This is a genomic window from Terrabacter sp. 01T434 (genome assembly GCF_056398545.1).
This window is the reverse complement of the sequence record NZ_JBFTPP010000004.1, coordinates 169,993-373,111: the sequence shown is the minus strand read 5'-3', so window position 1 is coordinate 373,111 and position 203,119 is coordinate 169,993. Positions and strand designations below refer to the sequence as shown.

Here is a 203,119-nt window from a genome sequence, read left to right as displayed (position 1 = left end):
TGCGACGCTCCTATGCTTCGTCAAGCGCCTGTCGTGGTGTTTTCGAGTAGGCGATAGAGGTCGCGGGCGACGTAGCGGGCAAGGCAGCGTTTGATTTCTCGGCCGGTCTTGCCTTCGGCAGTGCGGCGAGCGACGTATTCGCGGGTGGCTGGCTGGTACTGGATCCGGCTCTGGACCACGGTGTGCAGTGCGTTGTTGAGCTGGCGGTCGCCGTACCGGTTGAGCCGATAGCGGGTGGTGACTTGGCCACTGTTCGCCGGGATCGGTGCCACGCCGGCGAGCATCGCGAACGCCGCCTCGGAGTGGATACGGYCGGGGTGGGACCAGGCGCACAACACCGTCGCGGCCACGATCGGTCCGACGCCGAACTCCTCGAGCAGGTCAGGACGCCAGCTGCGGATGATGGCCACGATCGCCTTCTGCAGCTCCCGTGCCTCTTTCAGCATCGCGTGCGCGCGTCGAGCCAAGGTCCGCAGCGCCACCACGGTGCTGGTCGTCTCGGTGTCCCAGGAGGCGTGCACTCGCAGGCTCGCGGCGGTGTTGAGCATCGCGGCRAGCTTCTGGCCACGGAACCTGACTCGGATCGGCTCGGGCGCGGCGATGAYCAGGCYGAAGACCTGCAGCTGCGCCTCGGTGGAGGCRTTSAYCGCGGAGCGGCGAGCAGCCAAAAGCACTGACAGTGCTTGACGTTCGCCCCCGGTGCGAGGAGTTCCCAACCGCGGTCGAGCCATCGCTTCACGCGCAGCGCGGATCGCGTCGAGCGGATAGTCTTCGCGCCGTTGCGACGCGCAACCCGCTTCGGCCGATCCAACTCGATGACGAGCTMCGACATCGCCAGCAGGTGACGACTCAGACCGGCGCCATGACCGCCGGTCCCCTCGATCGCCCAGGCCCGCTTCGCCGGACGGGACGTGGTTCCGGTCCGGGACGGAGGCTCGGCAGGACTGTGATGAGACACATCCGGCGCCTCTAACGCCAGATGGTCAAGCTCCTGATCAGGCCAGCTCCTCCAACCGGGCCGGGGCCGGTGACCACGAGCGGACARGTCGCAACAAAGGCACGAAGCCAGTCATTCCGGGGGTCACACTCGCGGTCACCAACCACAGCCCAGCACCATCAGGCTGCCTTGGCGATCCTCACAGTCCTTCCGCCGCAACCGGGCGCGTCGCCACATCCCTCTCTTGCCGCCTATTCGTCGCTGGCGCGAGAACCCATGCTCCGAGCGGCCCACTACCCTCACGGCCTGGGATCCAGCCCAAAGCGGGGCATGCCGGACATCGCGCTAGGGTGCGTGCCGGTCACACTGGCTCAGCGCCGCCGCCTTCACTCGTTCTCGCGCGCATGGCTGGCGAGGCCGGCCCTCGCAGGGTTGGTTGCGAGTGCAGAAGGCGCTCGTTCATCGCGGCTCCCTCGTGGGTACGCAGAGAGTATGAGGTGGGTCAGCGCCACGACCTGGACCGAGACGGCCTTGCTCGGGCTGGCGTTCGTGCTGTCGGCGATCATCGGCCTTGAGCGCCACCGGCGCTTCAAGAGCGCAGGTCTGCGAACGCATACGCTCGTCGGCGTCGGCTCGGCGGTCTTCACGCTGGTGTCCGCCTACGGGTTCGCGGACGTCACAGGCCGGGGCGCAGCAGTCGACCCATCGCGGATCGCGGCGCAGATCGTGTCGGGCATTGGCTTTCTAGGAGCCGGGGTCATCTTCGTGCGCCGAGGAAGCGTGTCCGGGCTGACGACCGCGGCCTCGATATGGTTGACGGCCGCTGTCGGGATGGCCTGTGGCGCAGGCATGCCGGCGCTCGCTGTCATGGCCACCGGCTGCCACCTGCTCACGGTGACCGTCCTGGGGAAGCTGGGGCGACGGATGCAGGCAGACCCGGTGAGCACGACGCTGCTCATGCGGTACACGGCAGGTCAAGGGGCGCTGCCGGTCGCCCTGGGGTTGGCTGCTGAGCACGGCGTTACGGCCACCGTTCTCGACGCGAAGACCTTCCGGCAGGAGGGTGCCGAGACGACGGTGCGCGCGATTGTTCAGCTCGAGGCGACCCCTCAGCTCGTCAGCGACCTCGTCGAGGAGATCACGGACCTGGCGAGCGTGCAGTCCCTGCGCGTTCTGAGCGGCGAAGGACGTCCGGACTAGGTGTAGTTGCTCATGACGTTGGTGACACCGGTCTCGAGGCGTGAGGCGGCAAGCTTCTGGCTGCGGAACCTGACGCGGTTGGGTTCGGGTGCTGCGATGACCAGGTCGAAGACCTGCTGCTGGGCCTCCGTGGAGGCATTAATCGCGGAGCCGCCAGCAGCCAAAAGCACTGACAGTGTTTGGCGTTCGCCCCCGGTGCGAGCAGTTCATGCACCCTCGGCTGCGCTGGACGAAGAAGCACGCCGAGTGCCCCGCGCATGAACTTGGGAGACGGGCCCATGGGGGTTGTAGTGCTGCTGCCTGGTCGGGTCGAGCTGGCGTAGGCCTCGTCTGCTGCGGGTGGGGCGAGCTGCAGGTCAATGGCACTGGCTTCCCGGCAACGGACAAGGCCACGACGAACCCGGACCGGGTAGCGATCATGACCGGAAGATGACAAAACCAGCGACATTCCCACATTCGGCGCCCATGCACCCCTTTCGTCCCTACCGTCGTTTCAGGAAGGCGCGCGGCGGTTCGCGCCTGGCTGCTCGACGGGGAGGACGATCTATGACCGCTCGCACGATGACGGGGTTCGTGGTCGTCCATCTTCGCCGCGGCCGCCTGCTGCCCTTCTGCCAATGATCCGGCGGACGGAGGGCATGTCCCTTGCCACGTGGTTTCCCATCGCTTATGCGAGGGTGTGCGCCGTGGTGCTGGTGACACTGGCGCTGGTGGGTGCGGTCGGCGAGGTCAGCGCTTATGCAGGGCCAGCGATCGCGCCCGCCCACAACAAGAACTCGCTGATCAACGTGGCCGTCGTCCCCGCCCCGGGCGGGGTGAGGGTGCAGGCTGAGGTCCGCTACGACGACGGCGACCCGGTCGTCGACGAAGACGTCCTTGGGCTTGTCAGAGACAGCTCTTCGGGTCAGACGACTCAGCTCAAGTTCGGGGCGAGCGGGGCCCCGGGGCAGTACGTCACAGACATCCCGCTGGACGAGGGACAGTGGGACCTTGAAGTCGACGCCGTGACGTACACGCGCGGGGTGCGCACCGTTCACTTCACTCTCAGCGGCGCGGGCGAGGTGTCGAAGCTGACCGTCGTCGCTGCGCTACCCAACAGCCTCGAGCGTCCCACCACGGCAAGGAGCCACGTCGGGGTCATCCTGATGGGCGCCGTGATCGTGGCCTTCGGTCTACTCATATTCGTCGTCGTGGTCGAGCTACGGCGGCGCTCAAGAACGGTCGATGTCTGAGCTGGTCCGGTGGGAAGGCGCGCCGGTCTGGTTTTCGCTACTTTCACCCGGATTATCCGTCTACCTTCTTGGTGTCGCGCGTCTGCGCGTCCCAACCCATACCTGGAAAGGCGCACGTATGCCGATCAGCCGTCCGTTGAGTGCCTCTTTGGCCTCCATCACGTCCTTGGCCGTCGCCTTCGCGCTCGGCTCCTGCTCCACGGCGTCTCCATCGGCCGGAGCGGCAACATCCGCGCAAGGCTCCACGACCGCTACGAGCTCCGCCCCGGCGGGTGCCACGTCGAGCACGACGGCCTCGGGCCGGACGGTCGAGGTGACCGTCAAGGGCAGCACGATCACGCCGGCGCCGGCGACGATCCCCTTGAAGGTGGGCGAGACGATCAACGTGGTGGTGACCAGCGACCACGACGACGAGGTTCATGCGCACGGGTTCGAAGTCGAGAAGGAGATCAAGGCCGGCGTTCCCGTGACCCTGCAGCTCAAGGGCGACGTTCCTGGCGTCTACGAGGTCGAGATGCACCACCCGGCGCTGACGCTGCTGCAGATCGCGGTCAGCTGACGCCGTGACGAGTCTGGCTCTTTCGTCTCACTCGCTGTTGACGAGCGCACCTGCTTTGATCCCTGCGCATGGGGTGGGCAGCCGGAAGGACCTACCTCTTCCGTTCGGGTACCTGATCGTCGGGGCTGCGGTCGTGCTGGTCCTCTCGTTCGTCGCCCTGGTCGTGTTCTGGCGTGAGCCTCGGGTGCGGGACCACCACGGCGTGCTCCTGCCCCGTTTCGTGGCCGCGTTCCTCGATTCGCGGGTGGTGCGGGCGGTTGCCGCCGCGGTGTCGCTGCTGTTGTTCGCGGTGACGGTCGCCGCGTTGGCCTTCGGCGTGGACGATGCCAACAACCCGGCCCCCTACCTGGTGTTCGTCTGGCTGTGGGTGGGGGTCCTGGCCCTGTCGCTCCTGTTCGGGCCGGTGTGGGTCGTGTTGAACCCGATCCGCTGGATCCATCTGGCCGTATGCCGCATGGCCCGGGTGGACCCGGACGCCGCCATCCTGCGCTACCGGCTGGGCTACTGGCCCGCCGCGCTCGGGCTGTTCGCGTTCACGTGGCTCGAGCTCGTCGCCCCGAACCGCACCTCACAGGCAGTGCTCGGATCGGCCGTGGCGCTCTTCGTCGTCCTGGACCTACTCGGGGCGTTCGTGTTCGGGCGGACCTGGTTCCGGTGGGCCGACCCGTTCGAGGTCCTGTCGCGGCTCTACGGGGCGCTCAGCATGCTCGGACACCGGTCCGAAAGGCGCTGGGTGCTGCGCAGTCCTCTGGCCGGTCTCGAGCAGATCCAGGTCCGAACCGGCCTGCTGGGCACCGTCGCGGTCATGCTCGGCAGCACCGCCTACGACGGGTTCTCGGCCAACCCGGCCTGGTTCACCTTCTCCCAGGCATCGCCGGTTCCGGTGCTCACCCAGACCGCCGGACTGGGCGCCATGACCCTCTTCGTTATCGGCACCGTGTCGCTCGCCGGCTGGGCCGGTGCGGTCCTTTCAGGTACGGACGCCCGAGGCATGGCCACCGTGTTCGCGCCGTCCCTGGTGCCGATTGCCGCCGGCTACGCCGTCGCGCACTACTGGTCCCTCGGCGTCTACGCCGGCCAGCACACGCTCACCCTGCTGTCCGACCCCCTCGGTACCGGCGCGGACTACCTCGGGACCCGGCTCCTCATGCCCAACTCCGACCTCATCGCCCCCACCCTCGTGGCGACGTTGCAGGCGGCCGCGATCGTGCTGGGCCACCTCCTCGGCATCGTCCACGCCCACGAGCGAGCCGTCGCGCGCTTCGACCGGCGCGGCGCGCTGCTCGGGCAGCTACCCATGCTCGCCCTGATGGTCATCTACACGTGCGGTGGGCTGCTGCTGCTCTTCGCCAGTTGAGACTCGACCGGATACTTGCCAGGTCGCACGCAGGCCGCCCCAGGCCGGTGGCACGAACGCGTTTGGGCACGGCAAGTTCGGGCTTCCGCCGCCAACCCCGGCCATCCCGCGGCCGGCCCCGTTTCACATGCCCTTGGTGCCTCGTGCCCTGCGCCGCTGAACCTCCCAGCCCGTCGCGGCGAGGATGGCGAGCACGATGAGCACGACCAGGATGGCCCCGACGGGCAGTCCTGATCCCGACGCTGTCGCGTGCTCAACGACCGGTGTGGTCCCTGTCGTCTCGGGCGCCTTGGGGGCGCTGGCCGCGCGTGAGGTGAAGGAGATCTGACCCGAGACGGGGTGACCGTCGGCCGAGGTCACTCGCCACAGGACCGTGTAGCGCCCCGCCGGGGAGGATCCGGGCAGGTCCTGCACGACGGTGTTGTCCACGAGGCGTGGCTTGGGGATGGCCACCGATCCGGCAGGGCCGGTCACGACCATCTGGGTCCCGATCGACAGCGCCGGGTCGGTGAAGGTGAGCACGATCTTGCTCGGAGTCTGCGCGACCGTGGAGCCGTTCGCTGGTGCGGTGGAGACGAGGACGTCGTGGGCCGCGGCCGGGCCGGCGGCCACCACGAGGGTGACCGCCGAACCGAGGAGGACGAGCAGCGCGGAGGTGAGGGCGGCAACTGGGCGCCAAGTCCCCACATGCCCGGTCGCGCCCGCGAGCCGGACTGTCACGGCCGGGTCCCTGTCACCTGACGCCGACGACCGGCCACCGCGATTCCCGCGGCGCCGAGCGCCAGGACGACGGCGATGCCCCCCAGCGTGCGGGCGAGGGTGTCGCCGCCGGCGCTGTCCTGACCTGTGGCACCCGTCGACGCGGCGGGTGCGGCGCTGTCGTGTCCAGACGCAACCGTCGCAGCCGTCACGGTGAAGGAGGGAGCCGGATGCTCCGGCTCGACGCCGGAGGGCGGCGTCGGCTGGTCCCAGTGCACGACCGACCCGTCCGACATCGTTTGGGTGGCAGGCATCAGGACGAGCCCGGGAGCGGGCAGCGGGCCCACCGAGAGGTCGAACTCCTGGTACTGGTCGGGCCCGATCTGGGTGCCGGGGCGCGCGGTCCAGGTCACGGTGCGCACGGCTTTGGTGACGGTGGTCCCGTCGACCGTCATCGGCTTCGGCAGCGGTGCCTTGGTCAGGGAGACGTCCCAGCCCGGCAGCGGCCTTGCGGAGACCGACAGGAACGGCTTGTCGGTCGGTAGCTCGACCGAGACCTTGACGGTGCTTGCGGTCGCGGACTCGTTGGGGACCCGGAAAGCCAGCTCACTGAAGGACCCGGAGGCGGTGCTGTCCGAATCGACGTGGACGTGGGCTTGGGCGGCCGCTGCGGAGCCGGCGACGAGCGCGGCAGCCAGGCTCAGGGTCGCGACGAGGCGGTGCCCTGAGCGGCGGGTGGAGCGGCGGGCAGGGGTGGGAAGCGCAAAGCGCGCACGGGTGGTCATGGGTTTCCTCGTATTCCGTTGGGAGGGCTCCGCACGGTCGGCGAAGCACCAAGGGTGGGTGCGTCCAGAACCGGACGCCGCACCCGACCCGACGCCACAACGAGGCGACGTGGTCAGGCCAGGCCCGGCACGACGCGCGCCGGCGGCCCGCGCGGCGACGTCCCATCGGCCCACCAGGACAGGACCGGCCCCAGCACCGCAGCGCCCGGCCCAGCGGGGCGAGCTTCGACCGCAACAGGGCGGGCGGACGGCAACGAGCGCGGCACGATCCGGTCGGCCAGCGCCCAGAGGGCAGCCTCGCCCCGGGCAAGCACCGCGGCGGTGAACAAGGTCGCCACGAGGTGAGCCGCCAGCATCGGCCACGAGCCCATCAGGTGGGCCATCGACCCGGGCGGCAACCCCGCTGGGGGCATATGAGCCGCACCCGTCGCGCTGATCGAGCCGCACGTCCCGCCGGTCACGACGATCGCGTGGTGACCCGAAGCCGTGACCACGCTCACACCGCACGTGGACGCACCCGCGGTCACGGAGAGCGCAGCGTGCAGCAGAACCTGCTCGACTCCGAGCGCAGTCAGCACTCGAGGTAGGCGGCACCGCCGGGCGGTGACGAAGAGAACGACCGGGGCGGCCATCAACACGAGGAACGCGAGGACCGGCAGCCCGGGAAGTTGGCCGCCGCCGATCAGGTGCGCGCCAGCGGCGAGCAGAAGCGAAGCAGAGCCGAGGATTCCTGCGCGGACCACCCGCGCAGCCCCTCGGCTCGGTGTCTGCACTGATCAACCGTAGCGACTGCCCGCTCCTCGACCTCACCCGGGTAGCGGCCGACCCGAGCTCGGATGGGTTAGCTCGACAGAGTCGGTCACCGCGGGGTCTTGCTCATGCGCAATGAACATCCGGTAGCGCGCCCACCCAGTAGGCACTCGAACTCGACCCTTGCCGCAAGGGAGGGAACCGGGGCCAGACGTCGACCGGTGAGGAGCTTCGGTTCTGGCTCATCTACAAATGGATGCCGACGCCCGGACTGTCGACGGCCCTCTCCTTGGCGCCCGGGGCCAGAAGCACTTTCGGCGCGGCACCACCCAGCGCCGAGAGCTTCGGTCACCGCGCAAACCCGGTGAGGTGTCTGGGCTGCACCTGCGTGACATCGACCTGTCGGCCCGCCTCATCGATGTGAAGCGCCAGACCTATCCGGGTCGCGGCGGCCCGGTGACGAAGGCAACCAAGGGCGCCCCCGTCGTCGCGTCCCGATCATCGCGCCGGTGAGACACATACTGGCCGCCTCGCCGTGGGACGCGATCCCGAATCGCGACTGGTCACCGGCCCACGCGGAGGCGTCAGACGACAGCCACGCTTCGCGACGCGACCAAGTGGGACCAGGTGGTGACCCAGCTGGCGCTCGTTGAGCTGGTGCGTCGCCGGGCACCAGGACCGGCAGTGACCGGCCGCTACCTACTGCACCCCGACTCAGAGGCGCTGACCCACGCCGGGACAGCCTTCTCGATGTGGTGGGCCCAAACTGGGCCCACGGACGAAACTGCACCAGAGGGATCCGTGAGTCGGAGCCGACATGAGAACGGGGCCTGACCTGCGTGAACAGGTCAGGCCCCAATCGGTCGGGCTGACAGGATTTGAACCTGCGACCCCTTGACCCCCAGTCAAGTGCGCTACCAAGCTGCGCCACAGCCCGAATGCCCCTCGGGGCGAAAGGAACAGTAGCGCACCGGGTGCCGCTGGTCCCAATCGGCCCCCCTGGGCGGCATCGACGACCAGAGGTCAGCGGCGACGCTTCTCGCGGACGCGCACGGAGACCTCGATGGGCGTGCCTTCGAAGCCGAACTGTTCGCGCAGCCGGCGTTCGATGAACCGGCGGTAGCCCGCCTCGATGAAGCCGGACGCGAAGATGACGAAGCGCGGCGGCCGCGTCGATGCCTGGGTCGCGAACAGGATGCGCGGCTGCTTGCCACCGCGCAGGGGGTGCGGGTGGCTAGCCACGATCTCCCCCATGAACGCGTTGAGCCGGCCGGTGGGGACACGGGTGTCCCAGGACTCGAGCGCGGTCTCGATGGCGGGCACGAGGCGGTCCATGTGCCGCCCGGTGCGCGCAGAGATGTTGGCCCGGGGCGCCCACGGCACCTGGACGAGCTCCTTGTCGATCTCGCGCTCGAGGTAGTAGCGGCGCTCCTCGTCGAGGGTGTCCCACTTGTTGTAGGCGATGACAAGGGCGCGGCCCGAGTCGATGACCTGCTGCACGACCCGGATGTCCTGCTCGGCGATGGGCTCCTCGGCGTCGATGAGCACGACGGCCACCTCAGCCTTCTCGAGCGCGGTCTGGGTGCGCAGCGAGGCGTAGAAGTCCGCGCCACGGCTCTGGTGGACCCGGCGGCGGATGCCGGCCGTGTCGACGAAGCGCCACGTCTTGCCGCCGAGCTCGATGAGCTCGTCGACGGGGTCGCGGGTGGTGCCCGCGACGTTGTCGACGACAACGCGCTCCTCGCCCGCGAGGCGGTTGAGCAGGCTCGACTTGCCGACGTTGGGGCGTCCGACGAGCGCGACCCGTCGCGGGCCACCCTGGGCGTACGCGCCGTGGGCCGACACGTCGGGCAGCACGTCGAGGACGGCGTCGAGGGCGTCACCGCTCCCCCGCCCGTGCACGGCGGACACGGGGAAGGGCTGACCCAGCCCCAGGCTCCACAGCATCGCCGCATCGGCCTCGCCGCGCTGGTCGTCGACCTTGTTGGCCACGAGCACGACCGGCTTGCCGGAACGACGCAGGAGCTTGACGACCGCCTCGTCGTCGTCCGTCGCGCCGACGGTGGCGTCGACGACGAACATGACGACGTCGGCGAGGTCGATGGCGATCTCGGCCTGCTCGGCGACACGCAGGTGTATGCCGGTGGCGTCCGCCTCCCAGCCGCCGGTGTCGACGATGGTGAAGCGGCGCCCGCCCCATTCGGCCTCGTAGGACACCCGGTCACGGGTGACGCCGGGCACGTCCTCGACGACGGCCTCACGGCGGCGCAGGATGCGGTTGACCAGACTCGACTTGCCGACGTTGGGGCGCCCGACCACGGCCACGACGGGCAGCGGGCCCTGGGCCGCGCCGTCCTCGGAGAGCGGGCCCTGGGCGTCGAGCAGCGCCTGGTCCTCAGGGCTGAGCTCGAAGTCGTCGAGCCCGGCGCGCAGGGCGCGCTCCACGGCGGCGTCGTCGACCTCGGGGGTCATGACAGGGCCGTCGGTGGAGTCGGGGGTCGAGATCGGAGCGCCCTCGTCGATGGGGCGGGCGGTCTCGTCAGTCACGGTGTCCTCGAATCAGTGAACGTCTTTTGAAGCGCCATTCTCCCACCGCGCGGAGCGTACGTGTGACGCGAGGGCTTCGCGCAGCTGGTCACTGGCCATGCGCAGGCGCTCGCGGCCCGGTATGCCGTCAGGGACGTCGAGCTCGAAGGGCTCGCCGAAGACGACGTCGAGCGTGCTCCAGGGCCGTGGCCACGCGTCGGCCGACCTGCCCGGGACCCGGGTGCCGCGGACGGCGACGGGCACCAGCGTCGCGCCGGTGCGCAGCGCGATCCAGGCGGCGCCCTGGTTGACCTGCTCGACCTCGCCGCCGCCGCGGTTGCCCTCGGGGAAGATCCCGACCGCTCCCCCGCGCTCGAGCACGGCTGTCGCCGTCGTCAGTGCGGCCCGGTCGCCCACGGTGCGGTCGATCGGGATCTGTCCGACGTTGCGGATGAGCCAGCCGAAGAAGCCCTTGAAGGCCTCCTTCTTGACGAGGAAGTTGGCGGGCCGAGGCGAGAGCGAGAAGACGAACGGCCCGTCGAGGAAGGCCGCGTGGTTGGCGACGAGGATGACGGGGCCGGTGAGCGGCACCCGGTCGGCATGCCAGGCCCGACCGCGGTACAGGGTGTGGAAGATGCCGATGCCGATCCAGCGACCGACGACGGCCCGACGAGGGTGCGGCGCGAGCGCGGTGCCCGAGCCGGCTGGTGCGGACTCGGGGCTCATGCTCGGGCCGCCTCGACGACCTGCAGCACCGCCGCGACCGAGCCGTCGAAGTCGAGGTGCGAGGTGTCGATCGTCGTCACGCCGTCGGCCGCCACCGTGAACTCCGACACGGCCGAGTCGGCCCGGTCGCGGTCGACGATCTGGGACCGGGTCGCGGCCACGGCGGCGGCGTCGGCTGCTCCGTGCAGCTCCGTGGAGCGGCGCGCCAGTCGTGCCTCCTCGGACGCGGTCAGCAGGATGCGTACGGGAGCGTCCGGTGCGACCACGGTCGTGATGTCGCGTCCCTCGGCGACCACGCCACCCTGTGTTCGCGCCGCCTCCGAGATGAGTCGGCGCTGCAGGACCCGGAGGATCTCGCGCACGGGGATGACGGCAGCCACGGCCGAGACGTTGGTCGAGATGCGCGTCTCGCGGATCGCAGCAGCGACATCCGTGCCGTCCACCGAGACCGAGGGCGCGTCGGGATCGGTGCCGATGGTCAGCGGAAAGCGTTGTGCCGCATCGGTGACCGCGTCGGCGTCGGTGAGGTCCACGCCCTCGTGGAGGCACCACCACGTCAGGGCGCGGTACATGGCGCCGGTGTCGAGGAAGCCGAAGCCGAGAGACCGCGCGACCTGCTTGCTGACGCTCGACTTGCCGGAGCCGGAGGGCCCGTCCACGGCGACGACGAATCCGGACAGATGCTCCTCGGGGGTCTGCGGCATGCGGACGACGATAGTGCCTCGACCGGCCCCGTCCGGGGTCCGCCCGCGAGCCGGGACTCAGTCGTGGACGCGCCACCCGAGCCGGGCCAGCTCGGCTCGCAGCGGCTCGACGGAGGCGGGGACGACGGAGATCTCGGCGATTCCGACGGCCTGTCCGAGCCCGTGCTCGAGGTGGAGGTCCTCGAGGTTGATGCCGGCTTCCCCGACGTCGGTGAGCAGCCGCGCGAGCGACCCCGGCTCGTCCGGGACCACGACGGAGACGACCTCGTATGCCGCGGGCGCAGCGCCGTGCTTGCCGGGGATCCGCGCGTGGCCCAGGTTGCCGGCCTCGAGGACGTGGCTCAGGGTGCCGAGCGCGCCGTCCCCGTCGGCGTCCACGAGCGAGTCGAGCGCGCCGACGACGTCGTCGACCTGGTCGCGGACGTGACGGAGGACGTCGCGCACCGCCGGCGCGTTGCCGGCCAGGATCTGGGTCCACAGGCGGGGGTCGCTGGCGGCGATCCGGGTCACGTCACGCAGCCCCTGTCCTGCGAGCCCCACGGCGGACTCGGGCAGCTCGCGCAGACACGCGGCCACGATGCTCGAGGCGAGCTGCGGCACGTGCGACACGGCAGCGACGGCCTCGTCGTGCTCGTGCGCCGGCATGACGCGGACGGCTGAGCCCACGGCGAGCGCGAGCTCGCGCACCCGACGAACCGCCGCGTCGGTCGACGCCTCGTGGGGGACGACGACCCAGGCGCGGCCGTCGAAGAGGTCGGCCCTGGCAGCCGCCGCTCCCGAGCGCTCCCGTCCGGCCATCGGGTGGGAGCCGACGTAGCGGCTCGAGTCGGCTCCCGAGTCGAGCACGACGCGCAGCACCGACTCCTTGACGGAGGCGACGTCGGTGACGACCGCATCGGGCCACCGGTCGAGCGCGGAGACGACGACGCGGGCAGCGACGTCGGGCGGTGCGGCGACGACGACGACGTCGGGAGCGTCGGTCTCGTCGTCGGCGACGTCGCCGGCCTGCAGGTCGCGGGCCAGACGGACGGCCGTCGGGGACGGGTCGTCGAGCGACACGCGAAAACCGCTGTGGGAGAGGGCAATCCCCAAGCTGGTCCCGATCAGCCCGGTGCCGACGATGCGGACGTGCGTGGTCACCACGCCAGCGTAGCGACCACGATGTCACCCAGCCGGGACATCCGGATCACAGACCAGCGGCCTTGTAGAGCGCGCCGATCTCTGCCTTGTTGAGCCGACGCGTGCGCCCGGACTTGAGGTCGGCGAGACGGATCGGGCCGACCTCGGTGCGCACCAGCTCGAGGACCGGGTGTCCCACCGCCTCGAGCATCCGTCGCACGACGTGCTTGCGCCCCTCGTGCAGCACCACCTCGACCATGGCCTTGCCGGGCTGGTGGTCGACGATCCGGAACGAGTCGACGCTCACGGGGCCGTCCTCGAGCTCGACGCCCTCCCGCAGCCGCTTGCCGACGTCACGCTGCACCGGCCCACGGATCGTCGCCACGTAGGTCTTGAGGACGCCGTACGCCGGGTGCTGGAGCCGGTGGGCGAGATCCCCGTCGTTCGTGAGCAGCAGCAGGCCCTCGGTGTCGGCGTCGAGGCGGCCGACGTGGAAGAGCCGCTGCTCGCGGTTGCCGACGTAGTCCTCGAGGGAGATGCGGCCGAGCTCGTCGTGCATCGTGGTCACGACGCCCTTGGGCTTGTTGAACGCGAGGTAGACGCGGTCCTCGTCGAGGTTGACGCGCACGCCGTCGACGTGGACGACCTGGGTCTGCGGGTTGATGCGCACGCCCAGCTCGGTGACGACCTGCCCGTCGACCTCCACGCGACCCTGCTCGATGAGGTTCTCACAGACGCGGCGCGAGCCGACGCCTCCGGCCGCCATGAGTTTCTGGAGACGCACGCCCTCGGGATCGTGGACGTCGATCTCGGGAGCGGCCTTGCGGTCGGGCAGCTTGGTGGGCTGGCTCGCCTTGGTCGAGCCGGCGAAGCGCGGGCCGGCGGACTTGCCGCCTCCACCGCTGCGGCCGCCCGCGACCGGTCGACCGGTGCGACCCTTGGTCCCGGAGCCGCCTCGTGCGGCGGCGGGGCGGCCACGCCGCGCGCCCCCGGGGCCGCCGGACGAGCCGGACCCCTTCTTGCGCGGCTGGCGGGGAGACCTGGAGTACTCGCTCATGCGTGTCCTTCCTCGATGAGCTCGTCGATGACGTCGGCGTCCGGTAGGTAGGGCGCGAGCGCCGGGAGGTCGTCGAGTGACGACAGCCCCATGCGTTGGAGGAAGTAGGGCGTCGTGCGATAAAGCATCGCACCGCTCTCCCCGAGGTCCTCGACCTCTTCGATGAGGCCGCGCGACGTCAGCGTGCGCACGACACCGTCGACGTTGACACCGCGGACGGCACTGACCCGGGCCCGGGAGACGGGCTGGCGGTAGGCGATGACGGCGAGCGTCTCGAGGGAGGCCTGGGTCAGCTTGGCCTGCTGGCCGTCGAGGACGAACTTCTCCACGACGGGCGCGAAGTCGGACCGGCTGTAGACGCGCCACCCGCCCCCGACGCTGCGCAGGGTGAACCCGCGCTGCGCGGCGGCATACTCCTCCTCCAGCGCGTGCAGGTGGCCTTGCACGTCCTCGACGGGCAGCTCGAGCGCCGAGGCGAGCGCGACCTCGGTCACGGGTTCGTCGACGACCATGAGCACGGCCTCCAGGGCCGAGCGGGCCCCGCCCGGGAAGTCGTTGATGTCGAAGGCGATCTGCTCGTCGGCACCGCCCAGGTCCTCGCGGTCATCGAGCGCCTCGGGCTCGGCGGGCTCGCCCGTCCCTTGCGCCGACTGGTCACTCATCGTCTGCTCCTGTCCGTGGGGCGGCGGCGCCACCCGGCTCGTCGATCTCCCGCGGGTCGCTGGTCTCGTGCCGGGCGCCGCCATCGCTGTCGTCGCTGACGTCGTCATCGTCCTCGTCGTCGCCGTCGTCGCCGTCGTCCTCGTCGAACTCGTCGTCGATGGCGATGTCGCCCACATCCGTGCCGGTCCAGCGGATGTCGAGCTCCCCGAGCGCCTCGGCCTGCTCGAAGGCGATGGCGGCCTCCTTGAAGAGCTCGAGCAGCGCGAGGAACCGGGCGACGATGACGAGCGTGCTGTCGGCATCGGCGACGAGGCTCCGGAACGAGACCTGGCCGCGGTGGCGCAGCCGGTCGACGATGATCGCGGCCTGCTCCCGGACGCTGACCTGGGGCGTGTGCAGGTGCTCGAGGCCGACGGTGGGCGCGACCTTCGGCGTCATCGCCCGCGCGGCGATCATCGCGAACTGCTCGGGCGTCACGGCGATGACGAGCTCGGGAAGCAGCTTGGCGAACTCGGGCTCGAGGCCGGCCTGGCGCGGCGTGATGCGCCCGGCCGTGGCCATCCGGTCGCGGAAGGTGTTGGCGATCTCCTTGTAGGCGCGGTACTGCAGCAGCCTGGCGAAGAGCAGGTCGCGTGCCTCGATGAGTGCCAGGTCCTCGTCGTCCTGCGGTCCCGCCGACGGCAGCAGGCGTGAGGCCTTGAGGTCGAGCAGGGTGGCGGCGATGAGCAGGAACTCGGAGGCCTGGCCGAGGTCCCAGTCGCTGTCGGTGGCCTGGGCCGCCTTGATGTGGGCGACGAACTCGTCGGTGACCTTGGCCAGGGCGACCTCGGTGATGTCGAGCTTGTGCTTGCTGATGAGGCCGAGCAGCAGGTCGAAGGGCCCCGAGAAGACGTCGAGGTGCACCTCGAACGGCGCCGACGACCGGCGCGTGATGACGCCGCCGGGGGTCAGCTCCTCCGTCGGGGCGGCCGGAGCGGCAGCCCCGACCTCGGCGAGTTCGGCGACCGGAGTGACCTCGGCGAGGGCAGCGTCGTCGGCGTCGACCGCGGGGCGGCCGACGGTGTCCTGCTCGGTCATCGAATCACTACGGATCAGGCCGCGGCACCGCGCGCGACGAGCTCGCGGGCGAGCTGGCGATAGGCGTTGGCACCGGAGTGGTCCGAGGAGTACGACGTGATCGGCTCGGCGGCGAGGGTCGCGTCGGGGAACTTCACGGTGCGGCTGATCACGGTGTGGAAGACCTGCTCGCCGAAGTGGTCGACGACGGAGCGCACGACCTCCCGGCTGTGCAGCGTGCGGCCGTCGTACATCGTGGCGAGGATGCCGTCGACCTGCAGGCGGGGGTTGAGCCGGTCGGTGATCTTGTCGATGGTGTCGATGAGCAGGGCGACACCGCGCATGGCGAAGAACTCGCACTCCAGCGGGATGACGACCCCGTGCGCGGCGGTGAGGGCGTTGACGGTGAGCAGGCCGAGCGACGGCTGGCAGTCGATGAGGACGATGTCGTACTCGTCGATGACGGGGCGCAGCACCCGGGCCAGGATCTGCTCACGGGCCACCTCACCGACGAGCTGGACCTCGGCGGCCGACAGGTCGATGTTGGCCGGCACGAGGTCGAGGTTCGGGGTGCGGGTGTGCTGGATGACGTCGTGGATGTCGTGGCCGCGCTCGATGAGCAGGTTGTAGATCGTCGTGTCGAGCTCCTGGGCGTTGACGCCGAGGCCCACCGAGAGCGCGCCCTGCGGGTCGAAGTCGACGACGAGGACCTTGCGGCCCAGCTCGGCCAGGGCCGCACCGAGGTTGATGGTCGTCGTCGTCTTGCCGACGCCGCCCTTCTGGTTGCACATCGCGATGATGCGCGCGGGTCCGTGGCTCGAGAGCAGCCCGGGCTCCGGGAAGTCGGGGAGCGGGCGGCCGGTCGGGCCCATCGCGCCGGATCCGGCGGACTCGGTGCCCGGCAGCTGCGCGACCCGGGGGGTGGCGCTGACCGGGCCGGGTCGGGGCTGTTCGAGGTCCTCGGACCGCACGGACTGCATGGTGTCGTGTGACTCCTCGTTCACCGGGTGTTCTACTCCGCTCGGCGTTGCCCTGAGATGCTGCGGTCAGCCTCGCGCTGATCACGTGTGACCTTATCAGCGGGCGCGGGGGTGGGCGCCCGCATAGACCTCGCGGAGGCGGTGCACCGAGACCATCGTGTAGATCTGGGTGGTCGTGACCGACGCGTGCCCGAGCAGCTCCTGGACGACGCGCACGTCGGCTCCCCCGTCGAGCAGGTGGGTGGCGAAGGAGTGGCGCAGCGTGTGCGGCGACACGTGCTCGGTGAGGTCGGCCCGCTCGCCGGCGCGCTGGATGACCGCCCACGCCGACTGGCGCGAGAGCCGGGCGCCGCGCTGGTTGAGGAAGAGCGCCGGACCGCCCCGCCCGTGCTGGGCGAGGGCCGGCCGGCCGCGCACGAGGTATGCCGTCACGGCCTCCACGGCGTAGCGCCCCACCGGGACGACGCGCTCCTTGCCGCCCTTGCCGCGCAGCCGCACCGAGGCCCCTCCCCCGCTGGCCGGGCCACCTGCGGGGAGGCCGGGGTCGGCCGTCTCGAGGTCGTCGACGTCGAGGCCGACGGCCTCGCTGATCCGGGCGCCGATGCCGTAGAGCAGCTCGAGCAGCGCCCGGTCCCGGAGCGACTCGGGCGTGTCGCCGACCGACGCCGCCGCGAGCAGGCGTTCCACGGCCTCGAGCGGGATCGCCTTGGGCAGCCGTGCGGGCGGCTTGGGCGGGGCGACGTTGGCCGCCGGGTCCCCGGCCGCCTCGCCCTCGAGAGCCAGGAAGCGGTGGAAGCCGCGGACCGCCACGAGGGTGCGGGCCGCGGAGGATGCGGCCAGACCGCGCTCGCGCAGCGACGCGAGGAAGTCGGTGACATCGGCCTCGGTGACCCGGCCGGCCTCGTCGATCCCCTTCGCGGCGAGGAAGGCGGTGTAGGCGCGCAGGTCCCGGGCGTAGGAGGTGAGCGTGTTGTCGGACGCGCCCTTCTCGACCCGGACGTGGTCGAGCCACCCGCGGACGTCGCGCTCGAGGCGCGAGAGCGGTGCCGCGGGTGGCCCGGTGACGACCTGGTCGGTCAGGACAGCGCCTCGTCGAGGCTGACCGACGCCATGCCGTGGGCCTCGGCCACCCCGGCGTACGTGACGTGGCCGTCGTGCGTGTTGAGGCCGAGCCCGAGCGCGTGGTCGGACCGCAGCGCGTCGCGCCACCCCTGGTTGGCGAGCTTCACGGCATACGGCAGGGTCGAGTTGGTCAGCGCGTAGGTCGAGGTGTTGGGCACCGCACCCGGCATGTTGGCCACGCAGTAGAAGACCGAGTCGTGCACCCGGTACGTCGGGTCGGCGTGCGTCGTCGGGTGGCTGTCCTCGAAGCATCCGCCCTGGTCGATGGCGATGTCGACGAGCACGGAGCCCGGCTTCATCTGCGACACGAGCTGGTTCGAGACGAGCTTGGGGGCTGCGGCCCCGGGGATGAGCACCGCGCCGATGACCATGTCGGCCTCTTGCACCTGCTGCTGGACCGTGAGCCGGTTCGAGGCCAGCCCGTGCACCTGGTTCTCGTAGCGCCAGAACGACATCCGGAGCTTGTCGAGGTCGGTGTCGAGCAGGGTGACGTCGGCCCCCATGCCCAGGGCGATGTTCGCAGCGTTCTGCCCCGAGACGCCGGCGCCGAGGATGACGACCTTCGCGTTGGCCACGCCACCGACGCCGCCCATGAGGACGCCGCGCCCGCCCTGCGCGCGCATCAGCGCGTGCGCACCGACCTGGGGCGCGAGGCAGCCGGCCACCTCGGACATCGGGTAGAGCAGCGGCAGGGCGCCCGAGGGCAGCTGCACCGTCTCGTAGGCGATGCCGGTGACCTTGCGCGCCACGAGCTCCTCGGTGAGCGGCTTGTCGGCCGCGAGGTGCAGGTAGGTGAAGAGGGTCAGGCCCTCGTGCATCCGGTGGTACTCCTCGGCCACGGGCTCCTTGACCTTGAGCACCATGTCGGCCTCGCCCCAGACGTCGTCGGCGGAACCGATGACGCGGGCCCCGGCTGCCACGTAGTCGTCGTCGCTGATCTGGGACCCGACGCCGGCGTCCTTCTCGACGAGGACGTCGTGCCCGTTCTCCACGAGCTCGTGGACGCCTGAGGGGGTGATGGCCACGCGGTACTCGTGGTTCTTGACCTCGCGGGGGATGCCGACCTTCATGCTGCTGCACTTCCTTCCGGACTGACTCGGCCACGGCGCCGTTGCCGCGGTGAGAAGGGGCCCTCAGGGGCCGCGAAGCCACTGTATCCGTGGCCGTCACGGCCCGGTCGGCAGCCGGCGAACTCCCCCGGACTCGCCGCGCGCCTGCCGCCGTGCAGGCAGCCGTCGTCGCGCCCACGTGTGCTTTGGCGCCGTCTTCGCCACCATGGGGCGCGTGAAGCTCTACGCAGACACCCCGGCCCGGCGCACGCGACAGATCCTGTCCGACGTCCTCCTGCTGCTCTGGATCGGGCTCTGGGTGTATGCCGGTCGCCAGGTCCACGACACCGTGGAGCAGCTGCGCGCGCCCGCCGACTCGATCACGTCGGCGGGCCGGTCGGTCAACGGCGCCCTCACCGGCGCGGGCGATCAGGCCGGGCAGATCCCGCTCGTGGGCGACCAGCTGAGGACGTGGCTGACCCAGGCCGCAGGGTCGGGCACGACCCTCCAGTCGGCGGGGACGTCCATGGCGGACACCGTCGACAGGCTCGCCCTGGGGCTCGGCCTCGTGATGGCGCTCGCACCCATCCTGGTCGTCCTCGCCGTGTGGCTCTACGTCCGAGTTCGCTTCGTGCGCAACGCGACCCAGTCGCAGCGCTTCATCGACGCCGGTGAGGACCTCGACCTCTTCGCGCTCCGGGCCATGTCGAACCAGCCGATGCGGGCGCTGGCACGAGTGTCCGAGGACCCGGCAGGTGCCTGGCGGCGACAGGACCGAGACGTCATCCGGCGCCTTGCCCTGCTCGAGCTGCGCGACCAGGGCCTGCGCCCACCGCCCGGCGCCTGACCCCCTCCTCCCGTCGAGTACTCAGTCGACGCGGGTGACCTGCGGGACGAGGTCCTCGGCCGGCGGGGTCCACGACTCGGCGGACGCCGGGACCTGCTCACCCGAGCGGATGTCCTTGACCTCGTCGCCCGATCCGGCCGCGCCGGGGAACCAGACGTACGGGATGCCTCGCCGCTCGGCGTAGCGGATCTGCTTGCCGAAGCGGGCCGCCGAGGGGGCGACCTCGCAGGCGATGCCGCGTCGGCGCAGCGCCGTCGCCACCGCGACCGCGCCCTCGCGCGACTCGTCGTCGGTCAGGGCCACGAGCACGGCGGCGGGTGTCGACCGGGACGCGGTGACGAGCCCGCGACCGATGAGCAGGCCGAGGATGCGGGTCACGCCGATCGAGATGCCCACGCCGGGGTAGGTGTTCCTCCCGTCGCTGGCGAGGGCGTCGTAGCGCCCGCCGGAGCAGAACGAGCCCCACGACTCGTGACCGATGAACTGGGTCTCGTAGACGGTGCCGGTGTAGTAGTCGAGGCCGCGCGCGATGCGCAGGTCAGCGACGAGCTTGCCCGGGGCGTGGGCCATTCCGGTGCGGATGACGTTCGCGAGGGACTCGATCCCCTCGTCGAGCAGCGGGTGCTCCACACCGAGCGCGCGCACCTGCTCGACGAAGCCGAGGTCGGTCGAGCGGACGCCGGCGAGTGCGAGGCACTGGTCGGCCTGCTCGGGCGTCGTACCCGACTCGACGAGCAGCGCCTTGACCTTCTCCGGTCCGAGCTTGTCGAGCTTGTCGACGATCCGCAGGGTCCCGATGACGTCGGTGATCCCGATGCCCTGGTAGAAGCCGTTCGGGATCTTGCGGTCGTTGACCTGGATGACGAACTCGCCGACCGGGAACTTGCTGAACACGTCGGCGATGACGAGCGGCATCTCCGCCTCGAAGTGCGGCGAGAGCTGGCCCACGTCGACGACGTCGATGTCGGCCTGGGTGAACTCGCGGTAGCGGCCCTCCTGGGGCCGCTCGCCGCGCCAGGCCTTCTGGATCTGGTAGCGCCGGAACGGGAAGGCCAGCTTGCCGGCGTTCTCGAGGACGTAGCGGGCGAACGGCACCGTCATGTCGAAGTGCAGGCCCCAGCGGGCGTCGTCGTCGGCGCCACCGGCGAGGCGCGACACGGCGTAGATCTCCTTGTCGGCGTCCTCGCCCTGCGCGCTGAGCCGGTCGATCGGCTCGATGGACCGGGTCTCGACGGAGGAGAACCCGTGCAGCTCGAACGTCTCCCGGATGACGTCGAGGAACCGCTGCTCGACGATGCGCTCGGACGGGAGGTACTCGGGGAAGCCGCTGATCGGGGTGACCTTGGAGCTGGCCTTGGCAGCGGACTTCGAGGCGGGACGCGTGCTCACGCGGGCAAGTCTCTCAGGTAGGGGTTGGTGGTCCGCTCGTGGGCCATCGTCGTGGCCTGGTAGTGCCCGGGCAGCACGAGCGTCGTGTCGGGCAGGGGCAGCACGACGTCCCGCAGGCTGCGCTGCATCGCGGCGGGGTCACCCCCGGGCAGGTCGGTGCGGCCGACGGAACCGGCGAAGAGGACGTCCCCGGTGACCATCGTGCGGTCGACGTCGACCTGATCGCGGATGCCGTCCGGGACGCGGTCGATGCCGAACATGACCGAACCCTCGGTGTGCCCGGGGGCGTGCAGCACGTCGAACTCCATGCCGGCCAGGGTCAGACGGGTCCCGTCGGTGATCTCGACGACGTTCGTCGGCTCGGTCCAGGTCGCAGCCGCCCCGAACTGCTGCTCGAACATCGCGATGAGCCCCGGGTTGCTGCGCCCGAGCAGGTCGTGGAGTCGGTAGCGGTCGTCGGCGTGGATGTAGGCAGCCGTGTCGGACCCGCAGACCGGCGTCACGGAGTAGACGTGGTCGACGTGCCCGTGCGTCAGCAGCACCGCAGCCGGCCGCAACCGGTGCCCTGTCAGGATCTCGCGCAGCGTCTCCTCGACCCCGACCCCCGGGTCGACGATGACGCACTCCTCCCCCGACTGCGGGGCGAGGACGTAGCAGTTGGTGTCGAAGGCCTGGGCGGGGAACGCGATCGTCAGCACGCTGGGAGCCTAGCGAGGATGCGATCCCGGGCATCCGGCATACGTCCTCGGTGGGCGGCGTCGACCGCTGGGGTATGCCGGGTCGACGCCGTTGGGGGCGCGATCGCGCCTCGGAGCCGAGATGTCACGGACTCGTGACCCCTCCCGCTGCGCCGGCCCCATCGTCGTTCCCTAAAATGACCGGACGCCCGGGGACCGCCCATGTGGCCCGTACGAGGAGAGGTTCGTGACCAAAGAGCAGGAACGCGCACGTGCGCGCCGCCGCCACGAGGAACAGCAGAAGAGCGCCCAGCCGCCGGTGGGCGACTCGACGCGCGACAAGCAGGTCTTCGGTGTGATCCTCGCGGTCATCCTCATCGTCGCAGCCGCCATCGTCGTCCCCAAGCTCGTCGGCAGCTCCGACGCGGCGACGCCCGCAGCCGCCTCGACGACGCCCGCCAGCACCGCGACCGGCACGCCGACCGGCGGACTCGCGGCCGGGCAGAAGCTCGCAGCCGGCTGCACGGCGCCCCCGGCGAACCAGACGGCCCCGAAGCAGCAGAAGGAGGTCCCGGCCAAGGCCACGGCTGCCGGCAAGACCTTCGTCGCGACCGTGAAGACGACGTGCGGCGACCTCACCTTCGAGCTCGACGGCACCAAGGCACCGCAGACCGTCGCGTCGTTCATCAACCTCGCCAAGACCGGCTACTGGGCCCCGAGCCCGTGCCACCGCGTCACCACGGAGGGTATCTACGTCCTCCAGTGCGGTGACCCCACCGGCAGCGGCCAGGGCGGCCCCGGCTACACCTTCGGCATCGAGAACGCCCCCAAGGACGGGAAGTACCCCACCGGCGTGCTCGCCATGGCCCGCACGCAGGACCCGAACAGCAACGGCGGCCAGTTCTTCATCACCTACAAGGAAACCCAGTTGCCCACCGACGGTGGTGGCTACACGATCTTCGGAAAGGTGACCAAGGGCCTCGACATCGTTGACAAGATTGCCGCCAACAAGGCCCTGCCACCCAGCCCGACGGACGGAACCCCCGTCTCCCCGATCAGCATCCTCAGCGTCAGCGTGACGGAGAAGAAGGCATGACCGACATCCAGCAGCCCGAGCCCGACGAGACCACCGACGCCGGGACGGATCCCGGCATCCCGGCTGGCACGTCCCCGGAGGCCGAGGCGCCGGCCCCCGCCACCGAGCCGGAGTCCGCCGAGCCGGCCGGCACCGCGCCGGTCGCTGCGGAGGCCGAGGAGTCGCCGGCGGCCGTCGACGAGACCGCGGACGCCCTGGCCTCGGTGAGCAGCACGGAGGCAGCAGACACTGCCGAGGAGACGGCGACCGAGGAGACGACGACCGAGGTGCCGTCGGCTGAGGTCCCCTCTGCGGCTCCCTCGCCGGCGAGCATCCCCAAGCCGTCGTCGATCCCGACGCCGGCGGCGCTCGCCAAGGCCGTGCCGCACCCCACCGTGACGCCCGCGGCGCCGGCGCTGATCACGACCGACCACTCCGCGTCCGCGGCGTTCGGTCGCGTCGACGAGAACGGCACCGTCTTCGTGCGCACCAAGGACGGCGAGGAGCAGGAGGTCGGCTCCTACCCCGGCGCGACCGACGAGCAGGCGCTGACCTACTTCGCCCGCAAGTACGACGAGCTGTTCGCCTCGGCCGTGCTCCTCGAGCAGCGCCTCTCGCAGCCCGAGGTGCCGTCCAAGGACGTCGCCGAGGGACTCAAGACCCTGGCCGCGCAGGTCAAGGACGCGACCGTCGTCGGCGACCTCGACGCCCTGGCCACCAAGCTCGACGAGATCCAGTCCGGCCTGGCCGCCAAGCGCAACGTCGAGCAGCAGCACCGGGCCGAGGCCCGGGTCGCGGCCACGGCCGAGCGCGAGAAGATCGTCGCCGAGGCCGAGGAGATCGCGGGTCAGCCGGAGAACCGCATCCAGTGGAAGACCAGCGGCGCCCGGATGCGCGAGCTGCTCGACGAGTGGAAGGCCCACCAGCGCTCGGCCACGCGCCTCGACCGCGAGACGGAGTCGAACCTGTGGCAGCGGTTCAGCGCCGCCCGCAACGGCTTCGACAAGGCCCGTCGCAGCCACTTCGCCGGGCTCGACGCGCAGCACGCCGACGCGAAGAGCGCCAAGGAGCAGCTCGTCGCGGACGCCGAGAAGCTCGCGACGAGCACCGACTGGGCGGCCACCGCGGGTGCGTTCAAGCGACTCATGGACGAGTGGCGCCGCGCGGGCCGGGCCAGCCGGTCCGACGACGACAAGCTGTGGGCCCGCTTCAAGGCCGCCCAGGACAGCTTCTTCGCGGCCAAGGACGAGGTCGTCGCGGTCGAGGAGGAGCAGTACCGCGGCAACCTCGCCGTCAAGGAGGCCCTGCTCGTCGAGGCCGAGGCGATCCTGCCCGTCACCGATCTCGAGAAGGCCAAGGCCCAGCTGCGCGTCATCCAGGACAAGTGGGACGCCGCCGGCAAGGTCCCGCGGTCCGACATGGAGCGCGTCGAGAAGGCCATGCGGCGCATCGAGCAGACCGTCCGTGACGCCGACGACCGCCGCTGGAAGTCGAGCAACCCCGAGGTCGCGGCCCGCGCCCGGGCCATGGTCGACCAGCTCGAGCGTGCCGTCGCCGACCTGCAGGACGACCTCGCGAAGGCCGAGGCGTCCGGCAGCGCGAGCAAGGTCAAGAAGGCCCGCGAGGCCCTCGAGGCCCGTCAGGTCTGGCTCGACCAGGCCCGCGCCGGCGTCGCCGAGTTCGGCGGCTGACCGAGGCACCACGCGCACGAGAAGGCCCGCCCCGCAAGCGAACTCGCCGGGCGGGCCCTCTCGTGCGCCACGGTCACATCGTCGACTTGCCGCCGTTGACGCGGTAGACGTCGAAGACGCCGTCGATCCGGCGCACCGCCTTGATGACGTGGTCGAGGTGGGCGGGATCGCCCATCTCGAAGGTGAACCGGGAGATGGCGACCCGGTCGCGCGACGTCTGCACCGAGGCCGACAGGATGTTGACGTGCTGGTCCGACAGGACGCGCGTGACGTCGCTGAGCAGGCGGTTGCGGTCGAGCGCCTCGACCTGCAGCTGGACGAGGAAGACGCTCGCCGAGCTGGGGGCCCACTCGACGTCGATGAGCCGCTCGGGGTTGGCCGTCAGCTGGTCGGCGTTGGTGCAGTCGACGCGGTGCACCGAGACACCGTTGCCCCGGGTCACGAACCCGATGATGGGGTCCCCCGGCACCGGGGTGCAGCACTTCGCGAGCTTGACCCACACGTCGGCGGTCCCGACGACGACGACCCCGGGGTCGCCCGGCTTGCGCCGGCTGGCTGCCCGCGTGGGGACGGTGGCCTCCGCAAGGTCCTCGGTGGCGCCCTCGACGCCACCCATCGACGCCACGACCTTGCCGACGACGTGCTGCGCCGACACGTGTCCCTCGCCCACGGCGGCGTACAGCGCCTCGATGTCCTGGTAGCGCAGGTCGGTCGCGACCGCCGTCATCGACTCGTGGCTCATCAGCCGCTGGAGCGGGAGGTTCTGCTTGCGCAGGGCCTTGGCGATCGCGTCCTTGCCGGCGTCGATGGCCTCCTCGCGCCGCTCCTTGGAGAACCACTGCTTGATCTTGTTGCGGGCGCGGGGGCTCTTGACGAACTGGAGCCAGTCGCGCGAGGGCCCGGCACCGTCGGCCTTGCTCGTCAGCACCTCGACGACGTCGCCGTTCTCGAGCGTCGACTCGAGCGGGACGAGGCGGCCGTTGACGCGCGCACCGATGCAGTGGTGCCCGACCTCGGTGTGGACGGCATAGGCGAAGTCGACGGGCGTGCCGCCCACGGGGAGCGCGACGACCGACCCCTTCGGCGTGAAGACGTAGACCTCGCTGCTGCCCATCTCGAAGCGCAGCGAGTCGAGGAACTCCCCCGGGTCCTCGGTCTCGCGCTGCCAGTCGAGCAGCTGGCGCAGCCACGCCATGTCGTTCTGCGGCGTGATCTCGCCGGGACGCGCGGGACCGCCGCCGTTGTTCTGGTCCTTGTACTTCCAGTGCGCCGCGACGCCGTACTCGGCCCGGCGGTGCATCGTGTGCGTGCGGATCTGGATCTCGACCGGCTTGCCCTGCGGGCCGATGACCGTCGTGTGCAGCGACTGGTACATGTTGAACTTCGGCATCGCGATGTAGTCCTTGAACCGGCCCGGGACCGGGTTCCACCGCGAGTGGAGGGCGCCCAGCGCCGCGTAGCAGTCGCGCACCGTGTCGACGAGCACCCGGACGGCGACGAGGTCGTAGATCTCCTCGAAGTCGCGACCCCGCACGATCATCTTCTGGTAGACGGAGTAGTAGTGCTTGGGCCGACCCGTCACGACGGCCTTGATCTTGGCGGCCGTGAGGTCCTCGGTGACCTGGGCTCGCACGCCGGCGAGGTACTCCTCGCGGGCCGGGGCGCGCTCGGCGACGAGGCGCACGATCTCGTCGTACACCTTCGGGTAGAGCGTCGCGAACGAGAGGTCCTCGAGCTCCCACTTGATGGTGTTCATGCCGAGGCGGTGCGCGAGCGGCGCGTAGATCTCGAGCGTCTCGTTGGCCTTGCGCTTGGCCGACTCGGCGCTGACGTAGCGCCACGTGCGGGCGTTGTGCAGCCGGTCGGCGAGCTTGATGACGAGGACCCGGATGTCGCGCGCCATCGCGATGACCATCTTGCGCACGGTCTCGGCCTGCGCGGCCTCGCCGTAGGTGACCTTGTCGAGCTTGGTGACGCCGTCGACGAGCATCGCGATCTCGTCGCCGAAGTCGCGCCGCAGCTCGTCGAGGCTGTATGCCGTGTCCTCGACGGTGTCGTGCAGCAGCGCCGCCGCGAGCGTCGGGGGCGTCATGCCGAGCTCGGCGAGGATCGTCGTCACGGCGAGCGGGTGCGTGATGTACGCGTCGCCGCTCTTGCGCATCTGCCCCTCGTGCGCGTGCTCGGCGACGGCATACGCCCTCTCGATGACCGACAGGTCGGCCTTCGGGTGGTTCTGGCGGACCGCGGTCATGAGGGGCTCGAGGACGGGGTTGCCGGCCGGCCGGGTGGCCCCGAAGCGAGCGAAACGGGCGCGCACCCGCGACGGGGTGGACAGCTCGTTGCGGACGTCCTCGCTCATGAAGTGAGTCTAGGCCGTCCGTCCGGGATCACAGCGTGAGGATCGCGCTGACGGGCCGGTCCGCGAGACGCTTGCGGCCCTCGAGGAAGGCCAGCTCGAGGACGACCTCGATCGCGGCCACCTGTGCGCCTGCGCGCTCGACGAGCAGTGCGGTGGCCTCGGCGGTCCCCCCGGTCGCGAGGACGTCGTCGATGACGAGGACCCGCTGTCCGGGCTCGAAGGCGTCGGTGTGCACCTCGATCTCGGCCGTGCCGTACTCGAGGGCGTAGGACTCCTTGAGGGTCTCCCCCGGGAGCTTGCCCGCCTTGCGGACCGGCACGATGCCCAGACCCAGCTCGTAGGCCACCGCGGCACCGAGGATGAACCCGCGGGCCTCGATGCCGACGACGACGTCGACCTGCCCGGCGTACCGGCCCGCGATGTCGCGCACGAGCTCGCCGAGGGCGTGGCCGTCCGCGATGAGCGGCGTGAAGTCCTTGAAGAGGACCCCGGGCTTCGGGAAGTCCGGGATGTCACGCAGCTTGCTCGCGACGAGGTCACTGATCTGGCTCACGCCATCTCCTGGTGGTGGTTGGAACGAGCGGTCGAGGGCCGACCGCTCCGATGGGACCGCTGCCGCGGGCCCGTCGTCAGCGCCGCGACTTCGGGGCGCGCTTGGGCTGGTTGCGCGGCCCGGCCTGGGCGTACTTGTGCACCGGACGCGGCATCCCCTCGCCCGTGGCCGACGTCGAGTCCGAAGCCGCCTCGGCCGCCCCGGTGGAGTCGGCGCCGACGACCGCCGGTTCGGGGACGCCGTGGGGAGCCGCAGGGCCCTGCTTGGCGCCGTGGCGCGCGACGTACGCGTCGAGCTCGCGGACCGCGGGCTCGTTGCGACGCAGGTCGACGAGCAGCGGCGTGGCGATGAAGATCGACGAGTAGGCGCCGACGGCGATGCCGATGAACAGCGCGAGCGACAGGTCGAGCAGCGTGCCGGGCCCGAGCAGGGTGAAGCCGACGAAGAGCACGGCGGCGATCGGCAGGAGCGCGACGACGGTCGTGTTGATCGAGCGGACCAGGGTCTGGTTGACCGCGAGGTTGGCTGCCGCGGAGTAGGTCATGCGCTTGGTGCGGAAGGCCTCTGCGGTGTTCTCGCGGACCTTGTCGAAGACGACGACGGTGTCGTAGAGCGAGTAGCCGAGGATCGTCAGGAAGCCGATCATCGACGACGGGGTGATCTCGAACCCGAAGAGCGCATAGATACCGACGGTGATGACGAGGTCGTGCAACAGCGCCACGAGGCCCGAGACAGCCATCTTCCACGTCCGGAAGTAGAGCGCCATGACGATCGTCACGAGGACGAGGAAGACGACGAGGCCCCGGATCGCCTGCTGGCTGACCGACTGTCCCCAGCTGGGCCCGATGAGCGAGGCACTGACCGCGTTCTTGTCGACACCGAACTGCTGGGCGAGCGCCGCACTGGCCTCGTCGGTGCGGTCCGACGCCGCCTCGGACTGCACGCGGACGGTGTCCTGGCCGATGATCGTCGAGATGACGTTGCCCGGGATGCCCGCGGTGGAGATCGCGGACTGCGCCTTCTCCTCGTAGCCCTGGCTGTTGGAGACGCCCTGGACGCGGAACTCGGAGCCACCGCTGAACTCGATGCCGAAGTTCAGGCCCTTGACGAAGATGCCGACGAGGGCGAAGGCGATGAGGACGGCCGAGAGGGCGTACCACGTCTTCTGGCGCTTGATGAAGTCGACCGAGCGCTTGCCGGTGTAGAGGTCGTTCCCGACCTGGGAGAAGTTGATCATGCCTGGGCCTTCCCCTCGGCGATGCGGGCCGAGCCCACGGTGGCGGGCGGGCGCTGGGCGCCGGGTGCCCCGAACTGGCCGCGACCGCGGTAGCGGACCGACTCCTTGGCGCCGAGGCGCTGCGGGTCGAGACCCGACCACTTGTGACCGTTGCCGAAGAACTCCGTGCGGGCCAGCAGCTGCACCGTCGGGTGCGTGAAGAGCATGACGACGAGCAGGTCGATGAGGGTGGTCAGGCCGAGGGTGAAGGCGAAGCCGCGGACGTTGCTCGAGGCCAGGAGGTAGAGCACGACGGCCGCGATGAAGTTCACGCCGTCCGCCGCGATGATCGTGCGCCGCGCGCGCTTCCAGCCGGTCTCGACGGCGGCGACAAGCGGGCGACCGTCTCGCACCTCGTCGCGGATGCGTTCGAAGTAGACGATGAAGCTGTCGGCCGTGACGCCGATGGCCACGATGAGGCCGGTGACCCCGGCCATGGTGAGGCGGAAGCCGTGCGTCGTGCCGAGAATCGTGACCGCGAGGTAGGTGATGACCGAGGCGACGACGAGCGAGGCGACGGTGACGAGGCCGAGCGCGCGGTACTGGAACAGCGAGTAGACGACGACGAGCAGCAGGCCGATGAAACCGGCGAGCAGGCCGATGCGGAGCTGCTCCTCACCGAGCTGGGGGGTGATGTTGTCCTGCGTCTGCAGGGCGAAGGAGATCGGCAGGGCACCGAACTTCAGCTGCTCGGCGAGCTGCTTGGCGGAGTCGATGGTGAACGAGCCGGTGATCGAGGCCCGCCCGTCGGTGATGACGGCACGCGCCTGGGGGGCCGTGATGACGGCCTTGTCGAGCACGACCGCGAACTGGTCGAGGGGCGGCTGGGACTGCAGGCCGTAGAGCCGCTTGGTGACGGCGGCGAACTTGGCCTTGCCGGCGTCCTTGAACGACAGGGCGACCTCGACGATGGAGGTCGGCTGGCCGTTGGGGCCGGGCTGGTAGCCGCTCGTCGCGTCGGCGATCTCGCTGCCGTCGATCTCGCTCGGGCCGAGGACGTATTTCGTGGTGCGGTCCTCGCCACACGTGGCGATGGGCTGCGTGGGGTCGTCCTGGACCTTGTCGACCGCTCCGGGGGTGGAGCAGTTGAGCGCGGTGTATGCCTTGGCGACCTTCGCAGCGGCCGCGTCGGCCTTGGCCTTGTCCCAGCCGAGGCCCACGAGCCCCGTGCTGGCCTGCGTCTTGACTGCAGCCTCGGTCTCTGCCGGGGTCGGGGCTGGAGCCGTCTGCGTGGCCGCCGGTGCCGGCGTCGCTGGGGCGGTCGCCGTGGCTGAAGGCGCCGGGGTGGCCGGCGTCGTGGCCGCACGCAGCGCGTCGGGGACGACGCCGTTCTGCGCGGTCGGGGACGCCGAGGGGCTCGAGGGGGTCGCGGTGCCGCTCGCCTTGGGCGTCCCGGTCGCTGCGCCGGTCGCCGTGCCCGACGGGGTGCCGGTGGGCGTCGCCGTGCCGCTCGGCGTGCCGCCCGGCTTGACCTGGGTGGCGTTGCTGTCGAGGGCCTGGACGTAGACGGCCCGGAAGCGCAGCTGCGACGGCTTCTTGAGCGCGTCGAGCTGCTCGGCCGTCGGCTGCCCGGGGATGGAGACGACGATGCTCTTGCCGCCCTGGGTGGTGATCTCGGCCTCGGAGACCCCGTTGGCGTCGATGCGCTGGCGGATGATGTCGACGGCCCGGTTGACCTGGCCCTCGCTGATCGTCTCGGTGCCGGTGAGCTGGGGCTGGAGCACGAGCTCCGTGCCGCCCTCGAGGTCGAGGCCGAGGCGGGGGGTCATGGACCCGCCGCCCCACTTCGTCAGGCCGACTGCGAGGCCGCCGAGGGCGAGGATGACGACGACGAGCGCCAGGAGGCTCCGTCTCGCCGACTTCTTGGTGGAGCTGCGTGCCACGAAAGCCTCACTGACCGTTCTGCTGGGAGCCCGGGGTCGTACCCGGTGCGTCGTCGGCCGGCGTGGCCGGCGGGGCGTTGGTGGCCGATGCCTCCGGAGTGCCGTCGGTGGCCGCCGTGTCGGACTGCTTCATCGCGATGGCGCGCCGGTCCACGCGGATGGTGGTGCCCTCGGCGATCTCGAGCCACGCGGTGCTGTCGTCGAGATGCGTGACGACGCCGTAGATGCCCGAGGAGGTGACGATCCGGTCGCCGAGGTCGAGGGACGAGCTGAAGTTGCGCATCTGCTTCATCCGCTTGTTCTGGGTGAAGAACAACCAGCCCAGCAGCAGCAGGGGCAGGGCGAAAATCAGCAACGAGAAGCTCCCGTTGTTGTTCATGTCAGCTCAGTCCTTCGTGTCATCGTCCGGCGTTGCACGCGCGCGTCACGACCCGTGCGTCGGGTCGGATGTCGCGTCAACGACCGGGGGCACCGGATGGTGCCGCGGCAGCGGCGATGGTGCCCGCAGGAGTCTACGTGCGCCGGTGCAGTTTGTCAGACCGGATCGGGCCGGTGCGGCGACGTCGAGTGTCACGTTTTGGTCGCATTCGGAGGGGTCCCGTCATTGCGCGAGATCAGCCCTCGAAACGCGCGCCTCCGGCCTCGTCGATCGGCAGCGTGGCGGTCCAGAGCGCCTGCGAGTCCCGGGGCGGGGTGAGGCCGAGGTGCTCCCACGCAAGGCTCGACGCGGCTCGTCCGCGGGGGGTCCGCACCATGAAGCCCTCCCGGACCAGGTAGGGCTCGGCGACCGTCTCGACGGTGTCGGGCTCTTCGCCCACGGCGACGGCCAGGGTCGAGAGCCCGACCGGGCCGCCGTTGAAGCGCCGACAGAGGGCCTCGAGGACTGCGCGGTCGAGGCGGTCGAGGCCGCGCTCGTCGACGTCGAACAGCTCCAGCGCCTGGCGCGCCGCCGAATGCGTGACGCGATCCTCGCCGTGCACCTGCGCCCAGTCGCGGACGCGCCGCAGCAGGCGGTTGGCGATGCGTGGCGTGCCACGGGAGCGCAGCGCGATCTCGCGGATGCCGTCCTCGTCCGCGTCGAGCCCGAGCAGACGGGCCGAGCGGTGCAGGATGGTCACGAGGTCGGCGGCGGCGTAGTAGTCCAGGTGCCCGGTGAAGCCGAACCGGTCGCGCAGCGGTGCAGGTAGGAGCCCGGCGCGTGTCGTGGCGCCGACCACGGTGAACGGCGGGAGCTCGAGTGGGATCGCCGTGGCGCCCGGCCCCTTGCCGATGATGACGTCGACACGGAAGTCCTCCATGGCGAGGTAGAGCATCTCCTCTGCCGAGCGCGACATCCGGTGGATCTCGTCGAGGAAGAGGACCTCCCCCTCGGCGAGCGAGGAGAGCACCGACGCGAGGTCGCCCGCGTGCTGGATCGCCGGCCCCGAGGTGATGCGGATGGGCTGTTCGAGCTCGCCTGCGACGATCATCGCGAGGGTGGTCTTGCCGAGCCCGGGTGGCCCGGAGAGCAGGACGTGGTCGGGTGGGGTGCCGCGTCGCTTCGCGGCCTTGAGGACGAGCCCCAGCTGGTCGCGGACCCGAGTCTGCCCGGGGAAGTCGTCGAGGCGCTTGGGGCGCAGCGCCGCCTCGACCTGGCGCTCGTCGGTGTCGCCGACGGCGTCGACGATGCGCGCGGTCGCGTCGAACGACCCGTCGTCCCAGACCCCGGGCTCAGCGCCGGTGTCGAGCTCCCACGTGCCGTCCGAGCGGTCGACGCTCATCGGCCCAGCTCCTGCAGGGCGGCGCGCAGCAGCGCCGAGACGCCGGCACCCTCGGCGGCCAACGGTGCGACCTTGTCGAGGGCGTCGTCGGCCTGCCGCGCGGTCCAGCCGAGACCGACGAGGGCCTCACGGACCTGTTCGCGCCAGGCCTCGCCGCCGTCGAGGTGGACGGGCTCGGACTGGCCGGCCGATCCGGGCAGCGCGCCGAGCTTGTCCTTGAGCTCGAGGACCATCCGCTCCGCGCCTTTCTTGCCGATGCCCGGCACCTTGGTCAGCGCGACGAGGTCACCGGTGCCGAGAGCCACGCGGACGGCATCCGGCGAGTGCACGGCGAGCACGGCCAGGGCGAGACGCGGACCGACGCCAGACACGGTCTGGACCGTCTCGAAGACGTGCTTCTCGTCGTCGGTGGCGAAGCCGTAGAGCGTCAGGGAGTCCTCGCGCACGACGAGGCTCGTGGCGAGCTCGGTGGGCTGACCCAGTCGGACGGACGTGGCGGTCGCAGGCGTCGTGTGCACGAGCATGCCGACGCCGCCGACGCCGACGACGACGGAGTCGAGGCCGACCTTGAGGACGGTGCCGGAGAGCGAGGCGATCATCGGGGCTGGGCTCCAGAGTGCGGTGGTGGGGTGCGGTCGGGCGAGGTGGGCCGGGCGGCCCTGGAGGTCTGGGTCGACGCGGCCCGCAGCCGCTGCACGGGAGGCGCGGCGCCCGGCGGGACCCGGCGGGGGATGCCGCTCCCCCGCTTGCCGGTGCGCGCGAGCACCTCGAGCCGGGCCTCCTCGAGCCGGTTCTGCGTGCCGCCGCGCCACACGTGGCAGATGGCGAGGGCGAGGGCGTCGGCCGCGTCGGCCGGCTTCGGCGGGGTGTCGAGACCGAGGAGGCGGGTCACCATCGTGGTGACCTGCGCCTTGTCCGCCCGGCCGCTGCCGCTGACAGCGGCCTTGACCTCGGTCGGCGTGTGCAGCGTGACCGGAAGGCCGAGTCGCTCGGCGATGATCATGACGATCCCCGTCACCTGGGCGGTGCCCATGACGGTGGAGACATTGGTGTCGGCGAAGACGCGCTCGATGGCCACGGCCTCGGGACGGTGCCGGGCGAACCACTGCCGCATCTCGTCCTCCACCGCGACGAGACGTCGCGGCGTGGGGTCGCCCGACGGGGTGCGGATGACGCCCACGTCGACGAGGGCGAGCTTGCGGCCCGGCACGCCGTCGACGACGCCCACACCGCACCGCGTGAGCCCGGGGTCGACCGCGAGGACGCGCACGGCATACCTCCAGGTCTGTGGGCGGGGCGGATGATCCGAACAGGTGTTCGGGACAACGCTAACCGCCCTCCCCCGAAAGCACGGGAGGCACGCCGGTCCCGGCGTGCCTCCCGTGCTGCGGCTGGCGCCGGCTGATGTGGGCTCAGTCCTCGTCGTCGTCGAGCTGGGCGAGGACGTCGTCGGGGATGTCGCCGTTGGCGAAGACGTTCTGCACGTCGTCGCTGTCCTCGAGGGCCTCGATGACCCGGATCATCTTCTTCGCCCCGTCGAGGTCGAGCGGGACCTGCAGGTTCGGCACGAACGACGCCTCGGCCGACTCGTAGTCGATGCCGGCGTCCTGGATCGCCTTGCGGACCGCGACGAAGTCGGTGGCCTCGGAGATGATCTCCCACGTGTCGCCGTTGTCGTTGACCTCCTCGGCGCCCGCCTCGAGCACGACCTCGAGGATGTCGTCCTCCGAGCCGGCGTCCTTGAGGACGGTCACGACGCCCTTGCGGTTGAAGACGTAGGACACCGAGCCCGGGTCGGCGAGCTGGCCGCCGTTGCGGGTCAGCGCCGTGCGCACCTCGGCGGCGGCGCGGTTGCGGTTGTCGGTGAGGCACTCGATGAGGACGGCGACACCGTTGGGGGCGTAGCCCTCGTACATGATCGTCTGCCAGTCGGCCGCGCCGGCCTCGGCACCCGACGCGCGCTTGACGGCGCGGTCGATGTTGTCGTTGGGCACCGAGGTCTTCTTCGCCTTCTGGATGGCGTCGTAGAGCGTCGGGTTGCCGGCGGGGTCAGCCCCGCCCTGACGGGCCGCGACCTCGATGTTCTTGATGAGCTTGGCGAAGAGCTTGCCGCGCTTGGCGTCCTTGGCCGCCTTCTGGTGCTTCGTGGTGGCCCATTTGGAGTGGCCGCTCATGCAGTGTCCTCGCGTTCCGGTGACTGGCGTGCACCCGACTGCTGGAGTCGGTGCTCTCTGACGATCGAGACGAACTCGGCGTGGATCCGGCGGTCTGCGCCCACCTCCGGGTGGAAGGAGGTGGCCATCAGGTTGCCCTGCCGGACCGCGACGATCTTACCGGCGGCCGCGCCCTCGCTCACGCGGGCGAGCACGTCGACGGCTGGTCCCGCCTCCTCCACCCAGGGGGCGCGGATGAAGACGGCATGGACGGTGCCGGTGTCGGACGGGTCGCTCCAGGCGTAGTCGAGGTCCTGCTCGAACGAGTCGACCTGGCGGCCGAACGCGTTGCGGCGCACGGTGATGTCGAGGCCACCGAGGGTCTGCTGGTCGGGCCGGGCATCGGCGATGCGGTCGGCGAGCATGATCATGCCGGCACACGAGCCGTAGACAGGCATCCCCTCGGCGATCCGGCGCAGCAGGGGCTCCCGCAGGTCGAAGGCCCGGACGAGCTTGTCCATCACGGTCGACTCGCCCCCGGGGATCACGAGACCGTCGATCCCCTCGACCTCGGCCGGACGCCGGACCAGCACGGCCTCGGCGCCGAGCGCGGTGAGTGCCGCCAGGTGCTCGCGGACGTCGCCCTGGACGGCGAGGACGCCGATGCGCGGCGCCGTGGCCGGGCCGGTCGTCGCTCTGGGGGTCGTGCTGGTGATGCTCACCGGGTCAGCGTAGAGCGCGTGTCCCGCCGGCCGTGCCACGGGTCGGCGTGCGGGAATCGTCTCGGATCCGAGACCTGGGCGGGAGCCGCCCTGACATCGGCTCCGCGCCACCGGATACGTTGCGGCCATGACGACGGTGACCGCTCCTGAGGACCTGACCGCCCGTGCGACGACGGCCGACGCGAACTCGCCGCTGCGCGGCACGCGAGACCTCTTCACGCTTCCTGACGACGTGATCTACCTCGACGGCAACTCCCTCGGGGCGCTGCCGAGCGCCGTGCCCGCCGTGGTCGACGACGTCATGCGCCGGCAGTGGGGAGAGCGCCTCATCCGCTCGTGGAACGAGGCCGACTGGTGGGGCGCCCAGACCCGGGTCGGCGACCGCGTCGGTCGTCTGGTCGGAGCGGCGCCGGGTCAGGTCGTCGTGACGGACTCGACCTCGGTCAACCTCTTCAAGGCCGTCATCGGGGCCGGGCGGCTGCGGCCCGGCCGCCGCGTCGTGCTGACCGACCCGGACTCGTTCCCGACCGACCTCTACGTGACCGAGTCGGCCGCCGCGCTGGCCGGCCTCGAGGTGCGGCGCGTGCGCCCTGGCGAGGCGGTGGACGCCATCGCCGAGGTCGGTGACGCCCTCGCGCTCGCCTCCTACTCGAGCGTCGACTACCGGACCGGCGAGCTCTGGGACCTGCGCGCGATCACGGAGGCAGCTCACGCGGTCGGCGCGCTCGCGTGCTGGGACCTCTGCCACTCTGCGGGGGTTCTCGAGGTGGGCCTCGATGCCGGGGGCGCCGACCTCGCCGTCGGCTGCGGCTACAAGTACCTCAACGGCGGTCCGGGCGCGCCCGCCTTCCTCTACGTGGCAGCCCGGCACCAGGACGACTTCGACCAGCCGCTGACCGGCTGGCAGGGACACGCCCACCCGTTCGAGATGCGCCCCGACTACGAGCCGGCCCCCGGCATCACCCGCGCCCGCGTCGGCACCCCACCCCTGCTCTCGGTGCTCGCCCTCGAGGCTGCGCTGACGGCATACGACGGGCTCTCCCCCGCCGACGTCCGGGCCGCCTCGCTCTCGGTGACCGGGACCTTCATCGAGGCGCTCGACGCGCTCGGTGTCGAGCTGCCGCTGGCGACCCCGCGCGAGCCGGAGCGGCGCGGGTCGCAGGTGTCGCTGCGCCACCCGCAGGCGTTCGCAGTCGTCCAGGCGCTCATCGCGCGCGGCGTCATCGGTGACTTCCGCGAGCCCGACATCATCCGGCTCGGCTTCGCCCCGCTCTACGTGACGCACGTGGACGCGGTGCGCGCAGCCGTCCACGTGGCGCAGGTGCTCGAGAGCCGCGAGTTCGAGCGCGCGGAGTTCGCCGAGCGCGGCGCCGTCACCTGACGCGTCGTGCTGCCGATGATGTTGCGTCCGGTGGGGTGATCACCCCACCAGGTGCGGCATCATCGGCCACTCGATCCCGTGGTGGCCGCCGTCGGCCAGGGTGCACGAGCACGTCGACGTTGTCGCTCACCTGCTCCGCGGAGCCGACCCCTCGCGGCAGCGATCGCACGGCCGGGTCGCGGATGCTCTCGGCGACCACGGTGACGGCGGTGTCGCGCACCCCGAGGTAGGGACGGTCCCAGAACCGCTCGACCGGATCGTCGACGGTCGGGAGCCCGGCGTCGGCCTGCAGCCGGCTGAGCGCTCGCAGGGCATCGACCACGCCGGATTCGCGCTCGTGCCAGTGGTTCGCGGCGAGGGCTGCTTCCAGCGGGCCGGCCGCCACCCTCGCGCGTGGGAGTCGCGCAAAGCTCGTGCCGAGCCACTTGGCGTAGGGCGGCCACCGGCGCTCGAGCAGGTGGCCGAGGTGCATGGCGATCCCCGCGAGCCGCGCTGCCAGCACCCGTGAGCCGAGGTCGTCGCCGCGCTCGCCGGTCCGACCGATGAACGGGAGCTCCTGCGCGAGACGCGCCCAGTCCGTCGCGACGACGTGGCGCCAGACGTCGTCGGGGTACCACTCGAGCGTTCGCCGTATGCGGTCCAGCTCCCCCGCGCCGTCGGCGAACACGTCGCCCGCGGTGACCTCGAGGACGGCCTGTCCGGTCAGCGACAGCCAGTCGCCGACGGTGAGGTCGGTCGTGGGGTCCACGCCGAGCCGCGACACGGCGAGCTCGCGGGCCGTCTCCACCTGCACGCGGTGGCGCACGACCGGGTCCCACGTCGTCGCGAACCGGGTCGGGTGACCCTCGAACGACTCGGGGAGGTGCTCGCCGAGGTGCGCGTCGACCGCCGCGACGAGCCCGCCCGGGACGAGGAGGTTGAGGCGCAGGCCCCAGTCGTGGTCGCGCGACATCGCGTCGTCGAGGCCGAGGACGTCGGATCCGCTCCCGAGGCGGGCGGCGGCATACGGAAGCCTCGGCCAGCGCGCTGCGACGGCGGGACGCACGACGTGCTCGAAGTAGGACCTGGAGAGCTCGGATCCGGACGGGGCCACGGCACGATGGTGCCAGTCCCGGCCCGTCGGCCGGGTGAGCACGTATGCCGCCGCGCCCGGTGGGGCACGACGGCATACGTCAGCAGATGGCTGGGTGGCCGGAGGTCACCAACCGCGCTCGGCGAGCCGGTGCGGCTGCGGGATCTCGTCGACGTTGATGCCGACCATGGCCTCGCCGAGGCCGCGCGACACCTTGGCGATGACGTCGGGGTCGTCGTGGAAGGTCGTCGCCTTGACGATGGCCTCGGCGCGCTGGGCCGGGTTGCCGGACTTGAAGATGCCGGACCCGACGAAGACGCCCTCGGCGCCGAGCTGCATCATCATGGCGGCGTCGGCGGGGGTCGCGATGCCGCCGGCGGTGAAGAGCACGACGGGGAGCTTGCCAGCCTCGGCGACCTCCCTGACGAGCTCGTAGGGGGCCTGCAGCTCCTTGGCCGCGACGTAGAGCTCGTCGGGGCTCATCGAGCGGAGGCGGTTGATCTCGGCCCGGAGGGTGCGCATGTGCGTCGTCGCGTTGGAGACGTCACCGGTGCCGGCCTCACCCTTGGAGCGGATCATCGCCGCGCCCTCGGTGATGCGGCGCAGGGCTTCGCCCAGGTTGGTCGCGCCACAGACGAAGGGCACGGTGAACTGCCACTTGTCGATGTGGTTGGCGTAGTCGGCGGGGGTGAGCACCTCGGACTCGTCGATGTAGTCGACGCCGAGGCTCTGGAGCACCTGCGCCTCGACGAAATGGCCGATGCGGGCCTTGGCCATGACGGGGATCGAGACGGCCTCGATGATGCTGTCGATCATGTCGGGGTCGCTCATGCGCGAGACGCCGCCCTGGGCGCGGATGTCGGCCGGGACGCGCTCGAGGGCCATGACGGCGACGGCGCCGGCGTCCTCGGCGATCTTCGCCTGCTCGGCGGTGACGACGTCCATGATGACGCCGCCCTTGAGCATCTCGGCCATGCCGCGCTTGACGCGGGTCGTGCCGGTGGAGCCCGTGGTGTGCTGGTCAGCCGCGGGGGTGCTGCCCGAGGTCGGGGTGGTGCTCACGATGTCCTGCTTTCCCGTGTTCTGGAGTGGGGTTGCACAAAGGGTAGGCCCCCGCGAGGCCGGTGCACGACGCGGTCGGGTCAGACGGGCGTGAGGTGCTCCGGGGCCTCGTCGTTGAACTCGACCGTGTGCGGCATCTGCGTGTAGCCGGCGAGGTGGAAGATGCGGATGGCCCACTTGCGGCGCACCCGGCGCACGTCGGTCACCGCGTCGTTGTGGAAGCGTCTGGCCAGCTGCACGCGGGTGCAGGCCGAGCCGACCCGGGACAGCACGTCCTGGCCGAGCGGGGTCGACCGCAGGTCCGCGACGGCGACCGGGGTCAGCGCGAGGTCGAGGGCCTCCGTGAGGTCGTTCTCGGCGAGCTCCCGCTCCTCCCCGTGCTCGGCGGGCGCCTCGAGGGAGCCGGCCGCGGCGTTGGCGAGGAGGAGGGACGTGGCCCCGTCGAGCAGGCCGCTGTTGGCGAGCTCGACGGCAGCCTCGGCCCTGCGGACGAGGCGCGCGTCGAGGGCCGCGAGCGTGCCGCTGAGCCGGACGTGGAGACGGTCGAGGCGGGCCGCGGTGTAGGAGAGGTACCACCCGGCGAGCACGAGGACGAAGAGGACACCGAAGATCCAGGAGAAGACCTCGCTCATCGGGCACCCCCGCGCAGGAAGCGGTTCCAGCGCCCTTGGGGCTCCAGGTGAGCCGCCGCGCGGCCTTCGATGACCGTCTCGTAGACGGCGAGGATCTCGTCGGCGACGACCGACCAGTCGAACAGCCGCGCGCGGTGCTGACCCGCCGCCGCGAGCTCGGCGCGGCGATCGGGCCGTCGGAGCAGGTCGACGAGGGTGCGGGCGAGGTCCTCCGGATGCTCGTTGGCGAACATCGCACCCGCCGAGCCGCCGTCGAGCACGCGCGAGAACGCCGGCAGGTCGCTGGCCAGCACGCAGGCCCCGGCGCTCATGGCCTCGATGAGGATGATGCCGAAGCTCTCTCCCCCGGTGTTGGGCGCCACGTAGACGTCGACCGACGCGAGCAACGAGGCCTTGTCCTCGTCGGAGACGGAGCCGAGGAAGACGCAGGCCGCGGCGACCTCCTTCGGCCAGCCCTCGGTCACCTCGGTGGGGTCGCCGGGTCCAGCCACGAGGACGCGCAGCCCGGGGATCGCGCGGAGCACGTCAGGCAGCGCGGCCGCGAGGACGGGAAGGCCCTTGCGCGGCTCCCCCATCCGTCCGAGGAAGGCGATCGTGGGCGAGGCCGGGGTGCCGATCCAGGCCGACCGGCGTGGGGCACTCGCGAACCGGTCGACGTAGACGCCGTTCGGGATCACGACCGCGTCGCCCCCGACATGCGTCGTCACGGTGCGGCGGGCGTCCTCGCTCACCGCGATGCGCCCGGCGATCTTCTCCAGGGCCGGCCGGATGATGGGGTATGCCGTCTGCATCGTGCGCGACCGCAGCATGGAGGTGTGGAAGGTGGCGACGATGGGGCCGTCGGCCGCCATCAGCGCGAGCACGCTGATGCTGGGCGTGACGGGCTCGTGCAGGTGCAGCACGTCGAACTGGCCCGCTTCGAGCCACTTGTTCACCTTGGACGCCGTCACGGGGCCGAAGTTCAGCCGCGCGACCGATCCGTTGTAGCGCACGGCCGTGGCGCGACCCGCCGACGTGACGTAGTCGGGGAGCTCGGTCTCGCTGTCGGCCGGTGCGAGGACCGACACGTCGTGACCCTGGCCGATGAGGTGCTCGGCGAGGTCGCGGACGTGGAACTGCACCCCGCCCGGCACGTCGAACGAGTACGGGCAGACGATGCCGATCTTCACGGTCGCGCTCCGGCGGGCGCGCGACCCGGGTCACGGCCCGGGTCGTGGGCCGGGTCGAGGTCGTCGACGAACACCTTCTGCAGCATGTGCCAGCTACTCGTGTGGGTGCGGATCGTCGTGGCCAGGTGGTCGGCGCATTGCTGGATGAGGTCCTGCGCCTTGACGGTGCTCGGGCCCTCGACGCGCGGCCGCAGCTGGTCGCTGAACTCGATGACGGTGCGGTAGCCGCCGAGACCGGTGCCGGCCGGCGCCGGCTCGTAGTGGATCGAGGCGCAGAAGAGGGGCGCGCCCGTCATCAGCGCGAGCACCGCCGGGCCCTTGGCCATCCGTGCCCTGTGGCCGAGCAGGTCGACCTCGATCCCGTTCTGGGTGAGGTCGCGGTCGGCCGCGAGCGCGATGGCGCGCCCGCCCGCCCGCGTCGCTGCGAGAAGTCCCGCGAAGGGGTCGACACCACCGGTCAGCGGGATGATGTCCATGTTGATGCTGTTGCGGAACGCGACGAACTCCTGGAAGACCTCTTCGGGCTCGAGCCGCTCTGCGACGGTCGTGACCGGGGCGAGGTTGGTCGCTGCCCACGCTGCGGCGAGGTCGAAGTTGCCGAGGTGGCCCACGAACACGACGACCGCCTGTCCGGTGTCCGCGACGGCCTTGGGACCCTCGAGCCCCGTCACCCGCACGGCGCCGTCGAGGCGCTCGCGGCCGATCGACGGCAGCCGGAAGGCCTCGCAGTAGTAGCGCATGTAGGACCGCATCCCCTCCCGCACGAGGGCGTCGAGGGCGGCGTCGTCGAGCTCGGGGCGGGCGCGACGGTAGTTCGCGCGCAATCGCTGGATGCCCTTGCCCCGGCGCCGGACCGCGAGGTCGGCGACCATGTTGAAGAGCCGGTATGCCGCAGCCTCGGGCAGCGCGGCGACCGTCGACCACCCGAGCCGGAACCCGAGCACGCTGACGGTGTCGGTCACGCGGCCGACGAGTCCCGTGCGGCTCAACTGGCCACCTCGCCCGACGACAGCGCCTGATGGCGCACGGTGAGCATGCGCTGGAGCACCGTCACGAAGCTCGCCACGGCGAGCAGCCCGAGCACGATGCCCAGCAGCAGCGTGGAGTTGAACAGGTCGGCGAAGAACGCGGCCACGAGCACCGCGACCAGACGGTCGGCGCGCTCGGCGATGCCGACGTCGGCCGTGTAACCGAGCCCCTCTGCCCGTGCCTTGGCGTAGGAGACGACCGATCCGAGGATGAGGCAGGCGAGCGCCAGTCCCGCCATCCACCGGTTGTCACCCGGGCCGGCGTAGAAGAGCACGAGGCCGCCGAAGATGGCGGAGTCGCCCATCCGGTCGAGGGTCGAGTCGAGGTAGGCGCCCCACTTGCTCGAACGACCCGACTCGCGCGCCATGATGCCGTCGACCGTGTCGGAGAAGACGAAGGCGGTGATGACGAGGCACCCGACCCAGAGCTGCCCCCGCGGGAAGAACGCGAGGGCGCCGACGCACACGCCGACGGTGCCGACGACGGTCACGACGTCGGGGCTGATGCCCAACCGGAGGAAGAGATGGGCGACGGGAGCCAGGATCTTGGTCATCGTCGCGCGCAGGAGTCTGTTGAGCATGGTGGGACCAGCGTACTGACCGGGCGGCTGTGCCCGGGTCCACCGCCCCCAACGTGGCGCGTCCGTGACCCGTCGCACCCGGCCGGCGACGCGCTCAGCCCTGCGGCCAGGCCGCGACCAGTCGAGAGCGGGTGTCCTCCAGGAGCACCGGCAGCGCCTTGGTCTGGGCGACGATCGGCAGGAAGTTGGAGTCGCCGCTCCAGCGCGGCACGACGTGCTGGTGCAGGTGGGCCGCGACGCCGGCACCGGCGACAGCCCCCTGGTTCATGCCGAGGTTGAACCCGTGCGGCTCCGACGCCGCCTGCAGCACGCGGACCACCTGCTTCGTCAGAGCGGTGAACTCGGCGGTCTCCTCGTCGGTGAGGTCGATGTAGAGGGAGACGTGCCGGTAGGGGCAGACGAGCACGTGGCCCGGGTTGTACGGGAAGAGGTTCATCACGACGAAGCAGTGCTCACCGCGGTGGACGATGAGCCCCTCCTCGTCGGACCGTGTCGGCGCCGAGCAGAACGGGCAGCCGTGGCCCTCCTCGTCGGTCGGCTTGTCACCGAGGATGTAGGCCATCCGGTGCGGCGTCCACAGTCTCTCGAAGCCGTCCTCGACCTGCGCGAAGTCCGCCGCCGACTCGGTGCCACTGCCCTGCGTCGTCATGGTGACAGATCCTAGGGCGGCCCCGGCGCCACATCGGGCGTGCCCCCTGGGCGCGCCGGCTGTCAGCGTGTCGATTTCACAGGGAGCCCGACGTTGGGTTCAATGGAGGCTGGCCCTGCGGTGTGTGAGACCGCAGGGCCTTTGACGTGTCCCGCTCCGGACAGGGAACGACCCTGCGGGTGTGAGAGCCGCAGGGCCGGTACCGCTCGCCATGGCCGGAGCGGGTCGAGCGGAAGGTGAAGGCCCGGGAAGTATGAGTTCCCGGGCCTTCTCTTTCGTCATCGCCGAAGCGATTCGGAATCCGTTCCGCCGAAGCGGTTCGGTCCCTCAGTTGTATCCCCGCTTGGCCCTGCGCGCAACCACTTTCAGCAAACTGCCGGACCGGCAGACGGAGCCGTCCGGGACGGTTGACGTGGTCGGGTCGACCGCTCAGCCGAGCGACACCGCATACACCTCGAACCGGTCGTCGCCGGGCAGCGTGACCGACTGGAGCTGCTTCGACGGGTCCGCCGCCACGGTCGTGCCGAAGAGCTGGACCGGCGGCCCGTCGACGCCGGCACCACCCCTGATGCGGTGGTCCATGGCGATGGCGACGTGGTTGCCGTTGTGTCCGCTGCCGGCCGCCCAGTCGGTGAGCGAGATCGGCACGGACTGGACGCTGCCGTCCGTGTAGGTCAGGCGCAGCGCCGTCGACACGTCGCCGTTGTGCGTCGATCCGATGACGTGGATGGCGCTTCGGCTGGCGGCGGGCACGAGGATCGTCTGACCGCGCCCCTCGACGAAGTTCGGCGTCGTGCCCGACGTGACCGGCGCGGCATACGTGACGCCGTTCCAGTCCCATGTCCCCGCGGCCGGGAGCAGCGCGGCGTCGTAGCTCCACCCGCTGTTGTCGAAGTTGCCCTCGCTCGGGGCGGCGACCGTCGCCGTCCCGTCGTGGTTGCGGACCGGTGCGAGGTCCACGGCGCAGCCCGTCGCCCCGGCGACGCAGGCCAGGGCCTCCTGGAGCTGCACGGTGACGGTCCTGACCACTGGCTCGACGCCGGGCGCCGAGGCGGTCACCCTTACCTCGTGGGAGCCGGCACCGAGTCCCGCCGGCAGCCTGAGGGTCACCGGCACCGAGGCGCTCGCCGGGATGCCGTCGCTGTGCAGGACCGTCGATCCCTCGCCGCTCGCACCCACCGACGCGGACCAGCCCTGCGGCGTCGTGACGGCGACGGTGACCGGCAGGCTCTTTGGGGCCTGGCCGACGAGGTCGACGGACAGGCGCGCCTCGCGGGCACCGGTCGGCACGACGACAGGGTTGGGGCGCGCCGTCATCGACAGGGACAGCCGTGGGTCGCGGCCCGCCTGGACCGCCGAGGGCGGCACGTCCGCGGGCGTCGTGCCCCACCGGCTCGGTGTCGTGCCGACGGTGTGGGCCACGGTGCCACCGCCCCGCAGCGCGTCCCAGCCGACCCAGCTCTTCGTGGTCTTGCGTCCGTCCACCGTCAACGTCTGCACGTAGCGGCGGTCGTCGGAGACGCCCGGCGCCGTGATCGTCAGGCGACCGCCCTGGCCGGTGCGCACCGACGTCGGTGTTGCCACGTCGATGTCGACGCGCTCGAACTGGGGTGAGCTGACGACGAAGTAGTTCGCCCCGCTCATCGTCGGGTAGAGCCCCCAGGAGGAGAAGACGTACCAGGCGGACATCGTGCCGAGGTCGTCGTTGCCGGTCATGCCGTCGGCGCCGTCGGTGAAGAGAGTGAAGGCGGCGCGGGCCACGGTCGCGATCTTCGCCGGCTGCTGCACCCAGGCGTACACGTAGGGAGCGAGCAGGTCGGGCTCGTTGTTCGGGTTGTAGGTCGGCTTGCTGTAGTAGGCGTACGTCGCTTCGATCCAGTCGGTCCGGGCGGTGCCGGCCGGGTCGGCGAGCAGCTTGTCGTAGGCGAAGAAGTCGTCGAGGCGCTTCTCGGTCGCGGCGCGGCCACCCATCAGCCTGACGAGGCCGGACGGGTCCTGCGGGGCGAGCCACTGGTACTGGTAGGAGCCGCCCTCGTGGAAGGCGTGCGCGGCCTCGACAGGGTCGTACGGGTCGAGCCACGTGCCGTCGCTCATGCGGGGGCGGAAGCTCTGGGTGCCGGCGTCCCAGAGGTTCTTGTACCAGCCGCTGCGCTCGGTGAGCATCGATGCGTCGGCCGTGTGCCCGAGCGCCTTCGCCATGATCGCGAGGGATGCGTCAGCCGCGGCGTACTCCATCGTCGCGGACGCCGGGTGGGCGCAGTCGTTGTCCCCGCCATGGGAGACGCAGTCGGTGCCGACGCGCAGACCGAACGGGATGTAGCCGAGCTTCTCGTAGTAGTGCTGGCCCGAGCGTCCGTTGTACTGGCTGTAGGCCGGGGGCTGCTCGGTCGCATTCTGCTTGAGGAGGGCGTACGCCTCCGTCTCGTGGCCGGCGAGGAAGCCCTTGCTCCAGCCCTCGACGAGGAACGGCGTCACGGGGTCGCCGGTCATGATGTTGGTCTCGCTGTTGACCAGGGCCCAGCGTGGCAGCCAGCCACCCTCGCGGCCGATGGCGAGCACCGAGAGGTAGGAGTCACGGGCCACGTCGGGGGCCAGCACCTCGAGCAGCTGGTTCTGCGGCCGGTAGGTGTCCCACAACGAGAAGTTCTGACGCGGGGTGTAGCCCTCGGCGACGTGGTTCTTCCCGTCCCACCCGTGGTAGCGCCCGTCGACGTCGGAGGCGAGGTTGGGGTGCATGAGCGAGTGGTAGAGCGCGGTGTAGTACGCCGTGCGCCGCTCGTCCGAGCCGCCGGTGATGCGCGCGTGGCCCAGCTGTGTCTCCCAGCGCTGGGTCAGCGCAGCACGTGTGGCGTCGAAGTCGAAGCCGCCGCCGGTCTCCTTGGCGAGGTTGGCGCGGGCGCCGTCGGGGCCGGTGTAGCTGAGGCCGACCTTCATCGTCACGGCGGTCGTGCCGGTCGGGAAGGTCAGGGCCGCACCGTTGCCGCCGTCCTTGGTCGACGCGTCACGTGCGCCGGCGGTCAGGGTGGAGCCGCTCCAGGTGCCGAAAGAGCTGAAGGGGCGGTCGAACTCGGCGCGGAAGTACACCGTGTGCTCGTCCTTGCCGGCACAGAAGTTGCCGTCGTGGATGCGGCCCTCGACGACGCGGTCACCGACGACGTGCACCTCGGAGTCGAAGACGCGCATGTTGGCCTTGCCGGTGTTGAGCAGGACGTTGGCGGCCTTGTCGGCCGGGAAGCTGAACCGCTGCCACCCCGTGCGGTCCGTCGCCGTCAGCTCGGCCTGGACGCCGTAGGTCGGCAGGCCCACGCGGTAGTAGCCGGGGCTCGCCTCCTCGTCGGTGTGCGAGTAGGCGGAGGCGTACCGCGAGGCGTCGACGGTCGTGATCGCCCCGGACGTCGGCATGACGGGAAGCTCGCCGACGACGGGACAGCCGACACCGGACAGGTGGGTCTGGCTGAAGCCGTAGATCGACTTCTGCGAGTAGTCGTAGCCACCCTCTCCCCCGGTGTCCGGGCTGACCTGGACCATCCCGAACGGCGCGCTGGCACCCGGGAACGTGTTCCCGTTGTCCTGCGTGCCGATGAACGGGTTGACGGACCGGGCGAGGGACTCCGCTGCCGCGGCCGTCGGAGGGGCTCCCGGTGGCAGCACCGGGCCCAGAGCGGTGGCGGCGAGGACGACGGTGCCGAGCGAGCGGAGCACGGTGCGCATGTGGCGTTCCTTCAGGGGCGACGACGGTGTCCTGCCCGAGACTCCTGATGTCCGCCACCTTCGGCAACCGGGGGCCGGTGCTTGTCCGATGGACACGCGACATCGGACAAAAAGGACGTATGCCGTAGCCCCTGCCCGCGATCAGGGTGGACTCTGACGCTCTTCGGGGCTGGGGTGCAGGGTGCGTCCAGTCGCCGGTGACACCGTGGACGGTGGCGCTTGCAGGTTCTTCCCATTTCGGCAGGCGCCGTGACCCAGTGACACCCCCCGGCCACTGGAGCTCTTGGCGTGGCCCGCCCACCCCCSGKGGGCGGGCCACGCCGAACCTCCTCGCCGTCACCACGCGGCATACGCCGTCGGTGGTCCTGCGGTCTCAGACCTGGGTGCGGCTCTCGATGGCGGCGCGGATCTCGGCGATCGCGTCGTCGACCGGGACGCCGTTCTTCTGGGAACCGTCGCGGTAGCGGAAGGACACGGCGCCCGCGGCACGGTCGTCCTCCCCGGCGATGAGCGTGAACGGCACCTTCGACTTGCTCGCATTGCGGATCTTCTTGGGGAAGCGGTCGTCGCTGTCGTCGAGCTCGACGCGAACTCCCTTGGCGCGCAAGCGGTTCAGCACGTCATTGAGGTAGTCGGCGTAGTCCTCCGCGACGGGCACACCGAGCACCTGCACCGGGCTGAGCCACACCGGGAACGCACCCGCGTAGTGCTCGGTGAGCACGCCGATGAAGCGCTCGATGGAGCCGAACTTCGCCGAGTGGATCATGACCGGCTGCTCACGCGAGCCGTCGGCGGCCTGGTACTCGAGGCCGAAGCGCTCGGGCTGGTTGAAGTCGTACTGGATCGTCGACATCTGCCAGGTGCGCCCGATGGCGTCGCGGGCCTGGACCGAGATCTTCGGGCCGTAGTAGGCGGCGCCACCCGGGTCGGGCACGAGCTCGAGGCCGGAGGCCGTCGCGACGTCCTCGAGGACCTTCGTCGCGGCCACCCACTGCTCGTCGCTGCCGATGAACTTGTCCTTGGCGTCGTCGCGCGTCGACAGCTCGAGGTAGTAGTCGTCGAGCCCGAAGTCCTTGAGCAGGCCCAGCACGAAGTCGAGCAGGTGCTTGACCTCGCCGGCGGCCTCCTCCTTGGTGACGTAGGAGTGCGAGTCGTCCTGGGTGATCATCCGCACGCGGGTCAGGCCCTGGAGCACGCCCGACTTCTCGTCGCGGTAGACCGTGCCGAACTCGAACAGACGCAGGGGCAGCTCGCGGTAGGAGCGCTGCCGCGACTTGTAGATGAGGTTGTGCATCGGGCAGCTCATCGCCTTGAGGCGGTAGTTCTGGCCGTCGACGTCCATGGGCGGGAACATGCCCTGCGAGTAGTACGGCAGGTGCCCGGAGGTGTAGAAGAGCTCCTCCTTGGAGATGTGCGGGGTGCCGACGTACTGGAAGCCCTCCTCGATGTGCCGGGCGCGCACGTAGTCCTCCATCTCGCGCTTGATCACACCGCCCTTCGGGTGGAAGACGGGCAGGCCCGGACCCAGCTCGGTGGGGAACGAGAAGAGGTCGAGCTCGGCGCCGAGACGACGGTGGTCGCGGCGCTCGGCCTCGGCGAGCCGGTCGAGGTAGGCCTTGAGGTCGTCCTTCGTGGGCCACGCGGTGCCGTAGATGCGCTGGAGCTGCGGGTTCTTCTCCGAGCCGCGCCAGTAGGCGGCGGCCACCCGCATGAGCTTGAAGGCGTTGCCGATGAGCTTGGTGCTCGGGATGTGCGGGCCCCGGCAGAGGTCGCCCCAGGCGCGGGTGCCGTCGCGGCGGACGTTGTCGTAGATCGTCAGCTCGCCGGCGCCGACCTCGACTCCCGCGCCCTCTGCGGCCTCCTCGGCGTTGCCGCCCTTGAGACCGACCAGCTCGCACTTGTACGGCTCGTCCTTGAGCTCCTCGAGGGCGTCGGCGTCGGTGACGACGCGACGAACGAAGGTCTGGCCCTCGTTGATGATCTTCTGCATGGCCTTCTCGAGGGCCTTGAGGTCATCGGGGTGGAAGGGGGTCTCGACGTCGAAGTCGTAGTAGAAGCCGTCGCGGACGGGCGGCCCGATGCCGAGCTTCGCGTCGGCGTGGAGCTGCTGGACGGCCTGCGCGAGCACGTGGGCGGTCGAGTGCCGCAGCACGGCGAGGCCGTCCTCGCTGTCGACGGTCACGGGCTCCACGTCGTCGCCCTCGGCGACGACGTGGAAGAGGTCGCGGAGCTGACCGTTGACGCGCGCGACGACGACGGAGCGGTCACCCTCGAAGAGCTCACCCGCCGTCGTCTGCTCCGAGACCGATCGCTCGCTTCCGGCGACGGTGACGGTGATCTGTGCAGACACGGTTGGTGCTCCTCGCTCGACAGGACCCGCCGGCGGCCGGCAGGTCGGGTGGCGCCGCACGGTGCGGCTCGGCAAGGGTATCGAGACACCGAAGGGCCGGGCGACGCGGTTTGGGATGACCGGCCGCCCGGGGCGCCGCGACCTGTCGCGCCGAACCGGCCCCGCCGAGTCCAGCAGCCCCAAACTCACCGTCGAGAGGCCACGTATGGCCGCTCCAGTGACGTCGAGAGGCCACGAATGGCCGCTCCACTGACGTCGAGTGGCCACGTCCGGCCAACTCCCGGTGGCCACTCGACGGCGTCGAGGCGGCCACACGTGGCCTCTCGACGGTTCCGAGGCGGCCACACGTGGCCTCTCGACGGTTGAGGTGAGGGAGGGGTGGGCCGGGTTGGGGGCTACCAGGTGTTCTCGACGACCGCGTGCTCGATCTCGCCCTTCGCGTTCTCGAGGACCGAGAGCGTGCGCGACGACTCGAAGGCGGTGCGCAGGCGGACGGTCGACGGCAGCCGGACGGGCTTGCGGAACCACACGCGGCTCGTCAGCCCCGACTCAGGAAGTCTCGGACCCAGCGATGCGAGCACCCTTGCGTAGGAGTACATGCCGTGCGCGATGGCGCTCGGGAAGCCGAGCGGTCTCGCCGTGAGGGCGTGCACGTGGATGGGGTTCCAGTCACCCGACACGGCGGCATACGCCCGGCCGGTGCCCTCGCCGAGGCGCCACAGCGGACCCGCTGTCACCGCCGACAGGGCCTCCGTCGACGGCGGGTCAGACGGCTCGGCGTCGACGTGCTCCGTGCCCCGTGAGAGGTAGGTGCTCACCCCACGCCACACCACCTCGGCGCGCACGCTCACCTCGGACACGAGGTCGACCTGCCGCCCGCGGCGGTGCGGCCGCAGGTCCTGCGCCCACACGGACACGTCGAGCGGCTCGCCGACGTCGACGGGGCGGACGACCTCGATCCGGTTCTCGACGTGGACGGCGCCGAGCAGCGGGAGCGGGAAACGGTCGCCGCTCATGACCGCCATCTGGAGCGGGAACGCGACGAGGTGCGGGTAGGTCGGCGGAAGGGTGCCGGCGACGGGGAAGCGGCACACGTGCGAGTAGCCGACGAGGTCGTCGACGGCCACGCGTATGCCGGCCCGCGAGTAGCGCACGTCGGGCAGGGTGCCGCTGGCGTTGCCCCGGCGGAGGGCCGCGGTGGCGTAGATACGACGCAGGTCCGGGGCCCCCACGAGGGTGATCTCCTTGGTCATCGCGACCTCACGCCCCGAGCAGGCTCTGGCCGCAGACACGGACGACCTGGCCCGTGACGGCAGCAGCCCCGGGCTGGGCGAACCAGGCGATGGTCTCGGCGACGTCCTTCGGGTGACCACCCTGCTGCAGCGAGTTCATCCGACGGCCGATCTCCCTCGTGGCGAACGGGATCCGCGCTGTCATCTCGGTCTCGATGAAACCGGGGGCGACGGCGTTGACCGTGATGCCCCGGTCCGCGACCTGGCGCGAGAGCGCCGAGACCAGACCGATGACACCGGCCTTGCTCGCGCCGTAGTTGGTCTGGCCACGGTTCCCGGCGATCCCGGCGATCGACGCGACGCAGACGATGCGGCCACCGTCGGAGAGGCCGCCGTCACCGAGGATCGCCTCGTTCATCCGCAGGATCGAACGGAGGTTGACCTCCATGACGCTGCGCCAGCGGTCGTCGTCCATGTTGACGAAGAGCTTGTCGCGGGTGATGCCGGCGTTGTGCACGACGATGTCGAGGCCGCCGTGACGCGCCGTGGCGTGCTCGACGATCCGCCGACCTGCGTCCTCGGCCGTGACATCGAGCTGGAGGGCAGTGCCCATCACCTCATTGGCCACCGCGGCCAGGGCGTCCCCGGCTGCGGGCACGTCGACGGCGACGACGGTCGCGCCGTCGCGGGACAGCACGCGGGCGATCTCGGCTCCGATCCCGCGGGCGGCACCGGTGACGACGGCCACCTTGCCGGCGAGGGGACGGAGCGCGTCGACGTCACCACTCGTCGACTCGTCGACCCGGACCACCTGACCGTCGACGTAGGCCGACCGGCCGGAGAGGAAGAACTCGACCGCCGAACGGACTCCGTCGTGTGCGTCTCCTTGTGCGAGAACGAGGTTCGCCGTGGCGCCCCCACGCAGCTCCTTGCCGAGGGACCGCACCGCGCCCTCGAGTGCGCGCTGGGTCGTCACCTCGGTGACGCGGGTCAGGGTCGTCGGGTCGGTGCCGATGACGACGACGCGGCCGTTGCGCCTCAGCGCCTTGACGGCCGGCGCACCCAGCAGGCGCAGCTGGTCGAGCTCGGCCGGGTCGACGGCCGAGCTGAGGTCGAGCACGACGGCACCGACCTTGTCCTCGGCGTCGGTCGCGGTCGCGGTCGCCACAGTCGTGACTCCGGCGCCGGCGAGCCAGGACGCGACGCCGTCGGCGAACCGACCACCACCGGCGACGAGGACCGGCCCCTCGCACAGCGGCAGGCCGGGCTCGTAGCGGCGCAGCCGGGTCGGTTGGGGCACCCCCACCCGCTTGGCCACCGGCGAGCCGACGATGGTCGTGAAGAGGTCGCTCATGCTCACGCCTCCAGGATCGCGACGACGCCCTGCCCACCGGCAGCGCAGATGGAGATGAGGCCGCGGCCTCCGCCGGCCTCCTTGAGCTGCTTGGCGAGCGAGGCGACGATGCGCCCGCCCGTTGCCGCGAAGGGGTGGCCGGCGGCGAGCGAGGAGCCGTTGACGTTGAGCTTGGCCCGGTCGATGGAGCCCAGGGGTGCGTCGAGACCGAGGCGAGCCTTGCAGAAGTCGGGGTCCTCCCAGGCCTTGAGGGTCGTGAGCACGGTCGCGGCGAAGGCCTCGTGGATCTCGTAGAAGTCGAAGTCCTGGAGGCTCAAGCCGTTTCGGGCGAGAAGGCGGGGGACGGCATACGCGGGCGCCATGAGCAGACCCTCGTCACCGTGGACGTAGTCGACGGCCGCGGTCTCGGCGTCGACGAACCACGCGAGCGGGGTCAGTCGGTGCTCCGCCGCCCACTCCTCGCTCGCGAGGAGGACGGCCGACGCGCCGTCGGTCAGGGGTGTCGAGTTGCCGGCCGTCATCGTCGCGCCCTCGCCCTTGCCGAAGACCGGCTTGAGGGTCGACAGCTTCTCGACGGTCGAGTCGGCGCGCAGGTTCGTGTCGCGTGAGACGCCGAGGTAGGGCGTGACGAGGTCGTCGAAGAAGCCGCGCTCGTAGGCGGCCGCGAGGTGCTGGTGGCTGGCGGCAGCGAGCTCGTCCTGGTCCGCGCGGGTGATGCCCCACTGGGCCGCGGTGAGGGCCATGTGCTCGCCCATCGAGAGTCCGGTGCGTGGCTCGACGTTCTCCGGGATGGCGGGCAGGAGGTGCCCGGGACGGAGTCCGGCGAGCGCCTTGGCGCGCTCCCCCGCGGAGCGGGCTCGGTTCGCGGCCAGCAGCGTCCGGCGCAGGCCCTCGCTCACGGCGATGGGGGCGTCGCTCGCGCTGTCCACCCCGCCGGCGATGCCGGCGTCGACCTGGCCGAGGGCGATCTTGTTGGCGACGAGGATGGCGGCCTCGAGCCCGGTGCCGCACGCCTGCTGGATGTCGTAGGCCGGGGTCGTCGGGTCGAGCCGCGTGCCGAGCACGGTTTCCCGGGTGAGGTTGAAGTCACGGCTGTGCTTGAGCACCGCACCGGCCACGACCTCCCCGAGGCGCTCCCCCGCGAGTCCGTGGCGCGCCACGAGCCCGTCGACGGTGGCCGTGAGCATGTCCTGGTTGGACGCCTTCGCATAGGGGCCGTTGGACCGGGCGAAGGGGATGCGGTTGCCCCCGAGGACCGCGACTCGGCGAGGTGCGCGCGGGGTGGACTGGGAAGCCATGGGTGTCTCCTGCTGTCGACTGCGGGACCGGTCGTTCTCGTCCAAGATAACCGAAACTGCCAGTAGTCGATACAGCAAGTACCTGTTACTTTCGAGAGATGGACCACGACCCCGAACCGCCGCCGGCACCGTCCGCGGCCCCGCGGGACGGCCGGGACTCGCGCTGGGAGCGCCACCGCGAGGAGCGCCGCGCCGCCCTCGTCGACGCGACGATCCGCGCCATCCGGACGCACGGCGCGGGTGTCGGCATGGACGACATCGCCGCCGAGGCCGGCACGTCCAAGACGGTCATCTACCGTCACTTCGACGACAAGGCCGGCCTCTACCGCGCCGTCGCGGAGCGCATCGACGGCCGCGTCGTCCGCAACGTCGGGGCCGCGCTGTCCCGATCGAGCACCCCGGCGGCCGACACGCGCGAGCTCGTCGCGTCCACCGTCGAGGCCTACCTCGCGCTCGTCGAGTCCGACACCGAGGTCTACCGGTTCGTCGTCAACCGTCCCCTCGTCGACCGGCCGCTGGCGGACGACCCGGTGGGCGGCACCGTCGACCAGGTCACGGACCAGCTCACCGGTCTGCTCCTCGAGGCCCTACGCGCGAGCACGACCGACCCCTCGCGGGCCCGCACCTGGGCCATCGCGCTCGTCGGCTCGGTCCGCGCCGTCGCCGACGACTGGCTCGCCACCCCGGAGGGTGACCGCGCCCCCCGGGCGTCGGTCGTCGACTCCCTGACCGACCTGGCGTGGCACGGGCTCGCCCCCGTCCTCGCGCCCACCACCACCACGACCTCCTGAGGTCCAGACCGGAAGGCACCAGATGTCCACGGCCACCCACTCCTCTGCACAGAGCACCGCAGAGACCCCCACAGAGACTCCCGCAGAGACTCCCGCCAAGACCCCCGACAAGGCTCCTCCGGACGCAGCCCTGGCCTCCGCGCTGCGCGCCCACCTCGACGGCCCCTTCGGCGAGGTGCGCGACCACTGTCGCGCCCTCGACGCCGCGACCTTCGGACCGCCGTCCGTGCCACTTCCGATGGACGAGCACCGATCCCGCGTCACCTCCCAGCTCAGCGCGCTGGCCCAGCAGCCGTATGCCGCGTCCGGCTTCCCTGAGCGCCAGGGCGGGACCGCACGCTACGGCGAGGCGGTGGCCGCGTTCGAGATGCTCGGCCACAGCGACCTGTCGCTCTTCGTCAAGGCGGGCGTCCAGTGGGGGTTGTTCGGCGGCGCGGTGTCGCTGCTCGGCACGAGCCGCCACGACCACCTCGTGCCGCGGCTGGTCTCGGGCGAGCTGCAAGGGTGCTTCGCGATGACGGAGACCGGCCACGGCAGCGACGTCCAGAGCCTGCTGACGACCGCCACCTTCGACCCGGCCACCGACGAGATCGTCGTCCACTCCCCCGTGCCAGCCGCGCGCAAGGACTACATCGGCAACGCGGCGCGCGACGCCAGCCTCGCAGCCGTGTTCGCCCAGCTCGTCGTCGACGGCGAGTCCCACGGTGTGCACTGTGTGCTCGTCCCGATCCGCGACGGCGCCGGCGCTCCCGCGCCCGGGGTCACCATCGAGGACTGCGGTCCCAAGCTCGGCCTCGACGGCGTCGACAACGGGCGCCTCCTCTTCGACCACGTCAGGGTCCCCCGCAGCAACCTCCTCGGCCGCTACGGCGACATCGACGACGAGGGCGCCTACTCGAGTCCCATCGACAACCCCAGCCGCCGCTTCTTCACGATGCTCGGCACGCTCGTCCGTGGTCGCATCTCGGTGGCGGGCGGAGCGGGTGCCGCGGCCCGCTCCGCCCTGGCCGTCACGACGACGTATGCCGTTGGGCGGCGTCAGTTCGCGGCCCCCGGCAGCGACGTGGAGACGACGGTCCTGGACTATCGCACCTACCAACGGCGGCTGCTGCCGAGGATCGCGACGGCATACGCCCTCCAGCTCGCCCAGCACGAGCTGGTCTCGGCGATGGACGACGTGCTCGCCGGGCGCACGACGTCCGAGCAGGACCAGCGGCAGCTCGAGACGCGGGCTGCCGGCATCAAGGTGCTGACGACGCGCCACGCGACCGACACGATCCAGGAGTGCCGCGAGCTCTGCGGCGGCGCGGGCTATCTCTGGTCCAACCGCCTGGCCGCGCTCAAGGCCGACACCGACATCTTCACGACGTTCGAGGGGGACAACACGGTCCTGCTCCAGCTCGTGGCGAAGTCCCTCCTCACGGAGTACCAGGCGACCTTCGGCGACCTCGACACGGCGGGCATCGTGCGCTTCGGCGCGCGTCTGGTGGGCGGCACCGTCATCGAACGGTCATCGGCGCGCGGCATCGTCCAGCGGCTCGTCGACGCGGCCCCCGGGCGGGAGGAAGATGTCACCTTCGGCATCCGCGGCACCCAGCTGCGGCTGCTGCGCGAGCGCGAGGAGCACCTCATCGAGGGCCTGGCCCGACGGCTGCGGCGGGCCACCGCACCCGGCGTCGACGCGTTCGCCGTCTTCAACGCGACGCAGGACCACCTCGTCGATGCCGGCACGGCCCACGTCGAGCGAGTGGTGGCCGAGACGTTCGCCGCATCTGTCGAGTCCTGCGCCGACGAGGACGCACGGGCGGTGCTGAGCAGGGTCTGCGACCTGCATCTGCTCTCGACGATCGAGCGGCACAAGGCGTGGTACCTCGAGCACGACCGGCTGAGCCCTGCCCGCGCCAAGGCGCTGACCGCCCTCGTCAACGAGGTCTGCGCGGAGCTGCGACCGCACGCGCAGACGCTCGTCGACGCCTTCGGCATCCCGGCGGGCCTGCTGACGACGGAGATGTCGGGCACCACCTGACCGCCGGCGCCCGGTGGGCCGGGTGGCCCGTGGGGCGCTGGGTCGTCAGGAGGACGGGCGCTGGTAGCGACCGCGGCGGTGGACGAGGGGCGCCTCGTCCACACCGACCTCGACGTGCTCGACCTCGGCCTCGACGAGCACCGACCAGCCGACGTCGTGACGGCTCCCCGGGTCCAGGCGCACGCCCATCCAGGTCGTGGCCGCTACCGCGCGCGGTCCCCAGGTGGTCTGTACCCACTCAGTGAGCCGGAACGGCCCACCCGGGGCCGGCATGGTGCCGGCGAAGGCGTCCGCGAGCCGCTGGTCACGGGCCCCGAGCAGGGCGATGACCGCCGTCCCGGTCTCCACGAGCTGGTCGAGCAGGTCCGCGTCGGGGTGCACGAGACCCACGACCCGGCCGGGCTCGCCCGGAGCCACGAGGTAGGACGAGACCGTGAGGCCTGCCCGGTCGACCCCCTCCCCCGAGGTCCACAGCGAGACGGTGCCGCCGATGCGACCGCGGAGCCGTCGCACCTGGTCACGGTCGCCTTCGGGCGTGTCGAACGGGTGCTCGGAGTGGATCGTCACGGGAGGCCCCCGCACGACACCGTCGGTGAGGCGAGGACGCTCACTCCGCCTCGGCGACGAGGAGAGCATCGTCGACGGCGATCTCGCCGGGCTCGACCACCCGGGCGTAGACGCCGGCGCACTGTGACGGTGTCTGCGTGATCTCGAGCGTGCACTCGCCGAGGCGCACCACGCGTCCGACGAGCTTGTCGAGGACCGACGGGTCCATGTCGAGGACGATGTTGGCCTTGGGGTGGGTCGCGACGAAGTCGTCCACCGTCACGAGGTGCACGGCGTGCTTCTTCGAACGGTTTCCCTTGGGCCCGGTCTCGGTCACCTCGACGGAGTCCAGCTCCTGTCCCGGCTCGTCGGAGTCGGGGTAGATGTAGAGACTCGACACCGTGGCGATCATGACGCCAACGCTAGTCCGTGACGTGGCGTTCTGGAGCGCGCCACGACGACCGGTCCGGCGGCGGTCATCGGTCCTCGGGCTTCGGTCACCGTCGCCGCGTCGCCGGTTGGTTAGGGTAGCCTACCTTTGCCTGCACACCCTCGACCGGAAGTCGCCATGTCCACCACCAAGATCGCGCTGCTGGGGGCCATTGCCGGGCTGACCATCTTCATCGGGCTGCCGCTCGGGCGCGTGCGTCGCCCCGCGCCACGCCTCAAGGCCGGCCTCAACGGCGTCGCCATCGGCATCCTGCTCTTCCTCCTGTGGGACATCCTGTCCCACGCCTGGGAGCCCACCGACGCCGCGCTCGCCCACCACGAGTGGAGCGTCGCGGTGCGTGGGGGCCTCGTGCTCGCGGTGGGTCTGGCCGTGGGGCTGGCCGGCCTGGTCCACTACGACAAGCTCATCGCTGCGCGGCGCGCGGCCCGGGTCCTGCGCCCGGATCCGGTCGCGGTGCCGGTCGGCGCACCGGCAGGTTCCCTGGGTGCGACGGGCGCCCCGGGTGCCGGGGGCGCCCAGACCGGCGCCATGCCAGCGGCTGGCGTCGTCGACGCGGCCAGCCTGTCGATGATGATCGCGGTGGGGATCGGTCTGCACAACTTCGCCGAAGGCCTGGCCATCGGCAACTCGGCCGCCAGCGGCGAGCTCTCGCTCGCCGTGCTCCTGGTCATCGGCTTCGCGCTGCACAACGCCACCGAGGGCTTCGGCATCGTCGCGCCGCTCGCCGGTGGGCGCGAGCGACCCTCGTGGGGCCGACTCGCCCTGCTGGGGCTCATCGCCGGTGGTCCGACCTTCGTCGGCACCCTGGTCGGACGCAGCGTCGTGAATGACACCGTCGCGATCGCCTTCCTCGGGCTCGCAGCAGGCTCGGTGCTCTACGTCGTCATCGAGCTGCTCGCCGTGGCGCGCCGGGCCGGGCTCAAGGAGCTGACCACGTGGTGCATCCTCGGCGGCCTGCTGCTCGGTTTCATCACCGACGGCGTGCTCGTCGCGGCCGGAGCCTGATCCGGCGACGCCCCCGCCTACGGGGTCGTGCTCGGACTGGACGCCGAGCCTGACTGGGTGCCGTCCGGGCTGGTTGCCGTCGCAGGACTCGTCGGCGACGGAGGCGCCGTCGTCGGCGCCTGCACGGGGGTCGTGGCCGATGACGAGGCACCGGAGTCCGCCGGGGGCGCCGGCTCGGTGCCGACGGGCGTCGCCGTTCCCGTCGCCGTTCCCGTCGCCGTTCCCGTCGCGGTCGCGGTCGCGGCGGGGGTGGCGCTCGTGGTGGAGGCGGTGGTGGGAGTCGCCCCCTGCGCGGGAGTCGTCGCCGGCTGCTCCCCGGTCACCAGCGCCTGGATCTGGCTCTGGTAGCCCAGCAGCCGGGTGCGGATCTCGTCGAGGGGAAGGTCCTGGACGGTGGTGGCAAAGGTGTTGATCTGCTGCCACAGCGTGTCGAGCCGCTGTCGGGTCGTCGGGCTGAGCTCGCCCGGGACGGTGAGGACGAGCTGCTGCGCCAAGGCGTAGGTGATGCACTGGACGCAGGAGTAGTTGACCGCGCCGGAGATGTTCTGGGGTATGGCGACATGCGCGTCACCGGTCATGAGGACGACCTGGAAGGCCACCGCGACGGTCTTGCACTGCTGACAGCTGGCAAAGGCGTAGGCCGAGTTGCTGTTGGTGACACTGGTGCCGTCGGCCCAGACGAGCGCGAAGGCGACGTCGTAGGTCGTCGACCCGTCGGTGGTGTTCACGGCGAGGGCCTGGTTGTCCCCCGCTGCCGGCGCGCCGGGGCGGTTGAACGGGAAGACCCAGGCCGGTGCCGCTCCGTCAGAGCTGGCCGACGAGGTCGATCTCGGGACCAGCACCAGGGCCAGCTGGGGGTGGTCCTTCGTCGGAGGCGCCGTGGTGGACGCCCACACGGAGCGTTGGCCCTCGCGGATCTGGCCGTCCTGGAGGCGGGCGGATCCGCCGACGAAGCTCGCCGGGGACAGCCCCTCGACGATGGTGCCCTTCTCGAAGGACTGAACCGGGCGATAGCGGTTGGCGTCGGGCCACCAGGCCCACGTCAGCGCGGCTGCCACGGCGACGACGAGGAGCGCGGCGAGCGCCCGACGACCGGGGCGCCCGGCGGTCTTCGTCCAGAGCGAGGTCGTCACGGTCTTGACGAGCCGGACGAGCACGAAGAGCGAGCCGAGCACCGGCAGGGACACGGCCACGATCGAGAGCACCCGGATCGCCACGCCGGTGAGGTCACCGCCGGCCCAGTCGAGGGTGAGGGCGTGCTCCTGCTTGAGCACGCTGCTCCAGGCGGTGCCGACCACGCGAGGCAGCGCCACGACCATGAGCACGAGGGTGGCCAGCAGCAGCGGCACGATGACGAGGACCCAGGTGGTCACCACGACCCGGGCCCAACGCTTGAGCTCGGCGGCGCGTGCCTCGGGCTCGCGGCCGGGCACGAGGGAGCGCAGGGTCGGGCCGATGCGGGAGGCGAGATCGGGGACCCCGGTCAGGTCGGCGAGGACGTGGTAACCGTCGAACCGGACCATGGGCGCCAGCTGGCGCACCATCTGGAGCAGCTGAGCGGCCAGGATCAGCAGGAGGGCGTCCCACCCGGTGAGGAGCCACACGACGAACATCGCCACGGTCACGAGGGCGTTGAAGTACAGCCCACCGAGATCGACGCGTAGGCGGCCCGCCCGGCCGAGGCGATAGCTGTCGGTGACGTCGGTGTAGAAGGCGGGCCACACGAGGTAGAGGCCGGTGCCCATGGCGCCCGGCGTCGCCCCGCCGTAGCGACAGGCCGAGGCGTGGCCGAACTCGTGGAAGCCCGCCGAGAAGATGGTGATGGCGAAGACGACGACGAGAAGGATCGGCTGGTCGAAGGCCTGGTGGGTGGCCGAGCCGAGTCCCTTCGTGAAGAGGACCCAACCGGAGATGAGCGCGAAGGCGAGGACCACGACCACGACCACGAGGGGCGTGAAGAGGGCAGCGAAGGGCGCCGTGATCCGTCGGGTCACCTCGGGGTCCGAGACGATCCAACGGAAACGCAGCGCGAGGAGCGGATTGGCCTTCTTGAGCTCGGGCTCCGACCCGTCGGGCCCGCGGACGAGGCCGAGAGGGCGCAGCTGCGCCTCGGTCAGCCTCCGCACGTCATCGGGGGCGATCCGCCGCCCGTATGCCGTGCTCACCGTCTCGGCGACGTCGGCGTAGGTTCGCGCGCCGTCGATCGCCTCGAGGACGAGGTAGAGCAGGGGCGTGAGCTGCACCGTCTGTCCGTCGGGGCGGCGGACGAGCGACGGCGGGTTGCGGTAGCCCGAGCCGGTCAGCGCGCCGAGCAGCTCGATCCCCGTGGTCGGTGCCGGTCGGTGGACTGGGCCGTCGAGGCTCGCGTCGACGGGCGACAGGGCGTGGGGTGTGGACGTGGTGGCCGGCCCCGGAGCCCTGCCGCCCGCTGACGTGAGACTCATGAGGACCCGTTACTGCTGGATCGCGGAGGTCTGGTCGGCAGTGGCCTGGGCGGTGCCGTCCAGGTGCTGGGTGATCGAGCCCTGCTGGTCGGCGATGGACGTCGCCTCCGATCCGACCGAGCCGACGTTGGCCGAGACCGAGGCGTCGATCGGTGCCGCGACGTTGGCGTTCGCGGCGACCGCGCCATCGATGGGGGCGGCGAGCTTGGCGTCCGCTGCGGCGTGGACATTGATGTCGAGCAGGTTGCCGCTCAGGGCGGAGGTCGGCGTCGGGGTCGCACTGGGCGCCGGTGCGGGGGCCGGGTCCGTCGCCGGGGTGGTCGAGCCGGCGGCCGGCGCGGCCTGGTCGATGGAGCTGTGCTGGGGCGCATGGGCGATGGCAGAGCCCGACAGGCCCTGGTCGATGTTCACGCCCTGGTGGGCCACGGCGGCGTCCGCGGAACCGACCGAGAGGATGTTGGCGCCGACCGCTCCGTTGATCGGCGCGGCGACGTTGGCGTTGGCGGCGACGCCCAGGTCGATGGGCGACGCCACGTCGAGGGCGAGGTTGAGGTCGGCGTTGAGGTCGAGAAGCGACATGACCTCCTTGTCGGGCAGCGCCGTCCCGCTCTCCGCGGCGAGCTCGTCGGCGGAAACGGGGGGCAGATCAGCGGCACTCATCGGTCACTCCATCCCGGCACCCGTGGATGCCGATCGACTTAGCTGGCAACCGGGCATACCCACTCATCTCGCCCGCGAAACTGACAGGTGGGGTGAAGTTGTCCCACGTGTCAGTTTCGCGGGCCCGGTTCAGCAGGCTTGCGTGGCCCCGTCGACGTCGGGGGGACCGTCGAGCCAGTCGTGTCGGTCGGCGGGTCGAGCGGCTCCGATCGTGGCCTCCCAGACGAGGACGCCCGCCGTGAACGGGTCTACACCGGACAGGTCGATCACGTCGTTGCGCAGGAGCACGAAGTCCTCCCGGTCACCCGGGACGCCGTGCCCCGACATCTGCATGACCGCGTCCACGAGCGCTCGGGCCTGGGGCGGAGGAGAGCACGCCCGCTGGACGTTGTGGCGGTGCCGCCGCACCTGCTCGCGGTGGGACCAGACCCGCCACACCCCCCACACGAACATCGCCAGGAACACCGCGACGGGCACAATGACGGCTTCGCCCCGAAGGGCAGGCTCGGCGCCCGTCTGCCAGGCCCGCACGATGGGCAGGGTCAGGAGGCCGATGAGCAGGCTGGCACCGAGCGGCACGTATGTCAGTGGCCCTGACGCGGGCACGGCAGCGTGCCGGGCGCGCCAGGCCGCCTTAGCCCACGTCCTCAGCTCGGCCCGTCCGTTGGCGCGCGACCGAGATGGGCCAGCACCGGTGGGGGTGCCCTCGGAACGCGTGTCCGCACCGTCCTGGCCGTCGGTCGGGTCTGGTGGTGGGGCCGGGGCGGCGATGATCGCCGACATGGCCGCAGCGTTCGCGTGGCTCACCCGCCCGGCACGGTCGTAGGTGAACAGGGCCAGGCCGAACCTGTCGGCATACTCCAGCGCCTCCTCCGAGTAGCTGCCGGAGGTGAAGTGGATCAACCCGAGCTCAGGGCTGCGCGCGTCGGCCACGAGGTCCTCCAGCGCCGTGATGTGCGTCACCGGCACCCCGAAGCTCACGTGTGCCGTGGCCGAGGCCGAGGTGATGGCGCCCGCCGTGCGCGGCCCTCCTATCGGACGCGACACGGATGCACCAGCATGACCGAGGGAGACCAGCCACCCGATCGCGGCCGCCTGCACGGCGGCCGCTGTCGTGAGCCAGGTGGAAGGGCCCGCGGGCCGGTCACCGGTGCTGGAGCTCATGGGGCCGCCTCCTTGGTCCACCGGGGCAACGTGGGCTGCTCTCCCCCAGGGGCGGGGTGCCGCTGGAGTGTGCCCACCCCGTCGATTGGTGACTCGTACCCACTACGCGCCCCAGGCGCTCGGCACCCGCCGACACCGCGAGCAGAATGGGGGTGTGCCCGCTGCGACGGTCGCGCTGCCCACCCGGTTGGCCGCATCCGGTGCCCTCCTGCTGGCCACAGCTGCCTGGGGCTCCACCTTCGTCGTCACGAAGTCCTCGCTGGGCGCTCTGGCCCCGGCGTCGTTCCTGTCGTGGCGCTTCGGCATCGCCGCGATCGTCCTTCTGCTCGCGTCCCTCCGCCGGACGCTCGCCCTGGATCCGAGGGAGCTACGGCGAGGAGCGGCGCTGGGTCTCTTCCTCGGGGTCGGGTTTCTCCTCCAGACCACCGGCCTGCAGCACACCTCGGCCGGGCTGTCGGGCTTCCTGACCGGTTCGTCGGTCGTGATGGTGCCGATCGCGGCGTCCGCGGCCTTCGCGAGTCCGGTGACCCGGACCGGCTGGATCGCGGTCGGGCTCAGTGGCGTGGGTCTGGTGCTCCTCACGAGCGGGCCGAGCGCTCCCCTGACTGCCGGTGCGCTGCTGACCCTTGCCGGGGCAGCCGGCTTCGCGGGACACATCGCCGCCCTGAGTGAGTGGGCCACGCCGGTCAACTCCGTCGGCATCACGACCGTGTCGGTGACGGTCGCGGCGGTGGTGTGCACACTGGCGGCCGCCGTCACCGGCGACCTCCCGGCGCCACCGTCGACGCAGGCCTGGACCTCGGTGGTCTACGTGGCCCTGGTCGCAACGTGCCTCGGCCTCGCGATCCAGGCCTGGGCGCAGGCGGCACTGTCCGCCGTGTCGGCGGCGGTGATCATGACGATGGAGCCGGTGTTCGCCGCCCTGCTGGCCGTTGGCCTGGGCGGTGAGTCCTTGGGCCTGACCGCCTGGCTCGGCGGGGTGGTCCTGGTGGTCGCGATGGGCGTGGCTGAGCTCGGACCGCGCGCCTGTTGCGACGCCGCTGCGCCGCGGCTGGAGTGCTGTTGAGGGCTGGAACTTCGTCGCAGCGATGGACGAACATCGCTCGCAACGAGTGGTGCGCGGACGGGCCGGCGGTGCGACCGTCGGCGGGTGCAGGCGACGCGTGCCGGCACGAGGCGTCCGACCTAGGAGTGCATCATGACCGATGAACGACTCACCCCCCGCGACGGCCGCAGCAGGGCTCCGGCCGGCCCGAGGATCAACCGGCTGACCCCGGAAGAGCGGAAGGCCCGGGGCCACGCCGCCCGCAACGAATGCCCTCGCAGTGGGCACGGACACTGGAGTCCGGCGACGAGCCGCCCCGACCCGATCGCGCTGCTCGAGGAGCAGGCGGCGACCCGGGTCCCCGAACTGGTGCCGCTGCGTTACGGGCGGATGCTGGTTTCGCCGTTCACCTTCTACCGCGGGGCCGCCCTGATCATGGCGTCGGACCTCGCGGCCACCGCACGCTCGGGACTCAACGCCCAGCTGTGCGGTGACGCCCACCTGTCCAACTTCGGCGTGTTCGCTTCACCTGAGCGGCAGCTGATGTTCGACATCAACGACTTCGACGAGACGCTCCCGGGCCCCTGGGAGTGGGACGTCAAACGGCTCGCGGCCAGCTTCGAGATCGCCGGTCGCGACCGCGGATTCGCGCCCGAGGACCGGCGGAGCGTCGTCCAGTCCGGTGTCGCCGAGTACCGCACTCGCATGCTCCAGCTCGCCGCCGCCCGCAACCTCGACGTGTGGTACGCGCACATCGAGATCTCGAAGCTCTTCGAGGAGCTCTCGGGCAGCGTCACCAAGAAACAACGGAAGAGGGCCGAGGCCAACGTCGCCAAGGCCCGGACCCGGGACAGCATGCAGGCCTTCAGCAAGCTGACCCACGTGGTCGACGGCCAACGCAGGATCGTGTCCGACCCTCCCCTCGTCGTACCGGTCGAGGATCTCATGACGTCGGAGTCGGACAGCAATGCCCTGAACGAGCAGTTCCATGCCTTGATCCGGACCTACCGCCGCACGTTGGAGACCGACCGGCGCGAGCTGCTGGAGAGCTTCCAGTACGTGCACGCGGCCCGCAAGGTCGTCGGCGTCGGCAGTGTCGGCACTCGCGCCTGGATCCTGCTGCTGCTGGGCCGAGACGGCCAGGACCCGCTGTTCCTGCAGGCCAAGGAGGCACAGGAGTCGGTGCTCGAGCGTTTCGTGGGCAAGAGCAAGTACCGCAACCACGGCCAGCGCGTCGTCGCAGGGCAACGCCTGATGCAGGCGGTGAGCGACATCTTCCTGGGCTGGGAGCACGTGACCGGCTTCGACGGCGAGGAGCGCGACTTCTATGTCCGCCAGCTGCGCGACTGGAAAGGGTCGGCGGACATCGAGGCCATGGTTCCCTCGGGGATGACCGCCTACTCGCGGATGTGCGGGGCGACCCTGGCCCGCGCCCATGCTCGCTCCGGCGACCGGATCGCCATCGCGTCCTACCTCGGCAAGGGTGACAGTTTCGACCGGGCCATCGCCGACTTCGCGGTCAGTTACGCAGACCAGAACGAGCGTGACTACGACGCCGTCGTCCAAGCCGTGAAGTCCGGCCGACTGGAGGCCGAGATGGGGCTGTGACTTCCGGATTCTTCCACCGAGCGGCGACTTCGCCCATGTCGAGCCCACGACCCCTTCAGCTGTGACCAGCTGCGCACGATTCGCGGGCGATGTTCAGGCGACGGCTTCGAGCGCGAAGAAGATGAAGCCGATGAAGCGGGTGGGGTCGAGTTCGCTCGTCGGCAGCAGCTCGGACGGAGTGTCGGGCGCCACTGGGGGCTCGCTGATCGCCGAGATCCTGAAGCCCGCGGCGGTGAACGACTCCGACATCGCGCTCAGGGAGCGGTACCAGATCGTGAGTGTGGCGCAGACTCCGTCGAAGTCGTACTCCTCCGACTTGGGCACGGTCGCGAAGTAGTTCATCTCCGGATACCCCACCGGCGGGATCGTCGGGTGGTTGACCACCACGACCAGCCGACCGCTGGGCTTCAGTACCCGACGCAGCTCCGCCAGTGGCTGCGACCAGTCCTCGAAATAGTGCAACACGAGCACAGCCAACGCGTCGTCGAACGCCTCGGTGTCATATGGAAGCGGCTGGGTCAGGTCCGCCACCCTCAGGTCAGCCTCCTCTCCCAACCGCTCCCGAGCGAGCGCGATCATCGCCTGGCTCCCGTCGAAACCAGCCACGCTTGCGCCTCGCGCGGTCAGGTCGGCCAGGAGCGGCCCGGAACCGCAGCCGGCGTCCAAGATCCGCCTTCCGGCGACGTCGCCAAGCAGGTTCAGCACCGCCGGGCGGGCGTACCACCGGTTGAACAGGCCGTTCTCGTTCGCCCGTGCGTACGCATCAGCGAAGGCGTCGTAGTGGTCTGGTTGCTGCGCAGCGGCCTGCAGTTCGGACGTCATGTCAGGTCAGAGTGCCACGACGGCGGCGGGGTGATCTGGAACCAGGCGACACCCTCGGTGTGGTGGACGTGAAGGGACTCGAACCCCTGACCTCTCGCGTGTGAAGCGAGCGCTCTAACCAACTGAGCTACACGTCCGGGCACCCCAATGCCCACAGGCCGTCGGGGTGACGCACGGAACAATAGCCGGTGCGGGCGCCGGGGCGGTAATCGGCGCCCTCTCCGTGCGATCGGCGCCGGACGAGCGGGTCAGTCGACCCCCGGGACCCGTGTCAGCAGCTGCTCGGCCCACTGGGGCACGAAGTGCGGGATCCCAGCCCAGGCGAGGTATCCCCAGATGACGCCCCACACGATGAGAAGGGTTCCGAGCGCGACGACGCCGCGCACCCAGATCGCCTGTCCCATGATCCAGTCGTTCCACCGGCCCACCTGCCGCTTGGCGACATCGAGCCACTGCTGCGCGAACTCGAACTCGCTGGCCAGGATGAGCAGTCCGAAGAAGACGACCAGCCAGCCCGGACCGGGGGCGGGGACCATGATGAGGCCCGCGATCGTCACGACGCCGCCCACGACTCCGACGACCGTGCGCCAGATGGCGTGAGTGAGGCGGTTGCGGCGCAGTCGGGCTCGCCACGCCCATCGGTCCTCGTCGGCGTCGAGCGTCGCATTGCGGTCCGAGTAGTCCACCGGGTTGGGCGCCCCGTCGGGTCGCGTGTCGCCAGCGCGGTTCGGCTCGGTCACGGGTCGGAGTCCCGCTCGGCGTTGCTCCGGAAGATGCGCTGAAGCTCGGTCGTCATGGGCCGGTCAGCCGGAAGAGTGCGGTCGTCGACGGCGTGGACCGGCAGGACGTCCTTCGTCGAGCTGGTGATGAAGACCTCCTCGGCATTCTCGAGCACGTCGAGCGGGAGGGTGGCCTCACGGATCTCGATGCCGGCGGCCCGTCCCCACTCGATGGTGAGCTCGCGGGTGATGCCGAGGAGCGGGCCCGACTCGGCCGGTGGCGTCAGCACGACGCCGTCGACCACGACGAAGATGTTGCTACCGGTGCACTCGCAGAGCTCGCCCCGCGTGTTGCCGAAGACCGCCTCGATGGCCCCCTGCTCCTTGGCGCGGGCGAGGGCGACGACGTTCTCCGCGTAGGACGTCGTCTTCAGGCCGACGACGGCCGAGCGCTCGTTGCGGGTCCACGGGACGACGGTGAGCTTCCCGCTGACAGGCGGGAGCGCCTGCGGCGCCGCGACCACGATGTAGGTGAGCGAGGCCTCATGCCGGTCGGATCCCAGTGGCCCGATGCCGCCGGTGACGCTGTAGCGCAGCCGGCCGAAGTCGATCGCGGGCCCGTCGAGCACCGCGGCCACGCCCTTGTCGACGATGGCCAAGTCGAGCGGGGGCAGGCCGAGCCCGACCGCGGACCGCTCGAGTCGCCGGTGGTGGCGGGTCAGGGCGAAGGGCTGCCCGTCCGCGATCTTGGCGGTCTCGAAGACACCGTCGCCGACCGTGACCGAGTGGTCGAGGGCGGAGACGGAGGGGCCGGTCGGGTCGACGAGATCGCCGTTGACCCAGACGCGCGTGGTGGTGCTCATGGTCCCTTCCCGGTGGCTCGGCGGCCGCCCGGAAGGCGCCCGACGGGAGCCATCATGGTGTCACAGTGCCCGCCGCCAGCCCGATGAGCCGCGCGGCCTTGAGCTCGGTCTCGGCCCACTCCCCCTCGGCGTCCGACTGCCACGTGATCCCGGCGCCCGTCCCGAACCGCAACCAGCGCCGGCCGGCCTCGTCGCGCTCAGCCCAGAACGTGCGTATGCCGACGGCCAGGTCCGCCTCGCCGGCATCGGCATCGACCCAGCCGACGGCGCCGCAGTAAGGACCGCGGGGCACCGTCTCGAGGTCGTGGATGGCGGTGAGGGCGCTGGACTTCGGGGCCCCGGACACGGAGCCGGGCGGGTACGCGCCCGCGAAGATGTCCGCCCAGCCCACGCCGTCCCGGAGCTGTCCGCTGACCGTGGAGACGAGATGCACGAGACCGGGGTGCGTCTCGAGTGCGCAGAGCTCGTCGACCGAGACGGTGCCGGGCTCGCAGACACCGGAGATGTCGTTACGCATGAGGTCGACGATCATGACGTTCTCGGCGTAGTCCTTGGGCAGCATCTCCTCCGCCGTCGTCGCCGTGCCCTTGATCGGCCTTGTCACGAGGCGGCCGCCGCGACGCGAGAGGAACAGCTCGGGAGACGCGCTGACGACATCGAGGCCAACGGCGTCGCACCGGACACGTGCCGCGTGCGGGGCCGGGTTGCCCTGTCGCAGAAGAGCATCGAGGCCGTCCAGGTCAGCGTCGTCGCGCAGCTGGTGGCTGAGCACCCGGCACACGTTGACCTGGTAGACGGAGCCCGCAGCGATCCGCTCTCGCACCTCCCCCACGGCGCCGACGTATGCCGTCCGGTCGAGTGAGGTGCGCCAGTGGCGGTCGAGCGGTTCCCAGCCCACGGCGGGAGCCGGCGGCCGCGCGAGACCGGGGCCCACGGCATACGACCTCGGGGTGACCTCGGCGAAGCGCACCGCGGTGACTGCGCCCTCGAAGGTGGCCACGACGGCCCAGAAGCCCTCGCGCGTGATCGCGTCCAGGGCTTCGGGGCCGTGGCGGACGTCGAGCACTCCGCGCGCGTCCCGGTCGGCGAAGCGGGCGTGGTCCACCCGCAGATCGTAGGGCCTAGGCCGAGAGGGCCTGCTCGATGTCGCCGGCGAGGTCGGCCGGCTCGGTCGTCGGCGAGTAGCGGCCGAGGACGGTGCCGTCACGCCCGACGAGGAACTTCGTGAAGTTCCACTTGATCTTCTTGCCGAGCAGGCCACCCTTCTCGGACTTCAGCCACGTGTAGAGCGGGTGCTCGTCGGAGCCGTTGACGTCGATCTTGGAGAACATCGGGAAGGTGACGCCGTAGTTCTTCTGGCAGAAGACCCCGATCTCCTCGTCGCTGCCGGGGTCCTGGCCGCCGAACTGGTTGCACGGGAAGCCGAGCACCGTCAGGCCCTGGGCGCGGTAGGTCTCGTAGAGCTGCTCGAGGCCACCGAGCTGGGGGGTGTAGCCGCACGCGCTCGCGGTGTTGACGACGAGGACGACGTCGCCTGCGTACTCATCCAGCGACACCTCCCTGCCGTCGATGGCGGTGGCCTTGAAGTCGTGCAGGGCGGTCACGGTGTCTCCTCTGTGGTCCGGGTCGATGGTTGGTTCGGAGCGGTGCTCGGTCGAGATGGGTCATTCGTCGGGTTCGGGCGGCGTGGCCTTTCCGTCGCGCTCGTCGCGGTCTGCCCACTCGAGGAGCGCGCTGAAGTCGAAGACCGCGTCGTCGATGCCCGCGTGGAGGTCACCGAGGCGGCCGAAGCGCTCGGGCATCGTTTCGATGGTGAAGTCCTGCGGCTCGGCGTCGGCGATCTCGTCCCACGCGAGCGGCGCGGAGACCGTGCCACGCGGGTTGCCCCGCACGCTGTAGGCCGCGGCGATGGTGTGGTCGCGGGCGTTCTGGTTGTAGTCGACGAAGAGGTCCTTCGGCGAGCGGTCCTTGCGCCACCACGTCGTCGTCACGTCGTCGGGCAGTCGCCGCTCGACCTCTCGGGCGAAGGCGAGCGCGCCGCGGCGCACGTCCTTGAAGCCCCAGTCCGGGGCGATCCGGACGTAGACGTGCAGGCCCGAGCCGCCCGACGTCTTGGGCCAGCCGACGGCGCCGAGCTCGTCGAGGATCTCGTGGGTCGTGGCCGCGGCCCGGCGCACCTTCTCGAACCCGCACTCGGGCATCGGGTCGAGGTCGATGCGCCACTCGTCGGGGCTCTCGGTGTCGGCCCGGCGGCTGTTCCACGGGTGGAACTCGACCGTCGACATCTGCACGGCCCAGATGACGTCGGCGAGACGGGTCACGCACAGCTCGTCCGCGTGCAGGCCGTAGCGGGGGAAGTGCAGCCGCACGGTCTCCACCCAGGGCGGAGCCCCGGCGGGGAGGCGCTTCTGGTGCACCTTGGGTCCGTCGACGCCTTTGGGGAACCGGTGCAGCATGCACGGCCGCTCGCGCAGCGCGTTGACGATGCCCGGGCCGACGGAGAGGTAGTAGTCGACGAGGTCGCGCTTGGTCTCGCCGCGCTCGGAGAAGTAGATCCGGTCCGGGCTCGAGAGGCGCACGGTGTGGTCGCCCACCTCGATCTCCACCGCCGGTGCCTTGCTCGCCGCAGCCATGAGCGACAGCCTACGGACACCCGGGACGGCATACGGCCTTCGGCCGACGAGGGGAACGAGCGGAAGGGCCCGCCGACGTGAGTCGACGGGCCCTTCCAGCGGAGCGGACGACCGGGCTCGAACCGGCGACCTCAACCTTGGCAAGGTTGCGCTCTACCAACTGAGCTACGTCCGCCTGCCACCCCGTGGAGCCGGAGCCCCGTGGGTGCGAGGTAGACCATAGCGGACGGTCGGCCGGAGTGTGAAACCCACTCTCCGAGTGGCCGTTCGGCTACTTCTGGACAGCCATCTCGCCGAGCTCGGACCACTGCGTCCCCTCGACCGTCGTGTTGACGATCTTCGGCGTCGCGGACAGGTAGGCGGGCAGTGTCGAGGTGGCCTCGGCGAAGTGCGAGCTCTGCACGTGGGTACCCCCGGCCTCCTCGTCACGGAAGGCCTCCACGAGGACGTACTCGTTCGGGTCGTCGAGGCTGCGCGACCAGTCGAACCACAGGCAGCCCTCCTCGGCGCGGCAGGCCTCGGTGAAGGCCCGGGAGATCTCGGGCCAGTCGTCGGCGTGCTCGGGCTTCACGGGGAACTTCGCGGTGATGAAGATCAAGGGGATCACTCCTGGAGGCTCGAGGATGGTTTCGTCGACAGCCTAGGGTCGTCATCCCGAACGAGTGATGACCTACTCCTCCGGCCGCCGGTTCGATGGGCGTATGTGCCGATGGATGGTGTACTCAGGTGACCCGGTCCTGGCCGAGGACCTCCTCTTCAAGCCCCAGCACTCGCTCATCGAGCAGAGTCTCCACTCGCGCATGGGGGCGACGACGACGAACGGCGACGGCTTCGGGATCGGGTGGTACGGCGAGGGTCCCGTCCCGGCGATCTTCAAGAGCGTGGACCCCGCCTGGAACGACGAGAACCTCCGCGAGCTGACCAAGCAGGTGCGGACCCCCCTCATGTTCGCCCACGTGCGCGCCTCGACCGGAACGCCGGTGCAACGCAGCAACTGTCACCCGTTCCGGCACGGCAACTGGCTGTGGATGCACAACGGGGCGGTCTTCGGCTTCCACCAGCTGAAGCGGGAGCTGATGTTCGCGGTGGACCCGTCGCTCTACCCCGACGTCGAGGGGTCGACCGACTCCGAGACGCTCTTCTTCCTCGCCCTGACCTTCGGCCTGGAGGACGACCCCCTGACGGGCGTGGCCCGGGCCGTCGGTTTCGTCGAGGACCTCGCCGAGCGGCGCGGTGTGGCCAATCCGATACAGGCGACGATGGCGACCAGCAACGGTGAGTCCGTCTGGGCGTTCCGGTACTCCACCCAGCACCAGAGCCGGACGCTGTTCCACTCGACGGACGTGACCCAGCTGCGCGCGTTGCACCCCGAGGTCGAGATGCTGAGGACGTTGAGTCCCGAGGCACGCCTCGTCGTGTCCGAACCACTCCGTGACCTGCCGGGGGCGTGGCGTGAGGTGCCGGAGTCGTCCTGCGGCATCATCCAGCCCGGCGACGACGAGATCCGTGCGTTCTCGCCCATCCCTCCCGTTCACGTCGCCTGAGTTCGTCGCCTGAGTCCGTCGGCTGGGCACCGTCCGCGCGGACGATGCCCAGCCGAAACCAGCCGGCAATCAGCCGGCGAGAATGCGGGCCTTCTGTGTCTGGAACTCCGCGTCCGTCAAGACGCCGGAGTCCCGGAGCTCCCCGAGCTGCTTGAGCTTGTCGAGGTCGACACCAGTGTCCTGAGGTGGCGGTGGCGGGGCGGAGTCCTGCTCCGGCGCCGGCTCATACGCTTCCTCTTGCGGCTGCTGTTCCTTGGCCGCCCAGCGCCCAGCTTGACGGCGCGACACGCGGTTCGACACCGCCGTGGCCGTCCCGGCGACGACGGCAGTCCTGGCCATTCCACCGATGAGTCCCATCGTGTGCTCCTTCGTACGTACGTGATTGACGTTCAGGTCGACGCTCGGATCGGGGTCGGAGCTACTGGGCGGCACCCGCCGACGCCTCGGCCGCCTCCAGCTCCTCGAGGCGGGCGATGACGGTGTCAGCCGGGATGCGGACACTCGCCACGACCTCGGCACCCGCCCGGCGCATGGCCGAGACGAAGGGCCCGGCCCACGTGTTCTCGTAGACCAGGAGGGCCACAGCGTTCCCGGGCTCGACCAGGGAGGCTGCTTCCTTGAGGTCGTCCTCGTCGAGCAGGTCGGACTCGACACCTTCGAAGACGGCCAGGTCGAGGGTGCCGTCACCGTCGAGGTCGGAGATGGCCATGGCGGTGACGGTCCCGTCATCCGCCCGGACGAGAGCCTTCATGTCGAGGACGCGGATGATCCCTCGGTCGACGAGGTCGACGAGGATGGCCAACCCCTCGCCGGTCAGCCTGGCACCGGGGAACTCCAGTGCGAGGTAGTCGATCGGTCCGACATCGACGTTGACGCTCATGTCCTGCCTCCTTGGTGGCTCTCCACTGACACCTCGACCCTCGCCGCCGGCGGGTGGCGGCCGCATCGCTCCTCGAGGATGAGTGAACGCCACGGCGGCGACGCCTAGATCCCGCTGTGCTGGTCAGGGGCGTCGGCGTCGTCCACCTGGTGGACGGCGGTCACGCCGATGCCCAAGGACTCCAGCAGGGAGAGGACGAGCGACAGGGTGTCCTCGGGGCCCATGGGGAAGCGCAGGATCGTCGCTCCGCCGATGTTGCGGCGCTGCAACGGCACCGGCGAGTCGGTCAGATCCGTGGCCAGCTCGCCGTCGAGGATGACCTCGTACTCCCGCATGGCACACCTCACTTTTGTGAACCCTGAGTTTTCGCTGACGCCCCCGACCACCCATGACTAGCCTCGAAGTGTCAGGGGTCAATACGCATCCACCTACGGGGGTGACATGGTCGGCCCGCGTCACGCTCGCATGTCGACTCCCTTGCCGTCGCCGGGTCTCATCGATCGTCCGCACCTGCTGTCCCTGGTCGACCGTCGGCCGGTGGTCGTGCTCGCGGGCATGGCCGGCTACGGCAAGTCGACGCTCCTCGCCGCCGCTGCCCGGCGGCACGCCGCCCGTGGCGCAGCACTGTGGCTGACCGTCGACGAGTCCGACCGCGAGCCCGTGCGTCTCGTCTCGGACCTCCTGACCGCAGCCAGCCTGTCGGGGCTCGACGAGCTCGGCGCAGGTCTCGAGCCATTGCGCGCATCGGCGCTGCGGGCGGAGCCACTGACCCTCGTCGACTCGCTGCTCGAGCTGCTCTACGACACCGCTGTGCCGCTGACGCTGATCCTCGACGACCTCCAGCACCTCGCCGAGTCGAAGGCCTCGGTGCGTGTCATCGACCACGTCCTCCGGTGGGCACCCGCCAACATGCGGATCGCGATCGCGGCACGGGTGGTCCCTCCGCTGCGGGTGCAACGTCTTCGTCTGGAGGACCGACTCGAGTACATCGCGCACGACGAGCTCGCCTTCAGTCGGGAGGAGTCGGCGGAGGCCGTCCGGGCCGCCGGCCTGCGCCTGGACGCCGACACGATCGACACGATCCACCGGGTGACGGACGGTTGGCCGGCGGGCGTCCGCATGGCGATCCTCGCCGCCCGCCAGAGCGGCCGACCCCGTCAGGTCCCGATGCAGCTGCGACGGGACCAGGCGCTGGCCGACTACCTCGCCACGGAGGTTCTCGCTTCCCTCAGTGACGACCTCAGGAGCTTCGTCCTCGACAGCTGCCTCGACGAGCAGGTCTGCTCGTCCCTCGTCGACACCATTCGGGGCACCCACGGCTCGGAGGCCTATCTTGAGCAGTGTCTGGCCGACGGTCTGTTCCTCACCCGCGGAGACGTCTCGTCCCAAGAGGCCTGGTATCACTGGCATCCGCTGTTCGCAGCGCACATCCGTCGACGTCTGGCGACCGATCTGCCGGAGAGAGCCGTGGCCCTGCACGCGGCTGCTGCGGAATGGTGGGCCCCCGTCGACCCGCCGACCGCGATCCGACATGCGATGGCGGCCGGCAACGAGGAGATGGCCTCGAGGATCTTCGCGGAACGCTGGTCCGACCTCTTCCTCGAGGGACGCGTCGATGCGGTGCTCGACGCAGTGGAGCAGCTCCCGCAGGTTGCTGTCTACTCCAGTGAGGCGCACCTCGCGAAGGCCCTGATCCTCGGACAGCGGGGCAGCCATGACGCTTCCCGCTCGGAGCTCGAAGCCGCGCGGGCTGCAGCGGACCTCCTTCCGGAGGCCGCGCGAGCCCGACTCGAGGACCGAATGGCAATCGTGGAGCTGCTGCGCACGGGGTACGACCAGGGGCTTGGCTCCGCGGTCGAGTCCGGCGCAGCTTTGCTGGATCGGCTGGACCGGAGTGAGCGAGCGCCCGATCCTGCCATCCGGGCCGCGGTCCAGGTGTTCGTCGGTATGGGAGAAGCGCGGCTGCAGAGCCATCCCAAGCTGCCCCTGGAGATGCTCCGATCGTCAGCCGCCACGGCACACGAGGCCGGCTTGCTGGCCCTCGAGCTGACAGCCCTCGCCGAGTCGTGCATCCCTGCCATCGGCGAGGGAAACCTGACCGAGGTCCACGACCTCGCCGCCGGTGTGCTCGCGCGGGCCGAAGAACGCGGCTGGGTGGGCCTCGTGACGCTGGCCCCTGCTGTCGCCTATCTCGGCTGGTTCGAGTACTGGCGTGGCAACATGCGCGACGCGCAGGTCCTGCTGCAGCGAAGCCTCTCCTTGGTGCTCCCCTTCGACTGGGAGCTGCGGGGACTCGTCCTGAACTTCCTCACCAAGACCGCCCTGTCGTTGGGCGACCTGCGCACAGCGCGACGCAACGCAGCGGAGATCGCGTCCATGATCGAGGCCGGTCACCTGGCACCGTCGTGGCCCTCCATGCTGGCTGGCCTCGAGGGGCTGATCCTCCTGGCGAAGGGAGACATCAGCGACGCGGTGGCTCTCGCCACCCGGCCCCCCAGCTCCCCGGAGTACCGGTTGGCACCCACCCTCCGGGCCAAGGTGCTCCTGCTTGCCGGCCGCCCCGAGTTGGCACTGGCCGAGCTCGACCGGGTCCCGGCCCCCGACGGCTTCGTGCAGATCGAGTGCCTCTCGCGGTGCATCGGGGCTCAGGCGCATGCAGCCCTGGGGCAGGTGGACGCGGCCCACGTGTCACTCGAGCTCGCCCTCGCGGCAGCCGAGCCGGACCAGCTCTACGGGCCCTTCCTCGGCGCCGGCGATGCCATGACGGATCTGCTCAAGACCCACCTGCGCCACGGCACTGCTCATCCCACAGCAGTGACCCACGTGCTCGGACGCATCGTCGAGGGACAGCACCAGAACATCACCGGCTGGGGCGAGCGGCTGACCGACCGCGAGCGGGTGATCCTCCAGTACCTCGCCACCAACCTCACCAACGCGGAGATCGCCGAGGCCGAGTACATCTCCCTCCACACGGCCAAGACCCACATCGCCCACATCTACCAGAAGCTCGGCGTCAGCAGCCGTCGGGCGGCGATCCGTCGCGCCGCCGAGCTGGAGCTCTACTGAGGTCCGGCCCGACGGCCCGTCTCCCCCCCAAGGAGTGACGCGCTCGCGTCCCCGAGGGCGACATGCTGGACGCGACGTGAACTCCCTACTCACCCGAGGCGGACAGGTATGCGAGCCGTCGTTGTCGTAGCCGGCGAAGTGGACGAACGCGACGTCTGGCCGTATGCCGTGTGGTCCGACAGCAACGGGACGAGCACCACGTTGACGGTCCGGGTGCACGACAGCCAGGAGCTCGTCGGTGTCCTCGCGGCTCTGACCGACCTCGGGCTGGAGGTCACCTCCACGCACCTCGTCGACGAGCCGGGCGCCAAGGGCGGCACCGCATGAGCGGTCCGTCGGCGAATCTCGCTCGCAGAGAGCGATGCCCGGGTGCGGCAGTCGGACGAGTCTAGGCCTCGGCACGAGAGTTGCCACTCCATCGCGACGAGTCGCGACGACGAAAGGAACGGCCCACCATGGACTTCTGGAGCTTCTTCTGGCTTCTCGTCTGGTCCTTCTTGTTCGTGGCCTACCTGATGATGCTCTTCCACATCTTCGGGGACATCTTCCGGGACCGGGAGCTCGGCGGGTTCGCCAAGGTCGTGTGGGTCGTGGCGCTGTTCGTCTTCCCACTGCTGGCCGCGCTCGTCTACATCATCGTCCGCGGCAAGGGCATGGCTGAGCGGCAGATGGAGAGCACCAGCCGGCGGATGGCCGAGCAGGAGGACTACATCCGCAGTGTGACGGCCACATCCGACTCGACGTCCTCGACCGTGGAGCAGCTGTCCCAGGCCAAGGCACTGCTCGACAGCGGTGCGATCACCGAGGATGAGTTCGCCGCGATCAAGGCCAAGGCTCTCGCGTGACGCCGGTCCCCGCCGCCGCCCTGCGACCGAGGGGCGCGGTCGACCGACGAGTGACTCTCGTGCCGTGACGCTTCTCCTGGATCCGGGGAGTACGCCGCGGCCGTGCCCGGCGGAAGGAGTCCGACCATGTCTCGCAGGAGCACACCCACCGGGGCGGAGGGTCCCGTGGTGTGCCTCGAACCCTCAGGTCAAGAGCCATCACGACCGCGCCTTCCCTCGACGACCTCACTCCGCCTGTCACCAGACTGCGGCGGGCGCGGAAAGGGCTATTCCCGGGCGTGTGACGTCACTCGACGACCGCCAGCCCGTGGTCGGTGTTGTTCAGCCGCAGGCCCCCGTCCTGCGTCACCGTGACGATGTCCTCGATGCGCACGCCGAATCGCCCGGCGAGATAGATCCCGGGCTCGACCGAGAAGCACATTCCCGGAACGAGCGGCTGCTCCTCCCCCTCGACCATGTAGGGGGGCTCGTGGGTCGTGACCCCGATCCCGTGGCCGGTCCGGTGGATGAATGCGTCGCCGTAGCCCGCATCGGTGATGACCGCCCGGGCGGCACGGTCGACGTCCTGGCAGGTCGCGCCGGGTCGGACCGCCGCGACACCGGCATCCTGGGCACGCCGCACGATCTCGTGGACGTCGCGGATCTCCTGTGTCGGCTCGCCCACACAGACCGTCCGGGTCGTGTCGGAGCCGTAGCCGAACATCAGGCCCCCGAAGTCGAGCACGACCGCGTCGCCGGGCTGGATCACCCGCTCGCCGGCCTCGTGGTGGGGATTGGCCCCGTTGGGCCCGGACCCGACGACGGTGAAGTCGACCTGCTCGTGCCCGAAGCGATGCAGCAGCCCAGCGAGGTCGGCGGCCACGTCGGCCTCCCGCCGTCCGGCGAAACGGACCTTGACGATCTCGCCGTATGCCGCGTCGGCCGCGGCCCCTGCGGCGGTGAGCCGCGCCAGCTCGTCGGGTCCCTTCACTGCTCTCATCATCGGAAGCCCCACGGTCAGCGACTGGTACGTCGTGCCGGGCAGACCCTTCTGGAGGCCGAGGAGGTGCATGGCCCACGCAGAGTCCGAGATGCCGTAGGTGCCGTCGGGCCGTAGCCACGGGGCGACCGCCAGGTAGGGGTCGGTGCCGTCGGCCCAGTCGAGGACCTTCATGCCGCGCACCCCTACCGCTGCCACGGCATCGGGCCGTTCGAGGGCCGGCACGACCAGCGTCGGCTCCTGGTCGGGCCCGAGCACGAGCATCGTCAGCCGTTCGGTGATCGCGGTGGGCTGGTAGCCGGTGAGCCAGACGAGGTCGGGTCCGGGCGTCACGAGGACGCCCGAGAAGCCACGCTCCGAGGCGGCCTCGACCACCCGGCGCGCCCGCGCGAGGTAGTCGTCCACGGTGAACGGTGGTGGCGCCTGCACCGCTGCAGAGCTCATGGCGGTCTCCCTTCGGTCCCGTTCAGGCTAGGACCGCGGGTGCCAGGTGATGGTCATCCGATGAGGGTGACACCTCGGCGGCGGTGTTGTCCCCGCTCCACCGGGCGCCTGTCACGGGATGTTGAGGGCGGCGATCGCCGTCCTCAACGCGGCAAGGTCAGCCGGCGTGAAGCCGGAGGGGCGCATCACGGCATACCAACCGTCGACGTACTCCGTCGTGTACTTGTGGCCGTGACCGGCCGGGACCCCGGTGGAGAACGGCAGGTCGGCCGTGACCTGCCAGAACGTCACGAACGGCATCCAGAACATGCCCTGCAGCACGTCCTTCCCGGCGGTTTCCCTGATCCAGTCGGGCTCGGTGAACACCAGGTGCGGGGACCACCAGACGATGGGATCGGAGGGATGCATGAGGTAGATGACGCGGGTGCCGTCCCAGGGCTGGCCCTCGGGCGGGATCGAGGCGGCTGCGTCGCTCGCGAACCGTACGGTCCGGCCGTTCTTGTAGACCGGCTGGATCTCGGGGGTGCCGGGATCGCGGTGGTCGCTGAACTCGCGGAACAGCGTGTTGAAGTTGGGCGGCCCCGCAAAGACCGTGCCGGCGGTGCGGTTTCGCAGGTCGTACTCGCCGCTGAAAGCGGTCTCGCCGCCGAACGTGCCCAGGCTCTCGCCCGAGACGTAGAGCTTCGGACGCTGGTCCGGGGGCAGCTTCGACCACCGGTCGTAGACCGCGTCGAAGAGCGCCCGCCCGGCCTCCCGCGCCTTGGACTGGTCGACGAGGAACGAGAGCCACGACGGAAGGTACGAGTACTGGATGGCCACGCTGGCCGCGTCGCCGCCGCTCAGGTACTCGAGGGGGGCGACGAGCGCCGGGTCGACCCAGCCGCTGCCCGTCGTCGTCACGACGAGCAGGTTCGCCCGCTGGAAGCCGCCCGCCCGCTCGAGGTCGTCGACGGCGAGCGCCGCACGCTGCTCCGTGTCGTCCGCCGAGTCGAGACCCGCGTAGGCGCGGATCGGCTCCTTGGCGGGGTGGTGGACGATGACCTCGATGTCGGATGGTGTCGGACCCGTGCCCGTGAAGGTCCGTCCCTCGCGGCCGAGGGAGTCCCAGGCCACCTTCGAGCCGGGGCCGCCCGAGCGGAGGCCGGTCGTGGGCTGGACCACACCCTCCTGCGTGATCGTGTTGTTCACCGAGAAGACCTCGTCCATCGCGCTGACGAGCCCGTCGATGAGCACCCCGCTGACGACGAGGTAGACGGTCGCGGTCACCAGCACCCAGCCGGTCGCCGCGGCTGCGCGCCGGCCGACGTGGCGGGCGAGCAGGTCTGCGACCCAGTGGTAGGCGCGCCGGATGCCCCGGCTGACGGCGAGGAACAGCGCGAAGAAGAACATCGCGACGAAGGGCGACAGGACGACCAGCGCGATGCTGTACTCCGTCACCCCCATCAGCGCCCGGATCTGGTGCTGCCAGTACTGCCCGAGGGCGAAGAAAACAACAAGGAGGACGCCGGCGATGATGCGGAAGGCGCGCCAGGACGACGGTTTCGGGACTCTGGCGTCCCGGTCTGCGTAGGCGCGCCAGAGCCATGCGACGAGGACCCCCAGGCCGTAGCCGATGGCGGCAGTGATCCCGCTGACGAGTCCCTGGATGAAGCCGCCGCGCGGGAGCAGCGACGGCGTCAACGACAGGCAGGCAAACACGACGGCGCCCCAGCACCCCGGAAGGGTGACGTGCAGCAGCCGTCGGAGACGGCCGGGTCGAGTCGTCGCCGGGACCGGCGGCGCCGCTTCGGCCGCGACCTGGCGGTCGCTGGTGAGTGGAGGGTCAGACACCTCTTCAGTCATGCCCGCTCATTCCAGTCGGCGGTGAGTGCTGGGTCACCGGGATCCTCGTCCCTGACCCGTCTCACGGTGCTGCCTGGGGACTGACGCCGCATCGTCCTCAGAGGGCCAGATCAGCAGCTGGCAGCAGCCGTTCTGGCTACTGTGGGTGCGGGCGAAGGATCCTTCCGGAAGGGAGCTGCACATGGCCCGTCCCGACCTGCCACCGCAACCGGACCCGTCGCGGATGACGGACTTCGCCGGGCACCCCCTGGTCGTCGCGGTGTCGCCGGATCCCGAGCCGCTCGTGGTCCTCACCGCCCTGTCCTTGGCCCGGGCCACCAGGGCGCCGGCCCTGTACTTCGCCTTCGCCGACCCCGCCCGGTTCGTCGACGAGGAGCACCCGGACGGAACCGTGCGCCACCACCCCGTCGACCCCGACCTCGGCGATGACGACCTGTGGCCGCAACGCCAGGAGCGCATCCTCGCGTGGCTGGACGAGGAGCTGCGCGGGACCGACGTGCCGTGGCACTTCCGGTACCTGGCCGGACGCGCCGACCGGGCGCTGACGCACCTGGCCCGCGCCGTCGACGCCGCTGCCTTCGTCGTCGGCACGCAGCGGCGTCGTCACCAGCGAATGCACGACTTCGCGGCGCAGTCCCTGTCGATGCAGCTGGCCCACCGCCAGCACCGCCCCGTGATCGTCGTGCCGTTGACCGTCGTCGACTGGCACGCACCCGCGCCGTGGGAGTGACCCCGCGACCGGTGCGAGCCGGCGGATGCCTCAGCCGGCGATCAGCGCGAGGGTGAGCGCCCACGCCCCGGCGCCGGCGAGGAAGCCCGCAGTCAGGCTGACGGTCACGTTGAGCCCCGCCGCCACGGCGGAACCCTCCTGCATCAGGCGGACGGTCTCGAACCCGAACGTCGAGAAGGTCGTCAGCGCGCCGCACAACCCGGTCCCCAACAGCGCGACGAGATCCGGGGACAGGTGCCCGACCGACCCTGCAGCCAGGACCCCTCCGAGGACGGCTGAGCCGACGACGTTGACCGTCAGGGTGCCCCACGGGAAGGCGGTGTCGTGCTTCGACTGCACGAACAGGTCCGTGAGGTAGCGCAGGGGCGCGCCGACCGCGCCGCCGATGATCACGAAGAGCAACGTCACGCCGTCTCCCTGCCACGCGGTCGCGTCAGGAGGCGTCCGAAAGCTGCGCCGAGCCGTACCGCGATCAGGCCGCCGACCAGGGTCACCAGAACGTAGGCGGCGAGGGCTCCCAGCGCGCCGGCCGCGGCGAGGGCGCGGGCGTCGAGCATGTACGTCGAGAAGGTCGTGTACCCGCCGAGGACACCGACGCCCAGCAGCGGGCGCACGTACCGGTTCGTGCGCCAGACCTCGTTGACGAAGACCATCAACACGCCGAGCAGAAAGGCTCCGGTCAGGTTCGCGGTGACGGTCGACCACGGGATGCGGTCCGGCGCATGCGGGAGGAGCAGGGCCACGGCATACCGGGCCGTACTGCCGACCGCGCCTCCGAGCGCGATCACCGCGAGGACGTCTCCGCGTCCCCGGAAGAGACGCGGCTCCCTGGGCCGGTCTGCGGGCATGGTTCTCCTACCTGTCTCAGGTAGGGACTGTTGGCGACGGGATGTCGCGGTTGTCGGCGAGCCCCACCCCCATCGACGGCCACGATACCGACTCGAGAAACGCAGGCGACATCGTGACACGCTCAGCGCCATCGCGTCGGGCCCGGACCGAGCCGTCGAGGCAGCGCACCTGCCGAGCCGGACTGACGCATGTTCCTGGTCAGTGCGCGCCCTCGAAGTCCACGACGACCTTGATGTCATCGGGGTGTCGCTCGAGAGCGGTGGCAATGTTCTGTGGCGGCACCCGACGGGTGATGAGGCGCGCCAACCAGTCGCGATCGGCCGCCGCGAGCGCTTCGGCCGCGCGATAGAAGTGCCGCCGGTTGGCGTTCACCGAACCGAGGATGACGTTGTTCTGGAGGACGATCTCGCGCGCCACGTCTGCCGGGGGCAGGTCCCCCGTCCGTCCGCCGCTGCCCACGCCGGTGAGGCAGACCACGCCTCCTGCCCCGACCTTGCGAATCGCGTCGACGATCACCGGGCCCACACCCGTGCACTCGATGACGACGTCGGGGGCGAAGTCGAGCTCGGCCACCGGCCCCGCGTGGTAGGTCGCGCCGAGGTCTGCGACCAGGTCGGGCTTGGGGCCCTCCGTGACCCGGTCCAGCACGTGGACCTCGAGGCCGTGCTGCACGCCGATGAGCGCTGCGAGTGCGCCGATCGGGCCGGCGCCCGTGACGAGCACCGTCCGCGGCTCCCAGAAGGCCCGAGCCCTCATCGCACCGACCATCTCCCAGGCCTTCGTCACGACCGTCGTCGGTTCGAGCAGGACCCCCAGGATGCCGAGGGACGGGTCGAGCTTGGTGAAGAAGCCGGGCTCGATGCGCCAACGCTCCGACATGAACCCGTCGATCTGCTTGATGCCGTGCTCGGTGTACTGCCCGTTGTGGCACATGTCCCACTCGCCGACCGCGCAGTTGCCGCACGGGACGGGGTCCGGGCGCCGGACGATCCCGACGACGAGGTCGCCGACCTGCAGACCGGTCGCCGGCCCAGGGTCGATGACGCGGCCCAGGGACTCGTGGCCGAGCACGAGACGGTCGCGGCCCGGCGGAGCCCAGCCGTAGGCCCCGGACGCGATCTCGACGTCGGTCCCGCAGATCCCCACGCCCACCGCCTCGACGAGCACCGAGCCGGCACTCTCGTCCGGTTCGGGCACCTCCTCGAACCGGACCGATCCGGCGACCAACGGTTGAACGGTCACTGCCTTCATCGGATGCTCCCCTCGCGGGCGTTCACGGTCGGCGTCAGACGTGTTCGAGAGCGCCCGGGCGCTCGGCGAGCTGGTCCTCGACGTGCGTCACCATCGGCATACCGCCCTGGCCGACGACCAGCGGGGTCCGGTGGTGACCGTGGTAGGTCATCATCCCGCCCGAGAGGAAGGCGGCGTCGTCGAAGCCGTGCTGCCGCAGCACGCAGTAGGCGAGGTAGCTGCGGAAGCCGGACCGGCAGTACGTCCACACCGGCTTGTCCTTGGGCAGCTCGCCCAGGCGCTCCCTCACCTCCGTGTAGGGGATGAGGACCGCGCCGGGGATGTGCCAGGTGTCGTACTCGGCGGCGGTGCGGGTGTCGAGGATCGTGACCCGGTCGGCGCAGGCCGGGAAGTCCTCCGGATACCAGAGGGCGATGTCTCCTCGCAGCAGGTTGGCCCCGAGGAAGCCCACCATGTTGAGGGGGTCCTTTGCCGCGCCGTAGGGCGGGGCGTAGGCGAGCTCGAGGTGCTCGAGGTCGAAGATGGTCAGGTGCGCGCGGACCGCGACGGCGAGCACGTCGATGCGCTTGTCCACCCCGTCCCAGCCGAGGACCTGGCCGCCGAGCAGTCGCCCGTCACCGGGGTCGAAGAGCACCTTGATGAACAAGGGTGCCGTTCCCGGGTAGTAGGCGGCGTGACCGTTCTGGTGGGTGTGCACCTTGCGGTAGTCCATCCCGGCGGCCTGCAACTGGGTCTCCGTCAAACCGGTCCCCCCGGCGGTCATGTCAAACACCTTGACGACCGCCGTTCCCTGCGTGCCGCGGTAGGCGCTCTCGTGGCCGGCGATCGTGTCGGCCGCGATGCGCCCCTGCCGGTTCGCCGGGCCGGCGAGCATCGAGAGCGTCGGTTCGCCCGTCAGGAAGTTGGGCGTCTCGACGGCGTCGCCGGCAGCGAGGATGTCGGGGACAGAGGTGCGCATCCGGGCATCGACGACGATGCCGCCACGGGGGCCGATCTCCAGCCCCGCGGCCCGCGCGAGGTCGACCTGGGGTCGGGCGCCGACGGCCATGACGACGACGTCGCCCTCGACCGAGGTGCCGTCCGACAGGTCGAGCGCGAACCTGGCTCCCTGACCGGGACGAACGGCCGTGGCGGAGGTCGCGAGCCGCAGGTCCACGTCGTGGGTGTCGACGTGGTAGTCGAGGATCCGGGTCATCTCCGGGTCGAGCCAGGGCATGAGCTGTCCGGTGCGCTCGATCACCGTCGTCTTGAGGCCGCGCGAGCGGAAGGCCTCGGTCAGCTCCAGGCCGATGTAGCTGCCACCGACCACGACAGCGCTGGTCGCGCCGCTGTCGAGGCGCGCGATGATCCGATCCATGTCGGCGATGTCGCGCAGGACGTCGACGCCGAGGTCGTCACCGCCGGGGATCGGCGGCCTGACCGGCTCGGCCCCGGTGCACAGCACGAGAGTGTCGAAGGCCTCCCGGTAGGTCCGGTCCTCGTCGAGGTCCCGCACCTCCACCTGCTTGGCGTCACGGTCGATGGCGATGACCTCGTGACCGGTGCGGACGTCAAGGGCCAGGCTCCGCGCCAGGCTCTCAGGGGTCTGGAGCAGCAGGCTCTCGCGCTCGGGGATCTCCCCGCCGATGTGATACGGCAGACCGCAGTTGGCGAAGGAGACGTAGTAGCCCTTCTCGAGGATGACGATCTCCGCGGAGTCGTCGAGACGCCTGAGACGGGCACCTGTCGAGGCACCTGCTGCCACCCCGCCCACGATCACTGTCTTCATCTCGTCCTCCTCGTGCCGCACGTCTTCGATCCCTGGCTCACTCACGAGCCTCGCTCGCCGGACGAGGGCTGGCATCACCCGCGCCGGATGACGCGCCGGGATGCGTGGGTCGATACCAAGGAAGGGAGCGCCTCCGCGCCGGACGGCGCCCATCGGCCCGCTCCGGGCCCGGGCAACGAGAAGGGACGACGCGACATGGACGACTACCCACTCATCGCAGACCATGGGCTGATCGGTGACCTCCAGACCGCAGCACTCGTGACGACGGAGGGGTCGATCGACTGGTTCTGCGCTCCTCGTTTCGACTCGCCGAGCATCTTCGGGGCGCTGCTGGACCACGGACGCGGCGGACACTTCCGGCTGCGGCCCACCGCCGAGGTCTTCACGAGCAAGCAGCTGTACTTCCCCGACACGGCCATCCTCGTGACCCGCTTCCTCACGGAGGCCGGCGTCGGCGAGGTCGTCGACTTCATGCCGACCAGCAACAGCACGATCGCCGCCGACACGCACCGCATCGCACGGATGGTCCGTTGCGTGCGCGGCGAGATGACGTTCGCCCTGCACGTGGCACCACGCTTCGACTACGGGCGCGAGCCGCACGAGACACACCTCTCGGACAGCGGTGCCGTGTTCGCCGGCCCGCGCACCTCGATGACGATCCACCTGGTGCGCGAGCCGGAGGACGAGCGCCTCGCGCACACCCATGTCGACGACCGCGGCGACGTCCGTGCCGAGGTCACCCTGCGGGCCGGCATGATGCGCGGCCTGCTCCTGGAGACCGGGACGGCCGGCCCGGCTCGCGAGATCAGAGTTGCCGAGATCCAGCGGATGTTCGACGACACGGTCGCCTTCTGGAAGGGATGGCTGGCGCAGTCCACCTATACGGGGCGCTGGCGCGAGACCTTGCACCGCTCGGCTATCACGCTCAAGCTCATGACGTATGCGCCGAGTGGGGGTCTCGTGGCCGCACCCACGGCAGCGTTGCCGGAGCAGGTCGGCGGGGAGCGGAACTGGGACTACCGGTACACGTGGGTGCGGGACGCCTCCTTCTCGGTCTACGCCCTGCTCGGAATGGGCTTCCGGGAGGAGGCGGCCGCCTTCTCCGGCTGGCTCGCCGACCGCGTGCGGGAGAGGTCCGGCGCGGGAGGCACGCCGCTCGACATCATGTACCGGGTGGACGGCTCGAGCGACCTCACGGAGGAGGTCCTCGAGCACTGGGAGGGCTACCGCGGCTCGAAACCGGTGCGCATCGGCAACGGCGCGGCCGGCCAGCTGCAGCTCGACATCTACGGCGAGGCGGTCGACAGCCTCTACTTCGGCGACCAGCACGGACTGCCCGGCAGCCACGCCGGATGGCTCAAGCTGTCCGAGATGCTCGACTGGCTCTGCGCCAACTGGGACCAGCCCGAGGAGGGGATCTGGGAGACCCGGGGCGGGAGGCAGGACTTCACGTACGGCCGGCTCATGAGCTGGGTGGCCCTGGACCGCGGGATCCGGCTGGCTGTGAAGCACGGGCGGCCTGCCCCCGTGGACCGGTGGCGCGAGGAGCGCGACGGGATCTACGGCCAGATCATGACCCGGGGCTGGAGCACCGACCGGAAGGCCTTCGTGCAGCACTACCAGACGGACGTCCTCGACTCCTCCCTGCTGCGGATGTCGTCGGTCGGCTTCATCAGCCCGACCGACCCGAGGTGGACCTCGACCCTCGAGGCGATGGACGCCGAGCTCGTGACGGACAGCCTGGTCTACCGCTACGACCCCGCCGCCTCGCCGGACGGGCTCCGCGGCTCGGAGGGCACGTTCTCGCTCTGCACCTTCCTCTACGTCGACTCGCTCGCCCGGGCCGGCGAGCTCGACAAGGCGCGCATCACGTTCGAGAAGATGTTGACGTATGCCAACCACGTCGGCCTCTACTCCGAGGAGATCGCGCTCACCGGTGAGCAGATCGGCAACTTCCCGCAGGCGTTCACGCACCTCGCGCTCATCGACGCGGCCATCACCCTCGACCGGCAGCTCGACGCGGCGCAGGCACCGTCCCGACGCTGAGTGACGCGCCCAGCGGGGTCCGAGCCCGTATGCCGTTCGCTGCCCTCATGCCGCTCCGGCCGGGGGCCGATCGCCGGGCTCAGAGCGCGCCGTGTGCCTCGGCGGTGGGCAGCCCGGCCTGCTTCCACGCGTTCATACCGCCTACGAGGTTGACGACGTCGGTGAATCCGAGGTCCATGAGGGTCGCTGCGGCCAAGGTGGCGCGCGTGCCGCTGTGGCACACCACGATGACCCTCCGGTCCGGCTCGAGGGCCGGGTTGTGGGCCGGGGAGGCCGGGTCGGCCTGGAACCAGAGGATGCCGCGCGGCACCTGCACCGCGCCCTCGATGTGCTCCTCCCACTCGATGGGCTCGCGGACGTCGAGCACGACGGCGTCACCGCTCGTGATCTCTTCCCGAGCGTCCTCCGGGGTGACCGTGGCGACCCGCGCCATGGCACGTCCCACCATCTGTGCTGCTGTTGTCGTGGTCATGTCTTCCTCCTCGTCGGCGTCGGGCTCAGCCGAGCCGGGTGCCCTCGACGTCGAGCCCTCCCCCGGCCGGGAGCTTGCTCCAGCTCCGCCGCTCCCACTCCTCGGCGAGGACCTCTTCGGCCGCCTTCTCGAGGAACTCGGGGCGGGCCCACTCGTCCACGTCGAAGTCGTTGTGGATGTAGCCGTGGCTGACCATGAAGTCCTTGCCGATCCCGACGCACTCCAGGTTCTGAGCGCTGAGGCTCGGCACCAGGTCGACGGACTTGATGCCCTGGTAGGTGTCCTCGGCGTCGCGGTAGAAGGTCTGCCGGTTGAGGATGTGGGCCGCCGCACGCTTGTTGTCGTTGGCCCAGCGGCCGACCTTGACCATCGCCTTCATGTAGGCGATGACGAGCTCGGGGTGCTCGTCAGCCATGACCTCGGTGCACGTGATGACAGCGGGAGTGTTGGCGACCTGGATCGTCCAGTCGGGCTTCGTCGACAGGTCCTCGATCATCTTGATCCGGCCGGTGGCCTCCTGCAGGTGCTGGAAGACCTTGCTCTGGGTGTAGATGGCGTCGACCGTGCCGTTCAGCAGGGCCGTCTCGAGCGGACGGAAGGCCAGGTCGTGCTTGTGGTCGCGGCGCATCCACAGCTCGGACGGGTTGTTCATCGGCGGGACGAGCATCTCGGGCTTGTCGTACCAGTCGTCCGGGTAGGGGAACTCGACCAGTTCGATGTCGTCCATCGTCATGTCGTGCAACCTGAGCATGGTCTCGATGCCCATGTGCTCCTGGATGCGCCACCAGTCGTTCTTGATGGTGTTGAGGCTCTTGCTGATGCCGATCTTCTTGCCCTTGAGATCCTCCATCCGGAAGAGCGGGTCGCGGGCCCGGACGGCCATGCAGCCGCCCTCTGAGACCCATGTCGCACCGAGCAGGACGGTGCGGCGGAGGTCGGCGTGGACGTGGATGGGCGGGTACAGGCCGCCGAACCGGATCAGGTTGTCGAGGTTGTGGATGTAGTGCGGGTACCAGTTGTTCTCGGGTGCGTGGCGGAAGTAGGCGTACTCCACGCCGATCTTCTTGTACTCCTCACGGCACCACCCCAGCTCCTGGTCGATGTTGTTGGCGGAGACCATCGGGCAGTTCGTGAACCAGACCTCCCTCCAGTCGAGGGGGACGGTGGTCGCTCGGCGTTCCGGCGCCGCGGTGCTGGTCATGACACGTTCCTTCCGGGGGCTCGACCCGGCCGGGGTGGTCGGATGGCCCACGACCAGCCTCGCGAGCCCCTGGCGGGCGCGCATCATGCTTCGGGATGACCTCCCGGATGATCCTCGACCTCAGTCAGATCAGCCCGAGCTGGGCCGCGTGACGCACGGCGGCGCGCCGGTTGGCGACGTCCAGCTTGCGGTAGACGTGGGCGAGGTGCGTCTTGACGGTGTTCACCGAGATGAACTCGGCCGTCGCGATCTCGGAGGGCGACATGTCGGTTGCGAGGTAGCGCAGGATGGTCTGCTCGCGCTCGGTGAGGGTGTCGCCCCAGTCGTTGACCGTCGTGGGAGGGGTGCTCGACAGGTGCCCGATGACACGGACGACCAGGTCTTCGTGTCGGGTCCCCGTGCTCTGGTGCTCGGTCAGCAGGGGGGTGAGCGCTGCACCGACCAGGCGGAACGGCTCGAAGAATTCGAATTGCTGCGAGGTGTCGAGTGCGTGCTCCAGCGCCTCGTGGGCGGCCTCCCGGTCGCCCGACTCCGCGAGAGCCTGGGCACGCACAGCCTCGACCACGCCGGTGACGTGCGGGAACATGCGGTCAGCGGGGATCGTGGCGAGCACGTCGAGCGTTTCGTGCGGGCGACCGGTCCTCTGCAGCACGCAGGCTCGGAAGCACGTGGCCAGGTGGAACTCGGGCCCCTCCGCAGGTCGCTGGGCCAACACGCGGGCCTCGTCGATCTGCCCACGTTCGAGAAGCATCATGGCATCGAGCGCCGTGACCAGCGAGGGCCACCAGGGCGGCATCCGATCATGGGCTGCCAGCTCCCGACCCCGCTCGGCCGCACGCTCCGCGCCCACGATGTCGCCTGCGCTCAGGCACGCCTGCGCGTGCACGGTCGTGACGAGGCCGAGCATCGCCCAGTCATGCGGGAGCAACATCGCTTCGCACCGGTCGAGCAGTGCGATCGCGCGGCGGGGCTCACCCTTCCACAGCGCCAGCCACCCCAGGTAGCCCGAGGCCATCGCGATGCCCGGCAGGTCTCCCCAGCCCTTGGCATTGGCCTCTGCCAGCACCTCCTTGGCCAGCGCCTGGGCATCGTCGAGGCGACCGGTCGCGATCGACGGGATGCAGATCTCGGCGTGCGCCATGAGCCCGAGCGCGGTGTACCCCGCCTCTGTCGCGGTGGCATGGGCCTGGTGCAGCAGCCGCACGGCCTCGAGGGGTCGGTCGAGCATACGGGCCTCGCTCATCCCCACGTAGAGCTTGATGAGCGCCATCGTGGCACGGTCCAGAGAGACCGAGGCGGCCTCGGACTCGACGACCAGGCGATGCCCGCGCGCGAGGGACTCCGACAGCGCCGCCCGGTCTCGGACCACGAAGAGCTCGATGACGGTGGCCCTCATCTCGAACTGAACTCGAGCTGACTGGGCCAACCGCTCCGACAGCCCTCGTGCCCGCTCGAGCTCCAACCGCGCCACGTCGATGGCCCCTTCCTCCGCGGCGACGAACGCCTGGGCCAGATGTAGCTCGGCCGCGTCCGTGACGTCGTCGGGAACTGCCGCGGCGAGCCTTCGGGCCGTGTCGCTCTGGCCCGCGAGGACGAGGTCGAGCCACACGGACGCGGCGATCTCGCCGGCCAGCTCGTTGTCGTGCGCCGCCAGCGCGTGGGTCACCGCGACATCGGGGTCGACGGTGCGCCACCACAGGGCTGCCCGCCTCTCGGCTGCCCGGCCTGAGTCGGGGCGAGCCAGCCGGGGGGCTCGTAGGTTCGAGGCGAAGAGTCCGTGCCAGCGGAACCATGGCTCGTCGCCTACGCCGGACTCGCGATTGAGGAACAGCCCGTCCTGGGCACACCGCTCGAGCAGCGCTGCCGAGTCGGTGCTCGAGCGCACCGCATCCAGGAGGGAGGGGCACACCAGCTCGTCGATCGTTGCCGCCAGGACGAACTCGCGGAGGTCAGGGTCGAGGGAGCCGATGACCTCCGTCGTGAGGTACTCGGCGAGCGCATGGTCGCGTCGGACGTCGCGCAGGTCGGTCAGGACACCGGCTCGCATGGCGAGGACCGCCAGGCGGGTCGCCGCCGGCCAACCTTGGGTCAGTGTGTGCAGCTCCGCGACCGAGTCAGGGCCCAGCCCCAGCCGCCAGAGGCCAACCGCCGCGGCGGTCTCCTCGCGAGTGAAGGCGAGGTCGTGGTGCCCGACGAGCTCGAGTCGGCCATCGAGACGCAGCTTCTGCAGCCGCAGTCGCGGCATCGACCGTGACGCCAGCAGGACCCTGGAGGAGGGCGGCGCCCACGTCATGAAGTGGTCGAGCATCTCCAGGGCGCGCCCTGAGCCATCGAGGTGCTGGAGGTCGTCGAGCACGAGGGTCAGCGCGAGCTCCTCGTCCACGAACACCTGGTGGAGGGCGTGGACGAAGGCCAGATGGTCGGCAAAGAGAGGTGGGTCCTCCAGTCGCTCGAGCAAAACCCCGAGGGTCCCAGCGGCGGATCTTCGCAGGGCCGTCAGGAGGTCCGCCGCCAGCCGTCCGGGGTCCCGGTCCGACGGGTCCAAGGTCAGCCAGGCAACCGTTCCCTGCGGTGGGGACTCAGCGAGCCACGACGAGAGGAGCAGGGACTTGCCATATCCCGCCGGTCCCAGAAGGAGCACGGTCGAACGAGCGGCCAGCCGGTCGTACAGCCTGTGTCTGCTGACCACCTGATCCATCAGGGGCGCGCGGGAGAAACGACCGCCACGAGGACCTTGCACGGTGCGCCTCCTGCACAGTCCGGCCCGCCCTGGCGGAAGGGCTCTCCACCATTCGACCAGAGGGACGTCTCAGGGGAGGCGATTTCGGCAACCGTGCGATCGGCCCGACCGCAGCTGTTGCGAGTGCGCGCCGGCCCTTCCCGAGGAGCACCTCCACTGGTCATCCCGCGCGGATGAGGCGCGGCATCCACGGCCTACCTAGCCTGAACGTGACGGGGACGGTCGGAGAAGGGGACTGGGATGAGCCAGACCGGTCAGGGCGACGCTTCGCCGAACTCCATGGGCGAGAGAGTCTTTGTCCCGCCAGCGGCCAAGAGCCGCTGGACGGGCTGGGTGGTGTTCGCCGGCCTGATGATGATCGTGCTCGGAATCTTCCAGGCGATCGAAGGACTGACCGCACTCTTCCGTCACACGTACTACGCAGTCGATTCCAGTGGGCTGCTCGTTGGCGCGAGCTACACGACGTGGGGATGGGCGCATCTGTTGCTCGGGGTCCTAGCCCTCGCGGCCGGGTTCGCTCTGATGGCCGGCTACCTCTGGGGTCGCATTGTCGGCGTCCTGATCGCCGTTGTCAGCGCCACCACCCAGCTCGCCTTCGTCGCGGCCGCCCCCGTGTGGGCCGTGACCGTGATCGTGCTCGATGTCCTCATCATCTACGCCATCTCCGTGCACGGCGGGGAGCTGACGACCTGACGAACGCCAGCCCGCCGCTGGCCGCCGAAGCCAATCGGCCCCCGACCGGTTGAAGAAGACCACATGAGGACGAACAAGGAGCGGACGACCTCGTCGAAACGATTGAGCCCGGCAGCTCGGCGGCCGTGCTCGTCTGGGAGAACCTGTGGGCCGCTCCGTTCGGCGCAGCTGCGCGGCGTGCCGGCGGCCAGCTGGTCGCCAGTGGCCGGACCCCCATCCAGGCCGTCATCGCCGCCATGGAATCCGACGCAGAGAAAGAGTCTGACTTGCCACTCGCAGCCAGACGCAGGAGAAGGACGGTCGCAGCCGTCGGCGGAGCCCCGGTCGTCGCCCAGGGAGTGAACCGACGCCACGACCGCCGCGAAGACCGCAGCGAAGACCGCCGAGATCGCCGCTGATCAGTTCTCACGACTCTGAACCAGGCCGGGGACCGCGCTCCCGGCCGGGCTCGGTCGTGGCTCCGGCTCTTCGACCTCTGGCACTCGGCCGTTGGGCGATCAGGGGCTCTGGGCGCCGTGGCAGTCGGCCCAGGACCGGCCGCCTGCGCAGGTGCACGGGTCGGCTGGATCCCGCTTCGCATCGGCGCGGGCGTACCAGTCGCGCAGCCCGGTGGCGTCACGGCCCTGGCGGAGCAGCCCGGCCATGACCCGCATCGGCGCGTCGACGTGGTGGAAGAAGTCCTGGTAGCCGGCGCAGAGGTAGTTAAGCCCGGGCTCTCCGTCGGGCGTGGTGATGAACCGGTCCTTGGGGCAGCCACCATTGCACGCGAAGCGCACGTCGCACGAGCGGCAGTACGCCGGCAGGGTCTCGAGCTTGGCCTGCCCGAACGACCGCTGCTGCGGCAGGTTCACCAGCTCGAGCATGGTGCGGCCCTCGGCGATGTTGCCCAGCAGATAGCCCGGCTCGACGTAGTGGTCGCACGAGTAGAGGTCGCCGTTGTGCTCGAGGGCCACCGCGTCCCCACAGGTGCGGGCATGCACGCACGACCCGGCCTGGTCCAGGCCCATCCAGTGCGCGAGAGCGGTGTCGAACGTCGACACGAACACGTCGCCGACGTCGTGTCGGGCCCACTCCTCGAAGACGTCGACGAGGAAGCGGCCGTATGCCTTCGCCCCCACCGTGCGGTGCGTGACGAGGTCCCCCTCCTGCCGGTAGAGCGGCCGGTCGCCGGAGCGGGTGCCCCAGCCCGACTCCGCCAGGGGCAGCAGCTCGGCGGTCACGCGCTCGACGATCGGGATGAGCTGCACGAACGTCGCGCCGAGGTCGTCGCGCAGGAACCGGTAGACCTCCAGCCCGTGGCCCGCGTTGGCCGAGTTGACCGTCGTGAGCGCGTTCCACTCGACGCCGTGCCGCTTGAGCGCCCCCAGCCCACGCACCACCCGGCCGAACGTCGGCTTGCCACCCTTGTCGACCCGGTAGGCGTCGTGCATCTCGCGCGGCCCGTCGATCGAGACGCCGACGAGGAAGTCGTTCTCGGCCAGGAACGCGCACCACTCGTCGTCGAGCAGCGTCGCGTTGGTCTGCAGGGTGTTGAGGATGTGTTGGCCGGGCGCCGCGAAGCGCCGCTCGAGCGCGAGGGTCCGCCGGAAGAAGTCGATGCCCATCAGCGTCGGCTCACCGCCCTGGAAGGCGACGACCACCTCCTCGGCGCCGCGCTGGGCGGCGAGCAGCTGGCTGATGTACGCCTCGTGCACGCGAGGCGGCATACGGAACTCACTACCCGGGTAGAGCTCGTCCTTGGACAGGAAGAAGCAGTACTCGCAGTCGAGGTTGCAGACCGCGCCCGTCGGTTTGGACATCACGTGGAAGGACCGGGACGCCGTCATGGGGGGCGCCGCAGCTCTCACCACGTCAGGGCCGGCATCCACGGTCACCCACCGACCAGGTCAGTCGAGCAGGAACCATCCCCGCACCTCCGCCTCATGATCGACGTACCGCTCGCCGGACACGTCGATGACCACCTTGTCGATGCTCCCGCCGGTGAACCGGAATGGCGCGGTGTACGTGGGCGACACCGGTGAGGCGTCGTCGCGGCCCACGCAGAGCCCGTCCCCCACGACGCAGAAGGCTCCCGGCTGGGTGATGATCTGCGAGCCGCCGACCGCGTCGCCGTCGACGTAGAGGGTCAGCGTCCCGCGTGCGCCGGCCATCATGGGGTCCTCGCTGCGGCCCTCGGCGACGAACTCCGCCGACACCACGTGGGCGCCCGGCTCCATCGCCCGGTCCGCGGTGACCGTCTGGAGGTGCGTGCCGACCCAGTTGAAGACGTAGGTCAGCCGCTGGTCCTGCACGAAGAGACTGTGCCCGCCGGCCACGCCGCCGTGGGCGAAGATGACGCCCTGGGCGTCCGCCGAGTCGACCTGCACGCCGGCCGAGATCGTGTACGAACGCCCGCTGATCGCGACCGCCGACTGCTCGGGGACCGACGCGCAGTCCGGGTAGTAGACGTAGCGCTCGCGGGTGGGGGTGCCGCTGGGACGTTCGGCCAGCATCTGCTCGAGCGCGTTGCGGTCGTCGAGCGGGAGCCCGTTGTACTGCTCGGCGAGCTCGAACCAGCGGGCGATCATGGCCTGCACCCGCTCTGGCTCCTGCGCGGCCAGGTTCGTCGCCTGCGACCGGTCGACCTCGATGTGGTAGAGCTCCCACACGTCCTGGTCGAACTTTCCCCAGCTGCTCAGTGGCGGGTGCATGGCCGTGACCAGCCACCCGTCCTCGTAGAGGGCCCGCTGGCCGAGCATCGCGTAGAACTGGGTGCGTTTGCCGGGTGCGTCGGGCTGGGTGAGCGAGGCCGCGAAGCTCTCACCCTCGATCGAGCGCTGCTCGTAGCCGTTGAGGGTGACCGGCGGGGTGATCCCGATGAGGTCGTAGATCGTCGGGACGATGTCGACGGCATGCACGTACTGCGGCCGCGGCGAGCCCTCAGCAGGCACCTTCGCGGGCCAGGAGACGACGCACATGTCAGCGACGCCGCCCTCGTAGCCAGCCCACCGCTTCCAGTAGGGGAACGGGGTGTCCAGCGCCCACGCCCAGCCGGTGTTGTAGTGGTTGTAGGACTTCGGGCCGCCCAGCTCGTCGATGTGCTGCAGGCTCAGCTCGGTGGGGGTCGGGACGTTGTTGAAGAAGCGCCACTCGTTGAACGTGCCGTTCGGTCCCCCTTCACCGCTGGCACCGTTGTCCGAGACCACCACGATGATGGTGTTGTCGAGCTCGCCGGAGGACTCGAGGAAGTCCACCACCCGCCCGACCTGGTCGTCGGTGTACTCCACGTAGCCGGCGAACACCTCGGCCATCCGGACGAAGAGCCGCTTCTCGTCGGCGCTGAGGGACTCCCAGGGCCGCACGGTGTCGAGCATCGGCCAGGGCTGCCCATCCGGGCCGGTCACGGCTGGCTCACCGTGCGGGTTGATGCCGGACAGCTCGGTGTCCTCGGGCAGCAGCCCGAGCTCTTTCTGCCGGGCGAGGATCGTGTCGCGGATCGCCTCGTAGCCGTCGTCGAAGATGCCCTTGTACTTGTCGGCCCACTCCTGGAACACGTGGTGCGGCGCGTGCGCGGCGTCGAGGCTGAAGTAGAGGAAGAACGGCTTCTCCGGCTCCACCACCTTGGCGTCGCGGATGAACTGGATCGCCTTGTCCGAGAGGTCCTTGGCGATGTGATAGCCCTCATCCGGCGTGGCCGGCGGCTCCGTCGGGTGGTTGTCGTGGATGAGGTCGGGATACCACCCGCTCGACTCGCCGCCGAGGAACCCGTAGAACCGCTCGAAGCCGCGGCCCAACGGCCAGCGCTTCTTCCAGGCGGCCATACCCGTCTCCTCACCGGGGGTGAGGTGCCACTTGCCGATGCAGTACGTGTTGTAGCCGTGCTCCAGCAGGACCTCCGAGATGAACCCGTTCTCGAAGGGGATCCGGGTGGAGATGCCGGGGAAGCCGGAGCTGAACTCCGCGATGGTCGCCATGCCGTTGGACGTCGCGTTGCGGCCCGTGAGCAGGGACGCGCGCGTGGGCGAGCACAGGGCCGTGGTGTGGAAGTTGGCGTACCGGACGCCCCTGTCGGCGATGCGGCTCATCGTCGGTGTGTGCACCGGGCCGCCGAAGCAGTCCATGGTCGCGTAGCCCACGTCGTCCCAGACGATGAACACCACGTTGGGCGCGCCGGCAGGCGCTTTCGGCGCGAGGTAGGGCTCCCAGTCCGGCACCGAGTCCCGGATGTCGAGCTCGATCCTGCCTCGGAAGTCCTGTGGCATGGATGCCGCCTCTCCTCATGACCGCGGCCAGACGGTCGTGGTGGCCGTTCCTCGTGACGCGGTGAGTCGTCCGACATCACCGTCGCAGGAGCCGACACCGTGGTCGTCATCCGCGGCGGATGACGTCCCTCGCGTGTGCAGCGGCGGGCGGGTGGGATCGACGGGCCGCAGGAGCCCGGCGCCGGGGCTTCGAGGACATCCGTCACCGACGTCAAAGGTCATCCAGCCGGGGTGATCCACTCGCGCTGGTCGCGGCGTGACGATGGACTCCGGTGCCGAGCGCCGCTTCACGGCGGCCGAGCGACGGCAACAGGTCAACGGGAGAGCCCGACATGGACGGTATTGCCGCAGTCCTGCCCTTCGCCATCGGCGTCGCGATCAGCCCGGTCCCGATCATCGCGGTGATCCTCATGCTGTTCTCGAGCCGCGCCAAGGTCAACGGTCCCATGTTCGTCTTCGGCTGGGCCGTGGCCCTTGCTGTGGTCAGCGGGATCGTCCTCGTGGCGGGCGACGCGGCATCGGACAGCGCCACCACGGCCGGGGTCTCGTGGTCCCAGGTGCTCGTCGGCGCCGTCTTCCTGGTCCTGGCGGCGCGCACGTGGAAGAAGCGCCCGGCGCTCGGGGAGCAGCGCGAGCCGCCGAAGTGGATGGCCGGCATCGACTCGTTCTCATCTGGCAAGGCCCTCACGCTCGGGCTGCTGCTGGCGGGAGTCAACCCGAAGAACCTCCTTCTCGCGGTCGGCGCTGGTGCGGCCGTTGCCGGTCTGGCGCTGCCGACGACGAACGCCGTCCTCGCCCTGTTGGTCTTCGTCGTCGTCGCGAGCCTGACGATCGCCGGCCCGGTGACCTACTACCTGGTCGGTGGTGAGTCCGCCCACACCACCCTCGACGCGACCAAGGAATGGCTCGCGCTTCACAACGACGCCGTCATGACGGTGCTCTTCCTCGTGCTGGGCGTGAACCTCGTCTCGAAGGGCATCCCGCCCCTCACGTGATGTATCGACTCCCGCAGAAGGAACGGCCATGCACGTCAGCGCGATTGCCTTCATCGCGGCAACCCTGTTCGCCTGGGGCCTCGTCTCCAAGCGGCTGGCGCGCGCCGACCTGACGGCGCCGATCGTCTTCGTCGTCGTCGGCGCCGCGCTCGCGTGGGCAGGGCTGGTCGACGGGCCCGAGGAGTCGGCGACGCTCACCCCGCTCGTCGAGGTCACCCTGGTCTGGGTGCTCTTCTCGGATGCTGCCCACCTGCCGATGCGCGAGCTGCGCCGCGACGTGTGGCGCTACCTGCGTCTGCTCGCCGTCGGACTGCCCCTGACGGTCCTGCTCGGATGGGCTCTGGCCGCGTGGCTCTGGCCCGGGCTGGGGCTGTGGTTGGCACTCTTCGTGGGCGCCGCCCTTGCGCCGACCGACGCCGCGCTCGGGATCCCGGTGGTCACCAATCCCGTCGTCCCGTCCCGCATCCGTCAGCTGATCACGGTCGAGAGCGGGTTGAACGACGGGATCGCCACCCCGATCGTCACGGTCGCCATCGCCGGCGCGGCGGCCGCAGCCGGCCTCGAGGGTCACGAGGGTGCGGGCCACGCCGTCGTGCAGCTGGGCCTGGGGGTCGTGGTCGGATCTGCAGTCGGCGCCGCGGGTGGCTGGCTCCTGCGACTGGCCCGACGGCGCGACCTGGCCGCCGAGGACTTCACGGGCATTGCAGTCCTTGCGCTGGGGCTGCTTGCCTACTCCGCCGCGCTCGTCCTGGGCGGCAACGGGTTCGTCGCCGCGTTCTGCGGTGGTCTGGCCTTCGGCGCCTGCGCCGGCCGCCGGGGGCCGGAGGAGCTCGTCTACCTCGAACAGACGGGTGAACTCGTCTCGGCACTGGTGTGGCTGGCCTTCGGAGCCATCGCCATCCCGATCATGCTCGACCGTGTCGACGCACTCATGCTGCTGTATGCCGCCATCAGCCTCACCCTGGTGCGGATGCTGCCAGTGGCCCTGTCTTTGGTCGGCAGCGGTCTCGACCGCCGGACGGTGCTGTTCGTGGGGTGGTTCGGTCCGAGGGGGCTGGCGTCGCTCGTCTTCGCGTTGCTCGCCTTGGAGGCTCTCGGGCCGGTCGCCGACGAGGCGGTCGCCGTCGTCGCAACAACAGTCCTGCTCAGTGTGCTGGCCCACGGCGTCAGTGCGGCCCCCTTGGCCGCGCGATACGGAAGGACTGCAGCCGCCGCGGGTCCGGAGCCCGGCGGCCCGGTCGATGTCATAGAGCTACGCCCGGGGGCCGCTGCTCGCAGCCGGGTGAGAGGACGAGTCGACGACACCACCCCCGCGGGCCCCGCGGGCCACGACTGACGAGGCTTCGACCGTGTTCACTCGGAAGGCGGAGACGGCCCGCTGGGTCAGCTGGTCGTAGATCGGCGTGGACCTGAAGGCGTTGGCCGTCAGCATCGCGAGCGCGCAGGCGCCGAGCATGGGCGCCAGGAGGGTCGTGGACGCGGTCATCTCGGTCGCCAGCACGATGCCGGTCACGGGCGCGCGGACGGATGCCGTGAAGAAGGCCGCCATCGCGATCAGTGCCAGGGCGGCCGGCTCGGGCGTCTGGTGTGGCGCCACCAGGTGGCCGACCAGCCCGACGAGCAGGCCGAGGTGCGAACCCAGCACGAGCATCGGTGCGAAGAGGCCGCCCGGGGTGCAGGCGGCATACGAAAGAACTCCGAGGACGAAGCGCAGCACCAGCAGGCCGGTGACGGCGGCAATGGTGCCTTGGCCGAGCAGGGCCTGCTGGGTGAGGTTGTCCCCGCCGCCGACGACCCCGGGGGCGATCCAGCCGAGCGCTCCGACGAGGCTGCCGATCAGGGCGGCACGGGCCACGACCGGCCACCGGCTGGTGTCGGCGACGCGCAGACCCTTCATCACCGCGGCGTTGTAGGCGACACCGAGGAGGCCGCTGGTCACGCCGACGGCGATGACCAAGGGGGCCTGCGCCAAGGTCGGGTCCGCCAGGGCAGGCACCCGGAATTCGGCTGCGGCAGAAGGGTGCAGGAGGAGGTGCGCACTGGCGAAGCCGGCGGCGGACGCCAGCAGGGTGGCGAGGGTGGTGCGTGGGTCGAACCGCCTCACCAGCTCTTCCAGCACGAAGACCCCACCGGCGATGGGGGCGTTGAACGCGGTCGCGAGACCCGCGGCCGCGCCTGCGGCGACCAGGAGGCGGACATCCGACCGGCTGCGGCGCAGCACGCTGCCCACGATGACGGCGATCGTGCCGCCCATCTGCACCGAGGGCCCCTCCCGCCCGAGCGCGAGGCCCGAGCCGATGGACAGCACACCCCCGACGTACTTCACCGGGAGGATGCGGAAGCGCCCCGGCGGCGTGCGCCCCTCGACGACCGCCTCGACTCGTGGGATGCCGCTCCCCTCGGCGTGCGGCTCGACGCGGTGGACCAGCCACGCGGCCGCGCTGGTGGCGGCGGCGCAGCACAGGATGACGAGTGCGAATCCCAGGACCGGGCTGCCGTGGGCCCAGCGCACGAGGTCGATCCGAGCCTGCCCGACGTGCTCGAGCAGGAGACGGAACGTCCCCGCGGTCAGGCCGGTCAGCGCGCCGACGACCGCCGCAGCCGCAGCGAACGCCAGCTGCCCTCCGGGGGTGTCTTGGACATCGCGGCGGCTCGGTCCACGCGTGCGGAACCGCCGGCCGGTGACGGCCTGGTTCCACAGAGCCCTGGGGCGGCCGCGGCGTCCAGCTCGTCCTCGCTTCATGCACGCATTATGCAATGATTGCTCTATGCAAGAAAATCGCCGAGGCGGCCGTCCTACCTCCGACAGCGGCAGCGGCGGCGCGGAGGAGGACGAGTTCGTCACGGCCTTGCTCACGGCATCCCGGGCCCTCGTGGGCGTGTCGGCGCGCTCTCTGGCGGACGTCGAGGAGACCGTCACCATCGCCCAGTTCCGCGTGCTCGTGGTGCTGGCGGCACACGGCCAGACCACTCTGGTCCAGCTGGCCGGCCGCCTCGGGGTGAACGCCTCCACCGCGCAGCGCCAGGTCGACCGTCTGGTCCGGGAGGGACTGGTCGACCGGCGGGAGAACGCCAGTGACCGACGTGAGGTCGTGATCGTTACGACCGGCTCCGGGGCTGCCCTGGTCGACGCCGTCACCGCGCGTCGCAGGGAGGCGATCGCCCGGATCGTGCGCGACCTGCCGGGCGCCGACCGGCCAGCACTCATCGCAGCCCTGGAGGCCTTCGCGGCGGCCGCCGACGAGCCCGCCGCCGGCACCGACCAGGCCTATCGCCTCGGCTGGTAGCCAGGTCGTCCGACCTGGCTGTCCGACCTGGCTGTCCGACCTGGCTGTCCGACCTGGCTGTCCGACCTGGCTGTCCGACCTGGCTGTCCGACCTGGCTGTCCGACCTGGCTGTCCGACCTGGCTGTCCGACCTGGCCGGACAGCACGGCTACGCGGTGGTGGCCGAGGTCGACGCGCGGCGCTGGGCCGCGCCAGCGCCCCAGTGGCTCAGGTCGAGCAGCGCGGCGATGGCAACCCAGAACCAGTCCCAACCGCTCAGGCCACCGGCCCGCCAGAGGATGACGTACATCAGGGTCGCGAACGGCAGGAACAGCAGACCGAGCAGCGGCCAGATCCACGAAGTGAAGGCGGCGTTGACCATGGCCGGTCGGGCGATCCAGACGATGAGCAGGGCCAGTCGCGGGAACACGCCGGCCAACAGCACGAACAGGCATCCCATGGCCTGATCCTCTCCTCGATGTCACCTCCAACGCTCTCGCCCGGACGGCGAGGCCGGCGTCACCCGGAACGGGTGATCGTGCCCCGGCGCATGGTGTGGATGCGAACCGTGGAGCCTTCGCGCAGCGGCTGCACCTCCCCTGTATGCGTGAATCCATGCCGTTCGTACAGGGCTCGGGCGGTGTCGTTGCCCTCGGTGACGTGAAGCACGACGGGCCGGCCCTCCGCATCGGCATGTTCGAGCAGACGCTCGAGGATCCGTGAGGCCACACCGTGGCCTCGGGACGCCGGCTCGACCCACATGCCCCACACGAATGCGTCGGCAGATGCGTCGGGCAGGTACAACCCGCCCATGGCCATCGACCCATGGTCGGCGAAGCCGAGGACGATCGGGTCGGGGCCGGCCGCCCGGTCCCGCCAGGCCGACGGCGGCTGCTCGAGGGCCTCGGCCAGAGTCACGCCGAAGGAATCGGGTGAGTCCGCCAGCGCTTTCAGGCGAACGGCGCGGAAGTCCTCCCAGTCGTCGGGGGCGATGACTCGCAGCTCGGTGCTCACCGTCGGAGGGTATCCGCGGGCAGCATGAGGACGGCCTCGCTCCCCGCGATGGACGCGCTGGTCCAGCCTGGCGGGCTACAGGCGCTGGGTGCGCAGCCGCAGGGCGTTGCCGATGACGCTGACCGACGACAGCGCCATGGCTGCGGCGGCGATCATCGGGGACAGCAGCAGACCGAAGGCCGGGTAGAGCACCCCTGCGGCGAGCGGGATACCGGCGGCGTTGTAGACGAACGCGAACACCAGGTTCTGGCGGATGTTCGACATGGTGGCCCCGGACAGGGCCCGAGCGCGAACGATGCCGGTCAGGTCGCCCTTGAGCAGGGTGACGCCGGCGCTCTCGATGGCGACGTCGGTGCCGGTGCTCATGGCGATGCCGACATCGGCCGCGGTCAGGGCCGGCGCGTCGTTGACGCCGTCGCCGGCCATCGCCACGACTCGGCCCTCGGCACGCAGGGCCTGGACGACCGCGCTCTTGTGGTCGGGCAGCACCTCGGCCTCGACCCGGTCGATGCCCAGCGTCCGGGCGACGGCCTGGGCAGTGATCTGGTTGTCGCCCGTCAGCATCACGACGTCGATCCCTTCTGCGCGCAGCGACTTCAGTGCGTCGGGGGTGGTGTCCTTGACGGGGTCGGCGATGGCGAGCACGCCCGCTACGGCGCCGTCCATGGCGACGTAGACGGCGCTGGCACCGTCGGCGCGCAGCCGGTCCGCTTCGGCGTCCATGCTGGCGGTGTCCACGCCGTGACCGGCGAGGAACGAGCTGCTGCCTACGAGGACCTGTCGGCCTTGGGCGATTCCCGTGACCCCCTTGCCGACGGGAGCGTCGAAGTCCTCGACATCGGGAACGTCCAGGCCGGCCTCGCTGGCGGCTCGCACGACTGCCAGACCCAGCGGGTGCTCGCTGGCACGCTCGACGGCCGCCGCCACGCGCAGGACCTCCTTCTCGTCCGCCCCCTCGGTGGCGACGACGTGGGTGACGGACGGGCGGCCCTGGGTCAGGGTGCCCGTCTTGTCGACGACGAGGGTGTCGACCTTTTCCAGGAGCTCGAGGGCCTCGGCGTTCTTGATGAGCACGCCGAGCGAGGCGCCGCGGCCCACTCCGACCATGATCGACACCGGCGTGGCGAGCCCGAGAGCACAGGGGCAGGCGATGATGAGGACGCTGACCGCGACGACGAGCGCGTGGGCCAGCCGCGGCTCGGGGCCCATGGTGGCCCAGACGACGAACGCGATGAGCGCGGCCAGGATGACGGCGGGTACGAACACGGCTGAGACCCGGTCGGCCAGGCGCTGGATGGGGGCGCGGGAGCGCTGCGCGTCGGCGACCATCTGGACGATGCGCGCCAACATCGTGTCCCTGCCGACCCTGTCGGCTCGTACGACCAGGGATCCCGTCTGGTTCACGGTGCCACCGATGACGGCATCCCCGGCCGCCTTGGTGACGGGCATCGACTCCCCCGTGACCATGGACTCGTCCAGTGTGGAACGCCCGTCTTGCACGGCGCCGTCAACGGGAATGGACTCACCGGGACGGACCCGCAGCAGGTCGCCCACCTGCACCTGGTCGAGGGTGACATCGGACTCGGTTCCGTCAGTGGCGACGCGGTGTGCGATCTTCGGCGTCAGGTCCAGCAGGGCGCGGATCGCGCCGGACGTGCTCTCCCTGGCACGCAGCTCGAGGACCTGCCCGAGCAGGACGAGCGCGGTGATGACGGAGGCGGCCTCGAAGTAGACCGCGACCGCGCCGTCCATGCGGAACGCCTCGGGGAAGATCCCGGGCGCGACGGTGGCGACAACGCTGAACAGCCATGCGACCCCGGTGCCCATCGCGATGAGGGTGAACATGTTCAGCTTCATGGTTCGCACCGAGGCCCACCCGCGCTGGAAGAACGGCCAGCCCGCCCACAGCACGACCGGCGTCGCCAGGACCAGCTGGGCCCAGTTCGCCGCCGTCGGGGAGATGACGTCCGCGAGCGCAGGGACGAGGTCGCGCCCCATCGACAGGACGAGCACGGGGATGCTGAGGGCGACCGCGACCTTGAACCGGAGCGTCATGTCGGCAAGCTCGGGGTTGGGGCCGCTGTCAGCCGTCACGGTGACGGGTTCCAGCGCCATCCCGCAGATCGGGCAGCTGCCGGGACCGGGGCGTCGGATCTCCGGGTGCATCGGGCAGGTCCACTCCGCCACGTCGCCGGGTGCTGTATCGGCGACAGCCACCTGGGGGGTGTGGACGGCGCGTGATGCGTGGTGGCCGTGGTCGTAGCCGACCGAGCTGCTCAGGTAGCCGCTCGGGTCGGTCTCGAACGTGGCGCGGCATCCGGCGGAGCAGAAGCAGTACTCGTGTCCGTCCAGCACGATGTGGTGCTCGCTGGTGGCCGGGTCGACGTCCATGCCGCAGACGGGGTCTTGCACCAGCGAGGTCGTCGAAGAGGTCGAGTGGTCGCTGTGGCCGTTCATACCTCCACGGTACCCCCCAGGGGTATAAAGTCAACGTCGTCGTCGCGCGACCATCCTCCGCACGACACAACGTGGACAGCCGTGGACGCGGTCGACCCATCCTGGTCAGCCGGTGCCTATGGTGACTGCGTCCGTGCAACGCGAACAGCCCCCTGACCGGCGTCTCCGCTGGTCAGGGGCTGTTCAGTGTTGGTGGGCGATACTGGGTTTGAACCAAATTCCAGCCTGACCATGGAACCTGTTCTTGACGTGCCGAAACCCCTTGTGACCTGCCGAGGAGGCGTGGCGCATCGTCGAGCCGGTGATGCGCGGGTGGTCCGCTGGCGCCGTCCCCTTGTAGGAGTACCGCGCGGGCGCCATCGCGCCCGGCCCTACGGCATAACACCAACCTCGAACTTCGCTCCGCCCTCGGCTCGTACGCGGTCGCACGCCGCCTGCCTGAGCACTCAATTCGACCCCGGGACTCCCGCACACCTGTGCCGGGTTTGCGGCTAACCCGTCGTGCGGACCCCGAGGACATGGATGTGCTCAACTTCGAGCGCTTCAAGGGGGGCGGCGGGCGCCGCGACGGCCTCCGCTTCGTCCCGTTCGACTTCGTGCAGTGCCAACGGGCGCCGCGGTCCCTCCCGAGACAGACCTCTCGTGGGCCCTCAGCCTGCGACACCAACACCCAGCGAAACGCCACACGAACCGACCCTGCCGGATAGCGTGGACTCCGTTTCGTACTGGGCGGCGTCCGAGTGCCCGGGAAGGTCGTATGGAGGTCGGCACACGACCGGTACAAGTTCACGTCCGGGGCGTGGCAAGGAGTTACGAAACTCCATCTCGAGCCGTTCCCGCTCCCGGAATCAGGTCGGGCTGCTTGACCCTCAAGGCTGGACGACCAGGAGGCAGGCGCGTGGCAGAAACCCGACGTTCTTGGAAGCCTCGTCGTTCCTTGGGCAAGACCCGACTGGAAGCGTTCAGCGATGGCGTCTTTGCCATCGCCATAACTCTGCTGATCCTCGACGTTGCGGTCCACCCACCCGGAAGTCCGCTCGCGCAGGTGATCAACGCATGGCCGACCTACGTGGCCTACCTGATCAGCTTCCTCACCATCGGAGGAGCGTGGATCGTCCACACCGCGCTGACAGATCGGCTCGCGCGTTCGGACTCGATCTTCCTGCGGCTGAACCTTTTCGTTCTGCTGGCGGTGTCGTTCCTGCCCTTTCCGACCCGCTTGCTCGCCGAGGGCCTCGGCGATCGTGATGCCGAACGCGTTGCCGTCACGATCTTCGGGCTGACCCTGCTGGTGATCCGTCTGGCTGGATTGGCCTGCGACGCCTACGCCCGGCGCGAGGACCTCTACGTGTCCCCGCCGACCGTCACGGAAGCCTCGCCCGGCGGCGAGGACGAAGACGATGACGACGACGAGCTGCGACGTTCGCGTCGGAAGTCTTTGGGCGCCGTTGTCGGCTATGTCCTTGCGATCCTCGTCGGGATCGGCCTCCCGGCCGTCGCCATGGCCTTTTACCTCGGCCTGGCGGTCTACCTCATTGTGCCGTTCCGAGAGGTCTGGCAATTGATGACCCGGCCTCCCACCAAGGCCTGACCCAAAGCCTGCCACCAGAGCGAGGTGGCGGTGCACGCCGCACGAACGAACCGGTGTTCGGCGTCCAGTTCATGGCGGACTCCCCGAGCGCTTTCGCCCACAGGAGGCGTCCAGATCACCCGGGTGACTGTGCCCTCGGGTGAGCCCCTCTCCATACCCGTCGTTCTAGCCTCGAACTAGCAGACCAACGTCGAGCGGGCGGCTCCGCCCGCTGGCGCTGACGAAGGAGAGTCGCATGCCACGGATGTTGAGACGTGCAGCAGTGCTTGGAGCGACCGCCAACGTCGCCGCCAAGCACGGCGCCGCAAAGGCCGAAGCGGCGCAACAGCAGGCGGCCACCGCCGTGCCGGCACCGGTCGCGCAACCGCCAGCGTCAGCACCTGCTGACGCAACGCAACCCGAGGTGAACTACGACGACCTCCTGAAGCTGAAGCAGCTGCTCGACGCCGGCGTCCTCAGCCAAGCCGAGTTCGATGCTGAGAAGCAGAAAGTTCTCGGCAACTGAGCATGCGCGGTCCAATCCCCGCCCACGGACGCGTCTCCCGGCAGTTCCGAAGGAGTTCTCTATGTCCATAGGTCCCGTGCAGCTGCTCATCATCAGCTTCGACGAACCTCATTTCAGCGGCGAGATCCTGACAGAGTTGAACCGCCTCCGCGAGAGCGACATGATCCGGCTCATCGACGCCCTGGCCGTGCAGAAGAACGACGACGGGTCACTGGTAGCCCTCCAATGGAGCGACCTGTCAGTCGAAGAGGCCGAGGACCTCGGAGCGACGGTCGGCGCGCTGCTCGGCCTCGGCTTCGCCGGTGAAGACGGTGCGCTGGCAGGCGCCGAGGCCGGTATCGACGCAGCATCGGACGGTCACCTCATCGACGACGACGAGGTCTGGAACGTCGCCGATGCAATCCCCGCAGGAAGCGCCGCTGCCATTGCTTTGATCGAGCACGTTTGGGCGGCGCCGCTCCGCACCGCCATCGCCCGTGCCGGCGGGTTCCCCGTCAGCGCCGAATGGGTCCACCCGCTCGACCTCGTCGAGGTCGGACTAGCCGCCGCTGAGCTCGAAACCCCATAACGCGCTTGCGCGCCCCAGCAGGCGTGCCACCACACGAACCTCGACCGGTCCAAGACGCAAGACCTGGCGGGCGAGCAGCCCGACCAGCTTCGTGAGTTCGTCGATTCGTGGTTCGCCTAGGCGGGCGCGATCGTGGGGGAAGGAGGCGCATCATGACGGACACTTCGCCACGCGTGGCCAACCGGGCCGGTTGGGGCGTGGCCGGCATGCTGGCCGCCGCTCAGTTCATCATGGTGCTGGACACCACCGTGATGAACGTGTCCATCTCGCAGGTCGTCTCGGACCTGAACACCACCATCGTCGGCCTGCAGACCGCGATCACGATGTACACGCTGGTCATGGCGGCCTTCATGTTGATCGGCGGAAAGTTCGGCGAGCGGTGGGGGGCCAAGCGGGCGTTCTGGGTGGGCCTGCTGGTTTATGGGACGGGCTCCTTCCTCACCTCCGTGGCGCCGAATCTGGCAGTCCTGCTGATCGGTTGGTCGTTCGTCGAGGGCATGGGAGCCGTTCTGGTGATCCCGGCCATCGCGGCGCTCACAGCGGCCACCTACAAGGGCAAGCAGCGCGCGATCGCCTACGGGATCCTGGGCGGCGTCAGTGGGGCGTCGATGGCTGCCGGGCCTTTGATCGGTGGCTGGGTTTCGGCCTCCTACTCCTGGCGATATGTGTTTGCGGCCGAGTCGGTCGTGGTTCTGATCATCATCGCCTTCTTGCGGATCATCCCGTCGGTGCAGCCACGCAAGGCGAAGCTCGACACCGGCGGCGCCGTCCTGTCCGCGCTTGGCCTGGGCTCCCTCGTGCTGGGCATCCTGCGCTCCAGCCAGTGGGGCTGGATCATCCCCAGCCCCGGTGTCCCGCAGATCAACGGCAAGCCGTTGGCCCCTCTGGGACTCTCTCCAACGCTCTGGCTGATCATGATCGGGGCGATACTGCTCGTGGCATTCGGCCGACGTGAGCGCACGGTCAAGGCCCGCGGGGACGAGCCCCTGCTGGACCTGGCGCTGCTCGAGATTCCGCGGATGCGTGCCGGGCTGGTGGTGCAGTGGTGTCAGGCCTTCATCATCCAGGCGACGTTCTTCGTGCTGCCGCTCTACTTGCAGACCGTGTTGGGCTTCGACTCGTTGAAGACTGGGGTCACCATCCTCCCGATGTCCGTGGCGATGTTCGCGTTCGCACTCGGTGGGTCCGCGCTGACCGGCCGCTTCTCTGCGAAGCTGATCGTCCAGCGCGGCATCGCCGCCTTGCTCGCGGGCGAGCTCGTCCTGCTGTACTTCCTGGACCCGACACTGAGCGGGTGGGGGTTCGGCACCGGCTTGGCGCTGCTCGGCGCCGGCCTGGGGTTGATGGCCTCCCAGGTGGGCAACGTGATCATGTCATCGGTCGAGCCGAACCGCGGCGGAGAGGCCGGGGGGCTCCAGGGCACTTCGCTCAACCTCGGCGCATCGCTTGGGGTCGCGCTCGTCGGCTCGATCCTCCTCGCCACGCTCGCGTCCAATTTCAGCCAAGGAGTTCAGACGAGCCCCTCGCTTCCGGACTCGGTCAAGCAGCAGGTGTCGGTGGCCGCGCAGGCGAACGCCAACTTCGTGCCAACGACGCAGGTTGAGCAGGCCGCCCAAAAGGCAGGACTGCCCGCGGACCAGACCGCGGAACTCGTGGCCACGTACTCCGACGCCCAGCTCAGCGCTCTGCGGGCCTCCCTCGCCTTCCTGGCGCTCTTCGCGCTGCTGGCACTGGCGTGGGTGCGTCGCCTACCCACAGCGTCCCCGACCGACGACCCGGTCGTGACGCCGGTCGTCAATGCGTAGCCGCTCCCCCGGCGCCAAGCACCAGCGGCAGGCGAGCCCGACTCCCTCGATCAATCCCGATCGATGGCTCAAGCGCCGCTGCGAGACCACGCTAGGTCCATGATGGACAACGCGCCGACCCCTGTGCACGACCCCGGCCCGGATTCAGCACAGATACCCGAAAGCTACTTCTGGCCCTTGGGCGCCCTCATCCTGGTGATCCTGCCCCAGGTGCTGGTGCCCGCCCGAATGCGCGAAGGTCCGGTCCTGATCGTGCCCGTCCTCGAGGGAGTCGTGGCCCTGGTGCTGCTTGGTGTGGCGGCCAGACCAGGCCCGGTCCCCCGGGCGGCCCGCCCGCTGATCCTGTGGCTGTTCGCTGTCCTCGTCCTCGCGAACACGTCAGCGGCCGCCCGACTGGTGATCGTGGTTCTGCGGACTCCCCCAGCAGGAGAGCACCCGGCTACCGTGACCCAGCTCCTCGTCGGTGCGGCCCTCGTGTTGGCCACCAATGTCGTCACGTTCGGTCTGCTCTACTGGCAGCTCGACGGCGGCGGACCCAGTGGTCGCCTGCAGCATCCCGCTCCCTTTCCGGACTTCCAGTTCCCTCAAACCAGTACTGAAGGGTTGGCGCCACCGGGGTGGCGGCCACGGTTCGCAGACCACCTCTACGTGGCGTACACCAATATCGTCGCGTTCAGTCCCACCGACACCCTCCCCCTGAGCCACCGAGTCAAGGGGCTGATGGCCATTCAGTCGATGATCTCCTTGGCGGTTCTGGTCGTGGTCATCTCCCGGGTCATCAACATCCTGCCCTCCTGACCATCCAGGCTTCTGCGGCGATTCACGCCGTGCGCCGAACGCTCGGACGTGCGCCGAGGGCCCCGTTGCCAAGTCACACCTCTAGCGCGCTTGCCGAGCCGGCGGTGGTGTGGCACTTCGTTTCCTGCTTCCACATGAACCACACGTGCTGGACGACCCCAGGAGGGGTCCGGCCATCCCAGGCGAGTGTCTCCGGGACGTGTTGCCCGACGTGACCCAACCTTCTCAAGGCGTGGGGTCGCCCGCCGTCCCGGGGCTGCTCACCGCGACCCCAGGTATCTACGCCGCGAGGATCCCCGTCGGACTGTTCCTGCCGATTGCCGCGGTATGCGACGACCTTGCGATCGCCCGCGCAATGCGACCGGACGTCAGTGCCAATCCCCTGGATCTCACTGGACGACCGTCGAACTGAGATTCACCTGGGTGGTTGCGCGGCTGGGGTGATTCGGTCGAGGCGCAACCCCGACGATCATGCTGTCATGCCCCCGATCAGCTGCAAGGTCGTGGTCGCAGGCGAACTGAGCGACCACTTCGACGGCGCCTTCGATGGTCTGTCACTCGTCCGCGTGTCCGGGACGACAGAGCTCATCGGGCTGCTCGCCGACCAGTCAGCGTTGCAGGGTGTGTTGCGACAGCTCGCAGACCTTGGCCTCGAGATCGTGTCGGTCTCAACTACTCAGCCATGAGCGCCCCTGGGCCAGGGCGGCTCGAGCCCGCACTGGGCTAACAGTCTTCCGGTTGCTGCGCCTGGCGGTCATGACTTGGGTCGAACGACCTACAACCGCCGACGCCGCCAACGAGCGGTGAGCAAGTTCACCCTGATCGAGCTTGAGACCATCAACCGACTCGCTCGCGCGCCCTGAAACTCCAGACCTCGAGTGTCAACCAGATCGTCAGCAGTCCCTCGTGCGGGCGACTACGGTTAGTGGTGTCGAGTTTGGGGGATGCGTGGCTGTTAACGATCCGCTCGCCGGAGCGCCGCTCGCACCGGACCTCGTTGATGTCGGGTTCGTCCGAAGCAAGATCCTGCCGAGGCGGCTGCCGCTTGGGGCGATCAGCCGTCCGCGGCTGCTCGAGAGGTTGCGCGCGGGTCGGAGATCCAGCCTCACACTGCTTTCCGCGCCGGCGGGTTATGGCAAGACCACGCTGCTGACCGCATGGCAGGGCTCTGTGGCACCAACCCGCTGTGCGTGGGTGTCCCTGGACCGAAGGGACACCGACCCGATTCGGCTCTGGACCCACCTCATCGTCGCGCTGAACGAGGTGGAGCAGCGCGCCGGCACAGGCTCGTTGACGGCCCTGCGCGCAAGGCCTGACCGGCTCGAGGAGTATGCGCTGCCGGTGCTGCTGGAGGAGCTGACCGGTGACGGGCCTGACCTGGTCGTCATTCTCGACGACTACCACCTGGCGGAGAGCCCGGTCGTCGATGCCACGATCGAGGCGCTACTTCGCTATCGGCCAGATCGCCTCCAGGTGGTCATCTCCACTCGAGCGGACCCGGTTCTCGGGATCCCGCGACTACGGGCAATGGGTGAGCTGGCGGAGATTCGAGCCGCAGATCTGCGCTTCGATCGGCACGAAGTTGCGCAGTTTCTCGCCGGCGTCGGCGTGGTGGGGCTCTCCGACGAGGAGACGTCCCGCCTGGCCGACAGCACTGAGGGCTGGCCGGCGCCGCTGCGACTGTTGGCCCTCCTCATTCCCCAGCACGAGCCGCGGGCATTCATCGACTCGTTCGCGGGGGCTCGCCGGCCGGTGGTGGAGTATCTGACAACAGATGTGCTCGAGCTGCTGGAGCCAGCTGCTCAGGAGTTTGTTCTGAGGGTCTCGATCCTCACGAGGATGTGTGGGGCGCTGTGCGACGCCGTGGTCGGCGCGCCCGGCTCGGGGATCCTCTTGGCCGAGCTCGAGCGAGCCGGTCTGTTCATCTCGGCCGACAGCGCCGGCGACTGGTATCAACAACATCACCTGTTCGCCGAGGCGATGCGCCTGGAGCTGGCTCGCACTGAACCTGAGCTGCTCCCGAGACTGCATCTGCGCGCGGCTCGATGGTTCGAGGCGGCAGGTGACCTCGAGTCGGCGACCGACCACGCGATCGAGTCCCGCGACGTGGCGGTCGCTGCCCGGCTTGTTGCCGCGCAGGTCGAGTCATTGGCTGCGCGCGGGCGCTGGGCGACCGTACACGGCTGGCTGGCGGACCTGTCGTGGCCATCCGCATTGGCCGACCCCGAACTCGCTTGGGTACGTGCCACGTCGGATACCTTCGCCCACGACCTGGACGGTGCCGAGCAATGGCTCAACACCGCCAGCAGCGGTGTTCCGGAAGCCGTCGGTTCGCTCACCCTGCCGCTGGGGTACCGCGTCGAAATGCTCCGCTCTCTCGTGGGAGTCAACGACGTCTCAGCCGCCGAGCACGCCGCGCACCGCGCGCTCGCGATAGCCCCAGGGCCGATGTGGCAGGGCGCCGCCCTAGCCGGGCTCGGCCAAGCGCAATACCTTCGCGGCGAGACCGCCCAAGCGCGAGCGACTCTTCGAAGAGCGGTTGGTCTGATACCGGATGCGCATCCCAACCTCCTGGTCTTTGCGATCAGCAACTTTGCGCTCGCGGAGTATGCGGACGGCGGTGGCCCCCACGCTGACCCCGTCCTCGACCGCGCGGTCGAGATGATGACTATCCAGCCACATACCGTGGTGGGTGCCATCCTGCACATGGCGCTCGGGGAGCGCGCACGGGCCGGCGGCGATCCCAGAGCTGCCGTGGGATGGTTCGGGTCGGCGATCGCGATCCTCGGTGAGGGCAAGCGCAGCGCCTGGCTGGCGAACGCCTACCTGCTCAACGCATCCGCCTTTCGAGCGCTCGGAGATGCCAGCGGCGAGATCCGGTGCCTCGATGCAGCCGATGCCATCCTCGACACGCTGTCCGACCCCGGGGATTTGGCGCGCCGGTCGCGGAGCCTCCGCGAACGGGCCAGATCGGTCAACCGACGCCGGACGAGGTTCGGCGCGGTGTTGTCCGATCGCGAGATTGCGGTGCTTCAACTGGCTGGGGCGAGGCTCACGCAGCGTGAGATCGCCGATCAGCTCTTCATCTCCTTCAACACCGTCAAGTCGCACCTGCGCTCCGCGTACAGCAAGCTCGGCGTGAACTCTCGAGACGACGCCCTGGCATCCCTGGCGAACCTCCAGGGCGACCCGGCACCCCATCACGGCGACGAGTCGACACCCGCGACGCCGACGCGAGCAACCTGAGGTCAACCCGGCCGACCACGCCGTCACGGCCTGACCTGACCGCTGTGGGGGCAGCAGGTGCGAGGGCTTACTCACCTGGGTGAATCCGCTGGTGGGTGAGTACATCACGGCTGTGTCGCGGCACGATCAAGTGAGGACAGGTCGGCGCGCGTGCGGACGCTGACACATCGGGCTCCCCGGAACAACCGGAGCACTTCCGGCAGGACCCCGTCCGGCACCAGGTGGAACTAGCTGACAGGACCATGATCATGACCGAACAACGACCACTCCTCGACACCTTGACCGAGATGACGGCAGCGTCGATCGCGCACGTTGACATGGTCGACCGAGAACTGATGCTGGTTCGCCTTGCGGGCCTGGTAGCCGTCGACGCACCGCCGTCGTCGTATCTGCTGAACCTGGGCCCTGCAGTCGACAGCGGCCTGACGTTGGAGGACACCCAGAGTGTGCTGGCGGCTCTGGCACCGATTGTTGGTGGCCCGCGGGTGGTCGACGCCGCTGCCACGATCGCCACCGCCCTGGGATACGCCTTGGCCATCGAGGACGCGCTGGAGACGGACGGGGCCTGAGCTGGCGCTCAGCCCGACACGAACGAGCCATAGGAGCTGTGATGGAAGGACTGGACACGTTTGCCGCATTCGCTGCAACGTACGGATCTCTGGACGATGCCGAAGCCGACTACGAGACGATCAAGTCGTTGTACTACGACGAGCACATCGTCGACACGTTCGACGCCGCGGTCGTCTCCAAGAACGACAAGGGCAAGGTGAAGATCGTCAAGAAGCATGAGCAGCCGCTCCGGCAGGGGGCGTGGGTCGGAGGCGGCCTGGGGTTGGCGACCGGTCTGTGCGTTGCCTTGTTCCCTGCGGTCGCCGTGGGGGCAGGCCTCATGTGGGGCGCCGGCATCGGCGCCGGTCTGGGGGCGCTTGCCGGGCATGCCGCCGGCGGGATGAGCCGCTCAGACCTCAAGGACCTGGGGGAGACGCTCGACGCCGGCCAGTGCGCGGTTGTCACAGTGGCCGCTGCGGCCATCGCAGACCGCGTCGCCGATAGCCTCAAGGGCGCCCAGAAGGTGGACCGCAAGGAGCTCAAGGCTGACCCCAAGGCCGTGAAGGATGACGTGGCCGCCGCGGGGGCGACCACCTGACTGGCCCCCTGGCCGGTGGACGCTGCCCGTGACGGCGTCCACCGGAGGCCACTGCGGAGACTGCTGTTCCTCATGCGTGCACGACGGTATGGCAGGACCAGTCCTTGCGTCCCGACAGACAAGGCCTTGAGCCCAATCAGTCACCACCACACCTGACCCGTCGGTCGAACAGCCACGCGAAGGAGGCGACTCGTCACATGCCGGTCCGTTCAGTTCGGATGCCCTTGGGGGTGCTTGTCTGCGTTGCCGCCTTACTCTGGGTTCTCGTCGGCTGCGGCAGCTCACCGTCGACGACCATCAAATCGACGACGACGTCGTCCGCCGGATGCGCCGACGTCATGGCATTGAAGAGCTCCCTGCTGGCGCTCAAGAACGTGAACATCCAGCAGGGTGGGGTCGATGCCCTGACCAGTGCCCTCGCCGATGTGAAAACGAAGCTCGACGCCGCTACATCATCGGCCTCGAGTGATCTGCAGCCCAGTGTGAAGGAGGTGCAGACGGCAGTCGCTTCCCTGGAGACCGCGACCAATGGGCTGACGACGAGCAACCTCACCCAGAAGACGCCTGCAATCGCAGCGGCGTTGACCCGGGTCGCCACCGCAATCTCGGCGCTGTCGACCACCATCGCGCAGCGCTGCCCGGGCAGTTGATGAATGTCGGGTTCGCGTCTGGAGTCAGAGTGGCGTCGACTGAATGGTGATCCGGCGCAGTAGCACTGGCGCACATCGGCAAGCAGGTCATCGGTGACGTCACTCATCGTCGCGCCGGAACGAACTACACGTCGACGGACTGCCGGCGGAACTCCTCGGAGTAGTTCTTGCAGGCCGTGATTCAGGATCACCTCGCCTCCGCGGCAGATGCTGGATTCGGCGTATCCACGAAGCGGGGTGAGAACCCCACCGCGCCCGCACAACCGGCCCTCCGTTTACCGCCGGGGGGTGCCACGACCGGCGAGCGAGATGTCAGCAGGGGGTGCTTGGTCAATGACCAACAGGTTCAATCGCCTCGGCGTTCTCGGCCTCGGGCGGAATGGTTGCTGGACTGGTCGGTTCGGCAAACGCGAGCCGATCCCGTGCCGCGGGGCGGTGGACGCCCTCCGCCGCCACCTCGATGCCCAGAACGCCTGGCGTAGCAAGATCACGGACGCGTGGCAGGAGCACGATCTCGTCTTCTGCACCCGCGGCGGCCTCCCGCTGGACCCCGCCAATGTGCGGCGATCCTTTTGCGCTGCGATGAGCAGGCCGGACTCGACGACCAGGTGTGGACGCCGCGGGAGCTGCGCCACAGCTTCGTCTCACTCATGTCAGACGCCGGCGTGCCGTTGGAGGACATCTCGCGCCTCGTCGGGCACCGCAGCACGATCGTGACCGAGTCCGTCTACCGCAAGCAGCTGCGCCCAGTACTGACCCAAGGGACCGAGGCGATGGACCGACTCTTCCGGCCGCCAGACAGATCTTCTGACCTCCCCAACTGGGTCTCGAAGACGGATCCTTGGTCAAGCAGTTGGTCAAGCAGCAGCCCTTCGGAGCGGATCGGCCCCACGAACGAAGCAGCCCCTGACCGGCGTTTCCGCTGGTCAGGGGCTGTTTCGTGCTGGTGGGCGATACTGGGTTTGAACCAGTGACCTCTTCCGTGTCAAGGAAGCGCGCTACCGCTGCGCCAATCGCCCGTGGGTCTTGCTGTCCTGCTTGGTACTTCGTGGTGTCTCACCGAGGTGGAGACGGGATTTGAACCCGTGTACGCGGCTTTGCAGGCCGCTGCCTCGCCTCTCGGCCACTCCACCGTGGAAGGCAAGTGGATCTTTGCCTCCGAGCGGACGACCGGGCTCGAACCGGCGACCTCAACCTTGGCAAGGTTGCGCTCTACCAACTGAGCTACGTCCGCGGAAACACCAGCGGTGTAACTTCCCCGCTCGGTGCTTGCTAGACATTAGCCGATCGATGCACGAGATACAAAACCGGTCCTGACGCCCGTTCAGCGCCGGCCGCCACCCCCGCTCACGAGGACCTCGAGGCCCGATCCGACGCCTCCTGCACAGCTGCTGTGCCGTCCCCTGCGCCGTCTGCCGCGCCCTGCCCGGCGCCCCGCTGGATCGCCGCCGTGATCGGCCCGCGCTCGCCGCTCTCGAACTGCTGGTCACGGCCCCGCCCGTCGTCGTCCGTCACCGGTGGAGCGGTGTCCGACGTCCCCGCCTCGCCTTCGGCACGGGTCAGGAGTCCCCCGGCCCCTTCCATCGCCCAGTTGACGAGGCGGACGTCGGCGCCCTCGTGCAGGGCGACGGGCCAGAGGGTGTTCGCGGCCGCGTTGAGGCCGGCGCCGATGAGGATGGCCACGGCCAGCGCGTACAACCACACGAGCAGGACGATGGGCGTGCTGAGCGGCCCGTAGATCGAGGAGCCGCCCATCGAGGCCTCGAGCGAGATCCGCACGACATACGACGCGCCGATCCAGATGGCCATGGCGAGGACGGCGCCGGGCACGTTGCGCCGCCACGGACTCCGCTGCGGCGTGGAGACGTGGTACATCGAGGCGAGCAGCGCGACGCTGAAGATGATCAGCGTCGGCCAGTAGAGCGCCCTAGTGGCGGTCGCCGCCGCCTCCGGCAGCCACGAGGCCAGCAGTCCCGGCCCGAGGAGCATCAGCGGCAGCACGACGACGGCGGAGAGGATGCCGAGGGTGTAGAGCAGCAGGCTGAAGGCGCGCATGTGAACGATCCCGCGAGCGTCCTTCTGTCCGTACATGATCGAGACCGTGTCGACGAACACGTTCAGCGCGCGCGACCCCGACCACAGCGACAGGATGAACCCCACCGAGATGACGTCGACGCGTCCGTCGCGAAGCACGTCGTCGATCGTCGGCAGCAGCAGCTCGTCGATGCTGGACTGGGTGAGGAAGCGCGAGGCATACACCTGGATCGCCGAGACGATGCTGTTGATCGTGTTGGGGCCGATCCATCCGCCGACGAAGCCGAGCCCGCCGAAGAGGCCGAGGACCAGCGGCGGCAGGCTGAGGAGCATGAAGAACGCGCCCTCGGCGGCCAGTCCGGTGACGCGGTAGCGCAGGCACACCCGGATCGTCTCCTGGGTCAGCTTCGCGAGCGGCACGCCCCACGGCACCCGCTCCAGCACTGCCCGCGTCCTCGTCCGTGCACTCATCGTCTCCGAGGCTAACGGGGTCATCCGCCACCCATCACCAGTGATCGGGGCAACACGCGTCGGGGCAGCCACACACGCGGGCCCCCGCCTAGTCTCGGCAGGGTGAGCACACACGAGGTGACCAACCAGGTCCCGCCCTTCGTCGGCGGCGACTTCCTCACCGACGACGTCGCGTTGCGCGAGTCCGTGGAGCGCTGGGGCGGCCCCGCAGCGCTTGCCGACCTCGCCCCGCTCGGGAGGCTGGCGGGCACCGAGGAGGCGCAGGAGCACGGGCGGCTCGCCGACACCCACGTGCCGGTCCTGCGCACTCACGACGCCCGCGGAAACAGAGTCGACGAGGTCGAGTTCCACCCGTCGTGGCACTGGCTGATGACCCAGGCAGTCGGTGCCGGTCTCACCGCCGAGCCGTGGACGTCGGCCCCCAGCTCTGGCGCACACGTGCGGCGTGCCGCCGGTTTCGTCCTCTGGTCGCGCGTCGAGGCGGGACACGGCTGCCCCGTCTCGATGACGTATGCCGCGGGCTCGGCTCTGCGACACGACGCCACGGTGGGTGCCCGCTGGCTGCCCGCCCTGGCGAGCCGGAGCTACGACTTCGGCATCCGGCCCGTCACGCAGAAGGCCGGGGCCATCGCGGGCATGGGCATGACCGAGAAGCAGGGCGGCTCGGACGTGCGCGCCAACACGACCGGTGCCGTCCCGACCCCGGGGGGCCCGCTGCTCGGCGAGACCTACCGCCTGACCGGCCACAAGTGGTTCTGCTCGGCGCCGATGAGCGACGTCTTCCTCGTGCTGGCCCAGGCGCCCGGCGGACTCACTTGCTTCGTCGTGCCTCGTGCCCTCGACGACGGCACACGCAACACGTTCGCTCTTCAGCGGCTCAAGGACAAGCTCGGCAACCACTCGAACGCCTCGAGCGAGGTGGAGCTCGACGGTACCTGGGGCAGCCGCATCGGTGACGAGGGCCGGGGCGTGCGCACCATCATCGACATGGTGCAGGCCACCCGACTCGACTGCATCCTCGGCTCGACGGCGACGATGCGCGATGCCGTCTCGCGCGCTGTGCACCACGCGCGGCACCGCACCGCTTTCGGGTCCCTGCTCGTCGACCAGCCCCTCATGCGCAACGTGCTCGCCGACCTCGCGCTCGAGGCCGAGGCTGCGACCGTGCTCGGCCTACGGCTGGCGCACGCCGTCGACGTCGGCGAGACCGAGTTCGCCCGGCTCGGTGTGGCGCTCGGCAAGTTCTGGGTGTGCAAGCGCACGGCCGCGCTCGTGGCAGAGGCTCTCGAGTGCCTGGGCGGGAACGGCTACGTCGAGGAGAACGGTCTCGCCCGGCTCTACCGCGAGGCACCCCTCAACTCCATCTGGGAGGGTTCCGGCAACGTCAACGCCCTCGACGTCATGCGCGCCGTGACACGAGAGCCGGCGAGCCTCGAAGCGCTGACGAAGGAGCTGCACGAGGTGCGCGGGCGGAGTGTCGAGCTCGACGCGTACACCGATGCCGCTCTGGCACAAGCACGTTCGCTCGACCCTACGTCAGCGGACGCCGCGTTCGGCGCACGCGCCGTCGTCGAGCAGCTGGCCCTTGCTCTCCAGGCGAGCCTGCTCGTCCAGCACTCCCCCGCGCCGGTCGCCGATGCGTTCGTCGCGAGCCGGATCGCCGGGCGACGGGGACACACCTTCGGGTCGCTCGACGTCGACCTGGCCGGTGTCGCCTCAGCCGTCATCGACCGGGCCGGCTGACGGCGCGAGCCTTCCCACGAATCGCTCTGGGCGGCAAACGCCCTCGTGGTGTGGAGGCTCGGCGACGGCGCGTGTCAACTGGCCGAGAGTCGTTTCTTCTCGGCCTCGACGTCGAAGTCCGCCTGCGGCCACTGGAGGTTCATGCCCCGCAGCCCCTCGAGCAGCAGCTGCTGCACGGCGAGCCGGGCGTACCACTTGCGATCGGCAGGCACGACGTGCCAGGGCGCCCCCACCGTCGACGTCTTGTCGAGGACCGTCTGGTACGCCTCCATGTACGAGCCCCAGTGACTCCGCTCGTCGACGTCACCCGGGTTGTACTTGTAGTACTTGTCCGGCCGGTCGAGACGCTCCATCAGGCGCGTTCGCTGCTCGTCCCTGGAGATGTGCGTCATCACCTTGATGACAGTCGTGCCCGCGGCGATCGCCTTGCGCTCGAAGGCGTTGATCTGGGCGAAGCGCTTGGACCACACCGCCTCGGGCACGAGCTCGTGCACGCGGACCACGAGCACATCCTCGTAGTGCGAGCGGTCGAAGACGCCCAGCTCGCCGGGCTCGGGCAGGGCCTTCTCGATGCGCCAGAGGAAGTCGTGGGCGAGCTCCTCCTTCGTCGGCGCCTTGAACGCGGTCGCCTTGACGCCCTGGGGGTTGACCGAGATGACGTGACGCATGATCCCGCCCTTGCCCGAGGTGTCCATGCCCTGCACGACGAGCAGGACCGACCGCTTGGAGCCGACGGTGGACTCGGCGAAGAGCCGCTCCAGCAGGTCGGACAGCTCGGCCTCGCACGCCTTGAGCGCTGCCTTGCCGGCGATCTTGTCGCCCGTGAAGCCGGGAGTCGCCGAGGTGTCCACGTCCGCGAGGACGAAGCCCTTGCCCACACGGAGGGTGTTGGCGATGTCCTTGATCTCCTGGACCGCCTCGGCCTCGTGCTCCGCGATCGCCTCGTCCTGGCGCGCCTGCTGCTCGACCTCCTTGGCCGCTGCCTTGCTCGAGGCCTTCCGCGAGGCCTTCCGCGCCTTCTTGTCCAGCTTCTTGTCGGACTTGCCGTGCTTGCCCTGCGCGCCCTTGCCCATGGCGTCATCCTGCCCGAACGGCGCCCGACGCGACGGGATAGAGGGCGACGGATCGTGCGGGTCTGCCCTGCCGTCACCGATACTGGCCGCATGCTCCTGCTCGTTCCGGGCCGGTCCGGCCTACCCGCCCTGACAGACCTCGACACGGCAGGCCTCTTCGCCGCGTATGCCGCGCCGCGTGACCCGTGGGTGCGCTGCAACATGGTCACCTCCCTCGACGGGGCCGCGACCGGCGCCGACGGACGCTCGGGGTCGATCAACAACGACGCCGACCACATGGTGTTCGAGGTCCTGCGCGCCTTGAGCCACGTCGTTGTGGTGGGCGCGGGCACGATCCGTACCGAAGGCTATTCGCCACTCTCCGTGAGTGATTCACTCTCGGGCCTCCGGCGTGGGCACGGGCTCCCAGCCGCGCTGCCGCTCGTCGCGGTCAGCCAGCGCGGGGACGTGCCGCCGACTCTGAGCGGATGCCGCGACGGTCGGGTTCTCCTCGCGCTCCCGGCTGCAGCTCCCGGGCTCGCAGGCGCACGCCGTGACCTGGGCGAGGAGAACGTCCTCGTCTGCGGTGACGACGAGCTCGACGTGGAGGCGCTCGTCGCAGCCCTGCACGGCCGCGGCTGGACGCAGATCCTCACCGAGGGCGGCCCGAGCCTGCTCGGCTCCTTCCTCGCCGCCGGACAGCTCGACGAGCTCTGCTTCACGATCAGTCCCCAGGTCGTCGGTGGCCAGCATCCCCGTCCGGTCGGACCGAACGGAACACCCGCGGACCTCGACCTCGAACTGCTCGTCGAGCAGGACGGCACCCTGATGGGTCGCTGGTCCGTCCGCCGCTGACCCGCCGGCCTGACCGGCCGCTGGGTCAGCGGGTCGGTAGGTCAGCGGCTTTCGACGAACTCGCGCAGCGCGCCCTCCCAGCGCTGCGGGTCGTGGTTCCACTCCCGGCAGTGCCCCGCCGTCTCCCAGCGCTCGAATCGGACCAGGTCGGGTCTTCGGCCCGCTAGCGCCACCGCCGGGCCGATCGGCACGAAGTCGTCGCCGTCCGAGGCGACGAGGAGCATCGGATGGCGCAGCTCGTCCGCCCGGGCCACCCAGTCTGTGCGCGCGACGTCGATCGGCTCACGCACCCCGACGAGGCGCCGACTCCGAGACGAGCCCATCAGGTCGGTCGCCACGCGCACCAGCGGGCCGGGCACCTTGTGCAGTCGCCCGTGGTGGCGCAGAACGACTCCCCAGTCGATCACCGGGGAGTCGAGGACCACCCCGACGACGTATTCGGACAGTGTCGAGCGGTCGAGCGCCTGGAGCACGATGGCGCCACCCATCGACCAGCCGAACAGGAGGATGCGTCGCGCCCCGTGGGACACGGCATAACCCATGGCGGCCTCGACGTCGCGCCACTCGGAGAGGCCGAGGTTGTAGCGCCCGTCCGGTCCTCGCGGGGCGTCGCGGTCGTTGCGGTAGGCGGTGACGAGACTCGTCCAGCCCGCATCGCGCAGCATCGGGACGGCACGGAGCGTCTCCTCCCTGCGCGCACCCCGGCCGTGCACCAGGATGGCCCAGTCGTTCCCGGCAGTCCGGGTTCCCGGGCGCACCAGCCAGCCGGGCAGCGGCCCGACGTCGGAGAGGATGCTGACGTCCTCGTCCGGCAGGCCAAGGCTGACGGAGGGGCGGTCCCAGTAGTAGTACTGGTTCCAACGGGCCGGGCCCCGCTCGATCCGTCCGCGGTCGACGGCCACGAGCCGGCGGGTGACCGACGTGGCGTCCGTGCCGAGGATCTCCCCCACCCGGGCGTGGCCCGCTCCCCCGTCGAGCCACACGCCGAAGCGGCCGGGAAGGATGGTGTCAGGGGTCGGGGCCAAGGTGACGCTCTCGGCGTCGTGGCGCACGATCTCGACGTCGTCGGGCTGCAGCTCGTCCGGCGTGATCACCTTCCGGGCGAAGTACGCCGCCGCAGCGACCGAGCCGCCGGCCGCGCCCAGCACGGAACCGGTGCCCGCGGCCGCCGCCACGAGCACCGGGCGCGAGACGAGACGGCGCAGCTGCACGCCCTCATCGTCGCAAAGGACGGCGCCCCGGCACGGCAGGGCGACGGGCGTGCCGCGCCCCTGCCGACCTCGTCAGGCCGCCGTGGCCGGCCTCGGGGCACAAACCCGGGCGGCGTGGCGTTGGTCAGGGCATGAGCCACCACAACACCTCCGACAAGCCGTATGCCGTCCAGCGCACCGACGAGGAGTGGCGCGCCGCCCTGACGCCCGCCGAGTACAAGGTGCTGCGACAGGCCGGCACCGAGCCGGCCTTCCGCGGCGAGTACACCGACACCAAGACCCAGGGCGTCTACTCCTGCCGCGCCTGCGGCACCGAGCTCTTCCGCAGCGACACGAAGTTCGAGTCGCACTGCGGGTGGCCGTCGTTCTACTCCCCCCTGGCCGGCGACACCGTCGAGTACATCGAGGACCGGACGTTCGGGATGAAGCGCGTCGAGGTGCGCTGCGCCAACTGCGGATCGCACCTGGGCCACGTCTTCGAGGGCGAGGGCTATGACACCCCGACGGACCAGCGCTACTGCATCAACTCGATCTCTCTGCGGCTCCAGCCCGACGACGAGCCGGGTCGCGAAGCCTGAGCGGCCACACCCCGTGCCACGGCCGGGCCTCCTCGCCTAGATTCGTCCTATGCACGACGACGGCGACATCCGCGTCAGCAGTGCCGAACGCGAGGAGGCCCTGGCAGCCCTGGCCGAGCACCACGCGGCCGGACGCCTCGACGCCAACGACTACGAGGACCGGCGAGGCAGGGCCACGGACGCGATCGTCCGACGAGACCTGACCTCGCTCTTCACCGACCTGCCCGAGCCCCGGCCCCGGCTCGAGGGCGCGACCGGGAAGGGCGCGGGCAGAAACGCCGCCCGCCCCGCGACCGCTCGGTCCAGCACGAGGAGCAAAGTCGCACGAACCCTCGTGAGCCTGTCGCCGTTCATTGCGCTCGTCGCGTTCTTCCGCACCGACTCGTGGCTGGTGTTCCTGCTCATCCCGATCATCGCGATCCTCGCCCGGGCCATCGACGAATGACGGCCCGAGGTCGCTGGGCGGCGGCCGTCAGCGCAGGTTGGCGACGAGCTCGGCCGGCTCGACCCGGGGTCCGGTGAAGAAGGGGATCTCCTCGCGCACATGCATCCGGGCGCGGGACGCGCGCAGCTCGCGCATGAGGTCGACGATGCGGTGGAGCTCGTCGGCCTCGAAGGCCAACAGCCACTCGTAGTCGCCCAGCGCGAACGACGCGATGGTGTTGGCGCGCACGTCCGGGAAGTCCCGCGCCATCTGACCGTGCTCACGGAGCAGGTCGCGACGCTCACCGTCCTCGAGGAGGTACCACTCGTAGGAGCGGACGAACGGGTAGACGCAGATGTACTTGCGGGCGACCTCGTCGGCCATGAACGCCGGGATGTGGCTCTTGTTGAACTCGGCCGGGCGGTGCAGGGCTGCGCTGCTCCAGACCGGCTCGAGGTGCTGGCCGAGCTCGGTGCGCAGGAGACGGTGGTAGGCGGACTGGAGCTGCTCGATCGTCTCGGCGTGCCACCAGATCATGAAGTCGGCGTCTCCGCGCAGACCCGCGACGTCGTAGATGCCGCGCACGACGACGCCCTCGCCGCTGATGTCGGCCAGGAACGCCTCGAGCTCTGCCGTGACCTTCGCCCGGTCGTCGCCGAGCGGCGTGACGGTGCTGAACACCGACCACATGCAGTAGCGGATGGTGTCGTTGATCTCTCGCATCTGGGACGGGGTCAGGCGCTCGCTCATAGGTCCATCATCCCCCGCAGTCCTCGCGGTCCCTTCAGGGGGTCAGGACCGCCCGCGCCGCCGCCCGCCCGGACGCGATGCAGGCCGGGATCCCGACGCCGTCGTAGGCAGCCCCGCACAGCGCGAGCCCCGAGGGCAGCGCGCGGGCGGGCGCCAGGCGTGAGCGGTGGCCCACGGCATACTGCGGCAGTCCCCCGCCCCAACGCTGCACGTGGGTGGCGACGGGAGTGGGCACCTCGGGCCCGAGGACGGCCCGCAGGTCGGCCAGCGCCACGGCGACGAGCTCGTCGTCGGACCGGTGCAGGGTCGCCTCCTCACGGTGCCGGCCGACCGAGGCACGCAGGAAGGTGCGGTCCGGGTGGGCGGCAGCGAGCCATGGCCACTTGACCGAGCTGAAGGTCGACGCCTTGATCGTCAGCGGCTCCGTGGGCGGGACGAGGAAGCCGCTGCCGTCGAGGACGGTCGGCGCGGACCCCTCGAGCGCGAACGTCACGATCGCCATGGATGCGTACTCGACCGTCGAGAGGGCTTCGGCGGCGGCGGGGGCGACGTGACGCAGCAGGCGTGAGGTCGGCGCGGCGGGGACAGCGACGACGACGGCGTCGAACCGTTCGTCGACGACCTCGGTCGTGGGTCCCGTCGACACCACCCACCCCCCACCGTCGCGACGCAGCCCGCGTGCGAGCGCCCCGGTGCGCACCTGCACACCGGCGCTGACGAGCTCGCGCTGCAGGATCTCGGGCAGCGTCCCGAGGCCGCCGACGAGCGAGGCGAAGACCGGGCGACCCGCGAGGGAACCGTTGGCCGAGGCGTCTGCCGCGGCCCGGGCCACGTCGAGCAGCGGCCTTCCCTCGTGGGCTGCCACCGCCAGCGCTGGCACCGCCTGCTCGGCGGAGAGCTCCCGGGCGTGCCCGGCGTAGACGCCGGCCAGGAGGGGTTCGACGAGCCGGTCGGTGACGGCAGCGCCCAGCCGGGCGTCGACGAGGTCGCCCACCGAGATGTCGCCGACGACAGGGCCACCGACCTCCTCACGGACGAGGCGGTCCACCTCCTCGTCCGTGAGGAGCCCGCGCACCGACTCGGGGTCGGAGGGCACACCCATGACGGTGCCGCGCGGCATCGGCCAGAGTCGTCCCCGCGAGAAGATCGCCGCGCCGGCGGAGCCGGGGTGGGTGGTGAGGTCGTCGAGCCCGAGCTGCCCGAAGAGTGCCAGCGCCTCCGGCCGGCGGGCCAGGACCGACTCGGCGCCGACGTCGATGCGGACGCCCCCGACGTCCTCGAGTCGCAGCTTCCCACCGAGGCGGTCGGAGCCCTCGATCACCGTGACGGAGACGTCGGCGCCGCCGTGGCTGAGCTCCCAGGCTGCCGCCAGCCCACTGATCCCACCACCGATGACCGCGACCGTCCTGCTCATGCCGCCACTCTTTCATCCGGTTCGCGCTCCGGATGACCGGCCTGACCGCCGGGGCGTCGGGGCCGCAACGTTCTGCGCCCCCGGCGTGTCCTTCATGACAAGCACGTCGCCACGCCTGCGGCTCCCGTTCTGTACAGCGGTCTGCACAGCTCACCGGCCACAGCGGACGACCCGTCGGAAGGTATGCCATGACTGCGACGCCACACCTGCCGCGCCTGACGCGCCTGACATCCGGCCCTCGGCGCAGGGCTCTCGCTGCGCTCGCCGTGGCCGTTGCCGTGCTCGTCCTGTCGATCGCGTTGGGCCTCAGGGCTCTTCACGGCTCCACGTCCTCCAATCCTTCGGCAGGGTCCTCTGTCGGGGAATCCGGCCGCAGTGCCGTCGCGGAAGGAGGGGTGTCGGGAGCGGACGTCCCGGCCGACGCCTCTGGCGCCAAGGCACCAGCCGCCGACCCCGGCGCTTCGGGAAACGGTCTGACGGGGACGGGCACGGTCGTCGAGTCGAAGATCGCGCGGTCCGCCTGGCTCGGCATCAAGGTCGGCGACCTCACGGGGTCAGCGGCCCGGGCCCGTGTCATCGCCACCGATGCAGGCGGTCAGGTGACGTCCGAGAACGTCGTCACTGCAGCCGACCCGACCGGCGGGCCCACGGGACCAGGTGGCGTCGACCCGCGGCTCGGGTCCGGCACGTCGGTCCCGGACGTCGGCGTGGACGAGGCACGCATGGTGCTCAGCGTCCCGGCGAAGGCGCTCGACGACGTGCTGACCCAGCTGTCGAAGATCGGGTCCGTGAGCTACCGCTCGTCGCAGTCGCAGGACGTCACCGACAGCTACATCGACACCAAGGCCCGCATCCAGCCGATGCGCGACGGCATCGACCGCGTTCGTGCCCTGCTCGCCAAGACCACGGACCTCCAGCAGGTCATCACGCTCGAGAGCGAGCTGAGCCGGCGCCAGGCCGACCTGGACTCGCTCGAGCAGCGCCTCGCCAAGCTCGACGCGGTGACGACGACGAGCGACGTCACCGTCACGCTCTGGACCGACGCGACCACGCCGGTGCCGACCGAGGGCGGGATCACGGGTGGCCTGCGCACCGCGTGGGACAGCCTCCTCGGCTCCGTGACGGTCATCCTCACCGGGCTCGCCGCGCTCGTGCCGTGGCTCGTCCTGCTCGTGCCGCTCACCCTGCTGGGCCTTCGGGTCTGGCGCCGCCGAAGCGCAGGTATGCCCTCCGCGACCTCCCACAGCGCAGGTGACCCTCTGGCCCTCCCCCCGCCCCTACCTGCTGCGGAGACAGTCAGCGCGTCCTCACCCGCCGGTCCCGGCGCCTCCCCCTCCGGCGACTGAGTGCCGACGCGGTCAGCGGTTCGTCGGCGGTTCGTCGGCCGTTCGTCGGCGGTTCGGTCAGCGACCGAACCGCCGGCGGAGCATGTCCCCGACCTGGCGGACCTCGCGCACGTGCAGGGCGTGGGCGATGCCGACGTAGATGACACCGAAGACGAGGCCGACGAGACCGATCTCCACCGCGCTGGCGAACATCCGCTTGATCGCGGAGGGCGAGCTCTCGATGGCGGCGCCGGTGATCGGATGGAGCACCAACGTCACCCCCCAGGCGACGACACCGGCGACGGCGGCAGCAACGCCGACGCGCGACGCCGTGACCAGCCCGCCCATGAGGCCGAGGGGTCCGGTGCGCCGGCGCAGCAGGACGAGGCCCACCCCCGAGCTGACCACGTTGCCCACGGTCTGACCCATCGCCATGATGCCGATGGCCCACACCGGGTTGACGAAGAACGTCACGACACCGGCGAGAGCGCTGATGGCGGTGAGCAGGGCCTGCATGACGACGGTCGGCTTGCCGTCCTCGAGCGCGAAGAACATGCGGTAGCAGAGCAGGTCGAGACCGAACGGGACGAGCCCGAGGATCATGATGATCAGGACGCTGGCCGACACCTCGACGGACCGGGCGTCGATTCCCGGGTTGAGCAGCGCCACGATCGGGTTGGCGAGCACGATGACCGCCACCATGATCGGCACGTTCGCCACCAGCGGCATCGCCAGACCGGAGCGGAAGTCACGTCGAAGGCCCTCCCGATCGCCGGCAGCGGCTGCCGCCGAGAAGCGCGGGAAGAGCGCCGTCATGATCGAGACCGTGATGAAGGCGTGCGGCAGCATGAAGAGCGTGAACGCGATGCTGTAGGCCATGGGTCCACGTGCAGCGCTCTTCAACCCGAGCACGCTGGCCTGCGCGGTGGCGTTGTTGAGGACGCCCTGGCTGATGAAGAAGCCGATCTGTGAGACGGCCAGGCCGGAGAAGGCCCAGAGGGCGAGCCGGCTCACTCCACCGAGCCCGACTCCTCGCAGGCCCCAGCGCGGCCGGTAGTGGAACCCGGTGCGCCGCAGGGCCGGCACGAGCGAGAGCGCCTGGACCACGACGGAGAGCGTCGCCGAGCCTGCGAAGAGCCAGATCATCGGTCCGGTCCACTCGGAGGGGTCGCGGGGCTGCTGCTGCCGGTTCGGACCGACGCGGTGCGGCTGACCGAAGACGACGAGGAAGAGGACGAGGCCGGCGACCGCGACGACGTTGGCGATGAAGGGCGCCCACGCGAACGCGCCGAACTGCCCCCGCGCGTTGAGGACCTGCCCGAGCAGGGCGAAGAGACCGTAGAAGAAGATCTGCGGGAGGCAGATGAGCGAGAACGCCAGCGCGAGGTCCTTGAACTGGGGCGAGGAGCTGCGCGCGAGCAGCCACACGAAGCCGCCGGCCCCGGCCATGACGACGACGGTGATGAGAGCCATCCCGGCCAGGGCGACCGTGATGACGCGGTCGGTGAACTCCTGGCCGCCGTCCTCGAGCTTCATGGCGCGCGCGAGCGACGGGATGAGCACCGCGTTGAGGATGCCGCCAGCGGCGAGGACGTAGAGGACGTTGGGGAGGGTGTTGGCCAGGGAGAAGGCGTCGCCCGCCAGCTGCGCACCGATGATCGCGGTGATGAGACCGTTGCGCACCACCCCGAGGACGCGCGACGCCACCGACCCACCGAGCATGGTGAGACTGGAGCGAGCGACCGAGGGAGCCGCCGTCGTCATCGGCGGCTCGAGCACTCGTGGACGAGCGCGGTCACCCGGGTGAGCACGTCGGGGTCGACGTTCGGCAGCACGCCGTGACCGAGGTTGAAGATGTGGCCGGGCGCGCGGCGCCCTTCCTCGACGATCTCCCGCACGCGCCGTTCGAGGGCGTCCCACGGCGCGAAGAGCAGGGCTGGGTCGAGGTTGCCCTGCACGGCATACGTCGGCCCGAGCCGGTCGACGGCGTCGGTCAGCGACACGCGGTAGTCGACCCCGACCACCTCGGCCCCAGCCGCCCCCATGAGAGCCAGCAGCTCGCCCGTGCCCACCCCGAAGTGGATGCGGGGCACGTCGAGGTCCTCGACCATGCCCAGCGCGACCGCGGAGTGCGGCATCGCGCGGGCGGCGTAGTCCGCGCGCGACAGCGCACCGGCCCAGGAGTCGAACAGCTGCACGGCGCTGGCACCGGCCAGTGCCTGCACACGCAGGAACTCGCCTGAGATCTGGGCGAGTCGGGCACACAGGGCGTCCCACAGGTCCGGGTCGCCGTGCATGAGCGCCTTGGTCTTCTCGTGGTTCTTCGAGGGCCCGCCCTCGACGAGGTAGGAGGCGAGCGTGAAGGGCGCCCCGGCGAATCCGATGAGCGGGATGTCGCCGAGCTCACGGACCAGCTGGCCCACGGCCTCGGTGACGAAGGGGACGTGCTCCGGAGTCAGCGGGACGAGCTGGTCGAGATCGGCCGCGGTCCGGATCGGCCGGGCCACGACGGGACCGACACCCGGCACGATGTCGAGGTCGACGCCGATCGCCTTGAGCGGCACGACGATGTCACTGAAGAAGATGGCCGCGTCGACGCCGTGACGACGCACCGGTTGCAGCGTGATCTCCGTGACGAGGTCGGGCCGCATGCACGACTCGAGCATCGGGATGCCCTCGCGCACGGCGCGGTACTCGGGGAGCGATCGACCAGCCTGGCGCATGAACCACACCGGCGTCCGGGTGACCGACTCGCGGCGCGCAGCGCGGACGAGGTCGCTCTGGCGGGTGGCGGTCGGAGCAGTGGTCGGCACCGGTCAATCCTGCCACGACGCCCGGGTGGCCCCGCGCCACGCGCACCCGGCGCGCCCTGAGGACAGAACGCCCGACTGCGGCTTACCCTCATCTGGTGCACACGCGAACGTTGCCGGGCAATCACGGCGCGGTCTTCGCACGGACGCTCAGCGCCCTGCGAGACGTCCGTCTGCGCTCCGAGGTGCGCCTGACCGAGGTGCCGGCGCCGACCCGCATCGCCCCGTACGCCGCAGCCCTCACCGCCGACGTCATCGACGTCGAGGACCCCGACGAGGACCTCGCGACCGGCCGGTTCGTCGTGCTGCACGATCCCGCGGCGCCCGACACGTGGGACGGGCAGTGGCGCATCGTCACCTTCGCCCGGGCCGAGCTCGAGCCCGAGCTCGCCGGCGATCCGATGCTCGGTGCGGTCGGCTGGTCCTGGCTCTCCGACTCCCTGACCAACCGCAACCTCGGCTGGACGGCCGAGGCGGGGACGGTGACGCGCGTCGTCAGCGAGAGCTTCGCGGGGCTCGCGGACCGCGAGGCGAGCGTCGAGATGGAGATCCGGGCCTCGTGGACGCCGGCGGGCGGAGACGTCGCCGACCACCTCCGGGCCTGGGCCGACATGCTGTGCACCATCGCCGGCATCCCCCCACTGCCCGACGGCGTGGTCCCGCTACCGGGGCAGCGACGGTGACGGCAGAGCCGAGCGAGACCATCAACGACCTCGACGACGCCGCCGGCATCGCGCCTGACCACGTCCCGGACCTCGTCCCCCTGACCCACCCGCGTGACGGCGTGCCCGACGTCGTCGTCGACGAGCGCACACTGATGCGCGCCGCCGAGGCGATCGGGTCGGGCACGGGTCCGGTGGGCATCGACGCCGAGCGGGCGTCGGGCTACCGCTACGGCCAGCGCGCCTACCTCGTCCAGATCAGGCGCGAGGGCGCAGGCACCTGGCTCATCGACCCCATCGCGTGCCCCGACCTCTCCCCCGTCGGCGAGGCCATCGGCGACGCCGAGTGGATCCTGCACGCCGCCACCCAGGACCTTCCGTGCCTGGCCGAGGTCGGCCTCCGTCCGCAGTCGCTCTTCGACACCGAGCTCGGGGGGCGTCTCGCCGGGCTACCCCGCGTCGGCCTCGGCGCGATGGTCGAGCACTACCTCGGCCTCCAGCTCGCCAAGGAGCACTCCGCCGTCGACTGGTCGGTGCGGCCGCTGCCCGAGCCGTGGCTGCTGTATGCCGCCCTCGACGTGGAGGTGCTCGTGGACCTCCGTGACGCCGTCGCTGCGGAGCTCTCGTCGCAGGGCAAGATCGCTTGGGCCGCAGAGGAGTTCGAGCACCTGCTCGACTTCACCGGCCCGGAGCCACGCGTCGACCCCTGGCGACGCACCACCGGGATGCACAAGGTGCGCGGCCGACGCGGTCTCGCGATCGTGCGCGAGCTGTGGCTGTGGCGTGACCGCATGGCCCAGGAACGGGACACCTCTCCCGGGCGAATCCTTCCCGACGCCGCGATCAGCGAGATCGCCGTCGCCAACCAGCGCGCGACCAAGCCGCCGCGCACCGTGGGCTCCGCCGAGCCGCGGCTCGCGCGATCGGTGCGGCGTCACCAGGAGGCGATCATCGAGGTCGTCGCGCACGCCCTGGCGCTGCCCGAGTCCGACCTGCCCGTCCTCGCCCTGCCGCCCAGTGGTCCACCCCCACCCAAGGCGTGGGCCGACCGTGACCCCGTCGCCGCTGCCCGACTGGCGCGGGCCCGGGAGCTGCTCGGCGCCATCTCCCAGGAGCTCGCCGTCCCGGTCGAGAACCTCCTCACCCCGGACCTCCTGCGCCGCTTCCTCTGGGACGGCCCGGCCGCCCCGACGACGACCGAGGTCGCCGAGGCGCTCGTCGCGATGGGCGCCCGGCGCTGGCAGACGACCATCACAGCGCCACTCATCTCGCTCGCGTGCAGCGAGCACGCCCCCGCCTGACCCCCTCCCCCAATCGAAAGAGCAATCCGTCCGGGACGCCTCACGGTTGACTGACCGGCAGGGCGGACGGATTGCTCTTTCGATTGTTCGGAGGGGGAACGCTGACGCCGTCTAGAGCGCCGCTGGCAGACGACGATCACCGCGACACTCATCTCGCTCGCGTGCAGCGAGCACGCCCCCGCCTGCCCCCCTCCCCCAATCGAAAGAGCAATCCGTCCGGGACCCGCTCACGGCTGGCTGACCCGCAGGGCGGATGGATTGCTCTTTCGATCGTTCGCAGGGGAACGCTGACGCTGTCGAGAGCGCGGCGCTGGCAGACGACCATCACCGCGCCACTCATCTCGCTCGCGTGCAGCGAGCACGCCCCCGCCTGACCCCCCTCCTCCAATCGAAAGAGCAATCCGTCCGGGACGCGCTCACGGTTGACTGACGGGCAGGGCGGACGGATTGCTCTTTCGATTGTCTGACTGGGCGCGCACGGGCGGTGGTGAGGATGGTCACCCGGAGGCCCGTTGGCCCTGAAGTTACCCGGCAGTAGTCTCGACCTGACCGCTGTAGAACCACATCAGGAGGCACTGTGCCCCGCGCACTTCATGAGGTCGTCTTCGTCGACGGCGTCCGGACGCCGTTCGGCAAGGCCGGCGACAAGGGCATGTATGCCCAGACCCGGGCCGACGACCTCGTCATCCGGTGCATCCGCGAGCTGCTGCACCGCAACCCGAACCTTCCCAAGGACAAGGTCGAGGAGGTCGCCATCGCGGCGACCACCCAGATCGGCGACCAGGGACTGACGCTCGGCCGCACGGCCGCCCTCCTCTCGGGCCTGCCGAACACGACGCCCGGCTACTCCGTCGACCGGATGTGCGCCGGCGCGATGACCGCTGTGACCAACACAGCCAGCTCGATCGCCTTCGGCGCCTACGACATCGCCATCGCCGGCGGCGTCGAGCACATGGGCCGCCACCCCATGGGCGAGGGCGTCGACCCGAACCCGCGCATCGTGTCCGAGAAGATCGTCGACCCCGACGCGCTCGTCATGGGCAAGACCGCCGAAAACCTCCACGACCGCTTCCCCCAGCTGACGAAGCAGCGCTCCGACGCCTTCGCCGTCGGCAGCCAGGACAAGCTCGCGCAGGCGTATGCCGACGGCAAGATCCAGCGCGACCTCGTCACCGTGGCCACCCGCCACGCCGAGAAGGGCTGGGGCCTCGCCACCGCCGACGAGCCGCCGCGCCCCGGCACGACCGTCGACGACCTCGGCCAGCTCAAGACCCCCTTCCGCGCCCACGGCAACGTGACCGCGGGCAACGCTGCAGGTCTCAACGACGGCGCCACGGCCTGCCTGCTCGCCTCCGAGCAGGCCGCCACCGATCTCGGCCTGCCGGTCCGGATGCGTCTGGTGTCGTTCTCCTTCGTCGGCGTCGAGCCCGAGGTCATGGGGGTCGGCCCCGTCCCGGCCACGGAGAAGGCCCTCGCCAAGGCCGGCCTCACCATCGAGGACATCGGGCTCTTCGAGCTCAACGAGGCCTTTGCCGTGCAGGTGCTCGCCTTCCTCGACCACTTCGGCATCGCGGACGACGACCCGCGCGTCAACGAGTACGGCGGCGCCATCGCCACCGGCCACCCGCTCGCCAGCTCCGGTGTGCGCCTGATGACCCAGCTCGCCCGCCAGTTCGAGGAGCACCCCGAGGTGCGCTACGGCCTGACCGCGATGTGCATCGGCATCGGCATGGGCGGCGCCGTCATCTGGGAGAACCCGCACCACGAGGACTACGTCGCCTCGATCGAGAAGGAGGACGTCGCGTGACCGCCACGACCGAGAAGCCCACGGCTGCAGCTGATTTCGCGAGCGAGGTCGTGACCCGTACGCCCGTCCACGACATCGACCTCCCGGGTGGCGGCGGCACGCTCGCCCTCATCACGCTCGACAACGGCTTCGACCACACCAAGCCCAACACCTTCGGCCCGCAGTCGATCGCCGGTCTCACCGAGACGATCGGACGCCTTCGCGAGCGTGCCGAGGCGGGCGAGATCGTCGCCGTGGCCGTCACCGGCAAGCCGTTCATCTTCGCTGTGGGCGCCGACCTCACGGGCGTTCCCTTCATCGGGTCCCGCGACCAGGCGCTCGAGATCGCACGAGCCGGCCATGCGGCATACGCCGCCTTCTCCGACCTGCCGGTCCCGACGTTCGCGTTCGTCAACGGCGCGGCCATGGGCGGTGGCGTCGAGCTGGCGCTGTCGGCGACCTACCGGACGATGAGCGCCGGAGTGCCCGCCGTCGCGCTGCCGGAGGTCTTCCTCGGCCTCGTCCCCGGCTGGGGTGGCTGCTGGATGCTGCCCAACCTCATCGGTGTCGAGAAGGCCATCACCGTCGTCATCGACAACCCGCTGAGCCAGAACCGCATGCTCAAGGGCGTCGACGCCTACAAGCTCGGCATGGCCGACGCGCTCCTCGAGCCGGCCGACTTCCTCGAGGAGTCGATCGCCTGGGCCGCGCGCGTCCTGTCCGGCGAAGTGACGGTCGAGCGTGCAGAGGTCGACCGCGACGAGACGGCGTGGAACGCCGCGATCGCCAAGGCCAAGGGGCTCGCCGACGTCAAGACCGGCCGCCAGGCCAGGAGCCCGTATGCCGCCCTCGACCTGCTCGCAGCCGCGCGCACCGCGACCCGCGAGCAGGGCTTCGCCGCCGAGGACGAGGTGCTCGCCGACCTGCTCATGAGCGACGAGCTGCGGGCCGGGCTCTACGCGTTCGACCTCGTGCAGAAGCGCGCCAAGCGCCCGGCCGGGGCGCCTGACAAGAGCCTCGCCCGGAAGGTGACCAAGGTCGGCATCGTCGGCGCCGGGCTCATGGCCAGCCAGCTCGCACTGCTCTTCATCCAGCGACTGCAGGTGCCGGTCGTGCTGACCGACATCGACGACGAGCGCGTCGCCAAGGGCGTCGGCTACGTCCACGCCGAGCTCGACAAGCTCGCGGGCAAGGGCCGGCTGGGCACGGACAAGCTCAACCGCTACAAGGCCCTCGTCAGCGGGTCGACGAGCAAGGACGGCTTCGCCGACGCCGACTTCGTCATCGAGGCGGTCTTCGAGGAGATGTCGGTCAAGCAGCAGGTCTTCGCCGAGGTCGAGGCCGTCGTCTCGCCCGAGTGCGTGCTCGCGACGAACACCTCGAGCCTTTCGATCGCCGAGATGGCATCGACGCTCGAGCACCCGGAGCGTGTCGTCGGCTTCCACTTCTTCAACCCGGTGGCCGTCATGCCGCTGCTCGAGATCATCCCCGGCGAGCGCACCGACGACCCCACTCTCGCAACGGCCTTCGCCGTCGGCAAGGCGCTGAAGAAGACGTGCATCCGGGCCGCGGACCGGCCGTCCTTCATCGTCAACCGCCTCCTCGGCCGCTTCATGGGCGAGGCCGCGAAGATCCTCGACGAGGGCACGCCGATCGAGGTCGTCGACCGGGCCTTCGCCGGTCTCGCCCCGATGCCGCCCTTCGTGCTGATCGGGCTCGTCGGTCCGGCCATCGCGTTGCACAACGGTGAGACGCTCGTGAGGGCGTTCCCCGACCGCTTCTACGCCTCGCCGACGCTCCAGCGGATCGTCGCTGCCGGCAAGCGCGGTTTCTACGACCTGAGCTCCGGCCGTCCGGTGCTCGACCCCGAGGTCGCCGAGCTCATCGAGAAGCCGGCCGAGCCGGTCGTGCTCGACCTCGCCCAGGTGCGCGAGCGGGTGCTCACGGTCCTCGCCGACGAGGCGCGCCGGATGCTCGACGAGGGTGTCGCCCAGGCCCCGATGGACATCGACCTGGCCATGATCACGGGCGCGGGCTTCCAGTTCTGGAACGGCGGCATCACGCCCCTGCTCGACCGCACGGGCGTCGCCGAGGCCGTCACTGGCTCGCGTTTCCTGCCCCAGGGCGTCGCCAACGCCCGCGGCTGACGCAGGACACGGCATACGACAGGGCAGGCCACGGGGCCGCGGACCCAGCACGACGGGTCCGCGGCCCCGTGTCGGCGTGGGCGATTTGCCTTAACTCATATATGAGTTAGCCTCGAAGCCGTGCCTCAGACCTACCTGACCCGAATCGGCGGACTCATCCGCGACGCGCGACGCCACAAGGGAATGACCCAGTCGGACCTCGCTGACCTCCTCGGGACCTCGCAAGGCGCGGTGACCCGGATCGAGCAGGGCAAGCAGAACCTCAGCCTCGACATGCTCGCCAAGATCGGCGACGCCCTCGACTCCGAGTTCGTCTCGCTCGGCCACTCCGGGCCCCAGCACCTGCGTATCGTCGGCGGCCAGAAGCTCAACGGCTCGATCGAGGTCAAGACCTCGAAGAACGCCGCCGTCGCGCTCCTGTGCGCCGCCCTGCTCAACCGCGGCCGCACGACGCTGCGCAGCCTGGCCCGCATCGAGGAGGTCAACCGCATCCTCGAGGTGCTCGCCTCGATCGGCGTGCGCACCCGCTGGCTCCCGGACAGCAACGACCTCGAGATCATCCCCCCGGCGGAGCTGAACCTCGACGACATCGATGTCGCCGCGGCGCGACGCACGCGCACCGTCATCATGTTCCTCGGCCCGCTGCTCCACGAGCTCGAGAGCTTCCAGCTGCCGTATGCCGGTGGCTGCGACCTCGGCACCCGCACCGTCGAGCCCCACCTGGCCGCCCTGCGCTCGTTCGGGCTCGAGGTCGCGGCCACGCACGGCTTCTACGAGGCGCGCTCCGACCGGTCGGTCGCGCCCGAGCGGCCGATCGTGCTCACCGAGCGCGGCGACACGGTCACCGAGAACGTCCTCATGGCGGCCGCCCGCCACGCAGGCACGACGGTGATCCGCAACGCGAGCCCCAACTACATGGTCCAGGACCTCTGCTTCTTCCTCGAGAAGCTCGGCGTCCGCATCGACGGCATCGGCACGACGACCCTGACGGTCCACGGCGTCGCCGACATCGACGTGGACGTGGAGTACTCCCCCAGCGAGGACCCGATCGAGGCGATGAGCCTCATCGCGGCCGCCGTCGTCACCGACAGCTCGATCACGATCCGCCGGGTCCCGATCGAGTTCATCGAGATCGAGCTCGCCACCCTCGACGGCATGGGCATGAAGTACAACCTGTCAGCGGAGTACACCTCGGCCAACGGCAGGACCCGACTCGTCGACCTCACAACGATCCCCGGGCCGCTCCACGCGCCGATCGACAAGATCCACCCGATGCCGTTCCCCGGCCTCAACATCGACAACCTGCCCTTCTTCGCGCTGATCGGCGCCGTCGCCGAGGGCAGCACGATGATCCATGACTGGGTCTACGAGAACCGTGCGATCTACCTCACCGAGCTGACGAAGGTCGGCGCCAAGGTGCAGCTGCTCGACCCGCACCGCGTCATCGTGGAGGGCCCGACGCGGTGGCGCGCGGCCGAGGTCGTCTGCCCGCCGGCCCTGCGTCCCGGCGTCGTCGTGCTGCTCGCGATGCTCGCCGCCCCGGGCACGTCCGTGCTGCGCAACGTCTACGTCATCAACCGCGGCTACGAGGACCTCGCCGAGCGCCTCAATGCGCTGGGCGCGACCATCGAGGTCTTCCGCGACATCTGAGCATTCGGCGCAGGTCACGCGCAGCCACCGCGCTGACCTGCGCCGATGTGTTCGCCGGACCAGTGCGTCTCTGGCGCTTCGCACAGGATCGACACAACTCTCCCGAGGGCCGATGGGCTGTTCGCCACAAGCGACGAGCTTCACGCCGCTGCCCGCACAGGCAGCACTACGACGCACCGGGGAAGCGTGGGAACGCCAGTAGTCTCTGGCTGGCTCAGCGGTCGATCATGCGCTGCATGGCCTCGGGGTAGCGCTCGCCGTGGACCTGCACGCTGGCCGATGCCCGGTCGAGCTCTGCCAGGTCGTCAGGGGTGAGGTCGAGGTCTGCGGATCCGAGGTTCTCGTCGAGGCGCTCGAGCCTTCTGGTCCCGGGGATCGGGGTGATCCACGGCCGCTGCGCGAGGAGCCAGGCCAGCGCGACCTGGCCGACCGTGGCCTGCTTGCGCTCGGCCACCGTCCTGATGAGGTCGACGAGCGCGAGGTTGGCTTGCAGCGCTTCCCGCTCGAAGCGCGGGAGAGAGGCGCGGATGTCGCCTTCGCCGAACTCGGTGGTGGCGGTGACCTGACCGGTCAGGAACCCGCGGCCAAGAGGGCTGAACGGCACGAAACCGATCCCGAGCTCCTCGAGCGCCGGAAGGATCGCCTCCTCCGGCTCACGCCAGAAGAGGGAGTACTCGCTCTGCAGGGCCGTGACCGGCTGCACCGCGTGGGCGCGGCGGATCGTCTCGACGCCGGCCTCCGACATCCCGAAGTGGTGGACCTTGCCCGCCTCGATGAGCTCCTTGACGGTGCCGGCGACCTCTTCGATGGGCACGTCCGGGTCGACACGGTGCTGGTAGAGCAGGTCGATCGCGTCGGTGCGCAGGCGGCGGAGCGAGCCCTCGACCGCGGCGCGGATGCTGTCCGGTCGGCTGGTGACGCCGGTCTGCGCGCCATTCTCGTCAAAGGCGAACCCGAACTTGGTGGCGATGACGACGTCCTCGCGGACGGGTTGCAGGGCCTCCCCCACCAGCTCTTCGTTGTGGAACGGGCCATAGACCTCAGCGGTGTCGAACAGGGTGACGCCCCGGTCGACCGCGGCGCGCAGGAACGTGATCATCTCCTCGCCTGGGGGTCGTGGTCCGAAGGACTGGCTCATGCCCATGCAGCCGAGTCCGAGAGCGGACACCTTCAGCCCGCGTGTGCCGAGAGTGCGTGTCTGCATTGCTGTTCTCCTTCGTGGTGGAATCAGGGCGAAACCCGTTGAGTGTCAGAGCTGTCCGGCTGGCCGCAGGAGGATCTCGTTGATGGTGAGGTGACGCGCACGTCCGGGAGCAGCTCCTGCCGGAGCGACTCGGACCACCCGTTGAGGCCCCACTTCGTCGCGGCGTAGACGCCGTTGCCGGCGCGGGCGGTGCGGCCGGCGACCGAGGAGACGTTGACGATGTCACCACCTCCGATCGAAGAGGCGCCCTTGATCTGGTCGAGGAAGACCTCAGCGGCGGTGATCGCGCCGAGGAGGTTGACCTCGACCATCTGGCGGTAGTCGTCGCGCTGGTCGGCGCCGAACGGGCCTAGGAGCATGACACCGGCGTTGTCGACGAGAACGGCTGCGCCGCCGAGCTCGGCCCGTACGCGGTCTGCGGCCGTGCGGAGGCTGGTGGCGCGGGCGGTGGCGGCGCCGATACCGGACGAGGCACCCGTGATGACGGCGACTCGGCCGGTCTGGATGGGCTGGGGTGTGGCGGTCATGGGGCGGGGTCTTCTCACTCGCGGTCGGAGGTTTGCGGGTCTGCTCAGGCCTCGGGGATGGCACGCCCAAAGGTCTCCAGGGTGATGTCGGCCGGCTCGGGACCGCCGCGCTGCCCGGTGTCGAGAGCGTCGATGGCGGCCAGCTCGTCGCGCGTCAGGTCGAAGCCGAAGACGTCGAAGTTCTCGGCGATGCGGTGCGGCTTGGTGGACTTGGGGATGACAGACCGGCCCCGCTGCAGGTGCCAGCGCAGCATCACCTGGGCGGGCGTCTTGCCGTGTGCGTCGGCGATGCCGCCGATGACCGGGTCCTCGAGGGTGCTGCCGTGTTTGCCGTCGCGGTAGAAGGTGATGCCACCGATCGGGGACCACGCCTGCGTCAGGATCCCGAGCTGCGCGCCGAGCTCCTGGACCGGCTTCTGCTGGAAGTAGGGATGGAGCTCGATCTGGTTGACCGCGGGTACGACCGTCGCCTGGTCGAGCAGCGCGGTGAGGTGGTCGACCATGAAGTTGCTGACGCCGATGGCGCGCACCTTGCCGTCCGCGAGGAGCGTCTCGAGCGCCCGGTACGCCTCGAGGGCCTTGTCGAAGTCGGACGGGAGGGGCTGGTGAAGGATGAGCAGGTCGACCTGCTCGACGCCGAGCTTGCCGGCGCTCTTGTCGAAGCCGTGGAGGGTCTGCTCGTAGCCGTAGTCGCTGATCCAGACCTTCGTCTCGAGGAAGACCTCGTCGCGGGGCACGCCGGAGCTTCGGAGCGCCTCGCCGACCTCGCGCTCGTTGCCGTACGCGGCGGCGGTGTCGATGTGCCGGTAGCCGGTCGCCAGGGCCGCCTCGACGGCGGCGCGGGTCTCCTCCGGTGGGGTCTGGAACACCCCGAGACCGACAGCAGGCATCTCGACGTGGTTGTTCAGCTGCAGTGTCGTCATGCCATCGACCGTAGGCGAGGGCTTCTGCGGGTGGGAGGGGCTGGTGTTACCTCCCTCGCCCCGACCCGGCACCGTACGGTCGAGGCATGGACAACAGGGCCGAGGTGCGCGACTTCCTGACCTCTCGCCGGGCGCGGCTCACCCCGGACCAGGCGGGTCTGACGCTCTACGGGACCAACCGTCGGGTCAAGGGTCTGCGACGCGAAGAGGTTGCCATGCTGGCCGACGTCAGCACCGACTACTACACGCGCCTGGAACGCGGCAACCTGTCCGGGGTGTCCGAGTCGGTCCTGGAATCCGTGGCGACCGCGCTCAAGCTCGATGAGTCGGAGCGGGTTCATCTGCTGGACCTCGCCCGTGCAGCCAAGGCCGGCGGCCGGCGGCGACGGACCACCAGCAAGCAGCAGCTGCGACCCGGTGTGCAACGCATCCTGGACTCGCTGTCGGCGCCCTCGTACGTCCGCAACAACCGCCTCGACCTGCTCGGCGTCAACCAGCTCGGCCGGGCCCTGCTGTCAGACCTCTACACCGCTGACACCAGCCGCCCGAACCTCGCGCGCTACATGTTCCTCGACGACCGGTCCGGTGACTTCTACTCAGACTGGGGCGCCGTCGCGAAGGATGTCGTCGCATCCTTGCGTCTACAGGCGGGCCACACCCCATACGACCGCGGGCTCACGGACCTCGTCGGTGAGCTCTCCACCCGCAGCGAGCAGTTCCGCACCTGGTGGGCCGGCCACACCGTGCGGCTCCACCGCACCTCGACGAAACAGATGCATCACCCGGTCGTCGGAGACCTCGAGCTCACCGGTGAGGCGCTGGAACTGCCCGGTGACGCCGGCCTCACGATCATCACCTACACCGTCGAACCCAGCACGCCATCGGCCGAAGCGCTGCAGTTCCTCTCCAACTGGACCGTCAGCGAGACAGCCCCGCGCAACACTCCGGAAAGGACGGGATGACCGACGCCCCCCGTGAGGTGGCGGCAGCGCCCGGCGTACACCCAATTCGTCTGCAGGCACCCCGGCGGGCGACCGACTACTCAGTCCGTTTGGTCCCTCGACGGCGCCGGCAGCGCCGCGGTCGGCGCCGTCGCGGGGGCGGCGGCGGTGAGCTGCGGCGCGCCGGATCCGGTGAGATAGGCATGCATGCTGGCCGCGACCTCGCGCAGGGGTCGTGGCGGCAGGTAGGCCGAGGCCCCGGCATCGAGCAGACGGCTCACCGGCCCCGGGGCGCTGACGCCGAGCTCCTCGTCGTCGATCTCGGTCACGATCACCCGGGCGCGCGGGAAGCCGGCCCGGAGCGCCCCGAGCAGCTGCGGGCTCACGGGATGGGTCAGGACCACGTCCGCCGTCGGCGGCGCCTTCAGCAGGTCGAGGACGATGTAGTCGGACCCCAGCTCATCGGAGAGCCGACGGCGCGCGGCGTCGGACAGCTTCGTCGCCGTGGCCACGACGGTGACACCGTCGGGAACTGCCTCGGGAGGGGCTGACTCCCCTGCGGCGGCCGGCCCGGACACGATGGTGCCCTCGAGGACGCTCTTGCGGAACGCCAGCACTCCGACGTCACGACCCTCGTGGCGGAGTCTCACCTCACGCCCGGCGACCATCGCCTCCACCGCGGCCCGGACCTCACGCGGCAGGGTCTCGAGGTCAAGCGTCGGCGCACCGCGTCGACGGTCGGGTCCCTGCGCCGGGTCCTGGAGCACAGCGGCACCCTAACCCGGCCGCTCCCACGGACGGCGCAGGACAGACCGCGCCACGCGGCATACGCCAACAGGCCCCGGGCCTACTGGCCGGTGCGGCCGTCGACGCACTCGCGCAGCAGGTCGGCGTGCCCGCAGTGTCGGGCGTACTCCTCGATCAGGTGGACGATGACCCCGCGCACCTGCCACGGCTCGCCCGGGACGAAGTGCTCGCCGAGGTCGTCGTAGCGGGCGTAGACCTCCCGTGCGTGCGCCACCTCGCGGCGCCACGACTCCCAGGCATCGGCCACACAGCTGTCGGTGCCGAGCGCGCCCTCGAAGTCGAGGTCCGGCTCCTCCTGCGTCCAGTAGAGGACAGGCAGGTCCTCCTGCCTCTCGAGCGTCCGACGGAACCAGTGGTGCTCGATCTTGGCCAGGTGCCGGATGAGCCCCAGCAGGCTCATCGTGCTGGGCGGCACCGACCGAGTGGCCAGCTGCTCCGGCGTGAGCCCGTCACACTTCATCTCGAAGGTCATCCGGTAGCGCTCCAGGTAGTCGAGCAGCGTCGCCGTCTCGCCCTCCGGCCGCTCCCTGCGGTTGCGCGGGTCGGCGTCAGGGTCGACCCAGAAGGCGCGGCGGATGGCTGCGGTCTGCTCGCTCATGCCCGGCAGCCCATCAGGTACCAAGGCGGCCGGCAACCCGACGCCCCGAATTCTGGTGGACGAATGTGCGGATCCGCCGCGTGGAGGGCGGACGTCCGGCATGGTTGGGGCACTGGTCGCGGCCGGGGGCGGCACGCGGGGGGAACGCTACAGGGGGACGACATGTCGACTGACAACGTGCTGGCGGGTCCAGGAGCGCCGAGCCGCTCGCGGCTCAGGGGCTCCGTCCGCAGGAGGCGCCTGGCGGTGGTCCTGCTCGTGACGGGGCTGCTGTCCGGGGGCTCCGTCGTGCAGGCGGAGGGCGCGACGACGTGGCCGGTGCGCACCGGCGCTCTTCAACGGTGGGCACCCGGCAACATGGCGTGGGACTCCGAGAAGGTCATGACCGAGTCTACCGCAGTCTCCGTGGCCCGGGCCTACGACGTGGTGATGGGGACGAAGACGACCTTCCGCGGATACGTCCCAGCGATGCGTGCAGCCAACCCGAACCTTCGGCTCTTCCTCTACATGAACGGCGTGTACGCCCAGTCCACCGAAGCCGCGAGGTACCCCGAATCCTGGTACGCGCACGACGCGAACGGAGTTCGGGTGAAGTCCCGCTCGTTCGGGAACTACATGATGGACATGTCGAACCCGCAGTGGTGGGCCGACCGCGCCAGCACGTGCAAGGCCCTGCTCGCGGAGTCCGGCTTCGATGACTGCTATCTCGACATGCTGGGCACGGCCCCCCTGGCGCCGAACTACAACGCTTCCAAGCCGATCGACCCTCGCACCGGCAAGGTGTGGACGTATGCCGACCTGCTCGCGGCCGATCTCGAGGTGGCCAAGGCGGTGCGGGCGGCCGACCCCGCCGGCCTGCTCGCCTCCAACGGTCTCGTCAACGGGCAGCGGTACTTCAAGCCCGTCGGGCAGACCCCCGCGGTGCTGTTCGAGCAGCTCGACGCCGTGCACTCCGAGATCTTCCTGCGCGACAAGAACACGCCCATCGGGACGTTCAAGGCAGAGTCAGCCTGGAAGAAGGACGTCGACATGCTGGTGGACGTCGGTGCCAGGGGCAAGGCCGCTTGGACGACCACCAAGATGTGGAACGTGTCGGCCACTGCGACCCAGGCGCAGGTCGACCAGTGGCACAAGTACGCCCTCGCCTCGTTCCTGCTGGGAACCAACGGCCACAGCTACTTCAACTTCTCCACTGCGAACACGGTGGCCGGCATCTTCGTCGACCACCCGTGGGACCGGGTGCAGGTGGGTGACCCGGTGAACCGGTACGCCAAGGTCGGCGGGGTCTACCGTCGGGACTTCAGTGGCGGTATCGCCCTGGTCAATCCCACCACCGCCTCGGTGACCCTGTCTCTCGGTGGTACCTACCGTGACCTGAGCGGAGTCGAGAGGACCTCCATCACCCTCGCCCCCAACACCGGCGACGTGCTCGTCAAGCCGTAGTGGGCGGCATCCTCATTCGGGGGCGACGTCCACCTCTGCCGCCGGCGCGGCGGCCGTCGCCGTCACCACCAGGTCAGCCGTCAGGGATCACGGTCCGCCGGAGAGGTAGCGGCCCGCTGGATCCCCGGTGCAGCGGGGTCCCGGGACACCGCCCGCGCAAAGTCCGCCCGGGCGGAGTTGTCGTGGGGTTCGGGGGCCGATCCGCGCGCAAAGTCCGCCCGGGCGGAGTTGTCGTGGCGGTGCCAGGGTCGTCGCAGGCTCCTTCGTGGAGGCGGTGCTCCGCGTCACGCGAACAGCACCTGCGCAGCCACCCACGGGCGGAGAGCCGTGACAGCCTAGGCGAATGGTCAGCCCACCGAAGGACGTGTTGAAGGACTACCTACAGGGCGCGCGGGACGTGCTGCTGTGGAAGCTCGAAGGCCTCTCCGAGCACGACCTGCGGCTGCCGCGAACGCCGACCGGGACCAACCTGCTCGGCCTCGTCAAGCACGCGCTCAACACCGAGGTGATCTACTTCGGCCCGACGTTCGGACGCGAATGGCTGACTCCGGACGAGCTCGTCTCGCACGAAGGGTCCGACCCGCTGGCCGGTTGGTACGCAACGGAATCCGAGACCGCTGCCGGGATCGTGGACCTCTACCGCCGCGTCCAGGCTTTCGCCGACGAGACGATCGACGCGCTGCCGCTGGACGCGATCGGTCACGTCGCCCACTGGGGCGGCGCGGAGGTCACGCTTCACCAGATCTTGGTCCACAAGACCGCGGACCTGCAGCGCCACGCGGGCCACGCCGACATCCTGCGTGAGCAGCTCGACGGCTCCGTCGGACTGCTGCCGCGCCACAGCAACGTCCCGGACACGATCGACTGGCCAGCACACACCCGGCGGCTGACGGCTATCGCTCAACCGTTCGAACGAGGAACCGGTCACGAGTGAGTGCCGACGGACACCGCGCCGGGACGACGGCCCCGACGCTCGGCGCCTTAGCCGGGCCTTAGCCGGGCCTCAGCCGGGCCTCAGCCGGGCCTCAGCCGCTCGTCGAAGAAGTCCAGAACGCGATCGACGGCGACCTGTTGGCGGTGCGCGGTGAGCGTCGCATGGCCCTTGCCCTCGAGCTCGACCTTGAGGAATCCATTTCCGAGCAGTTCGGTGAGCGTGTCGAACCGGGTCCCGGTGGCAGGGTCGCCGCGGTAACGCACGCCCAGGACGGCGCAGCCTGCGGCCCCCCGACGGCGCACCACCTCGCGGTCCGCCGGGCTGAGACCGAGATCCCCGGCACGGGTCTTGCCCACCGGGATGGGCAGGGACGGCTGGGCGACGACGGGCGCGGCGACGGATTCGTCGACCATCATCGCCAAGGCGAACCCGCCGGTCAGGCACATGCCGAGCGCTCCGACCCCGGGGCCTCCCAGCTCGTCGCTCAGGTTGCGAGCCAGCGACCGCAGCCAGTCGGTGACGGGTGAGGCCACGCCGGCCCTGAGCTTGGTGAACTCCCGGCTCACGCAGACGTGGGCGATCGCCTTGGCGATCTGCCCGGCGCTGGCGGGTTCGCCCGGATCGCCGAACAGGTGTGGCAGCACCACCGTGAAACCGCGATCGACGACGTCGTCGGCGAACGTCAGCACCTCGGGGGTGATACCCGGGATCTCGTGGACGATGACGACGCCCGGGCCGGCTCCCTTGCGGTAGGTGGGATGGGTGACCCGGCCGGCGGTGTGGCTCCCGCCGGCCCACCCGGCAAGTTCCCTCATGCCCACATGGTCGCGTAGGTACCCCACCGCCCGTGGCTGATCCGCGCAGAAACGACACACCGCGGGGCGGCCCAGAAGGGCTGCGCACGGTCATGACCACCCGGCCTACAGCTCGACGTGGGCGCCCATGACGATGGTCCGCTCCGGCGGCAGGTGGAAGACCTCTGTCCGGTTCGCGGCATTGTGGTACATCCACGCGAACAGACGCTTGCGCCACGTGCGCAGCCCGCGGTGGCCGGTGGCCTGGACGGTCAGCACGGACAGGAAGTAGCGCGCCTCGTCGAGGTCGATGTTGAGCTCGGGCGTCTTGCCGACCGCGAGGGCCAGCCCCTTGGGGATGTCCTGGCTGTCGGTGAAGCCCACGTGCACCTTGACGTGCACGAAGCCGTCGGTCGCGTCACCGAGGTCGTCGACCTCGACGCGGTCGACGTGCCGGATGTGCGGCACGTTCTCGTTGACGATCTGCACGAGGATGACTCGGTCGTGAACCACGCGGTTGAAGTCGGCGTTGGTGCGCAACGCTAGCGGCGTCGTCGTCGCGTTGGGGTGTGGGAAGACCGCGACGCCAGGCACGCGTCTGACCAGGTCAGGGTGTTTGTGGAGCATCCTGAGAAAGAGTGGCAGCGGGCCCTCGAGGTCCCGCTCCTCGGCATGCAGCGCATCCGCGCCACGCCGCCACGTCGTCATGAGGGCGACGACGAGTGTGGCGATGACGAGGGGCAACCATCCGCCGGCGACGACCTTGGTGAGGTTGGCGCCGAGGAAGGTCAGCTCGACGCCGACGACGAGGACCAGGTAGACGACGAGCTTCCACGTCTGGACCCTCCACACGTATCGGGCGAGCAGCAGGAACAGTGCGCTGGTCAGCAGCAGGGTCCCCGTCACGGCCAGGCCGTACGCGGCGGCCAGCCGGCTCGAGCTGCGGAACGCTGCGGTCAGCAGGAGCACTCCGGCGAAGAGGATCCAGTTCATCACCGGGACGTAGATCTGGCCTCCCTCCTCGCGGGAGGTGTGTCGCACCGCGAGCCGTGGCAGCATCCCGAGGCGCACCGCCTGCCGCGAGACGGAGAACGCGCCGGAGATGACAGCCTGGGACGCGATGACGGTGGCCACGGTGGCGAGCAGGACCAGCGGCAGCGTGGCCCAGGTCGGGGCGAGGAGGAAGAACGGGTTGGACACGGCGCTCGGGTCACCGAGGATCATCGCGCCCTGCCCGAGGTAGTTGACGGCGAGCGCGGGGAAGACGACGAGGTACCACGCGAAGCGGATGGGTTTGGCGCCGAAGTGGCCCATGTCCGCGTAGAGCGCCTCGGCTCCGGTGATGGTCAGCACCACGCCACCCATGGCGACGAACGCGACGAGCGGGTGCTCGGCGACGAACATCAACGCATACGTGGGCGAGACCGCCGCAAGGATCTCGGGGTTGGCGAAGACGTGCGGCAGGCCGAGCACCAGGAGCACGGCGAACCAGAGCACCATCACGGGTCCGAAAGACCTGCCGACGACCCCCGTACCCCATCGCTGGATGACGAAGAGCAGGGACAGGACGACGACGGTGAGCGGCACGACGAGCTCGGCGAGGGACGGGTTGGCCACCGCGAGCCCCTCGATCGCCGACATGACCGAGATGGCGGGCGTGATCACCGCGTCGCCGTAGAACAGCGCGGCGCCGAGCACGCCCATGACCATCACCGCAGCGAGTCGTCGGGTGCCCTGCAGGTGGCGTCGCAGCAGCGCCACGAGCGCGAGGATGCCGCCCTCGCCGTCGTTGTCGGCGCGCATCGCCAGCGACACGTACTTCATGGAGACCACGAGCGTGATCGACCACAGCACCATCGAGATGACGCCGAGGACGTCGCCCCGGGTGGCCTGCACCGTGTTGTGCTCAATGCTGAAGACGGTCTGCATCGCGTAGAGGGGACTCGTGCCGATGTCACCGAACACGATCCCGAGGGCGCCCAGTGCAAGCGGGAGCATCCTGCCGCCGGCGTGGTGGTGCCGTGGTGGATCGCCCGCCGCCGCTGCGACCGTCGTTGGTTCCGCGTGGGCGGATCCAGCATCCTCGGCCGGGGGCGGTGTCGCTTCGCCCATGGAAGTCACGAGGTCATCGTGTCACGCCACCCGGCGGGGAGACCCGACGACGATGGTGAGCGCGGTCCACATGAGATCCGGGGTTTTGTGTTCGGCCACCACACCGGTGGGCCGGACCGGTCTCCTTAGTCTTCCCGCATGCCCGACGCCCGCACCGACGCACGCGACGACGCCCCGGACCGCCTCCAGAGCGGTCCCCTGGCGGTCAACGAACCCATCGACCTGACCGGGCGCACTGCCCTCGTCACCGGAGCGGCGAGCGGCATCGGGGCGAGCGTCGCCCAGGCCCTAGCGGCCGCGGGCGCGGTGGTGCACGCCGTCGACCGGGACGCCGAAGGACTCGCGGCCCTGGCAGACGGATCACGCATCGCCACGATCACAGCCGACCTGGCCGCCCTGGACGACCTCGCGAACCTGCCGACCGAGGTCGACATCCTCGTCAACAACGCCGGCATCCAGCACGTGAGCCCGATCGAGGAGTTCCCGGTCGACCGCTTCGAGTTCATCCTCGACCTCATGCTCGTCTCGCCGTTCCGGCTCATCCGGCAGAGCCTCCCCCACATGTACGACCGCGGCTGGGGCCGCATCGTCAACATCTCGAGCGTCCACGGCCTCAGGGCCAGCGCGTTCAAGTCCGCCTACGTCACCGCCAAGCACGGCCTCGAGGGTCTTTCCAAGGTCGTCGCCTTGGAGGGTGGCCCCCGCGGCGTCACCTCCACGTGCATCAACCCGGCCTACGTGCGCACTCCCCTGGTGGAGCGGCAGATCGCGGACCAAGCCCGCACCCACGGCATCCCCGAGTCCGAGGTCGTCGAGAAGATCATGCTGGCACCGGTCTCCGTCAAGCGCCTCGTCGAGCCCGACGAGGTCGCTGCCCTCACCCTCTTCTTGTGCGGCCCGGCCTCCGGCTCGATCAACGGGACGTCCTTCTCGATGGACGGTGGGTGGACGGCGCATTGAACGACGGCGCACTGAAAGCCGTGCGCCTCCGGCCGCCCACCCCGAACCGAGCCGCCTAGGATCTGCCCGTGGCACTCCGCACCGACCCGCAGTCGCCCGACGACCGACCCCAGGGAGCCAAGCCGGCCGAGGCAGTCGAGACGGGGGAGCCAGCAGCTCAGGTCCTCCACCTGCTCGAGCTGCTCGCCGCCGATGCCCCGGTCGCCGAGGTCGCGGCGGCGGCGGCTCCGACCGCTGCACGGGATCTCGCCCTGCGGATCGCGGGCGCCCGTGAGATCCACCAGCACCGGGAGGCCGGGTTGGCGGCCCTGCTCGACACGGCACGGGAGCTGGCGACCGAGAGCGACCCGGGCTCGGTCCTCGACGCCATCGTGCGCCGCGCGCGCCGCCTCGTCGGGACCGACCTCACCTACCTCACGCTCTACGATCCCGAGGCCGGCGACACCTTCATGCGCGCCACCGACGGCTCCGTCTCTGCGGTCTTCCAGTCGGTCCGCCTCGCGCTCGGCGCCGGCCTCGGAGGTCTCGTCGCCTCGACGCACAAGCCCTACTGGACCGCCGACTACTGGGCCGACGAGCGGTTCAGGCACACGTCCGAGATCGACGGCGCCGTCGGCGAGGAGGGCCTCATCGCGATCTGCGGGACGCCGCTCATCGTCGAGGAGCACTTCGTCGGGGTGCTCTTCGCCGCCAACCGGTCTCCACGTCCGTTCACCCGCGAGGAGGTCGGGCTGCTGGGCAACCTCGCCACCCTCGCCGCGCTCACCCTGGTCCAGACCCGTGCCCTCGCCGACGCGGAGAACGCCCTGGCCGCGCTCTCCGAGGCGCACGAGACGGTCCGTCACTACGCCGATGGGGTTGAGAAGGCGGCGGCCGCGCACGACCGGTTCGCTTCACTCGTGCTCGGTGGTGGCGGCGTCGACGACATCACGCACGCCCTCGCCGAGCTGCTCGGCGGGTGGGCCGTCCTCGTCGACGAGAACGGGACCCGCCACAGCGCAGCGGGTCCCGCTCCCGAGCTCGACACGTCCGGCCGCGACCCGGTCGCGTCCCTCGACGCGCTGCCGGGTCTCGGCACCGGACGCCTCGTCGAGCGGGACGGGGTGTATGCCGTCGCCGTCACCGCTGCCCGTGAGCGGCTCGGCACCATCTACGTCGGAGGGCTCACGCTGAGCGACTCGGACCAGCGGACCGTCGAGCGGGCCGGAGTGGTCACGGCCCTCGTCCTGCTCTTCGAGCGCCAGGCCGCGGACGCCCGCCAGTCAGCCCGCAACCGCCTGGTCAGCGACCTCGTCAGTGCGAGCGGATCTCGCGAGGAGCGGCTGTCACTGGCCCGGACGGTCGGCTTCGACCCGCAGAAGCCGTTCTGCCTGCTCGTGCTGCGGGGCGAGGAGCCCGGTGGTCACCGGGCGCTGCTCATCTCCGCTAGTGCCGCCACCGGTGAGGGCTCGCTCGTCGGCACCCATGAGGGTGACGTCGTCGCGCTCGTCCCCGGCACGGATCCCGACGGGTTGGCGCGGGCGGTGGCCGCCCGCATCGCCAAGCGCACCTGCGTCACGGTGGCCGGTGTCGGACCGGTGAGCACCGTCGACGACATCGGCGTCGCCCACGAGGAAGGGCACCGCACCGTGGGGGCGCTCATCGCGCTGGGGCACCGCGGGAAGGGCGCGGCCGCGACCCAGCTCGGCTTCGCGGGACTGATCGTCGGCTCCGAGCCGGACGTCGACGAGTACGTCCGCAAGCTCCTGGGGCCTGTCCTGGACTACGACGAGCGGCGCGGGACCGACCTCGTCGGGACGCTCGCGGCATACTTCGCGGCGGGCGGCAGCCCGCGCCACGCGGCAGGGACGCTGCATGTCCATGTCAACACCGTGTCGCAGCGGCTCGAGCGCATCACGGCGCTGCTGGGTGCGTCGTGGCAGCAGCCCGACCACTCCCTCGAGCTGCAGATCGCGCTGCGCCTCCGCTCGCTCCAGGCTCCGGCCCAATCCGTCCGCAGCGCGTCACTCGACGCACGTCGGTGAGTCGGCGCGGGTCGCGTGGTCAGCAACGGAGCTGCCGGTCGAGAGCATCCGCGACCGCGGCGACGCCCCGGTCGCCGAGGATGACGTCGTAGTGGTTCGCGTCGACCTCGGTCGTGCGCACCCCGTCCGGCAGGTCGAGCGCAGTCAGTCGTCCCTCGTCGTAGAGCCCTTGCGGTTCGTCGAGCAGACCGCGACGGGCCCAGACGAGCTCGGCCCCGACGCCGTCGGCGACGGCCGTCCGCAGCCCGGCGTGGGTCTCGCGGTCGGCCATGACGTCGGCGCCGTCGGCCAGCACTGCGTCGAGCACGCAGGTGCTGTGCCACTGGCCGTCCGTGGGGTCGAGCACGAGGTCGTGCTCGATGTAGGCCCGCGCCGCGTCTCCGCCGGGCCCGCTCAGCACCGGCCCCATCGCCGGGTGGGACGACCAGAAGCCGAGGTATGCCGCCGGGTCGGCGAAGCGCATCGACAGGCGGTCCATGGCCGGCCCGATGACCGACTGGAGGGCGGCGTCGACGTCGAGGTCGTCCGCCACGGGGAAGGCGAGTCCACCGTCGACGAGCACGGCGGCCGGGAAGCGCTCGGGGTGGCGGGCTGCGGCCAGCGCGGCGATGAAGGCTCCCATCGAGTGTCCGACGAGCACCGGGGCGGATCCGAAGACGGTGGCGATCGAGGTCAGGTCGTCGACATGGGCACCCAACCCGTACGGGCCGGGGACCGAGCGGCTGTCACCGCGTCCCCGCAGGTCCGGGGCGAGGAACCGCACCGCCCCCGGGCCGTGCCGACGGCCGAGCTCGTCGGCGACCCGTCTCCAGGAGAGACCGTTGGCTGTGATGCCGTGGACGGCGAGCACGACGGGAGCATCTGCAGCAGGGGACCCCAAGCTCAGGTCGTGGATGGCGAGGCTGCCCTTCGGCAGCTCGATGACGAACGCAGACGGGGTGGTGCTCATCTGGACGCTGACCTCCTGATCAGTCGCCCGCCCAGACCGGTCAGGCCTGACGGAGCGAAGTAGACCACGACGACGAAGAAGACGCCGAGGATGAAGAGCGGCTGGGACAGCACCTGGCGCACGACGTCGGGCAGGCCCTGGAGGACGGCGGCGTTGCTGACCTCGACGAGCCGGGCATCGGCATACGTGTAGAGGACGCCGCCGATGAGCGCGCCCCAGCGACTGCCGGCGCCACCGAGCACCACCATGACGAGGAGGGAGAGCGTGAACTCCGAGGTGGTCAGGTGGGGGTTGGACCCGCCGAGCACGAGCGCGTGGACGATGCCGCCGAGGGCACCGAGCGACGAGCCGACCACGAGCGCCAGGAGCCTGACGCGGTAGGTGCCGAACCCCAGGACGGCGGCGCGCTGCTCGTTCTCGCGCACCGCCGCCATCGCATGGCCCGCCCGGGACCGCACGAGCACGGTGACCACGACCCACGCCACGACGACGAAGCCGAGCGCCAACCAGTAGCGGTAGGGCGCGTTGGCCACGCCCACGAGCAGGTCGGGCAACGCGTCGCGGTCGAGCGGTCGCCCCTCCTCGCCCCCGGTCACTCCCCCGGGGTTGCGCATGACGATGATCGACGCGGCCTGCGCGAACGCCAGTGTCACCATCGCGAAGGCGATCCCGCCGACCCGGAGGGCGATGGCCCCCACGACGAGGGCGAGCCCGGTCGACAGGCCGAGGGCCGCGAGCACGGCGACAGGGAGGGGCAGCGCCCAGGTCGAGAGCGAGATCGTCAGCAGGTAGCTGCCGGCGGCGACGAACAGGGCGTGCCCGAAGCTGAGCAGGCCGGTCCGGCCGAAGACCACGTCGTAGCTCAGGGCGATGCCGCCGACGACGAGGCAGGTGGCGAGCAGCTGCAGCGACCCTGGACCGTTGACCCGCCCGGGCAGGATGCCCGGCAGCTCGACCGGCACGTAGGGCAGGTAGGCGAGCACCGCCAGGACGACGAGCGCCGGCAGGACGCGCAGCAGCCGGTGGACCCCGAGGCGCCGCCTTCCCGTCACACTCCCCGGCGCGTTGGCCGCATCGCCCGCGACCTCAGTACCCGAGGGCGTATGCGTGTCGGTGAGGTGGTCGGTCGGCGACGTCATGCCGTCGCTCCCTTCAGGGCGGTCGGTCGGAGCAGGAGGACCAGTGCGAGCAGCAGCACGACGGACAGGTCGCCGACCCCGCTCGCCGCGTAGTAGTTCGCAAGCTGCTGGACGAGTCCCACGACCACGGCAGCCACGGCCGTGCCGGTCAGCGAGCCCATGCCACCGATGACGACGACGATGAAGGCGAAGATGAGCAGCGAGCCGCCCTGCGCGGGTGAGACGGCTCCCGCGTAGTGCGAGTACAGCGTCCCGGCCAGGCCGGCCGCAGCGCCGCCGAGGGCGAAGACGACCGTGAAGGTCCGGTGGACGTTGATGCCCAGGGCCTCGACCATCGTCCGGTTCTCGACCCCGGCCCGGATGACGAGTCCGAGGCGCGTCAGGTGCAGCAGGGCGAGGAGCCCGGCGAAGAGCACGGCCGCGACGACGACGTAGACGAAGCGGTCGTTCGGGAGCCGGGCGCCGAGCACGTCGCTCGTCTCCCCCATCCAGGCCGGGGAGTCCACCGGGCGCGGGTCCGCTCCCCAGATGCCTTGTGCCGCAGCGACACCCGCGAGCGAGAGACCCACCGTGACCAGCACCTGCTGGATGTGGTGGCGATAGAGCGGACGGATCAGGACGACCTCGACGACCAGCCCCACCACGGCCCCAACCGCCACGGCAGCGACGACGGCGACGAGCAGACGCCCGGCCACCGGCCACTCGCCCGGCAGCGCCCCCATCGTCAGCCAGGCGGCATACGCCCCAGCCGTCATGAATGCACCGTGAGCGAAGTTGAGGACGCCCATGAGGCCGTAGATGAGGCTCAGCCCGCTCGCGGCGATGAAGTAGAGCGCACCGAGGCCGACGCCGGTGACCAGCAGGAGGACGAGGTCGCTCATGCCGCGCCCTCGCGTCGCATCGAGACCCCGAGCAGCTCACGCGTCAGATCGACGTCGGCCACGAGGTCAGCCGCCGCGCCGCGGTGCACGACCTTGCCTGCGTCGAGGACGATGACGCGGTCGGCGATTCGCCGCACCAGTGGGAGGTTCTGCTCGACCAGGAGGATCGGGGTCGTCCGCGCCACCTCCGCCAGCACGTCGGCGACCTCGGTGACGAGCTTGGGAGCGAGGCCCTTGGTGGGTTCGTCGATGAGCAGCAGCGCGTTCTCGCGCAGCAGGACCCGGGCCAGCGACACCATCTGCTGCTGACCACCGGACAGCGTGCCCGCGCGTTGACCACGACGCGCGACGAGATCGGGGAAGAGCCGCCCGACCACCGGGGCGTCGACACCCTGGTCGGGGGCAGCGAGCCTGAGGTTCTCCTCGACCGTGAGACCCCCGAAGACCTCACGGTCCTCGGGCACATAGCCGATGCCTCCACGGATGATGCGAGCCGTCGTCGTGCTCTGGATCTCTTTGCCCTTCAGCATGATCCGACCGGTCCTCGGAGCGAGTCCGATGATCGCCTTGAGGCTCGTCGTCTTGCCCACCCCGTTGCGTCCCAGGAGCGCCGTGACGCCGGTCGCGGGGACGTCGAAGGAGACCCCCTGCAGGATGTGCGAGCCGCCGTAGCGGACATGGACGTCGTCGAGTGCCAGCACGGGCGCGGGCTCCCCTGCGCCGTGGGTCGATGGATCCTGCTCAGTCACAATGCTTCTCCCAGGTAGGCCTGCTGGACCCGTTCGTCGCCCGTCACCTCGGTCGGTGCGCCGACAGCGAGCAGCTGTCCGTGGTGCAGGACCGCCACGCGGTCGGCGAGGCCGAGGACGACATGCATGTGGTGCTCGACCATCGCGACCGCCACCCCCGAGTCGCGGACCTCCCCGATGATCTCGGTCAGGCCGTCGACGTCCTCTGCCGACACCCCGGCCATCGGTTCGTCGAGGAGCAGCACCGACGGATCAGACGCGAGGGCGATCGCGAGCTCGAGCTTGCGACGGTCGCCGTGCGAGAGGTCACGAGCCCACGCGTGCGCACGACCCGGCATACGCACCCGGGCGAGGAGCGACTCGATGGCGTCCGACGACGCGGACCCGGCGACCCGGAACGGTGAGAGGGCCGCCGTGCCCGCGGCCTGCATCGCCAGCCGCACGTTCTCCCCCGCCGTCAGCCCGTCGAAGAGGGCCGACGTCTGGAATGACCGTGCAACACCCAACCGAGCGCGCCGCGTGGCACTCGCTCCCGTGATGTCCTTGTCCTGCAACGTGATCCGTCCGCTGCACGGCCTGGTCAAGCCACTCAGGATGTTGACGAACGACGACTTGCCCGCCCCGTTGGGGCCGATGATGCCGAGCAGCTCACCGGCCCCAACCGTCAGGGACACGCCGTCGAGGATCGTGGCGCCGCCGACCTTCCAGCCGACCGCCTCTGCACTGATCACGACGCGAGGTGTCCGATCACTTGAAGGGCGTGACCGGCGGAGCGACGGCCGACGCCTGCAGCGTGTCGCCGAGCTGCGGTACGACGTTGCTGCCGTCCTTCTTCAGCGTGGCCGTGAACATCGGCTGGAGCAGGGCGTGGTCCTCGGCGCGGATCTCGAGCGAGCCCTTCGGGCCGTCGAACTTCCAGCCCTCGAGGGAGCTCACCATCTTGTCGACGTTGCCACCGCCGGACTCGAGCGCGTGCACGATCATCTGGCCCGCGACGAAACCGTCGTTGGTGAACAGGTCGACCGTGGCGCCCTGCTTCTTCAGTCCTGCGTCCAGAGCCTGGTAGGCCGCGTTGTCGGCCGCGCCCTCGAAGAAGTGCGAGAGGAAGTTGATCTTCGTCGCGACCTCGCCGAAGAGGGCATGCGTCGCCTTGATGTCGAGACCGGTGACGACCTTCGTGGAGTCGAAGACGCCCTGCTGACCGAGGGTCGTCCACATTGCCGTGGCGTTGGCACCGGCCCAGGCGACGAACAGCAGGTCGGGGGTGCCGCCCTTGACCTTGGTGGCGAACGGGGTGAGGTCCGTCGCGGCCGGCGGCACCTCGACGGAGCTGACCGTCGCACCCTTCGCGCCGAGGACCGCCGTGACCGCTGCGACGTTGGCCTTGCCGAAGGCGCTGTCCTGCGCGAGCACCGTGACCTTCTTGCCCTTGACGTCGCCCAGCATGGTGCCGGCCGTCGCGACGTCCTGGTAGGTCTGGCGTCCCGACCGGAACGTGTAGCGGTTGGCGCCCGTGACGGCGTCGGCAGCGGCCGGACCGGAGATGAAGAGGACCTTGTTGTCCTTCGCCAGCGGGGCCACCTGCAGCGCCACGCCGCTCGAGGTCGAACCGGCGATGATCGTGTTGCCCTGACCGATGAGGTCGGTGGCCGAGGCGACGGCCTTCGCCGGGTCGCCGGCGTCGTCCTGCTCGGTGATCTGGATGGTGTGACCGGCAACGGCGCCGGTTCCCTTCGTCGCGTAGTCGATGCCGGCCGTGAGTCCCTGCCGGTACTGCTTGCCGTAGCTCGCGAGCGGTCCGGACTTGGAGTAGACGAGGCCCACCTTGTACGGGGCGCCGGAACCACCGGAGGCGCCGGCCGTGCCGTTGTCGCCGGCTGGTGCCCCTGGCTGGCCGGGCGACCCGCAGGCCGCGACGGACAGCGTGATCATGACGCTCGCGAGCGCGAAACTCCACCGCTTGGACACCGATGTCCTCCACCTCTGGCGGGCGCTCGCGCCTTTGCTGCAACGAGATTCGTTGACGCCCAACCGTTTCGGCGAAAGTAGTTCAGGCTCGAACGGCCGACGGTGGGACCTGCCACCACAAAGACCCCGCGTGCATGTGGCTATCCGCCACCCTCCGCGGCATGTCTTTCGCGCCGAGGTGTCACAAGACGGGCTGCTGTCCCGTCTTGATGGGTGTACGCAGGCAACGAGCGAAGGAGCACGTGATGAGGGTTCTGGTGGCAGGAGCGACGGGTGCGATGGGGCGCCAGCTGGTGCCGCGTTTGGTGCGAGCCGGGCACGAGGTCCACGGCATGACGCGCAGCGAGTCGAGACAGGCCCTCCTGCAGGAGCTCGGAGCGGTGCCGGTGGTGGCTGACGCCCTGGACCCCGAGCAGGTGGCGCGGGCCGTTGCCACGGCGCGCCCCGAGGTCGTGGTGCACGAGCTGACGTCGATCGGGCCGATGGACATGCGGCACTTCGACCGCGCCTTCGCCCAGACCAACCGGCTGCGGACCGAAGGCACGGACCACCTGCTCTCCGCGGCCCGGGCGGCCGGGGTGGGGCGGTTCGTCGCCCAGAGCTTCTTCGCCGGCTATGACCGCGTCGGTGGCGGTGTGAAGACCGAGGACGACCCGTTCGGCACCGTGCCGCCGCCCGGGATGGAGCAGACCGTGGGGGCCATCCGTTACGTCGAGGACCAGGTGCTCGCCGCCTCGTGGACGCAGGGCCTCGTGCTGAGGTACGGCGGCTTCTACGGCCCGCACACCTCGCTCGGCCCGGACGGCGAGCAGACCGAAGCCGTCCGGCGGCGGAAGTTCCCGATCGTCGGTGACGGTGGCGGGGTGTGGTCGTTCATCCACATCGCCGACGCGGCCGACGCGACGGTGGCCGCTGTCGAGCGCGGCACGACGGGCGCCTACAACGTCGTCGACGACGAGCCCGCGACCGTGGCGACATGGCTGCCGATCCTCGCCGAGTCGCTCGGGGCCAAGGCACCGATGCGCGTGCCGCGGCTGGTCGGACGGCTCCTGGCGGGCGAGACTGGCGCGGTGATGATGACCGAGCTGCGGGGCGCGTCCAACGCCAAGGCCCGGCGCGAGCTGGGCTGGGCCCCCGCGCACGCGACGTGGCGTGACGGCTTCCGTGAGCTGGGCGCCCAGGCGCGCGCCGAGAGCGGTGCGGCGGCGTGACCGACGAGACGGGCTCGCCGGCAGCGGCCCCCGACCGGGAGCAGCTGCTGGCGTCCCTGCGGCCCGTCGCCTTCGGGATCGCGTACCGGATGCTGGGGAGCGTCACCGAGGCGGAGGACGTCGTCCAGGAGGCGCTGCTGCGTGTTCATCGGGCCCTCCAGTCGGGCGAGAAACTCGCCTCCCCTCGGGCGTTCACGGCCACCGTGACGACCCGGCTCGCGATGGACGAGCTGCGGTCCGCGCGCGTGCGCCGGGAGCGCTACGTCGGTGCCTGGCTCCCCGAGCCGATCCTCACCGACGGGCAGGGTGCGGGTCAGGACCCGGCTCGCGCCGCGGAGACCGCCGACTCCCTGTCGATGGCGCTGCTCGTGCTGCTGGAGAGCCTGTCGCCGGAGCAGCGCGCGGTCCTGCTGCTCCATGACGTGTTCGGCTACGGCTACGACGAGGTCGCGACGATCGTCGGCAAGGGCGAGGCCAACGTGCGCCAGCTCGCGGTGCGCGCGCGACGACACGTTGAGAACCGGCGGCCCCGGTTCACCACGACTCCGGAGCAGCAGACCGAGCTGGCGAGCCGCTTCTTCACCGCGGCCCGGACTGGTGACCTCGCCGGGCTCGAGTCCCTGCTGGCCCACGACGTCGAGCTCGTGGGAGACGGTGGGGGCAAGGCGCCCTCGCTCGCGCGCTCGCAGCGCGGCCGGAGTCGGGTTGCGCACACCCTGACCAACTGGCTGCGCGCGCTGCGCCGCCTGCCCGAGATGGAGATCCGGCTCACCGAGGTCAACGGCGACCCGGGCGCGATGTTTCTCGTCGAGGGCCGGCTGCTCGCCGTCTGGGCTCTCGACGTCCGGGGCGGTCAGGTTGCGGGCGTCCGCGCGGTGGTCAACCCTGACAAGCTCGTCCACCTCGGGCCGGTCGGCGACGCCAACGCCCTCATCCGTCGCCTCGGCGGGTCGAGGCCCGGCGACTGAGCGTTCGCGCGCCTCAGCGGCGCCGGTCGGCGACAGCCCACGAGGCGACCGCGCTGACCGCGGCAACGGTGAGGACGGACGGCCAGGCACCGATCTTCTTGGCCAGCGGGTGGGAGGCGCCGAAACCACCGAGGTAGAGCGCTGCGAGTCCGGCGGTGGGCGGAGCCCCCGCCTTGGCCAGCCAGGTGCGCCCGGCATACAGCCCGGCTGCGCCGAGCACGACGCCCCCGAGGGGACGGATGCCGGTCTCGCGGGCGGCGACGTAGCCGCCGACCAGCCCGAGGGCTGCGATGGGGGCCGTCGTCACGTCTGCTGCGTCTCGAAGCTGCATCCCTCGATCGTAGGCAACCGCCCTGTGCACGCTCCGTCCGGGGCGCGACGGGAACTTCGCGGGCGCGGCGGCCTCAGAGCCTCGGCTCGAGGTCGAGCACGAGCTGGTCGGCGGTCAGGCCGAGCTCCTCGAGGATCTGCCCGCGAGACGCGTGCTCGAGGAAGCGCTTCGGGATGCCGTAGGTGTGCACCCGCACGTCGACGTCGGCCTCGCGCAGGGCGAGCGTGACGGCTGCCCCGACACCGCCGCTGACGAGGTTGTCCTCGACCACGGCGACTGCGCCGGCACGGCGGGCGAGCGCGACGACGTCGTCACTGACCGGGATCACCCAGCGCGGGTCGATGACCCGCACGGTGCGGCCGTGGGCCGCGATCTTCTCGCCCGCCTCGGTGGCGAGCCCGGCGAAGGCGCCGACGCCGACGACGAGCAGGTCGACCTCGTCCCCGGCATTCTCGAAGAGCACGTCGACGTCACCGATGGAGCGCACCGCCGTCAGCGGGTCGGCGACGTCACCCTTCGGGAAGCGGATGACCGTCGGGCCGTCGGACACGTCCACGGCCTCGCGCAGCTGCTTGCGCACCTGCTCACCGTCGCGCGGCGCGGCGAGGCGCAGCCCCGGCACGATGGAGGTCAGCGTCATGTCCCACATGCCGTTGTGCGACGCGCCGTCGCTGCCCGTGACTCCGGCGCGGTCGAGGATGAGGGTGACGCCGGCCCGGTGTAGGGCGCAGTCCATGAGCAGCTGGTCGAAGGCCCGGTTGAGGAACGTGGCGTAGACGGCGACGACCGGGTGCAGACCCGAGAAGGCGAGCCCCGACGCCATGGTCACGGCGTGCTGCTCGGCGATGCCGACGTCGAAGACCCGGTCGGGGTAAGCGACGGCGAAGCCGTCCAGGCCGACGGGGATGAGCATGGCGGCGGTGAGCGCGACGACATCGGGACGATCGCGTCCGATCGCCACCATCTCCTCGTTGAACTCGTCGGTCCAGATGCGCCCGGAGACCTCGAACGGCAGTCCCGTCTCCGGGTTGAACTTGCCGACGCCGTGGAACTGGTCGGCCTCGTCGTCGATGGCCGGCTGGTAGCCGCGGCCCTTCTGGGTGATGACGTGGACGATGACCGGACCACCGAAGTCCCTGGCCTTGCGCAGCGCCCGCTCGACCGCCGGTTCGTCGTGGCCGTCGACGGGGCCGAGGTACTTCAGCCCGAGGTCCTCGAACATGCCCTGCGGCGCGACGATGTCCTTGATGCCCTTCTTGACGCCGTGGAGCGTCTCGAACATCGCGCCGCCGACGACCGGCGTCCGGGCGAGCGACCGCTTGCCCCAGTCGAGGAACCGCTCGTAGCCGCGGGTCGTGCGCAGGGTCGCGAGGTGGTCGGCGAGGCCGCCGATGGTGGGGGCGTAGGAGCGCTCGTTGTCATTGACGACGATGACGAGCGGCAGGGTCTTGTCGACGGCGATGTTGTTGATCGCCTCCCAGGCCATGCCGCCGGTCAGGGCGCCGTCGCCGATGACCGCGACGGTGTGCCGGTCGCTCTCGCCGCTCAGGCGACGGCCCTTGGCGATGCCGTCGGCCCAGGAGAGCGCGGTCGAGGCGTGGGAGTTCTCGACGACGTCGTGCTCGGACTCGGCGCGGCTCGGGTAGCCGGAGAGCCCGCCCTTCTTCTTCAGCTTGCTGAAGTCCTGGCGACCGGTGAGCAGCTTGTGCACGTAGGACTGGTGACCGGTGTCGAAGACGAACGTGTCGTGCGGGGAGTCGAAGACCCGGTGCAGCGCGATCGTCAGCTCGACGACGCCGAGGTTGGGTCCGAGGTGTCCACCGGTCTTGGAGACCTCGGTGACGAGGAAGGTGCGGATCTCCTCCGCGAGAGCCGGAAGCTGGTCCGCCGGCAGCGCCTTGAGTGCCGCGGGGCTCGTGATCGTCTCCAGCAGGGCCACGCTGCGTCGTCCTCTCGGTCGGTCCTTCGCCCACGCAGGTGGGTCGGTCGAGTCTACGGGTCAACGTCCGAGGGGGCCCAACGCTCCACACGGGACGCTGTCGACCTCGTCACACCATTCTCACAGTCGGGGTGCGAACACCTTGCCCTGAAGGGCCTCGTGCAGCAGCCGCGCCGACCGCGAGGCGGCGAGCAGCCGGATCCCCTCGGCCTCGATCTGACCGAGGATCTCGGTCAGCGCTTCCGCCGGGACGTGCGGACCGATCGCGACGCGGGCCTCGCGCCACGCGTCGCGCATGGCGACGACCTGGCCGTCGAGGTGCCGGCCGGCCAGCCAGGCGAGGGCGATGGGGTGACGCCGCCACGCGGCATACGCCCGGTAGTCCGGAGGGCACTGGTCGAGCAGCCACAGCACGGCGCGCTCCTCCCAGCCCGGCGTGTGGGCCGGCGGCACGCCCGGCGGCCACCCGGGAGGGGTGTGCCCGTGCTGGACCGGGGGTGTCGGAGTCGGCATGCACCCAGTCTGCCTCGCCTAGTCTCGGATCATGACGACGGTCAGCTGGGTGACGGCCCTCCTCGACCTGCCGCCGGACGTCCACGAGGCGGGCACCCGCTTCTGGTCGGCGGTGACGGCGTATGCCGTGTCGCCACCCCGCGGGGACCACGCCGAGTTCACCACGCTGCTCCCACCGGTCGGCGACCCGTTCCTGAAGATCCAGCGGACCGGAGCAACCGGACCGGGCAGGCCTGGCCTCCATCTCGACCTGCACGTGGCGTCGGTGGTTGACTCCGCTGCTCGCGCCGAGGGACTGGGAGCGGCCGTCGCGGAACGGTCCGATGACGGTTTCGTCGTGCTGCGCTCCCCCGGCGGCTTCGTCTTCTGCTTCGTGCACGAGGTTCTCACCCGACGTCCGTGGCCGACGCGCTGGCCGCAGCAGCACGAGAGCGTCGTCGACCAGGTGTGTCTCGACATCCCCCCGGCGGCCTACGACACCGAATGCGTCTTCTGGTCCCAGCTGACGGGATGGCCCGTGCGCCGCTCGGTGAGCCGACCCGAGTTCCGTCACCTCGTTCGTCCGGACGGCATCCCGATCCGGTTGCTGCTCCAGCGGCTCGGCGAGGCTGCGACGGTGCCGGTGACCGGCCACCTCGACCTCGCCTCTGACGACCGGCCCACCGAGGTGGCCCGGCACGAACGCCTGGGCGCGACGGTCGTGGCCCGCCACTCGGGCTGGACCACCCTGCGCGACCCGGCCGGCGCGCTCTACTGCGTCACCGACCGGGACCCGCGCTCCGGCCTCGGCCGCTGACCCGCCGAGGGCCCAGAACCCTCGAGTGCCCACGTCCCTGTCGTCGAGTGCTCAGTTGGCGACGAGGCAGGACGTCACCAGTTGGGCTCGTGGCGGGGCGCCCGCGGCAGGCGGTGCCGCTCCGGGTGGATGACGTAGACAATGCCACCGCTGTGCGGCACCCACACGTTCTCGAACTGCTCCCGGTCGTAGACGACGCGCACCTGAGCGTTGTCGCGCAGCAGGTGCGAAGCGGGGTCGTTGCACACGACGTCGCCGGCGCGGGTGAAACCGACGACGACCATGAGGTGGCCGTTCGTGCCGTAGCCCGCGCCGTCCAGCTCTCCCTTCTTGAAGGAGACGGACGTCACGAGCGGGATGCCTGCGGCGATGAACTCCTCGGCCTCGGTCAGCGACCGGAGCCGGGTGACGAACGCCCGCATCCGTGGCCGCGTGGCGGCGTAGGCCGCGTTGAACGGCCAGTTGCCGCATCCGTCGTAGGTGTAGTCGTAGACGTTCCGCGCGGCGAAGTCGACCTGCGGGTCGGTCTCGGAGGGCAGCGCCTCGGTCACCCAGGCCGTCTCGTCACGGCGCGGTCCGGCGCCCCAGTAGGCAAGGACCATCGAGGTCGACGTCGGCGAGCACCAGGCCTCTCCCCCGTTGTCCCACTGGGGGAAGTGGCCGATGTGCTTCTCCTGGGAGAAGGTCGGCACGTCCAGGACTCGGCCGTGAGCGCGGCCGTTGGGGCTGCGCGGGACTCGCGGCGCGTCGGGCAGGGCCGAGGCCATCGCGCCGACCGACCGCAGCCGGGGCGCGTGCCGCGTGCCGGTGGGGCGCATCAGCCGGACGACGAGCTGCCACTCGTCGAGGACGTGCCCGGAACGGGTCGCCAGGGTGTCGGTGTAGACCGTGGCGACGGTGTCGCCCTGGCCGTTCACCGACGTGCGGTGGATGCCACCTCCCTGAGCGGGGTCGTAGCGGCACCAGCGACCCAGGACGTACTCCTTGGTGGCCACGCCGCTGCTGCGTCCCCGGACCGAGACCTCGACCCACGACCCGCCCGGCGTGTCGGCATTCCACGAGGCGACGAGCTCGGTCAGCCCGAAACCGGGACGCACGACGGGAGAGACCCAGGTGGCGACGTCGTAGGAGCGCGACGTGGCGGTGTCGTCGAACGGGTCGACGTAGTCGCGCCGATCGGTGAAGCGGCTCGGGCAGAGGTCTCGTCCGCTCCACTCACGGTAGGAGACGTGGCGACCACTCGTGTCGAAGGAGCTGGGCGCTCCCACCGCGCCGGCTGATGGCGCGCCGGCGGCGCCGACCAGGGTGAGTCCCGCGGCGGAGCCGAGGAGGACGCGGCGGCTGGGCGAGCCACCGGCAGGGAGGGGGGATTGCGACATGGCACACCTTCCGGTCGGGCTGGGCGCGGCCAGTCAACACCCGCGCGCGCGTCGGAAGGGTCATGGGTGTGCAAAATCTTCGTCATCCGAGCATCAAGCGCAAGAAATGTACGCGCATCCCGCGGGACTCACACCCAGTTGGCCTCCGCGGGCGGGGTCGGCAGTGCCATTCGAGTCGGGTGCATCACGTAGGCGAGCCCGCCGTCGGACCCCAGCCAGACCCGCTCGAACTGGTCGCGCCGGTAGACCGCGCGCACCTGGTCGTTGCTCGCGACGCGGTGCGAGTTGGGGTCGTTGGACACGACGTCACCCTCGGGGGTGAACCCGACGATCGTCAGCAGGTGACCGTTCGTGTCGTAGCCGGCGCCGTCGAGCTCGTCCTCCCCGAACGTCACCGACACGACGAGAGGGACACCCGCCGCCAGGAACGCCTCGGCCTCGGTGAGGTCCCGCAGCCGGGTCACGTAGGCCCGCAGCCCCCGCGCCCCGGCGTAGGCGGTGTTGAAGGCCCAGTTGCCGGCGCCGCCGTAGGAGCGGTCGAAGACGCGGCGCACGCCGTGGACCACCTCCGGGTCGACCGCGTGCCCGACCCAGGCCACCTCCTCGCGCCCCGGGGCGTGCCCCCAGTGCTCGAGCAGCATCGTCGTCGACGTCGGTGAGCACCACGACTGGCCGCCGTTGTCCCACGCGGGAAACGTGTCGACGTGAAGGCGCTGCGAGTGCGGCGGGACCTCGACCTCGTGCCCGCGGCCGACGCCCGGGGCACTCGTCGGCTCGTCGGCCGTGATGTCGAAGCGCGAGGCGGCACCGGCGACGAGGGTGACTGTGGGCCAAGCGATCTCGTGTCGCGGAATGGCGAGGGCGGTCAGTCTCAGCTGCCAGCGGTCGAACCCGTGACCGGACGCAGCGAGCCACGTGTCCGTCTCGACGTGTCCGGAGTCGAAGTGCTGGTCGCGCACCGTCGTGCGCGTGATCGGGGACTCCCCCGCCGGGTCGTCCTCGGCCCAGCGCGCGAAGGTGAACCACGGTGTCCAGCCCGACTCGTCGGCGACCCGACCCTCGACGTGCAGCCACGTGCCTGCCGGGGTGCGCGCATTCCACGACGGGATGAGCTCCGTTGCCGCAAAAGGCGACTCGACGATAGGAGACTCCCAGGCACGCGCGGCGTAGGTGACCTGCTCGGCCTCGTCGACATGGGCGTCCGCATAGACGACGTCGCGCGAAGGAGACCAGTCGAAGCCGGTCTCCCAGGCAGTCAGAAGGGCATGGCGCTCAGTCACGCGACGAGCATGCCATCCGAGTGCGTATGCCGTCCGGCCGGGTCGGGGCGTGCCGTCCCGGAGGGGCGAGGTTGCGACCGACCCGGGCGGACGGCATACGACAGCGGTGGGGAACGGCGACGGGCCCCGCACACCGCGTGGAGCGGCGTGCGGGGCCCGTCGGGCAGTGCGCGTCAGCTGTTGACGAGCGACCGCAGGACGTACTGGAGGATGCCGCCGTTGCGGTAGTAGTCGGCCTCACCGGGGGTGTCGATGCGGACCACGGCGTCGAACTCGACCGTCTCGCCCGACTCCCTGGTCGCGACGACCTTGACCGTCTTCGGCGTCGAGCCCTCGTTGAGGGCGGTGATGCCCGTGATCGAGAAGGTCTCGGTGCCGTCGAGGCCGAGCGAGTCGGCGTTCTGGCCGGCGGGGTACTGGAGCGGGATGACGCCCATGCCGATGAGGTTGGAGCGGTGGATGCGCTCGTAGCTCTCGGCGATGACGGCCTTGACCCCGAGCAGGCTCGTGCCCTTGGCGGCCCAGTCGCGCGAGCTGCCCGAGCCGTACTCCTTGCCCGAGAGGATGACGAGCGGGGTGCCGGCAGCGGCGTAGCTCTGCGCGGCGTCGTAGATCGTCGTCTGCTCCCCGCCCTGGGTGAAGTCGCGCGTGAAGCCGCCCTCGACGCCATCGAGGAGGAGGTTCTTCAGGCGGATGTTGGCGAAGGTGCCACGGATCATGACCTCGTGGTTGCCGCGGCGCGAGCCGTAGGAGTTGAAGTCCTTGCGCTCGATGCCGTGCTCGGCGAGGTACTTGCCGGCCGGGCTGTCGTTCTTGATGGCGCCGGCGGGGCTGATGTGGTCGGTCGTCACGGAGTCGCCGAGCTTGGCGAGCACGCGTGCACCCTCGATGTCGGCGACCGGCGTCGTGTCCATCGACATGCCGTCGAAGTACGGGGGCTTGCGCACGTAGGTCGACTCGCCGTCCCACGCGAACGTGTCGCCCTCGGGGGTCGGCAGCGACTGCCAGCGCTCGTCGCCGGCGAAGACGTCGGCGTAGTCCTCGGTGAACATCTCCTGGCTGATCGAGGCCGCGATGGTGCGCTCGACGTCGGCGGGAGCCGGCCAGATGTCCTCGAGGAAGACGTCGTTGCCGTCGGTGTCCTGACCCAGGGGCTGCGACTCGAAGTCGAAGTCCATCGTCCCGGCGAGGGCGTAGGCGATGACGAGCGGCGGGCTCGCGAGGTAGTTCATCTTGACGTCGGGGTTGATGCGACCCTCGAAGTTGCGGTTGCCCGAGAGGACCGACGTGACGGCGAGGTCGTTGTCGTTGATCGCCTTGGAGATCTCCTCGTTGAGCGGGCCCGAGTTGCCGATGCACGTCGTGCAGCCGTAGCCGACGAGGTGGAAGCCGAGCTTCTCGAGGTAGGGCCACATCCCGGCCTTGTCGTAGTAGCCGGTGACGACCTTGGAGCCCGGGGCCATCGACGTCTTGACCCACGGTGCGACCGACAGGCCCTTCTCGACGGCGTTCTTGGCGAGCATCGCGGCCGCCATCATCACCGACGGGTTGGACGTGTTGGTGCAGCTGGTGATCGAGGCGATCGAGACGATGCCGTGGTCGATCTCGAACTCGCGTCCATCGGCGTCGGTGACCGAGACCTTGTTCGTCGGGCGGCCGTTGGTGGCCCCGTCGGACGGCTTGTCGCCACCGTCGTCGATGCCGGGGTCGCTGGCCGGGAAGGACTCGGCGTTGCCCGAATCGCCCTCGTCGTGCGCGACGTAGGTCGGCAGCACCTTACGGAAGGCCTCCTTGGCGTCGGTGAGCGCGATGCGGTCCTGCGGACGCTTCGGGCCGGCGATCGAGGGGACGACGGTCGACAGGTCGAGCTCGAGGTACTCGCTGTAGCGGGACTCGGGCTGGTCGGGACCGGCCTTGAGCCACATGCCCTGCTCCTTGGCGTACGCCTCGACGAGGGCGACCTGCTCGTCGGAGCGGCCGGTGAGGCGCAGGTAGTCGAGCGTGACCTCGTCGATCGGGAAGATCGCGCACGTCGAGCCGAACTCGGGGCTCATGTTGCCGATGGTGGCGCGGTTGGCGAGCGGCACCTGCGAGACGCCCTCGCCGTAGAACTCGACGAACTTGCCGACGACACCGTGCTTGCGCAGCATCTCGGTGATCGTGAGGACGACGTCGGTCGCCGTGGCGGCGGTCGGGATGGCGCCGCTCAGCTTGAAGCCCACGACGCGCGGGATGAGCATCGAGACGGGCTGGCCCAGCATGGCCGCCTCGGCCTCGATGCCGCCGACGCCCCAGCCGAGCACGCCGAGGCCGTTGACCATTGTCGTGTGCGAGTCGGTGCCGACGCAGGTGTCGGGGTAGGCGACGCCGTCGCGCACCATGACGGTGCGGGCGAGGTGCTCGATGTTGACCTGGTGGACGATGCCGGTGCCCGGCGGGACGACCTTGAAGTCGTCGAACGCCGTCTGGCCCCAACGCAGGAACTGGTAGCGCTCGCGGTTGCGCTGGTACTCGATCTCGACGTTGCGCTCGAAGGCGTCGGCGCGGCCGAAGACGTCGATGATGACGGAGTGGTCGATGACGAGCTCGGCCGGGGCGAGCGGGTTGATCCGCGCCGGGTCACCACCGAGGTCGGCGACGGCCTCGCGCATCGTGGCGAGGTCGACGACGCACGGCACGCCGGTGAAGTCCTGCATGATCACGCGCGCGGGCGTGAACTGGATCTCCGTGGACGGCTCGGCGTTCTCGTCCCACGAGCCGATGGCGCGGATGTGGTCGGCGGTGATGTTCGCGCCGTCCTCGGTGCGCAGGAGGTTCTCCAGGAGGACCTTGAGGCTGTACGGCAGGGTCTCCTGTCCGTCGACCCCTGCGAGCCGGTAGATCTCGTAGGACTGATCCCCGACCTCGAGGGTCCCCTTGGCCTTGAAGCTGTCAACACTGCCCACGTCGGGCTCCTTCCAGCAACACTGATGTCACGGTGCTCGATTTATCTTGACGTCAAGATATATCTAACCACACCGGTCCGTCCCTGTCAGTCCCTCCCTACCCGCCCATCCTCGCCGTTGCTCGGCCCGCTGTCTGCCCTTGAGCGACCCGCAGCAGCCTGCCCGTCCGCGGTGTGGCCTTCAGCCCACCTTGTTGGATCGGATGTCCCACGTGACGCTCGAGGTGCGACCTGTCGGGCCTCCGCTCGATCCGGGCTCGGCATAGTCGAAACGGATCCAGGCGGGTTGCAGGGCGACCTCCTCGTCAACCGTGTCGTCGTCACCCGAAACGAGCACCTCGGTCACGACGAGGTCCTTCATCGTCACGGTGAGGAAGGGTGCGCGGGCACCCGGTCTGGCGACGTCGAGGGTGGCCTCCTTGAGGTGCTTGCCGCTGGCGGCGAAGGAGGCAAGGTGCGGCGACGCGAGGTCGTAGTGGTGCACGATGCGGAACTCGTGGGCGCGGGCTCGACCGACTCCACCCCAACCGCCGGCCCCACCCCCGGCGTCTCCGCCCTGGGCCGTCACCCCCCAGCTCCACGACAGCACGTCCACGGCGCCTTGGTGGTCCTTGCTCTGGCTGCCACCCTCGATGCCGTCGAACTTCATGAACGCGTCCATGTCGCCTCCGCGTCGTGCCCAGCACGTCGCTCGACGCTAGCACCGCGGCCGCGTCACGGTCGCTGTTCGGCCCATCCAGCGGCTGTGGACGACAACGCCCTTCTTCTGATGGGAGTCAGGCGGCGGTCAGACGGACGTCAGCGGGGCGGGTGACGTAGCACCGCCCGGTCGGCGACGTCCACGTGCACATACCGGCCGCGTCCATCGTGAGCAGCCACCCGGAGTGATGCTTGAACCCGTGGTGCGTGCGGCAGAGGGAGACGAGGTTCTCCTCAGCCGTGGAGCCGTCCGGGTAGGGCACGACGTGGTCGAGGTCGCACCGCCGGGCTTCGACGCCGCAGCCGGGAAAGCGGCACGTGCGATCCCGATCCCGCACGCGTTGCGCCAGAGCGGCGTTGGGCCGGTACAGCAGCGGATCTCTGGCGACGGTCACACCCGTGAGCGCATCAGCGCGCGTCAGGCGCAGCACGACGTCCGGGTCGGTCAGCACCTCGACCAGTGCGGTCGAGAGGATCCATCCCGCGCGCGCATCTCGGACGCCCAGCTGGGGCGGTCGCCACCGTCCCGGATGGAGTCCCTGGTGCGCAGCCGACTCCTCGAGGACGCCGCCGAGGCCCACGCATCCCTGTCCGAAGAGCTCTGATGCGACAGCGTGCTCCGGCGCGAGCAAGGGCCCGACGACGTGCTGCAGCCCATAGGACTCCCCCGTGCCCTCGCGATGGCCCGTCGCGCCGACCCCGGCCTCTCCGGCGCAAACTGACCGACTTGACGCAGGAGCAGCCGCGGGAACAGGCGCTGCCGCGGGAACAGGCGCTGCCGCGGGAACAGGCGCTGCCGCCGGAGCGGGCGCAGCCGCCGGAGCAGGCGCAGCCGCCGGAGCAGGCGAAGGGGCCGTGGGGCCATACGTGCCGTTGTCCGTGGTCCCAGCGGCAGCGTCCTTCGGGGTGCCGACGAAGGTGGGCACCACGAGCTCCACGGTGGTGGAGACATGCGCGCTGCCGAGCAGGAGGTCGACGAAGGCGTCGGCGCGCGCCTGGTCGATCGAGCGGGAGGGGTCAGCCCTGACGTACTCGTGCGCGAGCTCATCGATCGCGGCCCACGCCTGCATCGAGGCGAAGGAGGGGATCGATGCCTTCCACCACGCCATGCCGGGGTCGACGCCGGGCTCGACCCGTACGAAGCGGTCACGCAGGCCGAGCTTCGCGCGTCGCTCGACCGCCTCCGGGTCGACGGCCACGGCGACCCGCTCGCAGACGACCCGCAGCCGACCCGGAGTCAGCGTCGGCATCTCGGGCACGGAGGTCACGGCGGCGTCGAAGAGGGGCCGCGCGCCCATGGCGACGAGCTGGGCGTGATCCACGATGACGCCCGTCTGCCTACGGTCCAGCTGCCCGTCGAGCGCCAGGGCCAGCGTGCGCGGCAGCTCGTCGACGAGGCAGAGGGCGTCCCCCACCCGCGCCTCCGCGCCGCGCGGCGTCGACCGCAGAAGGGGCGCGACACTCGAGGCGACCATCTTGATCGCGGACGGACGGTGCTCGGACCCGTCGGACCAGTCGCCGTCGAGTTCGGTGAGATCGAGCTCCTCCCGGCGGACACAGGCCGCAAGGGCCAGCTCCTGGATGGCGCCCAAGGCATTGACGGCTCGCTGCGCGACGGCGATGACCGCCTCGGCACTCGCCACGTCCAGGGTGCGCAGACGATCCGGCACGATGCGGGCCACCACGGCAGCCTGGGCGGCCGGCCGCAAGCCGTCGAAGACGTCAGCGGGCACGCCCGTCAGCACCTCGAGCACAGCACCGACAGAGACCCGTTGGGCCTCGACCGAATCCGTCCCCCTTGCCATGTTCGAACACTAGTACGAGGCGCCGACAGTCACTGGTGCCCGAGGAGAGCTTCTCGGAACCCTGAGTCCAACGGAGCCTTGGCCCCCGCAGCGGTGTCGAACCAGACGTACGTGATGACGCACGTGGCCGTCCGCACGGGGTGCGCGCCGGCCCGCCAGATCTCGTGGCGGAGCGTGAACGAGGAGGTGCCGAGCCGCTCGACGGACACCCGTATGTCGGCACGGTCGAGCGGCTTGAGGCTCGCGACCCAGTCGATCTCTGCGTGGCGCACGAGCCCCAGCCGGCCGTGCTCGGTGAACCAGTAGGGGCCGTACCCGACGCTCTCGAGGAAAGCCATCTTCGCGTCCTCGCACCACGTCAGGTAGTGCGAGTTGAAGACGACACCGGCGAGATCGATCTCTGAGAACTTCACGGCGACGGGATAGCTGAACGACATGACGACATCGTCTCGTGCCCGTGACGCAGCCGCGTCGTCAGCCCTCCGGAGGCTCCAGGACGGCGATGCACTCGACGTGGTGCGTCATCGGGAACGCGTCCCAGGCCTCGAGCGAGACGAGCCCGTAGCCGTGTGTCGCAGCGGCCTTGACGTCGCGCGCGAGCGCCGAGGGATCGCACGCGACATAGACGACCCGGCGTGGAGCCATCCGGGCGAGCAGACCCATGACGTCCTTGCCCGCCCCCGTGCGCGGCGGGTCGAGCACCGCGAGGTCGGCGGTGACGTCCTGTCCCACGAGCGACCGCAGCTCGCGGTCGACCCGGTTGGCGCGCCACTCGACGTTGTCGAGGTGCTCGGTGTTGACGACCCCGTTCTCCACCGCCACCCGGTCCCCCTCGACCCCGAGGACGAAGCCGTCGGGTGCGACGAGCTCGCCGAGACGCATCGTGAACAGGCCCGAGCCGGCATACAGGTCGATCACGCGGTCACCGGGGCGCGCCTCGAGCAGGGCCGTGACCCGGGAAAGGAAGGTCGAGGCCGCGCCCGGGTGGACCTGCCAGAAGCCACGGGCAGACACGACGTACTCGCCCTCCCAGTCGCCGTCCCGGGCGAGCTCGCCCACGAGCCCACCACCGGCGCTCGCACCATCGGGTGCGGGCAGCGGGACGAGCACCGGCTCGTCCGGATGGGCGGCGTCGACGACATCGACCGACTCGACGTCGGGCCACTCGGTGTCGAGAACGCCGGAGTCGATGACTGCCCGCGTGGCGATGAGGCAGTCGTCGAGCCGCACGATGTCGCGGGATCGGTGCCGCCGCAGGCCGGCACGACCAGACTCGTCGACGGCGAACTCGACGCGGGTGCGCCACCGCAGACCGTCCTCGTCGCCCGGCACTCGCCGCACGTCCACCTCGACCTCGAGGCCGGCGATCCGCGCGAACTGCTCCCTCACGACCGCCGCCTTGAGCGCGCGCTGCGTCTCGAGGGACGCGTGCTGGAAGTCGCACCCACCGCAGAGGCCCGGGGCGGCATACGGGCACGGGGCGGGGACGCGGCCCGGAGCCGCCTCGAGCACCTCGACGGCGTCGGCGCGCACGAAGCTGTCGCCCACCCGTCCCTCGGTGACCCGCGCGACGACGCGCTCGCCGGGCAGCGTGTGGCGCACGAAGACGACCTGGCCCTCGTGGCGCGCCACGCAGTGTCCTCCGTGGGCCACCGGCCCGACCTCGACGGTCCACTCCCGGCCGACGAGCGACTCACCACCGGCAGCGCGCTCGCGGGTCTGGCGCCCGCTCACAGCGCCCCGCCGCGCACGGACCCGCTGATCGGCGGCTCGTCGATCCAGTCACGCTCGGCGCCCTCGGACGACTGGAGCTGCCACGGCACGCTGACGACCATGACGCCCGGCGTGAAGAGCAGGCGGGCCTTGAGTCGCAGGGCGCTCTGGTTGTGCAGCACCTGCTCCCACCACTTCCCGAGGACGTACTCCGGGAGGTAGACCGTGACGATGTCGCGCGGGTTGCCGCTGCGGATCGAGCGGACGTAGTCGAGGATCGGCTTGGTGATCTGGCGGTAGGGCGACGACAGGACCTTCAGCGGCACCGGGATCTCTCGCTGGTCCCACTCGTCGAGCAGGGACTGGGTCTCATCGGGGTCGACGTCGACCGTGACGGCCTCGAGGTAGGACGGTCGGCTCGCACGGGCGTATGCGAGTGCGCGCATCGTGGGCTTGTGCACCTTCGAGATGCAGACGATGGCGTGGACGTGGCTCGGCAGCAGCGGGCGCTCGACGTCCCAGTCGATGGCGAGCTCGTCCCGCACGCGGTTGTAGTGCTTCTTGATGCCGAGCATGAGCACGAAGAGCACGACCATCGCGAGGATGGCGTACTTCGCGCCGGCCTGGAACTTCGTGAGGAGCACGACGACGAGCACGATCCCCGACATCGCCGCACCGACCGCGTTGATGACGCGGGAGCGCTGCATCCGCGCCCGCTCCTTGGCGTCGCGCTCGAGCGTGAGGTTGCGCGTCCAGTGCCGCACCATGCCGATCTGGCTCGTCGTGAAGGAGACGAACACCCCGACGATGTAGAGCTGGATCAGCGCGGTGACCTCGGCCTTGAAGACGATGACGAGGACGATGGCCGCCCCGGCCAGGATGAGGATGCCGTTGCTGAAGGCGAGCCGGTCGCCGCGGGTGTGCATCTGGCGGGGTAGGTATCCGTCCCGCGCGAGGATCGAGCCGAGGACCGGGAACCCGTTGAAGGCGGTGTTGGCGGCGAGGACGAGGATCAGGCCGGTGACGATCGAGACGAAGATGACGCCGAGGTGGAAGTTGGCGAAGACCGCCTCGGAGAGCTGACCGATCACCGTCTGCTGCACGTAGGAGTCGCCGACCGGCTTGCCGTCCCGGTAGAGCTGGGTGGCAGGGTTGTCGGCGATCTTGATCCCGGTCCACTGGCTGAGCACGATGATCGACCCGAGCATGGTGACCGACAGCGCGCCCATGAGCAGCAGGGTCGCCGCGGCGTTGTCGCTCTTGGGTTTCTTGAAGGCAGGCACGCCGTTGGAGATCGCCTCGACACCTGTCAGGGCGGCGCAGCCGGACGAGAACGCCCGCAGCAGCAGGAAGGCGGCAGCGAGGCCGGTGAGGCCCTGGCCCTCTTCCGGCTTGAGGGTGAGGGGGGCGCTCGCGGCGGGGGCCAACGTGCTGGCGAAGTGCTGGATGATGCCGTAGATGCCCATGCCGATGATGGCGAGCATGAAGGCGTAGACGGGGACGGCGAAAGCCTTGCCCGACTCGCGCACGCCGCGCAGGTTCATGGCCGTGAGGAACGCGATCAGGGCCACGGCCACGATGACTTCGTGACCGCGGACGAACCCCAGCACCGTGGCGGCGTTCTGCACACCGGAGGAGATCGACACCGCGACCGTCAGGACGTAGTCGACGAGCAGGGCGCTTGCGACGGTGAGTCCAGCACGAGGCCCGAGGTTGACCGTCGCCACCTCGTAGTCGCCACCCCCCGAGGGGTAGGCGTGGACGTTCTGGCGGTACGACGCGACGACGACGACCATGACGAGGACGACGGCCACGGTGATCTGCCAGCTGTGCGAAGCGACGAAGGCGCCGCCGGCCAGACCGAGCATGAGCAGGATCTCGTCGGGGGCGTAGGCCACCGACGACAGCGCGTCGCTCGCGAAGATCGGCAACGCGAGCCGCTTGGGCAACAGCGTCTCCCCGAGCTTGTCGCTGCGCATCGCGCGGCCGAGGAGGAGGCGCTTGAACAGCGATCCGGTACCGGGCACGACGACACTGTATGCCGGATCGTGACGACGCACCGACCCGCTCAGGCCCGCTCGCCGCCGCCACGGAACCTGCCCGAGAACGTATGCCGTCACGGTGTAGCGTCGCGTCCGTGCACTTCGTCATCATGGGATGCGGCCGCGTCGGGTCGACCCTCGCCCGCACCCTGGGCCGAGGCGGTCACGACGTCGCCATCATCGACGCCGACGCGTCGGCCTTCCGTCGGCTCGGCACCTCCTTCGAGGGCCAGACCGTCACGGGCATCGGCTTCGACCGAGACACCCTCGTGGCAGCGGGCATCCGGGACGCCTACGCCTTCGCCGCCGTGAGCAGCGGCGACAACTCCAACATCCTCGCGGCCCGCGTGGCGCGCGAGACGTTCGGGGTCGAGCACGTCGCCGCCCGGATCTACGACCCGCAGCGCGCCATGGTCTACCAGCGGCTCGGCATCCCGACCGTCGCCACCGTGCGGTGGACGTCCGACCAGATGATCCAGCGGCTGCTGCCCCAGGGCGCCGTCCCCGAGCTCACCGACCCGAGCGGCAAGATCGTCATCGCGGAGGTGCCGCTGGCCGAGGCCTGGGTCGGTCGGCACCTCACCGAGGTCGAGGAGCAGACCGGCGCCCGCGTCGCCTACGTCACCCGGCTCGGGGAGGGCACCCTCCCCCGCCCCGACATGGTCGTGCAGCAGGGCGACCTCGTCCACCTCACCGTCCCCCGCGACGACCTCGCTCGTGTCGAGCGGCTCTGCGACCAGGCCCCGGCCCCCCACTGACCGGCTCAGGAGAAGAAACCCCCATGCGCGTCGTCATCGCCGGAGCCGGAAGCGTCGGCCGCTCCATCGCCCGTGAGCTGCTCGGAAACGGGCACCAGGTCCTGCTCATCGACAAGGACGCCGACGACGTCCAGGCCTCACGTGTGCCCGAGGCGTCGTGGCTGCTCGCGGACGCCTGTGAGCTCGCCGCCCTCGAGGAGGCGCGGCTCGAGGAGTCGGACGTGTGCGTCGCCGCCACCGGTGACGACAAGGCCAACCTCGTGCTCTCCCTGCTGGCCAAGACGGAGTTCGGCGTGCCGCGCACGGTCGCCCGGGTCAACAACCCGAAGAACGAGTGGATGTTCGACGAGTCGTGGGGCGTCGACGTCGCGGTGTCGACCCCCCGGCTCATGACGGCGCTCATCGAGGAGGCCGTGAGCATCGGCGACCTCGTGCGCATCTTCGAGTTCCAGCAGGGCCGCGCCTCGATGGTCGAGATCACTCTCCCCGAGGGCAGCCCGTTCGCCGGCCGGCGCGTCGGCGACGTCGACTGGCCCACCGACACCGTGCTCGTCGCGATCATCCGCGAGGAGCGTCCGCTCGCTCCGACGCCGGACGACGCGATCGAGGCCGGCGACGAGCTGCTCTTCATCACCACGACCGAGCAGGAGGACCGCCTCCAGGACCTCGTGGCTCCCGGCGAACGGCACCACGCCGACAGCGAGAGCTGAGTACGACCGTCCCCGCAGGGCTCCTGACCCAGGGGGCAGGCGTCAGGCCAGGCGATTCGGGTCGATCGGCGTGCGACCGCGCATCAGGATGGCGCCCATGGCCGTGATGGCGACGAGGTAGGCCGGGAACCCGAGCGCCACCTTCGCGACGCCGAGCGCCGCCACCTGCTCGGCCAGATAGAGCGGCACCATGATGGCCAGCCGCACGACGTTGAGAGCGACGAGCACCCACGTCAGGCGCGCCGCCACCGTGACGATGCCGGCGTGCTTGCGCCACCAGGACGGGTCCTTGGCGAAGGCCTCAGGCTCGGCGATGCCGACGACGAAGCCGAAGAGCGGCCACCGGGTCAGGTTGGTCACGAGGAAGAGGACGAGTAGCCCGGCGTTCTGGAGCATCCCCGGCAGGAAGGCGTCCTCGGCCTTGCCGGACCGCAGCGCGAAGAACGCCGAGATGCCTACGCCGACAGCGGCGTAGGCGATGAACTTCGGGTCCTGCCGCTGCACGAGGCGCAGCAGGAGCAGCAGGACGACGCAGCCGCCGGCGACGAGAAGCGTGGTGCGCAGGTCTTGGGTGACCATCCAGGCGATGGTGAAGGCGAGCACGGGGATGGCCGTCTCGACGGCGCCGCGCCAGCCCCCGATGGCGTCGGACAGCTTGTCGCGCAGCAGCTCCTCGACGGTGTCGTAGCGGCGCAGGTCGGCCTCGGAGCGCTCGACTCCGTCGCCCTCCTCCGCCCGGTCCTCTGCCCGGTCCCCTGCGCCCGACATCGTGGCGTCGCCGTCAGCCATGCGTCTGTCCTGCCCTGCCGATGAGCTCGTACGCGGGGTTGAACATCGTCATGACCTTCCGGCGTCTGGTGATGCGGCCGGTGGCCCGGATCTTGACGCCCGGGACGATGCCGGCGATGCGTCGTCGGCCCAGCCACACGAGGTGGAGCGACTCGGTGCCGTCCCAGATCTCGACATCGAGTGCCGGGGTCTCCTCGCGGGGCCGCAGCGTCACCGAGCGCACATCGCCCGCAACGGTGACCGTGGTGCGCTGGGGTGCACCGCCGATGTGGACCACTCCGTCGAGGACCGATGACTCGTGACGGAGCTCGGCTGCCTCGAGCTCGTGCGCGGATCGCGTCAACCGCTCGGTGAGCCGCCGCAGGGCGCTGGGCTGGCCCGTGCTCACGGCCGCGACCCGCCTCGCAACGGGGCCGGACACGGGCCGGCCATCAGCGGACCTCGGTGATCTCGGGGCCGCGCTCGAACGGGTTGAGGTCGGGGCCCTCCGTGGCGCCGGTGGTGTCGGCGCCCTCGGCCTGGTCCGCGCCCTCTGCATCGGGCAGGCGCAGCGGCAGCAGCTCGCGCGGCGGCATGGCCTCGTCACCTCGGTCGATGACCGCGGTGCGGATGACCTCGTGGACCGCGTCGGCGGCAGCAGGCTCGATGGCGGCCCGACCCGAGACGACGGCACGGAGGAACCAGCGGGGACCGTCGACGCCGACGAAACGAGCCGGCATGAAGACGGTGCGGCCGTTCTGGTCCGCCTGCGGCATCCGCGTGAGCAGCTCCTCCCCGAACTCACCCGTGAGGACCTCGGCGGTGCCGCCGGCGTCGACGATGCTCGCGGCGATCTCGTTGCGGATGTCGACCCACACGCCTTCGGTGCGCGGCGCGGCGAAGGCCTGCAGCTGCACGGCCGACTCGCCGATCACCGCGGTCACACCCGTGATCTGCTGCTCCTGCTCGTTGACCTCGAGGCGCAGCTCCATGCCCTGGTGCCCGCGCAGCCAGATCGCGCCGAGGTTGAGGTAGTCGCTGTCATCGTCGACCGCGCTCCGGTCGAGCGGGCCCGCGGCGCCGTCGCGGCCCCCGGCCACTCCGTCCGTGCCAGCGTCCGTGTCACCGTTCGCGTCGTCGTTCCCCTCGTCCACGGCCTGGTCCTGCCCGATGGGGTCGAACCCGCCGTCGGCCGGATCTGCGTCCACGGAACCGGTGTCCGTGCGGTCCTTCGACTTGCCCCGGCTGAAGAGTCCCACGTCATTCCGTCCTTTGAGTCCTGCTGTCCGGCGGGCGTCGTGCCCATCCGGAGTGGTGGTCGTCGTGGCGCCGACGCAGCGCCCGGCGCACCGTATCCGATGATCACGCCTCGCGGGGCGTCTCCCCCGTTGTCTGCCCCGTTGTCTCCCTCTGCGTCTCCCTCTGCTGCGTCTCCCCCAGTGTCGGCGTGGTCGGCGAGGTGGCGCCCCCGGGACCGAAGCCGCCGGTGGATCCATGTCCAGTGTCCCCCCGACCGGTCTCGTCGAGCGAATCCACCTCGACGAACGTCGCCCGCTCGACGCGCTGGACGACGAGCTGGGCGATCCTGTCGCCGCGGCGGACCGTGAACGGCTCGGACCGGTCGAGGTTGACGAGGTTGACGAGGATCTCGCCGCGGTAGCCCTCATCGACGGTCCCGGGCGCATTGACGATCGAGATCCCGTGGCGGGCAGCGAGCCCCGACCTCGGGTGCACGAAACCCGCGTGGCCGGCCGGGAGTGCCAGCGCGACGCCCGTGGGGACGAGCACGCGCTCGCCCGGCTCGATCGTCACGTCCACCCGCGCGCACAGGTCCGCGCCGGCGTCGCCCGGGTGGGCGTAGGAGGGCAGGGGCAGGTCCGGGTCGAGCCGCCGGACCGGGACAGCACAAGGGTCGGTCACGAGGACCGACCCTACTGGCTCCAGGACCTGCTGCTGCCTGGTCGCAGGTGCGCTCAGGCGGCGCACTCCGTGCAGATCATCACGCCGTTGCTCTCCTTGGCGAGCTGGCTGCGGTGGTGGACGAGGAAGCAGCGTCCACAGGTGAACTCGTCAGCCTGCTTGGGCAGCACGCGGACCGACAGCTCCTCGCCGGAGAGGTCGGCACCGGGGAGCTCGAAGCCCTCGGCCTGCTCGGTCTCGTCGACGTCCACGCTGGACGACGTCTTGTCGACCCGACGTGACTTCAGCTCCTCGATGGAGTCCTCGTTCAGGTCGTCGTCAGTCTTGCGTGGCGCGTCGTAATCGGTTGCCATCTGGTTGTCTCACTTCTACTCGTGATGCGCCTTGCGGTGTGTGACGCGGAGAACGCTCACAGGCTCCCACTTGTTCCCGTGGGACCCTCGCCGTCAACGTCCTTGTCAGCAGCGACGAAACATGTCCGCGTGCCGCGTATGGTGCCCCATCCCCACAGCGTTGTCACCTTGCCCGACCCAAGGCCTGAGACGGAGGCGGGACGCATCCCCCACGCCTGCCGTTTTCGGACCAAGAGTTCACCGCGCCTTTGCCTTTCACCGACTGTCGGGGGTGGACATTGGGGGTCCCACGGCGCGGTAGGGTCTTCGGACTCGACCGATCGACAACCCAGGCCCGGAGGTGGCACCCATGACCGAGTTCGTCGACCAGATCAGGCAACGCGTCAACGACACGCTGGGCGACCTTGCCGACGCGCGCAGGGCGGATGACGACTTCCGGGTGCAGGTGCACACCGGAGAGCTGGAGTCCTTCGCCCGCCTCGCCGCCGAGAACGGCATCCGCGTCCCCGGGCTCGAGCCGTTCCAGGCGGCGTGAGCCCGGTCCGCGGTGCAGGGAGTGGGCGTATGCCGCCCGCTCCCCAGGACGAGAGACGCCCCCCTCGGCACAGCCGGGTGGGGCGTCTGTCGTATGTGGACGGGGTGACGGGGAAGGTCAGTCGGCGACGTCACCCTGGGTGACGAAGAGGGCCCGCACGTCCTCGACGAGTGCTGGGCCGGCGGCCACGGTGAGGGCCTTGCCCGGTGCGCTCTCAGCCCCCTCCCCCGCGCCGACGACGACGCCACCTGCCTCCTCGACGACGAGCCAGCCGGCCGCCAGGTCCCAGGCGTTGAGGCCGCTCTCGGCGTAGGCGTCGACGGAGCCCTCGGCGACCCGGACGAGGTCGAGAGCGGCGCTGCCGATGCGTCGGATGTCGCGGACGAGTGGCAGCACCCGCAGGAGGACCTCGGCCTGACGACGGCGCACCGCAGGGTCGTAGCCGAAGCCGGTCGCCAGCAGGGAGCGCCCGAGCCGATCCTCGGCCGACACCGAGAGACGGATCGGCGCGGTGCCGGCGGTCCGGTCCTCCGGGCTGGTCCAGGCCCCGGTGCCGCGACCGGCGTGGTGCACGAGACGCAGGCTGGGGTCGGCGACGGCCCCCGCCACTGGCGCCCAACCGCCTTGGGAGCGGGCGTCGCCGACGACGACGGCCACGGACACGGCATACGCGGGGATCTCGTAGAGGTAGTTGACGGTGCCGTCGATCGGGTCGAGCACCCACGTCAGGCCGGACGTCCCGACGACGTCGACCCCCTCCTCCCCGAGGATGCCGTCGTCGGGGCGGGCCTGCTGGATGAGCCGGTGCAGCAGCTCCTCGGAGCGCCGGTCCATGACGGTCACGACGTCGGTCTCGCTCGACTTCGTCGCGGCCACGCCCATGCGCTCCGGCCGCTCGTCGCGGATGAAGCGTGACGCCTCGGTGGCGACGTCGATGCAGAGCCTCTCCAGCTCCTCGACGCTGACACCCTCGGGCAGTGCTGGCGACGTGTGAGTCGTCATCGCCGGCCTCAGTCGCTGCCGCACAGGGCGGGTCGCGCCTGGCGCAGGTTCGGGCAGCAGCCGGGGGCACACACCGACGGCATCCGACCCTCGAACTGCGGGACGTCCTCGCCGCGCGCCTCCGCGGCACGCTCGAGCAGAGCGTCGACGAGGTCGCTCACGAAGACGGCGTCGGTGCCGACGGTCGGGACGCGGACGTGCGTCAGCCCCAGCTCGTCTGCCGTCGCCTGCGCCTCGGTGTCGAGGTCGTAGACGACCTCCATGTGGTCGCTGACGAACCCGATGGGCGCCGTGACCACGGTGCGGACCCCGGCGGCCGCGAGCTCGCGCATGCGGTCGTTGACATCGGGCTCGAGCCACGGCTGGTTCGGCGGTCCCGAGCGCGAGCAGAAGACGAGCTCTCCCGTCAGGTCGCGGCCGAGGACGCGGTTGGCCTCGTCGGTCAGCCGGGACGCCAGCGCCAGGTGCTGACGCTGGTAGAGGTTGCCCTCGCCATCACCCGGTCCGGACGTGTCGTCCATGGCCTCCGGGATGGAGTGCGTGACGAAGAGCAGGGCGATCTCAGAGTCCGGGGCGCCATCGAGGGCACGGAGCGAGCGCACCAGCTCACCGCCGTTGGCCTCGGCGAACCCGGGCCGAGGGGCGTACTGGGCGACCTTGTCGATCTGCAGCTCGATGCCCTCGTCGGCGACGGCGGCAACAGCGTCGGCGAGGTTCTCGCGGTACTGCCGGCACGACGAGTAGCAGGAGTAGGCGCTCGTCGTCAGCGCGACGACCCTCCGGTGGCCGGCCGCATGGCTCTCGCGAAGGGCGTCGTCGATGAAGGGCGCACTGTTGCGGTTGCCCCAGACGATCGGCGCGTCGATGCCACGGGCGTCGAGCTCGGCTCGCAGCGTGGCGATGAGGGCACGGTTCTGGTCGTTGATCGGGCTGCGGCCACCGAAGTGGTGGTAGTGCGCGCCGACGGACTCGAGCCGCTCGTCCGGGATGCCGCGGCCGGCGGTGACCCGTCGGAGGAAGGGCATGACCTCGTCGGGACCCTCGGGGCCGCCGAAGCCCAGCAGGAGCACGGCGTCGTACGGCTCGAGCGGGGAGCGCTCGTCGGAGGCCGAGGGTTCGGACTCGGGAGTGGGCTCGGGGGTGGGTGCTGCGTCTGGTGTCATGTCTCCGCCATCGGTCGTGAGCAGGGTCTGTGGTTGCGCCTGTCGTTCGGCGCGCGCGCTACGTGGGATGGGAGCGCAGGGGCGTCGGGGCGTTGAGGTGGAGGCGCACCGCGAGCATCCTCAGGGCGAAGACGACCCCGGCTGCGGTCCACAGCACCCAGTCCTGCAGCGACCCGAGCTGGGCCGCGACGACGACGACCACGGAGCCGAGCATCGCCGGCACGGCATACAGCTCGCGTCGCAGCACCTCGGGAACCTGGCCGGCGAGCACGTCACGCACCACGCCGCCACCGACGGCGGTGATGACGCCGACGAGGACTGCGGCAATGGCTGACACCCCCGGTGTGGTCACCGCCTTGAGGCTGCCCGCGACGGCGAAGGCACCGAGGCCGGCCGCATCGAGGACTCGGACGAAGCGGGTGATGCGCTCGACGCCGGGATGGAACAGGAAGGTCACCAGGCCGCCCAGGGCAGCGGCGGTCAGCAGTCGCCAGTCGCTGATGCCGACCGGCGGGATGTCGCCGATGAGAAGGTCGCGCACGATGCCGCCGCCGAGGGCAGCGGCGCACGCGAGCACGAGGACCCCGAAGAGGTCGAAGCGTTTCTTGACGGCGACGAGCCCGCCGGACAGCGCGAAGACGAACACGCCGACGAGGTCGAGGGCGAGCTGCGCGGACGCGAATGAGGTGGGCATGCCAGAGCAAACGGTACCTGTGCGGCGTGGGCGCTTTGGCGTCCACCCGAGCCGGTGGCATGCTCGACTGCACGGCGCACCGGTGTGAGCAGAACTCCACCCACCGGAGCCGCCGGCGCGCACATCAGGCACGACCACGCAGACTCGTTACCGGGAGACCCACCCATGCAGCACCTCAGGCTCGTCGGCGTCCACGAGGACGGACTGCACCTGCTGCTCGCCGACGACGAGGGCAACCGCTTCACCGTCCCCCTCGACGAGGCCCTCCGTGCCGCGGCACGGCGCGACCGTCCGCGGCTCGGCCAGCTCCAGATCGAGATCTCCGGCGGTCTGCGCCCCAAGGACGTCCAGGCGATGATCCGGGCCGGCATGACGGCCGAGGAGGTCGCGGAGCGTGCAGGCTGGAGCGTCGAGAAGGTCCACCGTTATGAGGGACCGATCCTGGCCGAGCGCGAGCACGTCGCCAGCCTGGCCCGTCAGGTGCGCCTGCGTCCCCGCGGCGGCTCGTACGGCGGCGCTCCCACCCTCGACGCCCGGGTCGCCGAGCGCCTCCGCACCCGTGAGATCGACGCCGACAGCGCCCAGTGGGACTCGCGGCGCACCGACAAGGGCGCCTGGACCGTGCTCCTCCTCTTCAACGCCGGCGGCCGACAGCGCGAGGCCGCTTGGTCGTTCGACCCGCTGGCCCGCACGGTGTCGGCGGTCGACGACGAGGCCCGCTGGCTGAGCGAGGACGAGGACCAGCAGGCACCGGGCCCCATCCCCGCCCCGCACCTCGCGGCGTCCACCCGTCCGAGCCGCGTCTACGACGTCGAGGCAGAGGGTGGCGTCGGCGCGTCGGCGCGTCGCCGCGAGGGCGAGACCGTCGACCTCATGGCGGCCATGCGCGAGCGGAGCGCACAGCGCGGACGTCGGCGCCGCCCGAAGTCCACCGAGGTGCCCGGGCTCGACGAGGCGCCGGAGGAGGCACTCCCCCTCGAGGAGGTCGCCCGCGACCCCCGCGACGAGCTACCGCCGCCGGCCCACACCCACCCCGAGGACGACCCGGAGGTCGTCAAGACCGGCACGGTCGAGGAGCGGGTCGGTGCCGAGGCCGCCCAGCGCAAGGTGCGTCGCACCGAACCCACCCAGCCCGTGCGCCAGGTGCCCAGCGGTCCGGCCGAGGCCGACTCCGCCTCCCCGGTGGACGCCCCCGCTCACCCTCCGGCCGAGCCGGGAGATCTCTCCGGGGGTGACGAGACCGACGGACGCGCCGACAGCAGCGACGATGCAGGCGAGGCATCGACGGAGACGGACGCCGTTGACGCCGTTGACGCCGTGGACGCCGTTGACGCCGTTGACGCCGTGGCTGAGGACGCCGCAGAGTCCGCGGAGTCCACAGCCGCGGTCGGCGACGAGGACCCGCACGAGACGGGTTCCGGACCCGAGGCACACGACGAGCCCGATTTCGAGGAGCGACCCCTCCGTCCGGCAGTGCGCCGGCGGCCGGAGCCGCAGCCGGTGTCCCGCACGGCAGCAGAACGCCCTGGTGGCAGCAACGACACCACGGGCTCCGACACCTTCGACGAGGGCGGCGACAGCCTCGAGATCATCGAGGAGCGCCCACTGGCTCCGCGGGCGAAGCCGGCTCCCCGCCCCGCGCCGGCAGCGCGCAGGTCGGGCCGGCCGAGCGTGCCGAGCTGGGACGACATCATGTTCGGCCGCAAGAACGAGTGACCTGACCCGCTGACGCCCCGACCGGCACACCCGGCCTACCCCCCTTCCCGCGAGAGCGAGCGGGACGGCATACGGCCTCGGGAGGGCTCAGTCGGCCTGCGTGATCGGCAGGGGCGGCAGGGGGCACACGTCGAGGTCGAAGGGCAGCACCTCGGGCGACACGGCGGCGGCTCGGGCGGCGTGCGAGGTCATCCGACGCATGTAGTGCCGGCGGCAGAGCACCTCGTACTCGACGACACCCGTGGTCCCCGGCTTCGTGTCGCCGACGACGACCTGCTCGCCCTCGACGACCATGCCCCCGTCCATGACGCGCGCGTTCGTCGTGGCCCGGCGGCCGCACCAGCACAACGCCTCGACCTGGAGGACCTGCACGCGGTCGGCGAGCTCGATGAGCCGCTTGCTGCCGGGGAAGAGCTCGGTGCGGAAGTCGGCGGTGATCCCGAAGGCGAAGACGTCGACGTCCATCTCGTCGACGATGCGCGCGAGCTGCTCCACCTGGTCACCGGTGTAGAACTGGGCCTCGTCGCAGATGAGGTAGTCGATGCGCGTCCCAGCCGTGGCCCGCCCGACGATGGCCTCCCAGAAGTCGAGGTCGTCGCCGACCTCGAGCGCACCCGTGGACAGACCGAGGCGCGAGCTGAGGACGTTGCTTCCGGCTCGGTCCATCTTCGTGAAGATGAGGCCGACCCGACCACGCGCGCCGTGGTTGTGGTCCATCTGCAGGGCGAGGGTCGACTTGCCACAGTCCATGGTTCCGGAGAAGAAGACGAGCTCAGCCACGAGGCACCACCCTAGGCGCCGCGGCGCGGTGGCACCACGACCACCGGCACGGCGAGTTCCGCATCGCTGGTCGACCCATGCAGGCCGAGCAGCGCGACGACCTCGGGCCTCATGAGTCCCGAGTGGACGACGGCGAGGGAACCGCTCATGGCGACGACGAGGTCCCCGATCCGGCCCTCGACCTCGAGTCGCACCGGACCGAGCCAGCCCTCGTCGACGAGCCTCTCGCGGCTGAGGATCCGGGCCCCGAGGCCGAGGCGCGACGCCCACGCGGCCTCGACGTCCGCGGTCGCGCCCTGCTCGGTGTAGAGCTGCAGGTTGCGCGGCTCGCCGCCGAGGTGACGCACGCCGGCCATGAGCGCCGGCTCGTGCACGAGATCGAGGCGGTCGTGGAAGGGGACGTCGACCATGCCGTGGTCGGCCGTGACGACGATCGACGTGTCGTCCGGCACCCGCGCAGCAAGCTGCCGCAGGGCGGCGTCGACGGACTCCACCTCGTCGCCCCACTGCCACGACTGGCAGCCGTGCACGTGACCGACCTTGTCGACCTCGCCCCAGTAGAGGTAGACGAGCGAGCGCGGCGCCGCGCGAACGGCGGCCACCGCGGCGTCGACGCGGTCCTCGAGTGAGCGCGCCGCGCGGAAGCGACCACCGCGCAGCGCCGCGGTGGTGAGGCCCGACCCGTCGAAGTAGTGCGGACCGACCATCGTCACCGACACACCGTCGTTCTCGGCGGCCTCGAAGACGGTCTCGTTCGGCTGCCAGGCCCGGGGGTCGGGTCCGCCCTCCCACGACAGCTCGTTGAGCAGCCGGTCGGTGGCCGGGTCGAGGACCTGCATCCCGACGAGCCCGTGGGACCCCGGCGGGAGGCCCGTGCCGAAGGTCCCCATCGACGTCGCGGTCGTCGAGGGGAACCCGCAGGGCACCCGGTGCGCGGTCGGGAGGTGGCTGCGGAGGAAGGGCGCGTGGCCGCTGCGCTGGCGCAGCAGGTCATGCCCGAGCCCGTCGACGAGGACGACCACCGTGCGCGGGACGGCGGGCAGCTCGAAGACGTCGCGACCGGCATACCGCCTCACCCCGAGGCGGTCGGCGACCGAGGGCAGCACGGACGCGAGCGTGCCGGCGGACCAGTCGGTCGGCGCGGGGGCGTCGGCAGTCACATCGGGAGCCACGGCGCAGCGGTCAGCGGGCCGTGCCGCCGCCGATGCTCGCCGAGAGCACCCGGGCGAAGTGCATGGCCCGGCCCACGGCGTCCTCGCCGTCGGCGGCCGAGCTGATGCGCAGCGAGATGTCGTCAGAGGCGATGGTGCCCTCGAAGCCGTGGTCGGCCGTGCAGTCGGGGTCGCCGCACTGGGCAGGGATCATGTCGAGCCGGCTGACGGCCCCCCACCCGAGGGTCAGCGTGAGGTCACGTCCGTGGGTCCCGGGCGTGAAGGTGTCTGGCTGCCCCACGACGTGGGTCAGCATGACGCCGCGGACGGCGGCGAGCGGCACCGTCTCGGTGGTGGCCGTGGCCATGAGCTTGTCCTCGGACTCGGCATGGTCGTCGGCGTGGGCGATGACGAGACGCAGCGGGGTGACGACGAGGACGGTCACGTGCCGACGCACGGTCTCGTGGTCGAAGGTCGTCTCCTGGTGCACGAGGTGTGAGACGACCTCGTCGTCGGCGATCGCGGACTCGACGACGTCGCAGACGAGCGAGGGGTAGTAGCCGGCTCGGGTGATCGCCTCGGTGAGGTCTTCGGGAAGGGCCCGGCCGGTGCCCGGAATGGCGCGTCGCATGACCCCATCCTTGCACTCGTGCGCCGCGGAGCCCGCCGGGCCGCCCACAGCCCCCACGCAGGGCCGCCACAGCCCGGCGTCGCTCGCTCCTGCCGTGCCCCCGGACGAGGTCAGGTCATGCGCCGCCGGCCCGGGTCCTTGCGCACGAGCGGCGGGCGCACGACGACCTCGGCGCCGAGGACGTCGACGCCCCCGGTCCAGGCGTTGACGGGGTTCAGCTCCACCGACGAGAGCTCGGGGTGGTCGTCCGCGAGCACGGACAGGCGGGCGATGAGGTCGGCGAGTGCGGCCCGGTGCACGGGAGCCGCGCCCCGGTGACCGCTGAGCAGCGGTGCCGCCTTGACGCCGTCGATGAGGTCGGTGACGTCGACGTCGGTGAGCGGCGGGATGCGGTGCGCCACGTCGCCGAGCAGCTCCGTGGGAGGCCCGGCGACGGAGAAGCTGACGACCGGCCCGAAGAGCGGGTCCTCGCTCGCACGGATGACGCAGGAGACGCCGGGCACGGCCATGCGCTGCACGACGAAACGGTCAGCCCCCAACGGCCCCAGCCGCTGGGTGAGCGAAGTGTGTGCGTCGCGGACCGCCTCGGCGTCGACGAGGTCGCCGCGGACGCCGACGAGGCCGGGCTGGTGGCGGACCACCGGCGACGTGGACTTGAGGATGACGGGATACGTCAGCTCCGTCGCGGCGGCGACCGCGGCGTCGACTCCGGAGACCTCGACCGCCGGCCAGACGCGTATGCCGTAGGCACCGAGCAGCTCGCGCGTCTCCTCACGCGTGAGCGCGCGCCCCTCCGGACTCCCGGCGAGGTATGCCGCGATGAGCGCCTCGGCGCGGGGGCGGTCGATCCCGACCGGGGCGACCTGGGTGCCACGGTCGCGCTGTCGCCACATGGCGTAGCGGGTGACGGCGTTGAGGGCCCGGATGCCGTCCTCCGGCATGGAGTAGGCCGGCACGGACCGACGGATGCCGTTCTGCTCGTAGGAGAGCCCGTCGCCGACACCCCGCATCCCGAGGAACGTGGCGACACACGGCTTCTCGTGATCGGCGACGATCGTGCGCACCGCCATGTGCACCTCCTCGTCCTGGGTCACGAGAGGCGGGATGAATGCCGCGACGACGCTGTCGACCTCGGGGTCGGCGAAGGCGGCGTCGAGCGCGGCCGCGAACTCCTCGGCGGACGCCTGCGGCGGCAGCGACACCGGCCCGTGGGTGACCTGCAGGCCCCAGCTGACGCAGGCGCTCGCGCTGAGCGCCCCGAGGGCGTCGGAGTTGCCGACGATGGCGACACGGTCCCCCTTGGGGAGCGGTTGGTGCAGGGTCAGCTGCGCGACGTCGAAGAGCTGGTGGACGTTCTCGACGCGGATGACGCCGGCCTGCCTCAAGAGGGCGTCGAACGCCTGCGGCGGGACGTTGGTGACGCGGGTGCGGTGACCGGGTGGGGCGGCGAAGCTCGAGACGCCCGAGCTCACGACGATGACCGGCTTGACGGCCGCGAGCGCACGGGCGATCCGCGAGAACTTGCGTGGGTTGCCCATCGACTCGAGGTAGAGGCCGACGGTGTCGGTCTCCTGGTCGTCGATCCAGTACTGCATGAGGTCGTTGCCCGAGACGTCGACACGGTTGCCCGCGGAGGCGAAGACGGAGATGCCCAGGCCGCGTCGCGCGGCCGACGCGAGCACTGCGACCCCGAGGGCGCCGCTCTGCGCGAAGAGGCCGAGCCGACCGGATCGTGGGATGACCGTGGCGAGCGTCGCGTTGAGCCGCACGGCGGGGTCGTTGTTGATGAGGCCGAAGCTGTTGGGGCCGACGACACGCATCCCGGCACGGCGCACCCGACGACGCAGCTTCTCCTGCAGTCGGATTCCCTCCTCGCCGGCCTCGGCGAAACCGGCCGAGAGGACGAGCAGCGCCTTGACGCCGGCCTTGCCGCAGTCCTTGACGACGTCGATGGCCTGCGCGGCCGGGACGACGACGACGGCGAGGTCGACGGGCTCGGGCACGTCGTGGATGCTCGGGTAGGCCTTGAGACCCTGGATCTGGTCCGCGACGCGGTGGATCGGGTAGATCTCGCCCTGGAAGCCCGCCGCGAGGATGTTGCGCATCACGAGGGCACCGATGGACTCCTCGCGCCGGCTCGCGCCGATGACGGCGACCCGCTCGGGGAAGAGGATCATGCGCATGCTGAGAGCCTCGGCACGGTGCTCGCGCGAGAGCTGGACCGCCTTGCTCTGCTCGGTCGGCGAGATGTCGAAGGACACCTCGACGACACCGTCCTCGATGTGGTGGGTGACCTCGTAGCCGGCCTCCTTGAAGACCGTGAGCATCTTGCGGTTCTGCGGGAGCACCTCCGCGACGAACCGGTTGATCCCCATCTCCTGCGCGATGGCCGCCAGGTGCTCGAGCATGACGGAACCGATGCCCTTGCCCTGGTAGTGGTCCGAGATGTTGAAGGCGACCTCGGCCGAGCCTGGGTCGATGCGGTCGTAGCGACCGATGCCGATGATCTCGCCGTCGAGGGTCGCGACCAGGGCCACCCGGTCGCGGTAGTCGACGTGCGTGAACCGGTAGATGTCCCGCTCGCTCAGCTCGCGCAACGGCGCGAAGAACCGCAGGTAGATGGACTCCGCGGACTGCTGACTGTGGAAGTGACGGATGCCCTCGGCGTCGTCGGGCGTGATGGGGCGGACGTGGGCGACCGTGCCGTCCCGGAGCACGACGTCCGCCTCCCACTCGACCGGGGCACCGGTGGCCTGCGCCGAGACGCGCTCGATCGCACCGGTGTCGTCGCTGAGCTCGCCACCCTCCATGGGGTCATCGTGTCACGCCGACTTGCGCGACCCCGGGAGATGGGAGTCTGGTCGCATGGAGTTCACCGAGGTCGTCCGCTCCCGACGCATGGTCCGCCGCTACGACCCCGACCGACCGGTCCCCCGTGCGCTCGTGGAGCGCTGCCTCGCCAACGCGGTCCGCTCCCCCAGCGCCGGCTTCAGCCAGGGCTGGGACTTCCTCGTGCTCACCACGCCGGCCGAGCGCGAGGCCTTCTGGGCCGCCACGACGGAGCCCGACGCGGCCGCCGACTCCTGGCTGGACGGCATACGGGCAGCGCCGGTGCTCGTGCTCTGCCTGTCGCACAAGGACGCCTACCTCGACCGCTACGCCGCGCCCGACAAGGGCTGGACCGACCGTGACGAGGCGCGGTGGCCGGTGCCCTACTGGGACGTCGACACGGGCATGGCGTCGCTCCTCATCCTGCTCACCGCCACCGACGAGGGCCTTGGCAGCCTCTTCTTCGGCGTGCCGCCGGAGCACCACGACGCGGTCCACAGGGCCTTCGAGATCCCCGTCAGCCGCACCATCGTCGGGGTCGTGTCCATGGGGTATGCCGTCCCGGGACCGAAGAGCCCCAGCCTGCGCCGGCACCGCCGAAGCGGTCGCGAGGTGGCCCACTGGGGCAGTTTCGGCGTGGCAGGTGAGGACGCGTGAGCGGCCTGCGCGAAGATGGGGCGTTGACCCGCTAGGCAAGGAGCACCCCCCGGCATGGCCCGACGAACGACCACCCCGCCTCCTCCCGAGGACTTCGAGGAGAAGATCGTCGGCATCGACGTCGAGGAGGAGATGCAGAACGCCTTCCTCGAGTACTCCTACAGCGTCATCTACAGCCGGGCGCTGCCCGACGCCCGCGACGGCCTCAAGCCCGTGCAGCGGCGCATCCTCTACGGCGCCAACGAGCTCGGCCTGCGACCCGACCGCGGCCACGTCAAGAGCCAGCGCGTCGTCGGCGAGGTGATGGGCAAGTACCACCCGCACGGCGACCAGGCGATCTACGACGCCCTCGTGCGCATGGCCCAGCCGTTCACCCTGCGCCTGCCCCTCATCGACGGCCACGGCAACTTCGGCTCGCTGGACGACGGACCGGCCGCGGCGCGGTACACCGAGGCGCGCATGGCCAGTGCCGCGCTCCTCATGGTCGCGGGTCTCGACGAGGACACCGTCGACTACGTCCCCAACTACGACGACACGCAGCTCCAGCCCGGGGTGCTCCCCGCGGCCTACCCCAACCTCCTCGTCAACGGTGCCGCCGGCATCGCCGTCGGCATGGCCACCAACATGCCGCCGCACAACCTCGTCGAGGTGATCGGCGCCGCGCGGCACCTCATCGCCAACCCGACGTGCTCGCTCGAGGACCTCATGAAGTTCGTCCCCGGACCCGACCTGCCGTGCGGCGGCAAGATCGTCGGGCTCGAGGGCATCCGCGACGCCTACCTCACCGGACGTGGCAGCTTCCGCACCCGGGCGACCGCGCGCATCGAGTCGATCACCCCGCGGCGCAAGGGCATCGTCGTCACCGAGCTGCCCTACCTCGTGGGACCCGAGAAGGTCATCGACAAGGTCAAGGACCTCGTCCAGGGCAAGAAGCTGCAGGGCATCGCCGACCTCAAGGACCTCTCGGACCGCCAGCACGGCCTGCGCCTCGTCATCGAGATCAAGAACGGCTTCAACCCCGACGCCGTCCTCGAGCAGCTGTACAAGCTGACGCCGATGGAGGAGAACTTCGGCATCAACAACGTCGCGCTCGTCGAGGGCCAGCCGCGGACCATGGGCCTCAAGGACCTGCTCAAGGTCTACGTCGACTTCCGCACCGACGTCGTGCGCCGCCGCACCGCCCACCGTCTCGCCAAGCGCGAGGAGCGCCTGCACCTCGTCGAGGGCCTGCTCATCGCCATCGTCGACATCGACGAGGTCATCCAGGTCATCCGCAGCTCCGACGACGCCGGCACGGCCCGCGCGCGGCTCATGGAGGTCTTCGACCTCTCGGAGGCCCAGGCGACCTACATCCTCGACCTGCAGCTGCGCCGCCTCACGAAGTTCTCGCGCATCGAGCTCGAGACCGAGAAGACCGAGCTCGAGCGTGCCATCGAGGAGCTGCGGGCCCTGCTCGAGAACGAGAAGTTGCTCCTGAAACTCGTGTCCACCGAGCTCGCCGACGTCGCCAAGGCGCACGGCACGCCGCGACGCACGGTGCTCCTCGAGAGCTCGGGTGTCAGCGCCACGGCCACGGCCACGTCGCCGCTCGAGATCGCCGACGACCCGTGCTGGGTGCTGCTGAGCTCGACCGGCCTGCTCGCCCGGACCGGCTCTGCGGAGCCCGTCACTGCCGAGGGTTCACGCTCCAAGCACGACGTCGTCATCGGCGCGGTCCGCACGACTGCCCGGGGCGAGTTCGGCCTCGTCACGAGCGCCGGCCGGATGGTGCGCCTCTCGGCGCTGGACCTCCCGACGCTCCCGCCGACGAACGGAGCGCCCAGCCTCTCGGGTGGTGCACCCCTCGCGGCCTACGTCGACCTGGGCAAGGGCGAGGAACCCGTGACCATCGTGCCGACCGGCGCGGACGCACCCGTCGTCGCCATGGGCACCGCCGCCGGCGTCGTCAAGCGAGTCACCTCCGAGGCGCCCAAGAGCAACGACTGGGACGTCATCAGCCTCAAGGACGGTGATCGCGTGGTGGGCGCCGCGGTCGCAGATCGCGAGGACCTCGATCTCGTCTTCGTGACCACGGACGCCCAGCTCCTCCGCTTCCCGGCGAGATCCGTGCGCCCGCAAGGACGCTCGGCCGGCGGTATGGCCGGCATCAAGCTGGCGACCGGGGCGCGGGTGCTGTTCTTCGGAGTCGCCGACCCGACGCGCGACGGTGTCGTCGTCACATCCTCCGGCTCGTCGGGTGCCCTGCCTGGGACCGAGGGAGGCTCCCTCAAGGTGACGCCGTATGCCGAGTACCCCGCCAAGGGACGCGCGACCGGGGGCGTCCGCTGCCACCGCTTCCTCAGGGGCGAGGACACCCTCGTGCTCGCCTTCGCCGGTAACAACCCCGCGCGGGCAGCGGCTGCGAACGGGGTCGCGATCGAGCTGCCGGCAGCCGACGGGCGACGTGACGGCTCCGGCGTCGCGACCACCGCGGTCATCGCCCACGTGGCGGGGCCTCCCGCTGACGCCCCGTCGGCCGCGGCAGCGGCCTCCGTCAGCGCTGACGGCGACGGCAGCGACGGAGGCGACGCATGAGCCCGTCCGGTCCGGGCGAGGCGGTCCGTCGGGCGGCCGCGACCGTGACGGCAGCCGTCGACGCCCTCACGGGGGGCTCAGCGGAGCACGCGAAGGGCGCCGAGCACGCCGAGCACGCCGAGCACCCTGCGACGACGGGTTACGGCACGCCCGCCACCGACGCGTGCTCGGTCCAGTGGGACCAGGACGGCACGAGCGCCTACGGCACGGCCGCGAGCGCCCGCTTCTTCGTCGTCGTCGAACAACCTGGACCGTGGGGTCGCGACGCGGTCCGCGAGTCCCACCTCGACCGCGAGCTCGGAGCCGAGCTGGACGCCCGCACCAGTCGGGCGGGTGGACGCTTCATGCTCGTCCGCCGTCCCGGTGGGCATCCGGCGCACGACGGTCCGCGCCGGGTGCTGGTCGCCCACGCCGGTGCGAAGCCGGAGGACGCGTGGTTGTTGACCGCCGAGGTCGACGACGTCGGTGACCTGCTCGGACTCGACTGGGGCGCGCTCGCGCGTGGTAGCCGCGCCCTCGTGCAGGCCTCGCTCCTCGGGTCGCAACCCGGGGAGCCGGCCCTGCTCGTGTGCACCAACGGTCGCCGCGACGTGTGCTGTGCCGTGCGGGGGCGCCCGCTCGCCGCGCATGCGGCCCGGGTTGCGCCCGGCCGCGCGTGGGAGGTGTCCCACACCGGTGGCCACCGGTTCGCGCCCACCGCCGTGCTCCTCCCCTGGGGGCAGACCCTCGCGCGCCTCGACCACCGCGCGTCGGAGTGGGTGCTCGCTGCGAGCGAGACCGGACACCTGCCCGCCGAGCTGCTCGGTCCGCTCCACGACCGTGGACGATCCGGGGTGCCCGGGCCGTCGCAGTGCGCCGAGTCACACGTTCGCGCGGAGACGGGTGAGACCCGACTCGCGGCCCTCTGGGCAGACCTCCCCGAGGAGATCGACGGCGGCTGGCAGGTCATCGTCACGCACATCGACGGCCGGCGGTGGCGCGTTCGGGTCACCCGCGAGCCGGTCGGACGCACTCGGCCCGAGTCGTGCGGCAAGAAAGCCATCGAGGTGCTGGAACATCGCGCCTCGATCCTCGAGGCCTGGTTCTAACGCCCGGAGCCCGGGAGAGTCCTCACCACGGCTTGGGGACCGTCGGCGTGCTGTCGCCGGGCGATGTGTCGTCGCTGCCCTGCTGCTGTTGCTGGTTGCGCTCGATGGTGTTCTGCCGCTGCTGCTCCTGGAGGTAGTCCTGCTCCTGCTGGCTCGGGGTCTTGCGGGGATCCGGCGTCGGCTCGGCCGGCTGGCTCGGGCTGGGCTGCTGCGGGTCCTGCGGCGGCTGCTGCGGCGGCGCGTCGGCGTTCTTCTGCTCCATTCGCTGCTGCGCCTGCTTGAGCTGCTCGCCGGTCTTTCCGCCGTCCGGAGCCTCGCACAGCGGCGGACGCTCCTTCGTGATGGTGATCCCCTTGTCGTAGTACTGCTTCCACTCGTCGGTGCGCTCCCGCGCCTTGGCCGCGTCGCCCAGGGCCTCATAGGTCAGGCCCAGGTTGACGCGCACCTTGCAGTCGTCGACGCCGCCCTTGGGCACCTGTTCGAACGCCTGCTCGAACCAGGGCCGGGCCAGGTCGAAGTGCCCCGTGAGGACGTGGGCGTCGCCGATGGCGAAGGGAGACCGGAACGCCTCGACGACGTTGACCCAGCCCTGCCGTTCTCCCCAGAGGAGGGTGCGAGGCTTGTCCCCGGCCCGGTAGGCGTCGAGGGTCTGCTCGTGGACGAGGTTGAGCGAGAGCAGTCGCGCCGCGACGAGGACGAGCAGGACGACGACCGGGGCGGAGCCGAGCAGCAGGCGACGCCGGCGGCGGCGCAGGTGAGGCGGCAGGGGTCGGCGGTCACGTCTGCGCAGGCGGACGCGGCGGCGTACGTCCGCGGTCGGTGCGTCGCCCGCCACGGCGGGCCTCTCCTCGATCTGCGTCATGGGCGGGCCATCCTTCGCCGGCGGGTCTGGACCAGCGCCGCGACGCCGGCGCCCACCTCCCAGGCGGCGATGCCGGCGAGGCCGATGAGGAGCGGCCAGTACAGCTCGCGTCGGGCGATGACCTTCTGCTTCTCGATCTGGTCGCTCGTGCCGAAGCGCTCGAGGTCGATGCCGTCGACCACGGGGCCGATGGCGTCACCCGCCTCGCGGTGCACGTACGCCAGGCCGAGCTGGTCGGCGATCGTGCGCAGCGTGGGCTCGCTGACGACCGACCGGGCGTCCTCTCCGGTGGCGGGGTCCTTGATGTAGTCGCTGCTCGCGTCGAACCGCGACCGGGTCGCCTTCATCCGGCCCCCGGTGGTCGTGCCGTAGCCGAGCACCGCCCCACCGTTGATGAGCCGTTTGTCGATGGCGAACGGCGCCGGCGCCTCGGCAGCCGTCTGCTCGCCGTCGCCGAGGTAGTAGACGATGCGCCCACGCTCGGGCGTGCGTGCGTCGGCCTGCTGGAGCAGCACCTTCAGCCGGTCCTTGGCCTCGCTGACCGAGGTGCCCCGCGAGACCTCGTAGGACTCCGGCAGCAGGGTCTCGACCGCCGCGTCGAGCGCTGTCGTGTCAGTCGTCAACGGCAGGCGGACGCGCGACGCCTGGTCGAAGGTCACGACCGAGTAGCGGGCGCCGGGCAGCGCTGCCGCGATGGCGGAGATGTCCGAGGACACCCCCTCGAGGCGGGGCCGCTCGTTGCCGTAGTCCTCCGCGATGATGCTGCTCGTCGTGTCGACGACGAAGTAGACGTTGAGGTTGGCAGCCGTGGTGTCGACCTGCTCCCCCGGCACCCCCGGGCGGAGCGCCGCCGTCGCGAGGAGCACCACCGCCGCCGTGAGCCGCCAGTGCGTCGACCGCGACTCGCCCGGCACTGAGCGCGACGAGGGGTTCCACCAGACGGCCGCCAGGGCGGCGACGACGAGGACGAGCAGGAGCGGCCACGGCGCCACGGGGAGCAGGCTCACGACGACCACCTCCGGGTCGCGCCGATGACCCCGACGAGTCCGATCCCGGCGAGCGTGATCGGCAGGGTCGGGTTGTCGGAGTGGAGCGAACGGGATGCCGCGTCGACGAGCGTCGCCTCCTGGGCGTCGACCGAGTCCACGATGCCCTTGATGGCCGACTGGTCGCTCATCGCGAAATACTGCCCGCCCGTGCCGCTGACGACGTCTCGCATGGCCATGGACTCCTGGTCGGGGCCGTCCTCCTCGGGGTTGAGCCCGTAGACGCGGACACCCTTGGCCCTGGCCAGCTGCCCCGCCTCGTCCACCGTGATGATGGGGCGTCCGGCGAGGTGGTTGTCCGTCGCGAAGACCACCGAGCGCGCCCGATGCAGGTCGACCTTGTCGAAGCTCGAGACGCACGTGGCAAGCCCGTCGCCGATCAGCGAGGTGCCCCGACCGTTGGAGGTGCCGGCGTAGAAGGAGTCGTATCCCGGGTCGCCGGTGAGCGCGCGCCCCGCCGAGTCGAGCTCGCCGTTGATGAAGTCGTAGTCGTCGGTGAGCGGGAAGACCGTCGCCGCAGAGCTGTTGAAGATGACGAGGCCGATGCGCTCGCCCTCGAAGCTCTTCACGAGCGTCCTGAACGTCGACACCAGCGTTGCGTCGTAAGCCGCCATCGAGCCGGAGATGTCGAGGCACAGCATGATGTCGCGACTGCGGGTCTGCGGCTTGTCGATCGTCGTGTCGAGCGGGCGCGCAGCGCCGGCCAACGCCGCCCCACCGAGGAGCACGGCGCTCGACGCGAGCACCATCATCCGGATCCGGTGCCGGCGCAGCGCGCGGCGGAACTCCGGCAGGGCGGTGAGCGCGCTCGAGTTGGCGACCGCCGCCGACGCGCGCGCCTGCCGGCGGGACAGGAGGCGGTACACGGCATACGCCAGCAGGAGCGCGAGCAGCGCCCCGAGGCTGACGACACCGGGCCACTTGAGGTCGAGTCCGCTCAGCTCCACCGCGCCACCACCTGCTTCGCGACGGTGCCGGCGCCGGTGAGCGTCGCGGTCTCGCGCGGGCCGAACTCGCCCGGGTAGAGCGTGCCGACCACCTCGGAGACGGGCGTCAGCCGGGGCCCCCCCGCGTTGAGCTCGGTGAGCGTCATGGTCGGCGCGTCGATCCCGGATACCTCCTGGACGAAGTGGCGCACGAGGACGCTGAGCTGCTGGTGCGCTCGGCGCTGGCTGATCTCCCCCGCGGCCGCCCGACGCAGGACGAGGTCGATCTGGTGCGTGTAGTCGGCGCGCAGCCGGCTCAGCCGGTCCGGGGTGACGCGAGGCGGCAGGACGACCTTCCGCTCCCGCGTCGACCACCACACCCAGGCGTACCAGGCAGCCACGAGCGCCAGGACCCCGATGCCGATCCACAGCCACCGGCCGGCATACGGGTCGGGGGCGTAGAAGCCCGGCGGTGGGGCGTCAGCGACGGGCACGGCGCTGCCTCTCGAGGAGGCCGAAGACGGCGGCCACGACCTCGTCGGACGACCCGAGACGGGTGTGGTTGATGCCGCGGCGGTCGAGCACGGCAGTCGTTCGCTGCACCCGGTCCCTGAGCGACGCGGCGTACGCCGCGCGCACCCGCGGGTCGAGGCGCACGAGCGTCGGCAGGGCGTAGGTGTCCGCGACGTCGTAGGCCGTCCGGTTGCCGTCCAGGGTCGTGGGGTCGGCGTCCTCGACGGTGATCCAGAGGATCTCGTGCTGCACGTGGAGGCGCCGTAGCAGCTCGTCGAGGGCCGGGTCGAGCTCCTTGTCGTCGGCGACGACGAGCAGCACGAGACGACGGCGGACGTGACGCACGATCCAGCGCAGCTGCGTCGCGAGGTTGCTCTGGTCGCCGTCCAGGACCGTCGCGGCGTCGACGGCGCGCAGCAGCAGCTCGAGGTGCACCTCCGACCCGCGCAGGTCGTGGGCGACGGTCGACCCGGCCGTGCCGCGGACGAGGCCGACGAGGTCACCGTGGCGCTGGGCCAGGTAGCCGACGAGCCCGGCCGCCGTGATGGCCACCGACTTCTTCGCCTCGCCGCTGCAGGTCTCGGCCGCCATCCCGCGTCCGGTGTCGATGACGAGCATGAGGTTCTGCTTGCGCGTCGCCACGTAGCGCTTGACGAGCGGCGACTGGTGGCGGGCCGTGGCGCGCCAGTCGATGTCACGCACCTCGTCTCCGGGCACGTAGTCGCGTAGGTCGTCGTAGTCGAGGCTGCGACCGTGGAAGACCGACGCGTACTCCCCCTCCAGGAGGCCGCGTGACTTGCGGCGCGCGTGGACGAAGAGCTTGCTCTTCACCCGCGTCAGCAGCGTCGTGGTCATGTCGCGTCCGTGGTCCAGCGCCCCCGTCAGGGAGTCCGGATCCCGCCCACCATCGCATCGATGATGCTCTCGACGGCCACCTCGTCGGCGGCCGCCTCGAAACCGAGCGTGACGCGGTGCCGGAGCACCCGGTGCGTCAGCGCCTTGACGTCGTCGGGCACGACATGGTTGCGCCCGTCGATGAGGGCGCGGGCCCGCGCTGCACTCGTGAAGGCGATGCTGGCCCGCGGGCTCGCCCCGAAGTCCACGTAGCCGGCCAGGCGCGGCTCGATGTAGTCGCGCGGGTGGCGGGTCACGTAGCCGATGCCGACGACGTAGTTGACGATGGCGGGGTCGATGTAGACGCGGCCCACGAGGGCCTGCAGCCGCTTGACGTCCGCGACCGAGACGACGGGCTCGGACGGCGAGTCGAAGATGCCGGAGTCGATGCGCCGCAGCACCTCGGCCTCCTCCGCCGGCGAGGGATAGCCGAGGACGTCCTTGAGCATGAAGCGGTCCATCTGGGCCTCGGGCAGCGGGTAGGTGCCCTCCTGCTCGATGGGGTTCTGCGTCGCGAGGACGAGGAACGGGTCGGGCAGGGCGTAGCTCTTGTCGCCGATCGAGGTCTGACGCTCCTGCATCGCCTCGAGCATCGCGGACTGGGTCTTGGCGCTGCTGCGGTTGATCTCGTCGAGCAGCACGAAGTTGGCGTGCACCGGTCCGAGCTGGGTCTCGAAGGTGCCGGAGTGCTGGTTGTAGACCTGCGTGCCGACGATGTCGCTCGGCAGCAGGTCGGGCGTGCACTGGATGCGGTGGAACCTGCCGCCGACGGCCTGGGCGATCGTCTGGGCCGCGGTCGTCTTGGCCAGGCCCGGGACGCTCTCGAGGAGCACGTGGCCGCCCGTCAGCAGCGCGATGAGCAGCGTCTCCTGCAGACGGGCCTGCCCGACGACCTTCGCGGCGAACGTCGTGGAGATCGCCTCGACGGTCTCCCTCGCCCAGTGGAGCTCGTCGGACGTCAGGTAGCGCGGCGGCGCCGGCGCCGTGCGGCCCGCCGCCGTGTCGATACCGGCGACGGCGACATCGTCGTCAGGCGCGTCGGGTGTGCCGGAGAGCTGCTGCGGCTCGTCCGGAACGACCGCGTCGTCGGCACCGGCCCCGGGGAGCACGACGGTGAAGGTGCCCCCGTCGACGTCCTCCTGTCCGACATCCCCAGTGGGCGCGCCGAACCGCCCATCGGCGACCGACTCCTCGGCGTTGACGTTGCCCACCATCGATTCCCCTTCTCGACGCGTGCCGGCGGGAGGAGTCGCGCCTGCAGGGACACATCGTAAGCACTGCGTGCCGGGTTGCGCCGACGGTCTCCACACGCGACGGACATTTCGGCGGCCCGGACCGGTGGGTCAGGCGTCGATGCGCTCCCGGTCGATCTCGGTGGCGGACTCGATGATGAAGTCCTTGCGCGGGGCCACCTCGTTGCCCATGAGCAGCTCGAAGACGCGCTCGGCAGCCTCGAGGTCGCGCATCGTCACCTTGCGCAGGGTGCGGTGGCGCGGGTCCATCGTCGTGTCGGCGAGCTGGTCGGCGTCCATCTCACCGAGGCCCTTGTAGCGCTGCATCGGCTGCTTGATCTTCTTCCCCGACTTCTCGAGGCGGGCGAGCGTGCGGCGCATCTCCGCCTCGTTGAAGGTGTAGATCAGCTCGTTCTTCTTCGCCCCGGCGTTGATCACCTCGAGCCGGTGCAGCGGCGGCATCGCCGCATAGACCCGGCCGGCGTCGACCAGAGGGCGCATGTAGCGGAAGAAGAGCGTCAGCAGCAGCGTGCGGATGTGGGCGCCGTCGACGTCGGCGTCGGTCATGATGATGACCTTGCCGTAGCGCGCGGCCGACAGGTCGAAGCTGCGGCCGGAGCCGGCCCCGATGACCTGGATGATCGAGGCGCACTCGGCGTTCTTGAGCATGTCGGACACCGACGCCTTCTGGACGTTGAGGATCTTGCCGCGGATCGGCAGCAGCGCCTGGAACTCGGAGCTGCGTGCCTCCTTCGCGGTGCCCATCGCCGAGTCGCCCTCGACGATGAACAGCTCTGAGCGCTCGACGTCGGTGGTGCGGCAGTCGCGCAGCTTGGACGGCAGGGTCGAGCTCTCGAGGGCGTTCTTGCGTCGCTGGGTCTCCTTGTGCAGCCGCGCGCTGATGCGCGACTTCATCTCCGAGACGACCTTCTCGAGCAGCAGCGCCGCCTGGGCCTTGTCGCCACGCTTGGTCGACGTCAGCCGGTCGGTCAGCTCCTTCTCGACGACCTTGGCGACGATGGCGCGCACGGCGTTGGTGCCGAGGACCTCCTTGGTCTGCCCCTCGAACTGGGGTTCGGCCAGACGCACCGTGACGACCGCGGTCATGCCCGCGAGGATGTCGTCCTTCTCGGGCTTGTCGTTGCCGACCTTGAGCCGCCGGCCGTTGACCTCGATCTGCTTGCGGAAGACCTTGACGATCGACTGCTCGAAGCCCGTGACGTGGGTGCCGCCCTTGGGCGTCGTGATGATGTTGACGAAGGACTGGAGCTTCGTGTCGTAGCCCTGTCCCCAGCGCAGCGCGACCTCGACGCCGCACTCGCGCTCGAGCTCGGTCGGGGTCATGTGGCCGTTGACGTCGAGGACCGGGACGGTCTCGGTGAAGGTGCCGGAGCCCTCGAGGCGCCACACGTCGGTGATCGGGGTGTCGGGCGCGAGGAACTCGACGAAGTCGGTGATGCCGCCCTCGTGCTGGAAGACCTCCTCGATCGGACCCTCCTCCCCGGGCGTGCCCTTGAGGCGGCGCTCGTCGCGGATGACGAGACGCAGACCGGGGACGAGGAAGGAGGTCTGCCGGGCGCGGCCGAGGATGGCGTCGTAATCGAGCTCGGCGTCCTTGAGGAAGATCTGCCGGTCGGGCCAGAAGCGCACCCGCGAGCCGGTGACGCCACGCTTCGCCTTGCCGACGACCGGCAGCGCGCTCTTCTTCTCGTAGGGGGTGAACTCAGCGTCCGGCGAGTGCACCGGCGAGCGGTCGGTGAAGGTGCCGGGCTCGCCGCGGCGGAAGCTCATGCCGTACGTCTTGCCCGCGCGGTCGACCTCGACGTCGAGCCGTGCCGACAGCGCGTTGACGACGGACGCCCCGACCCCGTGGAGGCCACCCGTGGCGGCATACGACGCGCCACCGAACTTGCCACCGGCGTGCAGCTTCGTGAAGACCACCTCGACACCGGACAGGCCGGTGCGGGGCTCGATGTCGACGGGGATGCCTCGACCGTTGTCCCTGACCTCGATGGAGCCGTCGCTGCTGAGGATCACCTCGATGTCGGTGCAGACGCCGGCTAGCGCCTCGTCGACCGCGTTGTCGATGATCTCCCACAGGCAGTGCATGAGACCGCGCTGGTCGGTCGAGCCGATGTACATGCCCGGGCGCTTGCGCACGGCCTCGAGGCCCTCGAGGACCTGGAGGTGGCGCGCGGTGTAGTCGCCGTTGCCGGAGGGAGCAGGTCGGGAGGCGGAGGCCACGTGTGTCGATCTCTTTCGGTCGGGAACGGCCAGCGGTCGGGCTGTGGAGGGGCTGGCAGTGGCAGCCTAGCCACCCCCGCCGACCGTCCCCCGGAGGCACGCTGGGCAGGCGGACCATCCGCCGGCCGGGCGGCGGCGAATCACCGACGCGTAACGATGTTGTGCACGGGGCGTCTCAGCCTCCGAGCCTGATCGTCGGGAAGCATTCGACGTGATTCACTGTTGGAACGTCCGCGAGACACGAGAGGTCCACCGGATGGACCGACCGAGTGTCGGACGTACATGGCAGGGTTTCCCTCCGGGGAACCCCCGAGGGAGGAAAGAGGCGAACACGATGACGACAGCACTGGCACCCGAACTGACCGCTGCTGACCGCTGCGACCGGTGTGGGGCTCAGGCCTACATCCGCGCCCGCCTCGTTTCCGGCGGAGAGCTGCTCTTCTGCGCGCACCATGGTCGGGAGCACCTCCCGGCGCTGAAGGACAAGGCTCTCGACATCCGCGACGAGACGGACCGACTCACCGAGATCCCGGGATCCGCTCCCGTGGACGAACGCTGAGTCCCACAGGCGATCTCCGACCCGGCCCCTCCTGACCCCATCCTGATCCGAACGCCGCCGACGACTGCCCTGTGATCACCGCGACGAACGTCCTCGTTCTGCTCGCGATGGTGGTGGGCACCGTCGGCATCGTCGTCCCGGTGCTCCCGGGACTCGTCGTGGTCTGGGGCGCGACGCTCGTGTGGGCGTTCGCACGTCAGGACGGGCCCGGTTGGCTCGTCTTCGCTATCGCCACGGTGTTGTATGCCGTGGGCCTCGTCGCGAAGTACGTCCTCCCCGGGCGCCGGATGAAGTCGGCCGGGGTCGACGGCGCCGTCGTGGCCGTGGCGCTGGCCGTGGCCGTGCTCGGCTTCTTCGTGGTCCCGGTCGTCGGCGCCCCGCTGGGCTTCGTCCTGGCGGTCTACGTCCTCGAGCTGGCCAAGCACCGCGAGCACCGTGCGGCCTGGCGGGCCACCGGCCAGGCGATCCGAGCCGTTGGCCTCAACATCGGCATCGAGCTGGCGACCGCCTTCGCCATCATCGCGACGTGGGGCGTGGCCGTCTACGTCGCCAGCCCCTAGGTCCCCAGCCCCGTCCGGTCCGCGGCTCGCCCCTCTGACCGCGCGAGACGCAGAAGGACCCCGACGACGTCCGTCAGGGTCCTGTGCAGATGGATGGTCGGAGCGCGACGCGTCACCACTGGTCGCGGCGGCGCTTCTCCCATCGTTCCTCGAGGCGCTCCATGAAGGTGCCCTGCCTGGAGGTGCTGGCCTTGACCTTGCCCGAACGGGGCTTGGTCGTGCCGTCGCTGCCGACGGCTGCGAGCTTGGTCCGGGACGGCGTGATGGCATAGACGATGCCGGCCACCATGATCGCGAAACCACCCGCACCCAGCCAGATGTTGCTGCTCATCGCGGAGAACACGACCAGGGCCAGCCCTGCCACGCCCGCAACGACACCGACGACGACGCGACCACGGCCGAGACCCCGCGACTTCGTCTTCTCGATGCGTGACGCGAAGCGAGGGTCTTCTGCGTAGAGGGCTTCCTCCATCTGCTGGAGGAGCGCTTCCTCGTGTTCCGAGAGTGCCACTCGGCACCTCCCTGGTGCGAAATCGACTGTGCCTTAATCGTATGCCGGAACCGACCGACACGGACTTGTTTCCCTCAGGATAGGTCGCGCCGCTCGCGTTGGGAACCCGAGGTCCGGTCAGGCATGAGTGATGCTGGACGCACTGATCCCGCGCCGAAGCGGGCGCTCGCCCGGTCGACGGCTCGGTCGGCCTCGCGCCACCCGTGCTCGGGCTCGTCGAGGGTGGCCTGGATGGGGGCCACGGCCGACGGCACGAGGCCCTCGAGGCGGACGCCGACGAGCCGGATCCGAGCCCGCTGGAGGCCGAGCCGGTCGTAGAGCTCGCGGGCCGTGGCGAAGATGTCGCGGGAGACGTCGGTGTGGTGGCGCAGCGTCTTGGCCCGGGTGATCGTCGTGAAGTCGGCGAACCGGACCTTGATGGACACGGTGCGTCCCATCATGCCGGCGGACCGGGCCCGGGCAGCGGTCCGGTCGGCGAGGCGCAGCAGTTCGCGGTGGATGCGGACCGGGTCGTCGATGTCGTGGGCGAAGGTCTCGTCGGCGCCGATCGACTTCTCGCGCCTCTCGGGCACGACCGACCGGGGGTCGCGGCCCCAGGCGAGGTCGTGCAGGCTACGGCCCGCCACGTCGCCGAGGGCCCGTTGGAGGGTCTCGACGGGAGTGTGGGCGAGGTCGGCCACCGTGCGCAGGCCGAGACGGTGCAGGTGCTCCTCGGTCTTGTCGCCGACGCCCCAGATCGCCCCGACCGGCAGCTGGTGCAGGAACGACACGACCTCCTCGCGGGGCACGACGATGAGCCCGTCGGGCTTGGCGAGGTTGGAGGCGAGCTTGGCGACGAACTTCGTCGAGGCCACCCCCACCGAGCACGTGATGCCCTGCTCGTCGGCGATGGTGTCGCGCAGCTGCTCGGCGATCTGGGTGGGACGTCCCAGTCGGCGTACGGCCCCGGACACGTCGAGGAAGGCCTCGTCGAGCGAGAGCGGCTCGACGCTGTCGGTGATCGTGGCGAAGGTGGCCATGACGGCCTCGGAGATGGCGGCGTAGCGACGGTGGTCGGGCTCGATGATGACCGCCTGCGGGCACAGTCGCTGGGCACGCGCCATCGGCATGGCCGAGGTGACTCCGAAGGCGCGCGCCTCGTAGGTCGCCGAGAGCACGACGGAGCGACCGCTCGCGCCGCCGATGATGACCGGTCGACCCCTCAACTCCGGGCGGGAGATGAGCGAGGCTGACGCGTAGAAGGCGTCCATGTCGACGTGCAGGACGGTGCAGCCGGTGTCGTCGGGCGGCTCGGCGCTCCGCCGGGTCGGTGCGGTGAACTGGCGGCGGCTCATCGTCGGACCATCCGACGGTGCGACGGGCTCACCACGGCCCGGTCGGTCGCCAGCCGGTCAGTCGCGGCGCGCGACGACGTGGAGAGCATTGCCGAGGGTTCGGAGGAACTCGCGTCCCGGACCGGAGACGAGCAGGTCGTCGAGCTCGGCCAGAGCGGCGCGATCGGCCTCGGAGTCGATGAGCGAGGCCGGTACGAGGTGGCCGAGGATGTTGGTGCCCCGGACCCGGACGTCGGTGAAGCCGGCCTCGGCGAGGAGGGTCTCGAGCTGCTCGACGTCGAAACGACGCGGGAGCGGGTCGGTGCTGCCCCAGCGGCCGGACGGGTCGACGAGGGCCGCGCGTGCCTGCCCGAACTCGCCCGCGATGGCCTTGGCGAAGACGACGGACAGCCGACCGGAGACGAGCAGCGAGAGGACGCCGCCCTCCCCCAGGGCCTGGGCGATGGCGTGGAGCGTGGCTGCGGGGTCATCGACGAACTCGAGCGTGCCGTGGCAGCAGGCGAGGTCGACGCGACGATCGGCGAGGACGGCGCCCAGCGAGTCACCGTCGCCCTGGACCGCGGTGATGCGATCGACGATGCCGGCCTCGTGGGCCCGGCGACCGAGCGACGCGAGCGCGTCGGGGCTGGGGTCGACGACGGTGACGTGGTGCCCGGCCTCGGCGAGCGGGACGGCGACGCCACCGGTGCCACCGCCGAGGTCGAGCACCTCGAGCGGACGGCCGAGGCGGGTGCTGCACTCGTCGGCGATGCGGCCCACGGCCGAGACGACCGCCGACGGCCGGACCCCTCCACGTCGCTGGGGGCGCTGCTCGTCGGGCACGGGATCCTCCGTCTGGGAACGTGGTACGCGTGGTGCTGCGTGTGGTTCGTGTGCGTCCTCACCCTAGTGCCCCGAGCTTCCCGGGCTCGCGTGCCACAGCTTGCGTGGCGGCCCACCGACGGTCTCGGTGGGCACGAGCCGACTCGTGCCTCGGGGGCCTCTGACGTCGTCGCCGGCCGGCTTGATGTCGGCGTACGGCGACTGCTTGAACCCCGAGGCGTGGACGAGCACGCGCCGCCCCTCCGGGCCCTCACCCACCCCGGCCGGAGCCCCGTCGGGACCGGCGAGGGCGGTGGCCCGCTCCCACGCCGCACGGTCGGCGGCGTCGAGCGCGTCGCGGACAGCGGTGATGCCGCCCGAGGTCCACGCGTCCTGCAGGGCCGAGAGCTCCCAGGCGCCGGTGGCCCGGATCGAGACGCCGCGCGGACCGGTGCGTCGCACGACCCCGCGGCAGAGCAGCAACCACGAGTGGAAGACGGTGGCGGCATACGGTCCCTGGACGTCCTCGAAGAAGGTGAGGTCGGCCGGGCCCGTGGCGTCGTCGAGGGTGAGGAAGACGACGCGGCGGCCGGTGCGGATCGGCGGGGTCTGGGTGGCGACCTTGACCCCGGCGACGAGGACCTCGCGACCGCTGCGTCCGGAGAGCAGGTCGCGCGCCCGGGTCAC

184 protein-coding genes, 6 tRNA genes and 1 pseudogene (1 of these 191 cut by a window edge) are annotated in these 203,119 nt (G+C 70.5%); 62 read left to right on the top strand and 129 right to left on the bottom strand.

What is annotated here, in order from left to right; genetic code table 11:
- Positions 1 to 20 precede the first annotated feature (20 nt).
- Positions 21 to 548 (bottom strand): transposase, encoded by a 528-nt coding sequence (locus AC1DIW_RS11335; protein ID WP_478108214.1) that lies wholly within the window; start codon positions 546 to 548, stop codon positions 21 to 23.
- Positions 549 to 1,429: 881 nt separating this feature from the next.
- Between AC1DIW_RS11335 and AC1DIW_RS11330 the strand changes: the two genes are divergently transcribed.
- A complete protein-coding gene (locus AC1DIW_RS11330) occupies positions 1,430 to 2,137 on the top strand; it encodes an MgtC/SapB family protein (protein ID WP_478108213.1) in 708 nt (235 codons plus the stop codon).
- Here AC1DIW_RS11330 and AC1DIW_RS11325 read toward each other — a convergent pair.
- Positions 2,134 to 2,307 (bottom strand): hypothetical protein, encoded by a 174-nt coding sequence (locus AC1DIW_RS11325; RefSeq protein ID WP_478108212.1) that lies wholly within the window; start codon positions 2,305 to 2,307, stop codon positions 2,134 to 2,136. The two genes, AC1DIW_RS11330 and AC1DIW_RS11325, sit on opposite strands and share 4 nt — an antisense overlap.
- Before the next feature lie 516 nt (positions 2,308 to 2,823).
- Between AC1DIW_RS11325 and AC1DIW_RS11320 the strand changes: the two genes are divergently transcribed.
- The 3 genes from AC1DIW_RS11320 (at position 2,824) to AC1DIW_RS11310 (ending at position 5,285) form a co-directional block, all read left to right on the top strand.
- Positions 2,824 to 3,369 (top strand): hypothetical protein, encoded by a 546-nt coding sequence (locus AC1DIW_RS11320; RefSeq protein WP_442281040.1) that lies wholly within the window; start codon positions 2,824 to 2,826, stop codon positions 3,367 to 3,369.
- Positions 3,362 to 3,928 carry a cupredoxin domain-containing protein gene (locus tag AC1DIW_RS11315; protein WP_478108210.1) on the top strand — a complete coding sequence of 189 codons (567 nt, stop codon included), beginning with the start codon at positions 3,362 to 3,364 and terminating at the stop codon, positions 3,926 to 3,928. Before AC1DIW_RS11320 ends, AC1DIW_RS11315 begins: the two co-directional genes overlap by 8 nt.
- Positions 3,929 to 4,061: 133 nt before the next feature.
- Positions 4,062 to 5,285 carry a hypothetical protein gene (locus AC1DIW_RS11310; RefSeq protein ID WP_442281038.1) on the top strand — a complete coding sequence of 408 codons (1,224 nt, stop codon included), beginning with the start codon at positions 4,062 to 4,064 and terminating at the stop codon, positions 5,283 to 5,285.
- Between the two features lie 123 nt (positions 5,286 to 5,408).
- On the opposite strand, the gene AC1DIW_RS11305 is transcribed toward AC1DIW_RS11310, so the two are convergent.
- The 3 genes from AC1DIW_RS11305 to AC1DIW_RS11295 form a co-directional block, all read right to left on the bottom strand.
- Complete coding sequence (locus tag AC1DIW_RS11305; RefSeq protein WP_478108209.1) at positions 5,409 to 6,005, bottom strand: copper resistance CopC family protein; 597 nt, start codon at positions 6,003 to 6,005, stop codon at positions 5,409 to 5,411.
- The gene (locus AC1DIW_RS11300) at positions 6,002 to 6,769 is read right to left on the bottom strand and encodes a YcnI family copper-binding membrane protein (RefSeq protein WP_478108207.1); all 768 of its coding nucleotides are present in this window, start codon (positions 6,767 to 6,769) and stop codon (positions 6,002 to 6,004) included. Before AC1DIW_RS11300 ends, AC1DIW_RS11305 begins: the two co-directional genes overlap by 4 nt.
- A 113-nt stretch (positions 6,770 to 6,882) precedes the next feature.
- A complete protein-coding gene (locus AC1DIW_RS11295; protein ID WP_478108206.1) occupies positions 6,883 to 7,542 on the bottom strand; it encodes a hypothetical protein in 660 nt (219 codons plus the stop codon).
- 346 nt (positions 7,543 to 7,888) lie between these two features.
- Between AC1DIW_RS11295 and AC1DIW_RS11290 the strand changes: the two genes are divergently transcribed.
- On the top strand, positions 7,889 to 8,032 hold the full coding sequence (locus tag AC1DIW_RS11290) for a hypothetical protein (RefSeq protein WP_478108205.1): 144 nt from the start codon (positions 7,889 to 7,891) through the stop codon (positions 8,030 to 8,032).
- A gap of 350 nt (positions 8,033 to 8,382) precedes the next feature.
- On the opposite strand, the gene AC1DIW_RS11285 is transcribed toward AC1DIW_RS11290, so the two are convergent.
- The 11 genes from AC1DIW_RS11285 to ald all read right to left on the bottom strand — a co-directional run bounded on the left by AC1DIW_RS11285 (position 8,383) and on the right by ald (position 18,542).
- Positions 8,383 to 8,456, bottom strand: a tRNA-Pro gene (locus tag AC1DIW_RS11285).
- 86 nt (positions 8,457 to 8,542) lie between these two features.
- A complete protein-coding gene (gene der / locus AC1DIW_RS11280) occupies positions 8,543 to 9,991 on the bottom strand; it encodes a ribosome biogenesis GTPase Der (RefSeq protein ID WP_478108227.1) in 1,449 nt (482 codons plus the stop codon).
- 87 nt (positions 9,992 to 10,078) lie between these two features.
- Entirely contained in the window at positions 10,079 to 10,771 is a 693-nt protein-coding gene (locus AC1DIW_RS11275; RefSeq protein WP_478108203.1) for a lysophospholipid acyltransferase family protein, read from the bottom strand.
- On the bottom strand, positions 10,768 to 11,475 hold the full coding sequence (gene cmk, locus AC1DIW_RS11270; protein WP_442280780.1) for a (d)CMP kinase: 708 nt from the start codon (positions 11,473 to 11,475) through the stop codon (positions 10,768 to 10,770). Before cmk ends, AC1DIW_RS11275 begins: the two co-directional genes overlap by 4 nt.
- 57 nt (positions 11,476 to 11,532) lie before the next feature.
- Positions 11,533 to 12,615: a prephenate dehydrogenase gene (locus AC1DIW_RS11265; RefSeq protein ID WP_478108202.1), complete on the bottom strand. Its 1,083-nt coding sequence runs from the start codon at positions 12,613 to 12,615 to the stop codon at positions 11,533 to 11,535.
- Between the two features lie 46 nt (positions 12,616 to 12,661).
- On the bottom strand, positions 12,662 to 13,651 hold the full coding sequence (locus AC1DIW_RS11260; protein WP_478108200.1) for a pseudouridine synthase: 990 nt from the start codon (positions 13,649 to 13,651) through the stop codon (positions 12,662 to 12,664).
- Positions 13,648 to 14,313, bottom strand: coding sequence for an SMC-Scp complex subunit ScpB (gene scpB / locus AC1DIW_RS11255; protein WP_478108199.1), 666 nt, complete (start codon positions 14,311 to 14,313; stop codon positions 13,648 to 13,650). The genes AC1DIW_RS11260 and scpB overlap by 4 nt, the downstream gene beginning before the upstream one ends.
- Positions 14,306 to 15,391, bottom strand: coding sequence for a segregation and condensation protein A (locus AC1DIW_RS11250; protein ID WP_478108197.1), 1,086 nt, complete (start codon positions 15,389 to 15,391; stop codon positions 14,306 to 14,308). Before AC1DIW_RS11250 ends, scpB begins: the two co-directional genes overlap by 8 nt.
- 14 nt (positions 15,392 to 15,405) lie before the next feature.
- Positions 15,406 to 16,242, bottom strand: a complete 837-nt coding sequence (locus AC1DIW_RS11245) for a ParA family protein (RefSeq protein ID WP_442280787.1) — start codon at positions 16,240 to 16,242, stop codon at positions 15,406 to 15,408.
- Between the two features lie 204 nt (positions 16,243 to 16,446).
- Positions 16,447 to 17,430, bottom strand: a complete 984-nt coding sequence (xerD, locus tag AC1DIW_RS11240; RefSeq protein WP_478108226.1) for a site-specific tyrosine recombinase XerD — start codon at positions 17,428 to 17,430, stop codon at positions 16,447 to 16,449.
- Complete coding sequence (gene ald, locus AC1DIW_RS11235) at positions 17,427 to 18,542, bottom strand: alanine dehydrogenase (protein ID WP_478108196.1); 1,116 nt, start codon at positions 18,540 to 18,542, stop codon at positions 17,427 to 17,429. Before ald ends, xerD begins: the two co-directional genes overlap by 4 nt.
- Positions 18,543 to 18,756: 214 nt before the next feature.
- Between ald and AC1DIW_RS11230 the strand changes: the two genes are divergently transcribed.
- Positions 18,757 to 19,368 (top strand): hypothetical protein, encoded by a 612-nt coding sequence (locus AC1DIW_RS11230; RefSeq protein WP_478108194.1) that lies wholly within the window; start codon positions 18,757 to 18,759, stop codon positions 19,366 to 19,368.
- A 21-nt stretch (positions 19,369 to 19,389) separates the two neighbouring features.
- Here AC1DIW_RS11230 and hisS read toward each other — a convergent pair whose 3' ends face one another.
- Both hisS and AC1DIW_RS11220 read right to left on the bottom strand, forming a co-directional pair.
- Positions 19,390 to 20,757 carry a histidine--tRNA ligase gene (gene hisS / locus AC1DIW_RS11225; RefSeq protein ID WP_478108192.1) on the bottom strand — a complete coding sequence of 456 codons (1,368 nt, stop codon included), beginning with the start codon at positions 20,755 to 20,757 and terminating at the stop codon, positions 19,390 to 19,392.
- Positions 20,754 to 21,455, bottom strand: coding sequence for an MBL fold metallo-hydrolase (locus AC1DIW_RS11220; protein ID WP_442280772.1), 702 nt, complete (start codon positions 21,453 to 21,455; stop codon positions 20,754 to 20,756). Before AC1DIW_RS11220 ends, hisS begins: the two co-directional genes overlap by 4 nt.
- A gap of 226 nt (positions 21,456 to 21,681) precedes the next feature.
- On the opposite strand from AC1DIW_RS11220, the gene AC1DIW_RS11215 reads away from it, so the two are divergent.
- Together AC1DIW_RS11215 and AC1DIW_RS11210 are read left to right on the top strand one after the other, a co-directional pair.
- A complete protein-coding gene (locus tag AC1DIW_RS11215) occupies positions 21,682 to 22,530 on the top strand; it encodes a peptidylprolyl isomerase (protein WP_478108191.1) in 849 nt (282 codons plus the stop codon).
- Positions 22,527 to 24,200 carry a DUF349 domain-containing protein gene (locus AC1DIW_RS11210; RefSeq protein WP_478108190.1) on the top strand — a complete coding sequence of 558 codons (1,674 nt, stop codon included), beginning with the start codon at positions 22,527 to 22,529 and terminating at the stop codon, positions 24,198 to 24,200. The genes AC1DIW_RS11215 and AC1DIW_RS11210 overlap by 4 nt, the downstream gene beginning before the upstream one ends.
- Before the next feature lie 73 nt (positions 24,201 to 24,273).
- Here AC1DIW_RS11210 and AC1DIW_RS11205 read toward each other — a convergent pair whose 3' ends face one another.
- The 10 genes from AC1DIW_RS11205 to pdxT all read right to left on the bottom strand — a co-directional run bounded on the left by AC1DIW_RS11205 (position 24,274) and on the right by pdxT (position 34,906).
- A complete protein-coding gene (locus AC1DIW_RS11205; protein WP_442280769.1) occupies positions 24,274 to 26,559 on the bottom strand; it encodes a RelA/SpoT family protein in 2,286 nt (761 codons plus the stop codon).
- Between the two features lie 28 nt (positions 26,560 to 26,587).
- The gene (locus tag AC1DIW_RS11200; protein WP_442280768.1) at positions 26,588 to 27,112 is read right to left on the bottom strand and encodes an adenine phosphoribosyltransferase; all 525 of its coding nucleotides are present in this window, start codon (positions 27,110 to 27,112) and stop codon (positions 26,588 to 26,590) included.
- Positions 27,113 to 27,188: 76 nt separating this feature from the next.
- Positions 27,189 to 28,349: a protein translocase subunit SecF gene (secF, locus tag AC1DIW_RS11195; RefSeq protein WP_478108187.1), complete on the bottom strand. Its 1,161-nt coding sequence runs from the start codon at positions 28,347 to 28,349 to the stop codon at positions 27,189 to 27,191.
- Entirely contained in the window at positions 28,346 to 30,271 is a 1,926-nt protein-coding gene (secD, locus tag AC1DIW_RS11190) for a protein translocase subunit SecD (RefSeq protein WP_478108185.1), read from the bottom strand. The genes secF and secD overlap by 4 nt, the downstream gene beginning before the upstream one ends.
- Positions 30,272 to 30,278: 7 nt before the next feature.
- The gene (gene yajC, locus AC1DIW_RS11185) at positions 30,279 to 30,650 is read right to left on the bottom strand and encodes a preprotein translocase subunit YajC (protein ID WP_478108183.1); all 372 of its coding nucleotides are present in this window, start codon (positions 30,648 to 30,650) and stop codon (positions 30,279 to 30,281) included.
- Between the two features lie 235 nt (positions 30,651 to 30,885).
- Positions 30,886 to 32,031, bottom strand: coding sequence for a Holliday junction branch migration DNA helicase RuvB (ruvB, locus tag AC1DIW_RS11180; RefSeq protein WP_478108181.1), 1,146 nt, complete (start codon positions 32,029 to 32,031; stop codon positions 30,886 to 30,888).
- Positions 32,028 to 32,630 (bottom strand): Holliday junction branch migration protein RuvA, encoded by a 603-nt coding sequence (ruvA, locus tag AC1DIW_RS11175; protein ID WP_478108180.1) that lies wholly within the window; start codon positions 32,628 to 32,630, stop codon positions 32,028 to 32,030. The genes ruvB and ruvA overlap by 4 nt, the downstream gene beginning before the upstream one ends.
- Positions 32,627 to 33,301: a crossover junction endodeoxyribonuclease RuvC gene (gene ruvC, locus AC1DIW_RS11170; protein ID WP_442280762.1), complete on the bottom strand. Its 675-nt coding sequence runs from the start codon at positions 33,299 to 33,301 to the stop codon at positions 32,627 to 32,629. The genes ruvA and ruvC overlap by 4 nt, the downstream gene beginning before the upstream one ends.
- 142 nt (positions 33,302 to 33,443) lie before the next feature.
- Positions 33,444 to 34,205 (bottom strand): YebC/PmpR family DNA-binding transcriptional regulator, encoded by a 762-nt coding sequence (locus AC1DIW_RS11165; RefSeq protein ID WP_435985936.1) that lies wholly within the window; start codon positions 34,203 to 34,205, stop codon positions 33,444 to 33,446.
- Complete coding sequence (gene pdxT, locus AC1DIW_RS11160; protein WP_478108179.1) at positions 34,202 to 34,906, bottom strand: pyridoxal 5'-phosphate synthase glutaminase subunit PdxT; 705 nt, start codon at positions 34,904 to 34,906, stop codon at positions 34,202 to 34,204. The genes AC1DIW_RS11165 and pdxT overlap by 4 nt, the downstream gene beginning before the upstream one ends.
- 127 nt (positions 34,907 to 35,033) lie before the next feature.
- Here pdxT and kynU point away from each other — a divergent pair, with 127 nt between their 5' ends.
- Complete coding sequence (kynU, locus tag AC1DIW_RS11155) at positions 35,034 to 36,287, top strand: kynureninase (protein WP_478108177.1); 1,254 nt, start codon at positions 35,034 to 35,036, stop codon at positions 36,285 to 36,287.
- Here the strand turns inward: kynU and AC1DIW_RS11150 are convergent.
- From AC1DIW_RS11150 to AC1DIW_RS11095, 12 genes are all read right to left on the bottom strand, one after another.
- Positions 36,280 to 37,380, bottom strand: a complete 1,101-nt coding sequence (locus AC1DIW_RS11150) for a DUF4037 domain-containing protein (RefSeq protein ID WP_478108175.1) — start codon at positions 37,378 to 37,380, stop codon at positions 36,280 to 36,282. The two genes, kynU and AC1DIW_RS11150, sit on opposite strands and share 8 nt — an antisense overlap.
- 105 nt (positions 37,381 to 37,485) lie before the next feature.
- A complete protein-coding gene (pdxS, locus tag AC1DIW_RS11145) occupies positions 37,486 to 38,424 on the bottom strand; it encodes a pyridoxal 5'-phosphate synthase lyase subunit PdxS (RefSeq protein ID WP_478108224.1) in 939 nt (312 codons plus the stop codon).
- Between the two features lie 77 nt (positions 38,425 to 38,501).
- Positions 38,502 to 39,053, bottom strand: a complete 552-nt coding sequence (locus AC1DIW_RS11140; protein WP_442280758.1) for a hypothetical protein — start codon at positions 39,051 to 39,053, stop codon at positions 38,502 to 38,504.
- Positions 39,050 to 40,222: a glycosyltransferase family 4 protein gene (locus AC1DIW_RS11135; protein WP_442280757.1), complete on the bottom strand. Its 1,173-nt coding sequence runs from the start codon at positions 40,220 to 40,222 to the stop codon at positions 39,050 to 39,052. Before AC1DIW_RS11135 ends, AC1DIW_RS11140 begins: the two co-directional genes overlap by 4 nt.
- On the bottom strand, positions 40,219 to 41,211 hold the full coding sequence (locus tag AC1DIW_RS11130; protein ID WP_478108173.1) for a phosphatidylinositol mannoside acyltransferase: 993 nt from the start codon (positions 41,209 to 41,211) through the stop codon (positions 40,219 to 40,221). The genes AC1DIW_RS11135 and AC1DIW_RS11130 overlap by 4 nt, the downstream gene beginning before the upstream one ends.
- Complete coding sequence (gene pgsA, locus AC1DIW_RS11125; protein ID WP_442280755.1) at positions 41,208 to 41,831, bottom strand: phosphatidylinositol phosphate synthase; 624 nt, start codon at positions 41,829 to 41,831, stop codon at positions 41,208 to 41,210. The genes AC1DIW_RS11130 and pgsA overlap by 4 nt, the downstream gene beginning before the upstream one ends.
- A gap of 94 nt (positions 41,832 to 41,925) precedes the next feature.
- The gene (locus AC1DIW_RS11120) at positions 41,926 to 42,480 is read right to left on the bottom strand and encodes an HIT family protein (protein ID WP_442280754.1); all 555 of its coding nucleotides are present in this window, start codon (positions 42,478 to 42,480) and stop codon (positions 41,926 to 41,928) included.
- 429 nt (positions 42,481 to 42,909) lie between these two features.
- The gene (locus tag AC1DIW_RS11115) at positions 42,910 to 46,191 is read right to left on the bottom strand and encodes a GH92 family glycosyl hydrolase (protein ID WP_478108171.1); all 3,282 of its coding nucleotides are present in this window, start codon (positions 46,189 to 46,191) and stop codon (positions 42,910 to 42,912) included.
- 373 nt (positions 46,192 to 46,564) lie between these two features.
- A complete protein-coding gene (gene thrS / locus AC1DIW_RS11110; protein ID WP_478108169.1) occupies positions 46,565 to 48,541 on the bottom strand; it encodes a threonine--tRNA ligase in 1,977 nt (658 codons plus the stop codon).
- A gap of 395 nt (positions 48,542 to 48,936) precedes the next feature.
- A complete protein-coding gene (locus tag AC1DIW_RS11105) occupies positions 48,937 to 49,794 on the bottom strand; it encodes a MaoC/PaaZ C-terminal domain-containing protein (protein ID WP_478108167.1) in 858 nt (285 codons plus the stop codon).
- Positions 49,795 to 49,801: 7 nt separating this feature from the next.
- Positions 49,802 to 51,127: a 3-oxoacyl-ACP reductase gene (locus tag AC1DIW_RS11100; protein WP_478108165.1), complete on the bottom strand. Its 1,326-nt coding sequence runs from the start codon at positions 51,125 to 51,127 to the stop codon at positions 49,802 to 49,804.
- Between the two features lie 2 nt (positions 51,128 to 51,129).
- Positions 51,130 to 52,425, bottom strand: coding sequence for an acetyl-CoA C-acetyltransferase (locus AC1DIW_RS11095; protein ID WP_478108163.1), 1,296 nt, complete (start codon positions 52,423 to 52,425; stop codon positions 51,130 to 51,132).
- Between the two features lie 98 nt (positions 52,426 to 52,523).
- On the opposite strand from AC1DIW_RS11095, the gene AC1DIW_RS11090 reads away from it, so the two are divergent.
- A complete protein-coding gene (locus tag AC1DIW_RS11090; RefSeq protein ID WP_478108161.1) occupies positions 52,524 to 53,216 on the top strand; it encodes a TetR/AcrR family transcriptional regulator in 693 nt (230 codons plus the stop codon).
- 22 nt (positions 53,217 to 53,238) lie between these two features.
- Positions 53,239 to 55,242 (top strand): acyl-CoA dehydrogenase family protein, encoded by a 2,004-nt coding sequence (locus AC1DIW_RS11085; protein ID WP_478108159.1) that lies wholly within the window; start codon positions 53,239 to 53,241, stop codon positions 55,240 to 55,242.
- 45 nt (positions 55,243 to 55,287) lie between these two features.
- Here AC1DIW_RS11085 and AC1DIW_RS11080 read toward each other — a convergent pair whose 3' ends face one another.
- Positions 55,288 to 55,809, bottom strand: a complete 522-nt coding sequence (locus AC1DIW_RS11080; protein WP_478108157.1) for a flavin reductase — start codon at positions 55,807 to 55,809, stop codon at positions 55,288 to 55,290.
- Between the two features lie 40 nt (positions 55,810 to 55,849).
- Entirely contained in the window at positions 55,850 to 56,200 is a 351-nt protein-coding gene (locus AC1DIW_RS11075; protein ID WP_442280746.1) for a hypothetical protein, read from the bottom strand.
- Between the two features lie 156 nt (positions 56,201 to 56,356).
- Between AC1DIW_RS11075 and AC1DIW_RS11070 the strand changes: the two genes are divergently transcribed.
- A complete protein-coding gene (locus AC1DIW_RS11070; protein WP_442280745.1) occupies positions 56,357 to 57,244 on the top strand; it encodes a ZIP family metal transporter in 888 nt (295 codons plus the stop codon).
- Positions 57,245 to 57,261: 17 nt separating this feature from the next.
- Here the strand turns inward: AC1DIW_RS11070 and AC1DIW_RS11065 are convergent, their stop codons facing one another.
- The 3 genes from AC1DIW_RS11065 to AC1DIW_RS11055 all read right to left on the bottom strand — a co-directional run bounded on the left by AC1DIW_RS11065 (position 57,262) and on the right by AC1DIW_RS11055 (position 61,512).
- On the bottom strand, positions 57,262 to 59,688 hold the full coding sequence (locus AC1DIW_RS11065; RefSeq protein WP_478108155.1) for a zinc metalloprotease: 2,427 nt from the start codon (positions 59,686 to 59,688) through the stop codon (positions 57,262 to 57,264).
- Between the two features lie 9 nt (positions 59,689 to 59,697).
- Positions 59,698 to 60,348, bottom strand: a complete 651-nt coding sequence (locus tag AC1DIW_RS11060) for a peptidoglycan-binding protein (RefSeq protein WP_478108153.1) — start codon at positions 60,346 to 60,348, stop codon at positions 59,698 to 59,700.
- 129 nt (positions 60,349 to 60,477) lie between these two features.
- Entirely contained in the window at positions 60,478 to 61,512 is a 1,035-nt protein-coding gene (locus AC1DIW_RS11055) for a hypothetical protein (protein WP_442280742.1), read from the bottom strand.
- Between the two features lie 154 nt (positions 61,513 to 61,666).
- Between AC1DIW_RS11055 and AC1DIW_RS11050 the strand changes: the two genes are divergently transcribed.
- The gene (locus AC1DIW_RS11050; RefSeq protein ID WP_478108151.1) at positions 61,667 to 62,578 is read left to right on the top strand and encodes a DMT family transporter; all 912 of its coding nucleotides are present in this window, start codon (positions 61,667 to 61,669) and stop codon (positions 62,576 to 62,578) included.
- 132 nt (positions 62,579 to 62,710) lie between these two features.
- Complete coding sequence (locus tag AC1DIW_RS11045; RefSeq protein WP_478108149.1) at positions 62,711 to 64,165, top strand: DUF2252 domain-containing protein; 1,455 nt, start codon at positions 62,711 to 62,713, stop codon at positions 64,163 to 64,165.
- Between the two features lie 93 nt (positions 64,166 to 64,258).
- On the opposite strand, the gene AC1DIW_RS11040 is transcribed toward AC1DIW_RS11045, so the two are convergent.
- The 9 genes from AC1DIW_RS11040 to AC1DIW_RS11000 all read right to left on the bottom strand — a co-directional run bounded on the left by AC1DIW_RS11040 (position 64,259) and on the right by AC1DIW_RS11000 (position 69,800).
- Complete coding sequence (locus AC1DIW_RS11040; protein ID WP_478108147.1) at positions 64,259 to 64,987, bottom strand: class I SAM-dependent methyltransferase; 729 nt, start codon at positions 64,985 to 64,987, stop codon at positions 64,259 to 64,261.
- A 60-nt stretch (positions 64,988 to 65,047) separates the two neighbouring features.
- Positions 65,048 to 65,124 (bottom strand) — tRNA-Val (locus AC1DIW_RS11035).
- 111 nt (positions 65,125 to 65,235) lie between these two features.
- Positions 65,236 to 65,727, bottom strand: a complete 492-nt coding sequence (locus tag AC1DIW_RS11030; protein ID WP_478108146.1) for a TIGR02611 family protein — start codon at positions 65,725 to 65,727, stop codon at positions 65,236 to 65,238.
- On the bottom strand, positions 65,724 to 66,569 hold the full coding sequence (locus AC1DIW_RS11025; RefSeq protein ID WP_478108145.1) for an aminotransferase class IV: 846 nt from the start codon (positions 66,567 to 66,569) through the stop codon (positions 65,724 to 65,726). Before AC1DIW_RS11025 ends, AC1DIW_RS11030 begins: the two co-directional genes overlap by 4 nt.
- A 52-nt stretch (positions 66,570 to 66,621) precedes the next feature.
- Positions 66,622 to 67,674: a chorismate-binding protein gene (locus tag AC1DIW_RS11020; RefSeq protein ID WP_478108143.1), complete on the bottom strand. Its 1,053-nt coding sequence runs from the start codon at positions 67,672 to 67,674 to the stop codon at positions 66,622 to 66,624.
- Between the two features lie 16 nt (positions 67,675 to 67,690).
- Positions 67,691 to 68,173 carry a glutathione peroxidase gene (locus tag AC1DIW_RS11015; protein ID WP_478108141.1) on the bottom strand — a complete coding sequence of 161 codons (483 nt, stop codon included), beginning with the start codon at positions 68,171 to 68,173 and terminating at the stop codon, positions 67,691 to 67,693.
- A gap of 60 nt (positions 68,174 to 68,233) precedes the next feature.
- A complete protein-coding gene (gene ligD, locus AC1DIW_RS11010) occupies positions 68,234 to 69,202 on the bottom strand; it encodes a non-homologous end-joining DNA ligase (RefSeq protein WP_478108140.1) in 969 nt (322 codons plus the stop codon).
- 102 nt (positions 69,203 to 69,304) lie between these two features.
- Positions 69,305 to 69,377, bottom strand: a tRNA-Gly gene (locus AC1DIW_RS11005).
- Positions 69,378 to 69,473: 96 nt separating this feature from the next.
- Entirely contained in the window at positions 69,474 to 69,800 is a 327-nt protein-coding gene (locus AC1DIW_RS11000; RefSeq protein ID WP_478108222.1) for a putative quinol monooxygenase, read from the bottom strand.
- 115 nt (positions 69,801 to 69,915) lie between these two features.
- On the opposite strand from AC1DIW_RS11000, the gene AC1DIW_RS10995 reads away from it, so the two are divergent.
- Positions 69,916 to 70,746, top strand: coding sequence for a class II glutamine amidotransferase (locus AC1DIW_RS10995; protein ID WP_478108139.1), 831 nt, complete (start codon positions 69,916 to 69,918; stop codon positions 70,744 to 70,746).
- 69 nt (positions 70,747 to 70,815) lie between these two features.
- Here AC1DIW_RS10995 and AC1DIW_RS10990 read toward each other — a convergent pair whose 3' ends face one another.
- From AC1DIW_RS10990 to AC1DIW_RS10980, 3 genes are all read right to left on the bottom strand, one after another.
- Entirely contained in the window at positions 70,816 to 71,103 is a 288-nt protein-coding gene (locus AC1DIW_RS10990) for an SHOCT domain-containing protein (protein ID WP_478108137.1), read from the bottom strand.
- A gap of 61 nt (positions 71,104 to 71,164) precedes the next feature.
- On the bottom strand, positions 71,165 to 71,626 hold the full coding sequence (locus AC1DIW_RS10985) for a DUF6325 family protein (protein WP_478108135.1): 462 nt from the start codon (positions 71,624 to 71,626) through the stop codon (positions 71,165 to 71,167).
- A gap of 104 nt (positions 71,627 to 71,730) precedes the next feature.
- On the bottom strand, positions 71,731 to 71,961 hold the full coding sequence (locus AC1DIW_RS10980) for a hypothetical protein (protein WP_478108134.1): 231 nt from the start codon (positions 71,959 to 71,961) through the stop codon (positions 71,731 to 71,733).
- A 130-nt stretch (positions 71,962 to 72,091) separates the two neighbouring features.
- On the opposite strand from AC1DIW_RS10980, the gene AC1DIW_RS10975 reads away from it, so the two are divergent.
- The 3 genes from AC1DIW_RS10975 to AC1DIW_RS10965 all read left to right on the top strand — a co-directional run bounded on the left by AC1DIW_RS10975 (position 72,092) and on the right by AC1DIW_RS10965 (position 75,537).
- The gene (locus AC1DIW_RS10975) at positions 72,092 to 74,692 is read left to right on the top strand and encodes a winged helix-turn-helix domain-containing protein (protein WP_478108132.1); all 2,601 of its coding nucleotides are present in this window, start codon (positions 72,092 to 72,094) and stop codon (positions 74,690 to 74,692) included.
- Positions 74,693 to 74,800: 108 nt separating this feature from the next.
- The gene (locus AC1DIW_RS10970) at positions 74,801 to 75,019 is read left to right on the top strand and encodes a hypothetical protein (RefSeq protein ID WP_442280727.1); all 219 of its coding nucleotides are present in this window, start codon (positions 74,801 to 74,803) and stop codon (positions 75,017 to 75,019) included.
- A 128-nt stretch (positions 75,020 to 75,147) separates the two neighbouring features.
- On the top strand, positions 75,148 to 75,537 hold the full coding sequence (locus AC1DIW_RS10965) for an SHOCT domain-containing protein (protein WP_442280726.1): 390 nt from the start codon (positions 75,148 to 75,150) through the stop codon (positions 75,535 to 75,537).
- A gap of 286 nt (positions 75,538 to 75,823) precedes the next feature.
- Here AC1DIW_RS10965 and AC1DIW_RS10960 read toward each other — a convergent pair whose 3' ends face one another.
- Positions 75,824 to 76,960: a M24 family metallopeptidase gene (locus AC1DIW_RS10960; protein WP_478108130.1), complete on the bottom strand. Its 1,137-nt coding sequence runs from the start codon at positions 76,958 to 76,960 to the stop codon at positions 75,824 to 75,826.
- Positions 76,961 to 77,071: 111 nt separating this feature from the next.
- On the bottom strand, positions 77,072 to 78,802 hold the full coding sequence (locus AC1DIW_RS10955) for an alpha/beta hydrolase (protein ID WP_478108128.1): 1,731 nt from the start codon (positions 78,800 to 78,802) through the stop codon (positions 77,072 to 77,074).
- 181 nt (positions 78,803 to 78,983) lie between these two features.
- Between AC1DIW_RS10955 and AC1DIW_RS10950 the strand changes: the two genes are divergently transcribed.
- Positions 78,984 to 79,532, top strand: coding sequence for a universal stress protein (locus AC1DIW_RS10950; protein WP_478108127.1), 549 nt, complete (start codon positions 78,984 to 78,986; stop codon positions 79,530 to 79,532).
- A gap of 30 nt (positions 79,533 to 79,562) precedes the next feature.
- Here AC1DIW_RS10950 and crcB (AC1DIW_RS10945) read toward each other — a convergent pair whose 3' ends face one another.
- The 4 genes from crcB (AC1DIW_RS10945) to AC1DIW_RS10930 form a co-directional block, all read right to left on the bottom strand.
- A complete protein-coding gene (gene crcB / locus AC1DIW_RS10945) occupies positions 79,563 to 79,940 on the bottom strand; it encodes a fluoride efflux transporter CrcB (RefSeq protein WP_478108125.1) in 378 nt (125 codons plus the stop codon).
- Positions 79,937 to 80,380, bottom strand: a complete 444-nt coding sequence (gene crcB / locus AC1DIW_RS10940; RefSeq protein ID WP_478108124.1) for a fluoride efflux transporter CrcB — start codon at positions 80,378 to 80,380, stop codon at positions 79,937 to 79,939. Before crcB (AC1DIW_RS10940) ends, crcB (AC1DIW_RS10945) begins: the two co-directional genes overlap by 4 nt.
- 199 nt (positions 80,381 to 80,579) lie before the next feature.
- Positions 80,580 to 81,632: a glucose 1-dehydrogenase gene (locus AC1DIW_RS10935; protein WP_478108122.1), complete on the bottom strand. Its 1,053-nt coding sequence runs from the start codon at positions 81,630 to 81,632 to the stop codon at positions 80,580 to 80,582.
- Positions 81,633 to 81,666: 34 nt separating this feature from the next.
- Positions 81,667 to 83,400: an FAD-dependent oxidoreductase gene (locus AC1DIW_RS10930; RefSeq protein ID WP_478108121.1), complete on the bottom strand. Its 1,734-nt coding sequence runs from the start codon at positions 83,398 to 83,400 to the stop codon at positions 81,667 to 81,669.
- 195 nt (positions 83,401 to 83,595) lie between these two features.
- Between AC1DIW_RS10930 and AC1DIW_RS10925 the strand changes: the two genes are divergently transcribed.
- Entirely contained in the window at positions 83,596 to 85,446 is a 1,851-nt protein-coding gene (locus AC1DIW_RS10925; RefSeq protein ID WP_478108119.1) for a glycoside hydrolase family 15 protein, read from the top strand.
- A gap of 79 nt (positions 85,447 to 85,525) precedes the next feature.
- Here the strand turns inward: AC1DIW_RS10925 and AC1DIW_RS10920 are convergent, their stop codons facing one another.
- The 3 genes from AC1DIW_RS10920 to AC1DIW_RS10910 all read right to left on the bottom strand — a co-directional run bounded on the left by AC1DIW_RS10920 (position 85,526) and on the right by AC1DIW_RS10910 (position 89,577).
- Positions 85,526 to 85,918, bottom strand: a complete 393-nt coding sequence (locus AC1DIW_RS10920; protein ID WP_478108118.1) for a rhodanese-like domain-containing protein — start codon at positions 85,916 to 85,918, stop codon at positions 85,526 to 85,528.
- A gap of 25 nt (positions 85,919 to 85,943) precedes the next feature.
- Positions 85,944 to 87,119 (bottom strand): ABC transporter substrate-binding protein, encoded by a 1,176-nt coding sequence (locus AC1DIW_RS10915; protein ID WP_478108117.1) that lies wholly within the window; start codon positions 87,117 to 87,119, stop codon positions 85,944 to 85,946.
- Between the two features lie 124 nt (positions 87,120 to 87,243).
- Positions 87,244 to 89,577 carry a LuxR C-terminal-related transcriptional regulator gene (locus AC1DIW_RS10910; protein WP_478108115.1) on the bottom strand — a complete coding sequence of 778 codons (2,334 nt, stop codon included), beginning with the start codon at positions 89,575 to 89,577 and terminating at the stop codon, positions 87,244 to 87,246.
- A gap of 522 nt (positions 89,578 to 90,099) precedes the next feature.
- On the opposite strand from AC1DIW_RS10910, the gene AC1DIW_RS10905 reads away from it, so the two are divergent.
- A complete protein-coding gene (locus AC1DIW_RS10905; RefSeq protein ID WP_478108114.1) occupies positions 90,100 to 90,552 on the top strand; it encodes a DUF7144 family membrane protein in 453 nt (150 codons plus the stop codon).
- A 497-nt stretch (positions 90,553 to 91,049) separates the two neighbouring features.
- Here the strand turns inward: AC1DIW_RS10905 and AC1DIW_RS10900 are convergent, their stop codons facing one another.
- The gene (locus AC1DIW_RS10900) at positions 91,050 to 92,351 is read right to left on the bottom strand and encodes an anaerobic sulfatase maturase (protein ID WP_478108113.1); all 1,302 of its coding nucleotides are present in this window, start codon (positions 92,349 to 92,351) and stop codon (positions 91,050 to 91,052) included.
- A gap of 87 nt (positions 92,352 to 92,438) precedes the next feature.
- Positions 92,439 to 94,793, bottom strand: coding sequence for a sulfatase-like hydrolase/transferase (locus AC1DIW_RS10895; RefSeq protein WP_478108111.1), 2,355 nt, complete (start codon positions 94,791 to 94,793; stop codon positions 92,439 to 92,441).
- A 332-nt stretch (positions 94,794 to 95,125) separates the two neighbouring features.
- Here AC1DIW_RS10895 and AC1DIW_RS10890 point away from each other — a divergent pair, with 332 nt between their 5' ends.
- Entirely contained in the window at positions 95,126 to 95,788 is a 663-nt protein-coding gene (locus AC1DIW_RS10890; RefSeq protein ID WP_478108109.1) for a GAP family protein, read from the top strand.
- Between the two features lie 28 nt (positions 95,789 to 95,816).
- Positions 95,817 to 97,124, top strand: a complete 1,308-nt coding sequence (locus AC1DIW_RS10885) for a cation:proton antiporter (RefSeq protein WP_478108108.1) — start codon at positions 95,817 to 95,819, stop codon at positions 97,122 to 97,124.
- Here the strand turns inward: AC1DIW_RS10885 and clcA are convergent.
- Positions 97,041 to 98,531: a H(+)/Cl(-) exchange transporter ClcA gene (clcA, locus tag AC1DIW_RS10880; protein WP_478108106.1), complete on the bottom strand. Its 1,491-nt coding sequence runs from the start codon at positions 98,529 to 98,531 to the stop codon at positions 97,041 to 97,043. The two genes, AC1DIW_RS10885 and clcA, sit on opposite strands and share 84 nt — an antisense overlap.
- Positions 98,532 to 98,556: 25 nt before the next feature.
- Here clcA and AC1DIW_RS10875 point away from each other — a divergent pair, with 25 nt between their 5' ends.
- The gene (locus tag AC1DIW_RS10875) at positions 98,557 to 99,075 is read left to right on the top strand and encodes a MarR family winged helix-turn-helix transcriptional regulator (RefSeq protein WP_442280717.1); all 519 of its coding nucleotides are present in this window, start codon (positions 98,557 to 98,559) and stop codon (positions 99,073 to 99,075) included.
- Positions 99,076 to 99,223: 148 nt separating this feature from the next.
- Here AC1DIW_RS10875 and AC1DIW_RS10870 read toward each other — a convergent pair whose 3' ends face one another.
- The 3 genes from AC1DIW_RS10870 to AC1DIW_RS10860 all read right to left on the bottom strand — a co-directional run bounded on the left by AC1DIW_RS10870 (position 99,224) and on the right by AC1DIW_RS10860 (position 102,525).
- A complete protein-coding gene (locus AC1DIW_RS10870; protein WP_478106456.1) occupies positions 99,224 to 99,514 on the bottom strand; it encodes a hypothetical protein in 291 nt (96 codons plus the stop codon).
- A 59-nt stretch (positions 99,515 to 99,573) separates the two neighbouring features.
- On the bottom strand, positions 99,574 to 100,068 hold the full coding sequence (locus tag AC1DIW_RS10865; protein WP_478108104.1) for a GNAT family N-acetyltransferase: 495 nt from the start codon (positions 100,066 to 100,068) through the stop codon (positions 99,574 to 99,576).
- 75 nt (positions 100,069 to 100,143) lie between these two features.
- A complete protein-coding gene (locus AC1DIW_RS10860) occupies positions 100,144 to 102,525 on the bottom strand; it encodes a heavy metal translocating P-type ATPase (RefSeq protein ID WP_478108102.1) in 2,382 nt (793 codons plus the stop codon).
- A 937-nt stretch (positions 102,526 to 103,462) separates the two neighbouring features.
- On the opposite strand from AC1DIW_RS10860, the gene AC1DIW_RS10855 reads away from it, so the two are divergent.
- The 11 genes from AC1DIW_RS10855 (at position 103,463) to AC1DIW_RS10805 (ending at position 113,809) form a co-directional block, all read left to right on the top strand.
- A complete protein-coding gene (locus AC1DIW_RS10855; RefSeq protein ID WP_478108100.1) occupies positions 103,463 to 104,116 on the top strand; it encodes a TMEM175 family protein in 654 nt (217 codons plus the stop codon).
- 235 nt (positions 104,117 to 104,351) lie between these two features.
- Positions 104,352 to 104,621: an SHOCT domain-containing protein gene (locus tag AC1DIW_RS10850; protein ID WP_442278168.1), complete on the top strand. Its 270-nt coding sequence runs from the start codon at positions 104,352 to 104,354 to the stop codon at positions 104,619 to 104,621.
- 76 nt (positions 104,622 to 104,697) lie between these two features.
- Positions 104,698 to 105,189 (top strand): hypothetical protein, encoded by a 492-nt coding sequence (locus AC1DIW_RS10845; protein ID WP_478108098.1) that lies wholly within the window; start codon positions 104,698 to 104,700, stop codon positions 105,187 to 105,189.
- Positions 105,190 to 105,341: 152 nt separating this feature from the next.
- Positions 105,342 to 106,994: an MFS transporter gene (locus AC1DIW_RS10840; protein ID WP_478108096.1), complete on the top strand. Its 1,653-nt coding sequence runs from the start codon at positions 105,342 to 105,344 to the stop codon at positions 106,992 to 106,994.
- 99 nt (positions 106,995 to 107,093) lie between these two features.
- The gene (locus AC1DIW_RS10835; RefSeq protein ID WP_478108094.1) at positions 107,094 to 107,792 is read left to right on the top strand and encodes a hypothetical protein; all 699 of its coding nucleotides are present in this window, start codon (positions 107,094 to 107,096) and stop codon (positions 107,790 to 107,792) included.
- A 479-nt stretch (positions 107,793 to 108,271) separates the two neighbouring features.
- Entirely contained in the window at positions 108,272 to 108,478 is a 207-nt protein-coding gene (locus AC1DIW_RS10830; protein ID WP_442278172.1) for a hypothetical protein, read from the top strand.
- A 262-nt stretch (positions 108,479 to 108,740) separates the two neighbouring features.
- Complete coding sequence (locus tag AC1DIW_RS10825) at positions 108,741 to 111,038, top strand: winged helix-turn-helix domain-containing protein (RefSeq protein ID WP_478108092.1); 2,298 nt, start codon at positions 108,741 to 108,743, stop codon at positions 111,036 to 111,038.
- 242 nt (positions 111,039 to 111,280) lie between these two features.
- Positions 111,281 to 111,607, top strand: a complete 327-nt coding sequence (locus tag AC1DIW_RS10820; protein WP_478108090.1) for a carboxymuconolactone decarboxylase — start codon at positions 111,281 to 111,283, stop codon at positions 111,605 to 111,607.
- Positions 111,608 to 111,648: 41 nt separating this feature from the next.
- Positions 111,649 to 112,185, top strand: a complete 537-nt coding sequence (locus AC1DIW_RS10815) for a DUF1269 domain-containing protein (RefSeq protein WP_478108088.1) — start codon at positions 111,649 to 111,651, stop codon at positions 112,183 to 112,185.
- 197 nt (positions 112,186 to 112,382) lie between these two features.
- Positions 112,383 to 112,835, top strand: coding sequence for a hypothetical protein (locus AC1DIW_RS10810; protein ID WP_442278176.1), 453 nt, complete (start codon positions 112,383 to 112,385; stop codon positions 112,833 to 112,835).
- A 497-nt stretch (positions 112,836 to 113,332) separates the two neighbouring features.
- Entirely contained in the window at positions 113,333 to 113,809 is a 477-nt protein-coding gene (locus tag AC1DIW_RS10805) for a tyrosine-type recombinase/integrase (RefSeq protein ID WP_478108086.1), read from the top strand.
- Here AC1DIW_RS10805 and AC1DIW_RS10800 read toward each other — a convergent pair.
- From AC1DIW_RS10800 to AC1DIW_RS10785, 4 genes are all read right to left on the bottom strand, one after another.
- A tRNA-Val gene (locus AC1DIW_RS10800) sits at positions 113,780 to 113,854 on the bottom strand. The two genes, AC1DIW_RS10805 and AC1DIW_RS10800, sit on opposite strands and share 30 nt — an antisense overlap.
- 43 nt (positions 113,855 to 113,897) lie before the next feature.
- Positions 113,898 to 113,968: transfer RNA gene (locus tag AC1DIW_RS10795), tRNA-Cys, on the bottom strand.
- A 28-nt stretch (positions 113,969 to 113,996) separates the two neighbouring features.
- Positions 113,997 to 114,069, bottom strand: a tRNA-Gly gene (locus tag AC1DIW_RS10790).
- A gap of 113 nt (positions 114,070 to 114,182) precedes the next feature.
- On the bottom strand, positions 114,183 to 115,340 hold the full coding sequence (locus tag AC1DIW_RS10785) for a YihY/virulence factor BrkB family protein (RefSeq protein ID WP_478108084.1): 1,158 nt from the start codon (positions 115,338 to 115,340) through the stop codon (positions 114,183 to 114,185).
- Positions 115,341 to 115,442: 102 nt separating this feature from the next.
- Between AC1DIW_RS10785 and AC1DIW_RS10780 the strand changes: the two genes are divergently transcribed.
- Positions 115,443 to 117,083: an acyl-CoA dehydrogenase family protein gene (locus AC1DIW_RS10780; protein ID WP_478108082.1), complete on the top strand. Its 1,641-nt coding sequence runs from the start codon at positions 115,443 to 115,445 to the stop codon at positions 117,081 to 117,083.
- Between the two features lie 74 nt (positions 117,084 to 117,157).
- On the opposite strand, the gene AC1DIW_RS10775 is transcribed toward AC1DIW_RS10780, so the two are convergent.
- Positions 117,158 to 118,156 carry a polyphosphate kinase 2 family protein gene (locus AC1DIW_RS10775; RefSeq protein WP_478108081.1) on the bottom strand — a complete coding sequence of 333 codons (999 nt, stop codon included), beginning with the start codon at positions 118,154 to 118,156 and terminating at the stop codon, positions 117,158 to 117,160.
- Positions 118,157 to 118,246: 90 nt separating this feature from the next.
- On the opposite strand from AC1DIW_RS10775, the gene AC1DIW_RS10770 reads away from it, so the two are divergent.
- Positions 118,247 to 118,990 (top strand): dihydrofolate reductase family protein, encoded by a 744-nt coding sequence (locus tag AC1DIW_RS10770; protein ID WP_478108079.1) that lies wholly within the window; start codon positions 118,247 to 118,249, stop codon positions 118,988 to 118,990.
- Between the two features lie 41 nt (positions 118,991 to 119,031).
- On the opposite strand, the gene AC1DIW_RS10765 is transcribed toward AC1DIW_RS10770, so the two are convergent.
- Positions 119,032 to 120,201 carry an alpha/beta hydrolase family protein gene (locus AC1DIW_RS10765; RefSeq protein WP_478108077.1) on the bottom strand — a complete coding sequence of 390 codons (1,170 nt, stop codon included), beginning with the start codon at positions 120,199 to 120,201 and terminating at the stop codon, positions 119,032 to 119,034.
- Positions 120,202 to 120,332: 131 nt separating this feature from the next.
- Here AC1DIW_RS10765 and msrB point away from each other — a divergent pair, with 131 nt between their 5' ends.
- The gene (msrB, locus tag AC1DIW_RS10760; protein ID WP_478108076.1) at positions 120,333 to 120,779 is read left to right on the top strand and encodes a peptide-methionine (R)-S-oxide reductase MsrB; all 447 of its coding nucleotides are present in this window, start codon (positions 120,333 to 120,335) and stop codon (positions 120,777 to 120,779) included.
- Positions 120,780 to 120,828: 49 nt separating this feature from the next.
- Positions 120,829 to 121,224 carry a DUF1707 domain-containing protein gene (locus tag AC1DIW_RS10755; RefSeq protein WP_478108074.1) on the top strand — a complete coding sequence of 132 codons (396 nt, stop codon included), beginning with the start codon at positions 120,829 to 120,831 and terminating at the stop codon, positions 121,222 to 121,224.
- A gap of 27 nt (positions 121,225 to 121,251) precedes the next feature.
- Here AC1DIW_RS10755 and hemQ read toward each other — a convergent pair whose 3' ends face one another.
- Together hemQ and hemG are read right to left on the bottom strand one after the other, a co-directional pair.
- Positions 121,252 to 121,953 (bottom strand): hydrogen peroxide-dependent heme synthase, encoded by a 702-nt coding sequence (hemQ, locus tag AC1DIW_RS10750; protein WP_442278185.1) that lies wholly within the window; start codon positions 121,951 to 121,953, stop codon positions 121,252 to 121,254.
- Positions 121,954 to 121,987: 34 nt separating this feature from the next.
- On the bottom strand, positions 121,988 to 123,367 hold the full coding sequence (gene hemG / locus AC1DIW_RS10745; protein ID WP_478108072.1) for a protoporphyrinogen oxidase: 1,380 nt from the start codon (positions 123,365 to 123,367) through the stop codon (positions 121,988 to 121,990).
- A 395-nt stretch (positions 123,368 to 123,762) separates the two neighbouring features.
- Between hemG and AC1DIW_RS10740 the strand changes: the two genes are divergently transcribed.
- Complete coding sequence (locus AC1DIW_RS10740) at positions 123,763 to 124,713, top strand: DUF4349 domain-containing protein (RefSeq protein ID WP_478108070.1); 951 nt, start codon at positions 123,763 to 123,765, stop codon at positions 124,711 to 124,713.
- Between the two features lie 57 nt (positions 124,714 to 124,770).
- Here the strand turns inward: AC1DIW_RS10740 and murJ are convergent, their stop codons facing one another.
- The gene (gene murJ, locus AC1DIW_RS10735) at positions 124,771 to 126,456 is read right to left on the bottom strand and encodes a murein biosynthesis integral membrane protein MurJ (protein WP_478108068.1); all 1,686 of its coding nucleotides are present in this window, start codon (positions 126,454 to 126,456) and stop codon (positions 124,771 to 124,773) included.
- Positions 126,453 to 127,505, bottom strand: a complete 1,053-nt coding sequence (hemE, locus tag AC1DIW_RS10730) for a uroporphyrinogen decarboxylase (protein WP_478108066.1) — start codon at positions 127,503 to 127,505, stop codon at positions 126,453 to 126,455. The genes murJ and hemE overlap by 4 nt, the downstream gene beginning before the upstream one ends.
- 95 nt (positions 127,506 to 127,600) lie before the next feature.
- Between hemE and AC1DIW_RS10725 the strand changes: the two genes are divergently transcribed.
- The 5 genes from AC1DIW_RS10725 to AC1DIW_RS10705 all read left to right on the top strand — a co-directional run bounded on the left by AC1DIW_RS10725 (position 127,601) and on the right by AC1DIW_RS10705 (position 135,048).
- On the top strand, positions 127,601 to 128,185 hold the full coding sequence (locus AC1DIW_RS10725) for a DUF3000 domain-containing protein (RefSeq protein ID WP_442278190.1): 585 nt from the start codon (positions 127,601 to 127,603) through the stop codon (positions 128,183 to 128,185).
- Positions 128,182 to 129,465 carry an HRDC domain-containing protein gene (locus AC1DIW_RS10720; protein WP_478108064.1) on the top strand — a complete coding sequence of 428 codons (1,284 nt, stop codon included), beginning with the start codon at positions 128,182 to 128,184 and terminating at the stop codon, positions 129,463 to 129,465. The genes AC1DIW_RS10725 and AC1DIW_RS10720 overlap by 4 nt, the downstream gene beginning before the upstream one ends.
- A gap of 577 nt (positions 129,466 to 130,042) precedes the next feature.
- Entirely contained in the window at positions 130,043 to 131,272 is a 1,230-nt protein-coding gene (locus AC1DIW_RS10715) for a thiolase family protein (RefSeq protein ID WP_442278192.1), read from the top strand.
- Positions 131,269 to 133,398, top strand: a complete 2,130-nt coding sequence (locus tag AC1DIW_RS10710; RefSeq protein ID WP_478108062.1) for a 3-hydroxyacyl-CoA dehydrogenase NAD-binding domain-containing protein — start codon at positions 131,269 to 131,271, stop codon at positions 133,396 to 133,398. The genes AC1DIW_RS10715 and AC1DIW_RS10710 overlap by 4 nt, the downstream gene beginning before the upstream one ends.
- Before the next feature lie 120 nt (positions 133,399 to 133,518).
- Entirely contained in the window at positions 133,519 to 135,048 is a 1,530-nt protein-coding gene (locus AC1DIW_RS10705; RefSeq protein ID WP_478108060.1) for a helix-turn-helix domain-containing protein, read from the top strand.
- 214 nt (positions 135,049 to 135,262) lie between these two features.
- Here AC1DIW_RS10705 and AC1DIW_RS10700 read toward each other — a convergent pair whose 3' ends face one another.
- Genes AC1DIW_RS10700 through AC1DIW_RS10690 form a run of 3 tightly spaced genes read right to left on the bottom strand, consistent with a single transcriptional unit; the run spans position 135,263 to position 137,702 of the window.
- A complete protein-coding gene (locus tag AC1DIW_RS10700; protein ID WP_478108059.1) occupies positions 135,263 to 136,252 on the bottom strand; it encodes an aldo/keto reductase in 990 nt (329 codons plus the stop codon).
- Positions 136,253 to 136,275: 23 nt separating this feature from the next.
- Positions 136,276 to 136,779 (bottom strand): SDR family oxidoreductase, encoded by a 504-nt coding sequence (locus AC1DIW_RS10695; RefSeq protein ID WP_478108057.1) that lies wholly within the window; start codon positions 136,777 to 136,779, stop codon positions 136,276 to 136,278.
- 44 nt (positions 136,780 to 136,823) lie between these two features.
- Positions 136,824 to 137,702, bottom strand: coding sequence for an aldo/keto reductase (locus AC1DIW_RS10690; RefSeq protein WP_478108056.1), 879 nt, complete (start codon positions 137,700 to 137,702; stop codon positions 136,824 to 136,826).
- A gap of 86 nt (positions 137,703 to 137,788) precedes the next feature.
- On the opposite strand from AC1DIW_RS10690, the gene AC1DIW_RS10685 reads away from it, so the two are divergent.
- Entirely contained in the window at positions 137,789 to 138,664 is an 876-nt protein-coding gene (locus AC1DIW_RS10685) for a helix-turn-helix transcriptional regulator (protein ID WP_478108054.1), read from the top strand.
- Between the two features lie 80 nt (positions 138,665 to 138,744).
- Here the strand turns inward: AC1DIW_RS10685 and AC1DIW_RS10680 are convergent, their stop codons facing one another.
- On the bottom strand, positions 138,745 to 139,410 hold the full coding sequence (locus AC1DIW_RS10680) for a hypothetical protein (protein WP_478108052.1): 666 nt from the start codon (positions 139,408 to 139,410) through the stop codon (positions 138,745 to 138,747).
- An 80-nt stretch (positions 139,411 to 139,490) separates the two neighbouring features.
- Positions 139,491 to 140,048, bottom strand: a complete 558-nt coding sequence (locus AC1DIW_RS10675) for a DinB family protein (protein ID WP_478108050.1) — start codon at positions 140,046 to 140,048, stop codon at positions 139,491 to 139,493.
- 162 nt (positions 140,049 to 140,210) lie between these two features.
- Between AC1DIW_RS10675 and AC1DIW_RS10670 the strand changes: the two genes are divergently transcribed.
- Positions 140,211 to 141,491: a putative glycoside hydrolase gene (locus AC1DIW_RS10670; RefSeq protein ID WP_478108049.1), complete on the top strand. Its 1,281-nt coding sequence runs from the start codon at positions 140,211 to 140,213 to the stop codon at positions 141,489 to 141,491.
- 343 nt (positions 141,492 to 141,834) lie between these two features.
- A complete protein-coding gene (locus AC1DIW_RS10665; RefSeq protein WP_478108047.1) occupies positions 141,835 to 142,425 on the top strand; it encodes a DinB family protein in 591 nt (196 codons plus the stop codon).
- An 80-nt stretch (positions 142,426 to 142,505) separates the two neighbouring features.
- Here AC1DIW_RS10665 and AC1DIW_RS10660 read toward each other — a convergent pair whose 3' ends face one another.
- Positions 142,506 to 143,240, bottom strand: a complete 735-nt coding sequence (locus AC1DIW_RS10660; RefSeq protein ID WP_442278203.1) for a dienelactone hydrolase family protein — start codon at positions 143,238 to 143,240, stop codon at positions 142,506 to 142,508.
- Positions 143,241 to 143,345: 105 nt separating this feature from the next.
- A complete protein-coding gene (locus AC1DIW_RS10655) occupies positions 143,346 to 145,217 on the bottom strand; it encodes a potassium transporter Kup (RefSeq protein WP_478108045.1) in 1,872 nt (623 codons plus the stop codon).
- A 252-nt stretch (positions 145,218 to 145,469) separates the two neighbouring features.
- On the opposite strand from AC1DIW_RS10655, the gene AC1DIW_RS10650 reads away from it, so the two are divergent.
- Positions 145,470 to 146,291, top strand: a complete 822-nt coding sequence (locus AC1DIW_RS10650; RefSeq protein ID WP_478108043.1) for a 3-hydroxybutyrate dehydrogenase — start codon at positions 145,470 to 145,472, stop codon at positions 146,289 to 146,291.
- A 68-nt stretch (positions 146,292 to 146,359) separates the two neighbouring features.
- Positions 146,360 to 148,315, top strand: a complete 1,956-nt coding sequence (locus AC1DIW_RS10645) for a helix-turn-helix domain-containing protein (protein WP_478108042.1) — start codon at positions 146,360 to 146,362, stop codon at positions 148,313 to 148,315.
- Between the two features lie 19 nt (positions 148,316 to 148,334).
- Here AC1DIW_RS10645 and AC1DIW_RS10640 read toward each other — a convergent pair whose 3' ends face one another.
- The 6 genes from AC1DIW_RS10640 to AC1DIW_RS10615 are packed head-to-tail and all read right to left on the bottom strand — an operon-like array spanning position 148,335 to position 154,001.
- Entirely contained in the window at positions 148,335 to 149,264 is a 930-nt protein-coding gene (locus AC1DIW_RS10640) for an alpha/beta fold hydrolase (RefSeq protein ID WP_478108040.1), read from the bottom strand.
- Positions 149,261 to 150,403 carry a branched-chain amino acid ABC transporter permease gene (locus tag AC1DIW_RS10635; RefSeq protein WP_478108038.1) on the bottom strand — a complete coding sequence of 381 codons (1,143 nt, stop codon included), beginning with the start codon at positions 150,401 to 150,403 and terminating at the stop codon, positions 149,261 to 149,263. Before AC1DIW_RS10635 ends, AC1DIW_RS10640 begins: the two co-directional genes overlap by 4 nt.
- Positions 150,400 to 151,284, bottom strand: a complete 885-nt coding sequence (locus AC1DIW_RS10630) for a branched-chain amino acid ABC transporter permease (RefSeq protein ID WP_478108036.1) — start codon at positions 151,282 to 151,284, stop codon at positions 150,400 to 150,402. The genes AC1DIW_RS10635 and AC1DIW_RS10630 overlap by 4 nt, the downstream gene beginning before the upstream one ends.
- On the bottom strand, positions 151,281 to 152,033 hold the full coding sequence (locus AC1DIW_RS10625) for an ABC transporter ATP-binding protein (RefSeq protein ID WP_442278212.1): 753 nt from the start codon (positions 152,031 to 152,033) through the stop codon (positions 151,281 to 151,283). The genes AC1DIW_RS10630 and AC1DIW_RS10625 overlap by 4 nt, the downstream gene beginning before the upstream one ends.
- Positions 152,030 to 152,764 carry an ABC transporter ATP-binding protein gene (locus AC1DIW_RS10620; RefSeq protein WP_478108034.1) on the bottom strand — a complete coding sequence of 245 codons (735 nt, stop codon included), beginning with the start codon at positions 152,762 to 152,764 and terminating at the stop codon, positions 152,030 to 152,032. Before AC1DIW_RS10620 ends, AC1DIW_RS10625 begins: the two co-directional genes overlap by 4 nt.
- A 16-nt stretch (positions 152,765 to 152,780) precedes the next feature.
- The gene (locus AC1DIW_RS10615) at positions 152,781 to 154,001 is read right to left on the bottom strand and encodes a substrate-binding domain-containing protein (RefSeq protein ID WP_478108032.1); all 1,221 of its coding nucleotides are present in this window, start codon (positions 153,999 to 154,001) and stop codon (positions 152,781 to 152,783) included.
- 245 nt (positions 154,002 to 154,246) lie between these two features.
- Between AC1DIW_RS10615 and AC1DIW_RS10610 the strand changes: the two genes are divergently transcribed.
- Positions 154,247 to 155,212 carry an NAD-dependent epimerase/dehydratase family protein gene (locus AC1DIW_RS10610; protein ID WP_478108031.1) on the top strand — a complete coding sequence of 322 codons (966 nt, stop codon included), beginning with the start codon at positions 154,247 to 154,249 and terminating at the stop codon, positions 155,210 to 155,212.
- A complete protein-coding gene (gene sigJ, locus AC1DIW_RS10605) occupies positions 155,209 to 156,180 on the top strand; it encodes an RNA polymerase sigma factor SigJ (protein ID WP_478108029.1) in 972 nt (323 codons plus the stop codon). Before AC1DIW_RS10610 ends, sigJ begins: the two co-directional genes overlap by 4 nt.
- A gap of 13 nt (positions 156,181 to 156,193) precedes the next feature.
- Here sigJ and AC1DIW_RS10600 read toward each other — a convergent pair whose 3' ends face one another.
- From AC1DIW_RS10600 to AC1DIW_RS10590, 3 genes are all read right to left on the bottom strand, one after another.
- Entirely contained in the window at positions 156,194 to 156,511 is a 318-nt protein-coding gene (locus AC1DIW_RS10600; protein WP_478108027.1) for a hypothetical protein, read from the bottom strand.
- A 73-nt stretch (positions 156,512 to 156,584) separates the two neighbouring features.
- Positions 156,585 to 158,450: a 1-deoxy-D-xylulose-5-phosphate synthase gene (gene dxs, locus AC1DIW_RS10595; protein WP_478108025.1), complete on the bottom strand. Its 1,866-nt coding sequence runs from the start codon at positions 158,448 to 158,450 to the stop codon at positions 156,585 to 156,587.
- Between the two features lie 120 nt (positions 158,451 to 158,570).
- On the bottom strand, positions 158,571 to 158,963 hold the full coding sequence (locus tag AC1DIW_RS10590; RefSeq protein ID WP_478108023.1) for a hypothetical protein: 393 nt from the start codon (positions 158,961 to 158,963) through the stop codon (positions 158,571 to 158,573).
- Between the two features lie 31 nt (positions 158,964 to 158,994).
- Between AC1DIW_RS10590 and AC1DIW_RS10585 the strand changes: the two genes are divergently transcribed.
- Positions 158,995 to 159,759: a VOC family protein gene (locus tag AC1DIW_RS10585; RefSeq protein ID WP_442278220.1), complete on the top strand. Its 765-nt coding sequence runs from the start codon at positions 158,995 to 158,997 to the stop codon at positions 159,757 to 159,759.
- Between the two features lie 74 nt (positions 159,760 to 159,833).
- On the opposite strand, the gene AC1DIW_RS10580 is transcribed toward AC1DIW_RS10585, so the two are convergent.
- The 8 genes from AC1DIW_RS10580 to AC1DIW_RS10545 form a co-directional block, all read right to left on the bottom strand.
- Positions 159,834 to 161,138 (bottom strand): peptidase C39 family protein, encoded by a 1,305-nt coding sequence (locus AC1DIW_RS10580; protein WP_478108021.1) that lies wholly within the window; start codon positions 161,136 to 161,138, stop codon positions 159,834 to 159,836.
- 128 nt (positions 161,139 to 161,266) lie between these two features.
- Positions 161,267 to 162,418 (bottom strand): peptidase C39 family protein, encoded by a 1,152-nt coding sequence (locus tag AC1DIW_RS10575; RefSeq protein ID WP_478108019.1) that lies wholly within the window; start codon positions 162,416 to 162,418, stop codon positions 161,267 to 161,269.
- 173 nt (positions 162,419 to 162,591) lie between these two features.
- The gene (acnA, locus tag AC1DIW_RS10570; RefSeq protein WP_478108017.1) at positions 162,592 to 165,363 is read right to left on the bottom strand and encodes an aconitate hydratase AcnA; all 2,772 of its coding nucleotides are present in this window, start codon (positions 165,361 to 165,363) and stop codon (positions 162,592 to 162,594) included.
- Positions 165,364 to 165,543: 180 nt separating this feature from the next.
- Positions 165,544 to 166,023: an Hcp family type VI secretion system effector gene (locus AC1DIW_RS10565; RefSeq protein WP_478108015.1), complete on the bottom strand. Its 480-nt coding sequence runs from the start codon at positions 166,021 to 166,023 to the stop codon at positions 165,544 to 165,546.
- 115 nt (positions 166,024 to 166,138) lie between these two features.
- The gene (locus AC1DIW_RS10560; RefSeq protein ID WP_478108013.1) at positions 166,139 to 167,866 is read right to left on the bottom strand and encodes an HNH endonuclease signature motif containing protein; all 1,728 of its coding nucleotides are present in this window, start codon (positions 167,864 to 167,866) and stop codon (positions 166,139 to 166,141) included.
- A gap of 29 nt (positions 167,867 to 167,895) precedes the next feature.
- Entirely contained in the window at positions 167,896 to 168,303 is a 408-nt protein-coding gene (locus AC1DIW_RS10555; RefSeq protein ID WP_442278225.1) for an acyl-CoA thioesterase, read from the bottom strand.
- 37 nt (positions 168,304 to 168,340) lie between these two features.
- Entirely contained in the window at positions 168,341 to 169,600 is a 1,260-nt protein-coding gene (locus AC1DIW_RS10550; protein WP_478108011.1) for a class I SAM-dependent RNA methyltransferase, read from the bottom strand.
- On the bottom strand, positions 169,597 to 171,558 hold the full coding sequence (locus tag AC1DIW_RS10545; RefSeq protein WP_442278398.1) for an APC family permease: 1,962 nt from the start codon (positions 171,556 to 171,558) through the stop codon (positions 169,597 to 169,599). The genes AC1DIW_RS10550 and AC1DIW_RS10545 overlap by 4 nt, the downstream gene beginning before the upstream one ends.
- A 158-nt stretch (positions 171,559 to 171,716) precedes the next feature.
- On the opposite strand from AC1DIW_RS10545, the gene AC1DIW_RS10540 reads away from it, so the two are divergent.
- Positions 171,717 to 172,379 carry a potassium channel family protein gene (locus tag AC1DIW_RS10540; RefSeq protein WP_442278227.1) on the top strand — a complete coding sequence of 221 codons (663 nt, stop codon included), beginning with the start codon at positions 171,717 to 171,719 and terminating at the stop codon, positions 172,377 to 172,379.
- A 23-nt stretch (positions 172,380 to 172,402) separates the two neighbouring features.
- On the top strand, positions 172,403 to 173,089 hold the full coding sequence (locus AC1DIW_RS10535; RefSeq protein WP_442278228.1) for a potassium channel family protein: 687 nt from the start codon (positions 172,403 to 172,405) through the stop codon (positions 173,087 to 173,089).
- Between the two features lie 42 nt (positions 173,090 to 173,131).
- On the opposite strand, the gene AC1DIW_RS10530 is transcribed toward AC1DIW_RS10535, so the two are convergent.
- The 5 genes and pseudogenes from AC1DIW_RS10530 to AC1DIW_RS10510 all read right to left on the bottom strand — a co-directional run bounded on the left by AC1DIW_RS10530 (position 173,132) and on the right by AC1DIW_RS10510 (position 176,130).
- Positions 173,132 to 173,878: a DUF3159 domain-containing protein gene (locus AC1DIW_RS10530; protein WP_478108008.1), complete on the bottom strand. Its 747-nt coding sequence runs from the start codon at positions 173,876 to 173,878 to the stop codon at positions 173,132 to 173,134.
- Positions 173,871 to 174,266: an OB-fold nucleic acid binding domain-containing protein gene (locus AC1DIW_RS10525; RefSeq protein WP_442278230.1), complete on the bottom strand. Its 396-nt coding sequence runs from the start codon at positions 174,264 to 174,266 to the stop codon at positions 173,871 to 173,873. Before AC1DIW_RS10525 ends, AC1DIW_RS10530 begins: the two co-directional genes overlap by 8 nt.
- Positions 174,267 to 174,309: 43 nt before the next feature.
- Positions 174,310 to 175,116 (bottom strand): DUF3710 domain-containing protein, encoded by an 807-nt coding sequence (locus AC1DIW_RS10520; protein WP_478108006.1) that lies wholly within the window; start codon positions 175,114 to 175,116, stop codon positions 174,310 to 174,312.
- 211 nt (positions 175,117 to 175,327) lie between these two features.
- Positions 175,328 to 175,777, bottom strand: a pseudogene (gene dut, locus AC1DIW_RS10515) (dUTP diphosphatase); the annotation flags it as partial.
- 53 nt (positions 175,778 to 175,830) lie between these two features.
- Complete coding sequence (locus tag AC1DIW_RS10510) at positions 175,831 to 176,130, bottom strand: DUF4193 domain-containing protein (RefSeq protein ID WP_442278232.1); 300 nt, start codon at positions 176,128 to 176,130, stop codon at positions 175,831 to 175,833.
- Between the two features lie 349 nt (positions 176,131 to 176,479).
- On the opposite strand from AC1DIW_RS10510, the gene AC1DIW_RS10505 reads away from it, so the two are divergent.
- Positions 176,480 to 176,665 (top strand): hypothetical protein, encoded by a 186-nt coding sequence (locus tag AC1DIW_RS10505; protein ID WP_442278233.1) that lies wholly within the window; start codon positions 176,480 to 176,482, stop codon positions 176,663 to 176,665.
- A gap of 117 nt (positions 176,666 to 176,782) precedes the next feature.
- Here AC1DIW_RS10505 and AC1DIW_RS10500 read toward each other — a convergent pair whose 3' ends face one another.
- Genes AC1DIW_RS10500 through AC1DIW_RS10490 form a run of 3 tightly spaced genes read right to left on the bottom strand, consistent with a single transcriptional unit; the run spans position 176,783 to position 179,524 of the window.
- Entirely contained in the window at positions 176,783 to 177,667 is an 885-nt protein-coding gene (locus tag AC1DIW_RS10500) for an inositol monophosphatase family protein (protein ID WP_478108004.1), read from the bottom strand.
- Between the two features lie 8 nt (positions 177,668 to 177,675).
- A complete protein-coding gene (locus tag AC1DIW_RS10495) occupies positions 177,676 to 178,830 on the bottom strand; it encodes a ferrochelatase (RefSeq protein WP_478108003.1) in 1,155 nt (384 codons plus the stop codon).
- Positions 178,831 to 178,888: 58 nt separating this feature from the next.
- Positions 178,889 to 179,524, bottom strand: a complete 636-nt coding sequence (locus AC1DIW_RS10490) for a trimeric intracellular cation channel family protein (protein ID WP_442278236.1) — start codon at positions 179,522 to 179,524, stop codon at positions 178,889 to 178,891.
- 165 nt (positions 179,525 to 179,689) lie between these two features.
- Between AC1DIW_RS10490 and sepH the strand changes: the two genes are divergently transcribed.
- On the top strand, positions 179,690 to 181,240 hold the full coding sequence (gene sepH / locus AC1DIW_RS10485; RefSeq protein ID WP_478108000.1) for a septation protein SepH: 1,551 nt from the start codon (positions 179,690 to 179,692) through the stop codon (positions 181,238 to 181,240).
- An 87-nt stretch (positions 181,241 to 181,327) separates the two neighbouring features.
- On the opposite strand, the gene AC1DIW_RS10480 is transcribed toward sepH, so the two are convergent.
- The 4 genes from AC1DIW_RS10480 to AC1DIW_RS10465 form a co-directional block, all read right to left on the bottom strand.
- Positions 181,328 to 182,020, bottom strand: a complete 693-nt coding sequence (locus tag AC1DIW_RS10480; RefSeq protein WP_442278238.1) for a thymidine kinase — start codon at positions 182,018 to 182,020, stop codon at positions 181,328 to 181,330.
- A gap of 11 nt (positions 182,021 to 182,031) precedes the next feature.
- Positions 182,032 to 183,180 (bottom strand): alkaline phosphatase family protein, encoded by a 1,149-nt coding sequence (locus AC1DIW_RS10475; protein ID WP_478107998.1) that lies wholly within the window; start codon positions 183,178 to 183,180, stop codon positions 182,032 to 182,034.
- Between the two features lie 22 nt (positions 183,181 to 183,202).
- The gene (locus AC1DIW_RS10470; protein WP_442278240.1) at positions 183,203 to 183,802 is read right to left on the bottom strand and encodes a DUF5998 family protein; all 600 of its coding nucleotides are present in this window, start codon (positions 183,800 to 183,802) and stop codon (positions 183,203 to 183,205) included.
- A gap of 110 nt (positions 183,803 to 183,912) precedes the next feature.
- Entirely contained in the window at positions 183,913 to 186,612 is a 2,700-nt protein-coding gene (locus AC1DIW_RS10465) for a bifunctional acetate--CoA ligase family protein/GNAT family N-acetyltransferase (RefSeq protein ID WP_478107997.1), read from the bottom strand.
- A 55-nt stretch (positions 186,613 to 186,667) separates the two neighbouring features.
- Between AC1DIW_RS10465 and AC1DIW_RS10460 the strand changes: the two genes are divergently transcribed.
- From AC1DIW_RS10460 to AC1DIW_RS10450, 3 genes are read left to right on the top strand one after another with little or no spacing between them, the layout of a single operon-like run.
- Positions 186,668 to 187,288 (top strand): nitroreductase family protein, encoded by a 621-nt coding sequence (locus AC1DIW_RS10460; RefSeq protein WP_478107995.1) that lies wholly within the window; start codon positions 186,668 to 186,670, stop codon positions 187,286 to 187,288.
- 54 nt (positions 187,289 to 187,342) lie between these two features.
- Positions 187,343 to 189,862 carry a DNA gyrase/topoisomerase IV subunit A gene (locus AC1DIW_RS10455; protein WP_478107993.1) on the top strand — a complete coding sequence of 840 codons (2,520 nt, stop codon included), beginning with the start codon at positions 187,343 to 187,345 and terminating at the stop codon, positions 189,860 to 189,862.
- Complete coding sequence (locus AC1DIW_RS10450; RefSeq protein WP_478107991.1) at positions 189,859 to 190,950, top strand: sucrase ferredoxin; 1,092 nt, start codon at positions 189,859 to 189,861, stop codon at positions 190,948 to 190,950. Before AC1DIW_RS10455 ends, AC1DIW_RS10450 begins: the two co-directional genes overlap by 4 nt.
- Positions 190,951 to 190,972: 22 nt before the next feature.
- On the opposite strand, the gene AC1DIW_RS10445 is transcribed toward AC1DIW_RS10450, so the two are convergent.
- The 7 genes from AC1DIW_RS10445 to AC1DIW_RS10415 form a co-directional block, all read right to left on the bottom strand.
- Positions 190,973 to 191,812, bottom strand: coding sequence for a hypothetical protein (locus AC1DIW_RS10445; protein WP_478107989.1), 840 nt, complete (start codon positions 191,810 to 191,812; stop codon positions 190,973 to 190,975).
- Positions 191,809 to 192,819 (bottom strand): vWA domain-containing protein, encoded by a 1,011-nt coding sequence (locus AC1DIW_RS10440; protein WP_442278246.1) that lies wholly within the window; start codon positions 192,817 to 192,819, stop codon positions 191,809 to 191,811. Before AC1DIW_RS10440 ends, AC1DIW_RS10445 begins: the two co-directional genes overlap by 4 nt.
- Complete coding sequence (locus tag AC1DIW_RS10435) at positions 192,816 to 193,805, bottom strand: VWA domain-containing protein (RefSeq protein WP_478107987.1); 990 nt, start codon at positions 193,803 to 193,805, stop codon at positions 192,816 to 192,818. Before AC1DIW_RS10435 ends, AC1DIW_RS10440 begins: the two co-directional genes overlap by 4 nt.
- A complete protein-coding gene (locus tag AC1DIW_RS10430) occupies positions 193,796 to 194,278 on the bottom strand; it encodes a hypothetical protein (protein ID WP_478107986.1) in 483 nt (160 codons plus the stop codon). The genes AC1DIW_RS10435 and AC1DIW_RS10430 overlap by 10 nt, the downstream gene beginning before the upstream one ends.
- On the bottom strand, positions 194,265 to 195,152 hold the full coding sequence (locus AC1DIW_RS10425; RefSeq protein WP_478107984.1) for a DUF58 domain-containing protein: 888 nt from the start codon (positions 195,150 to 195,152) through the stop codon (positions 194,265 to 194,267). Before AC1DIW_RS10425 ends, AC1DIW_RS10430 begins: the two co-directional genes overlap by 14 nt.
- 26 nt (positions 195,153 to 195,178) lie before the next feature.
- Positions 195,179 to 196,405 (bottom strand): AAA family ATPase, encoded by a 1,227-nt coding sequence (locus tag AC1DIW_RS10420; RefSeq protein ID WP_478107982.1) that lies wholly within the window; start codon positions 196,403 to 196,405, stop codon positions 195,179 to 195,181.
- Between the two features lie 129 nt (positions 196,406 to 196,534).
- Complete coding sequence (locus AC1DIW_RS10415) at positions 196,535 to 198,667, bottom strand: DNA gyrase/topoisomerase IV subunit B (RefSeq protein WP_478107981.1); 2,133 nt, start codon at positions 198,665 to 198,667, stop codon at positions 196,535 to 196,537.
- Between the two features lie 334 nt (positions 198,668 to 199,001).
- On the opposite strand from AC1DIW_RS10415, the gene AC1DIW_RS10410 reads away from it, so the two are divergent.
- Both AC1DIW_RS10410 and AC1DIW_RS10405 read left to right on the top strand, forming a co-directional pair.
- Positions 199,002 to 199,226 (top strand): DUF7455 domain-containing protein, encoded by a 225-nt coding sequence (locus tag AC1DIW_RS10410; protein WP_442278252.1) that lies wholly within the window; start codon positions 199,002 to 199,004, stop codon positions 199,224 to 199,226.
- Positions 199,227 to 199,297: 71 nt separating this feature from the next.
- Positions 199,298 to 199,786, top strand: a complete 489-nt coding sequence (locus AC1DIW_RS10405) for a DUF456 domain-containing protein (RefSeq protein ID WP_478107979.1) — start codon at positions 199,298 to 199,300, stop codon at positions 199,784 to 199,786.
- A gap of 112 nt (positions 199,787 to 199,898) precedes the next feature.
- Here AC1DIW_RS10405 and AC1DIW_RS10400 read toward each other — a convergent pair whose 3' ends face one another.
- The 4 genes from AC1DIW_RS10400 to AC1DIW_RS10385 all read right to left on the bottom strand — a co-directional run.
- Complete coding sequence (locus AC1DIW_RS10400) at positions 199,899 to 200,297, bottom strand: DUF3040 domain-containing protein (RefSeq protein WP_442278254.1); 399 nt, start codon at positions 200,295 to 200,297, stop codon at positions 199,899 to 199,901.
- Positions 200,298 to 200,371: 74 nt separating this feature from the next.
- A complete protein-coding gene (dinB, locus tag AC1DIW_RS10395; protein ID WP_478107976.1) occupies positions 200,372 to 201,631 on the bottom strand; it encodes a DNA polymerase IV in 1,260 nt (419 codons plus the stop codon).
- A 57-nt stretch (positions 201,632 to 201,688) separates the two neighbouring features.
- Positions 201,689 to 202,453 (bottom strand): class I SAM-dependent methyltransferase, encoded by a 765-nt coding sequence (locus tag AC1DIW_RS10390; protein WP_478107975.1) that lies wholly within the window; start codon positions 202,451 to 202,453, stop codon positions 201,689 to 201,691.
- 63 nt (positions 202,454 to 202,516) lie between these two features.
- Positions 202,517 to 203,119: the final stretch of a DNA polymerase III subunit alpha gene (locus AC1DIW_RS10385; RefSeq protein WP_478107973.1), read on the bottom strand. 3,381 nt of this gene lie beyond the right edge of the window; only the last 603 of its 3,984 coding nucleotides appear in the window; its start codon lies beyond the right edge, outside the window — the gene reads right to left on this strand; the stop codon is at positions 202,517 to 202,519.

What these genes read in the sequence shown, in the direction of transcription:
- AC1DIW_RS11330 (WP_478108213.1), top strand. Translation starts at nt 1,430, where the DNA reads ATGAGGTGGGTCAGCGCCACGACCTGGACCGAGACGGCCTTGCTCGGG.
- AC1DIW_RS11315 (WP_478108210.1), top strand. Translation starts at nt 3,362, where the DNA reads ATGTCTGAGCTGGTCCGGTGGGAAGGCGCGCCGGTCTGGTTTTCGCTA.
- AC1DIW_RS11300 (WP_478108207.1), bottom strand. Translation starts at nt 6,769, where the DNA reads ATGACCACCCGTGCGCGCTTTGCGCTTCCCACCCCTGCCCGCCGCTCC.
- der (WP_478108227.1), bottom strand. Translation starts at nt 9,991, where the DNA reads ATGACCCCCGAGGTCGACGACGCCGCCGTGGAGCGCGCCCTGCGCGCC.
- AC1DIW_RS11275 (WP_478108203.1), bottom strand. Translation starts at nt 10,771, where the DNA reads ATGAGCCCCGAGTCCGCACCAGCCGGCTCGGGCACCGCGCTCGCGCCG.
- cmk (WP_442280780.1), bottom strand. Translation starts at nt 11,475, where the DNA reads ATGCCGCAGACCCCCGAGGAGCATCTGTCCGGATTCGTCGTCGCCGTG.
- AC1DIW_RS11260 (WP_478108200.1), bottom strand. Translation starts at nt 13,651, where the DNA reads ATGAGCGAGTACTCCAGGTCTCCCCGCCAGCCGCGCAAGAAGGGGTCC.
- scpB (WP_478108199.1), bottom strand. Translation starts at nt 14,313, where the DNA reads ATGAGTGACCAGTCGGCGCAAGGGACGGGCGAGCCCGCCGAGCCCGAG.
- AC1DIW_RS11250 (WP_478108197.1), bottom strand. Translation starts at nt 15,391, where the DNA reads ATGACCGAGCAGGACACCGTCGGCCGCCCCGCGGTCGACGCCGACGAC.
- AC1DIW_RS11245 (WP_442280787.1), bottom strand. Translation starts at nt 16,242, where the DNA reads ATGGGCCCGACCGGCCGCCCGCTCCCCGACTTCCCGGAGCCCGGGCTG.
- ald (WP_478108196.1), bottom strand. Translation starts at nt 18,542, where the DNA reads ATGAAGGTCGGCATCCCCCGCGAGGTCAAGAACCACGAGTACCGCGTG.
- AC1DIW_RS11210 (WP_478108190.1), top strand. Translation starts at nt 22,527, where the DNA reads ATGACCGACATCCAGCAGCCCGAGCCCGACGAGACCACCGACGCCGGG.
- AC1DIW_RS11205 (WP_442280769.1), bottom strand. Translation starts at nt 26,559, where the DNA reads ATGAGCGAGGACGTCCGCAACGAGCTGTCCACCCCGTCGCGGGTGCGC.
- secF (WP_478108187.1), bottom strand. Translation starts at nt 28,349, where the DNA reads ATGATCAACTTCTCCCAGGTCGGGAACGACCTCTACACCGGCAAGCGC.
- yajC (WP_478108183.1), bottom strand. Translation starts at nt 30,650, where the DNA reads ATGAACAACAACGGGAGCTTCTCGTTGCTGATTTTCGCCCTGCCCCTG.
- ruvB (WP_478108181.1), bottom strand. Translation starts at nt 32,031, where the DNA reads ATGAGCGTCGACCGCTCGGACGGCACGTGGGAGCTCGACACCGGCGCT.
- ruvA (WP_478108180.1), bottom strand. Translation starts at nt 32,630, where the DNA reads ATGATCGCCTCGCTCTCCGGCACCGTCCTCAAGGTCGGCCTCGACTCC.
- AC1DIW_RS11165 (WP_435985936.1), bottom strand. Translation starts at nt 34,205, where the DNA reads ATGAGCGGCCACTCCAAATGGGCCACCACGAAGCACCAGAAGGCGGCC.
- kynU (WP_478108177.1), top strand. Translation starts at nt 35,034, where the DNA reads ATGACGACGGTGACCGCTCCTGAGGACCTGACCGCCCGTGCGACGACG.
- AC1DIW_RS11140 (WP_442280758.1), bottom strand. Translation starts at nt 39,053, where the DNA reads ATGAGCGAGGTCTTCTCCTGGATCTTCGGTGTCCTCTTCGTCCTCGTG.
- pgsA (WP_442280755.1), bottom strand. Translation starts at nt 41,831, where the DNA reads ATGCTCAACAGACTCCTGCGCGCGACGATGACCAAGATCCTGGCTCCC.
- AC1DIW_RS11120 (WP_442280754.1), bottom strand. Translation starts at nt 42,480, where the DNA reads ATGACGACGCAGGGCAGTGGCACCGAGTCGGCGGCGGACTTCGCGCAG.
- AC1DIW_RS11115 (WP_478108171.1), bottom strand. Translation starts at nt 46,191, where the DNA reads ATGCGCACCGTGCTCCGCTCGCTCGGCACCGTCGTCCTCGCCGCCACC.
- AC1DIW_RS11105 (WP_478108167.1), bottom strand. Translation starts at nt 49,794, where the DNA reads ATGACCAAGGAGATCACCCTCGTGGGGGCCCCGGACCTGCGTCGTATC.
- AC1DIW_RS11100 (WP_478108165.1), bottom strand. Translation starts at nt 51,127, where the DNA reads ATGAGCGACCTCTTCACGACCATCGTCGGCTCGCCGGTGGCCAAGCGG.
- AC1DIW_RS11095 (WP_478108163.1), bottom strand. Translation starts at nt 52,425, where the DNA reads ATGGCTTCCCAGTCCACCCCGCGCGCACCTCGCCGAGTCGCGGTCCTC.
- AC1DIW_RS11090 (WP_478108161.1), top strand. Translation starts at nt 52,524, where the DNA reads ATGGACCACGACCCCGAACCGCCGCCGGCACCGTCCGCGGCCCCGCGG.
- AC1DIW_RS11085 (WP_478108159.1), top strand. Translation starts at nt 53,239, where the DNA reads ATGTCCACGGCCACCCACTCCTCTGCACAGAGCACCGCAGAGACCCCC.
- AC1DIW_RS11075 (WP_442280746.1), bottom strand. Translation starts at nt 56,200, where the DNA reads ATGATCGCCACGGTGTCGAGTCTCTACATCTACCCCGACTCCGACGAG.
- AC1DIW_RS11070 (WP_442280745.1), top strand. Translation starts at nt 56,357, where the DNA reads ATGTCCACCACCAAGATCGCGCTGCTGGGGGCCATTGCCGGGCTGACC.
- AC1DIW_RS11065 (WP_478108155.1), bottom strand. Translation starts at nt 59,688, where the DNA reads ATGAGTCTCACGTCAGCGGGCGGCAGGGCTCCGGGGCCGGCCACCACG.
- AC1DIW_RS11060 (WP_478108153.1), bottom strand. Translation starts at nt 60,348, where the DNA reads ATGAGTGCCGCTGATCTGCCCCCCGTTTCCGCCGACGAGCTCGCCGCG.
- AC1DIW_RS11055 (WP_442280742.1), bottom strand. Translation starts at nt 61,512, where the DNA reads ATGAGCTCCAGCACCGGTGACCGGCCCGCGGGCCCTTCCACCTGGCTC.
- AC1DIW_RS11045 (WP_478108149.1), top strand. Translation starts at nt 62,711, where the DNA reads ATGACCGATGAACGACTCACCCCCCGCGACGGCCGCAGCAGGGCTCCG.
- AC1DIW_RS11040 (WP_478108147.1), bottom strand. Translation starts at nt 64,987, where the DNA reads ATGACGTCCGAACTGCAGGCCGCTGCGCAGCAACCAGACCACTACGAC.
- AC1DIW_RS11025 (WP_478108145.1), bottom strand. Translation starts at nt 66,569, where the DNA reads ATGAGCACCACCACGCGCGTCTGGGTCAACGGCGATCTCGTCGACCCG.
- ligD (WP_478108140.1), bottom strand. Translation starts at nt 69,202, where the DNA reads ATGGCTGCGGCGAGCAAGGCACCGGCGGTGGAGATCGAGGTGGGCGAC.
- AC1DIW_RS10995 (WP_478108139.1), top strand. Translation starts at nt 69,916, where the DNA reads ATGGTGTACTCAGGTGACCCGGTCCTGGCCGAGGACCTCCTCTTCAAG.
- AC1DIW_RS10990 (WP_478108137.1), bottom strand. Translation starts at nt 71,103, where the DNA reads ATGGGACTCATCGGTGGAATGGCCAGGACTGCCGTCGTCGCCGGGACG.
- AC1DIW_RS10985 (WP_478108135.1), bottom strand. Translation starts at nt 71,626, where the DNA reads ATGAGCGTCAACGTCGATGTCGGACCGATCGACTACCTCGCACTGGAG.
- AC1DIW_RS10980 (WP_478108134.1), bottom strand. Translation starts at nt 71,961, where the DNA reads ATGCGGGAGTACGAGGTCATCCTCGACGGCGAGCTGGCCACGGATCTG.
- AC1DIW_RS10975 (WP_478108132.1), top strand. Translation starts at nt 72,092, where the DNA reads ATGTCGACTCCCTTGCCGTCGCCGGGTCTCATCGATCGTCCGCACCTG.
- AC1DIW_RS10970 (WP_442280727.1), top strand. Translation starts at nt 74,801, where the DNA reads ATGCGAGCCGTCGTTGTCGTAGCCGGCGAAGTGGACGAACGCGACGTC.
- AC1DIW_RS10965 (WP_442280726.1), top strand. Translation starts at nt 75,148, where the DNA reads ATGGACTTCTGGAGCTTCTTCTGGCTTCTCGTCTGGTCCTTCTTGTTC.
- AC1DIW_RS10960 (WP_478108130.1), bottom strand. Translation starts at nt 76,960, where the DNA reads ATGAGCTCTGCAGCGGTGCAGGCGCCACCACCGTTCACCGTGGACGAC.
- AC1DIW_RS10955 (WP_478108128.1), bottom strand. Translation starts at nt 78,802, where the DNA reads ATGACTGAAGAGGTGTCTGACCCTCCACTCACCAGCGACCGCCAGGTC.
- AC1DIW_RS10950 (WP_478108127.1), top strand. Translation starts at nt 78,984, where the DNA reads ATGGCCCGTCCCGACCTGCCACCGCAACCGGACCCGTCGCGGATGACG.
- crcB (WP_478108124.1), bottom strand. Translation starts at nt 80,380, where the DNA reads ATGCCCGCAGACCGGCCCAGGGAGCCGCGTCTCTTCCGGGGACGCGGA.
- AC1DIW_RS10935 (WP_478108122.1), bottom strand. Translation starts at nt 81,632, where the DNA reads ATGAAGGCAGTGACCGTTCAACCGTTGGTCGCCGGATCGGTCCGGTTC.
- AC1DIW_RS10930 (WP_478108121.1), bottom strand. Translation starts at nt 83,400, where the DNA reads ATGAAGACAGTGATCGTGGGCGGGGTGGCAGCAGGTGCCTCGACAGGT.
- AC1DIW_RS10925 (WP_478108119.1), top strand. Translation starts at nt 83,596, where the DNA reads ATGGACGACTACCCACTCATCGCAGACCATGGGCTGATCGGTGACCTC.
- AC1DIW_RS10920 (WP_478108118.1), bottom strand. Translation starts at nt 85,918, where the DNA reads ATGACCACGACAACAGCAGCACAGATGGTGGGACGTGCCATGGCGCGG.
- AC1DIW_RS10915 (WP_478108117.1), bottom strand. Translation starts at nt 87,119, where the DNA reads ATGACCAGCACCGCGGCGCCGGAACGCCGAGCGACCACCGTCCCCCTC.
- AC1DIW_RS10905 (WP_478108114.1), top strand. Translation starts at nt 90,100, where the DNA reads ATGAGCCAGACCGGTCAGGGCGACGCTTCGCCGAACTCCATGGGCGAG.
- AC1DIW_RS10900 (WP_478108113.1), bottom strand. Translation starts at nt 92,351, where the DNA reads ATGTCCAAACCGACGGGCGCGGTCTGCAACCTCGACTGCGAGTACTGC.
- AC1DIW_RS10895 (WP_478108111.1), bottom strand. Translation starts at nt 94,793, where the DNA reads ATGCCACAGGACTTCCGAGGCAGGATCGAGCTCGACATCCGGGACTCG.
- AC1DIW_RS10890 (WP_478108109.1), top strand. Translation starts at nt 95,126, where the DNA reads ATGGACGGTATTGCCGCAGTCCTGCCCTTCGCCATCGGCGTCGCGATC.
- AC1DIW_RS10885 (WP_478108108.1), top strand. Translation starts at nt 95,817, where the DNA reads ATGCACGTCAGCGCGATTGCCTTCATCGCGGCAACCCTGTTCGCCTGG.
- clcA (WP_478108106.1), bottom strand. Translation starts at nt 98,531, where the DNA reads ATGAAGCGAGGACGAGCTGGACGCCGCGGCCGCCCCAGGGCTCTGTGG.
- AC1DIW_RS10875 (WP_442280717.1), top strand. Translation starts at nt 98,557, where the DNA reads ATGCAAGAAAATCGCCGAGGCGGCCGTCCTACCTCCGACAGCGGCAGC.
- AC1DIW_RS10870 (WP_478106456.1), bottom strand. Translation starts at nt 99,514, where the DNA reads ATGGGATGCCTGTTCGTGCTGTTGGCCGGCGTGTTCCCGCGACTGGCC.
- AC1DIW_RS10860 (WP_478108102.1), bottom strand. Translation starts at nt 102,525, where the DNA reads ATGAACGGCCACAGCGACCACTCGACCTCTTCGACGACCTCGCTGGTG.
- AC1DIW_RS10850 (WP_442278168.1), top strand. Translation starts at nt 104,352, where the DNA reads ATGCCACGGATGTTGAGACGTGCAGCAGTGCTTGGAGCGACCGCCAAC.
- AC1DIW_RS10840 (WP_478108096.1), top strand. Translation starts at nt 105,342, where the DNA reads ATGACGGACACTTCGCCACGCGTGGCCAACCGGGCCGGTTGGGGCGTG.
- AC1DIW_RS10835 (WP_478108094.1), top strand. Translation starts at nt 107,094, where the DNA reads ATGATGGACAACGCGCCGACCCCTGTGCACGACCCCGGCCCGGATTCA.
- AC1DIW_RS10830 (WP_442278172.1), top strand. Translation starts at nt 108,272, where the DNA reads ATGCCCCCGATCAGCTGCAAGGTCGTGGTCGCAGGCGAACTGAGCGAC.
- AC1DIW_RS10820 (WP_478108090.1), top strand. Translation starts at nt 111,281, where the DNA reads ATGATCATGACCGAACAACGACCACTCCTCGACACCTTGACCGAGATG.
- AC1DIW_RS10815 (WP_478108088.1), top strand. Translation starts at nt 111,649, where the DNA reads ATGGAAGGACTGGACACGTTTGCCGCATTCGCTGCAACGTACGGATCT.
- AC1DIW_RS10810 (WP_442278176.1), top strand. Translation starts at nt 112,383, where the DNA reads ATGCCGGTCCGTTCAGTTCGGATGCCCTTGGGGGTGCTTGTCTGCGTT.
- AC1DIW_RS10785 (WP_478108084.1), bottom strand. Translation starts at nt 115,340, where the DNA reads ATGAGTGCACGGACGAGGACGCGGGCAGTGCTGGAGCGGGTGCCGTGG.
- AC1DIW_RS10775 (WP_478108081.1), bottom strand. Translation starts at nt 118,156, where the DNA reads ATGGGCAAGGGCGCGCAGGGCAAGCACGGCAAGTCCGACAAGAAGCTG.
- AC1DIW_RS10770 (WP_478108079.1), top strand. Translation starts at nt 118,247, where the DNA reads ATGCTCCTGCTCGTTCCGGGCCGGTCCGGCCTACCCGCCCTGACAGAC.
- msrB (WP_478108076.1), top strand. Translation starts at nt 120,333, where the DNA reads ATGAGCCACCACAACACCTCCGACAAGCCGTATGCCGTCCAGCGCACC.
- AC1DIW_RS10755 (WP_478108074.1), top strand. Translation starts at nt 120,829, where the DNA reads ATGCACGACGACGGCGACATCCGCGTCAGCAGTGCCGAACGCGAGGAG.
- hemQ (WP_442278185.1), bottom strand. Translation starts at nt 121,953, where the DNA reads ATGAGCGAGCGCCTGACCCCGTCCCAGATGCGAGAGATCAACGACACC.
- hemG (WP_478108072.1), bottom strand. Translation starts at nt 123,367, where the DNA reads ATGAGCAGGACGGTCGCGGTCATCGGTGGTGGGATCAGTGGGCTGGCG.
- murJ (WP_478108068.1), bottom strand. Translation starts at nt 126,456, where the DNA reads ATGACGACGGCGGCTCCCTCGGTCGCTCGCTCCAGTCTCACCATGCTC.
- AC1DIW_RS10700 (WP_478108059.1), bottom strand. Translation starts at nt 136,252, where the DNA reads ATGCAGACACGCACTCTCGGCACACGCGGGCTGAAGGTGTCCGCTCTC.
- AC1DIW_RS10695 (WP_478108057.1), bottom strand. Translation starts at nt 136,779, where the DNA reads ATGACCGCCACACCCCAGCCCATCCAGACCGGCCGAGTCGCCGTCATC.
- AC1DIW_RS10690 (WP_478108056.1), bottom strand. Translation starts at nt 137,702, where the DNA reads ATGACGACACTGCAGCTGAACAACCACGTCGAGATGCCTGCTGTCGGT.
- AC1DIW_RS10685 (WP_478108054.1), top strand. Translation starts at nt 137,789, where the DNA reads ATGGACAACAGGGCCGAGGTGCGCGACTTCCTGACCTCTCGCCGGGCG.
- AC1DIW_RS10675 (WP_478108050.1), bottom strand. Translation starts at nt 140,048, where the DNA reads ATGAGCGAGCAGACCGCAGCCATCCGCCGCGCCTTCTGGGTCGACCCT.
- AC1DIW_RS10670 (WP_478108049.1), top strand. Translation starts at nt 140,211, where the DNA reads ATGTCGACTGACAACGTGCTGGCGGGTCCAGGAGCGCCGAGCCGCTCG.
- AC1DIW_RS10665 (WP_478108047.1), top strand. Translation starts at nt 141,835, where the DNA reads ATGGTCAGCCCACCGAAGGACGTGTTGAAGGACTACCTACAGGGCGCG.
- AC1DIW_RS10660 (WP_442278203.1), bottom strand. Translation starts at nt 143,240, where the DNA reads ATGAGGGAACTTGCCGGGTGGGCCGGCGGGAGCCACACCGCCGGCCGG.
- AC1DIW_RS10655 (WP_478108045.1), bottom strand. Translation starts at nt 145,217, where the DNA reads ATGCTCCCGCTTGCACTGGGCGCCCTCGGGATCGTGTTCGGTGACATC.
- AC1DIW_RS10650 (WP_478108043.1), top strand. Translation starts at nt 145,470, where the DNA reads ATGCCCGACGCCCGCACCGACGCACGCGACGACGCCCCGGACCGCCTC.
- AC1DIW_RS10640 (WP_478108040.1), bottom strand. Translation starts at nt 149,264, where the DNA reads ATGAGCACCACCCCGTCTGCGTTCGTCATCGAGCTGCCGAAGGGCAGC.
- AC1DIW_RS10635 (WP_478108038.1), bottom strand. Translation starts at nt 150,403, where the DNA reads ATGACGTCGCCGACCGACCACCTCACCGACACGCATACGCCCTCGGGT.
- AC1DIW_RS10630 (WP_478108036.1), bottom strand. Translation starts at nt 151,284, where the DNA reads ATGAGCGACCTCGTCCTCCTGCTGGTCACCGGCGTCGGCCTCGGTGCG.
- AC1DIW_RS10610 (WP_478108031.1), top strand. Translation starts at nt 154,247, where the DNA reads ATGAGGGTTCTGGTGGCAGGAGCGACGGGTGCGATGGGGCGCCAGCTG.
- AC1DIW_RS10600 (WP_478108027.1), bottom strand. Translation starts at nt 156,511, where the DNA reads ATGCAGCTTCGAGACGCAGCAGACGTGACGACGGCCCCCATCGCAGCC.
- AC1DIW_RS10590 (WP_478108023.1), bottom strand. Translation starts at nt 158,963, where the DNA reads ATGCCGACTCCGACACCCCCGGTCCAGCACGGGCACACCCCTCCCGGG.
- AC1DIW_RS10585 (WP_442278220.1), top strand. Translation starts at nt 158,995, where the DNA reads ATGACGACGGTCAGCTGGGTGACGGCCCTCCTCGACCTGCCGCCGGAC.
- AC1DIW_RS10580 (WP_478108021.1), bottom strand. Translation starts at nt 161,138, where the DNA reads ATGTCGCAATCCCCCCTCCCTGCCGGTGGCTCGCCCAGCCGCCGCGTC.
- AC1DIW_RS10565 (WP_478108015.1), bottom strand. Translation starts at nt 166,023, where the DNA reads ATGGACGCGTTCATGAAGTTCGACGGCATCGAGGGTGGCAGCCAGAGC.
- AC1DIW_RS10560 (WP_478108013.1), bottom strand. Translation starts at nt 167,866, where the DNA reads ATGGCAAGGGGGACGGATTCGGTCGAGGCCCAACGGGTCTCTGTCGGT.
- AC1DIW_RS10555 (WP_442278225.1), bottom strand. Translation starts at nt 168,303, where the DNA reads ATGTCGTTCAGCTATCCCGTCGCCGTGAAGTTCTCAGAGATCGATCTC.
- AC1DIW_RS10545 (WP_442278398.1), bottom strand. Translation starts at nt 171,558, where the DNA reads ATGCGCAGCGACAAGCTCGGGGAGACGCTGTTGCCCAAGCGGCTCGCG.
- AC1DIW_RS10535 (WP_442278228.1), top strand. Translation starts at nt 172,403, where the DNA reads ATGCGCGTCGTCATCGCCGGAGCCGGAAGCGTCGGCCGCTCCATCGCC.
- AC1DIW_RS10530 (WP_478108008.1), bottom strand. Translation starts at nt 173,878, where the DNA reads ATGGCTGACGGCGACGCCACGATGTCGGGCGCAGGGGACCGGGCAGAG.
- AC1DIW_RS10510 (WP_442278232.1), bottom strand. Translation starts at nt 176,130, where the DNA reads ATGGCAACCGATTACGACGCGCCACGCAAGACTGACGACGACCTGAAC.
- AC1DIW_RS10505 (WP_442278233.1), top strand. Translation starts at nt 176,480, where the DNA reads ATGACCGAGTTCGTCGACCAGATCAGGCAACGCGTCAACGACACGCTG.
- AC1DIW_RS10500 (WP_478108004.1), bottom strand. Translation starts at nt 177,667, where the DNA reads ATGACGACTCACACGTCGCCAGCACTGCCCGAGGGTGTCAGCGTCGAG.
- AC1DIW_RS10495 (WP_478108003.1), bottom strand. Translation starts at nt 178,830, where the DNA reads ATGACACCAGACGCAGCACCCACCCCCGAGCCCACTCCCGAGTCCGAA.
- AC1DIW_RS10490 (WP_442278236.1), bottom strand. Translation starts at nt 179,524, where the DNA reads ATGCCCACCTCATTCGCGTCCGCGCAGCTCGCCCTCGACCTCGTCGGC.
- sepH (WP_478108000.1), top strand. Translation starts at nt 179,690, where the DNA reads ATGCAGCACCTCAGGCTCGTCGGCGTCCACGAGGACGGACTGCACCTG.
- AC1DIW_RS10470 (WP_442278240.1), bottom strand. Translation starts at nt 183,802, where the DNA reads ATGCGACGCGCCATTCCGGGCACCGGCCGGGCCCTTCCCGAAGACCTC.
- AC1DIW_RS10465 (WP_478107997.1), bottom strand. Translation starts at nt 186,612, where the DNA reads ATGGAGGGTGGCGAGCTCAGCGACGACACCGGTGCGATCGAGCGCGTC.
- AC1DIW_RS10460 (WP_478107995.1), top strand. Translation starts at nt 186,668, where the DNA reads ATGGAGTTCACCGAGGTCGTCCGCTCCCGACGCATGGTCCGCCGCTAC.
- AC1DIW_RS10455 (WP_478107993.1), top strand. Translation starts at nt 187,343, where the DNA reads ATGGCCCGACGAACGACCACCCCGCCTCCTCCCGAGGACTTCGAGGAG.
- AC1DIW_RS10450 (WP_478107991.1), top strand. Translation starts at nt 189,859, where the DNA reads ATGAGCCCGTCCGGTCCGGGCGAGGCGGTCCGTCGGGCGGCCGCGACC.
- AC1DIW_RS10445 (WP_478107989.1), bottom strand. Translation starts at nt 191,812, where the DNA reads ATGACGCAGATCGAGGAGAGGCCCGCCGTGGCGGGCGACGCACCGACC.
- AC1DIW_RS10425 (WP_478107984.1), bottom strand. Translation starts at nt 195,152, where the DNA reads ATGACCACGACGCTGCTGACGCGGGTGAAGAGCAAGCTCTTCGTCCAC.
- AC1DIW_RS10420 (WP_478107982.1), bottom strand. Translation starts at nt 196,405, where the DNA reads ATGGTGGGCAACGTCAACGCCGAGGAGTCGGTCGCCGATGGGCGGTTC.
- AC1DIW_RS10410 (WP_442278252.1), top strand. Translation starts at nt 199,002, where the DNA reads ATGACGACAGCACTGGCACCCGAACTGACCGCTGCTGACCGCTGCGAC.
- dinB (WP_478107976.1), bottom strand. Translation starts at nt 201,631, where the DNA reads ATGAGCCGCCGCCAGTTCACCGCACCGACCCGGCGGAGCGCCGAGCCG.